At 61.5% G+C, this 230686-nt stretch carries 157 protein-coding genes, 39 pseudogenes and 2 other annotated features (1 of these 198 only partly in view); of the genes and pseudogenes, 109 read left to right on the top strand and 87 right to left on the bottom strand.

Translation table 11 applies throughout. The annotated features are described in order from the left end of the window. A protein-coding gene (locus AC5WJ1_RS29715) for an MFS transporter (RefSeq protein ID WP_494477064.1) crosses the window boundary here: on the top strand, nucleotides 1–1292 show its 3' portion. 292 nt of this gene lie to the left of the window's left edge; the window shows 1292 of its 1584 coding nt (coding positions 293–1584); the start codon falls outside the window, past its left edge; it ends in the stop codon at nucleotides 1290–1292. Between the two features lie 65 nt (nucleotides 1293–1357). Here the strand turns inward: AC5WJ1_RS29715 and AC5WJ1_RS29710 are convergent. From AC5WJ1_RS29710 to AC5WJ1_RS29690, 5 genes and pseudogenes are all read right to left on the bottom strand, one after another. Next, nucleotides 1358–2096, bottom strand: a pseudogene (locus AC5WJ1_RS29710) (IS6 family transposase). 37 nt (nucleotides 2097–2133) lie between these two features. After that, nucleotides 2134–2271: pseudogene (locus AC5WJ1_RS29705) on the bottom strand (IS5/IS1182 family transposase); the annotation flags it as partial. Nucleotides 2272–2704: 433 nt separating this feature from the next. Next, a pseudogene (locus AC5WJ1_RS29700) lies at nucleotides 2705–3900 on the bottom strand (IS110 family RNA-guided transposase). 82 nt (nucleotides 3901–3982) lie between these two features. After that, nucleotides 3983–5386, bottom strand: a complete 1404-nt coding sequence (locus AC5WJ1_RS29695; RefSeq protein ID WP_494477063.1) for a heavy metal sensor histidine kinase — start codon at nucleotides 5384–5386, stop codon at nucleotides 3983–3985. Continuing rightward, the gene (locus AC5WJ1_RS29690; RefSeq protein WP_494477062.1) at nucleotides 5386–6072 is read right to left on the bottom strand and encodes a heavy metal response regulator transcription factor; all 687 of its coding nucleotides are present in this window, start codon (nucleotides 6070–6072) and stop codon (nucleotides 5386–5388) included. The genes AC5WJ1_RS29695 and AC5WJ1_RS29690 overlap by 1 nt, the downstream gene beginning before the upstream one ends. Nucleotides 6073–6251: 179 nt before the next feature. Here AC5WJ1_RS29690 and AC5WJ1_RS29685 point away from each other — a divergent pair, with 179 nt between their 5' ends. From AC5WJ1_RS29685 to AC5WJ1_RS29660, 6 genes are all read left to right on the top strand, one after another. Beyond that, entirely contained in the window at nucleotides 6252–8045 is a 1794-nt protein-coding gene (locus AC5WJ1_RS29685; RefSeq protein WP_494477061.1) for a copper resistance system multicopper oxidase, read from the top strand. Further along, nucleotides 8045–9091 carry a copper resistance protein B gene (locus tag AC5WJ1_RS29680; RefSeq protein ID WP_494477396.1) on the top strand — a complete coding sequence of 349 codons (1047 nt, stop codon included), beginning with the start codon at nucleotides 8045–8047 and terminating at the stop codon, nucleotides 9089–9091. Before AC5WJ1_RS29685 ends, AC5WJ1_RS29680 begins: the two co-directional genes overlap by 1 nt. Before the next feature lie 31 nt (nucleotides 9092–9122). Further along, entirely contained in the window at nucleotides 9123–9509 is a 387-nt protein-coding gene (gene copC, locus AC5WJ1_RS29675) for a copper homeostasis periplasmic binding protein CopC (RefSeq protein WP_494477060.1), read from the top strand. A gap of 4 nt (nucleotides 9510–9513) precedes the next feature. Further along, nucleotides 9514–10443 (top strand): copper homeostasis membrane protein CopD, encoded by a 930-nt coding sequence (gene copD, locus AC5WJ1_RS29670; RefSeq protein ID WP_494477059.1) that lies wholly within the window; start codon nucleotides 9514–9516, stop codon nucleotides 10441–10443. Between the two features lie 28 nt (nucleotides 10444–10471). Next, the gene (locus tag AC5WJ1_RS29665; protein ID WP_494477058.1) at nucleotides 10472–10960 is read left to right on the top strand and encodes a DUF411 domain-containing protein; all 489 of its coding nucleotides are present in this window, start codon (nucleotides 10472–10474) and stop codon (nucleotides 10958–10960) included. 174 nt (nucleotides 10961–11134) lie between these two features. Further along, nucleotides 11135–11848 carry a response regulator transcription factor gene (locus AC5WJ1_RS29660; protein ID WP_494477057.1) on the top strand — a complete coding sequence of 238 codons (714 nt, stop codon included), beginning with the start codon at nucleotides 11135–11137 and terminating at the stop codon, nucleotides 11846–11848. 356 nt (nucleotides 11849–12204) lie between these two features. Here AC5WJ1_RS29660 and AC5WJ1_RS29655 read toward each other — a convergent pair whose 3' ends face one another. The 3 genes from AC5WJ1_RS29655 to AC5WJ1_RS29645 form a co-directional block, all read right to left on the bottom strand. Then, entirely contained in the window at nucleotides 12205–12945 is a 741-nt protein-coding gene (locus AC5WJ1_RS29655) for an IS6 family transposase (protein ID WP_494477052.1), read from the bottom strand. Continuing rightward, nucleotides 12942–13562 carry a YkgJ family cysteine cluster protein gene (locus AC5WJ1_RS29650; RefSeq protein WP_494477056.1) on the bottom strand — a complete coding sequence of 207 codons (621 nt, stop codon included), beginning with the start codon at nucleotides 13560–13562 and terminating at the stop codon, nucleotides 12942–12944. The genes AC5WJ1_RS29655 and AC5WJ1_RS29650 overlap by 4 nt, the downstream gene beginning before the upstream one ends. A 111-nt stretch (nucleotides 13563–13673) precedes the next feature. Then, the gene (locus AC5WJ1_RS29645; RefSeq protein WP_494477055.1) at nucleotides 13674–14105 is read right to left on the bottom strand and encodes a hypothetical protein; all 432 of its coding nucleotides are present in this window, start codon (nucleotides 14103–14105) and stop codon (nucleotides 13674–13676) included. Between the two features lie 148 nt (nucleotides 14106–14253). On the opposite strand from AC5WJ1_RS29645, the gene AC5WJ1_RS29640 reads away from it, so the two are divergent. The 4 genes and pseudogenes from AC5WJ1_RS29640 (at nucleotide 14254) to AC5WJ1_RS29625 (ending at nucleotide 16896) form a co-directional block, all read left to right on the top strand. Continuing rightward, nucleotides 14254–14944 (top strand): IS6 family transposase gene (locus tag AC5WJ1_RS29640; protein ID WP_494477054.1). Its coding sequence is split into 2 segments (ribosomal slippage): nucleotides 14254–14567 and nucleotides 14566–14944, totalling 693 coding nucleotides; the frame shifts between segments, so codons are not numbered across the junction. A gap of 390 nt (nucleotides 14945–15334) precedes the next feature. After that, a complete protein-coding gene (locus tag AC5WJ1_RS29635; RefSeq protein ID WP_494477053.1) occupies nucleotides 15335–15607 on the top strand; it encodes a hypothetical protein in 273 nt (90 codons plus the stop codon). A 243-nt stretch (nucleotides 15608–15850) separates the two neighbouring features. After that, nucleotides 15851–16087 (top strand): annotated as a pseudogene (locus tag AC5WJ1_RS29630) (IS6 family transposase); the annotation flags it as partial. A gap of 68 nt (nucleotides 16088–16155) precedes the next feature. Then, nucleotides 16156–16896 (top strand): IS6 family transposase, encoded by a 741-nt coding sequence (locus AC5WJ1_RS29625; RefSeq protein WP_494477052.1) that lies wholly within the window; start codon nucleotides 16156–16158, stop codon nucleotides 16894–16896. Between the two features lie 143 nt (nucleotides 16897–17039). Here AC5WJ1_RS29625 and AC5WJ1_RS29620 read toward each other — a convergent pair whose 3' ends face one another. From AC5WJ1_RS29620 to AC5WJ1_RS29610, 3 genes are all read right to left on the bottom strand, one after another. Continuing rightward, on the bottom strand, nucleotides 17040–17477 hold the full coding sequence (locus tag AC5WJ1_RS29620) for a lysozyme inhibitor LprI family protein (RefSeq protein WP_494477051.1): 438 nt from the start codon (nucleotides 17475–17477) through the stop codon (nucleotides 17040–17042). Nucleotides 17478–18091: 614 nt separating this feature from the next. Beyond that, entirely contained in the window at nucleotides 18092–20311 is a 2220-nt protein-coding gene (locus tag AC5WJ1_RS29615; RefSeq protein ID WP_494477050.1) for an AsmA family protein, read from the bottom strand. A gap of 203 nt (nucleotides 20312–20514) precedes the next feature. Then, nucleotides 20515–21206 (bottom strand): IS6 family transposase gene (locus tag AC5WJ1_RS29610; RefSeq protein WP_494477049.1). Its coding sequence is split into 2 segments (ribosomal slippage): nucleotides 20515–20573 and nucleotides 20573–21206, totalling 693 coding nucleotides; the frame shifts between segments, so codons are not numbered across the junction. A gap of 37 nt (nucleotides 21207–21243) precedes the next feature. Between AC5WJ1_RS29610 and AC5WJ1_RS29605 the strand changes: the two are divergent. Next, nucleotides 21244–21822, top strand: a pseudogene (locus tag AC5WJ1_RS29605) (transposase); the annotation flags it as partial. A gap of 158 nt (nucleotides 21823–21980) precedes the next feature. Here the strand turns inward: AC5WJ1_RS29605 and AC5WJ1_RS29600 are convergent. Continuing rightward, nucleotides 21981–22712 (bottom strand): IS6 family transposase, encoded by a 732-nt coding sequence (locus AC5WJ1_RS29600; protein ID WP_494477048.1) that lies wholly within the window; start codon nucleotides 22710–22712, stop codon nucleotides 21981–21983. Nucleotides 22713–22775: 63 nt separating this feature from the next. Here AC5WJ1_RS29600 and AC5WJ1_RS29595 point away from each other — a divergent pair. Then, nucleotides 22776–24737, top strand: a pseudogene (locus tag AC5WJ1_RS29595) (DEAD/DEAH box helicase); the annotation flags it as partial. 88 nt (nucleotides 24738–24825) lie between these two features. Here AC5WJ1_RS29595 and AC5WJ1_RS29590 read toward each other — a convergent pair. Beyond that, the gene (locus AC5WJ1_RS29590) at nucleotides 24826–25566 is read right to left on the bottom strand and encodes an IS6 family transposase (protein WP_494477047.1); all 741 of its coding nucleotides are present in this window, start codon (nucleotides 25564–25566) and stop codon (nucleotides 24826–24828) included. Nucleotides 25567–26100: 534 nt separating this feature from the next. Here AC5WJ1_RS29590 and AC5WJ1_RS29585 point away from each other — a divergent pair. Both AC5WJ1_RS29585 and AC5WJ1_RS29580 read left to right on the top strand, forming a co-directional pair. Next, nucleotides 26101–26296: pseudogene (locus AC5WJ1_RS29585) on the top strand (YqaE/Pmp3 family membrane protein). Between the two features lie 34 nt (nucleotides 26297–26330). After that, nucleotides 26331–26702 (top strand): hypothetical protein, encoded by a 372-nt coding sequence (locus AC5WJ1_RS29580; protein ID WP_494477046.1) that lies wholly within the window; start codon nucleotides 26331–26333, stop codon nucleotides 26700–26702. Nucleotides 26703–26934: 232 nt separating this feature from the next. On the opposite strand, the pseudogene AC5WJ1_RS29575 reads toward AC5WJ1_RS29580, so the two are convergent. Then, a pseudogene (locus AC5WJ1_RS29575) lies at nucleotides 26935–27563 on the bottom strand (IS6 family transposase). Between the two features lie 338 nt (nucleotides 27564–27901). Here AC5WJ1_RS29575 and AC5WJ1_RS29570 point away from each other — a divergent pair. Then, nucleotides 27902–28738 (top strand): CPBP family intramembrane glutamic endopeptidase, encoded by an 837-nt coding sequence (locus tag AC5WJ1_RS29570; protein ID WP_494477045.1) that lies wholly within the window; start codon nucleotides 27902–27904, stop codon nucleotides 28736–28738. Nucleotides 28739–28928: 190 nt separating this feature from the next. On the opposite strand, the gene AC5WJ1_RS29565 is transcribed toward AC5WJ1_RS29570, so the two are convergent. Continuing rightward, nucleotides 28929–29621, bottom strand: coding sequence for an IS6 family transposase (locus AC5WJ1_RS29565; RefSeq protein WP_494477044.1), 693 nt, complete (start codon nucleotides 29619–29621; stop codon nucleotides 28929–28931). Nucleotides 29622–29865: 244 nt separating this feature from the next. Continuing rightward, nucleotides 29866–31161, bottom strand: a complete 1296-nt coding sequence (locus AC5WJ1_RS29560; RefSeq protein ID WP_494477043.1) for an IS701 family transposase — start codon at nucleotides 31159–31161, stop codon at nucleotides 29866–29868. Between the two features lie 438 nt (nucleotides 31162–31599). On the opposite strand from AC5WJ1_RS29560, the gene AC5WJ1_RS29555 reads away from it, so the two are divergent. Then, nucleotides 31600–32841 carry a cystathionine gamma-synthase family protein gene (locus tag AC5WJ1_RS29555; protein ID WP_494477042.1) on the top strand — a complete coding sequence of 414 codons (1242 nt, stop codon included), beginning with the start codon at nucleotides 31600–31602 and terminating at the stop codon, nucleotides 32839–32841. 401 nt (nucleotides 32842–33242) lie between these two features. On the opposite strand, the pseudogene AC5WJ1_RS29550 reads toward AC5WJ1_RS29555, so the two are convergent. Next, a pseudogene (locus tag AC5WJ1_RS29550) lies at nucleotides 33243–33611 on the bottom strand (IS6 family transposase); the annotation flags it as partial. A gap of 128 nt (nucleotides 33612–33739) precedes the next feature. On the opposite strand from AC5WJ1_RS29550, the gene AC5WJ1_RS29545 reads away from it, so the two are divergent. Genes AC5WJ1_RS29545 through AC5WJ1_RS29535 form a run of 3 tightly spaced genes read left to right on the top strand, consistent with a single transcriptional unit; the run spans nucleotide 33740 to nucleotide 35711 of the window. Then, on the top strand, nucleotides 33740–34111 hold the full coding sequence (locus tag AC5WJ1_RS29545; RefSeq protein ID WP_494477041.1) for an HvfA family oxazolone/thioamide-modified RiPP metallophore: 372 nt from the start codon (nucleotides 33740–33742) through the stop codon (nucleotides 34109–34111). 18 nt (nucleotides 34112–34129) lie between these two features. Next, nucleotides 34130–34978, top strand: coding sequence for an HvfB family MNIO-type RiPP peptide maturase (locus AC5WJ1_RS29540; protein ID WP_494477040.1), 849 nt, complete (start codon nucleotides 34130–34132; stop codon nucleotides 34976–34978). A 25-nt stretch (nucleotides 34979–35003) separates the two neighbouring features. Continuing rightward, a complete protein-coding gene (locus AC5WJ1_RS29535; RefSeq protein WP_494477039.1) occupies nucleotides 35004–35711 on the top strand; it encodes an HvfC family RiPP maturation protein in 708 nt (235 codons plus the stop codon). Between the two features lie 36 nt (nucleotides 35712–35747). On the opposite strand, the gene AC5WJ1_RS29530 is transcribed toward AC5WJ1_RS29535, so the two are convergent. Beyond that, a complete protein-coding gene (locus AC5WJ1_RS29530; RefSeq protein ID WP_494477038.1) occupies nucleotides 35748–36638 on the bottom strand; it encodes a LysR family transcriptional regulator in 891 nt (296 codons plus the stop codon). 133 nt (nucleotides 36639–36771) lie between these two features. Here AC5WJ1_RS29530 and AC5WJ1_RS29525 point away from each other — a divergent pair, with 133 nt between their 5' ends. The 6 genes and pseudogenes from AC5WJ1_RS29525 to AC5WJ1_RS29500 all read left to right on the top strand — a co-directional run. Next, a complete protein-coding gene (locus AC5WJ1_RS29525) occupies nucleotides 36772–37290 on the top strand; it encodes an HvfX family Cu-binding RiPP maturation protein (protein ID WP_494477037.1) in 519 nt (172 codons plus the stop codon). A 57-nt stretch (nucleotides 37291–37347) separates the two neighbouring features. Continuing rightward, entirely contained in the window at nucleotides 37348–38301 is a 954-nt protein-coding gene (locus AC5WJ1_RS29520; RefSeq protein WP_494477036.1) for an MBL fold metallo-hydrolase, read from the top strand. A gap of 59 nt (nucleotides 38302–38360) precedes the next feature. After that, complete coding sequence (msrP, locus tag AC5WJ1_RS29515) at nucleotides 38361–39362, top strand: protein-methionine-sulfoxide reductase catalytic subunit MsrP (RefSeq protein ID WP_494477035.1); 1002 nt, start codon at nucleotides 38361–38363, stop codon at nucleotides 39360–39362. Further along, nucleotides 39362–40051 (top strand): protein-methionine-sulfoxide reductase heme-binding subunit MsrQ, encoded by a 690-nt coding sequence (gene msrQ, locus AC5WJ1_RS29510; RefSeq protein ID WP_494477034.1) that lies wholly within the window; start codon nucleotides 39362–39364, stop codon nucleotides 40049–40051. The genes msrP (AC5WJ1_RS29515) and msrQ (AC5WJ1_RS29510) overlap by 1 nt, the downstream gene beginning before the upstream one ends. Nucleotides 40052–40084: 33 nt before the next feature. Continuing rightward, nucleotides 40085–40726 (top strand): annotated as a pseudogene (locus AC5WJ1_RS29505) (IS6 family transposase). 54 nt (nucleotides 40727–40780) lie between these two features. Continuing rightward, nucleotides 40781–40930, top strand: a pseudogene (locus tag AC5WJ1_RS29500) (IS110 family transposase); the annotation flags it as partial. Between the two features lie 8 nt (nucleotides 40931–40938). Here the strand turns inward: AC5WJ1_RS29500 and AC5WJ1_RS29495 are convergent. Next, complete coding sequence (locus AC5WJ1_RS29495) at nucleotides 40939–41955, bottom strand: DUF535 family protein (RefSeq protein ID WP_494477033.1); 1017 nt, start codon at nucleotides 41953–41955, stop codon at nucleotides 40939–40941. A 223-nt stretch (nucleotides 41956–42178) separates the two neighbouring features. Further along, a complete protein-coding gene (locus AC5WJ1_RS29490) occupies nucleotides 42179–42616 on the bottom strand; it encodes a hypothetical protein (protein ID WP_494477032.1) in 438 nt (145 codons plus the stop codon). 225 nt (nucleotides 42617–42841) lie between these two features. Here AC5WJ1_RS29490 and AC5WJ1_RS29485 point away from each other — a divergent pair, with 225 nt between their 5' ends. The 6 genes from AC5WJ1_RS29485 to AC5WJ1_RS29460 all read left to right on the top strand — a co-directional run bounded on the left by AC5WJ1_RS29485 (nucleotide 42842) and on the right by AC5WJ1_RS29460 (nucleotide 49764). After that, a complete protein-coding gene (locus AC5WJ1_RS29485; protein WP_494477031.1) occupies nucleotides 42842–43381 on the top strand; it encodes a fimbrial protein in 540 nt (179 codons plus the stop codon). A gap of 374 nt (nucleotides 43382–43755) precedes the next feature. Continuing rightward, nucleotides 43756–44484, top strand: coding sequence for a fimbria/pilus periplasmic chaperone (locus tag AC5WJ1_RS29480; protein ID WP_494477030.1), 729 nt, complete (start codon nucleotides 43756–43758; stop codon nucleotides 44482–44484). Nucleotides 44485–44592: 108 nt separating this feature from the next. After that, the gene (locus tag AC5WJ1_RS29475; protein WP_494477029.1) at nucleotides 44593–46743 is read left to right on the top strand and encodes a fimbria/pilus outer membrane usher protein; all 2151 of its coding nucleotides are present in this window, start codon (nucleotides 44593–44595) and stop codon (nucleotides 46741–46743) included. Further along, nucleotides 46676–47140: a FimD/PapC C-terminal domain-containing protein gene (locus AC5WJ1_RS29470; protein ID WP_494477028.1), complete on the top strand. Its 465-nt coding sequence runs from the start codon at nucleotides 46676–46678 to the stop codon at nucleotides 47138–47140. Before AC5WJ1_RS29475 ends, AC5WJ1_RS29470 begins: the two co-directional genes overlap by 68 nt. Before the next feature lie 451 nt (nucleotides 47141–47591). After that, a complete protein-coding gene (locus AC5WJ1_RS29465; protein ID WP_494477027.1) occupies nucleotides 47592–48179 on the top strand; it encodes a fimbrial protein in 588 nt (195 codons plus the stop codon). Nucleotides 48180–48519: 340 nt separating this feature from the next. Beyond that, entirely contained in the window at nucleotides 48520–49764 is a 1245-nt protein-coding gene (locus AC5WJ1_RS29460) for a cation:proton antiporter (RefSeq protein ID WP_494477026.1), read from the top strand. Between the two features lie 104 nt (nucleotides 49765–49868). Here AC5WJ1_RS29460 and AC5WJ1_RS29455 read toward each other — a convergent pair. The 4 genes and pseudogenes from AC5WJ1_RS29455 to AC5WJ1_RS29440 all read right to left on the bottom strand — a co-directional run. After that, a pseudogene (locus AC5WJ1_RS29455) lies at nucleotides 49869–50300 on the bottom strand (IS6 family transposase); the annotation flags it as partial. Between the two features lie 47 nt (nucleotides 50301–50347). Continuing rightward, complete coding sequence (locus AC5WJ1_RS29450) at nucleotides 50348–51070, bottom strand: IS6 family transposase (protein ID WP_494477395.1); 723 nt, start codon at nucleotides 51068–51070, stop codon at nucleotides 50348–50350. 45 nt (nucleotides 51071–51115) lie between these two features. Next, nucleotides 51116–51652, bottom strand: a pseudogene (locus AC5WJ1_RS29445) (IS6 family transposase); the annotation flags it as partial. 480 nt (nucleotides 51653–52132) lie between these two features. Then, nucleotides 52133–53146, bottom strand: a complete 1014-nt coding sequence (locus AC5WJ1_RS29440) for an IS110 family RNA-guided transposase (protein WP_435385428.1) — start codon at nucleotides 53144–53146, stop codon at nucleotides 52133–52135. A gap of 235 nt (nucleotides 53147–53381) precedes the next feature. Here AC5WJ1_RS29440 and AC5WJ1_RS29435 point away from each other — a divergent pair, with 235 nt between their 5' ends. Continuing rightward, nucleotides 53382–53504 (top strand): hypothetical protein, encoded by a 123-nt coding sequence (locus AC5WJ1_RS29435; RefSeq protein WP_494477025.1) that lies wholly within the window; start codon nucleotides 53382–53384, stop codon nucleotides 53502–53504. Nucleotides 53505–53902: 398 nt separating this feature from the next. Here the strand turns inward: AC5WJ1_RS29435 and AC5WJ1_RS29430 are convergent, their stop codons facing one another. Continuing rightward, entirely contained in the window at nucleotides 53903–55168 is a 1266-nt protein-coding gene (locus AC5WJ1_RS29430) for an IS256 family transposase (protein WP_022540107.1), read from the bottom strand. A gap of 352 nt (nucleotides 55169–55520) precedes the next feature. Between AC5WJ1_RS29430 and AC5WJ1_RS29425 the strand changes: the two are divergent. The 8 genes and pseudogenes from AC5WJ1_RS29425 to AC5WJ1_RS29390 form a co-directional block, all read left to right on the top strand. Further along, a pseudogene (locus tag AC5WJ1_RS29425) lies at nucleotides 55521–56471 on the top strand (tyrosine-type recombinase/integrase); the annotation flags it as partial. Nucleotides 56472–57296: 825 nt separating this feature from the next. Further along, nucleotides 57297–59162, top strand: coding sequence for an ABC transporter ATP-binding protein/permease (locus AC5WJ1_RS29420; protein ID WP_494477024.1), 1866 nt, complete (start codon nucleotides 57297–57299; stop codon nucleotides 59160–59162). Between the two features lie 335 nt (nucleotides 59163–59497). Then, a pseudogene (locus AC5WJ1_RS29415) lies at nucleotides 59498–60118 on the top strand (IS6 family transposase); the annotation flags it as partial. A 98-nt stretch (nucleotides 60119–60216) separates the two neighbouring features. After that, a complete protein-coding gene (locus tag AC5WJ1_RS29410; protein WP_435385428.1) occupies nucleotides 60217–61230 on the top strand; it encodes an IS110 family RNA-guided transposase in 1014 nt (337 codons plus the stop codon). 480 nt (nucleotides 61231–61710) lie between these two features. Next, nucleotides 61711–62442, top strand: a complete 732-nt coding sequence (locus AC5WJ1_RS29405) for an IS6 family transposase (protein WP_494477023.1) — start codon at nucleotides 61711–61713, stop codon at nucleotides 62440–62442. A gap of 115 nt (nucleotides 62443–62557) precedes the next feature. Next, nucleotides 62558–62893 (top strand): GIY-YIG nuclease family protein, encoded by a 336-nt coding sequence (locus tag AC5WJ1_RS29400; protein ID WP_494477022.1) that lies wholly within the window; start codon nucleotides 62558–62560, stop codon nucleotides 62891–62893. 2 nt (nucleotides 62894–62895) lie between these two features. Then, the gene (locus AC5WJ1_RS29395) at nucleotides 62896–63351 is read left to right on the top strand and encodes a hypothetical protein (protein ID WP_494477021.1); all 456 of its coding nucleotides are present in this window, start codon (nucleotides 62896–62898) and stop codon (nucleotides 63349–63351) included. 54 nt (nucleotides 63352–63405) lie between these two features. Further along, nucleotides 63406–63861: a hypothetical protein gene (locus AC5WJ1_RS29390; protein ID WP_494477020.1), complete on the top strand. Its 456-nt coding sequence runs from the start codon at nucleotides 63406–63408 to the stop codon at nucleotides 63859–63861. Between the two features lie 59 nt (nucleotides 63862–63920). Here the strand turns inward: AC5WJ1_RS29390 and AC5WJ1_RS29385 are convergent, their stop codons facing one another. The 4 genes from AC5WJ1_RS29385 to AC5WJ1_RS29370 all read right to left on the bottom strand — a co-directional run bounded on the left by AC5WJ1_RS29385 (nucleotide 63921) and on the right by AC5WJ1_RS29370 (nucleotide 69588). Next, nucleotides 63921–65432, bottom strand: coding sequence for a tyrosine-type recombinase/integrase (locus AC5WJ1_RS29385; protein ID WP_494477019.1), 1512 nt, complete (start codon nucleotides 65430–65432; stop codon nucleotides 63921–63923). After that, nucleotides 65429–66367 carry a DNA-binding protein gene (locus AC5WJ1_RS29380; protein ID WP_494477018.1) on the bottom strand — a complete coding sequence of 313 codons (939 nt, stop codon included), beginning with the start codon at nucleotides 66365–66367 and terminating at the stop codon, nucleotides 65429–65431. Before AC5WJ1_RS29380 ends, AC5WJ1_RS29385 begins: the two co-directional genes overlap by 4 nt. A gap of 1169 nt (nucleotides 66368–67536) precedes the next feature. Continuing rightward, nucleotides 67537–68205, bottom strand: a complete 669-nt coding sequence (gene bluB, locus AC5WJ1_RS29375) for a 5,6-dimethylbenzimidazole synthase (protein WP_494477017.1) — start codon at nucleotides 68203–68205, stop codon at nucleotides 67537–67539. A gap of 123 nt (nucleotides 68206–68328) precedes the next feature. Beyond that, entirely contained in the window at nucleotides 68329–69588 is a 1260-nt protein-coding gene (locus AC5WJ1_RS29370) for a tyrosine-type recombinase/integrase (protein ID WP_494477016.1), read from the bottom strand. 271 nt (nucleotides 69589–69859) lie between these two features. On the opposite strand from AC5WJ1_RS29370, the gene AC5WJ1_RS29365 reads away from it, so the two are divergent. The 8 genes from AC5WJ1_RS29365 to ybgF all read left to right on the top strand — a co-directional run bounded on the left by AC5WJ1_RS29365 (nucleotide 69860) and on the right by ybgF (nucleotide 78829). After that, nucleotides 69860–71467 (top strand): hypothetical protein, encoded by a 1608-nt coding sequence (locus AC5WJ1_RS29365; RefSeq protein WP_494477015.1) that lies wholly within the window; start codon nucleotides 69860–69862, stop codon nucleotides 71465–71467. A 434-nt stretch (nucleotides 71468–71901) separates the two neighbouring features. Next, nucleotides 71902–72882: an ATP-binding protein gene (locus AC5WJ1_RS29360; RefSeq protein WP_039015432.1), complete on the top strand. Its 981-nt coding sequence runs from the start codon at nucleotides 71902–71904 to the stop codon at nucleotides 72880–72882. A gap of 1 nt (nucleotide 72883) precedes the next feature. Continuing rightward, the gene (locus AC5WJ1_RS29355; RefSeq protein ID WP_494477014.1) at nucleotides 72884–73753 is read left to right on the top strand and encodes a hypothetical protein; all 870 of its coding nucleotides are present in this window, start codon (nucleotides 72884–72886) and stop codon (nucleotides 73751–73753) included. A 5-nt stretch (nucleotides 73754–73758) separates the two neighbouring features. Further along, nucleotides 73759–74322: a hypothetical protein gene (locus AC5WJ1_RS29350; protein ID WP_494477407.1), complete on the top strand. Its 564-nt coding sequence runs from the start codon at nucleotides 73759–73761 to the stop codon at nucleotides 74320–74322. A 660-nt stretch (nucleotides 74323–74982) separates the two neighbouring features. Further along, nucleotides 74983–76191 (top strand): DNA-binding protein, encoded by a 1209-nt coding sequence (locus AC5WJ1_RS29345; RefSeq protein WP_494477013.1) that lies wholly within the window; start codon nucleotides 74983–74985, stop codon nucleotides 76189–76191. 163 nt (nucleotides 76192–76354) lie between these two features. Next, nucleotides 76355–77545, top strand: coding sequence for an H-NS histone family protein (locus tag AC5WJ1_RS29340; protein ID WP_494477012.1), 1191 nt, complete (start codon nucleotides 76355–76357; stop codon nucleotides 77543–77545). A gap of 184 nt (nucleotides 77546–77729) precedes the next feature. After that, nucleotides 77730–77996 carry an H-NS histone family protein gene (locus AC5WJ1_RS29335; RefSeq protein WP_494477011.1) on the top strand — a complete coding sequence of 89 codons (267 nt, stop codon included), beginning with the start codon at nucleotides 77730–77732 and terminating at the stop codon, nucleotides 77994–77996. Nucleotides 77997–78073: 77 nt separating this feature from the next. Continuing rightward, entirely contained in the window at nucleotides 78074–78829 is a 756-nt protein-coding gene (gene ybgF / locus AC5WJ1_RS29330) for a tol-pal system protein YbgF (protein ID WP_494477010.1), read from the top strand. Nucleotides 78830–79155: 326 nt separating this feature from the next. On the opposite strand, the gene AC5WJ1_RS29325 is transcribed toward ybgF, so the two are convergent. After that, entirely contained in the window at nucleotides 79156–79986 is an 831-nt protein-coding gene (locus AC5WJ1_RS29325) for a 3-oxoadipate:acetyl-CoA acetyltransferase (RefSeq protein WP_494477009.1), read from the bottom strand. Nucleotides 79987–80485: 499 nt separating this feature from the next. Between AC5WJ1_RS29325 and AC5WJ1_RS29320 the strand changes: the two genes are divergently transcribed. Together AC5WJ1_RS29320 and AC5WJ1_RS29315 are read left to right on the top strand one after the other, a co-directional pair. Beyond that, on the top strand, nucleotides 80486–80773 hold the full coding sequence (locus tag AC5WJ1_RS29320; protein WP_494477008.1) for a hypothetical protein: 288 nt from the start codon (nucleotides 80486–80488) through the stop codon (nucleotides 80771–80773). Continuing rightward, a complete protein-coding gene (locus AC5WJ1_RS29315) occupies nucleotides 80757–81032 on the top strand; it encodes an H-NS histone family protein (RefSeq protein WP_494477007.1) in 276 nt (91 codons plus the stop codon). Before AC5WJ1_RS29320 ends, AC5WJ1_RS29315 begins: the two co-directional genes overlap by 17 nt. A gap of 187 nt (nucleotides 81033–81219) precedes the next feature. On the opposite strand, the gene AC5WJ1_RS29310 is transcribed toward AC5WJ1_RS29315, so the two are convergent. The 3 genes from AC5WJ1_RS29310 to AC5WJ1_RS29300 form a co-directional block, all read right to left on the bottom strand. Further along, nucleotides 81220–81978 (bottom strand): hypothetical protein, encoded by a 759-nt coding sequence (locus tag AC5WJ1_RS29310; protein WP_494477006.1) that lies wholly within the window; start codon nucleotides 81976–81978, stop codon nucleotides 81220–81222. A 54-nt stretch (nucleotides 81979–82032) separates the two neighbouring features. Then, complete coding sequence (locus AC5WJ1_RS29305; protein WP_494477005.1) at nucleotides 82033–82308, bottom strand: hypothetical protein; 276 nt, start codon at nucleotides 82306–82308, stop codon at nucleotides 82033–82035. A gap of 316 nt (nucleotides 82309–82624) precedes the next feature. Next, complete coding sequence (locus tag AC5WJ1_RS29300) at nucleotides 82625–83890, bottom strand: IS256 family transposase (RefSeq protein WP_022540107.1); 1266 nt, start codon at nucleotides 83888–83890, stop codon at nucleotides 82625–82627. 392 nt (nucleotides 83891–84282) lie between these two features. On the opposite strand from AC5WJ1_RS29300, the gene AC5WJ1_RS29295 reads away from it, so the two are divergent. From AC5WJ1_RS29295 to AC5WJ1_RS29260, 8 genes are all read left to right on the top strand, one after another. After that, the gene (locus AC5WJ1_RS29295; protein ID WP_494477004.1) at nucleotides 84283–85191 is read left to right on the top strand and encodes a hypothetical protein; all 909 of its coding nucleotides are present in this window, start codon (nucleotides 84283–84285) and stop codon (nucleotides 85189–85191) included. Further along, entirely contained in the window at nucleotides 85178–85861 is a 684-nt protein-coding gene (locus AC5WJ1_RS29290) for an RES domain-containing protein (protein ID WP_494477003.1), read from the top strand. The genes AC5WJ1_RS29295 and AC5WJ1_RS29290 overlap by 14 nt, the downstream gene beginning before the upstream one ends. Before the next feature lie 302 nt (nucleotides 85862–86163). Further along, entirely contained in the window at nucleotides 86164–87102 is a 939-nt protein-coding gene (locus AC5WJ1_RS29285; protein WP_494477002.1) for a phage exclusion protein Lit family protein, read from the top strand. 695 nt (nucleotides 87103–87797) lie between these two features. Continuing rightward, nucleotides 87798–88997 carry a GmrSD restriction endonuclease domain-containing protein gene (locus tag AC5WJ1_RS29280; RefSeq protein WP_494477001.1) on the top strand — a complete coding sequence of 400 codons (1200 nt, stop codon included), beginning with the start codon at nucleotides 87798–87800 and terminating at the stop codon, nucleotides 88995–88997. Next, complete coding sequence (locus AC5WJ1_RS29275; protein ID WP_494477000.1) at nucleotides 88994–90097, top strand: AAA family ATPase; 1104 nt, start codon at nucleotides 88994–88996, stop codon at nucleotides 90095–90097. The genes AC5WJ1_RS29280 and AC5WJ1_RS29275 overlap by 4 nt, the downstream gene beginning before the upstream one ends. Continuing rightward, nucleotides 90081–91085, top strand: a complete 1005-nt coding sequence (locus tag AC5WJ1_RS29270; RefSeq protein WP_494476999.1) for a hypothetical protein — start codon at nucleotides 90081–90083, stop codon at nucleotides 91083–91085. Before AC5WJ1_RS29275 ends, AC5WJ1_RS29270 begins: the two co-directional genes overlap by 17 nt. A gap of 491 nt (nucleotides 91086–91576) precedes the next feature. Further along, nucleotides 91577–92428, top strand: a complete 852-nt coding sequence (locus AC5WJ1_RS29265) for a nucleoside 2-deoxyribosyltransferase (RefSeq protein WP_494476998.1) — start codon at nucleotides 91577–91579, stop codon at nucleotides 92426–92428. A gap of 590 nt (nucleotides 92429–93018) precedes the next feature. Beyond that, nucleotides 93019–94527: a hypothetical protein gene (locus AC5WJ1_RS29260; protein WP_494476997.1), complete on the top strand. Its 1509-nt coding sequence runs from the start codon at nucleotides 93019–93021 to the stop codon at nucleotides 94525–94527. A 197-nt stretch (nucleotides 94528–94724) separates the two neighbouring features. On the opposite strand, the gene AC5WJ1_RS29255 is transcribed toward AC5WJ1_RS29260, so the two are convergent. The 5 genes and pseudogenes from AC5WJ1_RS29255 to AC5WJ1_RS29235 all read right to left on the bottom strand — a co-directional run bounded on the left by AC5WJ1_RS29255 (nucleotide 94725) and on the right by AC5WJ1_RS29235 (nucleotide 105681). Beyond that, on the bottom strand, nucleotides 94725–96074 hold the full coding sequence (locus tag AC5WJ1_RS29255) for a hypothetical protein (RefSeq protein ID WP_494476996.1): 1350 nt from the start codon (nucleotides 96072–96074) through the stop codon (nucleotides 94725–94727). Further along, nucleotides 96071–102377: pseudogene (locus AC5WJ1_RS29250) on the bottom strand (AAA domain-containing protein). Before AC5WJ1_RS29250 ends, AC5WJ1_RS29255 begins: the two are co-directional and overlap by 4 nt. A 17-nt stretch (nucleotides 102378–102394) precedes the next feature. Then, on the bottom strand, nucleotides 102395–103039 hold the full coding sequence (locus AC5WJ1_RS29245; RefSeq protein WP_494477384.1) for a 4Fe-4S single cluster domain-containing protein: 645 nt from the start codon (nucleotides 103037–103039) through the stop codon (nucleotides 102395–102397). A 3-nt stretch (nucleotides 103040–103042) separates the two neighbouring features. After that, nucleotides 103043–104866, bottom strand: a complete 1824-nt coding sequence (locus AC5WJ1_RS29240; protein ID WP_494477383.1) for an AAA family ATPase — start codon at nucleotides 104864–104866, stop codon at nucleotides 103043–103045. Nucleotides 104867–105333: 467 nt separating this feature from the next. After that, on the bottom strand, nucleotides 105334–105681 hold the full coding sequence (locus AC5WJ1_RS29235) for a hypothetical protein (RefSeq protein ID WP_494477382.1): 348 nt from the start codon (nucleotides 105679–105681) through the stop codon (nucleotides 105334–105336). A gap of 92 nt (nucleotides 105682–105773) precedes the next feature. Here AC5WJ1_RS29235 and AC5WJ1_RS29230 point away from each other — a divergent pair, with 92 nt between their 5' ends. The 3 genes from AC5WJ1_RS29230 (at nucleotide 105774) to AC5WJ1_RS29220 (ending at nucleotide 112396) form a co-directional block, all read left to right on the top strand. Continuing rightward, nucleotides 105774–106229, top strand: a complete 456-nt coding sequence (locus AC5WJ1_RS29230) for a hypothetical protein (RefSeq protein ID WP_494477381.1) — start codon at nucleotides 105774–105776, stop codon at nucleotides 106227–106229. 518 nt (nucleotides 106230–106747) lie between these two features. Then, a complete protein-coding gene (locus tag AC5WJ1_RS29225) occupies nucleotides 106748–106954 on the top strand; it encodes a hypothetical protein (protein WP_494477380.1) in 207 nt (68 codons plus the stop codon). Nucleotides 106955–107128: 174 nt separating this feature from the next. After that, nucleotides 107129–112396 carry a hypothetical protein gene (locus AC5WJ1_RS29220; protein WP_494477379.1) on the top strand — a complete coding sequence of 1756 codons (5268 nt, stop codon included), beginning with the start codon at nucleotides 107129–107131 and terminating at the stop codon, nucleotides 112394–112396. Nucleotides 112397–113123: 727 nt separating this feature from the next. Here the strand turns inward: AC5WJ1_RS29220 and AC5WJ1_RS29215 are convergent. The 4 genes from AC5WJ1_RS29215 to AC5WJ1_RS29200 are packed head-to-tail and all read right to left on the bottom strand — an operon-like array spanning nucleotide 113124 to nucleotide 119494. Further along, complete coding sequence (locus tag AC5WJ1_RS29215; protein WP_494477378.1) at nucleotides 113124–113963, bottom strand: DUF7281 domain-containing protein; 840 nt, start codon at nucleotides 113961–113963, stop codon at nucleotides 113124–113126. Then, nucleotides 113960–115180, bottom strand: a complete 1221-nt coding sequence (locus AC5WJ1_RS29210) for a hypothetical protein (protein ID WP_494477377.1) — start codon at nucleotides 115178–115180, stop codon at nucleotides 113960–113962. The genes AC5WJ1_RS29215 and AC5WJ1_RS29210 overlap by 4 nt, the downstream gene beginning before the upstream one ends. Then, the gene (locus AC5WJ1_RS29205; protein ID WP_494477376.1) at nucleotides 115173–115820 is read right to left on the bottom strand and encodes a condensin complex protein MksE; all 648 of its coding nucleotides are present in this window, start codon (nucleotides 115818–115820) and stop codon (nucleotides 115173–115175) included. The genes AC5WJ1_RS29210 and AC5WJ1_RS29205 overlap by 8 nt, the downstream gene beginning before the upstream one ends. Next, nucleotides 115817–119494 (bottom strand): ATP-binding protein, encoded by a 3678-nt coding sequence (locus AC5WJ1_RS29200; RefSeq protein WP_494477375.1) that lies wholly within the window; start codon nucleotides 119492–119494, stop codon nucleotides 115817–115819. The genes AC5WJ1_RS29205 and AC5WJ1_RS29200 overlap by 4 nt, the downstream gene beginning before the upstream one ends. Nucleotides 119495–119769: 275 nt before the next feature. Between AC5WJ1_RS29200 and AC5WJ1_RS29195 the strand changes: the two genes are divergently transcribed. Both AC5WJ1_RS29195 and AC5WJ1_RS29190 read left to right on the top strand, forming a co-directional pair. Next, nucleotides 119770–120081 (top strand): H-NS histone family protein, encoded by a 312-nt coding sequence (locus AC5WJ1_RS29195; protein ID WP_494477374.1) that lies wholly within the window; start codon nucleotides 119770–119772, stop codon nucleotides 120079–120081. 74 nt (nucleotides 120082–120155) lie between these two features. Further along, complete coding sequence (locus tag AC5WJ1_RS29190) at nucleotides 120156–120449, top strand: hypothetical protein (protein WP_494477373.1); 294 nt, start codon at nucleotides 120156–120158, stop codon at nucleotides 120447–120449. A 317-nt stretch (nucleotides 120450–120766) separates the two neighbouring features. Here the strand turns inward: AC5WJ1_RS29190 and AC5WJ1_RS29185 are convergent, their stop codons facing one another. Beyond that, nucleotides 120767–120967, bottom strand: a complete 201-nt coding sequence (locus AC5WJ1_RS29185; protein WP_195432088.1) for a hypothetical protein — start codon at nucleotides 120965–120967, stop codon at nucleotides 120767–120769. A 322-nt stretch (nucleotides 120968–121289) separates the two neighbouring features. On the opposite strand from AC5WJ1_RS29185, the gene AC5WJ1_RS29180 reads away from it, so the two are divergent. Further along, the gene (locus AC5WJ1_RS29180) at nucleotides 121290–121748 is read left to right on the top strand and encodes a fumarate hydratase (protein ID WP_494477372.1); all 459 of its coding nucleotides are present in this window, start codon (nucleotides 121290–121292) and stop codon (nucleotides 121746–121748) included. Nucleotides 121749–122328: 580 nt separating this feature from the next. On the opposite strand, the gene AC5WJ1_RS29175 is transcribed toward AC5WJ1_RS29180, so the two are convergent. Further along, nucleotides 122329–123207 carry a hypothetical protein gene (locus tag AC5WJ1_RS29175; protein ID WP_494477371.1) on the bottom strand — a complete coding sequence of 293 codons (879 nt, stop codon included), beginning with the start codon at nucleotides 123205–123207 and terminating at the stop codon, nucleotides 122329–122331. 225 nt (nucleotides 123208–123432) lie between these two features. After that, the gene (locus AC5WJ1_RS29170) at nucleotides 123433–123807 is read right to left on the bottom strand and encodes a PHA-granule associated protein 4 (protein WP_494477370.1); all 375 of its coding nucleotides are present in this window, start codon (nucleotides 123805–123807) and stop codon (nucleotides 123433–123435) included. 403 nt (nucleotides 123808–124210) lie between these two features. On the opposite strand from AC5WJ1_RS29170, the gene AC5WJ1_RS29165 reads away from it, so the two are divergent. After that, nucleotides 124211–124891: a metallophosphoesterase family protein gene (locus tag AC5WJ1_RS29165; protein ID WP_494477369.1), complete on the top strand. Its 681-nt coding sequence runs from the start codon at nucleotides 124211–124213 to the stop codon at nucleotides 124889–124891. A gap of 884 nt (nucleotides 124892–125775) precedes the next feature. Then, nucleotides 125776–127779: a GSU2403 family nucleotidyltransferase fold protein gene (locus tag AC5WJ1_RS29160; RefSeq protein ID WP_494477368.1), complete on the top strand. Its 2004-nt coding sequence runs from the start codon at nucleotides 125776–125778 to the stop codon at nucleotides 127777–127779. 243 nt (nucleotides 127780–128022) lie between these two features. On the opposite strand, the gene AC5WJ1_RS29155 is transcribed toward AC5WJ1_RS29160, so the two are convergent. Together AC5WJ1_RS29155 and relB are read right to left on the bottom strand one after the other, a co-directional pair. Then, a complete protein-coding gene (locus AC5WJ1_RS29155) occupies nucleotides 128023–128307 on the bottom strand; it encodes a type II toxin-antitoxin system RelE/ParE family toxin (RefSeq protein WP_135706445.1) in 285 nt (94 codons plus the stop codon). Next, nucleotides 128294–128590 (bottom strand): type II toxin-antitoxin system RelB family antitoxin, encoded by a 297-nt coding sequence (gene relB, locus AC5WJ1_RS29150; RefSeq protein WP_022540171.1) that lies wholly within the window; start codon nucleotides 128588–128590, stop codon nucleotides 128294–128296. Before relB ends, AC5WJ1_RS29155 begins: the two co-directional genes overlap by 14 nt. 306 nt (nucleotides 128591–128896) lie before the next feature. On the opposite strand from relB, the gene AC5WJ1_RS29145 reads away from it, so the two are divergent. The 5 genes and pseudogenes from AC5WJ1_RS29145 (at nucleotide 128897) to AC5WJ1_RS29125 (ending at nucleotide 134611) form a co-directional block, all read left to right on the top strand. Next, on the top strand, nucleotides 128897–130297 hold the full coding sequence (locus AC5WJ1_RS29145; protein ID WP_494476782.1) for an ISNCY family transposase: 1401 nt from the start codon (nucleotides 128897–128899) through the stop codon (nucleotides 130295–130297). Between the two features lie 637 nt (nucleotides 130298–130934). Then, on the top strand, nucleotides 130935–131183 hold the full coding sequence (locus AC5WJ1_RS29140; protein ID WP_436225600.1) for a helix-turn-helix domain-containing protein: 249 nt from the start codon (nucleotides 130935–130937) through the stop codon (nucleotides 131181–131183). 3 nt (nucleotides 131184–131186) lie between these two features. Beyond that, nucleotides 131187–132527, top strand: coding sequence for a type II toxin-antitoxin system HipA family toxin (locus tag AC5WJ1_RS29135; RefSeq protein WP_494477367.1), 1341 nt, complete (start codon nucleotides 131187–131189; stop codon nucleotides 132525–132527). Nucleotides 132528–132624: 97 nt separating this feature from the next. Beyond that, nucleotides 132625–133227, top strand: a pseudogene (locus tag AC5WJ1_RS29130) (IS607 family transposase). Between the two features lie 256 nt (nucleotides 133228–133483). After that, nucleotides 133484–134611 (top strand): nuclease/transposase family protein, encoded by a 1128-nt coding sequence (locus AC5WJ1_RS29125; RefSeq protein ID WP_494477366.1) that lies wholly within the window; start codon nucleotides 133484–133486, stop codon nucleotides 134609–134611. 27 nt (nucleotides 134612–134638) lie between these two features. Here AC5WJ1_RS29125 and AC5WJ1_RS29120 read toward each other — a convergent pair. Then, nucleotides 134639–135045 (bottom strand): annotated as a pseudogene (locus AC5WJ1_RS29120) (DUF932 domain-containing protein); the annotation flags it as partial. Between the two features lie 503 nt (nucleotides 135046–135548). Between AC5WJ1_RS29120 and AC5WJ1_RS29115 the strand changes: the two are divergent. The 9 genes and pseudogenes from AC5WJ1_RS29115 to AC5WJ1_RS29075 all read left to right on the top strand — a co-directional run. Then, complete coding sequence (locus tag AC5WJ1_RS29115; protein WP_494477365.1) at nucleotides 135549–135779, top strand: thioredoxin domain-containing protein; 231 nt, start codon at nucleotides 135549–135551, stop codon at nucleotides 135777–135779. 12 nt (nucleotides 135780–135791) lie between these two features. Beyond that, nucleotides 135792–136163, top strand: coding sequence for a DUF6884 domain-containing protein (locus AC5WJ1_RS29110; protein WP_494477364.1), 372 nt, complete (start codon nucleotides 135792–135794; stop codon nucleotides 136161–136163). Nucleotides 136164–136578: 415 nt separating this feature from the next. After that, nucleotides 136579–136740 carry a hypothetical protein gene (locus tag AC5WJ1_RS29105; protein WP_494477363.1) on the top strand — a complete coding sequence of 54 codons (162 nt, stop codon included), beginning with the start codon at nucleotides 136579–136581 and terminating at the stop codon, nucleotides 136738–136740. Between the two features lie 89 nt (nucleotides 136741–136829). After that, on the top strand, nucleotides 136830–137381 hold the full coding sequence (locus AC5WJ1_RS29100) for a site-specific integrase (RefSeq protein WP_494477362.1): 552 nt from the start codon (nucleotides 136830–136832) through the stop codon (nucleotides 137379–137381). Between the two features lie 22 nt (nucleotides 137382–137403). After that, complete coding sequence (locus tag AC5WJ1_RS29095) at nucleotides 137404–138486, top strand: IS630 family transposase (RefSeq protein WP_494477361.1); 1083 nt, start codon at nucleotides 137404–137406, stop codon at nucleotides 138484–138486. A 12-nt stretch (nucleotides 138487–138498) separates the two neighbouring features. Next, the gene (locus AC5WJ1_RS29090) at nucleotides 138499–138798 is read left to right on the top strand and encodes a hypothetical protein (protein ID WP_454735195.1); all 300 of its coding nucleotides are present in this window, start codon (nucleotides 138499–138501) and stop codon (nucleotides 138796–138798) included. Between the two features lie 93 nt (nucleotides 138799–138891). Then, nucleotides 138892–139227 carry a hypothetical protein gene (locus tag AC5WJ1_RS29085; protein WP_494477360.1) on the top strand — a complete coding sequence of 112 codons (336 nt, stop codon included), beginning with the start codon at nucleotides 138892–138894 and terminating at the stop codon, nucleotides 139225–139227. 110 nt (nucleotides 139228–139337) lie between these two features. Beyond that, a complete protein-coding gene (locus tag AC5WJ1_RS29080; RefSeq protein WP_494477359.1) occupies nucleotides 139338–139763 on the top strand; it encodes an HU family DNA-binding protein in 426 nt (141 codons plus the stop codon). Nucleotides 139764–139894: 131 nt separating this feature from the next. Then, nucleotides 139895–140137: pseudogene (locus AC5WJ1_RS29075) on the top strand (IS110 family transposase); the annotation flags it as partial. Between the two features lie 634 nt (nucleotides 140138–140771). Here AC5WJ1_RS29075 and AC5WJ1_RS29070 read toward each other — a convergent pair. The 6 genes and pseudogenes from AC5WJ1_RS29070 to AC5WJ1_RS29045 all read right to left on the bottom strand — a co-directional run. After that, a pseudogene (locus AC5WJ1_RS29070) lies at nucleotides 140772–140956 on the bottom strand (DNA-binding protein); the annotation flags it as partial. Between the two features lie 108 nt (nucleotides 140957–141064). After that, nucleotides 141065–141748 carry a hypothetical protein gene (locus AC5WJ1_RS29065; RefSeq protein WP_494477358.1) on the bottom strand — a complete coding sequence of 228 codons (684 nt, stop codon included), beginning with the start codon at nucleotides 141746–141748 and terminating at the stop codon, nucleotides 141065–141067. A gap of 448 nt (nucleotides 141749–142196) precedes the next feature. Continuing rightward, on the bottom strand, nucleotides 142197–146048 hold the full coding sequence (locus tag AC5WJ1_RS29060; protein ID WP_494477357.1) for an SNF2-related protein: 3852 nt from the start codon (nucleotides 146046–146048) through the stop codon (nucleotides 142197–142199). 126 nt (nucleotides 146049–146174) lie between these two features. After that, nucleotides 146175–146840, bottom strand: a complete 666-nt coding sequence (locus tag AC5WJ1_RS29055; RefSeq protein WP_494477356.1) for a DUF6880 family protein — start codon at nucleotides 146838–146840, stop codon at nucleotides 146175–146177. 12 nt (nucleotides 146841–146852) lie between these two features. After that, nucleotides 146853–147336, bottom strand: a pseudogene (locus AC5WJ1_RS29050) (calcium-binding protein). A gap of 167 nt (nucleotides 147337–147503) precedes the next feature. Further along, nucleotides 147504–147667: pseudogene (locus AC5WJ1_RS29045) on the bottom strand (H-NS family nucleoid-associated regulatory protein); the annotation flags it as partial. A gap of 364 nt (nucleotides 147668–148031) precedes the next feature. On the opposite strand from AC5WJ1_RS29045, the gene AC5WJ1_RS29040 reads away from it, so the two are divergent. Continuing rightward, a complete protein-coding gene (locus AC5WJ1_RS29040) occupies nucleotides 148032–148724 on the top strand; it encodes an IS6 family transposase (protein WP_494477044.1) in 693 nt (230 codons plus the stop codon). Between the two features lie 73 nt (nucleotides 148725–148797). On the opposite strand, the gene AC5WJ1_RS29035 is transcribed toward AC5WJ1_RS29040, so the two are convergent. The 6 genes from AC5WJ1_RS29035 to AC5WJ1_RS29010 are packed head-to-tail and all read right to left on the bottom strand — an operon-like array spanning nucleotide 148798 to nucleotide 161478. Continuing rightward, on the bottom strand, nucleotides 148798–149250 hold the full coding sequence (locus tag AC5WJ1_RS29035; protein WP_494477355.1) for a hypothetical protein: 453 nt from the start codon (nucleotides 149248–149250) through the stop codon (nucleotides 148798–148800). Between the two features lie 9 nt (nucleotides 149251–149259). Beyond that, entirely contained in the window at nucleotides 149260–149760 is a 501-nt protein-coding gene (locus AC5WJ1_RS29030; RefSeq protein WP_494477354.1) for a hypothetical protein, read from the bottom strand. After that, nucleotides 149757–159035, bottom strand: coding sequence for a hemagglutinin repeat-containing protein (locus AC5WJ1_RS29025; RefSeq protein WP_494477394.1), 9279 nt, complete (start codon nucleotides 159033–159035; stop codon nucleotides 149757–149759). Before AC5WJ1_RS29025 ends, AC5WJ1_RS29030 begins: the two co-directional genes overlap by 4 nt. After that, nucleotides 158981–159331, bottom strand: coding sequence for an ESPR domain-containing protein (locus AC5WJ1_RS29020; RefSeq protein ID WP_494477353.1), 351 nt, complete (start codon nucleotides 159329–159331; stop codon nucleotides 158981–158983). Before AC5WJ1_RS29020 ends, AC5WJ1_RS29025 begins: the two co-directional genes overlap by 55 nt. Before the next feature lie 60 nt (nucleotides 159332–159391). Further along, on the bottom strand, nucleotides 159392–159652 hold the full coding sequence (locus AC5WJ1_RS29015; RefSeq protein ID WP_494477352.1) for a hypothetical protein: 261 nt from the start codon (nucleotides 159650–159652) through the stop codon (nucleotides 159392–159394). A 17-nt stretch (nucleotides 159653–159669) separates the two neighbouring features. After that, nucleotides 159670–161478, bottom strand: a complete 1809-nt coding sequence (locus AC5WJ1_RS29010) for a ShlB/FhaC/HecB family hemolysin secretion/activation protein (RefSeq protein WP_494477351.1) — start codon at nucleotides 161476–161478, stop codon at nucleotides 159670–159672. A gap of 461 nt (nucleotides 161479–161939) precedes the next feature. Between AC5WJ1_RS29010 and AC5WJ1_RS29005 the strand changes: the two genes are divergently transcribed. Next, the gene (locus AC5WJ1_RS29005) at nucleotides 161940–162197 is read left to right on the top strand and encodes a hypothetical protein (protein WP_494477350.1); all 258 of its coding nucleotides are present in this window, start codon (nucleotides 161940–161942) and stop codon (nucleotides 162195–162197) included. A 48-nt stretch (nucleotides 162198–162245) separates the two neighbouring features. Here the strand turns inward: AC5WJ1_RS29005 and AC5WJ1_RS29000 are convergent, their stop codons facing one another. Next, the gene (locus tag AC5WJ1_RS29000) at nucleotides 162246–165185 is read right to left on the bottom strand and encodes a Tn3 family transposase (protein ID WP_494477349.1); all 2940 of its coding nucleotides are present in this window, start codon (nucleotides 165183–165185) and stop codon (nucleotides 162246–162248) included. A gap of 285 nt (nucleotides 165186–165470) precedes the next feature. Here AC5WJ1_RS29000 and AC5WJ1_RS28995 point away from each other — a divergent pair, with 285 nt between their 5' ends. The 10 genes and pseudogenes from AC5WJ1_RS28995 to AC5WJ1_RS28950 form a co-directional block, all read left to right on the top strand. Further along, on the top strand, nucleotides 165471–165650 hold the full coding sequence (locus AC5WJ1_RS28995) for a hypothetical protein (RefSeq protein ID WP_494477348.1): 180 nt from the start codon (nucleotides 165471–165473) through the stop codon (nucleotides 165648–165650). Between the two features lie 13 nt (nucleotides 165651–165663). Further along, nucleotides 165664–167283: an IS66 family transposase gene (locus tag AC5WJ1_RS28990; RefSeq protein ID WP_494477347.1), complete on the top strand. Its 1620-nt coding sequence runs from the start codon at nucleotides 165664–165666 to the stop codon at nucleotides 167281–167283. A gap of 156 nt (nucleotides 167284–167439) precedes the next feature. After that, nucleotides 167440–167781 (top strand): annotated as a pseudogene (locus AC5WJ1_RS28985) (transposase); the annotation flags it as partial. Between the two features lie 280 nt (nucleotides 167782–168061). After that, a pseudogene (locus AC5WJ1_RS28980) lies at nucleotides 168062–168553 on the top strand (IS110 family RNA-guided transposase); the annotation flags it as partial. Nucleotides 168554–168628: 75 nt separating this feature from the next. Further along, nucleotides 168629–169603 carry an IS5 family transposase gene (locus tag AC5WJ1_RS28975; protein WP_115216929.1) on the top strand — a complete coding sequence of 325 codons (975 nt, stop codon included), beginning with the start codon at nucleotides 168629–168631 and terminating at the stop codon, nucleotides 169601–169603. A 162-nt stretch (nucleotides 169604–169765) separates the two neighbouring features. Continuing rightward, a pseudogene (locus AC5WJ1_RS28970) lies at nucleotides 169766–170275 on the top strand (IS110 family RNA-guided transposase); the annotation flags it as partial. Nucleotides 170276–170567: 292 nt separating this feature from the next. Beyond that, the gene (locus AC5WJ1_RS28965) at nucleotides 170568–171833 is read left to right on the top strand and encodes an IS256 family transposase (RefSeq protein WP_022540107.1); all 1266 of its coding nucleotides are present in this window, start codon (nucleotides 170568–170570) and stop codon (nucleotides 171831–171833) included. An 836-nt stretch (nucleotides 171834–172669) separates the two neighbouring features. After that, nucleotides 172670–172924, top strand: a complete 255-nt coding sequence (locus AC5WJ1_RS28960; RefSeq protein ID WP_494477346.1) for a hypothetical protein — start codon at nucleotides 172670–172672, stop codon at nucleotides 172922–172924. 117 nt (nucleotides 172925–173041) lie between these two features. Beyond that, complete coding sequence (locus AC5WJ1_RS28955; RefSeq protein ID WP_494477345.1) at nucleotides 173042–173443, top strand: hypothetical protein; 402 nt, start codon at nucleotides 173042–173044, stop codon at nucleotides 173441–173443. A gap of 207 nt (nucleotides 173444–173650) precedes the next feature. After that, nucleotides 173651–173785: pseudogene (locus AC5WJ1_RS28950) on the top strand (replication protein RepA); the annotation flags it as partial. A 121-nt stretch (nucleotides 173786–173906) separates the two neighbouring features. On the opposite strand, the pseudogene AC5WJ1_RS28945 reads toward AC5WJ1_RS28950, so the two are convergent. Further along, nucleotides 173907–174080: pseudogene (locus AC5WJ1_RS28945) on the bottom strand (IS6 family transposase); the annotation flags it as partial. Between the two features lie 38 nt (nucleotides 174081–174118). Here AC5WJ1_RS28945 and AC5WJ1_RS28940 point away from each other — a divergent pair. After that, complete coding sequence (locus tag AC5WJ1_RS28940) at nucleotides 174119–174859, top strand: IS6 family transposase (protein ID WP_494477344.1); 741 nt, start codon at nucleotides 174119–174121, stop codon at nucleotides 174857–174859. 515 nt (nucleotides 174860–175374) lie between these two features. On the opposite strand, the gene AC5WJ1_RS28935 is transcribed toward AC5WJ1_RS28940, so the two are convergent. Next, entirely contained in the window at nucleotides 175375–176388 is a 1014-nt protein-coding gene (locus AC5WJ1_RS28935; protein WP_435385428.1) for an IS110 family RNA-guided transposase, read from the bottom strand. Nucleotides 176389–176486: 98 nt separating this feature from the next. Between AC5WJ1_RS28935 and AC5WJ1_RS28930 the strand changes: the two are divergent. After that, a pseudogene (locus tag AC5WJ1_RS28930) lies at nucleotides 176487–176690 on the top strand (IS630 family transposase); the annotation flags it as partial. Here the strand turns inward: AC5WJ1_RS28930 and AC5WJ1_RS28925 are convergent. Continuing rightward, entirely contained in the window at nucleotides 176664–177542 is an 879-nt protein-coding gene (locus tag AC5WJ1_RS28925) for an alpha/beta hydrolase (RefSeq protein WP_494477343.1), read from the bottom strand. The pseudogene AC5WJ1_RS28930 and the gene AC5WJ1_RS28925 overlap by 27 nt on opposite strands. Before the next feature lie 390 nt (nucleotides 177543–177932). Between AC5WJ1_RS28925 and AC5WJ1_RS28920 the strand changes: the two genes are divergently transcribed. Further along, a protein-coding gene (locus AC5WJ1_RS28920; protein ID WP_494477342.1) for an IS3 family transposase occupies nucleotides 177933–179167 on the top strand; the annotation gives its coding sequence in 2 pieces (ribosomal slippage) (nucleotides 177933–178221 and nucleotides 178221–179167; 1236 coding nt in all). Then, nucleotides 178211–178327 (top strand) — a sequence feature (AL1L pseudoknot). It overlaps the preceding gene by 117 nt. Before the next feature lie 91 nt (nucleotides 179168–179258). Here the strand turns inward: AC5WJ1_RS28920 and AC5WJ1_RS28915 are convergent. Beyond that, nucleotides 179259–179438, bottom strand: a pseudogene (locus AC5WJ1_RS28915) (IS6 family transposase); the annotation flags it as partial. 332 nt (nucleotides 179439–179770) lie between these two features. On the opposite strand from AC5WJ1_RS28915, the pseudogene AC5WJ1_RS28910 reads away from it, so the two are divergent. Next, a pseudogene (locus tag AC5WJ1_RS28910) lies at nucleotides 179771–180214 on the top strand (IS6 family transposase); the annotation flags it as partial. 104 nt (nucleotides 180215–180318) lie between these two features. Here AC5WJ1_RS28910 and AC5WJ1_RS28905 read toward each other — a convergent pair. From AC5WJ1_RS28905 to AC5WJ1_RS28885, 5 genes and pseudogenes are all read right to left on the bottom strand, one after another. Further along, a pseudogene (locus tag AC5WJ1_RS28905) lies at nucleotides 180319–181562 on the bottom strand (cation:proton antiporter). Between the two features lie 351 nt (nucleotides 181563–181913). Next, entirely contained in the window at nucleotides 181914–182867 is a 954-nt protein-coding gene (locus AC5WJ1_RS28900; RefSeq protein ID WP_494477393.1) for a fimbrial protein, read from the bottom strand. Between the two features lie 74 nt (nucleotides 182868–182941). Beyond that, complete coding sequence (locus tag AC5WJ1_RS28895; RefSeq protein ID WP_494477341.1) at nucleotides 182942–185518, bottom strand: fimbria/pilus outer membrane usher protein; 2577 nt, start codon at nucleotides 185516–185518, stop codon at nucleotides 182942–182944. Nucleotides 185519–185599: 81 nt separating this feature from the next. Beyond that, a pseudogene (locus AC5WJ1_RS28890) lies at nucleotides 185600–186327 on the bottom strand (fimbria/pilus periplasmic chaperone). A gap of 374 nt (nucleotides 186328–186701) precedes the next feature. Further along, on the bottom strand, nucleotides 186702–187241 hold the full coding sequence (locus AC5WJ1_RS28885) for a fimbrial protein (protein WP_494477031.1): 540 nt from the start codon (nucleotides 187239–187241) through the stop codon (nucleotides 186702–186704). 225 nt (nucleotides 187242–187466) lie between these two features. Between AC5WJ1_RS28885 and AC5WJ1_RS28880 the strand changes: the two genes are divergently transcribed. Next, nucleotides 187467–187904 (top strand): hypothetical protein, encoded by a 438-nt coding sequence (locus tag AC5WJ1_RS28880; RefSeq protein ID WP_494477032.1) that lies wholly within the window; start codon nucleotides 187467–187469, stop codon nucleotides 187902–187904. A 223-nt stretch (nucleotides 187905–188127) separates the two neighbouring features. Next, the gene (locus AC5WJ1_RS28875; RefSeq protein WP_494477033.1) at nucleotides 188128–189144 is read left to right on the top strand and encodes a DUF535 family protein; all 1017 of its coding nucleotides are present in this window, start codon (nucleotides 188128–188130) and stop codon (nucleotides 189142–189144) included. A 41-nt stretch (nucleotides 189145–189185) separates the two neighbouring features. On the opposite strand, the pseudogene AC5WJ1_RS28870 reads toward AC5WJ1_RS28875, so the two are convergent. From AC5WJ1_RS28870 to AC5WJ1_RS28845, 6 genes and pseudogenes are all read right to left on the bottom strand, one after another. Next, a pseudogene (locus AC5WJ1_RS28870) lies at nucleotides 189186–189302 on the bottom strand (IS110 family transposase); the annotation flags it as partial. A gap of 54 nt (nucleotides 189303–189356) precedes the next feature. Beyond that, nucleotides 189357–189998, bottom strand: a pseudogene (locus tag AC5WJ1_RS28865) (IS6 family transposase). Between the two features lie 33 nt (nucleotides 189999–190031). Next, on the bottom strand, nucleotides 190032–190721 hold the full coding sequence (msrQ, locus tag AC5WJ1_RS28860) for a protein-methionine-sulfoxide reductase heme-binding subunit MsrQ (protein ID WP_494477034.1): 690 nt from the start codon (nucleotides 190719–190721) through the stop codon (nucleotides 190032–190034). Then, a complete protein-coding gene (gene msrP / locus AC5WJ1_RS28855; RefSeq protein WP_494477035.1) occupies nucleotides 190721–191722 on the bottom strand; it encodes a protein-methionine-sulfoxide reductase catalytic subunit MsrP in 1002 nt (333 codons plus the stop codon). The genes msrQ (AC5WJ1_RS28860) and msrP (AC5WJ1_RS28855) overlap by 1 nt, the downstream gene beginning before the upstream one ends. A 59-nt stretch (nucleotides 191723–191781) precedes the next feature. Beyond that, the gene (locus AC5WJ1_RS28850) at nucleotides 191782–192735 is read right to left on the bottom strand and encodes an MBL fold metallo-hydrolase (protein WP_494477340.1); all 954 of its coding nucleotides are present in this window, start codon (nucleotides 192733–192735) and stop codon (nucleotides 191782–191784) included. Nucleotides 192736–192792: 57 nt separating this feature from the next. Continuing rightward, nucleotides 192793–193311 carry an HvfX family Cu-binding RiPP maturation protein gene (locus AC5WJ1_RS28845; protein WP_494477037.1) on the bottom strand — a complete coding sequence of 173 codons (519 nt, stop codon included), beginning with the start codon at nucleotides 193309–193311 and terminating at the stop codon, nucleotides 192793–192795. A gap of 133 nt (nucleotides 193312–193444) precedes the next feature. On the opposite strand from AC5WJ1_RS28845, the gene AC5WJ1_RS28840 reads away from it, so the two are divergent. After that, complete coding sequence (locus AC5WJ1_RS28840) at nucleotides 193445–194335, top strand: LysR family transcriptional regulator (RefSeq protein WP_494477038.1); 891 nt, start codon at nucleotides 193445–193447, stop codon at nucleotides 194333–194335. Between the two features lie 36 nt (nucleotides 194336–194371). On the opposite strand, the gene AC5WJ1_RS28835 is transcribed toward AC5WJ1_RS28840, so the two are convergent. From AC5WJ1_RS28835 to AC5WJ1_RS28825, 3 genes are read right to left on the bottom strand one after another with little or no spacing between them, the layout of a single operon-like run. Further along, the gene (locus tag AC5WJ1_RS28835) at nucleotides 194372–195079 is read right to left on the bottom strand and encodes an HvfC family RiPP maturation protein (RefSeq protein ID WP_494477039.1); all 708 of its coding nucleotides are present in this window, start codon (nucleotides 195077–195079) and stop codon (nucleotides 194372–194374) included. A gap of 25 nt (nucleotides 195080–195104) precedes the next feature. After that, entirely contained in the window at nucleotides 195105–195953 is an 849-nt protein-coding gene (locus tag AC5WJ1_RS28830) for an HvfB family MNIO-type RiPP peptide maturase (RefSeq protein WP_494477339.1), read from the bottom strand. Nucleotides 195954–195971: 18 nt separating this feature from the next. Beyond that, the gene (locus AC5WJ1_RS28825; RefSeq protein WP_494477041.1) at nucleotides 195972–196343 is read right to left on the bottom strand and encodes an HvfA family oxazolone/thioamide-modified RiPP metallophore; all 372 of its coding nucleotides are present in this window, start codon (nucleotides 196341–196343) and stop codon (nucleotides 195972–195974) included. A gap of 299 nt (nucleotides 196344–196642) precedes the next feature. On the opposite strand from AC5WJ1_RS28825, the gene AC5WJ1_RS28820 reads away from it, so the two are divergent. Continuing rightward, a complete protein-coding gene (locus tag AC5WJ1_RS28820; RefSeq protein WP_494477338.1) occupies nucleotides 196643–197368 on the top strand; it encodes an IS6 family transposase in 726 nt (241 codons plus the stop codon). Between the two features lie 158 nt (nucleotides 197369–197526). Here the strand turns inward: AC5WJ1_RS28820 and AC5WJ1_RS28815 are convergent, their stop codons facing one another. The 4 genes and pseudogenes from AC5WJ1_RS28815 to AC5WJ1_RS28800 form a co-directional block, all read right to left on the bottom strand. Then, nucleotides 197527–198723 carry an EAL domain-containing protein gene (locus AC5WJ1_RS28815; RefSeq protein ID WP_494477337.1) on the bottom strand — a complete coding sequence of 399 codons (1197 nt, stop codon included), beginning with the start codon at nucleotides 198721–198723 and terminating at the stop codon, nucleotides 197527–197529. Nucleotides 198724–198990: 267 nt separating this feature from the next. After that, nucleotides 198991–199977, bottom strand: a complete 987-nt coding sequence (locus tag AC5WJ1_RS28810) for an IS5 family transposase (protein WP_494477336.1) — start codon at nucleotides 199975–199977, stop codon at nucleotides 198991–198993. Nucleotides 199978–201369: 1392 nt separating this feature from the next. Further along, nucleotides 201370–202008: pseudogene (locus AC5WJ1_RS28805) on the bottom strand (tyrosine-type recombinase/integrase); the annotation flags it as partial. A gap of 65 nt (nucleotides 202009–202073) precedes the next feature. After that, nucleotides 202074–202799 carry an IS6 family transposase gene (locus AC5WJ1_RS28800; protein ID WP_494477335.1) on the bottom strand — a complete coding sequence of 242 codons (726 nt, stop codon included), beginning with the start codon at nucleotides 202797–202799 and terminating at the stop codon, nucleotides 202074–202076. 105 nt (nucleotides 202800–202904) lie between these two features. Between AC5WJ1_RS28800 and AC5WJ1_RS28795 the strand changes: the two are divergent. After that, nucleotides 202905–203234: pseudogene (locus AC5WJ1_RS28795) on the top strand (transposase family protein); the annotation flags it as partial. Nucleotides 203235–203340: 106 nt separating this feature from the next. On the opposite strand, the gene AC5WJ1_RS28790 reads toward AC5WJ1_RS28795, so the two are convergent. Both AC5WJ1_RS28790 and AC5WJ1_RS28785 read right to left on the bottom strand, forming a co-directional pair. After that, nucleotides 203341–216411: an autotransporter-associated beta strand repeat-containing protein gene (locus AC5WJ1_RS28790; RefSeq protein ID WP_494477334.1), complete on the bottom strand. Its 13071-nt coding sequence runs from the start codon at nucleotides 216409–216411 to the stop codon at nucleotides 203341–203343. 208 nt (nucleotides 216412–216619) lie between these two features. After that, nucleotides 216620–217099, bottom strand: coding sequence for an invasion associated locus B family protein (locus tag AC5WJ1_RS28785; RefSeq protein ID WP_494477333.1), 480 nt, complete (start codon nucleotides 217097–217099; stop codon nucleotides 216620–216622). Nucleotides 217100–217502: 403 nt separating this feature from the next. On the opposite strand from AC5WJ1_RS28785, the gene AC5WJ1_RS28780 reads away from it, so the two are divergent. Then, nucleotides 217503–218606: an ISAs1 family transposase gene (locus AC5WJ1_RS28780; protein WP_494477392.1), complete on the top strand. Its 1104-nt coding sequence runs from the start codon at nucleotides 217503–217505 to the stop codon at nucleotides 218604–218606. 409 nt (nucleotides 218607–219015) lie between these two features. Here AC5WJ1_RS28780 and AC5WJ1_RS28775 read toward each other — a convergent pair whose 3' ends face one another. Continuing rightward, the gene (locus tag AC5WJ1_RS28775) at nucleotides 219016–221433 is read right to left on the bottom strand and encodes an IPT/TIG domain-containing protein (protein WP_494477332.1); all 2418 of its coding nucleotides are present in this window, start codon (nucleotides 221431–221433) and stop codon (nucleotides 219016–219018) included. A 193-nt stretch (nucleotides 221434–221626) separates the two neighbouring features. Here AC5WJ1_RS28775 and AC5WJ1_RS28770 point away from each other — a divergent pair, with 193 nt between their 5' ends. From AC5WJ1_RS28770 to AC5WJ1_RS28750, 5 genes and pseudogenes are all read left to right on the top strand, one after another. Continuing rightward, nucleotides 221627–222772, top strand: a complete 1146-nt coding sequence (locus AC5WJ1_RS28770) for an ISAs1 family transposase (RefSeq protein WP_494477331.1) — start codon at nucleotides 221627–221629, stop codon at nucleotides 222770–222772. A gap of 190 nt (nucleotides 222773–222962) precedes the next feature. After that, nucleotides 222963–225923, top strand: coding sequence for a YadA-like family protein (locus AC5WJ1_RS28765; protein ID WP_494477330.1), 2961 nt, complete (start codon nucleotides 222963–222965; stop codon nucleotides 225921–225923). Between the two features lie 106 nt (nucleotides 225924–226029). Beyond that, nucleotides 226030–226740 carry an OmpA family protein gene (locus tag AC5WJ1_RS28760; RefSeq protein WP_494477329.1) on the top strand — a complete coding sequence of 237 codons (711 nt, stop codon included), beginning with the start codon at nucleotides 226030–226032 and terminating at the stop codon, nucleotides 226738–226740. A gap of 337 nt (nucleotides 226741–227077) precedes the next feature. Further along, nucleotides 227078–227403, top strand: a pseudogene (locus AC5WJ1_RS28755) (transposase family protein); the annotation flags it as partial. 109 nt (nucleotides 227404–227512) lie between these two features. Next, nucleotides 227513–227760, top strand: a pseudogene (locus tag AC5WJ1_RS28750) (hypothetical protein); the annotation flags it as partial. A 172-nt stretch (nucleotides 227761–227932) separates the two neighbouring features. Here the strand turns inward: AC5WJ1_RS28750 and AC5WJ1_RS28745 are convergent. Next, a complete protein-coding gene (locus AC5WJ1_RS28745; RefSeq protein WP_494477246.1) occupies nucleotides 227933–229078 on the bottom strand; it encodes an ISAs1 family transposase in 1146 nt (381 codons plus the stop codon). Nucleotides 229079–229279: 201 nt separating this feature from the next. On the opposite strand from AC5WJ1_RS28745, the pseudogene AC5WJ1_RS28740 reads away from it, so the two are divergent. Beyond that, nucleotides 229280–230000 (top strand): annotated as a pseudogene (locus AC5WJ1_RS28740) (transposase); the annotation flags it as partial. Continuing rightward, nucleotides 229556–229672, top strand: a sequence feature (AL1L pseudoknot). It overlaps the preceding pseudogene by 117 nt. Nucleotides 230001–230686 lie beyond the last annotated feature (686 nt).

Below are 230686 nucleotides of genomic sequence, written 5' to 3'. Positions count from 1 at the left end.
ACCTGACGGGGGCGCTGCTGCTGTTCATGGCGGGTACGGTCGTGGCCGCGACCAGCCATGCGCTGCCGCAGATGGTGGTGGCGCGCTTTATCCAGGGCGTGGGCGGCGGCGCGTTGTTCACCAGCTGCCGCATCCTGGTCAACGTGCTGTTCGGACCGACGGCGCGCCCGCGCGCCAGCCGCATTTTCATGATCGGCATTTTCTCGGCGTCGGCGCTGGGTCCGGCCTTCGCCGCCGAGCTGATCGACCATGGCGTATGGCAGGACGTGTTCTACGGCGTGCTGCCGTTCGCCGCGCTGGCCACGCTGGGTGCCTGGCTGCTGCTGCCGGATGCGGAGCCGCGCGCCGATACCAGCGGCCTCGCGCTCGGGCCGATGCTGCTGTTCGGCGCCGCCATCGTGACCTTGCAGGCGGCGCTGACCGAGGCGCGCTTCGACGTGTTCTCGCACCCGCTGCGGCTCGCGCTGTTGGCTGCCGCGGGCCTGGCGCTGCTGGCCGTGTTCCTGTGGAACCAGTGGCACCACATCGACCCAGTGCTGCACCTGCGCGCGCTGCGCCAGCCGGTGTACCTGACCGGCCTGGCGATGTACTTCGTTTACTACATGATCAGCAACCTGAACGGCTACCTGTTCCCGATCTACGCCGAGCAGGCCCTGAAGATCCCGCTGGCCACCACCGGCTGGCTCAACACCTTTGCCGCGCTCGTCAGCCTGGCCGGCAGCTTCGTCTACCTGCAGGTGGCGCCGCGCCTGACGCGCAAGAAGCCGCTGATGGTCGCCGGCCTGGCGCTGATGGCCGCCACGGCATGGTGGTTCTCGCAGATGCCGCCCGACGCCGGGCCGCCCGATCTGGCATGGGGGCTGTTCGGCAAGGGGCTGTTCGGTGTGTTGGTGATCATTCCTATCGCCGGGCTAACGTTCCGCGAGTTGGACCCCGATGAATTCACCCACGGTTACCGCAGCAAGAACCTGATAAGGCAGGTCGCCAGTTCCTTTGCCTCGGCGCTGGGCGCGGTGCTGCTGCAGAACCGCCAGTTCGCGGTGCACGACAGCCTGCTGCACGCGGTGGGCCAGCGTCCCGCCGAGGCCGAGCACTGGATGGCTGCCATGCAGGCGGCATTGGCCGCGCGCGGCTTCGATGCGGCGCAGGCCCACCTGGGCGCGCTCGCACAACTAGACGGGCTGATCGAGCAGCAGGCCAGGCTGATTGCCTGCGAGGATATCTATCGGCTGATTGCCGTACTGGCGTTGGTCGCGGCGGCGTACATGCTGCTGCAACGGCGGCTGGCCTAGAGCGGGTATTGTCACGTTATTGGAACTTGGCTGAGAAAAGCCGCAGGGCAAGTGTGGACCGCCGGTCATGCCATCCAGCGGACGCACGAAGCCCTTTCCCAGGCCTGCATGGCCTGGGCGCTAGCCTGCCGTTTGTGCTGGGCATCGCGATGGTATCGACACCCCATGAAAAGGTTTGAAATCTGTCCATGCACCGACGCGAAGCGTTGCAGGTGGCGCGCCGACTTGAAGCGGCGCATCACCTTCTCTCGTACCCGCGTGGGCTGGTGGCTGTTCTCGGCCCGGTTGTTCAGCCCCTTGTGCTGCCGGTGCTCGACCGTCACCCAGCTCGTTGTTGGCCGCCGCGTAGCTGCGCAGCTTGTCAGTGACAATCACACGCGGACGTCCATGGCGCTTGAGCAACTTGCGCATCAGCCGCTTGGCCGCGGCCTGGTCGCGCCGGCTTTGGATCAGCACGTCGAGCACGGCGCCGTGCTGATCCACCGCGCGCCACAGCCAGTGCTTCTTGCCGCGGATGGTCACCACGACTTCATCGAGGTGCCACTTGTCACCCCGGCCCAGTGCTGTGTTGCAAATGCGTTTGGCGACGGCCAGGCCGAAGTGCACTGACCAGCGCCGCACGGTTTCGTAGGTCGCCTCAATGCCACGCGCGGCCAGCATTTCCTCGACCATGCGCAGGCTCAGCGGAAACCGGTAGTACAACCACACGGCATAGCGGATCACCTCGGCGGGAAAACGATAGCCCTTGTACGAGATCGGATTGGCGGCTGCAGGCCAGCTGCAACGAGATGCTTTCTTCTTCATCTACCGATCTTACCTGGTCGCCAACGTGACAGTACCCTGCGAACAGCCGATCCATCTTCGCCAAGGCCTGGTTGACCATGGTGCGGATCGGGCGAAGTGGATGGGACTTGGGCACGAAATGGTCCAGCCGCCGCATGGTGAACAAGCTTTCGGTGAAGGTGTCTGCGCCGCGCATGCAATGTTGGAGAGTGAATCGTGTCGAGTTCTCAGGTCAACGTTTCGAGCTGTCGATGCGCTGACTCGGGGTCGAGGTACTTCAGCAGCCTGCTTCTATGATGAGTCGGAAGGCAAGAATTTTTACGCAAATTGATCCAACTTCCTAATCTAGCTCGCGCTTGCCGCAAGGCGGCTGTCGCTGTTGTTCACCAGTTTCAAAGTTCCCGGTCATCTTTACGTGAGACTTCGACGTCCCACCAACTTCTATCCGCTGGTATTTGCCCAGCCCAATCCTGCATGCGCGTTGCGCTAAGGTGACCTTGATGCGAGAAGCTCCCATCTAGTAGTGTCGGTTGCGGTTGCAACCAGCAGGCTGCACGGGCTTGTCTACTTCGAACTGACTTGCGATAGGACGGACAGGAGCAGCTAATGCGAGCGTTGCCGCCATTCCTTCAAACTGCTGCCACCTCGCCGGCTGAACGTTTTAATCCTGTGGTCTTGCTGTTTTTCAGAAGCGCTCCCTCGGGTAGGATTCCATGCGTCAGATAGCGCCACAGAGCGATGACCAGCCGTCGCGCCACCGCGACTATAGCGATGCGCTTGCCCCGCTTGTTCTGGCTATTTCCTTGGGTGCGCTGCACGTACCACTGCGCCATCGCACTGCCGGGCTGATAGCGTAGCCAGAGCCACGCCATTTCAATAAGCAGAGAACGCACGCGCCGGTTGCCCTGCTTACTGATCCCCTGGTCGACCCGGCTCTGGCCGCTGTCGTACGGCTGCGGCGCCAAGCCGACACAGGCGCCCACCTGCCGGCGGTTGTCAAAGCTGCGCCAGAACAGCTCGAGCACCAGTCGTGTCGCGCCGACCGGGCCGACCGCCTTGAGCCGTTGCAGGTCGGCAATGCGTTTTTGTGCGGGTTCCGGCAATTGCCTGACCAGGTCTTTTTCCAGTGCAGCGAGTTGCTGCTGGGCTAAGGCCAAGCGCTGACACTCCCGGATCAGCCGCGCATGCAACTGCGCAGGGATTGCCGCGCCGTCGTAGCAGGAGATTTCTCCCTTTGCTAGCCGCTTTGCGATATCGCCTTCGACGTCTTGCCAGCAACCCACTGTTCGCAGCAGCTTGCGGATCCGGTCGCGGTGCTGTAGCGTCTCTTTTGAAGTTCACCCCGGTCGCGCACCAGGTGCCGCTGGGCTTCGGTTTCAACGGCCGGTACGCGAATCACGTGCATGCGGTCATGTTCGCCGCGCAGCCAGGCGCGCAGGCACAAGACCAGCTTGATCGCGTCGAGTCGGTCGGTCTTGGCCCGCCGCGCGTGCCGCTCCACCGGGATGCTGGCGGGGTCGCAGATCACTACTTCGTATCCTAGCTTCGATAGCGCTCGCTCGATCCAGAAGCCGTCCTGACCAGCCTCGTACAACACGACGGTGCGCACGGCAGGGCCAAGTCCCCATTTCGTCTTGATCTTCTCGATCGCTTGCATCGCTTCGTCCAGGCGGCATGCCGGAACTTTTGCAGCTACAGTCTGGATCGCAGGCTTCTCCCGCTTGCCGTCGTGCAGGGCGATTTTCCAGGTGCTGTTGGACAGCTCCAGGGCCACTGCCAATACATCTTCTCCGGGCATAGAATGATTGATACGGGTCGGTTGCATGACGTGCTCCAAGGTGAATGGGTCGCACCTTTACTTTAGGATCGCTTTGCGTGCGTTACCGACCCGCCTTCATTCATAGGATCTAGGTTGGATGTGGCAAGCGAATGGAGAAGCGCGTTCGCCCATCGACTCGCGAAACATCGATGGTGCCGCCGTGCGCCACGACGATGGCCCGGGTGATGGCCAGCCCAAGCCCCGTGCTTTCCGACTCAGGGCGGGCGCGCGACTTGTCGGCACGGAAGAAGCGCTCGAAAAGGAACGGCAGCACGTGCGGTGCGATGGCTTCGCCGTCGTTGTCGACGGAGACCGTGACGCCATCGCCATCGCCATCGCCATCGCCGCTGACCGTGACCAGCACCGTGCCTTGTCCCGGCGTGTGGCGGATCGCGTTGGATAGCAGGTTGCTCAACGCGCGACGCAGCATCAGCCGGTCCCCCAGGATGCGGCCGTCCCCTTGCAGTTGAAGCTGCACCGCCTTGTCGTCGGCCAGCGCGTCATAGAACTCGAACAACGCAAGTATCTCGTCGGCGAGATGAATCTCTTCCGTGCTGGGCAGCGTCAGGCTGTGCTCCATCTTCGCGAGGTAAAGCATGTCGGAGACCATGCGTGCCAAGCGTTGGAGTTCTTCGGCGTTGGAAGCCAGCACGTCGCGATACTTGATGCCCTCTCGCGGCTGTGAGAGCACGACTTCTGTCTGCGTGAGCAGATTGGTAAGCGGCGTGCGCAGCTCGTGTGCGATGTCGGTCGAGAAGTCCGACAGGCGGCGGAAATCGTTCTGCAGCCGCTCCAGCATGGCGTTCAGAGTGGCGGCCAGGTCTGCGACCTCTTCGGGCACGGTCTCAACGGGCATGCGCTCGTCTAGCTTGTCGGCCGTCACGGTGCGTGCACGCGAGGCCATGGTGCGTAGCGGTGCCAGACCGCGACGTGCAGCCCACCAACCGAACAGACCGGTGGCCAGCACTGCCAAGGCGATGTAGAACGCCAGCGTGCGGCGGAACGTGTGCAGGAAGTGGGCATGCGTATCCGTGTTCATGCCCAGCAGGATGTCCAGGGACTTGGCCGATGCGTTGTGCAGCGGGATCGACGCGCGGATGCCGCGATAGTGCTGCCCACCTTGCTCCCATGCGAGAACGTCGCCGTTGTGCTGCTGCGCCAATGCTTCTGCCTCGGCCTGGGAGTCGAAGCCCTGGGTCGCATACAAGACCTGCTGGTCCGGGTCTTGAATGCGTGCAATCAGGTCGGTGTGATATCGCAAGGCTTCCCGAATGCGCTCGGGAATCTGATCGGTCGGGTTCGATTCGACGATCTTCCGGATGACGTTGATGTGCTCGCGCAGGGTCGAGTAGTCTTGCTTGGCAAAGTGCTGATCCATGGCGAGGGAGATCACAATGCCAAGGCCCAGCAGCACCGCCGCCGCGCACAGCGAGAAGTACGCCGTCAGCCGTGTGGTGAGGGAGAGCTGCCCCGTCAGGCGCATCGGGCACATCAGGCCGCTTCCTCCGGGTCGTCAAGCACGTAGCCCATGCCGCGCACGGTCTGGATCAGTTTCGGCTCGAAGTTGTCGTCGATCTTGGCGCGCAGGCGGCGGATGGCCACGTCGATCACGTTGGTGTCGCTGTCGAAGTTCATGTCCCAGACCTGGGAGGCGATCAGCGAGCGTGGCAGCGCCTCGCCGCGGCGCCGGGCCAGCAGTTCCAGCAAGGAGAATTCCTTGCTCGTGAGCGGAATCTTCTGGCCGCCACGCGAGACGCGCCGGCGGGTCAGGTCCAGCACCAGGTCCGCAACCTGGATGCGATCGGCCGACAACGCGGCGCTGCCACGACGCAGCAGCGTGCGCACCCGCGCCAGCAGTTCTGCAAACGCAAACGGCTTCACGAGATAGTCGTCGGCCCCCATCTCCAGCCCCTTGACGCGGTCGGCCACGCTGTCGCGCGCGGTCAGAAACAGCACCGGCACGGCTTGCTCTACGGCACGCAAGGATTGGACGATCTGCCAGCCATTCACGTCGGGCAGCATCACGTCCAACACTAGCAGGTCGTAGTCACCCGTCATGGCCAGATGCTGGCCGTCGATGCCGTTGCGGGCCAGGTCCACCACGAACCCGGCTTCGGTAAGGCCTTGCTGCAGGTATTCCCCGGTCTTGGGTTCGTCCTCGACGACTAATAGCTTCATAGATAACGCACCTGAATTACATGTTTGCGGCTGAATATGGACGGTAGAGTACCGCGCTGCGGGCGCTATCACACCAAGATGACCGATCCGTAATATTTTGGTCAGGCTGGCGTAGCCTGATGCTGGGTAGCCTACACGCAACTTTTTGAGTTGCATATCTACATAAGGAAAACTCGATCATGCGCAGCAATCGTGCATCCGGCCTTGTGCTACCGAACTTGCCGCGTCGGCGGTTCGTGCAGGGTCTGGCCGCCGGTGGGGTCATTGCCGGCTTGGGGCTGGGTGGCATCACTTCGTCGCAGGCAGCGTCCGCCGCATCCACCGTGCTGGGGTCGAGTCCGGTGCTGCGCGGCACCGAGTTCGATCTGGTGATCGACGAGACACCCGTGAACTACACCGGCAAGCCGGCCATGGCGACCACCATCAACGGCATGCTGCCCGGCCCGACGCTGCGCTGGCGAGAGGGGGACACCGTTACCCTGCGTGTGACCAATCGCCTGCGCGAGCCGACCTCGATCCACTGGCACGGCATCATCCTGCCGTACCAGATGGACGGCGTACCCGGCATCAGCTTCAACGGCATCCCGTCCGGCGAGACCTTTACCTACCGCTTCAAGGTGCAGCAAAGCGGCAGCTACTGGTATCACTCGCACTCCGGCTTTCAGGAGATGACGGGCGTGTACGGCGGCCTCATCATCGATCCGGCAAACGGCGACGATCCGATTCGCGCCGACCGCGATTACACGGTGCTGCTGTCGGACTGGACGGATGAAGACCCGATGCGGGTGCTCTCCAAGCTCAAGACGCAGGGCGACTACTACAACTACCTCCAGCCCACGGTGGTGGAGTTCTTCCGCGATGTCGCCAACGATGGTTGGCAGACTGCCATGCGCAAACGGAGGATGTGGAACCAGATGCGCATGAGTCCGACCGATCTGGCGGACGTCTCCGGTGCCACGCTCACCTTTTTGACCAACGGCGTCACGCCTGCCGGCAACTGGACGGGCCTGTTCTCGCCGGGCGAGACGGTGCGGCTGCGCTTCATCAACGGGTCTGGCAATACCTTCTACGACGTCCGCATTCCGGGGCTGAAACTCAAAGTGGTGCAGGTCGATGGGAATGACCTCGAGCCGGTCACCGTGGACGAGTTTCGCTTTGGCCCCGGCGAGACATGCGACGTGCTGGTTTCCCCCAAGGACGATGCCTACACCATCTTCTCGCAGTCGATGGACCGCAGCGGCTACGCCCGCGGGACTCTTGCAGTCCGCTCCGGGCTGCAAGCGCCGGTTCCCGCGCTCGACAAGGTCCAGTCGCTGACCATGACCGACATGATGGGAGACATGGGCGGGATGAAGGGCACGGGCCACGGCGGTATGGCTGGTATGTCCGGCATGGACCATGGCCAGCACATGGCATCCGCCGGTGGTCCAGACAACTTGAAGGTGCCGAGCAAGAAGGCGCGGCACGCACGCACGGAATATGGCCCCAGCACGGACATGCACGTCGACACGGCGCGTACCAACCTGGACGATCCCGGCGTCGGGCTGCGCAACAATGGACGGCGCGTCCTGGTGCTGGCCGACATGCATACCATTGGCGGCCCCATTGACAAGCGTGTCCCGCAACGCGAAGTCGAAATGCATCTGACTGGCAACATGGAGCGCTACGCCTGGTCGATTGACGGTGTGGAGTTTGGCGAGTCGAAGCCCGTGCATTTCCACTATGGCGAACGGCTGCGCGTCATCCTCCACAACGACACGATGATGACGCACCCCATGCACTTGCACGGCATGTGGAGCGACCTTGAAGCACCAGACGGCACGTTCCTGGCACGCCGGCACACGCTCCCGGTTCAGCCTGCGCAACGCATCAGTTTTCTTGTCACGGCAGATGCGCTTGGACGCTGGGCGTGGCACTGCCACCTGATGTTGCACATGGACGCGGGCATGTTCCGCGAAGTGGTGGTGGCTTGATGCTCGACTTTCACAGCAGATCAAGCATGCGCAAGCACGCAAAAACACTATTGGCCGTAGCGCTGGCTGCCGCCGGCATCGGCGCCGCCTCGGCTCAAGACATGCAACGGATGGCGGGTGAGACGGCTTCGGCATCTCAACCTCCCGCCGCAAAGCCCGATGGCTCGATGCAAGGCATGGATCACGGCGCAATGCAGGGCATGGATCACGGCTCGATGCAAGGCATGGATCACGGCTCGATGCAGGGCATGGATCACGGCTCGATGCAGGGCATGGATCACGGCTCGATGCAAGGCATGGATCACGGCGCAGCGTCTCCCGACCTGCGCGATCCTGATGCCTATTCAGACGGTTATCAGTTGGGCACCGGAAAATACTCGCTCGGCGAAGATCACCGTCTAAGAATGTCGGACGAGCACTACTTTGCTTCCGTGGTGGCGGATCGGCTCGAATGGGCGCACGGTAACGACTCCAACGCAATGGCCTATGAGTTGCAGGCCCGGGTTGGCTCCACGTATAACAAGGCCGTCCTCAAAGCCGAGGGGGACGTATCGAAGGGACGCTTCGAAGAGGCCCGCACCGAGTTGCTATGGAGCCATGCCGTATCGACGTTCTGGGACACGCAACTCGGGGTCCGGAACGATGCGGGCTTTGGCAGGCCCGCGCGCAACTGGGTGGGTTTCGGGGTGCAAGGTCTGGCCCCGTACTGGTTTGACGTTGAGGCGACGGCGTATGTGGGCAGCAGTGGGCGCACGGCATTGCGCCTGTCCAGCGAATACGAACTGTTGCTGACTCAGCGGCTGATTCTGCAGCCACGCGTTGAAGCCAACTTCTATGGCAAACGCGATCCGGAGCTTGCCATTGGCAGCGGCTTGTCCGATGCGACAGTGGGCGTGCGGTTGCGCTACGAGTTCAGCCGGCAGTTTGCCCCGTACATCGGTATTGAGCGCAGCCAGGCATTTGGCGGCACGGCCAACATGATCGAAGCCGCCGGTGGACGTCGCGGCGAGACCCGCTTCGTCGCTGGCGTGCGCCTCTGGTTTTAATGTTCCAACTCCTGATCTCATGGGTGTTTATATGATGACCTCTCGCTTTACCAAGCAAGCCTTCATCGGTATGTCCCTGGCGCTGCTGGCAACGGCTGCGCTTGCGCATCCCAAGCTCGTTTCGTCGACGCCGACCGACAAGGCGGAAGTTGCTGCCCCCGCCAAGGTCGAGCTGCATTTCTCCGAGACCCTCATGCCGCAGTTCTCGGGCGCGAACCTGGTGATGACGGGCATGCCCGGCATGGCCGATCACGCGCCAATGAAGGTCGCGGCCAAGGTCTCAGGCGGCGAGGATGGCAAGACCATGATCATCACGCCCACGCAACCGCTGCCCGCCGGCAGCTATCGCGTTGACTGGCGTGCCGTGTCGTCGGACACGCACAACGTGAACGGCACCGTCACCTTCCAGGTGAAGTAAGCCGATGCCGGAGGATTGGCTGGTCGTCGCGCTGCGCTTTGCGCTGTACCTGGATCTGATGGTCGTCTTTGGCGTCGCGCTTTTCGGCGTGCATGCCATGCGAGAAGACGACCGGCGTTTGCCGATTGCACGACGGTATGTCCGTGTCGTTTGCGGTGCGGCGGTTATCGGTATCGGACTATCGCTCGCGAGCATGGTGGTGATGGCCAAGGCGATGACCGGGGCCAGCGCGTATGCCGAACTCACCGCGCCTGTCTTCAGCATGATCGTGACGGGGACGGCAGTTGGCGTGGCTTTGGTGATGCGCGCGGTGGCCTTGCTGGCCGTGTTGGCGGCCATCGTTGCGCTGAGCACGCGTCCGCTGCCGCGCTTATCGGTGCCGTCCGCATTCGGCGCCGTCGCCTTGGCGACTCTCGCCTGGGCCGGCCACGGCGCGATGGATGACGGCATGCGCGGCGCGTTCCATCTCGTGATCGATATTGCCCATCTTCTGGCCGCAGGTGCGTGGGTCGGCGCGCTGGTTGCGTTCGTCATGCTTGCTTTGGCGGCGCGAGGCGCGTCACCGGAGGCAGTCGACCTGCTCGGCCGGGCTTCAAACGGCTTTGCCCGCATCGGCACGTTGATCGTGGCCACATTGGCTGTCACCGGTGTGGTCAACTATTTTCTGATCGCAGGCCCGACGCTCGACGGCCTGCCTGGTACGGCTTACGGCAACCTGTTGCTCGTGAAGCTCGCGCTGTTCGCGCTGATGTTGCTGCTGGCTGCGGCCAACCGATATCGGATGAGCCCGCGTCTTGCCACAGCGTTGCGCGTTGGCAGCTACGCCGAAGCCGTGGCCGTGCTGCGCCGGAGTCTGGTCATGGAGGCCAGTCTCGCCGGCTTGATTCTTGGCCTGGTGGCCTGGCTGGGGGTGCTTTTTCCCGCCGGCGCTTGATACGCTTTCTTTTCATTTTCACGATGTGATGACCGCCAACTCGCACGCACCATCCTTGTTTCGCACGAGACGAACCTTTGCCATTGGCCTTGCGCTGCTGCCCGTCGCAGCCCTGGCGCAGAAAGCGGTAACGAAGCCTGTCGTCGAAGTCTGGAAGACGCCAAGCTGCGGATGCTGCAAGGACTGGCTAGCGCACCTGCGCGACAACGGCTTCGACGTGGTGGCGCACGATGTCGAAGACACCGTAGAGGCCAGGAAGGCCGCGCGGATGCCCGAGCGCTATGCTTCCTGCCACACCGGCATCGTGCGTGGCTACGCCCTGGAAGGGCATGTTCCGGCCCGCGAGATCAAACGGTTGCTGCTCGAGCAGCCGAAGGCGATCGGGCTGGCAGTGCCGAGCATGCCGCTGGGGGCGCCCGGCATGGATGGGCCGGCGTACGGCAACCGCCGCATGCCCTACAACGTCTTGCTGATCGGCTTGGATGGCCAGTCGTCGGTGTACCAGGCTTACAGCTGAATGCGGTTGGTTTGAGACGCTAAGTAATACCAGATGAAAATATCAATGCGGTTTCGCGATGCATTGGCAGGTATCCGTATCGACTGATCCAGCCCGGCAGGGGGAACGCGTTGTGCGTTGAGGCAACAGGCAACAGGAAATCGCCTCGACGCAGCGAAGTGAGACGGGGAAGAGATGCTGCTCTACATAGTGGAAGACGACGAGTCCCAGGCGACGTACCTGGAGATGCTGTTGACGAAGGCAGGGTTTTCGGTCGAGATTTACTCAAATGGCCAGCAGGCGATGCGGGCAATCCAGCGCTTCTTGCCGGACATTGTCCTGCTCGACAGGCGCCTGCCGGACATCGACGGCCTGGAAATCCTGACCTGGATCCGGAAGGGATATGGCGATCTTCCCGTCATTATCCTGACGAATGCCATACTCGAATGCGACATCCGGGAGGCCTTTGAGGCTGGCGTCGATGACTATGTCGTCAAGCCGCCGAGAGAAACGGAGCTTATTGCGCGAGTCAAGGCGCGACTGCGGCGTCTCAAGACGGCGGCGCCGTTGGAGGCCATCGCGTTTGGGCCATATGTCATGCGGTGTTCGGAGCGGGCGGTCTACGATCAAGCCGGTTGCAGGATAGCTCTGTCCCCGAAGGAATACGATATCCTCGAGATACTCGCCAGGCATCTCGATTGCACTGTCCCCCGCGAAACGGTCTTTTCGCGAGTTTGGGGACAATCCGCCGAGGCGCCGAACTCCCGCACGCTCGACACGCATATCTATCGGCTCAGACAGCGCCTGAATCTGGGGCCGCAGATCGGCATCACCTTGCGCGTAATCTACAACCAGGGTTATCGGCTTGAATCTGTCCCCGGCTGGGGGGCCTCCGGTGAAAAGATTTGAGGCTTGGCGGCCTGGGTGCCGCAAAGGCGCCAGGGCCATCGCATGAAATGTGACGGAAATCTAAACGTCGTTCCAGCCAAGCAATTGAGCCTCTCCGGTCCAGTCGGCTCGCCGAGCACGACGTTCCAACGCGAACTCGGTACCGGCGGAGTTACCGAGCGAACTGAAGCATTGGCTTGACGACTTCGATCGCCACCTATCGCAAGTCGTTGGGCTCGCAGTTGCGTCCCGCCGCCAATATTGCTTCTATGTTCGGCGGTTTCTCGCGCAATATGGCACAGGGATTACCGAAGACGGTATTGTCACGTTGTTGGAAATTGGCCGAGAAAAGCCGCAGGGCAAGTGTGGACCGCCGGTCATGCCATCCAGCGGACGCACGAAGCCCTTTCCCAGGCCTGCATGGCCTGGGCGCGAGCCTGCCGTTTGTGCTGGGCATCGCGATGGTATCGACACCCCATGAAAAGGTTTGAAATCTGTCCATGCACCGACGCGAAGCGTTGCAGGTGGCGCGCCGACTTGAAGCGGCGCATCACCTTTTCTCGTACCCGCGTGGGCTGGTGGCTGTTCTCGGCCCGGTTGTTCAGCCCCTTGTGCTGCCGGTGCTCGACCGTCAGACCCAGCTCGTTGTTGGCCGCCGCGTAGCTGCGCAGCTTGTCGGTGACAATCACACGCGGACGTCCATGGCGCTTGAGCAACTTGCGCATCAGCCGCTTGGCCGCGGCCTGGTCGCGCCGGCTTTGGACCAGCATGTCGAGCACGGCGCCGTGCTGATCCACCGCGCGCCACAGCCAGTGCTTCTTGCCGCGGATGGTCACCACGACTTCATCGAGGTGCCACTTGTCACCCCGGCCCAGTGCTGTGTTGCGAATGCGTTTGGCGACGGCCAGGCCGAAGTGCACTGACCAGCGCCGCACGGTTTCGTAGGTCGCCTCAATGCCACGGGCGGCCAGCATTTCCTCGACCATGCGCAGGCTCAGCGGAAACCGGTAGTACAACCACACGGCATAGCGGATCACCTCGGCGGGAAAACGATAGCCCTTGTACGAGATCGGATTGGCGGCTGCAGGCCAGCTGCAACGAGATGCTTTCTTCTTCATCTCCCGATCTTACCTCGTCGCCAACGTGACAGTACCCCCGCGCCCCCACGGTTGCGCTTGAGGATGATGTTATAGGCCTCATAGACACCGGCAAAGCTCGTCGCGCGATCCATCATCGGAATAGGCGTGTTGTCACGATGCTCGAACTGGCAGATCGTGCTGTCGGCATCGAAGTTGACCATCGTCCTACATACCAGAGGGCGAAGCGCGTAGATGGAACACGCTCCATTAGCGAGGAATGGACAAGGCGCATTTGTGGATGTGTACGGCGTACCTTTCCGAGCGGCTTCAAGCGGACTCCGCCGAACCGGCAAGCCGGTTTTTGCTGCGATCAGGTCGGCCTCTGGCTGCCACAGCGCAATCTCTGAGTGACAGCACGTCGAGCACCCTCGCTTGCATGCAACGGAACCCTTGGCCATGGCCATGACACGATCAATGTAGTCGTACAAGAGCCCGAGAACCTTCACATCATTGCCGGCGTACTGGCGTCGTTGCACTTCACGCGCCAGCCCACGCTGCTCTTTTTGCAAGGCAATGGGCACACGCTTTGAGAATGCTTCCGCATTGCGCACTATTACCGTTCTGCGGCGTGCGAGTTCGGCGTCTGGTAGAGTCATGATCGTTATCGGGCGTGGTCTGCGAGAGTTACCGTTCCTGCGCCGGGTGGCGGAAGCATCTTCGCTTCATGCGAATTCCATTGCGCCCAAAACTTCCGGGCACTCGATTCTTCAGCTTGGTGCTCCCGGAAGTCGAGGATCACAGGCGCGCTTAAAAATGTCGTGATACTGGAATATATTGGGCTTGCTAAAGACCTGACTCTTGGCTTCGCTCTTCTCGCCGGCGCCTTCCCAGAACTGTCGGTCAAAGCGGAGCGATCCTTGCCATGAGATCTCTCCGGTTCTGCATCGGACCCGAAACCAATCGATCATCGACGTGTAGCTGTAATCACCTCCGAGCTCCTTCATCTCCATCTTGTAGTCGCAATTCTGGAAGACACGCATTCGCAGATCTCCATCGTTGTTGGGTAGAGGAGCCTCCGTAAAAAACTGGCACCCGGCCAGTTCGTGCGAGAACGTCAACGCGGGGATAAAGGGATAGCGCTCTGCCACCGCGTCGACGGAAATCGACGCCAAGAGAAGAAATGCAGCGAATCGGCTCATGTTGATCTCGTCAGCGAGCTGCTCGGAGACATCTCACCAAACGCCTGTCACCATAGGCGCACGCAGCGAAAGCACTTGAACCGGTTTTGTCGCAGTAAGCTCGGGGTAGAATTTCCGGAGTCGAACTCGGCCAGTGTGGGCAGCGGTGATGAATCCGGAAATTGCGAAGGTATTGAAGCGCCTGCACTACCCACTGGAGGTGATGCTGACCTGCGTGCGCTGGTATGTGGCCTATCCGCTGAGCCTGCGCCATCTCGAAGAGATGATGGCCGAGCGTGGCATCTCGGTGGACCATTCGACCGTGCACCGCTGGGCGCTCAAATTGCTGCCAGCGTTGAACAAGATCTTCCGCCGGCACAAGCGACCGGTGGGCAAGAGCTGGCGCATGGACGAGACCTACATCCTGGTACGCGGCCAGTGGAAATATCTGTACCGGGCGGTCGACAAGGCGGGCCATACCAGACTTCCTGCTGCGCGCCCAGCGTGACAAGGCCGCAGCACGGCGGTTTTTCGAGAAGGCCATCGCGCAGCACGGCCAGCCTGACACGGTGACCATCGACGGCAGCGCATCCAACCTGGCGGCCCTGCACAACGTCAACGCCGAACGAGAAACTCCCATCACCATCCGGCAGGTCAAGTACTTGAACAACATAGTCGAGCAGGACCATCGAGCCATCAAACGCCTGACCCGACCGATGCTTGGGTTCAAGGACTTTCGCTGCGCGCGCATCCTGCTGGGCGGTATCGAGCTCATGCACATGATTGCCGAGGGCCAGATGCAGTGCCATGAAGGGAGCAATCCGTCTGCTGCAGAGCAATTCTATTCACTGGCAGCATAAGTCAGTTTTCCCCTCAGGAGTCTTCTCGTCTTCGCTCCCTTACAGCGACAGAGCCCGCGGTTCTGCCTGAGCGCCGACACTCGTCACGCTAGTCGCCGCAATTTTCTGCCGCAAATCTGGCAACCAAGTCGCGAGACCCCGCGAAATCTCAGCTGCGATATACGCCCACTACGATTGGTATCATCCACATGGAAAAAAATGGAGTTCGCATTGTTTCGGCGAGACCAAAATGAGTAGTGATCAGGAAATGCACCAATATCGAGACGAGGCCGCGGTGAGCGCCACTGCCTTGTCTTGCTAGCGACAAGTGACAGTGCCAAGATGACCGCTTTGTCATGTCGGTGTCACGGCTCGGTAGGGTACCGCTTTCTACACTGTGTTGGCAGGCTCATGGAGCCAATCATCGAATCATCAAGGAGAAGCAAAATGCGTACATTGAAGAAGGCCGCTCTTGTAGCACTGACTATTGCAACGCTCGGCGGCGTGGCCGGCATGGCAAACGCCGGCGTGAACTCGCCGCGCGATTCCTTCACTGATGGCGGCCATGCGATGGGTACGCGCGATTCGTTCAGCGACGGCAGCCATGCGATGGGTACGCGCGACCCGTTCAGTGACGGCAGCCACGCCGTTGGAACGCGCGACACCTTTACGGACGGCGCCTGATCCACGCCTCTCACTGCAGGCGCAGCCATCCAGGTACGGACGTCTTGCAGGCATCCGACCGTGGGCCGCGAAAAGAGCGGCCCACGGGACACGACTGCTTCGGCGGCGGTGTCGTCTTCCCTGATACGAAGCACAAGGCCGCAGCTCGGCTTGCGGCGGTCCCGTGCTCAACACTTCGCCATTCCAAAGGTGCCTTCTCATTGGCGGTCACCCCATACTGGACCCAAGCGCGGTTAGCCTTGCGTGAACAATCGCGCCAAGAACAGCCACCAGCCGACCCGTGAACGCGAGCGGCGCATGCGTGGATTCCGCGACCCGAAGCGCACCCAGGTGTTCCTGTCGAACTTCGGCCCGATCCGCCAGCACTTCGCGCTGAAACGGCATCTGTTGCGTGCTTCGCTCTATCGCAAGCTTGCCGCGAGGTTTGCCGCCTGGCATGAATTCACTGAAGTGGCCAAAAATCCGTCAACTGCTTCCTGAGCACCGGGCTCGCTCGCCACTGCCTTCTCTAGGGTACTGTCACGTTGGCGACGAGGTAAGATCGGGAGATGAAGAAGAAAGCATCTCGTTGCAGCTGGCCTGCAGCCGCCAATCCGATCTCGTACAAGGGCTATCGTTTTCCCGCCGAGGTGATCCGCTATGCCGTGTGGTTGTACTACCGGTTTCCGCTGAGCCTGCGCATGGTCGAGGAAATGCTGGCCGCCCGTGGCATTGAGGCGACCTACGAAACCGTGCGGCGCTGGTCAGTGCACTTCGGCCTGGCCGTCGCCAAACGCATTCGCAACACAGCACTGGGCCGGGGTGACAAGTGGCACCTCGATGAAGTCGTGGTGACCATCCGCGGCAAGAAGCACTGGCTGTGGCGCGCGGTGGATCAGCACGGCGCCGTGCTCGACATGCTGGTCCAAAGCCGGCGCGACCAGGCCGCGGCCAAGCGGCTGATGCGCAAGTTGCTCAAGCGCCATGGACGTCCGCGTGTGATTGTCACCGACAAGCTGCGCAGCTACGCGGCGGCCAACAACGAGCTGGGTCTGACGGTCGAGCACCGGCAGCACAAGGGGCTGAACAACCGGGCCGAGAACAGCCACCAGCCCACGCGGGTACGAGAAAAGGTGATGCGCCGCTTCAAGTCGGCGCGCCACCTGCAACGCTTCGCGTCGGTGCATGGACAGATTTCAAACCTTTTCATGGGGTGTCGATACCATCGCGATGCCCAGCACAAACGGCAGGCTCGCGCCCAGGCCATGCAGGCCTGGGAAAGGGCTTCGTGCGTCCGCTGGATGGCATGACCGGCGGTCCACACTTGCCCTGCGGCTTTTCTCGGCCAATTTCCAACAACGTGAAAATACCGCCTGCAGCAGGATATTGCGCTGTCTATCGTTAGGAGTCCACCGGCCGGGACTATCTCGCGCGGGGGGACCTTCTTCGCGCCTCAGGGCGAAAGGTGCTTCACGCGAGCGAGATTCATCTCGACGATCGTTTCGAACGCTGCCAGCCCCCCTCCGTTGCCAGAGCCATAAGAAGTCAACACCCGATTGCTCTCAGCGTCTCGAAACGCCCGATACGCGCGCGCTGCCTTGTCAAATGCCTGGACCGGATGCAGGTTCCTGCTACCCTCACTGATCTTCTCTAAATCGACCATCTCCGCACGCGCTTTCTTCTCAGCCGCGACTAGCTCGATTTCCGATTGCTTTTCTACAGCAGGGTAGCATTCACGCTGCTCTGCGGTCGTGCTCTTGCTCTTACACTGCTTGTAAAGTCTCTCAGCAGATTCAGCGGCCAACGCCGTCTGCGAGACTAGCGCGCCAAACACAAGCACCACTTGAGCATAACGGCCGGGCATGGTCATAAGAACTGTCTTGATTTTCATTGCGTTTCCTTGGCTGTACGTTGCAGCAATTCTCGTTATTTCTCGAGGCACAAGCTCAGTGCCAATTGCCTCCCCGTGGCTGAACCACTTTGACCATGACCGAATAGCCAGGTTCCGGGACTGGAACAGGTACTGGGTGACTATAGCCGTCCTACCGGCGAAAACGCGACGGCGGCACAGCGCCTGGCCGTTTGATCTTCACCCAGTCCGGTGAGCGGATGCCGCAGCCATACATGCTGCCGGCCCGCTTGGCGACGATCCCTTCCAGCTCCAGCTCCAGCTCCAGCTCCAGCTACAGCTACAGCTACAGCTACAGCTACAGCGCCAGGGCCTGACCTGCTCCGTGTCGATCCGAATCGCCTTCCGCAGCGCGGCCAGCTCGCGTTGCTCTTCTTGCGCGAAGGCATCATTGACAAAACCGGTGTAGCCGACAGCGTGTTGCATAGAGCGTGGCAAATGAATGCGCCAGGCCGTCAGCAGGCCAAGCCCGTGAGCTGCACGACAGCAGCGTCGACGTGCAATCGAAGCGCGGCAGCTTCGTGTCCCGCGCCTCGAGCAGTGAACACCGAACGGAGGGGAGGCCGGCTATATGATTATCAGAGCCGGCGTGCCGCTCAGCCACCGGACGTCATCGCGTCGCGCGCGGGCGGCGGCGCGAGGTGCGAGGCCGGCTGCGTCGACTTCAGCTCACCCTCCGGTGTACGGCCCGGATTCTTGCTGCGATACGTCTTACCCGGTGGCGGGGCGGTCGGGCGCTGGCGTACGTCGGCCAGCAGCTTTCCGCATGCACTCTCCGGCGCGGGCGTGAAGTTCAGCACCGGCAGCACAGCCGCAATCGGTGCTGCAAATGCCAGCGCCACCACAGCACCCGCGCGCAGCGCAACCACAGCCGGGTTGATCGACACATCCGGGTGTTTGTAAGTGCCCTTCACATACAGTGGTGTGCGTAGCGAGAACACGCGCAGCCCCTTCGAATCGGGGTGGATGGTGAAGTCCAGTGCCTCCTGCTTGAAGCTGGTCGCGCCGGTCACGTCGATGACCGCGTCCTGCGTATCGATCACGAAGGTGCGCGCCTGCGCCAGCCCGTTGCTCACGGCAAAGTCGGCGGCCGCGCAGTTGATGGTGACCTGCTTATCGCCAAAGACTTTGGTCAGGATCACGTTGCCGACGTTCAGTCCCATGGCTTCGAGGATGAACTTGCTGACGGTGCCTTGCTCCACGAGCAGCTTCACCTCGCCGTTGGACGCGCCGAGCAGCGCGGCGACCGAGTTGCCAGTGGCGGAAAGCCGCGCGTCGCCGTTGACCTCACCCACGCTGGCGCGCATCGAATCCACGTTCGGGAGGAGCTGCTTGATCTTGACGTGCCGCGCAGCTAGTGCCGCACGCGCCTGCATCGGCGTGGCATGGCCGTCGAGCTGGATGTTCGAGGTGAGTGTGCCACCCGCGATGCCAAAGTTGAGCGGGTCGAGCGTGAGCACCCCGTCTTGCAACTTGACGTGTGTGACGAGGCGGTCGATCGGCAGATCATTGCTGTGGACGATGCGCTCGCCGGTTAACTTCACGTCGGCGTCGATGGCCTTCCAGTGGTCGGTGCGGAATGGCTCGGTCGGCAGCACCTTGTCGGCCGGCTGGCGTACGGTCTCGTCGCGGCGTGCCTTGCTGGCGTTGGAGTCGGCGCCGATGATCGGGGCCAGGTCGGCAAACAGCAGTTGGTGCGAGACCAACTCGCCGGTCAATTGCGGGCGCGGCTCACGCATGGTGAAGGTGAGCGTGCCGCCGAGGTCGGACCCGCCCACGCGGCCGCTGAACTTCTCGTAGCGCCAGCTCGAGCCCTGCTTGCGCAGCTCGCCGATCAATCGGCCGCGCGTGTCGAACGGCGGCGACTCGGGCAGCACCACGCCAGTCAGCGGATACAACTGCGCTAGGCTCGCGCCCGAGAGATGCAGGCGCAGGTCCAGCGAGGTGAGGCTGGCCGGATTGGTGAGCGTGCCGGCCAGGTCGATGCGCGTCTTACCGACCGTCACGTCGGCTTGCAGCGGGTAGGGGTGTCGCGCGTCTTGCAAGCGCAGCACACCGCCGGCCTTGCCGCTGCCGTTGATGGCGGCTTTGTTGTACGTGCCCTTGACCGTCCAGGCGATGCCGTAGGGCTGCTGCGGGTCGGGCGCGACGGGCCCCTTCGCGCCAGCACCGGAGAGGGGTACCAAGGCCGGTTGCACCTCGCCCTTGATGGCCGTGCCGCTGGCGGCGGCATACAGCGCTTGGTTGTCGATCGTATCGATGGTGGCGGCCAGGTGGATGCGCTTGATGTCGTCATCCAGTGCCAACGTGCCCTTGCTGAAGGCGATTTCGCGCAACTGCAGTTTCCAGTCGGAGGGCACATTGTCGCCGGCTTCATTGCCCGCGAACTTGAACGTCCAGTTGTTGCGGTTCTGTTTGTCGCGCTCCAGCGCAATGGCCGGCGTATCGAGCGCCACGCTCGGGATAACGATGTGGTGCGCCAGCAGCGGCAGTGCCTCCAGCACGAAGGTGAGCTGGCGCACGGTCACCACGTGCGGTTGCTTGGCCCACTCCGGGTTGCCGATGGTGATGTCGTTGGCGATCAGGCGCGGCCACGGCACGTAAGCGCGCCAGCCAGATTCGCCTTCGGGCTTGTTCCAGGTGAGTACCAAGTCGCCATTGATGGCAAAGGGGCGGTCGATGGCCTGGGACACGCGGTCACTCAAGTACGGCCTGGCGTGACTCCAATCGAACGTCAGCACAAAGATGACCGCCGCCGTCACAATGACGACGGGTGTAATGACCAGTCCGAGGGCGAGTTTGCTGGAAGTACGCATCGTTATTCTTGGCGGTTTCAAGTGCGAAGTGCAACACCCCGCAGGTTATTGAACGGAAAGCCGGTCCGAAGGGTTGGCCAGGACCTGAGCAAGGACTTGCAGTGGGGTGTGCCAGTTGAGCGCGTGGCCGGCTGTTGAGGCGATGCTGGGCTCTGTCGCGATAAGCGAGCGAGGGCGGAACGAACCCTGGTGGCGCTGTTGCCTTATGCGGCCAGGGAATAGAACTGCTGCGCAGCCGACGGATGCTCCCTTCGTGGCACTGCATTTGGCCTTTGGCGATCATATGCATGAGCTCAATGCCGCCCAGCAAGATGCGGGCGCAGCGGAAGTCCTTGAAGCCAAGCATTGGTCGAGTCTGGCGCTTGATGGCCCGATGGTCCTGCTCGACGACGTTGTTCAGGTACTTGACCTGGCGAATGGCGATGGGAGTTTCCCGTTCGGCGTTGAGGTCGTGCAGCGCCGCCAGGTTGGCCGGGCTGCCGTCGATGGTCACCGTGTCAGGCTGGCCGTGCTGCGCGATAGCCTTCTCGAAAAAGCGCCGTGCTGCGGCCTTGTCACGCTGGGCGCGCAGCAGGAAGTCGATGGTATGGCCCGCCTTGTCGACCGCCCGGTACAGATACTTCCACTGGCCGCGTACCAGGATGTAGGTCTCGTCCATGCGCCAGCTTTTTCCCACCGGGCGCTTGCGAGAGCGAAAGATCTTGTTCAACGCCGGCAGCAACTTCAGTGCCCAGCGGTGTACGGTCGAATGGTCAACCGAGATGCCACGCTCGGCCATCATCTCCTCGAGATGACGCAGGCTCAGCGGATAGGCGACATACCACCGCACGCAGGTCAGCATCACCTCCAGCGGATAGTGCAGGCGCTTCAATACCTTCGCAATCTCCGCGTTCATCACCACTGCCAACCTCGCCTGAGTTCGATACCGGCTCATTCTACCGGAGGCTTATTGCGACAAAACCCGCAAGCGCATGCAACTGGTGCAGTGTCGAACGGCCCAGATCCTCGCGATCGAGAACCTGTTCTCACGCCACACTGGTGGGCAGATGCGGGGTGAACGGGTCAAGCGTCTGGATCAGACACAGGTCAGCGAATTCGGCTTTGCACCGGATGTGGCACTCGCGATGCAGGCCAATCTGGCGGTGATGCAAACCTTGCAGGAGCAGATCGAAATCCTCGAGAATCGACTCATAGAGCGGGTGAAACTGCAACCCGACTACGTGTTGCTGAAGTCGGTGCCCGGCAGTGTGGACAGCCGGCGCGAAAGCAATAGCAGGAAGAAAGGCGAAGGCAATACAAAGAACGGCAACAAGTATCTGGCGTGGGCATTTGTCGAGGCGGCGAACTTCGCCATGCGCTCGTGCCCGGAAGCCAGGCGCTTTTACGAGCGCAAGAAACGTGCACGTAACGGGATTGTCGCGATCAAGGCGCTGGCGCACAAGCTGGCGCGCGCCTGCTATCACATGCTTCGGGAGCACAAGCCATTTGACGTAACCCGCTGCTTTGGCTAAAAGGCGGTGCAAGGGGAACGAGCCCGGTATTGCGACTGGTGAAAAGCCATGGCTCTGATTGGGTCTTCCCTTTGCCCCGCTTCCTGTTTGCAGATAACCGGGTCGGGCACTGTCAACTTGCCGATAGGGAGGCAACGCCGTGACGGCGGGCCTATTGCTCAGGAAGCAGTTGACGGATTTTGGGCCACTTCGGTGAATTCGTGCCAGGTAGCGAATCTCGCAGCGAGGTGTTTGCGATAGAGCGAAGCGCGCAGCAAATGACGCTTGAGCGCGAAGTGCTGCCGGATCGGGCCGAAGTTCGACAGGAAGGCCTGCGTGCGCTTCGGGTCGCGGAATCCACGCATGCGCCGCTCGCGTTCACGGGTCGGCTGGTGGCTGTTCTCGGCGCGATTGTTCACGTGAGCGGCAGCCTTCACGAATACATGTTTGACGCCGGCCAGTTCCGGGATGTCGGCCTTTGCGGCCGGATAGCTGCGCAGTTGATCCGTGACAATCTTGCGCGGCGCTGGGCAGGAACGCAGCACGCGTAGGAAGAAGCGTTTGGCCGCGGCCTTGTCGCGCCGCTTCTGCAGCAGGATGTCGAGTTCGGCGCCATGCTCGTCGACCGCCCGCCATAGCAGGTAGGGTTCGCCGCGCAGCGTCACGAACATCTCGTCGAGATGCCAGGTGGTCCCCGGCTTGCGCCGTGCGGCTTTCACACGATGCGCGAACCCCGCGCCGAATTTATCGCACCAGCGGCGAATGGTCTCGTAGGTCACGACGACACCGCGCTCGAACAGCAGTTCCTCGATATCGCGCAGGCTCAGGTTGAACCTGAAATACCAGCGCACCGCGCAGCTGATGATGACGGCGGGGAAACGGTGACCGCGATAGAGCGATTTCTTCTTCATCGCGCCATCTTACGCGACCTCGCCAACGTGACAGTGCCCTGGTCAGACCTCATGAGACTGGGCGTGCCAGCGCTCAGGGAAAGCGGCTGGCGCGTCGAGATGAGCGAGGCCTTCCGCCACAACGTGATCGAGATCGATGCGATCGACGGTAATCTGCGTCAGGGCGGCGACGGCTGGTTCGACGTTGAGGTGGGTATTACCGTCAACGGTCGTGCGGTCAGGCTGGAGCCGCTGCTGGCCGATCTCTTTCGCCGTGACACGCGCTGGCTCTCGGGCCAGATCGATGCGATTGCCGACGACGAAGCGATCGACCTGAAAACCGATCGGAACGAACGGATTCGTCTGCGCGCCGATCGGCTCAAGCCCGTCGTGCGCGTCCTGGTTGACCTGTTTGACTCACTGGGCGAAGGGATGCGCATCTCCGAGTGGGATGCCGCACGGCTTGATGCGCTAGACCAGACCGGGCGCTGGCAGTTCCACGGCGATGCCTCGATCCGCCAGCTCGCACAGCGCCTGATGGCCGGCCCCGGAGTCACCAACGTGCCAGTGCCCAACGGACTGATGGCCGAATTGCGTCCCTACCAGCGCCAGGGGCTTGCCTGGATGCAGTTCCTGCGCGAACACGATTTGTCCGGCGTGCTGGCCGACGACATGGGGCTGGGCAAGACCATTCAGACGCTCGCCCACATTCTGGCCGAGAAGGAAAGCGGCCGGCTGGACCGGCCCGCGCTGATCGTCCTGCCGACGACCCTCATCCACAACTGGTGTGCCGAAGCGCAGCGCTTCGCACCGTCTCTGCGGGTGCTGGATCTGCATGGGCCAGCGCGTCACGAACGCTTTGACCAGATCGGCGAGCATGACCTCATCCTGACGACCTACGCTCTGCTGTGGCGCGACCAGGAAGCCCTAGCCAAGCAAGACTATCACCTGCTGATCCTGGACGAGGCGCAGTACGTCAAGAATGCTGCCACCAAGTCAGCGGTGACCATCCGCGAGTTACGCGCGCGGCACCGCCTGTGCCTGACAGGAACACCCCTCGAAAACCATCTGGGCGAGCTGTGGGCTCAGTTCGATTTCCTGTTGCCCGGTTTCCTCGGTTCCCGGCAGGATTTCACGCGCCGCTGGCGCACGCCCATTGAAAAGGGTGGCGATACCGTGCGACGGGACCTGCTCGCGCGGCGCATGCGACCGTTCATGCTGCGACGACGCAAGGATGAAGTGGCGACTGAGTTGCCGCCCAAGACGATGATCGTGCGTACGGTCGAGATCGAAGGCGCGCAGCGTGATCTGTACGAGACAGTGCGCGCCGCGATGCAGGAGAAAGTCCGCGCAGCGGTTGCCGCCAAAGGCCTTGCGCGCAGCCACATCATCGTGCTCGACGCGCTGCTCAAGCTGCGTCAGATCTGCTGCGACCCGCGCCTAGTCAAGATCAAGCAAGCGGCCCGCATCAAGGAATCCGCCAAGCTCGAGCTACTGCTCGACATGGTTCCCGAGCTGATCGAGGAAGGCCGCCGCATCCTGCTGTTTTCGCAGTTCACCGGCATGCTCGACCTGATTGCCGCGGCACTGGACAAGGCTGGGATTGCCTACGTCATGCTGACCGGGGAAACGACCGATCGCGTCGCGCCGGTCAAGCGCTTTAACGAGGGCGAAGTGCCGCTTTTCCTGATCAGCCTGAAGGCGGGTGGCGTTGGTCTGAACCTCACCACTGCCGACACTGTCATCCACTACGATCCCTGGTGGAATCCGGCCGCCGAGAATCAGGCCACAGACCGGGCCCACCGTCTTGGGCAGGACAAGCCGGTGTTCGTCTACAAGCTGATCACCGCCGGCAGCGTCGAGGAGAAAATCGTCGCGATGCAGGAGAAGAAGGCGGCGCTGGCTGACGCCATCCTGTCGGAGGATGCCGCCGGTGCGGTCAAATTCTCCGCCGACGACATCGAGGCGCTTTTCGAACCGATTCCGGCTACGCAGCCAGCCTCACCGGCAGCACAATCTCGCTCACGAACCAGAACCGGAACATAACGTCGCCGATTCGGCAACATTCCATCGGGTATTGTCACGTTGTTGGAAATTGGCCGAGAAAAGCCGCAGGGCAAGTGTGGACCGCCGGTCATGCCATCCAGCGGACGCACGAAGCCCTTTCCCAGGCCTGCATGGCCTGGGTGCGAGCCTGCCGTTTGTGCTGGGCATCGCGATGGTATCGACACCCCATGAAAAGGTTTGAAATCTGTCCATGCACCGACGCGAAGCGTTGCAGGTGGCGCGCCGACTTGAAGCGGCGCATCACCTTCTCTCGTACCCGCGTGGGCTGGTGGCTGTTCTCGGCCCGGTTGTTCAGCCCCTTGTGCTGCCGGTGCTCGACCGTCAGACCCAGCTCGTTGTTGGCCGCCGCGTAGCTGCGCAGCTTGTCAGTGACAATCACACGCGGACGTCCATGGCGCTTGAGCAACTTGCGCATCAGCCGCTTGGCCGCGGCCTGGTCGCGCCGGCTTTGGACCAGCACGTCGAGCATGGCGCCGTGCTGATCCACCGCGCGCCACAGCCAGTGCTTCTTGCCGCGGATGGTCACCACGACTTCATCGAGGTGCCACTTGTCACCCCGGCCCAGTGCTGTGTTGCAAATGCGTTTGGCGACGGCCAGGCCGAAGTGCACTGACCAGCGCCGCACGGTTTCGTAGGTCGCCTCAATGCCACGCGCGGCCAGCATTTCCTCGACCATGCGCAGGCTCAGCGGAAACCGGTAGTACAACCACACGGCATAGCGGATCACCTCGGCGGGAAAACGATAGCCCTTGTACGAGATCGGATTGGCGGCTGCAGGCCAGCTGCAACGAGATGCTTTCTTCTTCATCTCCCGATCTTACCTGGTCGCCAACGTGACAGTACCCCCCGCCAGCGCCCACGGCCTTACCTCCCTATCGGCAAGTTGACAGTGCCGTACCGGTTATCAAGCTAAGCGCACAAAGCGGTGGCTCTGCCTGGAATTAAATAATCAGAAAATCAGACATTAGATAATATTAAATCATGAAAATGATTTCACTTAATTGTCATAGTCACAATTTTTTGCAAAATTTTGGCAATTTGCATTCCATCTCAGACGAATGCATTAGAAAAATTCAGTTTCTGCTTCCCAGCATCTTGATACAGTTGAAGGCAGCTTGAATGTATGAACATTTCTGAACTCATGCCAGCCAGCGCCACCTGGCTCGTTCGCTCTGTTCGCCTGTCCTTAGGGCCTCGGAAGAATCCGACAGTGTCTGGCTTTACGGAGTTCAGAGACGTACTGCAGCTGTGCTGCGATCGATTCAGGGATTGGCGGCCGTTTGCGTTCGAAAGTCCCGGCGAGGGAAACCAGTAACGAGCCACCAAACGACGGAGAGAAAAGATGCGCTTTCTGATTGCTTTGATTCTGCCATGGTTAACGTTTTTCACCATTGGCAAACCGATTGCCCGGAGTGATCTGCCTGCTTCTACAGATCACCGTGATTGGCTGGCTGCCAGCGACTATCTGGGCCGTGTACACATTGAGCCAGTACAAGACCGACAAGAAGATCGAGAAGGCGCTCGCTCAACGGACGTGATCAATGCGGCGGGTCGGCCTAAAGGAGGAAACCTATGAACAAAGCATCTCTCCGACGCTCAGCAATGGCTTCGGCTGTCGCGGTAGTAGCGGCGCTGGCTGTGGGCTGTGCATCTGTTGCGGTGAGCAACGACGCCATTGAACAGAATACAGCCACTGCCCTTGGTCTTGATAAGGGCAAGTTCACGATTTCCGACCGCGTTGACGATGGCGTGAAGGCCAGTTATGCCGTCACCACCAGTTCGGGCAAGAGATACCGTTGCTACGTGACCGGCACGGTTTCCTACATGGGCCGTGTGGTGTCCGATCCGGTCTGCACCGAAGCGGGCAAGCCGGTGAAGCAGGCGGGAGCCGCAAGCGGCGCGTCCTGCAATGCGCTGTTGAAAGCTGCTGGCAAGTGCCAGTAGTCTTTTTGGCAATACCCCCCAACCACACACGATGACAATGATGGATAGCGAATCGACCCCGCCTGGCAGCACTGTTGTCCCGCTTGCGCCTAAGTCGTGGGTGGCCTATATCCCCCCGTTGGCTCTGATAATCATATAGCCGGCCTCCCCCTCCGTTCGGGTCGAACGGCTGGCGTGGCTCCGTCGCGATAAGCGAGCGAGGGCGGGAACGAACCCTGGTGGCGCTGTTGCCTTATGCAGCCAGGGAATAGAACTGCTGCGCAGCCGACGGACTGCTCCCTTCGTGGCACTGCATTTGGCCTTTGGCGATCATATGCATGAGCTCAATGCCGCCCAGCAAGATGCGGGCGCAGCGGAAGTCCTTGAAGCCAAGCATTGGTCGAGTCTGGCGCTTGATGGCCCGATGGTCCTGCTCGACGATGTTGTTCAGATATTTGACCTGTCGAACGGCGATGGGAGCTCCCGGCTCGGCGTTGAGGTCGCGCAGGGCCGCCAGGTTGGCCGGGCTGCCGTCGATGGTCACTGAGTCGGGCTGGCCGTTATGCGCGATGGTCTTCTCGAAAAAGCGCCGCGCCGCAGCCTTATCGCGCTGGGCGCGCAACAGGAAGTCGATGGTATGGCCCGCCTTGTCGACCGCCCGGTACAGGTACTTCCACTGACCGCGTACCAGGATGTAGGTCTCGTCCATGCGCCAGCTTTTTCCCACCGGGCGCTTGCGAGAGCGAAAGATCTTGTTCAACGCCGGCAGCAGCGCACGCAGGTCAGCATCACCTCCAGCGGATAGTGCAGGCGCTTCAATACCTTCGCAATCTCCGCGTTCATCACCACTGCACACCTTGCCTGAGTTCGATACCGGTTCATTCTACCGGAGGCTTATTGCGACAAAACCGTCAAAACTATGTCAGTGTGGTCGAGGCTTCGAGCCTCCAGAGTTGACTTTCATGGATCCAGAGTCAGCAAGGAAATAAGCTATTTAATTATACGGAGACCCAAAAGTTCGCTGATTTCACAAAAGCTGACTCAATTGCACCTGCCATGGATGCGATCAAAGTGGTCACCGGCGGAATTTCCGCTTCCACCGGCACAGGATTGTGCATGGGTAGCGGTGTGGGTTGCGTAGTTTGGTGCCCCAATGGCTGCATTTGGCGCAAGCAATTTCGTGGAGGGCGGCAGCGCCCTCTATAACTACTGGAGTTCTGATGCGACCTACTAATCCGACCGATTCCCCGCCGATGTCTTTTCTATGGGCATTGGCGCTCACGTTTGTTGCATGGTTCACGGAAGTCATCTTCTCGATACTGCTTCACAGAACGCTGACAAGCCACGGACTGGAACCGATGGCGGCGTCATCGCTGGTCCGCGTGTTGGCGTATGGTGTAGTGTTCAGTGTGCTGTTGCAGCAGCGGGACATGACGTACCGCGAGCTATTTCACAATGGTACCGCCAACGTCGCCTCCACGATGGGCGCACTTAGCCTGCCGATCATGTTCGTGGTACCGCTGATTGTGCTATTGGACGGCGTGGCCGTTGAGTGGCTTCAGAAGTTGCTCCCAATGTCTACCAGCGAAGCAGACATGTTCGGGCTATCGGACGGTTCTGGCCAGGGCCTCGGCTTGGGAGTCTGGGTATTGGTATGTGGAATCGCGCCATTTGTCGAGGAGATGTTCTTCCGGGGCATCTTGCTACGCGGTCTACTCAGGCGCTATGCACCCGCCGACGCAATGGTCTACTCGGCGTTCGTCTTCGGCATGGCGCATATGAATGTCTACCAGTTCGTAATCGCTTTCGTGGTCGGCCTCATTGCTGCCACCTTATTCCTGCACACCCAATCTCTGTGGCCAGGAATCTTGCTACATGCTGGCATCAACTCGCTGATCATGGTGCTCGCAGCGAACGGGGTCGGGCTAATGTCCGGCCTGCCGCTTTGGGTCTGGAGCATATCGATTATCTGTGGCATTACGGGTGCTGTGATCCTGCGGAAGGCGCTGGGACGTGGCGCACAGGATGGGAGCTCTACATGCAACGACTTGACGTAGGGCGCAGGTGGAAAACGGACTTGGCGCTTCTCGCCTCAGTGCTGGGGTTGAGTGCCTGCGGCATCGTCGGCGTGACACACACGCAGTTCAGTCCGGTCAAGGAAGCCGCGGACGGCGACCGCGCCCGCTTGCGCGGGTTATGTCGCAGTAAGCCAGTGAGGACGTGAAGAGCTCGCCGGGTTGATTGGGTTTATATTGCCAGCGAATAGAACTGCTCTGCAGCGGACGGACTGCTCCCTTCGGTGCATTGCATCTGGCCCTTGGAAATCATGTGCATCAGTTCGATGCCGCCCAGCAAGATGCGGGCGCAGCGGAAGTCCTTGAAGCCAAGCATGGGTCGAGTCTGGCGCTTGATGGCCCGATGGTCCTGCTCGACGACGTTGTTCAGGTACTTGACCTGGCGAATGGCGATGGGTGTTTCCCGTTCGGCGTTGAGGTCGTGCAGTGCCGCCAGGTTGGCCGGGCTGCCGTCGATGGTCACCGTGTCAGGCTGGCCGTGCTGCGCGATGGCCTTCTCGAAAAACCGCCGTGCTGCGGCCTTGTCACGCTGGGCGCGCAGCAGGAAGTCGATGGTATGGCCCGCCTTGTCGACCGCCCGGTACAGATACTTCCACTGGCCGCGTACCAGGATGTAGGTCTCGTCCATGCGCCAGCTCTTGCCCACCGGTCGCTTGTGCCGGCGGAAGATCTTGTTCAACGCTGGCAGCAGTTTGAGCGCCCAGCGGTGCACGGTCGAATGGTCCACCGAGATGCCACGCTCGGCCATCATCTCTTCGAGATGGCGCAGGCTCAGCGGATAGGCGACATACCAGCGCACGCAGGTCAGCATCACCTCCAGTGGGTAGTGCAGGCGCTTCAATACCTTCGCAACTTCCGGATTCATCACCGCTGCCCACACTGGCTGAGTTCGACTCCGGAAATTCTACCCCGAGCTTACTGCGACAAAACCATTTCATGCAATGGCCCTGCACTTGGAACACCAATGTCAGATTTTTTCAGAAACCATCTGCACCACCTCTCCTAATCTTACTGTGTCATTAGTTTAGGGGCTACCAGCGCAAAACGGACATCGATGGAGTCGTTGGGCAATGAAAGCAGCAATGCGCCAGCGTAGGCTGGTGATGGAATCAGGCACGTGTCGCTGTGCGCGCTGGGGAGCCGCGCGGCACGTAATCCGAGGGTAAGGCAGACTGGCTGCGGATTGCGCCGTTTTTTTTACTGCCGCCCTGGATCAGGCGCTGTGCGACGAGAAATCCGTAAGCAGCAATGCATAGGGATGCGTGGTGGTGAAAACCGCGCCAACCCCGTCCTTCATAGTGGCCCAGACCAAACTCCTGCTTGAGGTCCTGGTAATCGCGCTCGATGCGCCAGCGCATCTTCGCTACGTGGACCAGATGTTCGAGCGGTGCGCTTTCGGGCAGTGTGGACAACCAGTATTTGATCGGTTCGGACTCGGCTTCGGGCCATTCGATAAGCAGCCATTCGTCGTCACGCAGCGTGGCTCGCCAGTAATCGCGGTGCGATGTGCGGATGCGAACCGCGGAAAATCGCGAACTCAGCATGGCTCGGGTGCCTTCACGCCAGGTAATGGTGCGATAGCAGGATTGATCGAGCCCAAGCGCCAGCGTCTTGACCGAGAGCGGCTTATGTCCCGGCGCCCGGCGCAGCAGGCTGCGCGGACGGCCTGGCTTGCCGATTGCAGGTTCAGCCGGCAATGGTGCGGTGCCCCGCGCCCACACATGGGTACTGGACTGCGTCCCTACCGCGTACTGCAACCCGAGTTCACTGACAGCATCTCGAAACGCGGTGTCATTGCCATAAGCGGCGTCAGCCAGCACGATGCCATCTGGCGCCCCGCTTTGCCGCGCTTGGCGCAGTTGCATCGCCGCGATCTGCGGTTTGGTCGCGAACACGATCTCATCCGGCACCCCAGTTCGCTGCCGCCTTTCCGGATCGTCGCACCACTCCTGAGGCAGATAGAGCTGGTACGCCACCGGTAAGCTGGCTTCTTCAGTGGCTACCGACAGACTCACCGCCACCTGGCAATTGTCCTGCTTGCCCAACTGCCCGCAGTATTGTCTCGCCACCCCAACCGAATGCTTACCCTTCTTGGGAAAGCCGGTGTCATCGATGATCCAGAACAACCCGTTCGCCGGATTCATGTGCGGCAACACCCAGCGCCTCACCTGCTCAAGCAGCGCTGCATCGGACCATTCCGACTTCGACACGAAATGATGCAGCGATTGGTGTCGCGCGCTTATTCGCTCCGGCTCTAAATGCGCCGCCAGAGGTTCGACGCTCTTGCGTTTGATCGGCAACATCAGCCCTTGGCAATAGCCCGCCAGCCCCGATCTCCTGTCACTGTGCCCGAGCGCCTCACAGAGATGTTCCAAATACTCGTCGAACGACGCTTCCCAGTCCATGGATTCCTCATGCCAAGTCTGAAGAAGACTCTATAATGGCATGAGTTTATTGACACAGTAAGACTAGACTCTTATCGTTGTCTGTTAGGTCTTGCGCCAAGCGGTCCCCTTTCCGCTTGGCGCTTTTCTTTTCAGTCCCCCGCCAGCTTGAAGAACCACCAGCTTGCACCCCTTCTTCTTCCCGGCCTTCACCGGGCGTAAGCGCATCGGCTCAGGCACCCAACGCACATCCTGCATGGTCCGCTCGGCCTCCGCTGCCGCGCCGTCCTTTTTCATGCCTTCCAGCAGTCGGAGGCCTTCGCGTCCACGGCCTCCGTGACGGCGGCGATCATGATGGGACACGCACTGAAAGCATAGGTATCAGCGCCCAAGCTTTCGCCAGCCATCGGTTACCGGCGATAATCGTTCCAACTAATCGAATCGAAAGGCGCAAACAGAATGGACAAGCAAGGCTTCACTACCGGCATCGTTCACGGCGATAGAAAGACGGGCACGGAACACGGCGGCGTTCATCAGCCGATTCACGCATCCGTCCAATATGGGTTCGACCGCGTCGAGGATCTGATAGGCGTGTTCCAGGGCACGAAGAAGGGCGGGTTCAACTACGCGCGGCAGGGCACGCCGACGACCGCCGCGCTCGAGCGAAAGATCACCAGCCTGGAAGAAGGTGTCGGCACAATCTGTTTCAGTACCGGCATGGCGGCGATCACGGCGACGTTTCTCACGCTCTTGCGCGCGGGGGACCATCTCGTATCGAGCCGTTACGTGTTCGGCAACACCAACAGCTTATTCGGGACATTGCGCACGCTCGGCGTCGAAGTGACGACCGTCGACGCATGTTCCGTCGAAGAGGTGAAGAACGCGATCCGCCCGAATACCCGCATGGTGTTCGTCGAAACCATCGCGAATCCGGGCACGCAGATTCCCGACTTGCATCGCATCGGCAGTGTATGCCGCGAGAATGGCATCGCGTATGTTGTCGATAACACGATTACCTCACCCGCACTTTTCAAGCCGAAGTCGGTCGGCGCAAGCCTCGTGATCAACTCGCTGACGAAGACTATCGCGGGCCATGGCGCCGCGCTTGGCGGAGCCGTGACCGATACAGGCCTGTTTGACTGGAGCGCGTATCCCAACATTGCTGACGAGTACCGGCGTTCGACGACAAAGGAACAGGGGCTCCTGCAGATCCGCAAGAAGGGCCTGCGCGACATGGGCGCGGCATTGTCGTCAGAGCAGGCGCACGCCATCTCGGTAGGGGCGGAAACGCTCGCCTTGCGTGTGAAGCAATGCAGCGAAAACGCGCTCGCGCTCGCGCATTTTCTGGAAGGGCACGAAGCCATCGGAAGGGTGCTTTATCCCGGCCTGAAGAGCCATCCGCAATACGGCATCGCGCAACAGCTGTTTAAGGGCGCATCGTGGCTCTTGTCGTTCGAACTGACTAACGCGGAGCGCATGATTGAAGTCGTCAACGCGCTGGAACTGCCGATCAAGGCGACCGGTCTCGGTGACACGCGCACGCTTATTATCCCTGTGGCACCGACGATCTTTTTCGAAGCCGGCCCAGAAACCCGCAAGGCAATGGGCATTTCCGACGGTATGCTGCGGCTGTCGGTAGGCATCGAGGACATTGACGACTTGATCGCCGACTTCTTGCAAGCGCTGAAGTTGGCGGCTTAACGTTCGGGCCCCAATATTGGGAACGAGGCCAGCGCCCTGCCTGCCCTAGTCTGTAGCGCATCCAGTTCCGCTACCTCGCCGCCAATGACCGTCTCCGTCCATGACCCGCCGCACGCGGCGGCCGGCCCGATGACCGGTCCAGGCTGATAGCAGCCGTTCATCAGAGACTGCTTTGTGTGCCCGAAGTGGGGGAAGTCAGGCTGGAAGAGGGCGACGGGTTTTGTCGCAATAGGCCTCCGGTAGAATGAGCCGGTATCGAACTCAGGCGAGGTTGGCAGTGGTGATGAACGCGGAGATTGCGAAGGTATTGAAGCGCCTGCACTATCCGCTGGAGGTGATGCTGACAGGTTATGTCGCAGTAAGCCAGTGAGGACGTGAAGAGCTCGCCGGGTTGATTGGGTTTATATTGCCAGCGAATAGAACTGCTCTGCAGCGGACGGACTGCTCCCTTCGGTGCATTGCATCTGGCCCTTGGAAATCATGTGCATCAGTTCGATGCCGCCCAGCAAGATGCGGGCGCAGCGGAAGTCCTTGAAGCCAAGCATGGGTCGAGTCTGGCGCTTGATGGCCCGATGGTCCTGCTCGACGACGTTGTTCAGGTACTTGACCTGGCGAATGGCGATGGGAGTTTCCCGTTCGGCGTTGAGGTCGTGCAGCGCCGCCAGGTTGGCCGGGCTGCCGTCGATGGTCACCGTGTCAGGCTGGCCGTGCTGCGCGATGGCCTTCTCGAAAAACCGCCGTGCTGCGGCCTTGTCACGCTGGGCGCGCAGCGGCGACAAAACCCGCGCAGTCATATCCACCGGTTATCGATCACTGAAAAACAACCATTTCCCCGCGCGTGGCCGCGTCGGCAGAATCCACTCACCTCTTCAACAACGCTCGGTCAAGGAGCCGATCCATGCAAAATAAGACTCGCAATATCTCCACCCTTATCGCCAGCGCCGTACTCTCCACCGTCGGCCTTGCCGGCATCGCCCACGCGGCTGACGCTTCGCCTTTTGCGGTCAAGCCGCTTGATCAGGGTTACCTCGTCGCCCAGGCCGATACGGGCAGCAAGATGAAGGAAGGCAAGTGCGGCGAGGGCAAGTGCGGGGCCAACAAGATGAAGGCTGCCGACAAGGCCAAGGACGGCACCTGCGGCGCGGACAAGAAGGCCAAGGATGGGACTTGTGGCGCAGAAAAGAAGGCTGCCGAGGGTAAGTGCGGCGCGGACAAGAACGCAGCGGATGCCAAGCACAAGGACGGCAGCTGCGGCGCCACCAAGTCGTAACTGTAAAGGTCTGAGAGCATGAACACGCAAGGTTGGCGCGGCGCAGGCCTGGGGTTGCGGCGCGAGCTGATTGCACCGCTGACCGAGTCTATTCCCGAGGCCGTAGATTTCCTGGAGATCGCCCCGGAAAACTGGATCGGTATCGGTGGTGCCAAAGGTCAAGCCTTGCGCAAGCTGGCCGAACAGGTGCCGATCGTTGCGCATGGTCTCTGCCTGAACCTTGGCGGCTTTGCCCCGCTGAACCAGGAGCTGGTCGCCGGCGTCGGCGTGCTGATGCGCGAACTACGCACGCCGTTCTATTCCGAACACCTGTCGTACTGCGCTGACGATGGCTGCCTGTATGATCTGATGCCGATCCCCTTCACTGCCGACGCGATCGAGCATGTCTCCCGACGTATCCGCCAGGTGCAGGACATGCTCGGCCAGCGCATCGGCGTGGAGAATGTTTCCTACTACGCGGCATCCCCGATCGACGAGATGGACGAAGCAACATTCCTGCGCGCCGTGGCCCAGGAGGCGGATTGCCTGATCCACCTTGACGTGAACAACGTCTTTGTCAACAGCGTCAACCACGGCATCGACCCCTACGCCTACATCTCATCGCTACCTTCCCAGCGCATTGCCTACTACCATGTCGCCGGGCATTCGCGGGAGAGCGAGACGCTAGTGATTGACACACACGGTACCGACGTCATCGACCCGGTGTGGGCGCTATTGGCGCATGCCTACACCTGTCACGGTGTGCGGCCCACTTTGCTGGAGCGCGACTTCAACCTTCCGCGTCTTTGTGATTTGCTGGTCGAAGTCGACCGGATCGCCAGCACGCAGGCCATTGCAGAAAGGATGACTCATGCACAGGCCGCCTGAGACCATCAAACCAGCGCAGGAACCCGTGTTTCAGCGCTATCAGCGCTTGTTCACGGCCTGCATTCGCCAGCCGCAAGCTGATTCTGGGCCTGCCGGAGTCGCTCCCGAGCGGCTGATGCTCTATCGCGAGCTGCTGTTGAATAACTTCTGCGGCTTCCTCGATGCCTGCTTTCCCGTGATCCAGCAGATGTTGGGGCAAGAGCGTTGGCGTGCCCTCTGTCTGAGGTTCTTCGCAGAACACCGTGCCGCCACGCCGTACTTTCATCAGATTGCCCAGGAATTTGTTCAGTGGTTATTCCAGGATGGACGGCAACGTTTGCCAGATGAGCCTGCCTATCTCGCGTATCTCGCACATTACGAGGCACTGGAATTGGCGGTACATACCCATCCGGATGGACAACCTCAATCCTTCTTGCCCAATCTTGGGCTAAACCCGACGCTGCGCCTGGCCTGCTACCCCTATCCAGTACATCGCATCGGCGCGGATGCCGAGCCTGTCACGGTTCAAACGACCCGACTGATGGTCTGGCGGGATGCAGACGACAATGTGTGCTTTGCCGAGACCAATCTCGTGACCTATACATTGCTCGAATTGCTACAGACATCCATGGGCAACCTGGGGGAAACGCTTGATCGTCTGGCCCAGGCGACCGAGGTTCGCCCCAGTCCCGCACAATTGCAGCACCTGCTAGAGGATCTCGTGGAACAAGGGATCGTTCTAGCCATGGATTAAGGCTTGGCCACCGCGCCCTTGGGGCTGGCGGGCACGCTAAGCAGCCAAATCCGCTGGCCACTGGAACGTCGACAGCGCTTCCACGAGGCTCGAGATGGCGTCGGTTTGGGGGCGTTCGGCCAGCGTGAGAATCTTGACTTCCCGCGCGAACGGGCAGTCCGCTGTGCGGATAAAGGCGATGCCTGCCTCGCGCGCCAGGGAGACCGGCATGTAGGCGATGCCAAAGTTCGCTCGCACCAGCAACTGGATCCAATCTTCCCGGGGACTGGCCTGTACGGTTTCAACCTCCACGTTGAAATCCCGCAGCGTCTTGTCAATGTAGTCGGAGTACTCGCAGTTCAACCGTTCGCAGTACGCTTCCCCCTTCAGGTCCTGGACCAAGACCTCGGACATTTGGGCGAAACGGTGTACCGGCCCGTGTGCGATTACGTAGTCCTCGCGAAAGAGGGCTGCTGCGCGAAAGCGCTTGGGATACTCATAGGGGGCTGCCATTACGGCGACATCAATCTCGTTCTTGTCGAGTGCATCCGTGAGCATTTCCATCGTGCCTTCCCGGAACTGCAGGTCCACCTTGGGCTGTGCCGCCTGGAATGCGAGGAAGCCGGGCAGGAGCACATTGAATGCGACCGAGCACATCACCCCCACGCGAATTACCACACGCTGCTCGCGCAGCAGGCGCCGTGCCTGCTCACGCGTCTGGTTGGCCGTTGTATAGATCTGCTGGAAGTTGGGAAGCATTGCCCGCCCGAGCTCCGTCATTTGCACGGCATTCTTAGTGCGATCGAAGAGCCGACCGCCAAGCAATTCCTCAAGCTTCTGGATCGCCTTGGTGAGCGCTGGCTGGGAGACGAAACATCGCTCCGCGGCGCGCGTGAAGTTCAGCGTCTCGCTCACGGCGAGGAAGTAGCGTATCTGGTAGATCTCCATGGCGGGCTTCCTAAGTGCTCAGCCAGTGAACATAACACGAAGCTATCGCGTGATGAAAAATGACGATTTCCTCGATCCCGGTCCACCCCTTACGATTTGGCCATCAACTATTTGCGTCCACCAAGATCTTTCCATGAAGAACGTGCTTGCACCGGCATTTCAACCGATTCAACAATTCCTGTCGGCGCTTGACGGTGTTGGCGCCTGGGTTGCCCCCCTTGTTCTGCGCGTGCTGCTTGCCGTCGAGTTCTGGGCGTCCGGTGTCGAGAAGTGGAACGGAAGCAACTGGTTCAGCGACGTCCAGGACCGGTTCCCGTTTCCTTTCAATCATGTGCCCCCTGACGTAAGCTGGTCGTTGGCCACAGGATTCGAGCTTGTGGGTGCGATCGCCCTGGTCATCGGGCTCGGTACCCGGTTCTTTAGCGTCTCACTAACCGTCCTCACCGTCGTCGCCATTGCAGCCGTGCACTGGCCGGATCAATGGCACAGCCTCTCCGAACTCGCCATGGGCTATGTCATCACCGACGATGGCCACGGCAACTACAAGCTGCCCCTGATCTATCTGGTGATGTTCCTGCCGCTGATTTTCCAGGGTGCCGGCAAGTTCAGCCTGGACTATTGGCTCCACCGCCGACTGCTGGCTACGCGCTGATTCCGGATGCGAAGGTCATCGACGATGGCCCGCTTGTCGACAATAGCTAGATGCCTCATGAAGCCAACCCTCCTGACATGCGGCCCATGGACCAAGGCGTGCCGTGTGCTCTTGCTCAGCGCCGCGGCACTGCTGATCTGCAGCAATTCGGCACTTGCCTCGTCAGGTTGTGCTCGCGGTTTCGCCCTACAGGTATTGGGCGCCGGTGGCCCGGTTCCGGAAGGTCATCGGGCCAGCAGCGGCTATCTGGTCTGGATCGATGGCCACAGCCGCGTGCTCGTGGACTCTGGGGGAGGCGTCTTCCTCCGCTTCGGCGAGGCAAAGGCCCGCATCGAAGACTTGGACCTGATCGCGCTCACACATTTTCATGCTGACCATGTCGCGGATCTTCCAGCCCTCGTCAAGGCTGGCTTTTTCTCGGAACGTTTGACCGCACTGCCTGTGAGCGGTCCGAGCGCAGGGGCTCCATTTCCCGGCCTGAAAACCTTCCTGTCGGCGGGATTCGCCGATCCCAATGGCGCGTTTGCCTATCTCGCGGGCGCACTCGACGGCACCGATGGCCTTTTCAAGCTGGAGCCTGCCGAAGTCGATGTTCACCGCGATAGTCCAGAGGTTGTGTTCAAGTCGCCGGGCCTCACCGTTTCCGCCGTGCCTGTCAGCCATGGACCGGTACCGGCACTTGGCTATCTGGTGCGCACGCCCACCCACACGATTGCCTCCAGCGGCGATCAAAATGGCGACAATCCGCCCTTCAGGGACATGATCAGGCATGCAGATATCCTCGTGATGCACATGGCCGTCCCGGAGGATGCCGACCCGGTGGCAGCCAGGCTGCATGTCCGGCCGAGCGTGATCGGCATCAAGGCCGAAGCCGCCCATGTCAAGCATCTTGTCCTCAGTCACTTGATGGCGCGCAGTCTTGTCGCGCTGCCGGACGATCTACGCCGCATTCGGCAGCACTATACGGGGCAGGTGAGCGTGGCAAGCGATCTGGACTGCTATTCGCCATAGCTATGTGGAATCGGCCAGCACCGGAGTTCTCACCTGACGTTGTTCCCACTACCTTTCATATGCTGATTCCTTCCCCAAAATGGCTGCGTGGCGACGACATCGCTGCATCGGAAATCACGCCGCAACACGTGTTCGCCACGCGTCGGCGCCTGCTGGCGATGGGCGCCGCAGGTAGCCTGGTATCGCCGTGGTTCGCGCAGCAGGCTTTCGCGCAGGGCACGCCCGGCAAGCTGCCCAGGCTGGCCGCAGCCGTGAATGGTTCGTACTTGGTGACGGAGAAGCGTACGCCCTACGAGGATGTCACGGCCTACAACAACTTCTACGAGTTCGGTACCGACAAGTCCGACCCGGCGCGGTACGCGGGCACGCTGCGGCCGCGCCCCTGGCAGGTTGCGGTGGAGGGGCTGATCAAGCAACCCAAGGTGTATGACCTCGACGAACTGCTCAAGCTCGCGCCGATGGAAGAACGCGTCTATCGGCTCCGTTGCGTGGAGGGCTGGTCGATGGTGATTCCCTGGATCGGTTATCCGTTGGCGGAGCTGATCAGGCGGGTCGAGCCGCAGCCCGGTGCGAAGTACGTCCAGTTCATTACGCTCGCCGACAAGAAACAGATGCCGGGCATCAGCAGCGGTGTACTGGACTGGCCCTACAGCGAAGGCCTGCGCATGGACGAGGCCATGCATCCGCTGGCGCTGCTGACGTTCGGGCTGTATGGGGAAGTGCTGCCGAACCAGAATGGCGCGCCAGTACGCGTGGTGGTGCCGTGGAAGTATGGCTTCAAGAGTGCGAAGTCGATCGTGAAGATCCGCTTCGTCGACAAGCAGCCGCCAACGAGCTGGAACATTGCCGCGCCGAACGAGTATGGCTTCTATTCGAACGTGAACCCCGACGTGGACCACCCCCGCTGGAGCCAGGCCACGGAACGGCGCATCGGCGAGGACAAGGGCAGTGGCGGCTTTTCGGCGCTGTTCGCGCCAAAGCGCAGGACCCTGCCGTTCAATGGCTACGGTGCCCAGGTGGCATCGCTCTACCAGGGCATGGATTTGAGGAAGTTCTTCTGATGGTGCAGCGTGATCTACCGGCAGCCGCGGTGCGAGCGCCAAGAAAGCCAGGCGGTGGAATTGCAAAACTCTCGCCCCAGCACGTACAGGCGGTGAAGCTCGCCGTCTGGTGCCTGGCGATGCTGCCGTTCGCACGCCTGATCTACCTCGGCGTCACGGCGCGGTTTGGCGCGAATCCGCTCGAGTTCGTCACCCGTTCCACTGGCACGTGGACGCTCGCAATACTGTGTGTGACGCTCGCGGTTACGCCACTGCGCCGCATCACCGGATGGATCTGGCTGATCCGGTTGCGTCGCATGCTGGGCCTGTTCGCATTCTTCTATGGCGTGCTGCATTTCCTGCTGTGGCTCGTAGTCGATCGCGGCTTTGACGTGGCCTACATAATCAAGGACATCGGCAAGCGGCCATTCATCACTGTGGGGTTCGTCGCATTCGTGCTGATGATTCCGCTGGCGGTCACGTCGACAAATGCAATGGTGCGCTGGCTTGGCGGCAAGCGCTGGCAGGTGCTGCATCGCGTAGTCTATGGCATTGCGGTGCTTGCCATCCTGCACTTCTGGTGGCACAAGGCCGGCAAGAACGACTTTGACGAGGTATCGATCTACGCAGCAGTGGTGTTTCTGCTGCTTGGAAGTCGTTTCTGGCGCAAGGCGCGTTCCAACGGATCCGGTATCAAGAGACAAGAATAATCAGAAAATTACATTTCCTCGAGTTGCAGGAGAATGGCTCCCCAGTGCGTGCGCTGGTACGTGGCGTATTCGCTGAGCCTGCGTGATCTGGAGGAAATGATGGCCGAACGCGGCCTCGCGGTCGATCATTAGACCGTGCACCGCTGGGTCATCAAGCTGTTGCCATTGTTCGAGAAAGCGTTTTGTCGCCACAAGCGCCCGGTCGGCAAGAGCTGGCGCATGGACGAAACCTACCTCAAGGTGCGCGGCAAATGGACGTACCTTTATCGCGCAGTGGACAAGGCCGGCAACACCGTCGACTTCTTGCTGCGCGCTCGCCGGGACAAGGCTGCTGCGCGGCGTTACTTTGAGAAAGCCATTGGCCAGAACGGCGCACCTGATATCGTGACCATCGACAAAAGTGGAGCCAACCTGGCCGCACTGCATGCGGTGAACGCGCAGCGTGAAACGCCGATCAGGATCCGTCAGCGCAAGTACCTGAACAACATTGTTGAGCAGGACCACCGGGCCATCAAACGGCGAACGCGGCCCATGCTCGGGTTCAAGAAATTCCGATGCGCACGCATCATCGTGGGTGGCATCGAGACCATGCACATGATCGCCAAGGGGCAGATGAACTGCCCCAATGGGACCCGTTTGTCCGCCGCACAGCAATTCTATTCCCTGGTTTCATAAACCAGCCCGCTTCACTTGCTGGCTTCGCCGCGCCGGCGTTATCGCGACAGAATCGTAAAAACCGAAGCACAGCAGGCGTTGCTGGCGCTACACCGGATGCGCCAGCAACTGGTGAAGTTGCGTACGATGCAAATCAACAGCCTGCGGGGGCTGTTGACAGAATACGGCGAAGCCCCATACTGCGACAGAGCCCTTCTGTCCCGATTATGTGCCTACCGCAGCGCGGCAGACTGCGCAGACCTGAACTCAACGATACAAACGCGCGCAACGGCATCACTCGTGTTGCTGACGGCCGGAAGCGCCAGCCACTGACTAACGTTCTGCCGGATGGCATCGGCGCGCTGCTGCTTGCGTCGGTAGGCGGCGCGTTTTTTAGACGGCAGCGTCGTAGGGTCGCGAAGCGGCGGGTTCACAGGAAGCTCGATGTTGCCGCAGGGCAGCGCGATGCCGCCGCACTCCATCCAGAAGCTCTCGTAGTCGGCATGAATTTCGCGCGGAGTGCTGCGCTGTCGGCCCACGTGATTTCGGCGCGAAACTGCAACAATGCGTCGGGCGCCGATCTGGGACGCGAAGGCCAGTAATGCCTCGGTCACGGCGTCCTTGGGCCGCAGGCCGTCTCCGGCCTTTGTGGATTCGCGGATCAGATCACGGCTGCGTTCACCGCGAGGCCCTTGAAGGCCGCCCACAAAGATCTCGGGTCCGTCCGCAGATGGCTTCAGGTAGAAGCTCAGCTGGACCAGGCAGGTCGCTGCCACGGTATCCAGCCAGTAGAACGCCAGCTCTCCCTCCTTTGGATTTGGCGCGGAATCGGCCAACCGCAGCAGATAGCGGCCGTCGTGTTGCATGGCGTCCAGCCCGCCGCCTACATATATGTGCTGGCAGATGTGGAGCGGCAGCGCGCCGCGCAGGATGGCGTAGTGCTGGCTCACGAGCCGCAGGCGCTCGACGAACCGCAGCCCCATCCAGCCCAACGGCCGAAATGGGCGCTCCAGTAGCGCCGGCCTGGCAATGACAGCGCGCTGCATTAGCGAGCACGCGGCAATGGAAGCCAACCATTGCCGCGCGTAGCGACCGTGTGCCAGCGAGCGGACCACAAACCTCAGACGCCGGCTCCAGCACTTTCGGCTGCCCGTCGGATGGCAGAATTTGGCCAAGGCGGCAAGCGAGATCAGGTAGCGGATGTAGCCAAGTGGATTAAACAGATGGATGCCCCGGTCGCTTGCTACCATCAACCACCGGACAAACGACAACGACTCATACACGACGTAGAAATCCCTAAATTAATGGCGACCGCAACCTCAATGTGCGTGGCCTCGCGCGTGGCGGATTGCTTCCCCAGGAGGGGCAGCACTTATTGTGCAAACTGCAACTTGTAAGAATTCGCAACGGATTGAAATATTTCAGAATGGCAAACGTCTGTCAAATCCGATGCCTGCGAATGATCAGATGGTGTCATTGAATACACGTCGACATGCTGATGCACATGGCCCGTGCCGCCCAGCGTATTGCGGTTGATGACTGTGCAGGCTGCACATCCAGCGTGCCGCCTGCATGGGTGAGGCCGGCCGTGTTGTCCAGCGCATTGGCGATGCGCAACGTGGCGTCGGCATTGGAAGCGACCTTGCCGCCTGCGTTGGCGAGGCTGTCGCCGGCGAGCGCCAGCGGTCCGCCCGCCACCACGGTGCCTCCGGTGTTGTCCAGCGTGGTTCCGGTCACGGTGACGGCGTGCTGGACGGAGATCGTGCCCGCCGCATTGTTCAGGGCGCCGGTGTTGAGGCTCATGGCCCCGTTGGCCACCGTCAGCCCGCCCTGACTGTTGTCGTAGGTCTGCCCGTGGGTATCGACTGCCAGGGTGCCGGTCGATTGAATGACGCCACTCTGGTTATTCACTGCCGCAGTTTAGATTTCCGTCACATTTCATGCGATGGCCCTGCGTATGATCAGCCAAGTTGTGAAAAATTCAGATTCTTCGGGTGGCATACCCATATTATCCTGTTCTGCGATAGTGCAGATAGGACTTACTGTAACTGTATCACTGGGTGGATGGATTAGCGGGGTCCAAATCCGTCTTCGAGCGCCAATCTTGATCCTGCCTATTTTTGTCTATTCATCATCATGAAGAAATCTCTTCTCTCGACGCTGGTTGTGTTCGGCTTGGGCCTGGCTTCGCAGTTTGCTGCCGCAGCTGACGGCAGCATAACCTTCAACGGTCAGGTCACCGCAAATACCTGCAATGTCGACGGCAACAGCACTGGTACGAAGGACTTCATCGTCACGCTGCCGACCGTGACGAGCGGCGTCTTGGGCAGTGCGGGCTCCACCGCAGGCCGCACGCCGTTCAACATCGTCCTGACCGGCTGCACTCCGAGCACGGGCACCGTGCACACCTTCTTTGAAGCGGGCCCGACGACCGATGCGTCGACCGGTAACCTGATCGTTACTGGTGGTGCGACCAATGTGCAAATGCAGTTGCTCAACGGCAATGATCTCTCTCCCATCAAGGCTGGATTTGCTGATGCGCAGCAGAACTCGCATTCGGTGGCTATTACTTCGGGTTCGGCCACACTGCCATACTTCGTCCAGTACTACGCCACGGGCGCGGCCGGCACCGGTCCGGCCAACTCCAGCGTGATGTACACCCTGAGCTACAACTAAATGGGATGCGGATGGCGGGATCTCCCCGTCATGCCATCCGCCCGCTCTGGATTCGGCCTTGTTTTCCCGATCGTGAAGAGGCAGTGAAGCTGGCGCGCCATGTTGGCTGCCAGCGAGGCACCCTAGCGCCTGTCGATTTCCGTCAAGACGCTGGTCAACCCGTGAGACCTTCGGCCCCGAGCGATTGCAGAGGGAGCTTGCACGGCGCGGGATCACGGAATGCAACGCGTTGCTCTACAGCCGGCATCGAACCCAGGCCCGTCTGGACTTTTATCCCCCGCTTTTACTCTGACAGAATAGCGGCCAGACCCTCCCTCAACCGTTGGCATACACGGTTCCCAACCGACCTCAGAATGCTCATGACCCCCACGCGGATGTCTCGATACGTCTGGACCACGGCCTTGCTGGTGCTCGGTCTGGTCGTTGCGCTGCGAGCCGAGGCCTCGGTGGTCATTGCCGGCACGCGCGTGATCTTCAACGCCAATGAGCGCGAGACCACCGTCAGGCTGAGCAACGAGGGAAAGCTGCCAGCGCTCACGCAGGTGTGGCTGGACAAGGGCGATCCCAAAGCAGCGCCGTCGGAGATTTCCGTGCCCTTTACCGTGACGCCGCCGGTGTCCCGCATCGACCCTGGCAAAGGCCAGACGCTGCGGATTTTCTATACCGGTGAGCCGCTGCCCAAGGACAAGGAATCGGTGTTCTGGCTCAACGTGCTGGAGATTCCGCCCGAGAGCAGTGCAGAGGCCAACAAGCTGCAACTGGCATTCCGCTCGCGCATCAAGCTGTTCTACCGGCCGACCGGGCTGGCCGGCACCGCGCAGGAGGCGCCGGCCAAGGTGGAATGGCGGCTGCTGCCTGGCGGCAAGCAGGTGCAGGTGCGCAACCCGACGCCGTACTTCGTCTCGTTCGCCGCCTTCGCGGTCGAGGGTGGGGGCAAGTCGGCGAAGTTCGATGACGGCGGCATGGTGAGGCCGGGAGACACGCAAGTGTTTGGGCTGAGCAACGCCGCGGGTCCCGCGCCGGACCTGAAGGTTCGCTACCACGCCATCAGCGACTTTGGCGGCGCCATTGACGGAGAAGCTGCACTCGCCGTGGCTCCGTAATTCCCATGGGCACCGGGACCACCAGGCCAATCCCATCGCCGGCGTAGGTAGCGGCTTGCCCGCTATTTCGTGTGATTTCCAATGCGTAAGCCATCTCCCACGCTCCCCGTGCGCCACCAGATCGGCCCGGCCGTCTGCCTGCTGGCTGCCAGTGCGACCGCCATGGCGGCTGACGGCGGGAGCTTGGCGGCTGAGGCGAAGTTCAGTGATATCTTCCTGCGCAAGGTGCCTGGCGAGCAGATTGACATCAGCCGTTTCAACCGGGGCAACGTGGCCCTCGTCGGCGACTACCGCGCCGACTTGTATGTCAATCAGACCTGGATCGGTCGCGGTGACGTGACGCTGCGCGCCGTCGATGGGAACGTCCGCAATGTCCAGCCGTGTTTTGACCGGGCGCTTCTCGAGCGCATGGGGGTGGATCTGACCAAACTCAAGCCGCAGGCCAGCGCACGCCTGGAGGGCACGGGGGCTTGCGTCGCGTTGCCGGAGATCATCGAAGATGCGACGGCCACCTTTGATAACGGCGAGCAGCGCCTGGACGTGAGCGTGCCGCAGGCGACCATGTTACGCCAGGCCCGCGGCTACGTGGATCCGAAGTACTGGGACGAAGGCATCAACGCCGCGCGTCTGCAGTACAACGCCAATGTGTATCACAGTGACAGCCAGGGCATGGCTTCGACCCAGGGTTACCTGGGCCTGGACGCCGGCGTGAACGTTGGCCCCTGGCGTTTTCATCATCGGGGCAACTTCACGCACGACCAGCAGACGGGCAACCGCTACCAGAGCGTGCAAACCAACCTGCAACGCTCGATCGTGCCGCTCAAGAGTCAGCTCGTGATTGGCGAGGCCTTTACCGACGGGGCCTTATTCGACAGCGTGGGCTTTCTCGGTGTGCAGCTGGCCAGTGATGACCGCATGTATCCGCAATCGCAACGGGGCTACGCGCCGACCGTGCGCGGCATCGCTCAGAGCAACGCCCAGGTGCAGATCCGCCAGAATGGCAACATCCTCTACGACACCACGGTCCCGGCCGGCCCGTTCGAGATCAATGACCTGTATCCGACTGGCTACGGCGGTGACCTGGAAGTCCGCGTCACCGAAGCCGACGGCAGCGTACACGTCTCGCGGGTGCCCTACGCAGCCGCGGTCAACGCGCTGCGACCCGGTGTCACGCGCTATAGCGTCACGGCGGGCCAATACCGCAATCCGGGCGTTCACACCTCGCCGCCCCTGCTGCAGGGCACGGTACAGCACGGTTTCACCAACCTCATCACCGGATACGCTGGGGTGGTCGCGTCGCCCCACTATGTCGCCGGGCTGTTGGGGGCGGCGCTGAACACCGACTATGGCGCCTTCGGTGCGGACATCACCCACGCCTCCACGTGGCTGGCCAATGAGCCCAGCCGCAGTGGCCAGAGCGTGCGGCTTTCCTACAGCAAGCTGGTGCAGCCGACCAACACCAACCTCACGCTGGCCGCTTACCGTTACTCCAGCGGTGGCTACCTGGGTCTGGCCGATGCCATGGCCCTGCGGGGCCTGGATGAACGCGGCATGGCCTTTGCCATGAGCGGCATCCAGCGCGGCCGGTTCCAGGTCACTGTCAACCAGGCCCTGGCCCAGGGCTATGGCAACTTCTATCTGTCGGGCTCGGTGCAGGACTACTGGAACCGCAATGGCCGCGATACCCAACTCCAGGCGGGCTACAACAACAGCTACATGCATATCAACTACGGCGTCTCGGTCTCACGCCAGTTCAACGTCACGGCCAACCGGTGGGACAACCGCGTGGGGCTCAACGTGGGCGTCCCGCTGGGCCAGAGTCCACGCGCGCCGTATTCGATGACAAGCCTGCAGCAGGATTCCTCGGGCAGCACCAGCCTGCAGGAAACGGTGACGGGCACGCTTGGCAGGGACAGCGCCGTGGCCTACGGTATCAACGTGGGCCGCAACAGTGGCAATGGGGCGGCCAGCACCAGCGTAGGCGGCAATGTGTCCTATGTGTCGCCGGTGACGACGCTCAGCGTCAGTGCGAGCAAGAGCAGCAACTACACGCAGGTGAGCGCGGGGCTGGCCGGCGGCATCGTGACGTACGCGGGGGCGTGGCCTTCACGCCGAGCCTGGGCGATACGGTGGCGGTCGTGGAGGCCAAGATGCGGCCGGCGCGCGGCTGACCAACGGCAGCGGGCTGCGCGTGGACCCCTGGGGCCACGCCGTGGTGTCGAACCTGACGCCGTTTTGGCGCAACCAGGTCGAGATTGATCCACAGGGATTGCCGATGAACGTGGAACTGAAGTCCACGATGCAACAGGTGGCGCCGACCGCTGGCGCGGTCGTGAAGCTGAGGTTCGACACGGAGAACGCCGGCCGCATGGCCATCCTCGAGGTCAAGCGTGCTGACGGCGAGCCGCTGCCGTTTGGGGCCGAGGTGCGTGACGCCAGTGGCCAAGCTGTGGGCACGGTGGCCCAGGGCGGGCGCATCATCGCGCGTGGGCTCAAGGCCGACAGCGGCACCCTCAGCGTGGCGCTCGGCGAGGACCCAGCCAAATCATGCCAACTGCGCTATCAACTGCCCGCCGACCCAAAGACGCAAAAGAACCTCATGGGCGTCGTCCGTGCCATCTGCCACGATGCGGCCCTGACCGCAACCGCCAATTGAGGCTTTCGACAATGTTTCAGACTATGCACTGGCTTGTGATTCTCGTTCGGACAGGCTTCCTGGCCGCCTTTCTAATGCTGGTGGCGCTTCCCGCATTTGCCTTATGCTCTAGTAGCGGTAACGGCTCGGCGATTATCAATCTACCCAGCCAACTGCCGACGAATGCGAATCCGGCTATCGGCACAATGCTTTACGACAGTGGCTGGGTCTCCGCAGATCCAAAAGTGATTCTCTACCTTTGCGTTGGTAGCCAAAGGGGACTGCGGCGCTAACCACAAGTCGTACTCTCGTTTCGGGAAACTCCGTTTACGCCACCAACATCCCCGGTATCGGCATCGCTGCATTCTTTACCGCAGACGGCAGCGGGACCACGACAGGCTCGTATGCCGTACCCCTGACCAATGGTGGAACCGTCGCGTCAGCTTCCTATTGCACCACCAACTGCGGTCCCATGGGGTGGTTCCGCGTGCAACTGGTGGTTACGGGGCCGATCACCGCAGGTTCCATGTCGTACTCTGGGGTGTATGGGACGGGCTACTGGTCCGGAAGCCGGGTTGGGACACTGACGCTCAATGGAACCACGACCACGGTCGCTCCCACCTGCACGGTGCAAACAACGGCGATTGCCGTCAACCTGCCGACCATCAGCGCAAACGCCCTTCAGTCCGTCGGTTCAACGGCTGGCAATACGCCGTTTAACATCGTCCTGAATTGCAGCGGCCCATCGCAGGTCGGGATATTGCTGACGGATGCCAACAACAATGGCAACGCGACGGCAAATCTGACGCTCCAGTCCGGGGGCGCGTCGGGCATCACGGTCCGCGTCCTTAGGAACAATAATCCCATTACCCTCGGACAGACCCCTTTTGTCACCGGCTCGGGAAGCCCGACCTCTACGCCCGTCACCAAGACGGTTGCATTGGGCACATCGCCTACGGGTACCTGGACGCTTCCATTTGTGGCTCAGTACATCCGCACTGGAACGGTGTCTCCGGGTGCCGTGGTTGCACGGGCGATCTTTACCATGACGTATCAGTAGGTGCAGCGGCACGGTCACGTTGGCGAAGTCAGGTCGTGCATAGGCGAGTTGGCCGCGCTGCGGAAGGCCATCCAAATCGACAAGGGCCAGGCCAGCAGCGCGTCCCGTCGGTAGCAAAGACCGCCAGCCTCGCGTATTCGTCCTTGCGCTGGCCTCTCGGCGCGAGATGGTCCCTCAGTCGCTGGTCCGCGGCGTGTCGGCAAACGTCTGCTCGACGAATAGCTGGCCCAGATCGGTCTTGGCGTAGGCGGCCGTAGTCTGCACCAAGGCATGCCCGAGTGGCGCCTGCGCGGCGGGCTCCATTACCTAGACCATCCATCACCAGAGGAACCATCCGTATATGACCGTGTTTCAGGGGAGCGGTGCGCTACTGGCGCTCATCGCGATTTTCGGCGTCATCAATCACCGCTTCATCAAGCTGCCCGACACGCTCGGCATCACTGCCGTCGGGCTCGTCGCCTGCCTGAGTCTCTCCATCCTGGGCTTCAACCACCCCGAAATGGTGAGCAACGCTCGTATGTTGATGGCCATGATCGATTTCTCCGACCTGGTCTTCCATGGTCTGCTCGGCTTGTTGCTGTTCGCCGGTGCCCTCCATGTCGACCTCACCCGCATGCGGCAGCAGCGGGGTGCGGTGATCCTGCTCGCCACCGTCGGCGTGGTGATTTCCACGATAGCCGTGGGCGGCGGTTTCTACTACGTGACACGGTGGCTCGGCCATCCCATCAGTCTGCTTTGGTGTATGGTGTTCGGCGCCCTGATTTCGCCGACGGACCCGATTGCGGTGCTCAGCGTGCTCAAGAAGGCGGGTGCGGCGGAAAGCCTGGAGACTAAGATTGCGGGAGAATCGCTGTTCAACGACGGAACGGCCGTGGTTGCCTTCCTCACGTTGGTCGGCCTGGCCACCGGCGCTTCTGACTTTTCGGCCTCCCACGTGGCGACAGCCCTCGTACGCGAGGTGCTGGGCGCGCTGGCGCTCGGTGCGGCGCTGGGCTACGGTGCCTCGTTGATGCTGCGCGGCATCGATAGCTATCCGGTGGAAATCCTGATCACGTTGGCGCTGGCTACGGGCGGCTACGCTTTGGCCGAACTGGCGCACGTATCGGCGCCGCTGTCGGTGGTGATCATGGGGCTCGTGATCGGCAACCATGGCGTCACCACCTCGATGTCCGAGAAGACGCGGGAGCATTTGTTCAACTTTTGGGGCTTGCTGGACGAGTTGCTCAACCTGGTGCTGTTTGGCCTGATCGGGCTGGAGATCATCGCGCTGTCGCTGCATTTACATATCATCTGGCTGGGGCTGGCGGCCATCCCGGTGGTGCTGCTGGCACGTGGCGTCAGCGTGGCAGTTCCGCTGCTGGCCTTGCAGAACTTCCGCCGTCTCAATCCGCATTCGGCCACTATCATGACGTGGGGCGGGCTGCGCGGTGGCATTTCGATTGCGCTGGCACTGTCCCTGCCAGACTTCCACGGCCGCGAAATGCTGGTCGGTGTGACCTACCTGGTGGTCGTGTTCAGCCTGCTGATACAAGCCACCACGCTGGGTCGGCTGGTCAGACATCTGAGCGGAACACCTGCCAAATGACAGCCTGTCCGCGTTTTTCAGCTTTCCACCTTTCCCGTTGCAGAGCGTGGGGTTTTGTCGCAGTAAGAAAGACCAGCCGGCAAGAAGCCGGCATTGATGCTGGCTTATGTTGCGAGGGAATAGAATTGCTGTGCAGCGGACGCAGCGGCCCCACCGGGACGCTGCATCTGCTCCTTGGCGATCATATGCATCAACTCGATGCCACCCAGGAGAATGGTCGCGCAGCGAAAGGCTTTAAACCCGAGCATCGGTCGGGTGATGCGCTTGATGGCCCGATGGTCCTGCTCGACGACGTTGTTCAGGTACTTGACCTGGCGAATGGCGATGGGAGTTTCCCGTTCGGCGTTGAGGTCGTGCAGCGCCGCCAGGTTGGCCGGGCTGCCGTCGATGGTCACCGTGTCAGGCTGGCCGTGCTGCGCGATGGCCTTCTCGAAAAACCGCCGTGCTGCGGCCTTGTCACGCTGGGCGCGCAGCAGGAAGTCGATGGTATGGCCCGCCTTGTCGACCGCCCGGTACAGGTACTTCCGCTGGTTCTGTCGCGATAACGCCGGCGCGGCGAAGCCAGCAAGTGAAGCGGGCTGGTTTATGAAACCAGGGAATAGAATTGCTGTGCGGCGGACAAACGGGTCCCATTGGGGCAGTTCATCTGCCCCTTGGCGATCATGTGCATGGTCTCGATGCCACCCACGATGATGCGTGCGCATCGGAATTTCTTGAACCCGAGCATGGGCCGCGTTCGCCGTTTGATGGCCCGGTGGTCCTGCTCAACAATGTTGTTCAGGTACTTGCGCTGACGGATCCTGATCGGCGTTTCACGCTGCGCGTTCACCGCATGCAGTGCGGCCAGGTTGGCTCCACTTTTGTCGATGGTCACGATATCAGGTGCGCCGTTCTGGCCAATGGCTTTCTCAAAGTAACGCCGCGCAGCAGCCTTGTCCCGGCGAGCGCGCAGCAAGAAGTCGACGGTGTTGCCGGCCTTGTCCACTGCGCGATAAAGGTACGTCCATTTGCCGCGCACCTTGAAGGTTTCGTCCATGCGCCAGCTCTTGCCGACCGGGCGCTTGTGGCGACAAAACGCTTTCTCGAACAATGGCAACAGCTTGATGACCCAGCGGTGCACGGTCGAATGATCGACCGCGAGGCCGCGTTCGGCCATCATTTCCTCCAGATCACGCAGGCTCAGCGAATACGCCACGTACCAGCGCACGCACAGCAAGATCACGTCCAACGGGTAGTGCAGGCGCTTGAGCACCTTGGTTAGGCCCGCGGGCAAGGTCTTGCGGGGTGTCTTCGTCGGCTTCGTCATCAAGGTGCTTCCAGCATTTCTGGCCGACGATTCTACCCCTCCCGCCTTATCGCGACAGAGCCGGTGGCTGTTCTCGGCGCGATTGTTCACGCGAGCGGCAGCCTTCACGAACACGTGCTTGACGCCGGCCAGCGCCGGGATGTCGGCCTTTGCGGCCGGATAGCTGCGCAGCTGGTCGGTGACGATCTGGCGCGGCGCTGGGCAGGAACGCAGCACGCGCAGGAAGAAGCGTTTGGCCGCGGCCTTGTCGCGCCGCTTCTGCAGCAGGATGTCGAGTTCGGCGCCATGCTCGTCGACCGCCCGCCATAGCAGGTAGGGTTCGCCGCGCAGCGTCACGAACATCTCGTCGAGATGCCAGGTGGTCCCCGGCTTGCGCCGTGCGGCTTTCACACGATGCGCGAACCCCGCGCCGAACTTATCGCACCAGCGGCGAATTGTCTCGTAGGTCACGACGACACCGCGCTCGAACAGCAGTTCCTCGATATCGCGCAGGCTCAGGTTGAACCTGAAATACCAGCGCACCGCGCAGCTGATGATGACGGCGGGGAAACGGTGACCGCGATAGGGCGATTTCTTCTTCATCGCGCCATCTTACGCGATTCCCAATCGCCAACGTGACACCCATTAGCCGACCCGAGTCAAGGGACAACACTACCCCGTCGTTGGGTGCAGGGGTGATGCAGCAGTACATCACCCCTGCACCCAACGAAACATTCGGCAATCACTACCGTGCTGCTCTTGGAGCGAAATCGCGCCCATGTTTTCGTTTGGTTGGCTGCGAACTGAATCGCGCCAGACACCCATCGGGATCAAGCTGGCTGCGCCAATATCCGCAGCCGCCCTGGCGGCGCTGACCGCCCCAGAAAACCATCGGTGCCAGACCGTGTCCAAAGGCGTGTTTACAATGCCTTGGCTATCGCACGCGACGCCAGTCTTTAGGTGGCTCACGGCCTGGGCGATTCAATCATCCGCAAACAGTCGGTCGGCGCAGGGGGAGCGTCCAATCAAAGCCCTGGTTGCAGGCCAGTCACGTTACTGGCTCGCCCAGCTTGCGCCGAACCATCAAACAAAGCATCGGTTCACATCGAATGGCTGCTGCTCGCGCAGCATGTAGTAACAGGCGCGCGCTAGTTTGTGGGCCACGGCCTTGAGCGCGACAAACCGGTTCGTGGCGCGAAGCTTGCGTTCATAGAAGCGCCGCGCCGGTAAGCATTGGCGCAAGGTGAAATTGGCCGCCTCGACGAAGGCCCACGCGAGATACGCATTGCCGTTGCGGGTGTTGCCTTCGCCTTTCTTCTTGCCATTACTTTGCCGTGCGCTGTCCACGCAGCGGCAATACGAACTGAATTTGCCGACCTCCGCAAACCGCGTTGGCGTTCCGGTCTCCAGCATGATGGTGGTGGCCAGCGTTTCACCGATCCCGGGCACGGTCTTCAGCAGAAGATACTCGGCTCGTAGTTTGACGCATTCGGTTAGCCGTTTCTCGAGGATGGCAATCTGTTGTTGCAACGCGTCGCTGATCGCAAGATTTGCCTTGACCGCGAGTGCGACGTCCGCCGGCAGGCCGATCGCGTCCACTTGCTCGGTGGTCATGCGCTTGACCGTGCGACTGCTCATTGACTTGCCCGTATGGCGCGCGAAGAGATTCTCGATCGCCAGAATCTGGGCGGTTCGGCACCGGACTAGCTGGATCCGCTTGCGAGCCAAGTCGCGTGCAGCCCGCTGCTCGCGTGGATAGATGTAACCTTCAGGCAATAGCCCCAGACGTAGCAACTGCGCCAGATAGGCGGCATCGGCCGCGTCTCCGCTATGCTTCAATCCTTCGTACCGCTTGATCGCTGCGACGTGCGCCAGATGAACCTGGTAGCCGGCATCCATTAACCCATCCACCAGCCAGTACCAGTTGTAGGTCGATTCCACCACGACGCCAACCAGCTCATCCTGGTGGGCAGCAAGGGCCGACAGGATCTGCTCCAGATCATTGGGCAGACGCCGTTGTAGCACGATACGATCCTCCACATCGCTGACCACCACCACACTGTTATTCGAGTGCAGGTCTATTCCGCAGTACTTCATGTCGGCCTCCGTCAGGTCAAAGTGCACGTCCCACCTTGACTCTAACCTCACCACTTCTCAAGGCGAGGCCACGACCGGCTATATGATTATCAATGCCCCCATGGATGCAGCGTTCCCCCACCGCGTGGTGCCGCTGCCGCGCATGCGAGGCTCGGTCAAGCTGCGCGGCCACCAGCCGATCCCCGACCCTCAGCCAGCTCATGGACGGCATACAAGACGATGAAGAAATTGTTTTTTGGTAGGAATGTTCCTGATCCCGACAGCGCTGCTCGCGCAGCCCGACAAGGCGTCCAAGGTGACGCAGGAAGTCGCTCAACTCGTCAAGATCAACGCCAGCCTGGAGCGGCTGGCCGGGTGAGTGGAGCAGACGCAGGCGCAGCAGAAGAAGCTGGCGCGCGAGCAGAAGACCCCCCACGCTTTTTGCTACTTGGCCGATAACGCCTATTAGGAGGGGCTATCGCGGCCGGTGCTGCGTGCACGCGGTCGGCGGCCGACAAGCTCGACGCGAGCGACACGCACCCGTTGGTCTGGGCGACACGTCCGGCTGCCGGCTCGCCAAGCGGTGGCAAGGCCAAGTAGCGCCTTCCTCAATTGGCGCTTGCGCGGCTACCACATCCGGGATGACATCCACCAACCACTATCAACCGCTTTGGCACCCCAGTTCGCAGGGCTGGGGAGTTTGCCCGTTGGCAGCCGTCGGCATCGAAGTCGAGATAAAGTCAAATCTGGTGTATGAAGGTTGATCGTGGCCGGTCGTCAGGCGGCGAGTTTCTGCTGAACCGGCGGATTGTCTTGCGCCGGGGCACCGTCCTTGAAGGGGACGCCCTTCAAGAGCAGTTCGATGTGTTCGGCACCTTTGATGCGGCGCCATGTTTTCTCGGCTTCCTCGATCAGCTTGAAGGCCAGGCCAAGGAAAGTCGCTCGTGACACGCAATTGCGCGTGCGCGTCGTGCGGTGACGCACGGTCGCGAAGGTCGACTCAATCGCGTTGGTCGTGCGGATGTGCTGCCAGTGCTCGGCCGGGAAGTCGTAGAAGGTCAGCAGGCTGTCTCGGTCCTTGGTGAGCACGCCGGTGGCCTTGGGGTACTTGGCGCCGTAGATCGTCGCAAAGCGATCGAAGGCAGCATAGGCATCTGCCCTGGTGGCCGCCATCCAAATCGCCTGCAGATCTGCCTTGGCGCGGCCGTGCTGGGACTTGGGCAAGGCGTTCAGGACATTGCCCATCTTGTGGAACCAGCAACGCTGGGCGCGCGTGGCCGGGAACACCTCCTCCAGGGCAGCCCAGAATCCCATGGCGCCATCGCCGACCGCCGCCAGCGGGCCAGCCTGCAGGCCGCGGGATTTCAGGTCCAACAGTACTTCCACCCACGATGCCTTCGATTCCCGATAGCCGTCACCGATCGCCACGCGCTCCTTCCTGCCGTCTGGCGTAACGCCGATGATGACCAGCAGGCATTGCCCGTCCGATCCCTCGCTACGCAGACCCGTGTGGATGCCGTCCACCCACCAATACACATGGCGCGCCGCCGACAGATCACGCTGATTCCAGCTCGCATGCTCGTCTGCCCACTGCGCCTTCAATCGGCTCACCACGTTGGCCGATAGCCCTTTGGCATCCTCACCAAGCAGCACCGACAACGCCTCGCTCATGTCGCCTGTCGATACTCCCTTCAGATACAGCCAGGGCAGCGCTGCACTCACCCGCGGCGACTTCCTCACATACGGCGGCACGATCGCCGAGTTGAACTTCACGCCAGACCCGGACCGATCGCGCACCTTGGGCACCTTCACGGCAATCGGGCCGGCCCCCGTCAGCACCTCGCGCTCCGGGAGGTAGCCATTGCGAACCACGGCGCGCTGCCCGCTCAACGTCTTGACGTTACTGAACTGCTCAAGCAGCTCTGCCAGCTCCACTTCAATCGCCTCCTGGATGACCCGCCGAGCCCCGCGCCTGATCAGCTCCTCGAGCCCAAGCCCGATTTCCGATAGACCGACTGCTTCTTTCCCTTTATCCTTGCTCATGGTGGACCTTTCTTGTGCTGGTTTCCGATCTCGACAATCAGATTCTCAGCGGAAAGCTCCACCGCCCTCTACTCCGCGCCTCAAATTCCCCGCCCGTACACCAGTTTCGACTTTAGCTCATCGAAGTCCTGGAACCCCGCTAGCGCTGATGCCGGTGCGTGACCGCTATTCACCAACATTCCTATCTGTCGCCCTTGGGCTGGGGGCACATCAGCCTGACTGGCGACTACTTGTGGCGCATGAGCCATAAATTTGATGCCGGAGAGTTCCGCCCCTTGCGGTCTTTATCAGGACGCTAACTCGCAAGACGAGGTCTTAGCGGGCAATATTCTCCGTTTTCTGAAGCCGCCCCCTCTGGGCCATCGTTGAACGCGGGCGGGCGCTCTCGTCGCTGACGACCGATGACGCCATCGCATACCGCGCCTTCGTGAGGCGTCCGACGCCGCGCGAGCGCTGGGTGGGACCACCGCGGCCGCGTGACTCGGTGGAATGGCGCCCGTTCTCGGGTAGCCTGTCCGCGCGCTCGGCCGCCTATGCGCTGACCGTGATTTCGGCGCTGTTCCGCTGGCTCATCGAACAACGCTACGTGCTGGCCAACCCGTTTGCCGGCGTCAAAGTGCGAGGCCACGCCACACGACCGGCGCTCGATACGACGCGAGGGTTCACCGAAGGGGAGTGGCTGCTGCTGCGTGCGATTGCCGATGGTCTGGAGTGGTCGTACGGCTGGTCCGAGCCGGCGGCGCAGCGATTACGTTTTCTGCTGGATTTTGGCTACGCGACAGGCCTGCGCGCCAGCGAACTGGTCGGCGCCGCGCTGGGCAACATCCGCGTCGACGCGCACGGCGAACCCTGGCTGCATCTGGTCGGCAAAGGCGGCAAGGCCGGCACGGTTGCCTTGCCGCCGCTCGCGTCTACCGCGCTCGACCAGTACCTGGCGCAACGACAGCTACCGGTGATGCCAGCGCGCTGGAATCCCAAAACGCCATTGGTGGGCAGCCTGGGCGAAGATGGCGATGCCGGCATCACCGGCCCGCATCTCTGGCGGGTCATGCGGCGTTTTTTCCTGCAGGCTGCCGACGCGGTCGGCGCTGATCATCCCGTGGCCACCGAGAAGCTGCGCCGGGCTACGCCGCACTGGATGCGGCACAGTCACGCCAGCCATGCACTAGCCCGCGGGGCTGAACTCACCTCCGTGCGCGATAACCTACGCCACGCCTCGATCGCGACGACTTCGATGTACCTGCACGGCGATGAAATCCAGCGCGCACGGCAGATGCGGCAAGCCTTTGCGGCGCGGAAATAGCCGCTAACTCACTGAATCATAAAGAATCCCAGCAAATCTGGGGTTCCGGCGTACAACCCCGGATCGTCGCCAAGCGGGCCGGCAGCGTGTATCGCTGCGGCATCCGTTCACCGGACTGCGTGAAGATCAAACGGCCAAGCGCCGTACCGCCGGCGCATTTTCGCCGGTAGGACGGCGAGAGAAAGGTTCAGATTTTCCGTGACAGGATTCCCCTAGACTGGCAGCTCTGATTCTTGTCTCCGCTCGATCAGCGCTGTCACTGACTTCAAGGTCCCGCCGCGCCCCGATTCATCGGGGCGCTTCTTTGTGGGCGCGCGGGCGGTTGCCCCGCGTGTGAACAGCTTTACGACCTGGTCGAGGTGGCCATCGGCGTATCCAGCCTTAAGGGGCGGCGCGTTTTACATCCGACTTAATCCTTCACGAACAAAACTTGTTGTATTGATTAAATCAATTATTGCTATTTCATAACATTAGAGTGATTCAACCTGCTCGAATCTTCAAGCCGGCTTTGGTGATGTGGTCCTGCCGGTGCAGGTTCATGGCAATGCGTCGCAGGATGCGATGGCTGGGCCGCGCGGCAGCGTGAGCCCGATGCCGCGCGCCTGGGCAGGTTTGCCCAACGCCTGCCGGCGCTGCGCGCGGCCCTGGCGCAGTTGGATGAGGTCCGCTGAAGCAGGACGCGTTCCTGTGCATTCCGTGTCGGCGTCGCTGCCGGTTTTTGGGGAATTCCAGAAGCAGCCGGGCAGCGCCGTCTTCTAACACCCGTTGTCTTCATTCCCATCAGAGCGGGGCCGTTGGCCATGGCCCGCCCGTGCGAAAGGTGCCATGTCCACACCGACCTCCGTTACCGTTCCAGGCCCGGCCGTACCGGCCCGGGCCCTCAAGATCCAGAGCCGCCTGCGCGTGGCCGAAACCTGGGACCTGATCAAGCCTTACTGGAAATCCGAGGACCGCAAGGCGGGCCTCGGGCTGCTCGCCTTCGTGGTGGCGCTCAATCTCGGCATCGTTTATATCAATGTGCTGCTCAACGAGTGGAACCGGGTGTTCTACAACGCGCTGGAGCAGCATGACTATGCCTCCTTCAAGACACTGCTGATCCGTTTTTCCTGGATCGCCGGCTTCTTTATCGTCGCGGCCATCTCCCGGCAGTACTACACCATGATGCTGCAGATGCGCTGGCGTACCTGGATGACCGGCCGCTTCATGGACCACTGGCTCAGCCACCAGACCTACTACCGCATCGAACAGACGCGCGCCACCGACAACCCCGACCAGCGGCTGGCGGACGACCTGCGCTCCTTTACCGACGGCGCGCTGTCGCTCTCCCTGGGCCTGCTCAATTCCGTGGTGACGCTGCTGTCCTTCGTCGGCATCCTGTGGACGGTGTCGGGGCCGATCAGCTTCGCACTGGGGGGCAGCGAGATCACCATTCCTGGCTATATGGTGTGGTTCGCGGTGGGCTACGCGGTGATCGGCTCGCTGATCGCCCATCTGGTGGGACGGTCGCTGATCGGCTTGAACTTCCAGCAACAGCAGTATGAGGCGGATTTCCGTTTCACGCTGGTACGCCTGCGCGAGAACAGCGAATCCGTAGCGCTGTACCGGGGCGAACCGACCGAGCAGGCGGGCCTGCGCTCGCGCTTCGGCCGAATCCGTGCCAACTGGGACCAGCTGATGCGCTATACACGGCGCCTGACCTTCGTCAATTCCGGGTACAGCCAGTTCGCCATCATCTTTCCGCTGATCGTGGCCGCGCCGCGCTACTTTGCAGGCAAGATGACGCTCGGCGGGCTGATGCAGATGAGTTCGGCCTTTGGCCAGGTGCAGGGCGCACTGTCCTGGTTTGTCGACAGCTACGCAACGCTGGTCGGCTGGAAGGCGGCGGCCAACCGGCTGATCGATTTCCGCGACGCCATCCGCGTGGCCGAACGCCAGGACCAGGAGCACACCGGCGTGCGCGACATCGAGGTGGACCAGGCCGATACCGACGCCATCCGTATCGACAGCCTGGCGCTGGCGTTGCCGGTGCGCACCGGGCTGGGCGGCGAGATCCTCCAGCGGCCGCTGGTGACACCGTTCTCGCTGGAGATCGGAGCGGGCGAGCGCTGGCTGGTCAGCGGCCCCTCGGGTTGCGGCAAGAGCGTGCTGTTCCGCGCGCTGGCGGGCATCTGGCCATACGGCAGCGGCACGGTGACCATGCCGAGCGCGGCGCGCATGCTGTTCCTGCCGCAGCGCAGCTACCTGCCGATCGGCTCGCTGGCCGATGCGCTGGCCTATCCCGACGCGGGTACCGTCCACAGCCGCGACGCCCTGCAGCAGGTGCTGCGCCAGGCCCGCCTCGGCGCGCTGGCCGAGCAGCTCGACGTGTTCGACAACTGGTCGCTGCGGCTGTCGCCGGGCGAGCAGCAGCGCCTGGCCTTTGCCCGCGCCTTGCTGCAAAAGCCCGATTACCTGTTCCTGGACGAGGCCACCAGCGCGCTCGACGAGGAAACCGAGAGCGCGATGTACCGCCTGCTGGTGGAGTCCCTGCCGCGCGCGGCAATGATTAGCATCGCGCACCGCAGCACGGTGGCCGCCTTCCACGATCGCCGCCTGCGCTATGTGTCCGTGGACGGAGCGCACTGGGTGGCAGTCCAAGATGGGCAAGGCGAGGTGGCCGCCGTAAACTATAGGGTCGTACACGAAGCGTGAAGGCCGGTGCGGCCGCAATCTGCGGCTCGCCCAACGCCGCGCGCCACCCATCATGGCAGGCCTCGAAAAAAATCCTCCCCACCGGTAGGACGGATGGGCTCTGTCGCAATAAGCGAGCGAGGGAACCCTGGCGGCGCTGTTGCCTTATGCAGCCAGGGAATAGAACTGCTGCGCAGCCGACGGACTGCTCCCTTCGTGGCACGGCTCTGATAATCATATAGCCGGCCTCCCCTCCGTTCGGGTCGAACGGCTGGCGTAGAGTCGAGTTGCGAACTGACGTGACGCACAGGAGGGCATTGTCACGTTGGCGATTGGGAATCGCGTAAGATGGCGCGATGAAGAAGAAATCGCCCTATCGCGGTCACCGTTTCCCCGCCGTCATCATCAGCTGCGCGGTGCGCTGGTATTTCAGGTTCAACCTGAGCCTGCGCGATATCGAGGAACTGCTGTTCGAGCGCGGTGTCGTCGTGACCTACGAGACAATTCGCCGCTGGTGCGATAAGTTCGGCGCGGGGTTCGCGCATCGTGTGAAAGCCGCACGGCGCAAGCCGGGGACCACCTGGCATCTCGACGAGATGTTCGTGACGCTGCGCGGCGAACCCTACCTGCTATGGCGGGCGGTCGACGAGCATGGCGCCGAACTCGACATCCTGCTGCAGAAGCGGCGCGACAAGGCCGCGGCCAAACGCTTCTTCCTGCGCGTGCTGCGTTCCTGCCCAGCGCCGCGCCAGATCGTCACCGACCAGCTGCGCAGCTATCCGGCCGCAAAGGCCGACATCCCGGCGCTGGCCGGCGTCAAGCACGTGTTCGTGAAGGCTGCCGCTCGCGTGAACAATCGCGCCGAGAACAGCCACCAGCCGACCCGTGAACGCGAGCGGCGCATGCGTGGATTCCGCGACCCGAAGCGCACGCAGGCGTTCCTGTCGAACTTCGGCCCGATCCGGCAGCACTTCGCGCGGCATTGATAATCATATAGCCGGTCGTGGCCTCGCCTTGAGAAGTGGTGAGGTTAGAGTCAAGGTGGGACGTGCACTTTGACCTGACGGAGGCCGACATGAAGTACTGCGGAATAGACCTGCACTCGAATAACAGTGTGGTGGTGGTCAGCGATGTGGAGGATCGTATCGTGCTACAACGGCGTCTGCCCAATGATCTGGAGCAGATCCTGTCGGCCCTTGCTGCCCACCAGGATGAGCTGGTTGGCGTCGTGGTGGAATCGACCTACAACTGGTACTGGCTGGTGGATGGGTTAATGGATGCCGGCTACCAGGTTCATCTGGCGCACGTCGCAGCGATCAAGCGGTACGAAGGATTGAAGCATAGCGGAGACGCGGCCGATGCCGCCTATCTGGCGCAGTTGCTACGTCTGGGGCTATTGCCTGAAGGTTACATCTATCCACGCGAGCAGCGGGCTGCACGCGACTTGGCTCGCAAGCGGATCCAGCTAGTCCGGTGCCGAACCGCCCAGATTCTGGCGATCGAGAATCTCTTCGCGCGCCATACGGGCAAGTCAATGAGCAGTCGCACGGTCAAGCGCATGACCACCGAGCAAGTGGACGCGATCGGCCTGCCGGCGGACGTCGCACTCGCGGTCAAGGCAAATCTTGCGATCAGCGACGCGTTGCAACAACAGATTGCCATCCTCGAGAAACGGCTAACCGAATGCGTCAAACTACGAGCCGAGTATCTTCTGCTGAAGACCGTGCCCGGGATCGGTGAAACGCTGGCCACCACCATCATGCTGGAGACCGGAACGCCAACGCGGTTTGCGGAGGTCGGCAAATTCAGTTCGTATTGCCGCTGCGTGGACAGCGCACGGCAAAGTAATGGCAAGAAGAAAGGCGAAGGCAACACCCGCAACGGCAATGCGTATCTCGCGTGGGCCTTCGTCGAGGCGGCCAATTTCACCTTGCGCCAATGCTTACCGGCGCGGCGCTTCTATGAACGCAAGCTTCGCGCCACGAACCGGTTTGTCGCGCTCAAGGCCGTGGCCCACAAACTAGCGCGCGCCTGTTACTACATGCTGCGCGAGCAGCAGCCATTCGATGTGAACCGATGCTTTGTTTGATGGTTCGGCGCAAGCTGGGCGAGCCAGTAACGTGACTGGCCTGCAACCAGGGCTTTGATTGGACGCTCCCCCTGCGCCGACCGACTGTTTGCGGATGATTGAATCGCCCAGGCCGTGAGCCACCTAAAGACTGGCGTCGCGTGCGATAGCCAAGGCATTGTAAACACGCCTTTGGACACGGTCTGGCACCGATGGTTTTCTGGGGCGGTCAGCGCCGCCAGGGCGGCTGCGGATATTGGCGCAGCCAGCTTGATCCCGATGGGTGTCTGGCGCGATTCAGTTCGCAGCCAACCAAACGAAAACATGGGCGCGATTTCGCTCCAAGAGCAGCACGGTAGTGATTGCCGAATGTTTCGTTGGGTGCAGGGGTGATGTACTGCTGCATCACCCCTGCACCCAACGACGGGGTAGTGTTGTCCCTTGACTCGGGTCGGCTAATGGGTGTCACGTTGGCGATTGGGAATCGCGTAAGATGGCGCGATGAAGAAGAAATCGCCCTATCGCGGTCACCGTTTCCCCGCCGTCATCATCAGCTGCGCGGTGCGCTGGTATTTCAGGTTCAACCTGAGCCTGCGCGATATCGAGGAACTGCTGTTCGAGCGCGGTGTCGTCGTGACCTACGAGACAATTCGCCGCTGGTGCGATAAGTTCGGCGCGGGGTTCGCGCATCGTGTGAAAGCCGCACGGCGCAAGCCGGGGACCACCTGGCATCTCGACGAGATGTTCGTGACGCTGCGCGGCGAACCCTACCTGCTATGGCGGGCGGTCGACGAGCATGGCGCCGAACTCGACATCCTGCTGCAGAAGCGGCGCGACAAGGCCGCGGCCAAACGCTTCTTCCTACGCGTGCTGCGTTCCTGCCCAGCGCCGCGCAAGATTGTCACGGATCAACTGCGCAGCTATCCGGCCGCAAAGGCCGACATCACGGCGCTGGCCAGCGTCAAGCACGTGTTCGTGAAGGCTGCCGCTCGCGTGAACAATCGCGCCGAGAACAGCCACCAGCCGACCCGTGAACGCGAGCGGCGCATGCGTGGATTCCGCGACCCGAAGCGCACGCAGGCGTTCCTGTCGAACTTCGGCCCGATCCGGCAGCACTTCGCGCTCAAGCGTCATTTGCTGCGCGCTTCGCTCTATCGCAAACACCTCGCTGCGAGATTCGCTACCTGGCACGAAGTCACCGAAGTGGCCCAAAATCCGTCAACCGCTTCCTGAGCAATAGGCCCGCCGTCACGGCCTTGCCTCCCTATCGGCAAGTTGACAGTGCCCGGCTGAGACGGATGCTGCAGAATCCGTCGCGAAGCTTGCTGCAAGGGAAAGTGTGGCGGCGGTGGCCCCGAATCCGGGGAAGACTACAGTCTATGTCTCAACTGCAGCAGATGGGACAACCCAGTATGTCGGAATTACAGATGACGTCGCTGCGCGAGCAGCCAAGCACCTGTCACAGAAAGGGATCGAAATTGATCCTATCCCAGGTCTTCAAGGCATTTCGCGAGAAGATGCTCGAGCAGTTGAGCAGGTGCTGATCGAATTCAAAACGCTTGGCAAGAATGGAGGATCGCTGATCAACAAAATCAACAGTATCGCGACGACTAATCCAATCTATGCAGACTCCTTGACCAGAGGGGCCGCACTGTTAAAATCGGTCAGCTATCCAGGATTCTAAACATGATAAAGACAGGCGACGTATTCAGCATAAAGACGGGAAAGGGCCTCGCATATTTCCAGTATGCGAAGAAAGTCGCCCCGATGGGAACGTTGATTCGTGTCCTGCCCGGAACCTATGCTGCAGAACAGCCTGATCTGCAGGCGCTTGTCAAGCGGGTAACCAATTTTTGGGTTTTCTTCCCAGTTGCTGCTGCTCTCAAGCAAGAGATTGTCCAAAAAATCATGAACAGTCCGGTTCCAGAGCATTCTCGACAGACGCCAGTCTTCAGAACTGGGGTTGTCGATCCGTCAACCGGCAAGGTGGAGACTTGGTGGCTTTGGGACGGCGAGCGCGAGTGGAAAGTGGGCGATCTTAATGAAGTGCAAAGAAAGTTTCCCATCCGCGGCGCATGGAACGACTCCCTACTGGTGGAGCGCATTGAATCCGGTTGGCTTCCCGAAAATGATTCCCGTTAGGTTCCGTACTGCGTACGTCAGGCTTTTCAGCGGCGAGCGCCCCACTCGCCGAACATGAAGGCGGAACGCACCACGCGCGAATGCGCAGAGATATTTCTGACCGCCCTGCGCCAGGGCAAGGCCTTGGGTCGTCAGGACATTTTGGCACGGGGGCTGCTGACCGCCCGTGAAGCCGAGCGCGCCCTCAAGTCCTTGCGCGCCGCCGGCACCATTCGCCGCAGCGCTCCCAGTCAGGACGCCGAACCCCGGGCGGTGCGCTATGAGCCAACGGAAACGCCAAGGGCCACGCCACGCCGACGGCCCGCAAAAACGGGCAAGCCAGGCAAGGCGTGCTTCGATGGCTTGCTGACGGCTTGGCGCATTCATTTGCCGCGCGCCACGCAGCCATCCGCCGGTTACACCGGTTTCGTCAACGATGCCTTTGCGCAGGAAGAGCAACGCGAGCTGGCCGCGCTGCGGAAGGCGATCCGGATCGACAAGGGATTGACCAACGGCGCGTCCCGGCGGTAGCAAAGGCCGGCAGCATCGCGTCATCGTTCTTGCGCTGGCCGCCAGGGACAGATGGTCCCTCAGGCGCTGGTGTCTGGCGTGTCGGCAAAGGTCTGCTCGACAAAGCGGCGCAACTGGCCGAGGTCAGTCCTGGCGTAGGCCGCGGTGGTCTGCACCGAGGCGTGACCGAGCAGCGCCTGGGCGGCGGGCAGCGGCACCTGGTGGTCGACCACCAGCGTGCGGGCGTAGGCGTGGCGCAGCCAGTGCGGGGAGGCGGCGCGCAGTAGCAGCGCCTGCGCCGGCTCGCGCGCCTGCAGGCCATCGGCCACGGCGGCAAAGATCGCCTTGACCTCCCGATACAGGCCCGCCCGCTGGAGGGCCTCGCCCTTGTTCCCGTGGATCACTGGCAGCACCTCGTGCGTCGGCGGCTCGGCCGGTAGGCCGCGGGCGAGCCGATAGGCGCGGAGCACGGCCACGCACGGGGTCGGCAGCGGGATGGCCCGCGTCTTGCGGCCCTTGCCGCAGACATAGAGCGCCCAGCGCCCGGGCGCTTCCGCTTCCAGCCGGGGTAGCCCACTCTCGGCCGACCAGGCCAGTTCCGCCAGGCGCACACCGGCGTAGCGGTACAGCGCCCAGATGGCGCGCCGTCGCCGCGCGCCCAGCGGATTGACCGTATCGGCCTCGGGCGCATCGAGCCACGCATCGCACGCGGCCAGCAGCGCCGGCGGAATCAGCCTTGTCGGCGCGAAGCCGGCCCGCGCGCGGCCGCCGGTGGACAGGCCCGCCGCCGGGTTGGCGTGCAGGTAGCCGGTGTCGTACCAGTAGCGGTAAAGGCTCGCCACCACCGCCAGCGCGCGCTTGCCGGTGGCTTCCGACAGTGGCGGCGGGCCACCGTCCGCGCCGCGCTCGCCATGCTGCAGCGTGTGCCGGTAGGCGAGCAGTTGCTGGCGCGTCAGGTCGGACAAGGGCCCGAGCTGGCGCCCGCCGCACCAGCCCATCAGGCGGCGCAGTTCGGTGCCATAGGCGCGCAGCGTGTGCGGCGAGCGGCCGGCGCGGTCGCGCAGGAACAGCGCCAGCGCCTGTGCGTCGTCGGCAGCGCCCAGCGTGTTGGTGGCGGCCTGCGGCTGGGCGAAGCGCCCGGCGCGCGCGAGCCAGGCCAGGACCTCGGCGGGCTGGGTGGCCAGCCACGGATTCGCTGCGACCAGCCCTGCAGGCACCGTCGCCTCCGGGGCCACCGTCGCCGACACCTTGGGTGACGCAGCGACGGAGCGGAAGCGGCGGCGATGCGTGTGCAGCAGCCGGGCCAGCACCGTGTCCGGGCCGGGCGCCTGGTCCGCCGGCACCGTGCGCAGGCGCCCGCGCTCCCAGTATTCGATGACCGCGTCATGCGCGAGCAGCAGCCTGAGCACCGCCGGCTGCGCGGCCTTGGCTTCGGCCAGCGACCCATAGCGGCGCTTGAGGCGCGCGAGCGTCCAGGGCGCGTAGACCGCGTGTCCCAGCGCCTCGGCCAGATAGGCCAGCGCGGCGTCCAAGCTGGCCGGCAGCGGCCGCGGCGGCACTGTGGCGGTGTCGATCCAGTCGGCCGGGTTCATGGCCGGGCGGCCCGCTTGGTTGCTGGCTTGCCGGTCGACTTGGACGCGCGCGCCGTGGTCGGTCGTGGCGCCGCGGCCAGCGTCGCGCGCAGCAGTTCGTCGAGCTGGGCGCGCTGGCTGGCGGTGACCGCCTTGAGCGCGCTGGCCTCGCCGGCGGCGGTCTGTCGCGCCGCCCGCTCGCCGGCCAGCTCCGCGTCGAGGCGCGCGCGCTCCTGCTCCAGCGCCGCGAGGCGGCGTTCGGCAAATTTCAGCTGCGACGCGAGCTGGGCGCGCTCGGCCTGCACCGCGTCGCGCTGGTGCGCGGTTTCCTGCAGCAGTTGCTTCGACAGCGCCTCGTAGCGCGCCTGGATGGTGGCGACCGCCTCGGCGTGGGCCCGCTCGCTGGCGGCGATGTGTTCCTGCGCGGACGCCAGTGCCGTGTCCAGCTGGCCGGCCCGCGTGGTCACCTGCTCGGCACGGGCCGTCATGGCCCCCAGCGCGGCGCCCGCCTCGGCCAGTGCGGTGTCGCGTGCGGCCAATTGGCCGCGCCCTTCGGAGAGTTCCTGGCGCAGCAGCTCGACCCGCAGCTCGGCCTCGGCGCGCGCGGCCTGCGCCGCCTCCGCGGCTTGCTCGGTTTCGCGCTTGAGGCGCACCACGTCGTCGAGCTGGACCGCCACCGCGGCCTGCCACAACGCGCGCATCGACTCGGCGATCTCGGGCGGGATGTCGGGAAGTGCGAATTCCGCGAGGCCCGCGCGTACCACCTCGGCCTCGATCGCGTTGAGCGTGCGCGACAGCGTGGCCGGGTCGCCGCCGCCCAGGCGCGCGCGCAGCTTGCGCACCGAGACCACGCGGCGAAAACGCGCGGCGGTTGGCGGCTGGGCGTCGCCGGCCTCGGTGAGCATGGCCAGCACGGTGGCGCGGATCTGTTCGGCGGTGGCGGCGAGGCGCGGCATGGCAGAGTCCGGGAGCAATTTTCCTCTATCTTACGTACGATGCTAACGTTAGGAAAGCCATTTCTCCATGAATGAGGGAAAGCCAAGACGGATAAATCCCATTATCTTGCCGAAACAGGGGCTTCCACGCCCCGCAACCACGCCTGACCACACGCAGAGCTTGTCAAACGCACCGAAATCAAGGGAAAAGGACCAGTCAGCAAGTACCTGATTTGATTGGGGTTTCAGGTTGGCATCGTCCGGAAACCCGCATGGCTGCTAGGGATGGCTACCCCGGTAAACTGCATGGGAATCAAAGGGACCCCTATCGTTGCGCGTCCGCTGCCCGGATATCCTGCCAGTTCTTTTTGCTCCCATATCGTCCAGTCGGTCTCTGGGCTCTGTCCCGGGGTCTTGTGTTTGTTCGCACCGAGATCGTCGCTACTTCCGCCAGCCACGCGGCCACACACCAGGGTTGGCGCCTACGGTACGTTGAGTACGCGCAGTCGCCTAATCATCAAAGCGGTGTTGTGCTTGTGTCACGCGCGCGTTCAACAATCACTGCTGTAGTGCCAGGCCGGTGGACGCGCGAAATGCCCCGCTGACCTAATAGGCATACCTGGGGATCCGAGCGTGCGCTTGTCACAAGAACCTGCTTTGCCCAACTGATCCCGATGTCGTAATCAGGGCTAACGCCGCGGGCAGAGTGGTGTCCATTTTTTTGTGGAACGGCGCTGCAAAATAACCCCACTTATTCAGGCGAAGCCGCTACGCCGAAATTAAATGCAATTAATCGCCAAGCTTGGTATGCAACATTCAATCAATGGCTGGCATGAGGCAATTCGCCTCAGCATAGAAGGCAGCCAACCCCGATCCGGATTATAATTTCACCTTCATGAAATAAACTGACCAGCAGCCCCCACGCTGGCTTGCCTTCCTCACGGGACGGGCCTCTATGCCGCGACCACTACCTGATCCGACTCCACCGTCGCGCGCGACGATTCGCAGCATTCACCAACTGGGCGATCGAACTCGAGCAACCCGCGCAGGGGAAGGGATGCCCATTGACCAGGCGGCGAGGCATTGCGGGGTCTCCATCGGCATGCCGCGCCTTATGACAACCATCTCATATCGGTCGACTTCATTATGGCCATCGTGATTTTCTAAGAACACAATTGCCGGATCAATAATCAGTCCGGGGCGATTGGGGGGCTGGGGTTGGTCCAGCCATTCTCGAACACCATCTCGTCCAGGGATTGCCGTCTGGCCCAGTCTTCCTGTTCCAGCATCGGCTTCTCATAGAAGGTGTCGACCTGGCCGAGGCACAGCACAGCCACTGGCCGGGCACCGGGCGGCAGCCGCAGCAGCCGGCCAAGCGGTTCAGGGTCGAACAAGGAAACCCAGCCCACGCCGAGTCCTTCCGCGCGCGCAGCAAGCCAGAGGTTCTGGATGGCGCAGGCCACCGAAGCGAGGTCCATGTCCGGCATGGTGCGCCGACCGAAGATATGCCGTTCACGTCCATCCATCAGCGCTGCCACCAGTACTTCCCCGCAGTCCAGGATGCCCTCCACCTTGAGTCGCATGAACTCGTCCTGGCGTTCGCCCAGGGCGACCGCGGTGCGCTGGCGTTCGGCATCGACCAGCGCGTGGACCTGCGTTCTCAGGCTCCTGTCAGTGATACGGATGAAGCGCCAGGGTTGCATGAAGCCGACGCTGGGGGCGAGATGCGCAGCGTGCAACAAGCGTTCCAGCAAGGCAGGATCGAGCGGGTCCGGCCGAAAGTGGCGCATGTCGCGACGCTCCCGGATGACGCGATAGACGGCGGCAATTTCACTGTCGCTGTAGCGATATGGGTTCATGGCTTGAATAGCGTGGCGGTGGCGCTTGGGCTGGAGGGAAAGTCGCAATGCAGGTAGCTTGCCACGAGAGTGCCGTGACGATCGATGGCTTTGCCCTGTGCGGTTTGGCGATGCTGGCTCATCCTAGGTCTTGCTGGTCCAGCCGATGCGGTGCCGCGCTTGGGTGGCCTCATGCCGCGCATCTTCCTCGCTGTGCAGGTACCCGCTCGTCGTCGTCAGCGAGCTGTGCCCGAAGTTGTCGCGCACAAAACGCAGGTCGACCTGCTGGTCGGTCATGTGCGAGCCGGCGGTGTGGCGCAGCCAGTGGGCCGAGGCGCTGGCCAGCACCGCGGCTTGCGCCTCCCATTCGGGCCCGCGCGCGCGCAGGCGCGCGGCCGCCATGGCGAACACCTCCTTCAGAATCAGGTGCAGCGCCCCGCGCGACAGGGCCTTGTCGCGCCCCTCACGACCCATCTCACGGCCGATCACCGGCAGCAGCAGCGGGCGCGTTTCCCCAGGCTGCGGGGTAGGCGCCAGCCCGTGGGCGCGGCGGTAGCGCGCCAGTTCGGCGACCAGCTCGTCGGAGGCCGGCACCAGCCGGGTCTTGTTGCCCTTGCCGGTGACCTCCAGCCACCAGCGCTCCACGCCCAAGCCGTCGCGCCGGCAGAAAAACGCGCCCATCGTCGTGCCGGTGACCTCCGACGCCCGCAGCCCGCCCAGGTAGAGCACCGTCAGCACCCAGCGGCAGCGCGCCGCATGCAGGCGCTCGCGCTCGGTCGAGTTTTCGATCGTACCCGGCATCGCCTCGACGGTTTCCTTGACGGTCGCCCACAGCTCGTGGCTGAGGTAGCGCGTGATCCGTGGCCGGCTGGGGGCGCGCCGGCGCCGGGCCAGCGCGAGCGGGTTGCCGGCCAGGTAGCCGGCCTCGGTCAGCCAGGCAAACAGCGCATTCAGGATGACCAGGGCGTGGCGCACGCTGGCGGGCGACAGCGGCCCCGCAAACGGGCGCCAGTCGGGGTGGTTGCGCGCGAGCTTCTTGCTGCCGGCCAGGACCCAGCGCGCGGCCGGCTGCGGGTCGGCCAGGAAGCGTTCATAAACGAGCAGGTCCTCGTGCGTGAGCGAGGACAGTGGCTTGCCGAGTTGCAGCACGGCCCACAGGATCAGGCGCTCCACCTCGCGGCGGTAGGCGGGGAGCGTCGCCGCGCTGTCGGCATAGCGCGCGAGCCAGGCGGTGACGGCGGCCAGGTCGTCGGTCGCGGCAATGCGGGTGGCCGTGGCCGGTGCGCGGTTGCTGCCGTCGCGCCCGGACAGTGCCGGCGGCAGCCGCAGCTGCTCCAGCGGCGTGGGCAGGGCGGCGACGAGGCCGGGCGTCGGCGGGGAGGGCGGATGGGCGGGGGATTCCAAGGTCGGGGCAGCGTGGAGAGGCGGTTCGAGCCGTCAGTGAAACTAATTTTGTTCCCGTCATGGACACGGAAAATAAGGGCAACCAGAGGGTCGAGTAACAAAATTAGTTTAAAAAGTTGAAAGACAAATTGTTCCTTCGGCCGACAGTTAAACTAATATTGTATCCTTGCCCACGTTCCGGCACATCCTTGCCTTGCAGTCCCGCGATAGCGCCCTATGGTTCATAGCGATTGGGCCATAGGCGATGGTGGCCATTTGTGCTGGAACCTCCATGCAAGTCCGCGACGCTGACGACAGCTGTCATTGCTCCCGCCGCACAATCGGCAGGAGAGCCATCGACACCTCGCTCTGGGCAAGCCCGGATGAAGGGGCGCTCGAAGGAGAACGGCGCGCGTTGTATTTTGCGAGAAAGCAGGCGGTCTCGCTGTACCTTTCTGGCGCGACGGCCGATACCATCAAGCGTCTCACCGCACTTGGCGCAAAACAGGCTTATCGACTGATCCGCGAACGTTGCCTCGAAACGCATCCGGACGGGCGACCCTACGGCTGGCGCGGGCTGGTTCCGTGGACCCGGATCAAGCACTACCGGCGCCATCGGAAGATCCATGTCAGTCAGTTCGGCGGCGGCGCCGTTGGTGCCCTGCAGGCGCTCCTTGATGCGCAGCCGGAGCTTCGCCAGGCATTCGAAGCGCGTATTCTCGCGAGCGCGTCAGGCAAGCGGCTGGTCGAAACCCGGCAGTCGAAAAGACGACACTGCGGGTGGCTTCTCGACCAGCTCCGCGAACTTGGATGTGAACAGCGAAACGAGTGGCCGTTCAACACGGCGACCCTGGGATACGTCTCGATTGGCCGGTATATCGACAGGGTGTTGTCGGCCAACCCACGAGCGCTGGCGGCGGCGAGCGGCGGTCCAGACCTGGTGTCAAAGCTGAAGACAGGGGACGGAACCGGACGGCCAGTTCAGAAGTTCATGCAGCGCGTGGAGATGGATGCGCACAAACTGGACGGACGTTTCTGCGTGTCGCTTCCCCTGATGGGAGGCGGCTTTCGGGAGAAGATCGTTCATCGTCTCTGGGTTATCGTGATTCTCGAAGTGATGTCGCGCGCGGTGCTCGGCTACTACTTCAGCATGAGACGGGAAGTCTCGAAGGATGATGTCCTGCGCGCGCTGAAGCGGGCATTGGGAAAATGGTGGGCGCGCCCGGTAAGCTTCAGCGACAAGGCGTATCTGCCCGATGCCGGGCTTCTGTCGGTGCTGGGTGACAATTTCGTCGGACTGTGCTGGGATGAGACCAGCGTAGACGGTGCCCTTGCCGAGACCTGTCAGCACGTGCGCGACGCGTTGCGCGATACGGTTCGCGCGACGCTGCTTGAGCCGAAAACCTCGTTCTCGAAACGTCGAAGCAAGGACGACCGGCCCTTCATCGAGGCGTTTTCCGAAATCTGGCGGGGAAGGGCTTTCAGCGTCTTTCCAACACCACCGGCGCCAAGCCTCAGGACCGTAAGGGCCGGAAGCCGGAAGACGTTGCGCTGGCAAGCCGATTCCAGTACGAATATGCGGAAGAGCTGCTGGACGTGCTCATCGCCAATTACAACGCAACACCGCACAGCGGGATTGGCAACCGCACGCCGCTCGCATACGCGAACTTCCTGTACCACCACGCTCAGCAGAGCTTGCGCCGAGTCGATCCCGCCGTTGTGGAAGCGCTATTCAGCATCCGCAAGCGCTGCATCGTGCGCGGCGGAGCAGCGAGTGGGCGCGCCCCGTATGTGGAGTTCTATTACGGCCGCTACACCAACGAGGTGCTGCACAACCGGCACGACCTGGCAGGATCCGAGATCTGGGTGGTCTGTCACAAGGAGGATGATTGCCGGGTAGCGCTCGCCTCCACGCTTGACGGCATCTCACTCGGTGTACTGCGGGCAGCGCCGCCATGGAACGTTTCACCACATAGTCTTGCCGTTCGCGCTGCAATCTCTCAGGCCTGCTCGCACGGACAACTGACTATCCCAGCGGGCGGAGACGCCATTGAAATCTTCATGCGCTTTGTGGAGAGTCAGGCGCACAAACGCTTACCCATCCATCCGGCCTACCTCGAAGCGCGACGCATTCTGGTTGCTGCAGCGGATCCGTCGATCGGCGCTGCCATGCTGGACGCTGCGATGGATCGTGCCAAACAGAAGGACAGCACAGGTTCGCGCAACGGTGGCACCAGCAACAAGCCAGCGCGACCTAACGTGGCTATCAAAACTGAGCCCGCGACTCCGGGCTCCATGCTCCCGCCACGCCGAATGGCGCAATCGGGGTAGGTCATGCGATTCCCTCTGCCCGAGCGCATCGATCCGCGACACTGCATCGTGACGAAGCAGTACGCAGTATATACGCCGCCCATGCACGAGATGATTGAACAGCTCGGCGAATGGATCGACCAGCAGCGCCCCGGCGGCTATATATATGGTGCATCACGGCTGGGCAAGTCTCGCTGCGTGCAATGGTACGTCGCTCAGGTGCTGCAGGAACGCCTTAACGCCGTGGTACCGCTGGTGGTGTGGAATCGCCGTCCGGACAGCCAGACAAGCGAAGCGGGATTCTGGCATCAGCTGTTGCTCGCCTCGAACTTCGAATTCGCCAACCCGGCGAAACCACCGAAAAGAGCGGAAGGGATCCACCTGTGCAGGCAACGCTTCATCGCCATTGCGAACAACGCGCAGCGTAATTATGTCGTACTGGCCATCGACGAAGCGCAGGATTTGACGTTCCGGGAGTGGAAGTGGTTGCTCGGTCTTCAGAATGACCTTGATTACGAGGGCTACCTGCTGAGCGTGTTTTCCGTCGGCTCGCACCAGCTGAACTATCGTCACGAGTATATGGCGATCACCGGCAACGCTCACCTGGCAGCACGTTTTATGGCCGCGCATGCGCGATTTCATGGGCTGCGTTCGCCGGAAGAAATCGCATACGTGCTCAACGGCTACGATATCGACTCGGAATGGCCACCGGGCAGCGGCGTTTCATACCTGAAGTATTTCGCGCCGGTTCAATTCGCGGCAGGGCACCGCCTTGCAGACTGTGCCGCGCTGGTGTGGAAAGCGCTGGTGGAACTCTCGCCCGAATCTGCGCGCCGTCATCTCGAGTTCCCGATGCAGCATATCGCCAGGGCAACCGAGGCGATGCTTTTCCAGCTGGCGCATGGCGGAGACTGGGTTGACGTGACGTCTTACGAGAACTGGTTGCAGGAATTCGCAAAAGCGAACTTCCCGGACCACATGAGGATCATCTCGACGGGTAGTTGACATGGCGGCCTACCCATCGGTGAACTGGTGGCCGGGAAGCCTCCGTCCGTACGAGTCGCGGCTATCGTTCGTCGCCCGCTTCTGCGCACTGAATGGCATCAACGTCCGAAAATGCGCGGAGTTTTTGAGTGTGGAGCCCGATAGCAACACGCCGCTTCCGATCGACGAAATCAGACGCCTGGCGTCCGTGCTCGGTGAGACCGCGCCGCTTGTCGAAGACGTTTTCTCGCCTTCCATACGGTTCATCGATGTCGGCCGTTATGGCCCGCCTCCCGATAGTCGCGAGCGACGTGCCATCCGCTATTGCGAGACCTGTGTGCAGCACGGCTACCACAGCTACCTGCATCAGCTTGGGTGGCTTTCGCGGTGCCCATTTCACCTGAGCGAGCTGAAAACGACCTGGGCGCAGAAGCACACCGCCAGCCTCGTGTCGCAGCGCGTGGGCGCGTTGGAGTTCGTGATGCGGCAACGCTGCAGGACGTGGCCGCACGGCATTGATGCCGGCTTTCCGGCCCGAGAGCAGGGGCGCGTTGCGTCGCTCGCCGGCTGGGTCGCACGGGCGAGCGTCGCTGCCGCGCGCATGTCGCTCGGCGAGATCTGGTCGTCGGGCAACCATGGCATGCCGGGGCTGTCTCCCTCGACCAAGCGTTCGCTCAGCTGCGCACGCTTGAGCCCCCGCCCGAGGACATCGAGCAGCTCCTTATCGAAGCCGGTGATCGGTGGACTCTGGAAAGCCACGCGTTTGCGCGGCAAGCGAAAATCCAGCTCGGCCGCCTCAGGTCGAGCCACCTCAGATTTGCCGACGTACTTCACTTCTATATACGCATCAACGCCGCTTCGGCGAATCCGTCTTCGTTTGTCACGCGCCTGAATGCCATGCAGGACCGGCAGACTCGCCATGGCACCTGTCGCTGTCGGTGGAGGCTGACCAAGGAGGGACGGCTTTCGCGCTGGGTCAGCGTGCGTCCAGAGGAGGGGCCCCGCTGGGGCCTGATCTGCCCATACGAGATCGCGCTCAACGAACTTCAACTCGGCTGGGGCCGTTCGGACCTGGCGCTCTCCAATCGGCCGGCGGAGCAGGAACGGCGGCGCTTCTGCAGCGTTTCTCACGCGATGCGCGACTTGGGCCTCATCCGCTATACACGGGATGCAGCGGTAGCGCCGGCGGGTTACCTATATGCCGATCAGGACGTCTGGACCTGCTGCGAGTGGGTCTGGGAGTCGACGCTAACTGCAGTGCTCGATATGGCGGTCACGTGGGAAATCGAGCTGACGTTCGATGCGTTGACCACTTGGCTAGATGACATCGATCGGGGTGTCGATCCGCTTGAGCGCGACGATTCCAAATCTTGCGTCCGCCTGTGCGAAACCGACGACGGGCTGTTGCTGATTAGATGGACGCAGGCAGAAGGGTCCGCGTCGCAGACGACTCCGTTCTGAGCGCGACGTTGGGCACGAGCTCCGGCACGGAGCGGGCCACCATGGGTAATCGGGCGCCGCACGAAAGGGGCGCCAAGGTAAGTCAAGACGATGGCAGCCCCGCGCTCAGCCAGATCGCCGCGAGGCTTTGCGCTGACCGAAAGCCTCGTTCTGACCAGCAGCCACTCGGTTTCGGTAAAGCCTCGTGCCGTATCCAGCGCCGGACGAAGGGCGGCGCCACGAACCTTGATGCCGGCAAAGGGGTTGGCCAACACGGACCGCTGCTGGTCCTGCACGCCGAATCGAGAATCGTTTGCAATTGACGGTCGAACGTAGCCGGCATCATCACGGCGGTCGAGAGCGACCGGCGATGTCTGCATCCAGGTGATGGGGCGTGTGCGCGGTCATCATGGCTGACGCACATGGCGTCGGCCGGTGTGGTGCTTGGCTCGCTGTCGCTCGGTGGGCGCGGCAGCACGACGATTTTGCTCCAGGGGGCCAGGAACAAAATTAGTTTAGAAATGGATACAAAGTTAGTTTAACCAACGAGAGCCTTCGAGATTCACACTCATCTGGACATTATAGACATAAGCGCAGTTATGTCTAAAGTTATAGAGCAAACGTTAGCTATTAAACGTAATACGTAGTATTATATATTGTCACATAACTCACTTTTTCTCGATGCCGGCTGTCGACCTCGATCTGACCGACGCCACGCTGCAGGCTGATTTGGCCGAGCTGCGCGGGCGCTTTCCCGAGACCCGCGCGCTCTACCGCGAGGTCTGCGGCCTGCTGTTCTTCCGCTACGGCGTTACGCCCACCGCCAACAAGCTCTACAGCCTGGTGCGCAAGGGCAGCATGGGCACGCCCGCCGAGGTGCTGCAGCAGTTCTGGCAGGAGCTGCGCGGCCGTACGCGCGTGACCATCGACCATCCGGACCTGCCGGACCCCCTCAAGCAGATCGCCGCCGAGGCGGTCCAGACCATCTGGCAGTCGGCCAACGAGGCCGCGTCCGCCGAGCTGGCCACGTTGCGCGCGGAGGCGCGTCACGCCGCGAGCGAAGCGGAAGCCGAGCGCGATGCGGCGCGGACCGAGGCCGCGGCGGCCCGGGAGGAGGTGGCCGCCATCTCGGCGCAGCTGGCCGAGGCCCGGCAGGCGCACGACACGGTGCAGGCAGACCTGGCCACGGAGCGACAGGCGCACGCCGCCACGCAGGCCCGGCTCGAGGCGGGGCGGACGGAACTCGAAGCGGGACGGCGCCAGCTGGACGCCTTGCGAACCCAATTCTCGGCGGAGCTGGAGCGAGCGCGCGAGGCGGTGACGCTGGCGCAGGAACGCGCCGAAGCCAGCGAGCGGCGCAGCTTGCGCGAACTCGACCAGGAGCGCACCGCGCGCCAGAAGAGCGAGCGCACGGCCGAAGACCTGCGCGCCGAACTGGCGGCGGCACGCAGCGAAGCGCGCGATGCGGCCGTGGCGCAGGCGGAGGGCCGCGCCAAGCTCGAAGCGCAGGCTGCGGCGCTGGCCGATCGGCTCGCGGTAGCCGAACAGGCGCAACGCAAGGCGGCGGGCGACCTGGAGGCCGTACAGGCGGAACTCGCCGCGGCATTGCGCCGGGCCGAGCGCGGCGAAGCGGAAGCGGCGCTCGCGCGCCAGCTGCTGGCCACCTTGCGCGTCGCGCCGCGCGAACGCGACGGCGGTGGCGGTGGTGGAAGGCGGCGCAAGGGCGGCAGTTCGGCGGCGACCGCGCCGGAAGAGCAGGGCGACGGTCAGGGGGAAGCTCAGCAGGATGAGCTGGGCGAAGCACAGGGCGACGAGGCGGGGGCGGCGCTACCCAACAATCAGGACGAAGGCAACGACAGTAGTGACGGCAGCGATGACAGCAAAGACTGAGCGGGCGGACGCGATCCGCTGGATCCAGGCGCAGATGGATGACTACGGGCAATCCCCCAAGCTTGCATCACATAAACGCCGATGGGTAAGTTCGAACGACACGCAAGAGACAAGGTCTCACCGTCCATGGGATTAGGAAGCGTCTGCACGTGCAGTGACTTCAATGAAGGAGAACGAATTGGCCCCGAAGCAAGTGGTTGAACCCGTTGTCGCGAGCAATGCGACGGACGGACTTGGTCAGATGGAGCTTCCCATCGCTGAGGCGATGCGCGACGCGGATCTCGTCATTGGTGAAGCCAGTGGTGCATGCGTCGGTAGTGGCAGCGATGACACTCAGGCCCGACGCATGGACTTCTGGTCGACAAGCCGGGATAGCGGCCCGACGGCGACCGTGTCATATCGGCGCCGGCGGCCTTACACGGCCCCGGACGCTTCAACGAAAGACGTGGCACCGGAAGAATCGATGGAAGCCACCGCCTCGGAAGCGTTGACTGAATCTGACGCGCCGGAAGCGCCCATTGAAGCCATGCTCTCGGAAGCGACCACTGAAGCCGTGGCCGAAGCTCCGGTTGAAGTCCTGGCCACGCACGAACCGACGGAAGCTGCCGCCCAGGACGAACTGGCCGAAACGGCCGCCCCGGTAGCACCGCTTTACGCCCCAGCTCCGGAAGCTGCGCCTGAAGCGATGCAGGCCCCGAAGCGCGGTCGGAAGCCGAAAGCGCTCACCGAAACTGCCGCTGCGGAAGCTGCGCCGGAAGAGACGCGGGCCCCGAAGCGCGGTCGGAAGCCGAAAGCGCTCACCGAAACCGCCGCTACGGAAGCTGCGCCGGAAGAGAGGCGGACCCCGAAGCGCGGTCGGAAGCCGAAAATCCTAGCTGAAGTTGCCGCCCCGGAAGTCACGACTCAAGAGTCCCCAACCCGGAAGCGCGGGCCCAAGCAGATAGCACTGCCTGGAGTGGAGGCTGCCCCGGAAGCGCCGACTCAGAAGCCGCGAACCCGGAAGCCGCGACAGGAGCAAAAAGCGCCTACCGCAACTCAAAGCCCGTCCCAATCCTCACTGCTCGCTCAACTGGCATCTGTCAATGCGCAACTTGAGCAGTTGCGAGCCACGGAAGTGCCAAAGGTCGTGGAGGAGATTCAGCAGTGGATGCAGGAGTACGACCTCAGCATTGAGGACATTGCGGGCAAGCCCAGTGTTGAGCCCGCTGCCCGCGCTGTTCTGATCAAGACGAAGGCCGCGCCGCGCCCGAGGTACCGCAATCCCAAGACGGGCCAGACCTGGTCGGGGCGCGGTAGGGCTCCCGCGTGGATTGGCAAGAAGCCCGAGCGTTTCCTCATCGATCTCTTGTACTGAACGACAGGTTGGCGGGCGCGGCCGGTCCGCCCCCCTTCGGACTAGCAAACTCGGCAGGCCGGAAGTTCGGCGGCCACTGCGTAGGAAGACCAAGGGGAAGAGCTGTGCAACGAGCCGGGGGCGGCGGCGCTGCCTGGCAATCAGGACGAAGGCAACGACAGCAGTGACGGCAGTGACGGCAGCGATGACAGCAACAACTGAGCGGGCGGACGCGATCCGCTGGATCCAGGCGCAGATGGACGACTACGGGCTCACCCTGGAAGACCTCGACGCGGCGGGGTGCTTCGCGCCGCCGCCGCCGCCTCCACCTCCACCGCCCGCACCACCGGCGCCGGTGGTCTGCTACCGCAATGCGGAAGGGCTGATCTGGGACGGGCAGGGCGAGATGCCGTCGTGGCTCAAGCGGGCCGTCAATGCGGGGCAGAGCGTCGAGTTTTTCCGGGTGGGATAGGGCCGCCGATGCATTCGGCCCGCTGTCCAACGGCGATGTGACCAAGGCTAATCGACACAACCCACAACCACCCATTTATGAAAGTACGCGTTTTTACCCTGTTGTGGCCCGCCATGGCGAGCGGCGGTATGCTGCCACCCACGCAGGCACACGCCGGCGTGTTCGACGATGAGCAGGCGCGCAAAACGGTCATCAACCTGCGCGACCAGTTCAACAGCTTCCAGGCGACGGCTACCCAGCGCATTGAGCAGAACAGCCGCACCACACTCGACCTGCAGAACCAGCTCGAAGGCCTACGCCAGGAAGTCGCGCGACTACGCGGCCAGAACGAAGTGCTGCAGAACACGGTGGCGACGCTGCAGAAGCAGCAGAAGGACTACTACGCCGACCTGGATGCGCGCCTGAAGAAGTTCGAGCCGCAGCATGCTTCGGGCGAAGACCGCCAAGGCACGTCGCAGCCGGGCGAGAAGCCCGAATACGACGCCGCGCTCAAGCATTTCCAGGCGGGCGATTTCAAGAGCGCCGGGAATTCGTTCTCGTCGTTTATCAAGAAGTATCCGCAGAGCCCGTACCTGCCGCTGGCGCAGTACTGGCTCGGCAACTCGCTCTACGCGCAGCGCGACTATAAGGGGTCCACCTGGGTGCTGCAGAAAATGATCCATGCCAACCCGACGCATCCCAAGGTGCCGGACGCCATGATCGCGGTGGCCAATAATCAGCTCGAGTCCGGCCAGAAGGCGGCTGCGCGCAAGACACTGGAACAAGTGGTGGCCAAGTATCCCGGTACTGAAGGCGCGCGTGCGGCGAACAACCGGTTGAAGACGCTGAAGTGAGTGGGGCGGCTTCCAGCCGGCCGCACCACGCGCCGAAGGCCTGCTTTAGGGGATCTTCAGATTCTGACGAACCCTACATTGTCCGGAGTGTGGGGTCTACGATGACCCTGAAAAGGTCCTACCGCCTAGCTATACCGGGTAATCGTTCGAAATGTGCAAAATGTAACGGTAACTCCCCGGGAGGCCGCTTCCAGCAAGGCTTTCCGGTTCGCTATCACTTTGAGAAATTGCTTCTTCTGCAACCTCTTGAATCACAGCCGTTTTGGGAGCCCAAACGTATCAATCTGCTCGAGAAGGACGATTACCCAAGGTTGGCGCCATCAAAGTCAATGTGGTGCGAGGCCCAACAGCGCACGGGCCTGTGCGGGGGTTGCAACGGGGCGGTCAAACTCCGTGCACAATTCAGCGACCTGCTTTACTAGGGCAGCATTGGATGGAGCAAGAGTTTCTTTGTCCAGCCGGACGTTGTCCTCGAGACCAGTGCGGCAGTGCCCTCCCAGTTCAAGCGACCATCGCGCCATCGTGAGTTGGTTGCGGCCGATACCCGCGCCAGTCCAGGTGGCGTTAGGTGCCAGGCGGCGCAGCGTATGTACATAGAACTCAAACACTTCGCGATCGACAGGCATTGCATTCTTGATACCCATGACAAACTGCATATGCAGTGGGCCGATGATTTTGCCGGCCTGCTGCATGGTGACCGCTTGGAAGATCATTGACAGGTCGAACGCCTCGATTTCGGGCTTGATCCCATAAATCTTCATTTCTTCGGCAAGCCAGTCGACGAGGTCGGGTGGGTTGTCGTAAACGCGTGTGGGAAAATTCACTGAACCGGTTGCAAGCGAAGCCATATCGGGCCGCAGCGACAGCATGCCGCCCCGTTCACGCCCTGCGCCTGAGCGGCCGCCCGTGGAGACCTGGGTGATTATTCCCGGAGCGTGCTTCTGAATGCCTTCGAGCACCAATGCAAATCGATCCGGATCCGAGGTGGGGGATTCGTCATCGTTGCGTACGTGCAGGTGCACGAGAGTGGCGCCAGCCTCAAAAGCTTCCTGCGTGGATTCCACTTGTTCGTTCACGGTAACCGGTACGGCCTGATTGTCCTTCTTCCGCGGAAGTGAACCGGTGATTGCGACGGAAATGATGCAAGGTTGGGTCATGTTGAGTACGGGTATGAAAGCGTTCAGAACCGGAAGGACTGGTGCATGCCCGGAAGCGCATCCACCCGATGAGGCTGGGCAATCAACCCAATAGGGCGGATAGAGGCCCAACGATCTGTAGCGCACCTAAGCAGAACGGCTGGCAGCAAAGTTCTTTTGGCGAACAATAGTTCGTTTGTAGAACGGAGCCATGCTACTTGATCTGGTCCGGTTCCGCCAATTCGAACACGAGCTTTCACCGGCTATCGCACACGGCTTGCCAAAGTGGACTGGCGTGCTCGTCAGAAGAGAGCCTTGGGTATCTCCGCGGGGCATCGAAACGCGAGGGACTCCGAAGCGTTGCGCAGCGAACTGGTGGCGGCGCGCAGCGAGGCCCGCGACGCGGCCGTGGCGCAGGCCGAAGTCCGCGCCCGGCTCGAAGCCCAGGCCGCGGCGCTCGGCGATCGGCTCGCGGCCGCCGAGCAGGCGCAGCGCAAAAGCGGCGCACGACCTGGACGCGGTGCAGGTGGAGCTGGCCGCAGCACAGCGCCGGGCCGAGCGCGCCGAAGCCGAGGCGGCGCTGGCGCGCCAGCTGCTGGCAGAATTGCGGATGGGACCGCCCGAGCGGCGGGGGGAGAGTGGTGGCGGGCGGCGGCGCAAGGCCGGGAGCCCGGCGCCGACCGAACAGGCGGTGCCAGGCGCAAAACCGGACGAACAGCAAGACGACAAGCAGGGCGCGCCGACGGCCGCCTCCAACCCGGAAGACGGCAGCGACAGCAGTGACGACAGCAATGACAGCAAAAACTGAGCGGGCGGCGGCGATCCGCTGGATCCAGAATGAGATGGCCGACTACGGGCTGACCATGGAGGAGCTGGACGCGGCGGGGTGCTTCGATCCACCGCCCCCTCCGCCACCACCGCCGCCGCCACCCGCCCCGGCGCCAGCGCCAGTGGTCTGCTACCGCAACGCCGCGGGGCAGAGTTGGGACGGGCAGGGCGACATGCCCGACTGGCTGCGGCGGGCGGTCAATGCGGGGCAGAGCGTGGAGTTTTTCCGGGTTGGGTAGGGCTCAAGATTATCCCCGCTTCAACAGCTAGCGGCCTGGGGCCTTACTCTGTGTGATGGCGGATTCCTCCTTATCTTGGCCTGGCCGCTCTTCATGAGGCGACGCAGCGGTCGGCATACGCTTGCTTGCCGATGGAGCACGCGATTGCACCGTGCTCTAATGGCGATCGGATCGTTAACCTCCGACGTCAGTTTGATGCGACTCCGGTGGCTCTTTCCTCCGCGAGCTTTTTCACATACACCTCGATCACCGTAGTTAATGCCGGTACAGCCCCATCTTTCCACTCTGTTGACTTCCAGTACGGCTCTAACTCACTACCGTAGGAGCTTCGCTTGGAAAGTGGTGTCTTGATCCGCTGGCCATCGCCCGGACGGTTTCCCGCGTGGAGGAACACCGTCCCTTCGGACATGGCCAGATAGGGCATCGCGCGCGGCTGCCCCTTCTTCTGGCCATGTGGCCATACAGGACGGAGCTCATCCCAAACCGCGTTGATTGCCGCGTTGCAATCGCGCATTACGTCTTCCCCGAATCGGCCAACAATTGCTTGAAACGTCTCTTCTCGCTGCTTTTGCTCGGCGTCCGCTTGATCCCGCCTCGCTGCCCGCGCGCGGAGTTCTTCAATTGCCTCTCGATTCCGCTCCTCGGCGGCCCTGCGCTTCTCTTCAGCCTGCGCGGCCAACGCCTCCCTTTGAGCCAGAACCTCCTCACTGAGTGCCGGCTTGGCGATTGCACCTGGCGGAAGAGGAAGGCTTATCACCATTTCTTTACCGCCTTTAGCTGCAACCTCTACCTGCCGGCCGTCCTTCGTGTATGCCTGAACATAAAGGTTCGCGCCGTAAAACCCTACGAACTCGTCACCGTAGATCCCTTCGAAGGTGATGGCGACGCGCTCTAGCGCCTCGACCAGCCGCTCAGGCGTCACCGGCCCGGCAATCTTGACTCTCATATCCGCGTTTCCTAGATCATGGCATCCTTGTGCGGCGATATGGTACCCGCTCACTCAAGCAGGTAGCGGGATCTCTGAAGAGTCACGTCGGATCTGATAGCTGATCGTGACGCCTGCCTCGGGCAGGGCCTCGAACACCCGCGCACCGAATACCGGCACCGACCAGGGCAGCAGCGCCTTGTGTTCGGGCGCTGAAGCCACCCGGGGGCGGCGAAGCCTGCCGAGATCCACCGCCCCACGCGCGGCGCGCAGGCTGTTGCGCTTTCTAGCCCCATCCAGGCTGGCCGCCAAGTGGTCAAGCAGGACGCTGAATGCCAGCGTTTTGATCAACGGGCGCCACGCGCTCCCGACTTTGGCGTCATCTTTGCAGGCATATGCTGTTTTGCGCACTCGTCGCTCTGAGCTCTTTCTGGTCGGGGCCGCAGCCGCAATGCCTTCCGTAGCCAGAGATGTGGCGGATTCGGCGGATCGACCGGATGAAAGTCCACTGGACCAGCTACAGGGCAAGGAAATGCAAGTGCGAATCAAGGTTGCAATGTCGCAGGTCGTGCCGAGGGCGGAAAGGAGCAGAGCCTTGTTGCAGGCAGCTCTCCGAGGGGGGAGATAAAGTCAAATCTGGTGTATGAAGGTTGATCGTGGCCGGTCGTCAGGCGGCGAGTTTCTGCTGAACCGGCGGATTGTCTTGCGCCGGGGCACCGTCCTTGAAGGGGACGCCCTTCAAGAGCAGTTCGATGTGTTCGGCACCTTTGATGCGGCGCCATGTTTTCTCGGCTTCCTCGATCAGCTTGAAGGCCAGGCCAAGGAAAGTCGCTCGTGACACGCAATTGCGCGTGCGCGTCGTGCGGTGACGCACGGTCGCGAAGGTCGACTCAATCGCGTTGGTCGTGCGGATGTGCTGCCAGTGCTCGGCCGGGAAGTCGTAGAAGGTCAGCAGGCTGTCTCGGTCCTTGGTGAGCACGCCGGTGGCCTTGGGGTACTTGGCGCCGTAGATCGTCGCAAAGCGATCGAAGGCAGCATAGGCATCTGCCCTGGTGGCCGCCATCCAAATCGCCTGCAGATCTGCCTTGGCGCGGCCGTGCTGGGACTTGGGCAAGGCGTTCAGGACATTGCCCATCTTGTGGAACCAGCAACGCTGGGCGCGCGTGGCCGGGAACACCTCCTCCAGGGCAGCCCAGAATCCCATGGCGCCATCGCCGACCGCCGCCAGCGGGCCAGCCTGCAGGCCGCGGGATTTCAGGTCCAACAGTACTTCCACCCACGATGCCTTCGATTCCCGATAGCCGTCACCGATCGCCACGCGCTCCTTCCTGCCGTCTGGCGTAACGCCGATGATGACCAGCAGGCATTGCCCGTCCGATCCCTCGCTACGCAGACCCGTGTGGATGCCGTCCACCCACCAATACACATGGCGCGCCGCCGACAGATCACGCTGATTCCAGCTCGCATGCTCGTCTGCCCACTGCGCCTTCAATCGGCTCACCACGTTGGCCGATAGCCCTTTGGCATCCTCACCAAGCAGCACCGACAACGCCTCGCTCATGTCGCCTGTCGATACTCCCTTCAGATACAGCCAGGGCAGCGCTGCACTCACCCGCGGCGACTTCCTCACATACGGCGGCACGATCGCCGAGTTGAACTTCACGCCAGACCCGGACCGATCGCGCACCTTGGGCACCTTCACGGCAATCGGGCCGGCCCCCGTCAGCACCTCGCGCTCCGGGAGGTAGCCATTGCGAACCACGGCGCGCTGCCCGCTCAACGTCTTGACGTTACTGAACTGCTCAAGCAGCTCTGCCAGCTCCACTTCAATCGCCTCCTGGATGACCCGCCGAGCCCCGCGCCTGATCAGCTCCTCGAGCCCAAGCCCGATTTCCGATAGACCGACTGCTTCTTTCCCTTTATCCTTGCTCATGGTGGACCTTTCTTGTGCTGGTTTCCGATCTCGACAATCAGATTCTCAGCGGAAAGCTCCACCGCCCTCTACTCCGCGCCTCAAATTCCCCGCCCGTACACCAGTTTCGACTTTAGCTCCCGAGGGGGGGCGGTCCAACACAAAGCGCGCGCTGTCATCACGCGTTGCTCAGATGCGAGGACGCCTCCCTGTGAAGCGAGGCAGCATTACTGCTGGTTGGCCGTGTTACCAATCCACCGCCCCCTTCCCCCGCCAGCGCTGTTTTTCGTCACAATCCCACCCATTGAGGATAACTAGAGTAACCTTGATAACGAGAATCTCGCTTGTTACACTGGATTAGGCCTATTGCTGCGTGCGGGATTGCTAGCGAGCGCCAGCCGTCGGAGGACGTCATGTCATTTTTCAGTTATGTAGAAGTTGCCCAAACTGCAACCCGACCTGTCGTCGAGGTCGGCACGGCCGATTCCCTTGAGGTCGCCGCGCCTCGCAAACCGCGAGGCGCGTGGTTGCGTATCTACGCCCCGGACGATAGCCGACTCAAGAAGTCTACCTTCGCGGCATTTAGCATCATTCACAGTCGCTTGCAGTGGTTGGCGACGCCAGACTCTCCTGTACGGGCTAGCTTGACCCAGCAACTTGAATACCCCGCTCACAGGAGCTATTTCAGTGTTTTGCTCACGGATTTTCATGAGCTTGTACCCGTTTCGATCAAATCATGGCATGACCTTGAGTCGGGTAGCATTGGTTTGAACGCCAACATGCTGCTCTTGGAGGCAGACGGCACACGAGCGGAGATTCAGAAGCTGCTCGACGATCTCCGCATTGATCTCATAGAGACCGCTGCATTGTCTGATGCAGCGGTCGCTCCCCAAGCTGGTGTCAATGACTCACGGCAGGCCGCGATAGATTTCCGGAATCGGTTGCTAAAGAAGATGTGGCCCGACGGCAAGCGTGTCGCTGAGATGGCCGGCGCACAGATCGGAACCAACCCGAACCAGTACGCTGCGCGTCTGCGCTCGCAGGGTTTGCTACTTGGTGTATGGGTGGCACAGGACCGGAGCTACGTCCACCCGGACTTTCAGTTCGACCTTTCCGGCAGAGTCCGCCCGGAAGTGGCGGAACTGCTAAAGATCCTTCCGGGGCGGGACGATCGTGGTGGGTGGCAACGCGCTTTCTGGCTCTACTCACCGCATGCGTTGCTGGAAGGGAAGACGCCTGCGGAGGTTTTTGCCGCACGGCCCGAACGGGTCATCGAGGCGGCGCGCCGTGAGTTCACTGGGGAGCCGAATGCTTCCTGGTAATGAGAAAGTACTGGATCGCGTTGTCTTCTCAACTGCGGCCCCGGGCGTGTATTGGCATGTCTATAATGCCAAGTATGCCCCCACCTCTTCCAATCAATATTCGAAGGCGCGCCTCGCGTGGATCGACGGATCGCACGGCATGTTCTATACCGGCGCGACCCCGGCCGCAGCCCTCTGGGAAACTGTTTTACGGTACGCGGAAATCGATGGTCAGGAGGTCTACACACACGGGCACCATCTGAAAGACATGGCTCTCGTTCGGCTCACGTTGCTCAGGCCAGTGCCCGCGATCGATTTGAGAGCCCCGTACCGGCGCGCAATTGTCGACGCTAACACCCCGTTGGATACCGGTTGGGACCATGTCCTTAAGGAGCCGGACCACGACAAGACGCACGTCGTTTCCAAGCGTCTCATGGCCCAGCTGAACGCGGCTGGATGTCCTGACGGGGCTGCATTGATCTGGCACTCACGTCAAGCGGGCGCGGAAACTGCGACGCTGTTTTTCGAGCCGCCCATGGAACAGTCGTGGTGGGAATTCGATTCCAGCGACATCTATCTGCTCGAAGCTCCCGAAGGCGAGCAGCAAATCCAGTTGGCATTGGCTGCGCAAGACCTGAAGTGGCGCAGCACTCCATCTGGAGAGGGGTTCGATCCCCCGCCGGAGCAATAAGTCTCCGTCACAATCGGGTAGCCAAGGCTAGCGTTACTTGGCACGCTATCGCCCGCTGTGCTGCCGGCCAGCGAAGGCGCGCCCGGACGGGATCCGATGGCGCAAGCTTGACCTTATCCCGTGGCCTCCTCCGCCGAATGTGCCAAAGTCGCGGAAGCGAAGGAGAGGGGTGGCCGGGATTCGCAAATATGTGAGGCTTCGCATATTTGCGAATCTCGGGCGTCCCTCTACTAGCCCGTGATTCACCCACCTCAATATCAGGTTCATCCATGAACGCGTCAGATCTGAGTCCAATATCAGTCTTGGAACACAACATTCTCCACGCGTTTGAGAACGCCGAACCCGGCTTCGTCGATCGCCTCAGGCGTTCAGTGACCGGTAGTTTCGTGGCTTCTGAGATTGACCTTTTGTATACGCTTCAACCCCCTCGGGGGCCACGTGTGACAAAGGCGGCGTCTGGTGCTCCGGCCATAATCCAGCTGGACGCAACGTACCTCGAACTGCTTTGGGCATTTATTTACGGGTGGATGGTACGCTTTGAAGAGGGGGTGATGAAACCGTTACTGAAGAGCCAGCGCGCCCCGATCACATGCCATACGCATCTAGTGCCCGGGGCTGATCGGCTCCTTACTTGGGCTGCTTCTCTACGCCATGGCTATGTAGCGTGGCCGGATGGACTTCCATCGCCACGCGCATACAGCTCAACGGAGGAGCAGTACTACGGCGAAAAGACTAATCTCGTGTTTCAGCAAGCGGTGTCGTTCTTGCTTGCCCATGAGTGGGCACACGCTGTCAATCTGCATCTGCAGCCAGAACTTCCTCGCCCATCAGATTTAGACAGCATTGAGCTGGAGAAGGATGCCGACATTGTAGCGATGAACATTTTGGTTAACCCACAGGCAAGCGATACAGAAAAACTCTCACAGGCATGGGCCATGCTTAGCGCAATTGTCAGCTCGTACTACGTATTAAGGGATACGGATTCGGTGAAGCAACTGCGGCATCCCCAACTGCATCACCGCGTCCAACATCTTTTTCGCCATTTGAGCTTCCTTGACGAAAAGACGAGCGGTTATTTCCACGGTCTTGGCGTTGAGGTGTTACGGGACGTGTTTGTAGGCGCTGAGTGGATTGATCCGGTCGGGGGCTACGATACTTCAGAAGAACTCTTCTACGCCACGATGGACCGACTTGACCAGTTGATGGACCTCGATACTCTGCCATCGCCATTCAAGCGGTAGTCGTACCGCGCGGAATATGGTGGTAGCCGCAATCTGGGCGGGCCGAGGACAACAATTTGCGTGTGACAACGAGGACGTTCGGCGTCAAGTAGCGCCGCGTGAACCCAGCGCGATCTTGGCGTCCCGCCGGTGGCGCGCGGGCGGGGTGGTCTGCTACTGCAACGGGGAAGGGCTAACCTGGGATGGGGCAGGGGAGATGACGTGGCGGTCAATGCGGGGCGGTCGATGGGAGTTTTACCCGGGATGGATAGGCCCGCAGACGATTTCGGCTCGCTATCCAACGGCGATGTGACGAGGCTGACCGACACAACCAACGACGATGCTCCGAGCTTCGCGTCCAGCGGCAAGTACATCCGTACATCCTCTATGCCACATGCTGGACGGGCGCCCGGTGCTGGCGGCCGGTATCCACTGACGGGGGGGGCGTACCCGGCAGGTCGAGCCGCCCTGAAGGTTAGGCAAGGTCGGCACCGTTGCGGCCCCGCGGTCGGTCACCCCGGGCCAGTTTCTAGGTATCCCCCAAAGAAGCAAATTCCGTCTCGGCGAGGACGGCCTGCCGTCGGGTTGAGAGCGAGTCGATGACCCCGCCTACCACCCGCGGAGAATCGGCAACATGAGATGATCTCGCTGTAACCCTTGAGGGGCGGGAGAAGCCTTTGGTAATCTCTCGGAAATCGCTTCTTCTGGAAATGTCCATGACAAATTCATCAAATCCCGCATTCACGCAGACGGACGAGGACGAACTCCCACCCGACGCGGTTGACGACGAGGATACAAGTGCGGGTGCTCACCAACATAAGCCGTGGAATCCGACCAAAATTCGCATCACGACGAAGAACTTCTCGTTGAGGGAGGTCGTCGAGCAAATCCGAGACGGCGAGGTGGACCTATCTCCTGAGTTCCAGCGCGACTACGTTTGGAAAAGAAGGCAACGAACCCGACTTATCGAATCCATTCTTCTCGGAATACCACTGCCGGTCTTCTACTTCAACCAGGATGATGACGGTACGTTTCAAGTCGTAGATGGCGTGCAGCGACTGTCGACCATCTCCCGATTCATGGACGATCAGCATGAGCTGGACAAGGTAGATCTGGAATACCTGCAGGACCTTCACGGCTTGCGCTATACCGGACTTGACCCAGCATCATTGCGCCGCTTCAAACAAGCGCAAATCGTCGTGCACGTAATCGAGCCGCAAACTCCCGACGAGGTCAAGTACGATATTTTCGGACGAGTTAACACACTCGGAAGCCCGCTATCGGCCCAAGAAATTCGGCATGCCATGAGCAAGGATCGCTCCCGAAAATTCCTCAAGGCTCTATGCGAGGTGCCGTCGTTCGACAACGCAACGGGTATGAACTTCTGGCGACGCGATCCGGACCGGCCGGGAGTGAGCACTCCCGACAGTGGTCGCATGATGAACCGCGAACTGGCCCTTCGTTTTTGTGCATTCCAGAGGTTCACGGCCGACGAATATCGTCAGTATCAGAGCCTTGATTCTTACTTGGTGGAGTATACGAAACGCATCGACGGAAGATCCGAGTCCGGGTTAATGTTCTCGGACGAAGAACTTAAAAGAATTAAGCTTGAATTCGAGCGCGCGATGGCAAACGCATTCGCCATACTTGGGAAGACTGCCTTTAGACGTCAGTGGCCCCGCCAAACCAAGCGTGGACCTATCAATCGTGCGGTATTCGAATCCCAAGCGGTTGCCTTGGCGAGGTACGAATTGAAGGATTTGCTTCCACACAAAAATGCAATCGTGGATAAATTTCGCGCCCTTTTTAGCGATGAAATCTATTCAAGAGCTGTGACCGTTGGAACCGGTGATCTTCGACGCATTGAAACGCGACTTACCGCGACTGCAAATGTATTGAAGGGGATCGTGGGATGATCTCAAAGCTTAGAGTGCAGGGTTTCAAGCGGTTCGACGATCAGGAATTCAAGCTATCGCCGCTCACTGTTCTGGCTGGGCTGAACGGCGCAGGAAAGACCTCGCTGATCCAGAGCCTGCTTGTAGTGCAACAATGCAGCAACAGTTCTAACGTGCAGCTCAATGGCCCTTTCGGCTTGGAGCTGGGTACAGCAGAAGATGTTAGCAACTGGGCAGGTGCACCTGATATCCGACTTGGTGTCGAAGAGGCTGACCAACAGCATTCTTGGACGTTGTCTTGGGTGGCGGAAAACTCAATGTATCTGAATGTTGAGGATTGTCCCGACACTGTACCGGCGGCTTTTTCTCCATCTCCGCGCTCGTTTACCTATCTTTGCGCCGAAAGAATTGGGCCGCGTGGCAGCCATACTGCCGCAGCAGTTCCGGCGGACCAACTCGAGGTCGGTTTCCGAGGCGAACATTGCGCGCAGCTTCTCGCCGAACTAGGGAACAAGCCGATCGACGACGCCACGAGACTGCACCCGAATTCAGAAGGAGCGACCTTCCTGAAGTATGAGGTTGAGCGTTGGTTAAGTGGTATTGCACGTCCGGTCGACATCAACGCTGTTCGGCTGTCCGGAGCGAACGTCTATAGTCTGAATTTCAGGGATCCAGGAGGAGCATTTGTCAAATCCCCCAACATGGGATTCGGCGTCACGTTCTCCTTGCCTATCGTACTTGCGGGGCTTATTGCTCGACAAGGAAGCGCTTTCATTGTCGAGAATCCAGAGGCGCACTTGCATCCTGCTGGCCAATCTCAGATGGGCATTTTCCTTGCATGGCTGGCTGGCAAGGGAGTACAGGTTATAATGGAGACACATTCCGACCATGTGCTGAATGGAATTCGCAGAGCCATCGGGGAGTTCGGCTTTTTGCCAGCCACTGGCGCCATTGTTCATTTCTTTGGCTCCGGTCAAGAAGCGCCGGTACAAGAACTGACTTTCACCCCCCGCGGTGGCATTTCTCATTGGCCCGCCGGGTTTTTTGACCAATTTGTGCTCGACACCGCCTCTCTGGGTCGTATCCGCAGGGAGGGCAAAGCCGATGGCGTTCGTGGTTGATGGTTCGGAATGGAGCTTTGATGGCTGGTCATCCATCGATGCGGAGGCTGCTCTAGAACGATTTACCAGTAACCTGGTACGCGCACGGACCCGCGGTGAAGTTGTTCTGTTGGGTGACGACCTTCAGTTTAGAAGCGTCTACAACGGGCTAGACATTTGGAGTCTTCGCGACCCCAAGTCTCCCATCAAGATTGATGAGGCTGTTTGGCAAGAGCTTGCCGCGGAACTTAGCAGGCTTCACTTGTATGTCGACGAAGAGGACTGGCCAGATGGCTTCGTCGAAGATGTCGCAATCTCAATCGACGGCAACCAGCCGCAAGATAACCCGGACGTGGCTTGGGTCCATCACCGCGTTCGCAGCGGTGAAGCCATGGCGTGTATCGGACTCACATCCGCAGGGCAAAAGGAGACCACATCGTCCCTTGGAACGGTGCCATTGCATTGGATGAGCGATGCAAAGTCGCAGCGCGAGTTCTGGCGATGTGCCATTGATATCGAGGGTAACAATCCGCAAGCTTTCGAACGTCTCGCGGAAAGCGCCTACCCTGACCTCTACTTTTGCCCCGGCGTTCTCCGGCACGTCGACCACCGCCTTGATGGTGGTTATTTTGCAAACTCGCGGTTGCTGCGCGCGTATCTCGACGCATTTAACGACTATGGCGGATGGGCATTTACCGCGTCTCCACCAGATCTTCACCCCGATAACGTAGGGCACTTCATACCCGGCGCGCCATCCCGCCAAATTATCGAGAGGCGCTTCACGCGGCTTGGCCTAACCGTCTCTCCAGAGAATCCCAACGTGTTCGAGGACAAGACCTGTAGAGAAGCTCGGCAAGTCGATATCGGAGGACGCGTCCTTTATTGTGAATGGCACGGCAAACTGGAAGCGTTTCGCAACCGGATTCATATTCATGCGCCAGTTCCGCAATCGGACAACCGGCTGGTTGTGAGCAAGATAGTTGATCACCTTCCGCTTCCAGGCGATTAATGCCTCTTCCGACAAACCTTGCCGCCAATGGCGGCGACGATGAAGCGGCACCTCGCGCCGACCCATTGACGCCTCGGAACGACATGCCGCAGTTGGAGACGCGCTGAGCATTCGTGGGCGCAGCCGCTTCGGAGTCAGTAAGATAAGCCTCTAAGCGGTCGTATATTGGGTCAGTAATATCAGGCCGGCCCGCCGAAGGTAGCCCCCGTCGACGTCAATGGCCGACCGCGCGGATCGGACCGGGACTCCGGGATCTCGGGCAAGCCGACGCTAGCGGTCTCCTCGGCCTGCTGCCGGGCGTCGTTGGTATTCTCCGCTTCCAGTCGGCGGCAAAGTCGTTGATCGCTAGCATTTGAGGATTCCCCGTGAGCCCACGGTCGACAAGTAACCGGCGAAGTGACAGTGATTCGGGGTCTGCCATCGCGTGCTGCGGCCCGATTGGTCACGCATGAGATAGAATCGACGACCCTCCTAACCCGTGCCCACGACCGATGAAAAAGGAACCATTGTTCGCCTTCGTTGTGATGCCTTTCGACCAGAAGTACGCTGATCTGTACAAGTTCGGGATCAAGGAAACCGCCGAGAAGCTCGCCATCAGAGCCGAGCGGCTAGACGAGCAGATCTACCAAGAGGGGATGCTCGAGCGGATTTATCGGCAAATTGAGCAGGCCGACATCATCATCGCGGACATGAGTGACAAGAACGCGAACGTATTCTACGAAGTTGGGTACGCTCACGCGAAAGGCAAGCACTGCATCCTGCTGACGACGAGCGCCGACGACATCCCGTTTGATCTCAAGCACCGCCGTCACATCGTCCATAATGGCTCGGCTACAGCCCTCAGCAAGCTCTTGAAAGCAGAGCTCGAGTCGGTCAGCAAGGAGATCGAGAACATCCGCGACAGCCGGATTAAGGTCACCTTCAAGGAGCCAACGGGTTATGTGCGAAACACTGAGCACATGTCGCAGGTGGAGGTTGATTTTTCAATTACTCTTGCAAACGACTCTGCCCTGCCGTCTCCACACATTGAGGCCGCCTACCTCTATACCTCGGCGAGGTGGGAATTCACACAAAACGGCCAACTATGCCAGCATGCGATACGTGATGGGAATAGTAAGAAAAGGCAGCATTTCCTGACGGTCCCCGTTCCAAGACTTCAGCCGGGGGCATGGGCGCCCTTGAAGCTACGAGGCAAGAGGATAATGGGCTATTCGTGGAAAGGGGATGAACTCAAGGATAATTACCATCTGACCGGCGATATCGGGCTCTGTCTTGTGACGTCTGCCGGAGGCTTTACATATAGCGAATATATGGACATTCAGGCCGACGACATCCCGTTCTAATCGGAGAAGCATCAACCTAGCCGCTGACGAACAGCTTACCGACGGTCAGCACGGCACGGAGCCAGGCGGTGGCCCAGATCACCGGAAACCAGCGTGTCTCGGGGTAATCTATATGAATGCGTCCCCGTTTGCGCCAGGTTTTCGCTTGTTCAGACACTGACAGGATGGGCTGCAGCTCTAAATACGCTGACCCGCGCCTCATTCGTACTGCGAAATCAAGGCTCGTATTACCCCACAGGCTTAGCAGGTCCCGGTCCTACCTGACTTGTCATCACACTCGATTACCAACGCAACGTTCGACGTTTCACCCTGTAAGACCGCTAATCTCCAACGTAGTGCTTACCTCTCAAGCCGGCTCCACGCTGATGGGGTAATCGTGCTTTCGGTGCGGATTGACACGGTTTCAGCAAGAAATCCGTTCTGTATCAACTACTCGCGCAAAGGGCTTTCGTGGAAAAGTCGTTGCGTGCAAATTGCTGATTTGAAAGAATATTTCGTGCGCCGGCGTATCATTTTGCAGCTAAAGCACGATCACCCAGAAGGGGGCGTTCGCCTTGTCAACACGGCGAATCTGAAAAATGGATTCTAGGATGAAAAGCGGATCACGATCGACGCGGGATGACTTCCTTGGACCGGTCAAAACCGAACTTGCCAAGCGCGTCAATTTTCATTGCTCTATCTGTGATGCTCAGACCGTCGGACCAAGAGCAGACACCGACAAGTCATTCAGCATCGGCAAGGCAGCGCACATCAAGGCCGCGGCGCCAGGCGGGCCCCGATACGACTCGCATCAGTCGTCCGACGAGCGGCGCTCCATCAACAATGGCATATGGGCCTGTGCGAACTGCGCTGACATCATTGATCGTGACCATGGCGCGTATTCGGTTGAAGAACTGCATCGGCTCAAGACCGAGGCAGAGCGCCTGGCGCGCGCGCGGATTGGGCGGCCGCCTGCCACCCCGCCCATACTTCAGTCAGCCGCATCGATCAGGAGTGCAGTGGAGGCGTTTTGCCGCACGGAGGCGCAGCGGCAAGAGAAGCTCGATCCCCGGTTTCGCGTAAGTGTCAGTCACACGATGGACGGCACGGTCTACGAGCTCCGCGCCAGGGAAACGGTGACCGGCCAGCTTAGCCTCAGTGGCCAGGACCTGGTTCGGCATGTTCAAGCACTGAATGATCTGATGGCATATGGTGGCTCGCATACGCTTGAGGACCTGGATATCCGGATGGAAGGTTCGCCGCTGTTCCCCGGCGCGGAAGACGCCTGCCAGCGCTTGCAGGTCTCGTCGAAGCCTCGATCTGCTACCTTGACCCTTCAGTGCGAGTCCGAGGCGGACCTGCCAATGTATGTGGAGTTTCTGGGAAGTGCCACGAGCGGTGCGAGAGGGCTGCGCTTCACCGGGCAAGCATTTTCCGGCCTCATGGTGGCAACATTGACGGTCGACTTGTTCGACAAAGCGATCAACTTCAGTTTCCACTTCGATCTACAGCAGTGGTCGGGAAAGCTTCTTCGTCAGTTGCCCCGACTCGCCCAGCTCCAGCGGACGATTCGGAGTTTGGCGACAACTCGGTGCGCGAGATTTTTGCTGTCGATGAATGAGGTGGAGGTTGAGTTAGGTTCGGGAGCGTTCGATAAACACGGCTACCTTACGATGCTCAATGCCTTCTTCTCTGAGGTGGCAGACCTGCGCAAGCTTGATGCGTGCCTTGAGCTAAATCTAACAATGCCGGCGGACCTGGATGACGTGCTACGGGGCCGGGGAAACCTCAGCGAACTGCTGGCTATGATCGAGATTCGGCATGCGGAGAAGCAAGAAATTACCGCGACGGTGGTGCCTGCCGATCCAATCGACAGTCTGTCCGATGCCATAGCGAAGAAGGAGCTCATTGCTCTTAAGGTGGCCCACACTTTTACGCTGTCGATCTTCGGCACATCGTATGGCCCGTTCACCTTGGAAATGATCTGTCCACGGGGAATGATAATGCCCGTCGGCCCCGCCAATATCCTGCCAGGGGTGCCAGTGCAGCTATTGCTCCGGGCGACTCAAGGCCAGCACTGGATTCCGACTTTTGTACCATCGCAGCAGCACAGGGTGTGAGATCGTTTGCAACCTCCGACCCAACGATATTGCAATGCGCCGCCGTAGTCACCTGAAATCGCGTAGGGCTGCACGAACGGTCGTACGACCGGCGGGCTCGAAGCCCGCCGGCGCGTCAACTCACTTCGATGTCCCAAGCGATCGAAATGCTGCCTGCCCAGCACTCGCCGCTCAAGACGGCCTTCTTAATGGTGCCCTCAGTTCAGTGTGTGTTTCCCTGTGTTCGATTCTGAAATCTGACGGGTATCGCCAACAACCTTGAGAGGCACCTGCCCGATACCCATTGCCCTTTCGATAAGCAGGTCATTTCCATTTTCGGTGACGAGTTGCTGCAGTCGGGTAAATTCTCCGCACCAGATCGTCTCCACATCCTTATCGCGGTTGGTGTCGCGATCGCTGGTCAGTGCAACAGCACGAACCTGAAGTCGACTCGATTCAGCCTGGCCGCCAATTTCGACGCCGTAGCCTGGCAAGGAAGATTTGCGCAGGACGACGCGCCCATCCGTTGCCCACGCAGTGGCCATGCCTTCATGAACCTCGTAGCCAAGTTGGGCAAGCCCTTGTAGGATGACTTCCCGTCGCGCCTCTGCCGCCTTACGTTGCAATTCACTCTCGAGCAAAGTCTGGCACTCTTCGACAAGCGCCGTGAGCGTCGATATGGGTGTCGCTTCGTCACAAGCCGCGGCTTGCGCGCGCAGCGATGTCGACGCCTCGGAAATGAACGGCTCGAGTTGTATAGCAATTTCGGCAAGTTGCTCAATGGCAGAGCGCCGAGCCCGCGCAGTTTCTATTCCCCTTGACAAGTCAAGAATGAGGCTGTCGAGCAGCAGCTTCCTTCGTGCCTCATTTGGCTCGCTTTCCATCGAGCGCAGCCGCTGAAGGTACGTCGCTGTTTCCTCGCGACCAAGAATCGTCTCTGCTTCGGCAATCTGGGCGTCCACGCGCTCGAGCAGCATGTCCACTGGGGATGTGGGCTTGTTTCTGGCTTTCCACGCTTCGAAACTCTGCCCTTCGTTGGGCTCGGCAAGCCGGCTTGCCAGGTCTCGCTGTGCGGCGGTCAGGGTCGATTTCTGCTCCGGAGCCAGCAGATTGAAACCCTGAGCCAGAAGCGCATCGACATGATCGGCGCCTTCGCCGCGGGAGATCGACTCCAGTTGCTTTTTCAGCTCATTGGGAACGTTCGTGCCACGTGCTTTGAGTACGTTGAGAAGGGTGGCCGCGTTCTCCTTTCCCCGACGCCCACGCTGCCGTGCCGCCGCAGCCCTTTCTATTGCCAAGCGTTCGCGGCGAAGCGCGTCAGCCTTGAGAAAGGCGATTTCCTCAGGGACTCTCTTCTGTAAATCTATGAAGGCATCTTGGTTCAGCAGCTCAGCGAGCACACGTCGGCGCTCGCGCGTCGCGCTTGCCTCTGCGTCGGAAAGCTCACCCACCTCCCCGCATTTAGCGGTCCATTGCGCTATTGCCTGATCCAGCAGGCGAAGTTGTCCCTCACAGATGGCGAGGATCTCTTCGCGCGTCACAATGCGTACGACCTTTGGGCCACTCATGCTGAACTCTCCATACCCAGGGCGGTTTTAATGGCGGATTTGAGTCGCGCGCGCTCTTCGTCACCGTTGTGATACCACGCTTGTGAAGATACGCGGTGCAGATGTGGTATCGCACGCCGCAAGACCGACGGGCGCCAGATCTCGCGGGCACGAGCACGCCGCAACAAGGCGTGTCGCGGAGCGTCACATTCGATCCCAATGGCGTACAGCCCCGTTTTGGGATCGGCGATGGCGAAATCCATGCCGAAGGCGTCACCTTCCTGCGCCGGCACCGGGTGGAAGCCACACAATCCAATGTATGCCAGGACGTCGTTCGCGAAGCCGTCTGCCTTGTCGCGTTCCTCGGATCTGGCCTGAGCCCGTTCGTTGGACATCCGGGCCAGGAGAGCGCGGCCGCTCGGGAGTTCGCCGTTCGACATGGCCCGCGCATACTCCATGTAGCCCTGTAGATAGTCTCGCGGGATGGCCGGCTTGCGATGGGTGTTGAGCATATCGGAGATTTCGCGAATGGGCATGGATGTCACAAGAATGACTTTCCTGCGCGCACGTGTGACCGCAACGTTCAGTCGACGCTCGCCACCTTTCTGGCCGAGAACACCGAAATGGCGACGGAACGTGCCCTGGCTGTTCCGACCGAAGGTCGTCGAGAAAACAATGACGTCGCGCTCGTCGCCCTGAACATTCTCGACGTTCTTGACAAAGACAGCCATGTCCTCGCCGCCTTCAATACGATCGCTTTCTTCACGGTATGCATTCCGGAAATCGATGTCCTCTTCTGCGCGCAGTTCCAGCTTTTCCTCGATCAGGTCGGCCTGCTTGCGATTGAAGGTCACAACGCCCACGGAAGGCCGCTTGCCGAAGGGTTGTTCCCAGAGTTTGGCAAGATACTCAACCACACGTCCTGCCTCGGCTTCGTTGGTTTGTTGCTCATATAGACCGTTGACCTGAATGAGTTCAAGAGGTCTCACCTCGCGTACAGTTTCGTCCGGATGGCGAACCGGCACACTCAGATTGTTCTCATAAAAAGCCGCATTCGAGTAGCCAATCAGCTCGCGGTAGGCAGAGCGGTAGTGAATCTGCAGCGTCGAGCTCGGTAATGCGGTTCGGGCTAACTGCAACAGGTCGGGACAGTCCTTGATCTCGCGCCGGTTCCACGTGTCTTCGAAAATCTCCCGTTCTTCCTCTGTCGCGTCGTCGTCCGGCTGTTCGCCATCGAAGAGTTCCGCTTCGTCGCTTTCTGCGCGACTCGAGAAGAAGGCAGTCGGCGGCATTTGTTTCTCGTCGCCGCTGACAATCGAGAGGTTGCCTCGAAAGAGGGTAGGTAGGGCATATTCGACCGGCATCTGCGATGCCTCGTCATAGACCACCGCGTCAAACAGGTTCGATTTGAGCGGAAGAACGCGACTGGCCACGTCGGGGTTCATGAGCCACACGGGACGAAGGGTCATCAGCCCGAGCCCGGCGCCGAGTTCGATGAATTCCCGGAGGCGCCGGGAACGGCGCCCTGTCAGACGGGTTACGTCTTCCCACTCGCGCGCCGTACGCAGCTTGCCACGATCTACGCCCTCACGAAGTACGTAGCGGTTGAGCTGGCGCATTTTCTCATCCGCGGCAGCCAGGGCTTCAATTTTTGCCTTTGTCTCGTTCTGGTCCAACAGCAGCTCGGGATATGCCTGCTCCATTCTGCGTTTCCAGCCCAGGCGTGCTTCGCGGTTAATCAGACGGCGCACCTCCAAGTCCAGGTTCTCGGGGCGCACCCTTGCCAGAGACGCTTCTTGCGTGCGCATCAACGAAAAGATCTCAAGCGCAGCATCGCCCAGATGTCGGGCACGGGTACGGAACTGCTGATACGCCGGCAACGTTGGCAGGGCGTCGTGAATCCGGTTCAGCGGCGCCTGATAGCTGATATTCCGAGCGACCGCATCTTTGCAGGCTTCGGAGAGTTCCGGGGAGAACCAGTCCGTCAGCGACGAGAGCGCGAGCGAACTGTGCTTGCGTGCATTGTAGCGGATGAACGCTGTTTCAAATCCGTCAAGGAGCTGTTCAACGGGAGCCCGGTCGCCCGTCATGACGGCGGAATCGAACTCGTCACCGCGCGGCGCAATGGCCAGGTGTTGTGCCAACTCCCGGACTTCCTCGAGTTGACGGAGGCGTATCAGACATTCATCGGCAAGCGTTGGGCCGCTGTCCTGGTCAACGGTCTCCATACGTAGGGATTGGCTTGTCGTATTCAGGGATTCGCGCAGCGGCCGCCACTTCAGCTCCAGGCGTGCGGCGGCCAGCAGCCGGTTCAGGGTTTCATTCGTGGCAGACGCGCCAAGGCCTGCAACGAACTTCAATAGGCCACGGCGCCGAATGTAGGTTGCCGGGTTGAGACGATCAAAGAATGTCGGCGCACGCGTAGCGAGCGTGGCGCGGACTTCGATGTGGGCAAGCTCGGAAGCAGGCAGTCGGGCAAGGGCGGGCGATAGTTTTTCGTCGAAGGGGCCGCTGTCCGTCTGGACGAGGTCCTGATACAGCGCCTTGAGCGACTCGTAGTGTACGTGTCCTGGCGAATCGGCCTGGCCCGCAGGGCGGAACAACGGTAACCATTGCGCCAGGCGTTTGCGCTGTATGTCGTCAAGTTCGACAAGGGCGCGCGCATTGGCATCCAGCCACGCGCGATATGGCGCCGGATCGTCCACGTCGAATCTAGCGGGATGAGCCGCAGTGCAATCTATCCGAAGCTGCTCGGCCTCGAGGAAGGAAGCGAACGCCGTGTGAAATTCCTTGATGGTCGCCGGATCCGTTGCAAATGGCTTTAACTGGACAAGCGCGCTGCCTTCGAATCGTGCCGGCAACCAGTATCGGGCGAGCGGGGCGCATTGCTCCTCAAGCGTGGTCAGCGTGGAGATGTCCATGGTGGACAGCTTGCTCCGCAACTGGGGCACGTCAATCGGCGGCTCCCCCGTTTCAAGCAGTATCAGCTCGCCGAGGAGCACCCGATAGCTCAGGCCGGTGGCCTCATCCACCGCATGGAGCGCCTGGTGATGACGGTCCAGCTCTCCTTCGAGTGCTTCGATTCGCGCCGCCATCCGTTCTCGTTGCCGAAGCCAGCCATTGTCGAATGACGAGCCCTTGAAAATGGCGTCGAGTTGCTCGCGCACGGCGCGTATGGTCGGTTCCCGATCCTTGTTGACATCGTTGACCATGATAATGCGGTCTCCGAGACCCTCAGCCACGAGCCGCTTGTGAACCACCTCCAGCGCCGCGTGCTTCTGACAGACAATCAGCAGATTTCTTCCGTGCCCGATAGCGTCCGCAACCATGTTGACGATCGTCTGGCTCTTCCCTGTGCCGGGAGGTCCTTCGACCAGAAGGCCCGGCCCTTGACGGGCCTGCAAAATGGCGGACTCCTGCGACGGATCGCTTGCCACAGTCAGGTATCTGTCGATTTCCGCATGACTGTCGGGTGCAGGTTCGGCCTCGGTCTTGTCCTTGAGGCGCAGCAAGGTCTCAAGCGCAGTCCCCGACGGCGACAGGGATTTCAACTGTCGCAGGTCTTCACCAATTGCCTGCCCCATGAAAGTGACGTGGAACAAGACGGCAGAGCAAGACAGTTGCTGCTGGCCGGGGCTAACCTCGACGTTCGCCGACGGCAATCCCCCGAGCTGTCTGCTCGCAGCAGCCGCCACCATGCCAAAGGCGTCGATCACGTCGGCAATCTTCAGGGCGGAGCGGCCAAGGACGTCTTCCGCCGCCGACCGCCAGGCCTTGATGGCCTCGCGACCGAGCAAGCCCTCAAGCGCCGGGTTGAGGCGGACCTCTTCGCGTTCACCATCGAAGGCAAGCTCTATCTGACCGCGCGCACCTAGTTCCGTCAGGAGCTTTACCGGCCATAGCAACACCGGTGCGATGCGAGGCTTGGTGTTACTACGGTCCTTCCAAAGCAGGAAGGGAAAGCCGAGGTAAAGGCCGTCAATGCCCGTATCCCTCTTATAGAGGGAAGTTTGCCGGTACAGCGTGGCGAGGCGGCTCTCAAGGGTCGGGCTGGTGCCGAAGATCGACGGATCAATCGCCACGGTCTGCACGTTACGCTGAAGCAGGTGCTCTAGGATTGCAGCACTGGCGTGTCGATCGGCGTTCAATTCGTGAATATCGACGCGGCCCGTTGTTTTACCGATCGTCATCCGCACGAGAGGCCCGCGCAGAACTGCCGTAGCTACCCGCTTCTCAAAGAAGTCGAGTATTTGAGAGACATACTGCTGCTTTTGCGGTTCCAGCCATTGCTCAACCGGCACCGACAGGAGGACGATGGCTTGGTGGAGCGGCAGGCGACGCTCAAGCCGGAAGTGCTCGGCCCAGCCATCGATCGTCTTGTTGCCTGTCCGTGCAAAGCCGGCAATCCGGTCGTCAACCTTTCGGAAAAGGTCGCTTCGCGACAACGCGAGTTCTGCGCGCGCCGCCTCGGGGTCAAACGCCAGAATCTGTTCCTTCTCGGCCAGCCGCGAAGCTTCTTCCAGAATGGTATCCACCGACCGGAACTGGCTGATGGACGCACCCAGGAGGACAATCAGGTCCTCTTCGCCGATGACACGCCGCTCCGACAGGGCCAGAAGTCCTGGATGGTCCGAATCCGGAAGGAGAAGCCGCCGCTCTTCCCACATGGCGGCCAGGCGTGCACGCGAGGTTGAGAGCAGGTGGATACGGACCGTATTCTCGTCGAGTTCGATGTGATGACCATGCGCCCGATTTCGCACCTGTTCGGCACGCAAGCGCAGGCGCGAAAGCCAAGTCTCCGTTTCAAGCCGTTCGAGGAAAGGGGGAACCGGCCCGGTGACCAGGTCATACCCCTCGAGCGGGTTTTGCAGCAGCCAGCCCGGTGTAACAATGTCTCCGCGAAGAATGAGCGGAATTTCCGGATTCAGCAGCTTTAGTGCGATCATGAGCCGCGCATCGTCGTCGACGCCATCGAGCTGTGTGACGTGGCGTATGCCGGCGAGCGCCTTCGGCGAAAGTCCCGCGTTTTCGGCCCATGTGGTAAGCCCCCCGCGCTGCAGATGGTCGAGTGCTTCCGCCCAATTGTCGCGTTCCGCGGCCGCCAAGGCAAAGACGGTCGGCTTGCGATACCGATGCTTGCCGAGCGCGATGCTGGCGCCTTCCTCACTGTCGCCTTCCTTGGTGCTCGCGGACGGGGCATCGACATCCTTGCCCTCAAGCCACGCTTTCACCTGGGGCCATTGCCATCGTTGATGCCGGTCGCGAGCAAGCAAACCGCGAAGCAACAGGTGTAGCGACGGGTCGAGGTCGTCAGGCAGGGTGACGCCGTTCGCGAGCACGTGAATCAGGAACGCGTGCGGGTTGACGCCCTCGAAACACGCCCCCCTGCGTCAATTGCTCCAGCAGAATCATCCCCAGACTCCACCAGTCGGACGCGGCCGCTACGCCTCCGGCGATCGCCTCGGGTGCCATATAGCGCGTCGTTTCAAGCGGGGAGACGATGTCAAGGTCAAAGTCCGACAAGCGGGCCGACCCGAAACCGCTGATGATCAGGTCGATCGGGTCGCGGCTGCGCACCAGCAGCGTACTTGGGCGAAGGTCCCGGTGACGTAGTCCGGCTTCAGAGAATGCTTGCAGCGCTTGTCCCAGTTCATCGACCACATGTCGGATAGTCTGCATGTCCTGGAGCGCAATGCCGATGTCTGCGAGTGTCCCGTTGCTCAGCTCTTCTGCGACTTCATATGCGCGACCATCCCAACGCCCGGTCGCAATGATCTCTGGCACGTGTCCGCGCGGAAGTCGACGAACTACCTCGTAGATCGACGGATCTGGCTCGGCACCTGGGCGGTAAAGCGTGAGTACCGCCTGCCGGTTATCGTCGCGATGCTGGGCAAGGTATCGTTCACAGGTCGCCTCCGTGCCGGATATCTGCCTTAGCAGTCGCCAGCCTTCAATCCGGGTTTCCTCCGGCGAAGACGGGCTTTCCTGCGTAGTGTCAGCCGTATCGCCGGACGACCGCTGCGGTTGGCCTTCATGCTCGGCCTCGGGGGTCGGGTCCGCACCGCATGTGAGGCACATCAGGTCGCCGTCGTTCATCGGGTGGCCGTTTGTGCAAAGCAATGACCGTGCGGCGCCTACGCGTCCAGAGTCAGCAGCAATGCGCTGCGTCGACTCGGCAGTGACGACTTCGTGTGGTCTCCAGCCACATTCGCGAATAGGAAGATTCGACAGATCCCACTGGCAGGGCGCGCCAGCAATGGTTCCCTCGCAATACCACTCCTGCACGGACCGCTCGGTCCTGCAATTGGTGCAAAAACGCATCATTGCTGACATTTCCTGTCTTATCGGCATCGCGCCTTGTCGGCGCTGATCTGGACCAGATGGCCTTCGTCGTTCAAAAGGCCTTTCAAGCGCTGAAAATCACCCCGACTAGGTATCCCAGCCAGCCAGACGCTTCCAGCTTCGTCAAACATGACATCGAGAGACTTGTCTCTTTCTGTTAGGAGGCGGTCGTACTGGGTAAATCTTTCGCGGCCCAAATCCGTGAGCAGATGCATGCGCTGATTGTCGCTGCCGCGCAGAGGCCGGGTATGTGATGCATCCAGATCAAACGGATCCGAAATCAAGACATCGATCAGACTGGACGCTTTCGCAAGCGTTGGCGTCAGTGCCTCTATCGGATGTCCGCTGTAGACCAGGATATCGACGCTCGTCTGCTGGCGCAGGGCCTCGAGCAGGGCGATCAGCGCATCTGGCTGCTCAAAAGGCTCGCCGCCGGAAATGGTGATTCCCTCCGCCTCCGGCAGCCACGTGGCAATGCGCGCCAGCAACCGTTCAAGCGTCGTCCTGCCGCGATTGCCGGCCCAGGTGTCAGCTGAGATACAGCCTGGGCACCGAATGCCGCAGCCCTGGAACCAGATCCCCAGGCGTCGGCCCGGTCCAAGGCTCCTGATGGGGAAATGCACGCGCGACAGATATAGGTTCATGACCTACTGCCTTTGCACCTCGAGCTGCCCGGACGCCAGGCCGGTCAGAACAAAGTGGTCACCGGCCTTCGCATTCTGGTCAAAGAGTCCCCGTGCCAGGGGGTTGATGAGATGCGCTTCGATCTGGTTGCGAATGCCGCGACCGCCGTTCGAAAGGTCATGCAAGCAGCGCTGCCTGAGGGCGGCCAACGATTCGCTTTCCAGTTCGATCATTATTCCCTCGCCGGCGATGTCATCGAGCACGGCACGCACCATTTGATCGAAGATTTCGTCACCGACATCACCGCGAATGAAATCGAAGACGATGATATTTTCACCAATGCGGTTGAGAATTTCCGGCCGGTTCAGGACCAACTTGAAGTGTCGCTGGATCTCGGCGAGAACCCTCTCCTGAATCGTCTCGAAGGCGTCGCCCGGCTGGACATTGGCAATGCGTTCTCCCATATCGTCCTGTCGGTATATCCCAAGGTTGGATGTGAAGATGATCAGCGCTTCCGAAAAATAGACTCTGTCCCCCCGACCTGAGGTGAGCACGCCGTCGTCGAGAATCTGTAGGAACTTGTCGAGGATGCGCGGATGTGCCTTTTCAACTTCGTCAAACAGCACGACGCTGAACGGCCGCTCCCGGATGGCGTTGGTAAGTTCGCCGCCGACGTCATACCCGACATACCCAGGCGGCGCACCAATGAGCCGTTGATCGGCATGCTCAGCGCTGAACTCAGACATGTCGAAGCGGATGTAGGCACTTTCATCGCCGAACAAGAGGCTGGTAACGGTCTTTGCAAGCTCAGTCTTACCCACGCCGGTTGGGCCGGCCAGAAAAGCAATTCCGCGAGGGCGGCTGCCCTTGCGCTGCGATCCCACGCCGGTCATAGCTCTCTTGACCAGGTCAAGCATATGAGTGACAGCGTGTGCCTGACCTTTGACCCGATTTCGAACGAACGCTTCGGCGTTCCGGATCTTTTCCCGATCAATCTGCAGCCACGGGTCCTCCGTCACGCCGACCTTGTACCGACGCACCGCATCGGCAATCTTCCCGACAGGGACATTCTCCACGCGAGCGAGTGTTGCGATCGCGTTCATGTCAGCCAGCAGGAGTCCCTCGGAGCCATCGACGAATGCGGCGTCGGCTTGCGCCAGAACATCAGGCGCAGCCTCCTGTGCGCCTGGCACGCCGCGAAGGAGCGCTCCAGACAAGGCGCGCCGGGACGCGCTGTCGGGCTTGGATACGGGAATGTGCCTCACCCTTGGATTGTCGATGAGGAGCCAGTCCGGCAGATCTCCTTCCTTGTCGACAACCCAAAGAATCGTATTGAAGAACGGGCGACGTTGCGCCCCCGCAGGACGAGGTTTGGCCTGATGCGCAAGCACCAGGGCGCGCGTGAACAGATTATGCTCGGGAGCGCTAAGCGTTTCAGGCCGAACGGTCAGCCGCGATGCAAAATCGACTACCAGCGCGACTGGCTCCCCGGCGAGGCGGATCAGCCGTTCGAGCGTTGCCGCCAACATATCTATCCCTCCAGGCGCGGCAGCATCAACGGGCGATAATCCTAGGCTTCGGAGCGTGTCTTCGGCTGACTCCACCAAACCAGTCCTGCCTTCGGATACGGTAAATCCCGAAATCGGATCCCAAACGACCACCTGAGCGTATCCGGCTTCCCGGAGATTGTCGCAGAGCGCGGAGGTCAAGGATTGCGCAGTTACGATGCCAGGAGCAACCTCGCAGGCTTGAAGGTCCCGGATATTGCCAGACAAGACGAATTGGCTCTTCAGCGGAAGGAAGCGCAGCAAATCGCGCATCCAACGAGGTTTTACATAGGCCGACATGTCTCAGAAATATTAGCTGAGCGAAGCAGAAACGTTACCACAGCCATAAATCGGTGAAAGGTTGAGTCCGGCGCCTAGCAGGCACTTTCGAACGGTGGGCGCTGGATGCGGCTTTGAAGACTTCGGACTCGGGAGGGGGCGCCTGCGAGCGAACGGCGGGATACCCCACCGAAGTGGGGTGATCAAGGCCCCGCCCGACAGCGGGTGAGGGACGGCCCGGATTCGCAAATATGTGAAGCTTAAGATATTTACGAAGCTAGCCCATGCAGCAGTTCTTGCTCGACCCTGATGTGCCTTGTGGCTAAAGGGCATCCCTTCCCCGAGGGCCAGTGGCGGCAGGCGCTGCTCGCGAAGCTAATGCGTACCAAACGCTCAATTTATGCCAACGTGCACAAGTACTTCTATGGCGACCCGCGGATAGGGGAGGGCGCTTGACGCAAGTCCATTCAGAGACCCGTCAAGCAATGCTACTCGATGGTTTCGAACCAGCAGCGCACGCGCTCCATATGGCCCCGCGCCGTGTTCCTCAGCGCCAGGTATTGCTTTCGCTTGCCGGCGAGAGCGGGGTAGGGTGGATCGCCAACAGCGGCGATTATCTGGTCCAACGCCCAAATATTTGCGTTTATGCGAGCCCAGGCTCCATGCATGTCCGCGAGGGTTGTATTAGCACAGGGCTCTTCAAGTTCAGCAAACTTGCGGATAAGGCCGGAACTGTCGGCAACGGCGGCGTCGATGAGGTGCAAGTACTCCTGCGCCCCCGAATCCAGTGTGCCTGTGCGAGCGTGGTCCAGTGCTTCATTGAAGGTCAGTGACATAGCGTTTGTCCAAGCAAGTTCGAACATCGTCAGCTTACAACCGCGCGGGGTATTCGTGCACAAGCGGCCTTCTTTGTAACGGGAAGAGAGAGGTGACTCGGCTCTGGGGAAAGGAAGGGAATGCGAACCGACGAGGTTATCGACATGAGTGCGAGGGGGCAGGTGCTCGGCTCGAGGCCCAGGCAGCAACGCTCGCAGATCGGCTCGCCAGCGTCGAGCAGGCGCAGCGCAAAGCGGCGCACGACTTGGATGCGGTGCAGGCGGAGTTGGCCGCGGCGCAGCGCCGGGCTGAACGGGCCGAGGCCGAAGCGGCGCTGGCGCGCCAGCTGCTGGCAGAATTGCGGATGGGGCCACCTGAGCGAATTGGTGGTGGTGGCCGCCGGCGCAAAGCCGGCGGCCCGGCGCCGGCCGACAACGAGGCGCCAGGCGAAACACTGGACGAACCGCAAGACGACAAGCAGGGCGCGCCAACGGCCGCCTCCAACCCGGATGACGGCAGCGACAGCAGTGACGACAGCAACGACAGCACCGATGACAGAAATCAATGAGCGGGCGGCGGCGATCCGCTGGATCCAAGCCTCAGGTCAATCTGACTGTCCCAGGTCCGTGCACGAACAGGCTGTCGCGTTCGGCTAGCCACCCTAGTTGGCTCGCAGCCCGGCGTGCGAGAATACGCCGCGACCAGAAGCTGAGACTTGCTGCGGTCGCTAAAACACAACGCGGAGACGATATTGGCCAAGAATCTGCTGTACGGCCTGGTAATGATGGTACTTGCAACATCGGCGTTTGCCGGCGAGCGCTACATAGAAGTATGGAACCCGCCGGAGGCGCGCAGTTCCGCCACGAAATACCTGAAGCCATCGGCACACAAGCCGAAGAGTAGTCGTGTGGGTCCTCCTGCAACAAGCAAACGGACGCGTCGAGTAGCGAAAATATCACCGTTACGGCCGGCTACAAAGGCAAGGCCGGGCAGGCTGACATACAACGACATTCCGCGGCAAGTTACGCCAGAGGGTAACGTGCTTCGAGTGGTAGGCGGCCAGTCTTGAGCTGACGTTGAGCGCTGATGCAGTCCGAGCGCTACAAGGCGGATCGTACCTTGCAAGCGAAATCTGGCGCTCAGGCCACCAAAGTCATTACGAATCAAGGGGTTGAAATATCGCTGCTCGTGCAAAAAGCGGCAAGGAGCAAAGCCATGCTGCAGGCGGCTCTCCGGCTGATTACCGCCACTTTTTGCATTGGAGGTACGATCCCCCCGTTTTGCCAGCTTTAACAGCGGAGGGTCTAAGGCCGCCCCCTTTCCTCGGGTGGAAGAACCATGGCACCCAGCCACGGCACCCTGCCTACGACGCGCTTCAAACCGACCATAAGGCTGCGAGGAGCCTGCCCCCCTGCTTCTCGCCGACAGGTATGGCAATAATCCAGAGCTACAAACATTCGGAAGCTAATGGCCCCGTCTAAGAATACATCGAAGCCGAAGGCCCCTCGCGGCGGCAGCCCGACACGCGCGCCCGCGACGCTGCGGTCGACGAGCGGCGCCGGGTTCGAGTTCGAGGACCTGATAAGCGCCTGGCAGTTGGTGAAGGCCCTGTCAGGTGAGCAGGCACCGGGTATCGGCGGCGTGGTCACGCAGGTCCAAGCCCAAGTCTCGACCTTGGGGTGGCGCATCGACGACCTGCTGCTGACAGCCCAGGCCACCACCGCGCCGCGGCGGCTTGCGATCTCGGCGAAGGGCAATTTGCAGGTGACCGCGGCCGGCCTTCCCGCTGACTTCGTGACGCGCGCTTGGGAACAGTGGCGCCACCCGCAGGGGCCGTTCAACCGCGCGGCTGACGGGCTGGCCTTGGTCACGCTCGGCACCCATCAGGCGTTCGACTCGGCGTGGCGCGAAGTGAAGAACGCGTGCAGCGGCACGGATACCGCGCTCGCTATGAGCCGTATCCGCAGCAACACCAGGCAGTCGGGTGTCTTCGACAGCGTCCAGAAGCCCGGCGGCGCGTCCGACGAGGAGACCATCGAGCTCATTCGCCGCCTGCACGTGCTTCCGACCGACTTGCAGTTCGCGCACTCCGAGAACGAGACCCAGGCCATCGCGCAATGCCGGCGCTTGCTCGCGTCCGGCTATGACGACGAAGCGCAGGCTCTTTGGAAGGGCCTCAACAACGTCGCGAAGGATGTGCGCCTTCGCAGCGGGACCATCACCGTCCCGAATCTGTTGTCCTTGCTCCGGGGCCGTTTCGGCCTCCGCCATCATCCGGACTTCGAGCGTGATTGGGAGACGCTCTTCAACATCACCGCGGACCACAAGGCGCGGATAGAGACGGAGTTACCGTCTGGCTACGCCGTCCCGCGGACAGCGGAGAAGGCGTCCCTGCAGGCAGCTGTCGCCGACCACCCGGTCACGGTGGTCTTCGGGGAGTCGGGCTCGGGCAAGTCGGCACTGGTCAAGTCTGTGTTGGACGGCGCGTACCCGTCCTGGAACCAGGTGTGGTTCGGTCCGGAAGAACTAAAGACGGCGCTTAGCGCCGCGCGCCGCGGCTCCCTCCCGCTGACGCACGAACTCGCGCTGGTGCTGAACGTCACGGTGAAGCCACAGAACGTGCTGGTCATCGACTCTGCGGAACGCATCGAGGCCGGCGAGTTCGTCGTTATCCGCCGGCTGCTTCAAGCTATCCTGCCGAGCGACAGCGAAGAGACCGAGGACGCGTGGCGGGTCGTCATCGTCACGCAGACGCAGAGTTGGGTTGAAGGCGAAGAGACGATACTCGGCGGGCGGAAAGCGCATCTCGTCGAGCTCGAAACGCTCAAGAGCGATGCTGTGAAGCTGGCGCTTCTGCCTTCGCCCACCTTGGGCTGGTTGGCCGCGCATGACGACACCATTGCGGCGCTGTCGAACCTGCGGACATTAGCGTGGGTCATCAAGGCGGGTGCGGCGCTGGGTTCGAACGCCGGTGGACTGGCGTCTCATACCGCCATCGCCGACCGCCTCTGGAAGTATTGGACGAAGGACCGCGCCGACGTGCAGTCGTTGATGATGCGCCTTGCCCAGCGAGAAGCATCGTTCGAGCGCAGCTTCGCGTTGACCGACTTGGAGCCGGCGGACACGGCGACGTTCAGGCAGCGGCCCGACGAGCTTCCGCTGCGCCTGAACGAGCGGAACAACCGCATCGAGTTCGAGCATGATCTCGCGGCGGATTGGGCGCGCTTCCAGTTCCTGAAGCAGATTTGGAAAGACACGCCGCAGTGGGCCACCCTGGCCGGCAATCCGCTCTGGATGAACGCGCTCCGAATGCTGGGCCAGTTCCTGCTGCGACAGCCGGCCGAGACTGGCACGGCCTGGGACGTCGCCTTCGGGCCCGCGGAGGCCGCGAAGAGCGAGCTGGCGGGCGATATCCTGCTTGACGCGCTCTGCTTGGACCCCGACGCTGAACGCTTCCTGACCGAACGCGTCGACCTCCTGCTCGGCAACGGCGCGAAACACTTCACGCGGCTGCTTCTGCGCTTTCACCACATCGCGACGGTGCCGACCGGCGGCGGAATGGGACTGAGCGCGGCGGTCGGCTTGTACATGGAAGCGCAATACCGCTCGATTGTCGTCGGCCGTTGGCCGCCCGTTCTCCGCTTCCTCATCGCGCAGCGGGAGCGACTGGCTGGGCTGGTTTCATCGGCTCTCGCGAAGGTCATCGAGACCTGGCTGACGAAAACGCCGCACACGCTGAGCAGCGGGAATCCGATGCCTTTCCGCCGGGAGATGGCGGAGATGGCGCTGGCCATGGCTCGGACCGTGCAGGTGGAGAAGGGCCACGGCGTGATGTACCTGACGCGTGAGCCGTTGCTGTACACCGCACCAATGGCTGGCGCGGCCGACCTGCCGACCGAGGTCGGGAACTGGGCGCTCGAACTCGCGGGACGCCGAAAGGTCGATGCTCACGTCAAAAGGCGCATCGCCGAGGTTCAGCTACAGAAGGCGAAGGCGCGCGCCGAGCGTTTGAAGACCGATGCCGAATACAAAGCGCGGCACGAAGAACGAAATCCGATGCCGCTCTCCCTCGGGTCGTTCCGCGAGCGATTGCCGCCTTGGCCGCTAGGGGCCAGCGGCAAAGTCGACATGGATTTCCGGACCGCCTGCATCAAGGAGAACGGGATCCACTCTCTGATGCGTGCGCAGCCGGAGCTGGCGGCCGAAGTCCTGCTCGCGCTCATCATCGAAGACGAGCCGGAACGGGACTACGGCGCCGAGCGGTCCGAAATGGACCTGGGCCTCGAATACCTCCAGGACGCGTACCCGACGGCGTTCTGGAAAAGCCCGTTCTTCCCGTTCTTCCAGTTGGCCCCGGCAACCGCGCTCACCTCGCTCATTGCGCTGGTGAACTTCTGCACGGAGCGCTGGGTCGCCGAGGTCGGTCGAACCGGCGGGACTCCCGGGGTGACACTGCAATTTTCGGACGGGTCAGAAAAGACCTTCGCTGGCTGGTGGGAGGTATTCGACTGGCCGCAGTCCAATGATTCGATGCGCAACGGAAACCTGTTCTGCGCTCTCGATGCGTTGGAGCGCTGGCTTACGCTGCGGCTCGACGCGGCTGAGGACATCACCGCTGATATCGAGAGGATACTCCGGGAGGGAAACTCCGCGGCGCTCGTCAGCGTGCTCCTCAACGTCGCCAAGTATCGGCCTTCGCTGCTGACGGGGCCTCTCGCGGCCCTGATTACGTTCCCGGACCTGTTCTATTGGGACAGCGTTCGCGTGAAACAGGTTGCTAACAACTTCATCGGATGGAGCTGGCTCCGGGGCGGCCAGGCGATGTTCGACTTCGCGCGTGATTGGACCTTGGCACCCCATCGCCAGCAGCAGTTCTTCGCTGTCGTTGTCGAACTCCTGTTGGCCGACGGCGACGTTGCGCGGCGTCTTCAAGCGCTGCTGCCGACCTGGGGGTTGCCTGAAGACCCGAAAGAGGCGTTGGAGTTCAAGCTTCTCTTCGCCGCGCTCGACCGGGCCAACTATCAGACCGTCACCGACCCGGCGACGGGCGCGGAGACCAAGGGTCTCGTGTATCCTGACGATCTCCGCCTCGAGGTGTTATCGTGGCAGACCGACCGCGCGCCAACCCTCGCGTACATTCTTGTGCCGGACCGGTGCGAGCAGAGGCTTCGGGGCGGCCAACCACTCACCGACGATGAGGCCTCGAACCTCTTCAATCTACTCCGAGAGTGTGACGCCGGAGCGGAGGGCGAAGATGAGGACGCGAAATCGAAATGCCGTTTCGCTGCAGCCGGCACGCTCGTCACATTGGGCGGCGCTTGGCTTGCCCAGAACCCCGAAGCACAGAAGCACGCGCTCAAAGTGGTGCGCGACGGTGTGGCGGCGGTCGCGTCGACAGGAGAAGAGATTCGCGAGCGGCGCATGGGGAGCCCGCGCGACGAGCTGAAGTTCGTCGCCTACGCGGTCATGCACCTGTGGCTCGCCGATGGAGATGGTGTTCAGGAATGGGAGACCGCCGTCCTGCGCCTTCTGACGAGCGGCGACACGCGAGCGACCGCCGTTGTGGTCGGCGTCGCCTACGCCAATCGAGAGCAGCTTGGCACCGCGTGGTGGCGGCTGCTCCGCGCCGGGCTCTTCTGGTCGGCCCTCATCCTGCTCGCTCCGCACCACGGCGATGGCGACGATGCGGAGCGCGTCTGGAGGATGTGGCTCGCTCGGCTGCGGCGCTTTCCGCTCCGTGGACTGAATGCGACGCCGGATGAGCTCGATTTCAAGCGTGTCGTCGCGGGCCGAGAACGTTTGGACTTCCAGCGCCGCAGGCGGCTTTACAATGCCGGCGACCAGACTTGGCGGAGAAAGCCGAAGCGGGAACGAGGCGGTTCGCTAGACGGTCACTTCCTCGAAGTCCTGTTTAACTGGCTCATTGAAGGCGGTGGCACTGGCGACCGCGATCTCGACACGCGCTTGGCGCTGCGCATCTGGGATTACGAAGCCACGCGCGCCAAGGCGCGCGGGAAGAAGAAGCATGGCGAGTACGACTTGCCGAGCCAAAGCCTCGGCTACGACATCCTTCTGAAGCTCGGAGCCCTGTCGATGGCGGCGCCCGCAGGAGAAGAACGCGCGGTTTGGGAACCCGTTCTCGTCCACGGTCCTGCTGCACACTACGCGCTGCAGCACTTCGTTCGCGGCTTGTTCCTGCGCCTCGGGAAAGGTGAAGACCCGGTGGCATTCGAGCGCGTCTGGCGGGCCACCGCGGAGTACGGCCTCGCCGCCGATTGGTCTCAACCTGGCCTCTGGTTCTACGGAGAGCGCTTGATTTGCGACTTGCTTGGCTTCGGGAACGAGGATGCCCTGTCCCGGCTGCACCCGGACGCGGCTCTGCGGATGAAGGATCTCTACAAACGCTGGGCCGCTGCGCACCTGGCTCGCGACGAAGAATGCGTCACCCGTTTCTGCCACTTCCTGACGACAAAGTTCGGAGCCCCACTTCGGCTTGACGGGCTTCGCTGGCTCGCCGCCATGCTCAAGGAACGCGAGCCTTCCAGTTGTTGGTACCGAGAGAGTGCGGGCGACGCATTGGTGGAGCTGATGGCAGCGGCATTGAGTTCCGACGCGCGGGGCCTGTCGCAACACGCTCAGGCGCGTCAGGCGCTTGTCGAGATAGCTGCTGTACTTGCAGCTATGAACATCCCAGCCGCCCTGGCTCTCCAAGAGCGCATTAAGCAGCTGCGATAGCGGTCAAGAACAGGCTTCACATGGTCGGCGTGACGAAAGTTCGTTCGCCGCCCCAATCTCAATGTCTGCAATTGGGGGGAATCGTGCCTCCGCCGCGGATTGACACGGTCGACACAGAGGGCGCTTTCTATATCAACGACTTACCCGCAACGAACGCTGCCTCAGTCGCCTGCCTGGCAACCCTTGAGCTGCCGGAAGAAATCGACACGGGTGTCATTCGGCATGGAAAGCACGCCCATATTCAGCGCGGCGCCTAGAGTGCGGTCGCGACAAATGAGCGATACCGCGAAGCTGACAAAACTTCACGATCACCAAACTATGGGTCCGGCGGTGGCCACGGTTAAGGTGCAATGAATTGGGCCGCAAAGGGTGACATGAATCGAAGGTGCAAGTCATCGGGCGGTTGCATCGGCGGCTCAAGACTCCCGTGCAACGAGCGCGCGGTCGCTCGCGAGGATCCGCAGCAGAAGTGCTCGATCCCGGGAATTCCCGTCATGCTGCCGGATTTCCCGCGATCACGAAGGTGAAATGATTTGGTCCGCAAAGTCAGCCCATATCCGAATTGCAAGCCGTTGGGCCGCGTTCGATGTCAAGCACTTCGCTGATTCCCTGGAGTTTCGAGGTCCGGGATGGTCGGAACACTATGTTGCGGCCCAATCTATTACACCTTGGAGTCCTTCCTGATCAATGACTCCCCGAGCCACAAGACATTGCAGGGCTAGGGCCGTCAGTCACAACGTCGGGTTGTAGGCGCGCTCTCCATCCATTCCTGGCAGTAGCCTTGGCGAAGTTCCTTGAGTAAGGCGAGCGAGCGCACGATGTCGGGATACGTCGACGCCGCGAGCTTGGCCCCGTACACTCCGATTTGAGCATCGTATAGGTCGTAGCGCTTGCGCTCTCGAATGGCCGATATAAGCCAGCGCTCGTCTGGAAGAATCAGGCGGGCGAGGCGGGGAAGGGAAGCGGCTATGGACAGCCCTGCAGGGTCAAAATCCACGAACGCGTCGACCGGCTCCGTGCGAGCCGCAAGGATCTTCGCCGCGTCAGTAAGGCTGAAAGTCGGGTCTCCGCGGAAAATCGCGAGGGTGCTCCCGCGTCCGTAAGTAATCCATTCATAACGGTGCAAATGCCTGAACGTCTCGAGGTTTTCGACCAGAAGGATACGGTCGCAACGGACACGCATTGCGTCCTCGGTCGTCAGCACCATATAGCCGCCGCCTGGCGCCTTTAACCCCGCCCCGTCCAGATCGCAGTCGCCATGGGCGGTGCGCAGCGCCACCGAGTTGGAATGGGGGCGAGTACCAAACGCTTTCTCGGAGACGCCAGCGTATTGCACAGTCTCAGCCCGGCTCATCTCCCCGTCAGGCCGCGAGAGCGGGATGCCTCGATTCTCGAGGAGCTTAGCTGCCGTCGCCCAGTCGCTAGGGCCGTAGTGAATCGATCGACCGGAAGCCCGCCCGACACCGTAGGTCGCAATCGTCAGGGAGAGCGGGCCGGCCTTTCGGGTCGCCGGCCGCGCAGCGATCAGGCGTTGGAGAAAGGTGATTTCCTGGGCGGAGAGAATCATAGGAAACCGTGCGCGAGAATATCGCTGGAAACCTGGTTGGCGTACAATTGGTCGGCAGGCAAAGCGTTGACAAAGGTCAGGTGGACGCCTTCGCTTTCCAACTGGATGGACGCGTAGAGTAGCCAATCCTCATCTCGCAAGTCCACCCCGTCCGCGTGACGTTTCTTCCAGTCGCGCAACGAGATGGATTGTGAGGACTGATGAAGCGCCGTGATCAGCTCGCTCAGCATCGCGTCGTGGGGCTCGAGGGGATCGGGAGCGGCCACTTCCTCTTCGTCGATGATCGCGAGCGCTGGCTCTGCTTCCTGAACCGGGACTGGAACCGCACGCGGAGGCAGGCGCCGGAGCGCATCCATCAGCGCGGCCCGGTCGCGGTCGCTGCACGTCCTGACGTCCAGGTTATGCACCAGCGGGATCGGCTCGGCCACGAAGATTTCTGGGGGTGCGCTGTCCGACGAGACCTCGAACCCGGAGGCGGTCTTGTTCTGGCGCAGATAGTGCGCAACGCGACTGAGCTTACGCACCCGCTCCGACTGCAATTTGGCACGAAAAAGCGAGCGGTTGATCGCCGCCTGTACGTCCTTGATCTGCAAGGTCCATGTGAGGATGCGGCTCGTCAGACGCTTGCGCACAATCGATCGGACGTCCATCATGCCGATGTTCAGCGCTTGGGTTTCCACCTCGCCGAACAGGGTGCTCACTTGCTCCATCTCGTTCAGTGACTCGGACACCTCATTCACGTAGAACTTGTTCTGGCGAAGCTTCGCTTGAAAGTTCGAGACGTCGCCGTACTGCGTCGAGATGAGCGCATGAAGCAAAGACAAATTTCGCTCGATGGAGTAGGAGATGTCGATGACCGTGTCGACCAGTTGGGCAACCAGCGACTCCCGGTCGCTGGCGTCGCCGTTATCGTATCGAACGCGAATCTCACGCCAGACCGACCGCGCTTGCTGGATCCCACCGGACAGGCGGGTCAGCGTCTGGTACGCGCGATAGCTGACGAGGTAGTCGGCGATGAAATCGCGGAGTCGCGGGTTCAGACGGTAGATGCCTTCGTCCTGTGGCTTCAGCGCCTTCAGGTTCGAGAGCGTGTCAATCCGGGTATTGCGAGTACGGTCCCCCAACTCCACTGCGGCTTCGAAAGCTTCTGAGATCAGGTCGTCATTCTGACTCAGCGCCCGGAGGAGTTTGCCAATCTGATCGGAGGACTCACGCATCGCTCATCCCGTCCAGTGTCTGCTGCTCCTCGATCACCTCGTCCTCGATTCGGTCGGCCTGGATGGCTTCGTTCTCCGAGATGAATTCGATGACGGAATAGAGGTGCTCGATCTTGCCGGTAATCTTGTAGATGTCGGCCTGGGGGTTGAAGAGGGTGACGTAACCCTCGTCGCGCAACTGCTCCAGGACTTTGCGGAAATTCTCCCGTATCGACTGGCGCGGGTTGAAGCCCTTGATCACATGGCTGAGCCCATTGAGCTGACTCTCCAGCGACGCACTGTCGATGATCAGCTCTTCCATCCGCGCCAGTCGAATGACATCGCCCGGGCTGAGGGCGATCTCCGTGGAGTTTGTTTGCCGAATGAGGTCAAGCAGCATCACCGCAGGTCCATAGACATCCCGGAAGCGGCGCAGGTCTTCCTTCAGACGGGTAACTGACAGGGTCGTGACGTCCTTCGGCGCCGTGTAGTACGCGCCGTCCTCCGGATTCGTGCGCGCGAGGCGGAAGTCCAAGTGGCCCAGAACGTCTTCGACCTCTGCGAGCGCTTCCGGGTCCGAAAGGTAGTTGTACTCGGTCGGGTACGCCACCGAACAGATGAAGCGGCCGGAAAGCAGGGTCTTGAGGACGGCGGCGATCATTGAGCGTCTCCAGCGGCGATGGTCATGATTTCGCCCGTACTCACGAGGTCGTGCTTAGGTACGGCGAATGTACGGATCACGCCCATATCCTCCAGACGATATCGCTGCGCGAACTTGCGATAGTGGCGAGGGTTCAGATCCGGCGAAGCCGTGATCACGTCGATCCGATTGTCGCGCAGCATATCCATCAGGGCGATGAAGTTCGGTCCGTCAAACTTTCCGACCTCGTCGGTGACCCATGTAATGTAGATCGCGTCCTTGCCGCGGATCATGTTCAGCATCCCGAGCAAGAGCGTGATTAGGATGATCGAGGTCAGGCCGTTTGACGATACGTTTTCCAACTCGCTTTCGCGGTGGAACGTCTTCTCGACGTCGTTCTCCATCACCTTGCCGCGAATCCGAATGTGCTGCGAGAGGTCGACCTCAAGCCGGCCACCGCTAGCAATCGTATTGGCAAACTCATGGAGTACGACTTCGGCGGCTTCGTCGGGAACTTGCCGGCGCTGGCCTGCGCGTCCCAGGGTAAGGTGTGAATCGTTCGCGAATTTGCTGACCTGCTTCAGACGTTCCATAAAGCCCAGGTCAGAGAAATCCGTGACCATCTCGATCTCCAGCCCTCGAATGCGCTCGAACTGTTGGACCGACTGAAGGCCCTTGCCGAGTTCCTTGTTGAAGCGCTTGATGTCCGACTCGAAGCTCTGAATTGCGCTATGGAAGCGTTCGATGGTGTCCAGTATCACGCGCAGCGTATTGTTCAGGTTCGCAACGATCTCGTTCGGGATATTGCGATGGCACCGTACGAGGGCGCGTGCTTTCTCGATACGGTCGTTCGATACCTCCGCCACGCAGCGCTCGACAAACTCCCTGACGTTGTTATCGCCGGCCGTCAGGCGGTTGTAGATCGTGTTGTGAAGCTCGCTGATCCGGCGTGTCGTCAACGCCAACTTGCTTTGCGCGGCGCTGACGTTGATCGCCAATTGCGCGGCGGTCATGCTGGGATCGATGGATACGTCTGCGTGCTTGGGCGGCGGCAACTCACCCTCAAGCATCTGCAATTTCTGGACCTGGCCGGTCAGGTCAGTGATCGACTCGTCGAAGGCCTTCTGCTGCCCGCGATAGGCTTCGTTTGCGCGCTTGACGGCACCCTCATGTTCCTTGATAGCGTCTTCGGCCTTCGATAGTGCCGTATCGGCGCCGCGCGCCGCCTCCTCAAGTCGGATCAGTTCCGTCGGCCCGTTGTTGTTGAGCCAGGTGCGCCACTGTTCGATCAGCACAGCCTTGTTTTCCAAGATGCGCAGGGTTGCATCGATTTCCTTGCGGCGAGCGTCCCATTGGTCGAACTTCTCTGGATCGAGATTCTGGGCGCGCAGCCGCTCATTGCGTCGGGCGGTCAGCGCGGCTACCTGGCTGACGGCTTGCTGTCTGATCGCGTGGCGGCGCGTCTCGAAATCGGAGGCTTCCTTCTTTGCAGCAACGTTAGCGTCCCAAATCAGGGAACGGAAGCGGCCTTCAATGCCTTCGATTTCTTGTTTGGCGGAGGCGGCATACTGCTCCTGCGCTTGCTTTAGCGCCTTCATCTCCTTGCTGAGGCGACTGATGGTGTCGGCAAGCCGTTCGCGTTCTGCCTTCTTCGCTTGATCGAGAGCCTCCCGTGCCTTCGCAAGACTGAGTTCCTTCGTGGCTTGGTTCTTCTCGAGAACTGACACCTGACTTTGGGCCAGAAGCAACGCTTCATGCGCGCTCGTCACCTTGGCCGAGGCAACTTCGCGCTTGGCCTTGGTCTCGGCCTGGAGGGTGTTCGCGGCGGTAAGGCGTTGGCGGGCCTGTTGGATCTGCGTTCGAATCTCTTCCTCGTCCGCCCACGCGGGCATCGCCAGATTCTCGACATCAATGGCCCACCCGAACAAGGTTGTCGGGTCCGAACCGCCGCCAAACGTCGGATTCAGGTCCGTACGCGTCAGATGATTGGGATCAACGACCTTTGCGAAGTGTTCCCAGTTCTCTGGTGGTTCACGCCGGATGGCTGCCAGGAGCGTCCCATCTTCCGGCTTGAGGCTGCGTTCCAGGTGGCCAATTTCGGACTCGATGCCCCCAAGCTGTTCGTAAACGAACGCCACTTCCTGATCGAGAAGGGTAAAACGCTCGCGGGCGGCCGCGCTATCCTGATTGCGTGTCACCACGGCGTCACGGGCGCCAACCAGAGAATCCTTGATCTCGTCGATCTGATCGCGGAGGTCGATAACTAGCGCTCGAGCGTCGTCAGGTCCCTCGACACGCTCGGATTCGATATTGGCGCGCTCAAACGCCAGCCTCGTCTCGACCAGCTTTTCTCGGTTGGCGGCAGTCCGTTCCGCATGACGCTCGCGGGCGGCCTCAAGCGATGCGCTCTTCTGGTCGTTCAGGCTCTCCAGTTGCGCCGCGCGACGCTCGCGGTTTTCGTCAGCTTCGCCGTTGAGCGTATCGAGGTCGGCTTCGCGAGTCGCTTCGATCTCCTCGCGCGCAGCCCGGATCTCGTCCTCAATCAGGTCGGCCTCGGCGGAATACACCTGGCGTTGCTGCAGGATACCGGCCCGTTCGGCTTGCAACGCTTGTACGCTTTCCTGTTTCTTGGCCCAGCCGGCGACGTCTTCTTTGTCGAAGCGTGCCTTGAGCGCGGCTTGATCGCTGTGTGCGAGCCCGGCGGTCCGGCGATTGGACTGCGCTTGTTCGAACGCGGCGGTCAAGGTTGTCTGGATATTCTGCTCGGATTCGTGCTGGCGTTGCCGTTGTGTTGCTGCGGTTTCCTGACGACTAGTGACGTCGGCGAGCGCCTTCTGCTTGTTCTCCAGCAGTGCGCTCACCTCGGCAGAGAGCAGGCGAATGTCGTCTTCCTCGCGATAGCACTGGTCGATCGTGGATTCAAGGTCTTCCACGATCGGAGTTACCTTGTTGGCGTCCTCGCAAGCGCGGCGATTCTTGATCCAATCGATGATCTCGGTCTTGGTCTGCTTGAGGAGGAGCTTGTTCCTTTCCGAGTCCGAGCTGGCGCTCGTTTCCTCGTTGACCATGCCGACGGCGACCTGGATGAGGTCGGCGAAGCTCACGTGTTCCTTGACGACCGAGCCTACCAGGCGGTCAAGGTTCGGCATGGCACGCGGGGCGAACGAGTATTCGCGGGCGATCTGGCGCAGCTTGTGCGCCTGTTTCGTGTTCGCGTGGAGATTCAGGATGATGGATCGATACTCGGAAGCGTCGAGCTTCATCGAGAAGGCGACGCCGATATTGGTGGCCGCGGTCTTGGATCCTTCGTCGTCCAGAAACGTCCCGTTCTCGTCGACGAAAATTTCGCGCCGAAAGCCGGATTCGAAAAGCCGATACTCGAGGGCGTCAGGATTGTCCCGGCGGGCACGCAGAACGGCCAGGCGCAAATCGTGCGCTTCGGTCGGGCCGCGCTGGTACTCGAAAACGATCGCGCTTTCCGGCGTGGGCAGCGTGAATCGTGGCATCGATTTCTGGCCATGTCCGATCTGAATGATCTGACTCGGGAGGTGCCCATAAAAGAGGGGGGTGAGACGCAGCGTTGTGGTCTTGCCAACGCCATTGGGCCCAACCACGGCGGCGCCGTCGCGCGGGTCGATTTCGGTGATTCGACGCGAAGGACGCTGCTTGTTCGTCCCCACGTTGACGAGGAACATTTTCCGGATTCGATGCACGGGCTTCCTTCGTTATTAGTTTGGCGCGTTGCCCAGGATCACAGCGGTGGAACGAGATCGTGAATAGGCCACCCTGGTAGTTTGCCAGATTACCGACCTCATGCGAATCTTGGCTCTATTTCGATCGGATTCGGATGTATTACATCCATTCCCCCATTGAATAGTGGTTTATGATGATCGTGTTTAACAGTTTTGCGTCTAAGCTTGATTAGCCTTAAACTATCTCCTGTCATCCCTCTACTGGAAAGGAAACTCACATGGCATCCTATAAGGAACTCATGTCCCAGAAGCAGGCCCTCGAAGCCCAACTGGAAGAGGTACGCGCGAATGAAGTAGCGGGCGTCATCGAGAAGATTCGGAGCCTCATGGCGGACTATGGCTTGACGGTCGAAGACATTGCCAAGCGCCGTCGCGGCCGTCCAGCAGGTAGCACCGCGAGCAAGCCGAAGGCGGAACTGCCCCCTAAGTATCACGACCCCAAGACCGGGAAGACCTGGTCCGGCCGTGGTCGCCAGCCGGCTTGGCTCGGTAAGAACCCCAAGCGATTCCTGATTGCAGAAGAAGCCTAGTTTTCGGCTTCTGGCCCCCAATAGTATTCGCCCCTGCTCGCAATGCAGGGGCTTTGTTTTTTGAGAGCAGCCCCATGTTCCTTGAAGCGATTCACGCCGAGATCATGCTTGCCCGGCCATACCTGATTCCTCGCGAACGCACGGACAAAGGGATAAGGAATGGGTACTCTTATTGGCTGCAGGTTCCGCCCAGCAAAGAACTGAGAGTCATCCGTCTTTCGGAGGAGGGTGGTACCTATGAGCTCGTGCGTTCGGCCAGCGAGCGCAAGGCACGAGAAAAAGTACGGCAACGTTTCACCGGTTCAGTAGCCGATCTCCTGGTCATCATCGACGAGCAGGTGGAAATCATCCGGAAAGACGAACGCTAGACACTTTCCCCGCCTGATCCAAAACGGTCAGGGACTGGATGCAATGATTCGCATCAAGCCGCCGGCTGTCGAACCCATGGACATGTGTGCCAGTACTGCGGGGATACTGAGGCGTTGGGTAGCAAGTCTTTGGCTCAATCTCAACGCGCAGTCGGCGATTACCGACATGGCCAAGAAGGCAGTCTTTTCCACCGACTCGTCACTGTAGCGGTATGGCTTTGACTTTGCCCGATGCAATCGGATCAGCGGCATTCGTCGCCAAGGACTCTTCGCGACAAACAGAGCAAAACGTGAAGGGCGCTCAATATCGAGCGGCGTTACGCAATACGGCGCACGGCTTCAAGCATGGAATACCCTTGACTCGTCAAGCGAGGGTGGGCATTTGGGCTGCCGTGGCCATGCTCCATCGTCACCAGTTTGTGGACCAGCAAGCCGTCTAACTGTTCCGGTTCGAGATCGTCGATGTCTTGCGCATCGCCAAGCAGTAGCAGCGCGGCAATTTCATGCGGACTGAGCATGTCAGGCTCCTTTGTCGGGGGAACGGAAAAGGAACTACGACTGCTGGTCCGTGGACGGAGTTCCACGGAGGATCACAGGAACAACACTGAGTGAACTCGGTGCGAGGACGCGCTGAGTATGCGCACACCGAGCATTGACACTAAACGCTCTTGTCCCCGGAATCAAGCGCTGCGTGTGTTGCAATGCAGCGGAGCGAAGCTAAAACACATCGGATCGTTGGTTGATATTTCACCCGTTTGGCAACCCCATGGTGAGCCCACGGATCACTGCGGATCGCGACAAGGTTATACTCCGCGCTCCAACGAATAACGGATAATCAACATGGTCGCAGCAACCAAAGCAACGACGCCGACGAGCGCGGTTACCAAAAGGAAGCCAGTCGCAAAGAAGTCGACGGCACCGACGAAGAAGGCGAGCGTGCTCGCACGTGAAGCCCAGGCAGCGAAGAAGCGCTTGCTGATACTGCGCGCCGACACGAAGAAGGCCATTGAAGCCGCAAAGCGTGAGGTCGTGAAAGCAACTGAAGCCGCAAAGTCCGCAGCGCGTTTTGAGAAGCAAGCCGCAAAGGACAAGCTCGCGGCGAAAAAAGCGAAGGCTGTAGGCGTCAAGAAGGCTTCCGGCAAAGCTGCCGCCACGAAGGTCGCCTCGAAAAAGGCTGCTGGTAGCAAAGCCGCCGCGACTGTTGTGCCGAAGAAGGCTGCGGTGAAGTCCGCAACGAAGAAGCGAGCCCCGGCGAAAAAGGTGGCACAGACCGTCGTGACACCCGAAGCTTCGGCGTGATCTTTCGCCTCAACTGAGTTGGCCTTCGGCAACCGGTCGATTGAGGCAGGATGGGCGCTCACCGGCGCCCCGTTTTGATCGCCCCGGCCAGGCCCGCACAGAGCGCGCCGTGGCAAGCAGCAACGTGCCGCGCCATGAGGTCAACTCCGCATGCTGAGCGCTAGACCCATGCCCATGACATCGGTCTGCGACTGTGCGTACCCATTTCTGCGAACAGTGAAGAGGGGCGTCTCCTGATGTGGGCCTTCGTGCCGCTGCGCGACGCGTGGAGCAGGCCATGCATCAGTTCAGAGATTCTCTATTCCTTTTTGCGTTGCGAGGTTTGGCAAGCGACCCAAGCACTGTCTCGTTGAGCAAGAATGACCGACCGGTCGGTTGGCGCGCCAACATGATTACTGGTGGCGGGAGCAACATCAGCGTAATCATGTGACAACACGTGTTGGCTGCGCAGGCGCTTGAAATTGCCGATCACCGCCGCCCCCAGGACACGGATGTCAACGCCGCGCGCGCTCTCTTCCGCGAGGTGGAGAGCATTTTTTTGTGCCCTGCGAGTGCGTGCAAACGCGAAAAGCCCGAGACGTTACCGCGTACGGATGTAGGCCTCGAAGAGGCCCGCGTGCAGGCCGCGTAAGTCCTTTCGCCGTTCCAGCAAGTCATGCTGGCGACCCTGGCGCTCAAGGGTCAACAGATCCAGCATGATCCGCAATCCCTTTTCGGGTGATGTGCCCGTCGAGGGTTCGGACGCGCGTAAGAGGGCAGCAAGTCCGGGTTTTTCCGCCAAGGACCAGGCGGGAAACCAGCAAAGATCCTCGGTCGTGCCGTCCCCGTCGAAATTCGCATCGAACCGCCGGCGCAGCGCCAGCAATGACGAATCCCCGAGCGTTTGTATGAGCGCGCCGAGCTTCTTCGGGGATAGCCAGGCAAGCTCGGCCAAGAGTGGCCATGCCGGGTCTAGCCCCTGGAGCCGGTAGACCGTCTCGGCCATCCAGGCGAGGGGAGTTGGAATTCGTCGCCATGACCCGATTCGCTTGATGCTGTCGCATGCCGCCGTCCATTCCGCAGCGCGCATCCATAGGGGTGCCGAATGCCATTCGGGCATCTCTCGGTGAAACGGCAATTGAGAGGCGGCCCGGGCGACAGCACGCCACAGCGGTAGGCACCAAGCCATGCCCGCTACGTCGCCGAATGCTCGGCGCGCTGCCGGCATGCTCGGCAAACCCCACGCTTCGCAGGTGTCGCGCAGCGCCGTGTGAGTCGCGAAGTGTTCGTGGACAGGAGCCTCCAACACACAGACAAGTGTCTCCAGGGTCGGCACCAGCGCGTCGTCGGGATATTCCGCGACCAGGCGCTGCAATGCTTCACGCCCGGCGGCGGCATTGCGTTGCTCCAGCGCTGTGAGCACGTCGTTGCGAAGCATGACATCGCGGCCATCTTCAAAAAGATCGAGCTGATTCGTCACGGCGTTCCCGTTGGTAGTCAGATTGCGCCCCTGCAGGACCGGCCCGACATCGCCCGGCACAACAAGTCTTCAGGATGGTAGCGGCTGCCACGACAACGGGCAATCCGCAACCGGCCAACCAGATCTCTGCGAGATAAGCGCTACCCGAGAGCGGCCAGGCAAATCAAGGCACGACGCGCGGCGCTGATTCTGTTTTGGACTTCAGGAGGGCTGCATGGCAGTACGTTACTCCGTCCATACAGCATCGACATCCCTCGTGAGATGTCCAGCGAGGATATAGTCCCCGAGCTTCTCCGCTTTTCGCTCCAGGCGCTCCAAGTCAGCCGTTGATAGCATGCTGAGCTCAAACTGGCAGTAAAGATTGCGCTGACGGAACGTGAGCTTTGGACGACTCAGTCCGGCAACGAGTGCAGTGGGCGAGCTGACGGCAATACTTTCATGGCCGCGATACTGGACACGTATGCCAAGCTTTTCGCCCAGCCTGCCCAGCTCAATCGCATCCTTCCATCCTGATTCGTAGTCCAAATCCACGACCGTGACGCTCTCTGTTTCCAGGAGCTTTAGTGCTTCGCCTTTGGTCCCAGCCAGAGCTGTCGCCATTGCCGCCTCCCCTGCTCGTAGGACCTGTGGCGATTCGCGCGCTTCTACGGCCCAGGTTCATATTGCATAGCAACATTGTAAGCGGGGAACGGTCTACTTCGTTAGGTCTTGTCGTCCCGCGTACCGCTTTGACTTAAGAACCCGTACTGGTGGATGAAGTAACCTTGCGCGGGCGCAGTCGCGGTTACGCATTCGACAGACTGGTGATCAGGTGGATTGGTGATCATTCAGAGATAATCGTGTGACAGCGGACTGCCACTTTGCAAACGGAGCGCGCCCGATAGGTCATGCACAGTTGCACGCGGTCATACGGGGCGCGTTTACCCAGACCGTGGCCGAGACGCATGGCGGGCCTACACCCGCCGTCTCGATTTCATCGAACCAAGTCACCTATCCGAGACCGATGTCTGAAGGCCACGTATTCATTTGCGGCGACCCCCATGGCGAGTTCGGCCCGCTGATTGAAAGCGTCCACCGTCACCGCCCCGAGGCAGTGGTGCTCGCTGGCGACATCCAGGCCTGGCGCCCACTGGATGAAGAGCTCGCCAGCATCCTTGCCCTGACGCAAGTTTGGTGGATTCCAGGCAATCACGACACCGACAGCGATGCCGACTACGACAACCTGTTCGGCGCGGGCCTGGCCGACCGGAACCTGGATGGGCGGGTGGTCACGATTGCAGGCCTTCGGATTGCCGGGTTGGGAGGGATTTTTCGCGGCCAGGTCTGGATGCCGCCCGAACCATCGCGCGTAGAGAGCGCCACTGACTATCTGGCCAAATGTGGGAAGGGGAATTACTGGCGGGGTGGTCTGCCGCGGCGCCATCGCAGCACGATCTTCCCGCAGACCTACAACGCGCTACTGAGTCAGCATGCGGATGTCCTGGTCAGCCACGAGGCTCCGGCTTGTCACCCGCACGGGTTCGAGGCGATTGACACGCTCATCGAAGCGATGGGCGTGCAACGCGCTTTCCACGGCCATCACCACGAATCCACGGCTTATCCGACCACAGGACCGTGCCGCATCTTCGGTCTTGGTGCGTGCGCGGTAGCCACGATCGAGGGAGAGTTCTTGCCAGCGTCCTGACTTGTCCGGATCAAGACGAAGGAGGCTAGACCGGGGGTAACAATTCACTGGCAATTCTATTGAGCGCCAGCGGGCAGGGCAAACGACTGGCGACCTTTCGGATTGTGCAACCAGGTCAGACCGCCCGCAGGTCGACATGACACCGCCAGGTCCGGTGCTCGACCGCGCAGCGGCGGCTGCCGTCGGCAAGTTGGACGCGCCGCTTGCCAAATAGTGAGCGCGACCAAAAAAAACAGCCCTCGCTCCGATGGAGGAGAGCCGCAGAACGTCCAAGAAGAAATCGGGTAACGCCTTGCGGCGCCACCAGCGTTGAGTATCCGCCAGGTTGCCATTGACGGCAACCCAGCCTGCGCCGCGCAGTCCAGCTGTTCGCGAAAAAAGAACCCGCGCTCATCAGGGGACGGGCGCGGGTGGTAGCAGGACCTACCGGAGCAGGATACGGCGATATAAACATCGCGCAACACAGGATTAGGAGCCATTTTTCCCGGCAGTTCTTTTGCCAGCGAAAAAATTGTCACGCAGCCGAGCAGACAATTGATCGATCGGTGGAGCATCCTCGACCTTGCAGGGCCGCCACAATTCGAATCTGTTGGAGCGCTCGGCGTTGCGCCTTGAGTCGGATGCAATGCTCGCCGGAGAACTCACAAGCGCTGCGGACGATAAACGCGGGAGTAGGGCGTTGAAATCGGGACGCAAGAGGCGAACTAATCACGCACGCCCGCGGAGTTGAACCCGCGATCGGCTAAGTGGTGCAATCGGTACATTTCGTGCTTCCGCCGTGATGGATCGGTAGTGGTATCTTTTTGTGCCAGTCCGCCGTCTCGATTGCCGAAGCACAGTCCCGGCCCGCAGACCATGAGCGAGGTGAATCGGAATAGCCGGTGATGATCGATTACTACAACACTCTCGGCGTTTCGCCTCGCGCGACCGAGGCGGAGATCCGAGCGGCCTACAGGCGGCTCGCGATGAAATTTCATCCCGACCGACAGCACGGCAAGTCTGCCCTGGAAAAGAAGCAGGCCGAGGAGAAATTCAAGGAAATCGAGAGGGCTAACCGCATCCTTGGCGACGCTCAGAAGCGCGCGGAGTACGACCTGGGCAATAGCGCGACCCGTAGCGGGAATCCCTGGTGGGCCGGGCCGGACGAAGACGACGCTAATTCCGAAGACCTCTTTCGCCAGCAGTTTCACCAGAGCCAGCGGAGACGCCGTCAATCCAGACCACCACCTGTACGAGGCGAGGACCTCCGCTGCAAGGCGTCAATCGACGCTGACACGGCGGTCCGCGGTGGCAAGGCAACCGTCGAGGTCAAAGTTGAAGACACATGCCCGTATTGCATGGGCTCAGGGGAAGCGAGCTCTCCCGTAGCGTGTGAAAAATGCGACGGCCACGGGTGGTATCCGTCTGCGGATGGCTGGGAGAAGCGCACTTGTAGCAGATGCAAGGGATCGGGAGTCGATTGGCGATGCAGAGAGTGCAAAGGGAAGGGTGCATTCAAACAGACCAAGCGCTTCAACATCCAAGTGCCGGCGAATACCCCGGCAGGTCGTGTTCTCCGTGCAGTAGGTGGCGGCATGCCAGGTGAGTTCGGTGGCGCGGCCGGGGATCTACTCTGCGAAATCCGGGTGGTGAAGTCCGGGTCTACCTATCTGAAGGGTCTCGACGTCCATTGCGAGATCCAGATCGATTGCATCACGGCGTGGCTCGGAGGCAAGACCACCATCGAGATCGTGGGGCGAACCTTCGAGGTAGAAGTCCCACCGAATACGGGCAGCGGCAAGTCGTTGCGCTTTGCCGGCAAGGGCCTGCGTGACGCCAAGAGTGACCGGACGGGAGACGCCATCGCGAAGGTGGTCTTGACCCTGCCGAAGGGGCCGTTCGCGGACGAGCAACTCGATCACCTGCGCCGGTTCGCCGGGCGCGAACCGGTCATCAAACCGCGGCCGGCCGCGCCGGCGAAGAAGGCGGCAACGCAAGAGCGTCCGGCGAGGCCCGCTCCCTCACCGGAACGGACCCGCGAAGCGGCTCACGACTTTGCGAGTGCAAAGAAGGCCCCAGAGCCAGCGACCTCCTCGTCTGGGCGTCGCAAGTTCCAATGCGGCGGCTTCGAAGTCCGCCATCTCGAGCGCCTTGAGTTGGACCAGCAGGGCGTCGCACGTCAGCGCTTTGCGGAATGGGAGGCCGCCGTGCGCGCTGAGGCGTCCGGGGAGACCCGCCCAGGCCGCGCCGCGGCCAAGCGGCTGGAACTGACGCGAACCGAAGCCGAGATTTCCGCCTACGCGCCTGGCAATGCCCCACAGATTCTGGTTCAGTTGTTGGAGGCGTTTCGCCGCGCGGGCTTCGCGGAGACGATCTCGGTGATTGGGAACTACGCGATGCTTGCCTATGCGTCCGCCGCGGGCTGCCGCATCGAAGATGCCGTCAGACTCGGGCTCTACAACAAGCGCGTGCAGTTCGTCACGGCGAAGCCCATCGCAGAGTCAGTCATCCTGCCCGCACTCCAGGCAGTGGATCCGACCTTCATCCTCGCCCCCAGGATGGGTGCCTGCGTGCGCGGGCGAAGCGAAGTCGGCTTCGTGGTCGACATCATTGGCGCCGTGCAAGCGAGCACAGCGGAAGCGACGCTGTCGACCACGATTGCGGATGACAGTGGGGCGGCCATGTCATATGGGATGACCAAGCTCCTGCGTGGCGGTCGGGTCAGCACAATCGTCTTTACCAATACGGGCGTCATGGAGCGCCTGACCGCGATCTCCCCGGAGTCCTTCTACGCATTCAAGGGTTGGATTGCCAACCAGCCAGGGGTGCCAGAGGAAAAGCGGAAGTTCTGCCAGAACTTGATGATTCTGGCGGCCAAGCTCGGCGACGGACTCGTGCTTAGCCCCTGAGTTCGGCAGTCACATACAACGCGTGGCAACAATCTCAAAAAGGCAGTCGACGAGCTGCCGCGACGACCAGCGTCGAAGCCGGCGCGCCGTGTTTGCGCGTCCTGGACGCGACGTCAGGCAGCGTTAGTGCTTGGAGGTTTCAGGCGGTCTGTCACGCAAAGGCTGGTGGGTTCGCCAAGGGCGAAGCCGAAGGCGCGTCGCGGCAGGGCGGCGCACCCATTTTTTGGTCAGTCCTCGCCTGGCTCAACCGGGCGACGGCCATTGCTGCGCGGCATGGAGTACCCGCAGGATCCGGATGGAGGTGGCATCCACGGCGTACACGACCAGGTAGTTGGCCGCCACGACCATCTCGCGCGTGCCCGCGACGCGGCCGGCTCGGTAGAGCTCGGGGTGTTCTGGCAGCCGTGCCGCTTTCGCTTCGAGGTCGTCCTTCAGGCTCTGGGCCGCATCCGGATTATCATCCGAGATGTAGTCAACGATGGCGAGAAGATCGGCCCTGGCCCACCGCGTCCATTCAACCGCGCGCACGGCGTTTCCGGTCGATCAGCGCCTGAACGTCGTCCATGACCTGGTCATGCGGGAGCGGCGGGGCCGGGTCGGTCAGCGCTTGCTGGACCTTGGCGCGGAACCAAGCATCATAGGTCTCGGGATCCGTCGTCAGACCTGGCGGCAGCCCGCCCTCCTTGGCGATCCGTGTCAACAGGATGCGAACTGCGTCGGACACGGTTAGCCCGACGCTGGCGAGGTTTTGCGTGGCCCGGGCTTTAAGGTCGTCGTCCACGCGGATGTGCAGCATTGAGGTATGCGCCATGGAAATCTCCTATGCTTTGGCCTACATTATGCATCTCAATTGAGATACAACCAAGGTGGTAAGCGCAGGACCGTGGTATCCGCATGCGCCACTCCACGTTCAGCGAGTCGTTGTCCGGGTCGCCAACGGGAAGTCGACGTACAATGCCTTAATGTGACTTATATTTAACATAATGATTGTTATGCGCAAAGTGTATGTAGCGGCAAAGTTGTAATGTCCGGTTCTAGCAAAGTTGAAATGTCCGCCTGAGGCGCCTGTCCATGGTATTCAGCCTGCCCGGTTGAATGCAATGGAGGATGTCCGGGGATGGCGGGAACCGAGGTCATTACAGTAAGCATGCGTGAGTTAGACAGGCTCAAGATCGTCCAGGCGGTCGTGGATGGTCAGTTACGGCCCGGGGTGGCTGCCGAACGGTTGGAGATCACGGATCGGCAATTCCGGCGGCTGCTGGAGCGCTATAGGCAAGAAGGCGCATCCGGGCTGGTTTCTCGCCGGCGCGGTCGACCCAGCAACAATCGCATGCCAGCGGACCGCGAATCCGTGGCCCTCGGCCTGATTCGGGAACACTACGCCGACTTCGGCCCGACCCTGGCGGCCGAGAAGCTGCGAGAGCGTCATGGGCTAACGTTGTCCAAAGAAACGATCCGCCGACTGATGACGGTGGCCGGCCTGTGGGTGCCGCGCAAACAGCGGCCGCCGAAGGTCTACCAGCCTCGTAACCGGCGCGCCTGCTATGGCGAACTGATCCAGATCGACGGCAGCGATCACCGCTGGTTTGAGGAGCGCGCCCCAGCCTGCACCCTGCTGGTGTACGTCGACGACGCCACCAGCCAGATCATGGAACTACGCTTCACTCATTCGGAATCCACGTTCACATACTTTGCGGCGACGCGGGCCTATCTGGAGCGCCACGGCAAGCCGGTGGCGTTCTACAGCGACAAGGCCAGCGTTTTTCGGGTCAACAAGAAAGGAGCAACCAGTGGCGACGGCCACACCCAGTTTGCGCGGGCCTTGTTCGAGCTGAACATCGAAGGTATCTGCGCCAACAGCAGCCAGGCCAAAGGCCGTGTCGAGCGGACTCACCTGACCTTGCAGGACCGACTGGTCAAGGAGTTGCGCCTGCGTGGGATCAACACGATGGAGGCAGCCAATGCCTTCATGGCGGAATTCATCGCCGACTATAACGCGCGCTTTGCCAAGGTGCCGCGCAATGACCACAACGCCCATCGGCCGCTGCGACCAGACGAGAACCTGGATCTCATCTTCGCGTGGCGCGAGCCGCGCTGTGTGTCCAAGAGCCTGACGATTCAGTACGACAAGATGCTCTACCTGCTGGCGGATACGCCAGAGCATCGGAAACTGGCCGGTCGCTATATCGATGTCTATCACTATCCGGACGGCAGAATCGAGCCACGCGCAAATGGCGCCGCCCTGCCCTACACGATTTACGATCGGCTCTCGGAAGTGGATCAAGGCGCGATCGTTGATAACAAGCGCCTGGGGCACGTATTGCAATTAGCGCAATACGTTCAGGAGAAGCGCGACAACACGCGGTCACTCTCTGTGCCTGGCACGGAGGGGGCTCCCCGCAAGCGTGGACGACCGCCCGGCAAGAAGTCGCAGCGCTCGCTGGGCCAGAACGATATGTTGGAAGCGCTGCAACAGTTGCAGCAGCAGCCGTGGCCGCTTAATGGAACTGAGAATTGATTTCAGCTTGACACCTGGAAATTCAAATCCGCCCTGCTGGCATGACGGCCTCACCCTGATCACAACTCTGCCGCTTCAGGCCAGTACCACCGCCCGACGGGACCCCCAAAAGACAGAACAAACAAGATGAAATGACACCGAACAACCGGACATTTCAACTTTGCTGGCGACCGGATATTTCAACTTTGCCTGGACAGTGTAATATTAGGCACATTACGTGCTGCTGAGGTTCACCCCCATCTGGATCACCGCCATCAGCCGCCCGTCCCGGGTCGTACCAACGTGGCGGCTTCTCGCGTGCGCGCCATGATCCGCGACAGTTACGCCTACTTCGGCCTGCCCTTGGCTCTCGCAGGCATGTGTGCACTGCATCATGATCGACCCCGCCCGGGCGCACCAGCCGCGCAATCGCCGATCGTTGGCGTGCTCGAATTGGTGCACAGGATTTGATCTCGAGCAGCGCAAGAGGTTTTTTGACAAGATGCATTTCAGCGCACACTTCAACGATCGCCGACCTTGAGAGCCAATTTCAAATTTACTCGCTATAGTGGTAAGACGAAGCTAACTGCATAGCAAGTAATTTACTTTTACAAGCAATGCAGGTAAAATTAATTTACGCGTATAACAGGTATCAGGTATGAGGCAAGTGCTCTCAACGCCATCTCAGTTAGGCGAAATATTGCGGTCGGCTCGCCGAGCCAAACGGCTCACGCAGGGCCAAGCCGCTACCAGGCTGGGACTAAGCCAAAGCCGACTGTCTGCCTTGGAGATTGAACCCAAAGCCATCTCAGCGGAACAGTTACTGGCGTTGGTCAGCCTTTATGGTTTAGAGCTCGTTCTCCAGTCGAAGAACCACGCCCCTACATCGCAAGAAACGGACTGGTAATCAATGGGAAGAAAGTCACACACCCGGGCGTTGTCAGTCTGGGCCAATGGCCAACGTGTTGGCACCTGGCGCATCCCGCCGCATAAGCCTATGGAGCTCCAGTATGACAAAGACTGGATGGCTTCTGCCGCAGGACGCCCCTTGTCCCTTTCACTGCCATTCGGCATCGACACCTCTCCTTTGAAGGGCGAGCGGGTCCGCAACTACTTCGACAACCTCCTGCCGGATAACGACAACATCCGCCGGCGACTCGCTACCAAATATCAGACTGCTTCCACCGACCCCTTCGACCTGTTGGAAGCAATAGGACGAGACTGCGTTGGCGCCGTCCAGCTTCTCAAGGAAGACGATGCCCCCCAAAACGTCGACAGTATTGAAGGCACCCCGCTATCTGACGCCGACATTGAGAAGCTCCTCGAAAACACGGTTACCACAACGGGGCCTGGAACAATAATGGAAGATGAAGATTTCCGCATCTCCATTGCTGGCGCCCAAGAAAAGACCGCCCTGCTCCGTCACGAAGGGAAATGGCTGCTTCCGCACGGGGCAACGCCGACCACACATATCTTGAAGCTACCGCTCGGGTTGGTTGGCAACCGGAAAGCTGACTTGTCGACCTCGGTAGAGAACGAATGGCTATGCATGCAGCTCTTCAAGGAGTTCGGACTGCCGGTGGCCGAGTGTGAGATATTGACCTTCGGCAAGCAGAAGGTGCTCGTCGTCACGCGATTCGACCGACAACTTCATCCCAGCGGCAAATGGATAATGCGTTTGCCGCAAGAGGATTTCTGCCAAGTCCTCGGCGTGCCTCCCCATCTTAAGTACGAAGCAGAAGGCGGACCTGGGATGGTCGACATTGCGGCAGTCCTCCGGCAGTCACAAACTCCAGAGGAGGACCTGAAAACATTCTTGGCAACACAAGTCCTGTTCTGGATGCTGGCTGCTACAGACGGACACGCCAAGAACTTCAGCATCCATATGCTGTCAGGGGGACGTTACAACCTCACACCACTCTATGACATTCTGTCCGCTTGGCCGATTATCGGGAATGGGCCCAACCACGTCTCGTACCACAAGGCTAAGCTCGCCATGGCAGTTGCAGGCAAGAACCGCCACTATCTGTTGAAGGATATCCGGCGCCGCCATTTCAATGCCATGGCACCTAAGTGCTATGCAGGCGCAACTGCGGAACCAATTATGGAGGAGTTGATTGCGAAGGTCCCAACAGCCGTTTCGAACGTGGCCAATCGACTACCACAAAATTTCCCTACCCGTGTCTCGGACAGCATCTTGGAAGGCCTTCAGGCGTCCGCCAAGAAACTCGGTGACATGAACGCAGGTTAAACGCTGCAAAACTGCTGGCCGTTGCAGGCGACTTCGAATCATCAGAGCGAGCAACTGATACTCAATTCTTGCTCAGAAATATCTATAATTGCTCGCTATGAGCAAGGTCTATCGGATCAACGAATTCGCAAAGCGCATCGGACGGGCTCCCAGTACGGTGCGCCGCTGGGAGCGCGAGGGCATCCTGGCGGCTAAGCGCCTGCCTTCCGGGCATCGATACTTTGACGAGTCCGATGTTCGGGCGACGCTTGGCGGCGGGCCTGAGAAGCGATCGACAGTCGTGTACTGCCGCGTCAGTAGCGCTGGGCAGCGCGACGACTTGCAATCTCAGGTGGCGGCGATGGAGGAATACTGCCGGGCTGGCGCAATTGCTGTGGACGAGTGGATTCAGGAAGTCGGCGGCGCGTTTCCTCGCGCTGATTGAGCGCATCCAGCGTGGTGAGATTGAGCGAGTTCTCATCGCCCACAAGGACAGGCTCGTTCGCTTCGGATTCGACCTGCTCGACCATCTTGCGCGCGAGAACTTTGCGAGATCATCGCAGTCAATCAGGAATCGCTGTCGCCAGAGCAGGAAATGGTTGAGGACCTGCTTGCGATCGTCCATACGTTCTCCTGCCGCCTGTACGGCATGCGCAAGTACAAAAAGCAGATCAAGGAAGACTATCCGGATAGCAAGGAACCGAAGGAAATTCTGGAATGACAACCGTCACCCGCACGCTCTATGCGACGTCTTCATACGTTCCTGCGCTTCGCGCGATGTGCAGGGCGACGGCGTTCGTCCGAGCGGACCTCTGGCGTCGCTACGGCGCGCTGGGGAACGTCGACAAGAGTGCGGCTGACATCCGCAAGGAAGTGACTGCTGGCGGCTGGTATGCGTCGCTCGCGGTGGACGGCACGATCCGAGCCGAGGCCACGAAGGACGCCGTCAACGACATCCTGACGTACAAGGCGGCCGCATGCGCGAAGGTGCGACAATCGCGAAGCGGAGCTCCGACGAGGCAGAGCGAAAGCGGCTCTATACCCTGCTCAAACGTGACAAGTGGCTCGAAGACAAATACCTGCACCGGATGATGCGCAAGTACTTTCGGCACGGCGTTTCGAGTTGCGACAATCAGTTCATCGTCCGCTCGGACAAGCATCAGAGCCGCGTCAGAGACGGGCACCTGGTCATCACCATACACATCGCCAGGCAATATGGCCCTCCGATCGAGCTCACGACGAACAGCAACGGCAAGAACGTGGACCTCACGGGTTGCAACCTGCGTGTGATCGTCAAGGGTGACGCGGTCGAAATCCACTACGCTACTGCGAAGGCCCACGGGCGCCCCTGCGGCTCGGGGGAAATCGGCGTCGACAAAGGCTACACCGAGGCCTTCGCCGACTCCGATGGTGAGCATCATGGGCAGACCTTCGGCGCCGTGCTGAGCGCTTTCAGCAACCAGGTTTCGAAGACCGGCAAAGCACGAAACCGGCTGCATGCCCTTGAAAAAGCCCATCGCAAAGCCGGTCGCATCGCCAAGGCCGAGCGCATCAGGAAGTGCAACCTCGGACGCGTGAAACTGCAGGCGCGCAGGGACCGCACGAAGCAGCGGTTGCGCACGATTGCCTACCAGTCCGCCCATACCATCGTGGACAAGGCGGCAATGGTCGGTTCGGAAGATCTGACGTCCCCCATCAAGGGGAAGAGTCAGTGGCGGAACTACAACCGCCGCATGAGCGCATGGGCCAAGGGTGTACTGGCTCAAGCGCTCGATGAAGTTTGCACGCAGCGTGGAGCGACGCACGTCGTCGTCAACGCCGCCTACACGTCGCAAATGGACTCGTTCTCGGGCTTGCTGGAAGGCAAGCGCGAGGGCGACAAATTTTACCGTGCCAACGGGGACGTTCTTCAGGCGGACACCAATGCTGCGCGGAACGTGCGGAACAGGATTCACGACCGGGAAATTACCCGGTATATGCCTCACCTCCAGGTGAAGCAGATTCTGCTCGCACGCTCCTCCGGCGCAACTGAGCGTCAGGTGGCTTCAGTTGGGCGGCGCAAGCCGCGTCAACGAAGTGCGGATAAATCCAATGCTCAACTTTGAGCAGATTTTATGGAACAGAGTCAACGTTGGTACGCGCGCCTCCGCGACGGCGTCGCGGAGGCCGTTCTGACACGAAGTGGAACATGCCAACGAACATCTGGTAGCTGCTCGCGTCCGCGTGCGAGTTCAGCAGAATGATTTCGTTGGCCTTGCTCCCGTTGATCTGGCTCGCATGGCGCAGCCCGATCCTGCGCTTGGTTTAGCGGTGGCGGTTCTCCTGTCGCACGCGGGTCTGGCACACAATGAAGGGCTGGAACCCCTCACCGCACCGTTCCTGCAAGACGGTTGCGGTCGTGATGTAGCTGTGTCGTTGCCAGAGGCTTTTCATGTGGGGCCACGGCCCGCATCTGGTCATCCGACAAAGGGAATTCCGAGCGCAGCCCCGGGGATCCTCCACCGTTGCCTCGATGGAAATACGTCAAAAGCACTCGCAATTTTCCACTGGCATTTCTTGTTTTGTATTCCATCATTACAGAAAATTCCATCACCCCCACATTGGGGCTCGCCCGTAGGCACAAGCCAGCGAGCGCGCGCCTTAATCAACTTCTTGTGAAACCGGAACGTTTGCGGGTGTAAAGGGCGTACTCTGGACTGGGAACACTCGTTTCAACTGTGATCGCTCCACGGCACAGGCGCAGATGCACGACCGAGGAGTGCGCAAAGGCTAGCCACCGCTGACATGGAGTGCAATCGCGTGAAGTGTATTGGAAGCGATGGCGCGACGGCGCGGTCGCTATGGCACATCATGCCGGCCATCGCACGCCACGCATCTCTGCTATGCGCGCGACGAGGCCATCCCGTCAAGGGCGTGGTGCGTCGGCGTTAAAATGTCGGTACTCGCCACAGCAGGGCAGCTTTAACGAAGGAACGTCACTATGCTCAAGCTCTACGGCTTTTCGTCAACGCTGTCGCGCGGCGCCACACACGCGACCTGCGCGTGCTGTGGGCCCTTGAAGAGATGCAACTGCCGTTCGATCTGGCCGGCATGGACCACCCACACGACCTGAACACCGAAGCCTATCGCCGGCTCCCCTTCGAACAGATCCCGTCGATCGACGACGATGGTTGGTGCTATCCGAATCCGCCGCCATCCTCGTCTACCTGGCGAAAAAAGTCCGGCTGCCTGATCCCCGCCGACCGCGCCGGCGAGGCGCAGGTGGTGCGCTGATGCTTCGCCGCGATGAACTCGGTCGAGCCGCCGCTGCTCAGCCTGATGGTGCTCGACTGGACCGTCCTCATCCTGTCCGCGCGACATGGCTTTCTGCATCCCAACACCGAGGTCGCACCATACGACGAGCGCATGACGCGGCAACGCGCCGACCAGATGATGGCGGACTTGTCGAGCTACCTGCGGCCCGCAGCTTGGCCAGGACGTGTCGGGTCGGTGATGTTCGCCGGCGGCGCCGAGTACCGGCGCGTCATGCGAGCCGCACTGGCGCGCCGGTACGGCCTTGCCCTGCCTGTCATGCACGAAACCAATGGAGGAATCGGCATGCAGCGATCGCAGCTCGGCGCCTTCCTTGCCGGGCTGAAGCCTGCGTTCCGCGACTAGATCGGTCAACATGCCAACGGCACACCGATCTTTCGCACCTACGGACGAATCCAGGCCGGCACAATCGCCACCCTGCGCTACCGGGCCGCGCCCGCTCTGCCCGCCCGTCAGGCTCGCGTCCTTTCGGTCTTCAACGGGCCGAGCGGCCCCACGGCCGATGTTGAGGTGGAAGAGTTTGTGCGCGGGCGCGTGAAAGTCTGCCCCCGCTGGGTCAGCATCGCGGATCTCCAGCCTCTCACCGGGGAGCCGGCATGATCGAATTCGACCGACAGCTGCATCGGGAAGCCGTAGAGCTATGTCAGACGGGACCGGCAACACCCGACAAACTTGTTGCGCTGGCCCATACAGGGCTAGGGCGAAGATCGGCAATCTCCAGTTCCCGCCCGAAAAGCGGCATGCGCTGCTACGGGAGATCATGCGCTACTGCGCCGACGAATGCCTGCTCGCGTGCTGTTTCACGCAGGAGGACCGCTTGGAGCGGATCGCGGGCATGCTCGATGCCGCCTACTCCCGCTACGCCTGCACCCGCGCAAGGCTCGCCGCGCGCCGCAACCGTTATGGGCGGCCGCGATTCTGACCTCTCGCCTGCAAGCCATATCCGCCGCATAGCGGCGGCAGGGGTGAGGGCTGGGTCCAATTCAGTATATAACAGCGGGTATGACACAAATGGACTCCCCCTGGCTCAGCAATCCCACCCTGGCCTACCGTGACTGGCAGGCGGGTGAGGCGGCTGGCGCTGATCGGCGCCCTTTCTCCGCGCGCTCGATCGTCCAGCACCAGGCGATGTTCGAGAACTTCCGACGACACCTGCTTGCGAGGAGCGCGACCGTTGCCTCATTTGGCACCGCCGATATCGAGGCGTTTTTGCAGACCCCCGACGCCAGGTCATACTCTCCGGCCACACGCATGCGGTACGTGAAGCTGCTGGACCGCCTGTGCCGGCATCTGGTCTTCGCCGGTGTGCGCCTGGACAACCCAGCCGCCCTGATGCTCTCCGCCGAGCGCTGGCCAGACCAAGAGCCCACACCCCAGTTCCTTGACGAGGCTGAGGACGCGCGGCTGCAGGCCTATCTTCAATCCCCTGCCGACGATCTGGCCGGCTTGCGTAGCCGGGCGATCGTCGCGATGTTTCTCGCAACGGGGATTACCGCGGCGGAAGCGCGAGCCGCGCGTTTGGGGGACCTAGTACAACATCCCGTAAATAGGTTGAATAAATAATCGCCTCGGATATCATGGCGGGATGAGCCGAGGCCGCCAAGCAACGCCAGTGAAGCTGGCGAAGAAAGAAAGACAGGAACTGCTATCGCTGATCGAGCGCAAGACGGCTGCGCAGCGAGATGTGATGCGCGCGCGAATCGCGTTGTGGGCCCACGAGGGCCACGCCAATACGGTCATTGCGCGGGAACTGGGTGTATCGGTGCAAACGGTCTGCCTGTGGCGCAAGCGCATTGCCCAGCAAGGTGCCCAAGGCATTCGCGAAGGCGAGCGCAGTGGTCGTCCGCCACGCATCACGCAGGAAGCGCGACTACAGTTGATCGCGCTGGCGTGTGAAACGCAGGAACCTGAGGGACGGGTCACGCCCACGCTCGACGAGATTGTGGCGCGCGCCGTGGAGCGCGGCGTCGTCGGGCAGATCAGCCGCAGCCAGGTGCAGCGCATTCTGCAGGCCGGCGACGTGCGTCCGCACCGGGTTCAGCAATGGCTACATAGCCCAGACCCGCACTTTCGCGAGAAGGTCAACGGGATTTGCAAGCTGTACCGCAAGGCGCCTCGAAATGCGGTGGTGCTCAGTATCGACGAGAAGACTGGCATTCAGGCCATTGAGCGTAAGCACCCGGGACGGGCACCCGCGCCGGGGCGGCTGCGTCGGCGTGAATTTGAATATGTTCGCCACGGCACCCAGGCGTTGATTGCCGCGCTGGATGTGCATACCGGACAGGTGCTGGCAGACTGCCGCGACCGGCGCACCCAGGAGGATCTGGTAGCCTTCATGGAGCGCGTGGCAAGCGCGTACCCGGGCAAACAGGTGCATGTCGTCTGGGACAACCTGAACACACATTGCGCCCAGGCCGTCTGGCAGGCGTTCAACGCGCGGCACGATGGGCGGTTTCACTTCCACTTCACGCCATTGCATGCGAGTTGGGTCAATCAGATCGAACTCTGGTTTGCCCGCTACACACGCCGAGTGCTGCGCCACGCGAGCCACACCAGCATCGCGCACCTGCGCGAACGCACCGAGCAGTTTGTCCGCGCGCACAATCAGGCAGCACGCCCGTTCAAATGGAGTTTCCGGGGCTATCCGCTACAAACCGGCGCATCGTAATCGAGAATCGACATGCCAGCCTTACCCGCCAAACATTACGCTGCCGAATTGCAGCGGCAACTGCGCAGCCTACTCGGCCACGAGCAGATCATCACGCAAGCCTACGGGCGTCACCTGCTGATCAAACGTCTGGACGACGAGGAGCCGACCGTGGTGGCTCGGCTGACCGAACTCGGCCGCAATCGTTATGGCGCCGCCTTTCGCAGCCATAGTGGGCGTTGGGAACCGTTGCCAGGCGCAGGCTCGCTCGACGAGATGGCGCAGGTGGTCGTCACCCTCCTGCAGCCGTATCTGCAGCCCGATAATTATTAAACCTATTTACGGGATGTTGTACTAGTGCCGGATACAAACCCGCCCTATCTCTTCGTGACGAGACATGGGGCGCGGGACGCGCGCACTGTTCACTTGGCCGAATTCGCGGTACCGCTACTTCAGGCCTGGCACGTCCGCCGCGCAACCCTTCCCGTCGAAGGCGACCTGCTTTTTACCCTTACCCCGGATGGCCGCCCCATCACCGACATGAGCTTGGGCCGGATCGTGGCCGCCACGCTGGAAGCGATAGGAATCTCCGGCGTCGAGCCAAGTCCCCGCACGCTGCGCAATACGTTTTGCCGGCGTCAGCTGCTCGCTGGCTGGACGCACGACGACGTGACCCGGATCTTAGGACTTGCCAGCAATCGCACCTGCGACCGCATTGCCGCTACCATTCCGGCTGCCCGACGGCGAAAAATCATGAAATGATCGGGGTTTCAGCGCATCTCACTATTGCACTCGCGCTTGCATTTGCTATTCTTCGCGGATGCGATGTACGCGATATCCCGCGCGCACGCATTTCTTAATCAGATACGACTATGGCCACGAAAGCATCCGCGAAGACTGCAACGAAGACCGCCGCAAAGAAGGCTGCCCCGGCAAAGAAGGCCGCTCCGGCTAAGAAGGCTGCCGCAGCCTCCCCGGTTGCCAAGCCGCTGAAGGACACGTTCAACAAGTCGAGCCTACTGGCGCACCTGGTCGACCAGACCGAGCTGGACAAGAAGACCGTGCAGACGGTGCTTGCCCACCTTGAGAACACCATCGTGAGCGCGATCCACAAGAAGGGCGCAGGCGAATTCACCCTGCCGGGCCTGTTCAAGGTGGCGGCCATCCAGGTGCCGGCCGCCAAGAAGCGCTTTGGCAAGAATCCGTTCACCGGTCAGGATCAATGGTTTGCCGCCAAGCCGGCCAGCGTGAAGGTGAAGGTGCGCCCGCTGAAGAAGCTTAAGGACGCCGCGCTGTAATCGCATTCGCTGCGGCGAGCAAAAGATAAAGCCGCGAAATCTCGCGATTCTGAACTGCACCCCAAAAAATTGGGGTCCAACTTCTTGGGGTCAGTTCATTCCGGGGCTTTTTGCATTGATTACCACTAGAACAGGGATTCTCGGGCGGCAAACCTCGTCTGCACGGCATCAGTCGGCGCGGCGACACATACCCGCGGACCCTGCTCATCCACGGGACGCGGGCGGTCCTCCGCTACGCAACGAGAAAAGTTGATCCGCAGAGTGTCTGGCTGCAGCAGCAGCTTGCGCGACGCGGCCACAACTGTGCGGCAGTCGCGCTAGCCAACATGAACGCCCGCATCATCAAAGCGACTCGAACCGAGGCAGCAGGCTGAACGATTCCATCAAGCTGTTGCATCGACCAGTTGAATTCGAATTCTGTCAGGGACGGTCGAAGTATCGGGACGAGCATTGGTCCGAGACCGGCCAACTCCAGCCACTCGTCCGCACCCTTGACGGGACTTTGAACGTCGGCACCGCCAATACAGCGGACCTTTGCCCGGCACCCACACTGCCAGCTCAATAGTAATTCCACGCACCGGGATACGGAGCATTCCTAAAATACGCAGTCGGCATCAGATCCGCGAATAAGAAATTGGCATTATGCGGCCCGTACGAAAATCTTGGCTTGATCAACGTACTTGCTGGGCGGACGCGATCCGCTGGATCCAATTCCGCCCCAGTCGGGGCATCGCTTCCATCCGCAACTGCGCCTTGGCCAATCCAGTGCGCGCCCTTGCGCCAGCCTTTCTGCACATATAGGGGTGATTGTACCTTTCGTGCAAAAGCTGGCGGTGATCACCTGGAGAGCCGCTTGGGACAAGGCTATGCGTCTTCCTGCTTTTCACGCGGGAGGGATTAATGCAACTATTTGATGCGAAGGGATTTTTTGGCCCACACTGCCATATTTCGCACGAAAGGTACGATCACCCCTCCTCGCGCGCGCTCCAGCTCGGTCGAGAATTGGGTACGCAGTTCGGGCCAGCTGACGGCCCGCGGCTGCAGCACCTCCGCCGGCGTGCCCATGTTTCCCTGCGCACCAGGCTGTAGCGCTTGTTGGCGGTGGGCGTGACACCGTAGTGGAAGAACAGCAGCCAGCACACCTCGCGGTACAGCGCACGGGTTTCGGGGAAGCGGCTGCGCAGTTCGGCCAAGTCGGCCTGTAGGAGACTGCGCCAAGACGGGGGCGAACTCCCTGACTCCCGCTCTTCGCATCGAGATCCGTGCCATGTGAGTTCAGTGCGGCGTACAGCGAAACGGGTTCACGCGCGTCTCGCGCGCGGGTCGGCTTTGGCGTGTTCGATCGCCGTAAGTGTTTCTGAGTCCAGCACTGCCTGGGCGTCGGACGAAATGGCAAACGGTTTGCCGTCGATGTCATGGACGTGTAACTGCTCATGGGTGACAGCATCCGTCACCAGCGCGCGGCCGGTCAGGCGCAGGGCGGCTTGAAGATGTGATTGTCCCGAGACGATCCGGTAATTACGTCCTTCTGATTGTCTCACCACCGCGTCAGTGGGGATCTCGTTGAGCTCGATAGTGCCGAATCCGGGGAGCGACATTTCCTCGATGCGATTCTTGATGCAGGCGACCATCACGGCCGCGCCGGGGTGCTCGGTTTCCGTAAGCCGTTCATATTGACCGAGGAGGATGTTGGCCTTCTCGATTGAGGGCGTCATATAGACAAAGGATTGGATGGCGGTCGGCGGGCGAGTCAACCGGGTCGCCATGATCGCGAAGGCCCAGTCCCTTTTGTAATTGCAGTGTGGGCAAACCCAGCCGTATTTGGTGGCAATTAGGATGCCAGGGGCGCCACCTTCGACTCCGTGGCGATGATCGGCGCTGTTCCTGCAGATGAAGGCGCGCAGAACCGGGCCGCCGAGGCCGACCTGGTTCTCGTTGAGCTTCTGGACCTGATCGTCCGTGAACGGTGCGCGAATGTAACTCATGGCATTTGAGACGGCAGCTTCGGCGTGGCGTAGCTATCGCCGCGCAGCCGGCACCCGGGACGCTCGGGAGTCTGCCCGGCGGCTAACAGAATCGCCGGGCGCCAAAACACACTGCGGCCGCTTCCTTCCAGTTTATGCCCGGGAGAAGGTCTATGTTGCTTTGGCCGGGCCCGAACCCTTTGTGTGCTGCTCGACCTCAATCCATTCCCAGCCATGAAGATGACGTCACATCCATGCTTGGTCGCCGTATCGATAATCCCCTGGCACGGCATCGAGGTCGTCATTTCGATCTGGCATGTGACGCCTGCTGCCCTGGCTTCCGCCACACCTCGGCCAGCCTGGCGTTGGCCACTTCTGCCGCACGTCCTTCGAACGCCTTGCGGCTTGGATGCCTGGCATCGCCCGGCGACAGACGCGCCTGCAGGCAACCTCACCAAGCATTTCTAACTCAGCATTCTGCCAAGCTGAACAGCGTCTTGAGCTCGTCCCCGCTAAGATTACCGATCCACTGTTCGCCGGTGCCGACTGCCAAGTCGGCCAGTTCCCGCTTGGCGCGAATCATGTCGTTGATCCGCTCTTCAAACGTGGCGCGAGTGAGGAATCGGTGGACCTGAACATTGCGGTGTTGGCCAATGCGATAGGCTCGGTCCGTTGCCTGCGCTTCCACCGCTGGATTCCACCATAGATCGTAGTGAATGACGTTGGAAGCCGCAGTCAGATTCAGGCCTGTCCCGCCGGCTTTGAGCGACAGGATGAAGATGCGCTCGGTACGGTCGCTCTGGAATCGCTCAACCATCGCATCTCGCCTGGCCCGCGCGACACCCCCGTGCAGAAATAGGGGATCGCGGCCATATCGCTGTCGCAGCCAAGCGCAGAGCAGGTTTCCCATCTCGCGGAACTGGGTGAATACCAGCACCTTTTCGTGGCTAACGTGGAGATCGTCGATCAGCTCAAAGAAACGCTCCGCTTTGCCAGACGCCGCAGGATCGGCCTCGCCCCTTTTCAAATACTGCGCCGGATGGTTGCAGATCTGCTTCAATGCCAGAATCATCTGCAGCACCAGCCCCTGGCGCTTGAAGGTATCGGATTCCCCCGAGATGGTTCGCAATCCCTCCTGCACCACAGATTGATACAGCGCCGTCTGCGCCTTGGTGAGCGCGCAGTATTGATCCTGCTCGATCTTGTCGGGTAGATCGCCAATGATGGCCTTGTCGCCTTTCAAGCGTCGCAGCAGGAACGGGGCCGTGACCTGCTTAAAGCGCTGCACGACATGCTGATCGCGCTGGATCTGAATAGGCATCGCATATTCTCGCGCGAACTGATTGAGGTTTCCCAGATAGCCCCGGTTGGCAAAGTCCAGGATGCTCCAATACTCAGACAAGCGGTTCTCCACCGGCGTCCCACTCATGGCAATGAAGCTGGTCGCCGGGATCGCCTTCACGGCCTTGGTCTGGGCAGCAGCCGGGTTCTTGATGTTCTGGGCCTCATCCACGACGACGATGCGCCAGGCCAAGGCATGGAGGGAAGCAGTAGCCGTACGCGCGATGCCGTAGGTCGTCAGCAGGATATCGGGCCGAATCACCGCGAGTTCACGCTTGTTGCCGTGGAAGATGCCAACCTCCAGATTGGGGGCAAAACGCTCAATTTCCTTCTGCCAATTGGTCAACAAACTGGTGGGCACGATGACCAGGGCCTTGGCGTCGTCAAGCGCACCATCCTCCTTGAGCTTTTGCAGCGTAGCGATGACCTGAAGTGTCTTGCCCAACCCCATGTCATCGGCGATCACGCTGCCTAAACCGATTCGCGCGTTGCGATAAAGCCAGGCATAACCCCGCTGCTGGTAAGGGCGTAAAGTGGCATTGATGCCGCGAGGCAACGGGACCGTGCCCGCTTCCACCAAATCCTGAATGATCTTATGGGCCTTGGCATCCAGGCCCACGGTCGTGCCGGCGAATTCGCCCGCGAGGGCGACGCGCAACAGTTCAGCACCGGAAGGCACCGATGGCTTAAGCAGTTGGGCACGCAGGCGCTCGACCTCTTCTGGATCAAGATAGACGTACGCCTCTTTGAAACGTACAACGCCTGCGGCATCCTTCACCAACCTTTCAAACTCAGCGCGCGTGAGCAAATGGTTGCCAACGGCCACTTTCCAGTCGAAGGCAAACACGTCGTCGGCGCTAAAAAATCCCGCCGTATCGGTCGCCTTACCCCTGATCTGCATGGACAGGCGGGGTCGTAGCAGACTGTCTAGCGCCTTTGGTAACAGCGCTCGAATCCCGAGCAAGCGGATTACCGGCAGCGTGTCAAACAGCAAGGCCGGCAGCTCATTCGCGGCAATCTCGATGGGGGCCTTGGCGCCAGCCCTAATATAGGCATTGAGCGGTGGGAAGAACTCGGCTAATAGCGCGATGGTCTGCAGAATGCCAAAACGGGCCTTCGACCAGGACCGATCAATCAGGATCGCAGCCAGTGGTACTGGCTCTCCCAGTGCAGCCGATCGGTGCTCGATTGCAAGGGTCAGCCCGAAATGGCCTGCTTTCGCCTCCTCGAGGCACAGCAAGGGTGTATGTTCTCGGCGCGCTAGATGAAATCGGGATAGCCAGGTGTGGATGCCAGCGGCAATCTCCCCCTCACCGGGACCGTCGTAGCGGGCGCGGCCGGTGCGGAAGAACAAGGCCAGCGTCTTATTCCCGAGCGGCTTTTCCCTGGCGCCATCCGACAATGCGTGAATGAAGTGATTCAGAAACAGGGAACAGACGAATGTAGCCTGGGCCTCCCGGGCGAGCACTGCCCGCTTCCTTCCCGTCCCGGTCCTGACCAGGCCTGACGGCAGCGCTGCGGCAAGGCGCTGCAGGACGTTCCCCACGACACCATCGAGCGTGGCGGGAAGCCAGCGCAGCAAGACAGTGTCGGTATCTGCCGAGAGGATTTGCGGGACCACCGCACCACGCGCGATCAACTGCAGTGCTATCAGGCGGACGTGGAACAGGGCGGCAACCTCGGGCTGCACGTCTGGCAGATTGCTCGCATCTACGTGGGCCAGTGCTGCTTCCAGCGCCTCGATGGTGGTGATGTCCTTCGTGCCGAACACCGACGGGTGCAATCTTGCGTCCAGTTCAATCCCCGGGCGGTCATCACCGGAGAACGTGAGGCGCTGCGCGTCGACGGCACCGGCGCCGGAATCCATGGCTTGTTGCGCGGCCTTACTCGCCCGTGCCAGCAAACGCCGCAACGTCTCGCGAAAATCTCCATTGGGAAAGAAAGTGGGGCGCGCCGGCAGCACCTGTAGCAGTGGACCGGACAGGTCCGGAATCCCGGAGAAATCCAGCTGATCAAGCGCAGCAAGATCCCCCGCATCAGCCAGGGCCTCTGAGGCTGTCGGCAGCAACTCGGTCAATGCGGGTAGGACAGCCCCAGCTGCCGGCGCCAAGTGGATGTCCCGCGACTTCAAGGCTTGCGCCAGTTCGACACCCCGCAATGAGAACACCAGAAACGGATTGCCGTCGATTTCCCGGCTCAGGAGGTAAATCACCGCCGCCAGGTGCTTGCAAGGCACGGCCCAATCGGGGCAGGAGCATTGCATATCGAGGTCCTTCCACCGGGCGGGGAAGACGGAAATCCCAAGATTGCGCGCGTGGTCCAGCACCGACGGATCCAGTTCCCGGTTGAGCATCCGGGCGAGCAGGGTGGGCTCGGCGGCGATGGCGTCCAGAAGCCGTGCGGAATCCTTGGCGGAAAGCGGTGGCACCGTGATCGTCACCTGGTAGGGACGTGGCCGGGAGCCCTGTACCTGGGCGTGGATCGTCCCGGCCCTGACGACAAGATCCTTGACCGCTCCTTTGTTCGCGTAGGTCCGCCCGCGCGGCAGACGATTGTCGTAGTCGATGTGTGTCAGGGCATTGAGCCATTGCTCGCCCCACCACGTTCTACCGAAGGACTGTCGCACAACTGGCCGGGCCTCCTTCAATGTTCGGTGGATTTTCTGATCTGGGGGGAATCCGCTATCCCAATCGGTGCCGTTCCCCGGCGGCGGATCAAAGCACCCCGCCGCCTCCAGTTCCTCCATCGTCAACCCGTACTCGGCCACCTGGGCCTGGATCCAGCGAATCGCCTTCGCCCGCTCATTTCTTTCTGTCATTGCTACCACGTCGCTGTCGCTGCCGTCATCCGGAGGAGCGACAGGCGCCCCCTGTTCTTTGTCCTGTCCATTCTTCGCGGTCTGGCGCCTCGTCGCCGGCTTTGCGCCGCCGTCCACCACCGTCACCCAGCTGGTGGCATTGTGCTGTGCCTGGGCGGCCACAAGCCAGTCGGTGACAACCTAGCCTTCTAGCTTGCCTTGCCCTCGCCCTGTGCCACCAACCCCGCAGCCTTCGCCGTCGCCGCGTATTGCGACGCGGCGCCAACACTCACACCTGCCCCCGGTGGCTCATATCCCCAGTTCCCGCAATGCGTGTTGCAAACGACGGTCGGCCGTGCCGTTCGAACCATCCCTGGTAGCAGGGTGTTTGTCCAGACATCGCTTGAGCAAGGCCGTCAATTGGGCGGGGTAGGCTGGCGCCCACGGTTCAACTGATGCAACTGCCCCGATCAGCGCACGGTATTCTCCGTATTGATCGGCATTGAGCGTCGCGACAACTTTCGTGGCGAATAGTGCAGGGTCGACGCCTGCGTGGACACCCACCTTGACCAGATCGGAGCACGCCTCGTCAAAAATAGCACTAACTTCCCATCCCTCTTCGGTCGTGCGTTCATAGACCGTTCCGGCCAGCGCGAAGAATTCCCACAACAGGTCGGGTGCGCGATCGGGGGCTGCTCTGGCAATAGAGGAGGCGATGGCCACCCGGATGGCATCGAGCTCCGCTGCCAATTCGTTGAGCTGTTCCGCGCGGAGAAACGAGGTTTGCGCGGCGAGTTCACTGATCCATTCGCGGACTGCGGCGACCATGTTCTCGCCGCGTGGGGCGGCCAGCTCGAATCGCAAGCGACGCCGTAGAGGAGGATGCGTCATGGCCAACTCGGCCAGCAGCGTCGCCTGGCGCTCCGGTGCGATCGTTGCCACGGCTTTGACATTAATCTCGTCGTCGATTGACAACAACTTCCCCCCTCAAAATTCCCCGGATACAACCGAGCACACCGGACACGCGCGACGGCCATTGCTGCATGAGATCGAGGCGCGAGGTAGGTAAGCTCCATCCGCGACAGCCCGATGGCGCTCTGGATTTTAGAATGCGAAACCTTGATCGTGCCAGTAGTGCCAGTCCGCGACTGCGACGCGGGCCGGCTTGTCGCCGTTCACCGGATCGATCTGAGCTAGGGGTGCCACGACGTCGCGTTCGCCCCACCGAACCCAGACAAAGATGCCAACCCGACAGAGCTCTTCAAGAGCGAGTCCGGTGACCAAGACGTGTTCACCGGTGGGCAGCGGCGAGGAGTCCATCGCCTCGCGAACGCTGGCCTTGAATGGAAACGAGAGTTGTTCTTCCAGATAGCAGTGCCAATAGCGCACGCTCCTCCTCGGAATACGCGTCGACGACGATTTCCATATCGATGCGATGCTCACGTTGCGCGTTGAGTTTTGTCTTGGCCATGATGTCGTTCGATAACCACCTGAGCGCGGGGCGCGTTCCAACTCGGCCCCGAATTCGGTACGCAACTCCACCAGCTGGCGGGCGCGGCCTCCAGTTTCGCCCGCCCCGCTTCCATGCCCGCGCCACCCCGAACTGATTCGCTATTGAAGTAATGATAACCTGCGGCGCTATCCGACTCGGAAGAACTCTACCGACTGCCCCGCATTGACCGCCCGTCGCAGCCAGTCCGGCATCTCGCCCTGCCCGTCCCAGCTCATCCTCTCCGCGTTGCGGTAGGAAACCTGGGCGGTGGTGGCGGAGGCGGCGGATCGAAGCACCCCGCCGCTTTTAGCAATTAGACTGCGATCAACGCAGGCGTCTCGGCAATCGTGCGTCGTCACCGCGACTATCGAGCCGTGCCTTCGACAGCGCAACGGCCTCATGGAACTTTTGCTCAAGCAGCTGCCGGGGTGGAAGCTTCAACCAACTGTTCCGCACTTCGTGCGTAATGGCGCGCCGCGCGGGCCTAGACGTTGCGCATCGCGCGCCGGAAGCGTTCCAGGGCTGGGCGTGGTTGACCATGGCATGGCGGGGACGGCGTCGGCCGGCCGGGCGGCCTCAGTTAAACAACAGCGCGGCATAGTTGCGGGGGTTTTGTCGCAGTAGGCTCGGGGTAGAATTTCCGGAGTCGAACTCAGCCAGTGTGGGCAGCGGTGATGAATCCGGAAGTTGCGAAGGTATTGAAGCGCCTGCACTACCCACTGGAGGTGATGCTGACCTGCGTGCGCTGGTATGTCGCCTATCCGCTGAGCCTGCGCCATCTCGAAGAGATGATGGCCGAGCGTGGCATCTCGGTGGACCATTCGACCGTGCACCGCTGGGCGCTCAAACTGCTGCCAGCGTTGAACAAGATCTTCCGCCGGCACAAGCGACCGGTGGGCAAGAGCTGGCGCATGGACGAGACCTACATCCTGGTACGCGGCCAGTGGAAGTATCTGTACCGGGCGGTCGACAAGGCGGGCCATACCATCGACTTCCTGCTGCGCGCCCAGCGTGACAAGGCCGCAGCACGGCGGTTTTTCGAGAAGGCCATCGCGCAGCACGGCCAGCCTGACACGGTGACCATCGACGGCAGCCCGGCCAACCTGGCGGCACTGCACGACCTCAACGCCGAACGGGAAACACCCATCGCCATTCGCCAGGTCAAGTACCTGAACAACGTCGTCGAGCAGGACCATCGGGCCATCAAGCGCCAGACTCGACCCATGCTTGGCTTCAAGGACTTCCGCTGCGCCCGCATCTTGCTGGGCGGCATCGAACTGATGCACATGATTTCCAAGGGCCAGATGCAATGCACCGAAGGGAGCAGTCCGTCCGCTGCAGAGCAGTTCTATTCGCTGGCAATATAAACCCAATCAACCCGGCGAGCTCTTCACGTCCTCACTGGCTTACTGCGACATAACCGACCGGAGCCTCTGCCAGCTACGCGAACTGGCGCCTCGCTTGGCGCTTGTTCTCCCCCCCGGGCGCCTGCAGCGCCGCCAGCTCACGCCGCTCCTCCTGAGCAAAGGTATCGTTGACGTAGCCGACGACCCAGCCAGGCTGGGATATCGCTCGCGGCGCACGGATGCGCCAAGCGGCCAGCAGCCCTTCGAAGCAGATCCCGCGCGGCTTGACCGGCAGCCTCGGCACCGGACGTGGTGTGGTTGGAGCGACTTCAGCCGGCTCGTAGCGTACTGCGCGTGGCTCGGCGCTAGTGCTGGCCGCGCTGCGCCGGATTCTGCCCGCAGCCCGCAAGGACTTGAGGGCGCGGTCGGCCTCTTGGCCGGTCAACAGGCCACGATCCAGCACGTCCTGCCGGCTCAGCGCCTTGCCTTGCCGTAAGACCGTGAGGAAAACCTCCGCGCATTCGCGTGCGGTGCGATTAGGCTTCATGTCTTGCAGCTACCGCAGCCAGAACGGCTCGCCTTCTAAGGCGTCGTAATCTTCCAGAGGCTTGTTCTTGTCGCGAGCGAATCCTGGTAGGTCGGAGATGACCACCCTCACCGGCTGATAAATATTAAAGGTTTCGACAAAAGATTTTGCCGAACCACATGCTTTCGCGAAATTCTCGAAGAATCTGCTGAACACTTCCGCCAAGGTCGGCTGATCAGGATCTAACCAGCTTTTTTCGGGATCACCTATCATCTTCGAATCCCACTCGACGCCCGATTTGGCAGGAATCTGCGCAAAAATCTGCCGCGCCTGTTCCATCAACACCAACGTCTTGTCGAGTTCCTCTCGCCGAAGATAGCGGCGATACAGTCGATCTGTGAGGAGGCTCCAGTCCTGTTCCGGGTGGTCATGTTCTGCGTAGGTCTTCAAGCAACCAAAGAACAGTGCCACATCCGGGGCAGGTCCGAGTTCATAGATCGAATGGCCTCCATGAAACCCAATTTTTCTCATTGCGTTTTGAACTGTATCGCTGTTGGACTAATTATTCCGTTCGATTTTTGCACAATGCCTTGGATAATCGAGGACTTTTGTGCATCCGTCACCGTTTGCCCACGCACATCGATCACGACCTGCTGCTCCATGCCAGCCGGCAGATTATCCGCACGTCGAACAGCCTGTTTCGCAACGCTATTGACCAGACCGCTGGAGTTCGTAGCGATATTGTAGTTCTTGACCTCGAAGCTCGCATAGCCATCCGCAGAGACGAAGTCCGGTCGCACGCTGCCAGCCGTGCCATAAGGAACTTCCTTCCCACTGCGATAACTCACTTGTGGCGAGGCTCCCGATCCAAGGTCGGTCCCAACGTCCGTCTCCGATTGTGATGGACTTGGACGCGCTCCGTTGGTGGTGCCGTTGCTTGAGCCTGACGGTCGCCTTCCGGCCGTGGCCCCGGCGAGAGCACCACCACCTGCTCCAAACGAGCCGCCCGAGGCCAGCGTGGTATCCAGGTTCTCGACGAGCGTGCCTTTGGTGACCGCATTCTCCAATGCGAGCTTTACTTGCTCCGCGCGGCGCGAGGCAGTGAACTGATCGGCCACGTTGTGCGATCCGACATTTGTCAGGAAAGTTTCACAGGATGAAACGCCCCCGCACAGAGCGACCGCATCGCTGCGATCGAAGCTGCCGCCACGCCTTGCCTCCAGGCTGATGTCCCCGCAAAGCACCGGATCCTTGCAGCTTTGTGCGTCCGCGTGCTGCTCCTTGTCGATGTCCTGGTACTTGGTGACCGTCTGGGTCACACAGGTGGAATCGCCCTTGCATTGTTTCAGTTCTTTCGCCAGCGCGTCGGTCTGTGCATGGTTCAGGTAGTTGTTCTCCGTCGCCACCTTCCCAACTGTGACGCCAGCGGCCGCATCCGACAACGAGCCGCCTGCCGCTGCACCTGCCGCACCGCCTACGATGGCGCCGGCAAGTTGCACCAGCGCCTTGCGGTCGCCTTCGCTCAGATCCTTCTGGTCGAGCAATGTCTGGCCGAAGGCCTCCATCGCCAGCGAGGCTGCTGCGCCGCCTGCGGCTCCCGCCGCGAAACTGCCACCCAGCGCCTCCGACAGCAATCCGCCAACCAGGGCATGCACTGCAGCCTTCGTCTCGGGAGCGGCTCCCACCAGCACATCACCAACTTGCTGATAAACCATCGGCGCCAACTGCTGCGCCACCTGGCTCTGTAACTGGTTCAGCTCCTGCTGATCCTTCACCTTCTGTGCATCGAAGATCTTGTCGATGCTCTGGTTGGCGTTCGCCGTGTCGCGGTTCAGGCCGGCAACCATCTCGTCGGCCGATTTGCCGGTCTTCGCCTGCTGGCCAGCGCTGTCGGTGATGATGACCGTCCCCGGTGCAATCGCGCTCTTGGTCACGCCAGCGGCGCTACCGTCGATCGACTTCTGCGCATTCCCCGCCGCGGTGGCCGCCAGGCTGTTGGCCGCGCCCTGCAGCAGGTTGGTGTTGCCTGCCCAGTCCACGTGCGCCGGCTGCACCGGCCCCAAGTTCGGATCGCTCGCCGGCACACTCTTGCCGCCGCTGTAGCTCGCCACGAAGGTCGAGGAATCGCTGCTGTACTCGGCCTTGTTCTCGATGTCGCTGGTGGTCAGCGTTCCCGTCTTGAAGTGATTGTTGGCCGGGTCCGCGGTACTCGCCAGGATGCCGCCCTTCAGGTCGGTGTTGCCCTTCACGTCGACGTTGAACCCGCCCTTGCCGGCGTAGATACCGCTCTGCTCCTGCACCGAGCTGTAGGTGCTGTCGGTATTGCCCTGCGTGACACTGCCGCTGGCGTGCACCGTGGTGCCATAGCAGAACGGCGGCACGCAAATGCTGGCCTGCATGCCGGATGACGATTCCTTGCTGTGGTACGTCTCGGTGTCCGGACGGCTCTCGATGTTGAGGTCGCGCCCGACCGAGCCTTCCACGGTGCCGCCGATCAACTGGGCGCCCTTCAGGTTGGTGTCGCGGCCGCTGACCACCGTCACCTTGTCTGTGCCCACCACGTGCGAATTGTGGTTCGTCACCGCCTCGCCGTTGGCCTTCGCCTTGTTCTGGCTGGCCGCCAGCTCCAGCGTGAAGCCGTTCTGGTCACCGCCGAGGCCAAATCCGACACCAACGCTGGCATTGCTGCCCGAGCTGCGGCTGTCCAGGGTGGAATGGTCCTGTGCGCTTTCCAGGTTCACATCACGCGCCGCGCTCAGGGTCACGGTCTTGCCCTCGATCTGCGCGCCGTGGCCCGTGATGTCGCCGTCGGTGGCATAGCCGTCGGCATCCTTCTGGCCGGAGCCCGTCGCCACGATCGTGACCGCATTGCCCGCCTTGACGGTCGTGCCCTGGTTGGTGCTCGCCTGGCTGTGCGATTCGCTGCTCTGGCTGCCACCGCCCACGCTTGCCGTCACCTTGATCGCAGCCGTGGCACTGGTGCCGCCGCTCGTGACCGTCTGGATACCCTGAATGCCGTTGGCAACCGCCAGCCCCGCCTGCACGCCGTAGAGCGTCGCCACGCGGCCGTCCTTCTTGTCCTCGACAGCGCGTGCCGCGTTCTCCACCGCCTGCACCGCGCTGACCGCATAGCCCGACAGCGCCAGGGTCGAGCCGTACTGGCTCACCCGGTGGCTCTCGTTCTGGCTGGCCGAATCGGTGCCGGGGTCGAGAATGACGTTCTTGCCGATCATCGTCACGTCGTTGCCAGCAGCGATGTCCGCCCCGCGCGCCGTGATGTTCTCGCCGGCGACCATCGTGATGTTGCCGCTCTTGCTCACCACCTGGCTGCGGATCGTGTTCTGGCTGACCTGGTTCGCGTCGGTGTGATGCGACTCGCTGCGCACGCCCACGGTGCCGGAATATCCCGTACCACCCAGGTCGCCGATCTGGCGGCTGGCACTGTCCGAGCGCTGCGACAGCGTGTCCTGCCCGGACAGGATGTCGATCTTGCCCTTGGCCGCGGACAGCGCCACGTCGCCCTCGGCGGCGATGCCGCTGCCGGCGATGGTGATGTCGCCCGTGCGCGCCTTCACGCCCACGCTGTTGCCGGTGATGATGCTGGCGTTCTGCTTGCTGCTGGCGAGATCGCCGCTGGCATCGGCCCGCCGGCTCCCGTACGGCACCATGCTCACGCCGCTGTTGTTTGGCCCGCCACCGATATGACGGCCGATGTCACCCAGACTCGGCGCCGCGGTACTGACCGACCAGCCGCTGCTGCTGGCGCTGTGGGTCTCCCGATAGGTATCCGTCGAGGCACGGATCGCCACATCGCGCTCGGCATCCAGCACGGCCGCGCCGCCGGCGCTGATGGTGCTGCCCGAGACCAGGATGTTGCCGTCCACCGCGCGGCCGTCAGCGTCGGTCTGGCCGTTGCCGGTCGCACGCACACGCACGTTGCCGGCGCCGGTCAGGTTGCTGCCGCTGCTCACGGTGGCAACGCTCGACGACTGGCTGCTGCTCTTGTTGCTGCCGGCCGTGACCGCCACTTGCGGCAGGGTCAGCGCCGACGCGCCCAGCTCATTGGCGGTCTGCATGGTGCGGGTGACGCCACTCGGGTTCTTCTGGGCCTCCTGGAGGTTCTTCACCGTATCCAGCGGCGTGCCGACCAGCGCCACCGACAGGCCGCTCGACTGATTGCGCTGGCTGGCATCCTGGTAGACGCGATCGACGCCCTCGGCAATCGTCACGTTCTGCGCCTGGATGTCGATATTGCCGGCGCTGGCCTTGTCGCCCTTGCTGCCGGCGATCACGTCGCTGCCGAGAATGGCCGCATCCTTGCCGGCCGTGATCACGACATTGCCGTTGCTCGCGCCCACCACGCTGCGCGCGTCGCTCTGCGTGATGGCGAGGGTGTGGCTCGCGCCGCTGGCGCTGCTGCTGCCCACCGACACCCCGATGCCGCCCTTGCCGGCAAAGCCGGATACCCCGGACTTTGTCACCTGCCGTGCGTCGCTTTCCTCACGGATGTTCTGGCCGGCGGTGACCAGCACGTTACCCTGGGTCGCGGTAAGCGCCACACCGTCGGTGGCGGCGATCGCGCTCTGACGTACCGTCACGTCATTGCCGCCCTTGACCCGGACCGTATCCCCGGACAGCGTGCTGCCCACGCCAATATTGCTGTGGCTGCTCGACTGTTCGCTGCTCGAGGTGCGGGACACGAAGCTGCCGCGCTTCGATTGCACATCGACGCTGCTGTCGTGCAGCTCACGCGCCTCCGCCACGGTCACGTCGCGGTCCGCCACCACATTCAGGGTGCTGCCACCCTTGCCGTTGGCGCCGGCCGTCACGTTGGCACCGGTCAGCGTCACATTGCCCTTGCCGTCGGTACGATCCAGCCCGCCGCCCTGATCGGCGGACTTGACCGCGGCCAGCGTCGCATTGCCCCCGGCGGACAGGTTCACCGCCACGGTGGTTTGGTCGCGGCTGTGGTCTTCCTCCTGGCGGCCCTTGCTCTGGCGCGCTACGTTGTCATGGGTGGTCTCGTTGGTGACAGCGCTGGCCACGAGATCGCCGCCGGCAACCATGGTCAGATCGGTGCCCGCCTGGACCTGGGTGCCCCTGAGGGTCGTGTCGCCGCCACTGCTCGTGGTGAGGCTGCCGCCAGTCCTGATGGCGCTGACCGTATGCTCGGTGCGGCTGTCCTCGCCGTGGTGCTTGTCGCTGATGGTGAGGGACTGCTGGGTCTTGCCCTCCAGCGTGTCGAAGGTCAGGTTGCGCCCGGCCAGCGCGGCGGCGTCGCCGCCGGCGCTGATCGTCGAGCCGGTAGCGGTGATGTCCCGGCCGGCCGAGAGCAGCATGTCGCCAGTCGATGTGATGCCCGCCTGCTGGCCATAGAGGCTGGTCGAGGCCTTGGAGTTGCCCGCCGCCGACTGCACGCCCTGCGGATCGAAGAGGGTGACGTTCTGGATGTCGCGCCCGGCCACCAGCCCAACCTTGGCGCCGCTGATCTGGCCGGACTGGTTCAGGATGTCTCGCCCGGCCGAGATGGCCGTGATGCCCTGGCTGCGAATCGCGCCGCCGCGGTTCACCACATCGTCCTTGGCGGCGATTGAGAGGCGGCTCTTCGCGTCGACAATCCCGCTGTTCTGCATCGTGCCGGCACTGTGCAGCTCCAGGTCGTCAGCCGCGATCAGCGCGCCATTGGCCTGCAGGTCGGCGGCATGCGCACGCGCCAGGTAGATGCGCGGCACCAGCACGTTCTGCGTGCTGCCGTCCGGCAGTGTGACCGTCTCCGACACCAGCCAGACGATATCGGTCGTGAGGGCGTCCATCTGCGCCTCGGTGAGCGCCATGCCCGGCAGGATGTTGAACTGCTGGGCGGCATGCACGCCTGACGCCATCAGTGCCTTGTACTGCTCTTCGGCACTGTCATAGCCGGCAAGGGTGACGCGCCCGGTCAGGCGGGTCACCTGGTCGCGAATCAGCTTCTGTTCGTAGAAGCCGTCTCCCAGGCGCTTCTGCGTCATGGCCGGGTCGATGCCGAGCAGCCCCAGCATGTAGTCCGACGAGAGGAAGTTGCCATACTTCGTAAAGCGCGGATCCGTCTCGATCAGATACGTATAGCCCGGCTCGGTGTGGTACTTGTACAAGCCATTGGTCGGCAGGCTGAGCGGCGCGTTGGCCAGGGTCACGGCGTTCACGCCGTGTGCGGTCACCTGAGTGCCGGTCACCGTCGTGCTGCCGGTGCCGGCCATCGGATCACTCTTGCCGACATCCTGGTTCTGGATACCACCGCCATAGATGGTCAGGCGTTGGCCGGCGGTGATGTTGCCGCCGACCTTGCCGACCACGACGGGCGTCAGCACAACGCTCGGCTGGACGATCTGGCCGACGTCACGGTTGGTGTCCTCGTTCCAGGCGTAGGTGGAGACAATGTCCTGCGACGACCGGCGGTACAGCGTCTGGCCAACATTGGTGACCGTAGTGGTGCCGAACTGGCCGGACTCCAGCGCCCCGGAACTCGTCCGCTGGTCGCCGATCTGCATGCTGCCGCCCGAGGCGACGGTGCTGTAGCGGTTGGTCAGGGTGCCGACATTGGCCAGGATCAGGTCACCGCCGGAGACCAGGCTGGCGCTGGGCTGATTCGGGTTGGCATCGCGATCGGTAACCGTGTTGGTGGTCGTGTCGCGGGCGATTTCGACACGCTGATAGCCATTGTGCGCATCGTTTCGCGTGGCATATTCGGAGGCAGGGTCATAGTGGATGTCGCGGTTGTAGCCATCCCAGTAATTGACCTGCAGCACGCCGTTGCTTTCGGTCAGCGTGTTGTAGTCGATCTGCGTGGCCACGCCGTTGATATCGACAATCAGGCGCCGCTTGGCATCATCGCGCGAGAAAATCTGGCTCGCGCTGAAGGTGGCGTCAATCGGCGTCTTGTACGGTCCGTCCCATACCGCCTGGTTGCAGGTGGTATGTGGATCGGCGTTGGTGGTGGCGCAGGGGAGGTACTTCTCGCGCTTGAGCTCGTGCTTGGTGGCGACAGTGGTGTCGCTGACGATCACCGGCGCCGGGCGCTGGTTGACCACGTCCTGCGCGGCAATTTCGACCACGCTGTAGTCGCTGCCGCCCTCGATCGTGCTACTGTCGTTCAACAGCAGTCCAGTGCGGTTCTTGAGGAGACCCCGCGCATCGCGCTCGCCGTTGGCGGCGATGTTGAGGTCACCCAGGGTATAGAGCGTGGCGCCTTCCGTATTGGTGACCTGCTCGCGGCCGTAGACATTCAGGGTATCCGTGGCGGCCATGATGGCCGCGGCGCCGGTGTTGTGGATCTCGCGGCCATTGGTCGTCACCGTGCCGCCAATCAGCGTCCCCGTGTTGTTGAGGATGTCACTGTTGGTGGTGAGCGTATCGCCCTCGATGCGGCCGGCATTGGCAATATCCGCCGTGGCATTCAGTGTCGTCGCGGCCGAGTTGATGGTCGCGCCGGCCGCATTGACGATGCGGTTGCCGTTGACCGTCAGGGTGTTGACGGCTTCGAACCTGCCTTGGTTGCTGAAGGCGCCGGTCGTGCCAAAGGTCAGGTTGTGCTCGGCCTTCAACAGATTGGCGGCGGTGTTGACATAGTCGCCCTGCATGGCAACCGCGAGGTCGTTCCCCGCATGGACGGTACCGGTCCCGGTGAACGCGGTGGTGTCCAGGTTGATGTCGCCATCGGCCACCACCTTGCCGCCCTCATTGCTGAGCGAGACGAGCTTGAGCGCAGTGTTCCCACCAGAGGCAAGGCTGCCGCCATCGTTGTTGAGCGCAGCGCCCACACCATTGACGGTGAGACCGGAGCCGCCATAGGTCTGGCCACCAGCGTTGTTGAACGCCAGGCCGGCGGTGATCTCCATCGCGCGGCCGGAGATCATCTGAGCGCCCGCCGTGTTGGCGATCTGGTCCGCGCTGACCGCCACATCGCCGTTGCCGCCCAGCGTCGCGCCGTTGGTGTTGATGAGGGTTGCCCCCGTGATGCTGGTCTTGCCGGTGCCCGTGTTGGCAATCTGGCCAGCGTCGTTGGTAAACGTTCCCGTGGACGAGACGGCCAGCGTGGTACCACCCTGCAGCGCCCCGCCCGTGTTGTCCAGGTCGCCGCCAAGCCCCACCTGCAGGTCTTTATCCGCAAGGATCGTGCCTTGACGGTTCGACAGCGAAGCGCCAGCAAACTGGACCGACTTGCCCGAGATCGTGCCGCCGTCGTTGCGCCAGGCGACCTGGCTGCCATCGACGGTGAGACGCTGTCCGGCGTAGATCTGGCCGCCGGAATTGTCGGCCGACTGAGTCAGGTGCAGACCGAGATCCGACCCAGCTATCAACTGGGCGCCGCCAGTGTTGACCAACTGGTCGGCAGTGACCGTTGCTGCGCCATTGCTACCGATCACGCCGTTGTTGGTGTTCTCGATGCGTTGGGCACGCACCGTCGCCAGCCCGGCCCCGGCGTTCGTCACGCGGCCCCCGGCATTGGTGAGCCGGCCGTCGGCGGACAGCGAGAGGTCGCCCGCGTCGGTCAGCACCTGGCCGCCGGTGTTGTCGGCATTGCCCCGGATCGCCAGGGCCGCGCCGTTCTGGGCATAGAGCGTGCCGCCCCGGTTGGACAATTGCTGCGCGCTGCCGTCGATCCGCGCGGCGCTCACCTTGGCGCCGTCGGTGCGCAGCAGGCCTGCGGCATTGGCTGTCAGGTCCTGGCCGGCCGTGACAGTGGCGTTGGCCAGATCGAGGGCGCCAGCCTGTGCGGCGAGCGCAATGGCACCTGTGGCGCGTGTCTGGCTGCCGGCGAGGCTGACCGTGCCGCCGGTGACCGCCATATTGCTCCCCGCGAGGTTCTGGCCGGTGGCCGCCACGCCCTGCGTGCCGCTCACGTTCAGGTTGCCCGCCTGGGTCATGTTGCCATTGGCATCGATGCCGGCGGCCAGGGTGCCGCTGGATTGCACCGACTGGCCCGCGACGCCCAGGTTCTGCCCCGCGATCAGGGCGCCAGTGTTCTGGATGTCGGCTTCGCTGGTGGCCGAGAGACGAGTGCCGGCGGCCGTGGTGCCGGTGTTGTCGATGCCTTGCGTGCCGTGGACCGTCAGCACGCCGGTGGCAGAGGTGCTGCCGCCGAGCGTCACGCGCCCGGCGCTGTCGATGGAGAAGTCGCCCGCCTGCGCGGCCAACGTGCCGGCGCTGCGCACCCCGACGCCAGCCTCCGATCCAATGAGCCGGATCCGGTTCGCGTACATCCCGCCAAGGTTCGAGACATCGATGCCCACCGTGGGGACCGTGCCTTCGCCCTGGATCACCTGAACACCCAGGCTCGCGTAGTCGACTTGGTTCGCGCCAGCAATGACATTGGCCTTGTTCGCCCACAAGTTGGCGTTGACCGCCACCGAGCGGGCAACCAGGTCCACCTGGTCAAGGTTCGTGCCGTTGAAGCCCTGGCCCTCGACCTGGATGCCGCCGCGTGTGACACGGAAGGCGGCAAGGCTGCCGTCGCCGCCGAACACCGGCGTGCCGGTGGTGAGCGTGGCGCGGTTGACGTTCAAGAATCCAACTCCGTTCAGGGACAGCCCGTTTACGTTCGAGATGATGACGTCGGCTTTCTGGCCGGCTATTTCGATATAGCCATTCAGCTGGCTGGGCGCGGTGCCGGTGACCTCGTTCAGGATCACCCGCGCCGGGCCGCTGGCGCCCAGGTTGGCATTGCCCGGCACGTACCCGCCCAGTTGCGTCTGCGTGATGCTGGTGGCGTTGTTCAGAATCGCATTGCGCCCATCGACCGAGAACTGCTGGTACTGATTGTGCGACACGCCAGCGGCCGACGGGTACTGATGCCCACCAGCGGGGTGCCGTTGGGCGCTGCCGTGACGGCCGGGCCGTGGCCCGCGCGCGGGTCCGACACTATCTGCGCTGCCGCGAGCTGCACGCCCCCCATCGACACGAGTAAGGCCCACGCCATCGGGCGCAGGGTGGCCCAGATGGCGCGGCCCGCACCGCCCGCGCGTTCCCCTGACGCAGCCTTGTGCGCGCCGTTGGCGCACTCGGCCACGGCCATCAGCATGCCGCGTTGCTTGTTGAAGACCAGACGATAACGGTTTTGATTCATGACTTCTTGTATGTTCAAGACATCGGAACAACGGCACGCCAGGCCGGCGCGAATGGGCAATCAGGTTCCGGCCGCGCCCGTGTCGACGGGTGGTTCACCAACCGGCACAGCAACGGGAAGCCACAGCAGGTTACGGCGCAAGCCGAAGCCACTGGCATCACGGACGTCCGGTCGCGGCAGCAAGGAATACTGGGACGGCGCAGCGGCATCGGCCGGGGGGCCCGAAGCCGGGTGCGCCGCAGCATCGGCGGCAGATTCCGACGGCTGCACGTGGCAGGCCGCCAGAGTCAGCAGGAGTGAAAAGGACAGCGAGCGCTTCATGACGCAAACTTCGACGGTCAGTACTGATAGGTCAGGGAAAATCCGCCTGCCGGCGAACGGGTGGGAACTCCGTCGGGCTTGTAGAGCGCCCAGCCCAGGAAGGCGTCGTAGTAGAGGCCCTTGACGGGCGAGCCGCGCAGGCCGATCGCCGTGCCAGCCAGGGTCTTGCCCGGCAGATAGGCAGCGCTCGGACCGCTTACGGTGCCGGCATCCAGCCCCACGTAGAAGCTGTGGCCCGTGTTGCCCAAGGGTGCTTCCAGATCGTTGCGCCAGTAAAAGCCCCGTTCCGCGGCCAACGTTACGTCCCCGCTGAAGCCTCGCACCGTCCAGCGATTGCCGATGGACAGGAATTCGGAGGCCAGTAACTGCCGGTCCGAGTATTGACCGTGGAAGGTGGTGGTGTAGCGCAGCGGCAACCGGCTCTCCGCGGAGAGCGGCACGGCGAACGGCACCGAGAGCGTCGCGTCCAGCAGGCCGATGCGGTACAGGAATTTGTCTCGCTGGCTCGGGGCGTCGGGCACGATCGTCTTCACCTCGGTCTGGCCGTTGAGCCAAGGCACCCCGAAGCGGTAGGCGACCGACAAGTCGAATTGCGCAGAGCCGAAGTAGTGCCGGTGTAGCCAGCCGATCTCGGCGAAGGTTGTGCTGCGCTGCTGGTTCAGGATCTCGGTGTCCTCAATGAAGGCGTGGCTCCAGCGGTGGCCGATGCGAAACTGCAGGCTGTTCTTCTGGAACTGGTCGCGCTGGAAGAGATACATGGCCTTCAGCTCGGCGTTCTTCGAGTTCCCGCTCGATTCGAACACCTGGTTCACGCCGGCGATACGCTGGAAGTAATCGCTGCTGTTGGCGGCGGTGGCGAACGTCCAGTCGCCCCAGGGCACAGAGTAGAAGGCATTGAAGCCGCGCGTGCCCCGTCCGCCCTGATTGACGTTGGCGTCATGGCCGTAGCCGATATTGAAGAGATCGTTCAGTCCAAGCAGGTTGTCGATGCCGAGCGACAAATTGCCCTGGAGCTTGCCGGTGCCGGTATTGCCACTATCGTCGAGCGAGGCGACGACCTTCCAGGCCTTGGTACGCCGCACCGTGATCACTACGTCCGACTCACCCGGCAGCTCACCCGGGACGATCTGCATCTCAACGTCCTGGCTGGGCACCCGCTTCATCTGCTCCAGGCCTTGCTCGAGGTCCCGCACGTTGAGCAGGTCGCCGGGGCGTGCGGGAAAAGCGGACTTCCAGCTCCCGCGCAGGGTCTCATCGGCAAAGCGGATCTGGCGGATGACGCCGGGGATCAGGGACAGGCGCAGCACACCGGTCGACAGGTCCTGCTCGGGCACCGCCACACGGGTGGTCGTGTAGCCTCGGCCAAGAATCTGGGCGCCCAGGCGTCTGACCATGGTGTTGACGCCGTCGCGGCCGATGCACTGGCCGGCATACTGATCCAGGTATTCCTGCGCGAAACGGAAGGTGTCCAGCGGCAACGCGCTTGCGCCCAATGCGCGGATGCTCCCCGGCAGTGCGTCTGGCACTGAAAGCTGCACGCGGGTAATGGCAAAGCAAGGCGATTCGGTCGGCAACTGCGTCGACAGCGCTTCGCGTTCGGCCGCGGCACCGTCCAGCGACACGTTGGGCGCCTGAATCTGGCGCGCGCGCTCGCCGGCCTGTTCGATATTGCGCTCACGCTGAAGCTGCTGGTTCTGCTCGGTGCGCGAATGGCGCAGCGCCTCCTCAATATCCGGCTGGGCCTGGGCGAGCGCGCCCCCCGCCAGCAGCAGACTAGCGGCGGCGGGTACAGCGCGACGCAGGAACGGGGTAAGGCACTGACCCATGCATTCAGCTCAATTGTTGCTTTTGTTGAACGGAGTTTCCGACTGGGACGGAATGCTCCCACTTCCCAGTGGGCTTCGACACGGCTATGACAAAAATTCACAATCCGTTGTCACCACGCAAAAAAACCAGGCTGCAGCGGGGAGCAGCAGCCTGGGCGCGAGTGCAGGTAGGCGGGGTCAACCAACTACCAGCGGGGGTCAACACGCGCGAACGTGTGACAGGCCAGAGCGTATCCACGACGAGCATGGGGAGATATAGGACGAATCCGAAACTGGATGCGGAATTTTCTTCAGGTGGTGTGTCGAGTCCCGGTACTGGCCCAGCGGACGGGCATCAGGGGGCTGGCACCCCTGCGCGACTCCCAGCGGTTGGGGTTCTACAATAGGGCGAGCCACGCTGCCGAGCCGTTCTAGCAGCACCTGTGCGATACCGTATCGCCCTCCCCAACTGGAGACTATCGATGGCCACACTGTCATTTGCCTGGCCGAAGGACGTAACGGCTGAGCGCGAGCTGATGCCGGGAGGCACCTTCGTCTATCACCTGTCACATGCAGCTATCGGCAAGCTGGGCCGTATCCTCCTGACGCCGGCCCCCGGCGGCGGCGCCCGGCTCGACTGCGAGGTCTACGCCGCGGGGCCGGCCAGCGTGATTGAGCGTCGTCGCGCGGTGATCGAACCGCTGGCACGGGCCATTTCGGCAAAGCTGGGTGGGCGGTAGGCGCGATGGCCCGGGAAGACTGGCCCTGACTCCTGGCTTCGGCTGCCTCTAGCCGGCCTGCTGATGCCGGGCCAGCTGATCCAGTGCTGTCGCGGCGTTCGGCAGCAGTCGATGGGCGTAGCGCGCGATGGGAAACTCGAAGGTGCCGCGCAAGTTGATGCCTTCCAGATGCGTCGGGGCAATCTGGCGCAGGTCTTCTGCGCGCATGGTTTCGCCGCCGATGGCCTCGATCGCATCGAGCGCGCGCTGCATGTGTAGCGTGTTCCAAGCCATTACGGCATTCGACAACAAGGTCAGCGCCGATGAGACCGCAGCCAGGGACGCGTCATGCCGGGTCAGTTCGAGCGGAATCTTGCCGTAGTGGATGGCCCGCTGCACCGTGTGGACCGCCTCGCCTCGGTTCAGGGCATGCTGCATCTCATGGCGGAATGTGGGAGCGGTGAAATAGTCAATCAGGAAGATGGTGCGAAACAGCCGGCCGAGATGCACGCCCGCTTCATAGACAGGCTGGCCCTTCGCCGCCGCGCCAAAGCGCAGGAGCGCCTGGACGGCGGTGCATTGCCCGCTCTGCACCGATGCCGCAATGCGGACCAGTTCGTCCCAGGCGCGCTCGATCAGATCCAGCCGGACATCCGCGTCCGTCACCGCAGCCAATTCCGCCAGTACATCGTGGTTCCTGGGCACATGGAGACGGCGGTCGCGCAGATGCGCAAGCCGTGGACAAAGATCAAAGCCAAGCAGCCGGGACAGGCTCATGGCGAAATCGGTAAAGCCGTGGGTATCGACAGCCAGTTGCGCCACGTCTTCCGATCCGTTCTGGCGGATGACGCCCTCGATGGCCGCGCCGGCCTGCCGCTCATTGAGCAGGATCGGCTGGTCGTAAAAGATGCCCCAGCGGTCGCGGACATGCGTGTACATGCCTATCGATGCCGTGCGTCGGCGCGGATCGGCCCGTGCCCGCCAGACTGTGCGCGTGGTCTCCAGTGACATCATGTCCGACGACGCCAGATCGGCGCGCCCCCAGTGTTGGGCAATCGGGTGCTGATGCATGAAGACCAGGACAGCATCGGCGGCCTGGCGCAGTTTGCGCTCGTCTGCGATGCGATGCATCATCTGTCGGATCGCGCTGGGCGACAACTCCGGCACCATGCGTGCGAGGTCTGCCGCCGACATCGAGGTGCCGTGCGCCAGTACCGCGGCGTAGACCATCAGCAGCTCGCTGCGCGAATGCGGCTCCCGGCCCAGCAGGAGCCAACTGAAGTGGGTGCTGCTATCAATCTCCAGCAGGATTTCCGGCAATTGCCCACCGGGGTGCCGCTCGAACAGCGCGCGCCGCAGCGCCTCCACGGAGGCTACCGGCTTCGTTGCCATGAGCGGATCGATATGGATCGCGCTATCGATCTTCAGTTCGCCGCGCAAGGCTGCGTCGCGCAACTTGGCGAGCCCCGCATCCAAATGCGCCACCACGGGCTCCAGAAATGCTTTGGCGTCCTGCGGTAGCTTGAGATGGCCGTAGAAGTGGTTACGCCGGGCCTGCCAATCCTCGTTGGAGATCAGCAGTGCCGCCTGGCTACGGTAGGCGAAGCTGTGGTCCAGGAAAACCGAGCCATTACGCAGCGCCACCCGTAGGGCAAACAGCGTCCCCCATTCGAAGGCCGCCAGCGCCCGTTTGCGATCCTGGCCCTCAAATGCTGGCTGCCAGGCGCGTCCCAATCGAATCGTCACTTTATCGGGCAGCCAGTCGGCCCTGCGTGCATAGAGCTTGCGAAGCACCTCCATGGCCTCGATCACCGGGTGGGCCGACTGGGCGGCGAATGGCAGGCGAACCAACCTGCCCAGCATGGCCCTGGCTTGCCGGTGTCGGGACAGGAGTTGTGCGCGGATCAGGCTGGCTCGGCTTGGCAGATTCTGGGAGGTCGCCGCGTCGGCCAGGGCGCCCAATTGCTGGCAAAGGGCTTCTCGTGTCTGCGTCTCGTCGGCAACCAGCGCCTTGACGGCGGCAGCGAATTCCCGCAGCTTAACGCCAGGGTCCGGCCGGCCGGCGTCGATCAGGCGTCCCGCATCGTTGACGGACTTGCGAATCCAGTGCCGCAGCATGGATGACAGCTGATCCGTGGCGGAACATAAGGCATAGCGCAAGAAGCATGCGGCTTCCAGGCGGCGGGACTGTTGCGCAACCCGCTTGCTGACTGATGCTGGGCGATTCGCACAACGCCGCGCGTAGTGGCGAACCACTGCCTCATTGCAGACCGCCGGCCAGCCTTGGTGGACGCCCAACTGGTACAGTCGGTCGATCTTGTCAAACAGCTCGCCCATCTGATGCGTGGAGTTGCGCAGCGGGACCGCCCACAGCCATTGCTGGAGGCTCGCGCGATCGCTTTCGGGCCGCGGGAGCAAGGTACCCCACGTGTCGAGTGAGGCCTCGCCATAGGCTTGCACCAGCGCTTCGGCCAGCGCCGCTTCGGAGGCCTCCACGGCCTCGCTGATCAGTCGTTTCAGCGCCCGGTCATGTGGGATCAGGATGCGGTGTTCGTACAGCCAGCGTTTCAATTCGTGCAGCAGGTCACTGCGGCTCGGTTGGCCTGCCAGCCGCTCCTTGAGCCAGCGCGTCACGTAGCGCCGCTGATGTTCCGCCATTGGGCTGAACCCGAGGGCCTTGTAGGCCAACATCTGGTGGTCCACCAGGGTATCGGTGCGCCCGTCATAGAGGGCACCCAGTGTGCCCATATCCGGCGGGGTGATGCCAAGTTGCGCGCCAACAAAGGCCCAGAGGAATTTGGGCACCTGCTTGTAGGCATCGAGCGTGCGGCCTGTCATGCGGACAAAGCCGATGTGAACGGCGCAGGCCAGGCGGTACAGGTGGCTGCGCCGCGCGTCGATCAGGGCCCGCTCCTTGGCGGAGAAGGTGAAGAACGTGGCAAGCTCGAACTCGCTGAGTTCGCGCGGAATCTGCCGCATGCCGAGATACGCCAGTTGCCAGTGATCCATCGCGCTTTCTCCCAAGCGTGAGACGGACCGCCGAGATTAGAGGCAATGCGACGGGGACGCAACGCACGCGCCAAGAAAGTGCGCTAGAAGGCAATTCTTCTGGTGGGGAAATAGTAGGTAACTTCTCAATAAGCCGGGGCAAGGCTAGGTGGTGAGGCGTGGCCGGTGAGTGGAATATCGGGGTGGAAATATCGGCGCGACCTTGCCGCAAGCCGCAACGAGTTCCGCTTGTAAACGCTGGGTGGAGATGTTAACTTTCGCCGTCGCCATCCACGCTGCCCGATCATGACCACTCGCCAAAAATTCACGCTGCCGGACATCCCGCGAGAAGGATTAACGGCGAAAGAGCTTGAGGTGCTGGCATGGGTTGAGGGATTGGTCGACATGGCCAATGGCTTGCAGCAGGAGACGGAGCAACTGGAACAGGAACTCGCCGAGCTGAGAAGAGCTGCAAAGCGCGCGTAGCCTGACTGCGGCCGTGAAGAAGAAGCTTGTCGCGCCGTACATTGCCGAGGCCGAACGCACGCCGGCGGTGCTGAAGGTGCTGGCCTGGGGAGAAGGGCTGGTGGAGCTCATCCATCGTCTGGTGGAGAACGCAGGGCACATGAAAGACGAAGTCGCGGTGCTCAAGGGAGAGAAGAAGCGCCCGACGTTCAAGCCAAGCCGTATGCATGAGGAGGCCGGCAAAACCAGCGAGTCCAATCGGCAGCAGCAGGGCAAACCAGCCAGACGACGCGGATCGCCCGCCAGGAGCAAGACGGGGCAGCTGAAGATCGATTGCGAGCAAGTCATCCAGCCGGCCGAGTCGATCCCATCTGGCTCGCGGTTCAAGGGCTACCGGGATTTCGTGGTGCAAGACCTCGTGATCGGGACCCACAATACGCGCTACCGGCTCGCACGCTGGCAGACTCCGGACGGTCACACGGTGACCGGGCAACTGCCCAAGGCCGTTGCCGGCAGCCACTTTGGCGCGACACTGGTCAGTTACGTGCTGTACCAATATCACCACTGCCACGTGACGCAGCCGCTGCTGTGCGAGCAGTTGCGGGAATGGGGTATCGAGATCTCGTCCGGGCAGATGAATGCGCTGCTTCAGGAGGGCAAGGAGCGATTCCACGAGGAAAAGGACGGTCTGCTGTCGACGGGGCTGGCGCTCTCGGCGTATGTGACGGTCGACGACACCGGCACGCGGCATCAGGGCCGCAACGGCTACGTCACCCACATCGGTAACGAGCACTTCGCCTGGTTCAAAAGCACAAGCACGAAGAGCCGCATCAATTTCCTCGAACTGCTCGCAGCGGGACATGGCTACCAGGTCAACGATGAGGCCCTCTCCTACATGAAAAAGCATGAGCTCCCACAGGCGTTCGTGGAAGGGATGCGGCAGCATGAGTGCGCGAGCTTTGCCAACCAGAGTGCGTGGCTGTGTCATCTGGACAGCCTGGGCATGGACGTTACCCGCCACCGGAACATCGCCACCGAAGGGGCGTTACTGGGCAGCTTGAGGCGACGTGGCGTAGCGCAGGATCTGGCCATCATCAGCGATGATGCGGGACAGTTCAATGTGTTGATTCACGGCTTATGCTGGGTCCACGCCGAGCGTCTCGTGCACAAGCTGCTGCCGCTCAATGACCTACATCGAGAGGATATTGCCCGGGTGCGCAGCGACATCTGGTCGCTCTATGCGGATCTGAAGGAATACAAGCAGAATCCGACGATCCAGCGCAAAGCCGAACTGCAACAGCGCTTTGACGCAGTCTTCATCCAGAAGACCCGTTATGCGACGCTGGACCGTTTGCTCAGACGTCTTCACAAGAACAAGTCCGAGCTGCTCCTGGTGCTCGAACGCCCCGAGGTCCCACTGCATACCAACGGCAGTGAACGGGACATTCGCGACCACGTGAAAAAGCAGAAGATCAGTGGCGGCACGCGCAGCGAACTCGGTCGTCAATGCCGTGACACCTTCTCGAGCTTGAAGAAGACCTGTCGAAAGCTGGGAATCTCATTCTGGGACTACCTGGCCGACCGCATCTCACACACCAATTACATTCCCCTCCTTCCCCACCTCCTCGAACAGCGCATCGCTCTCTCCACCTGAGCTGCGTGCCGCCGTTTGCCCCGCATTATTGAGAAGTTACAATAGTAGACAGCAACTAATTGATTTACATGACTATTTCCCCGGTCACCGCCCGGAAACCCGCATGGGTGCTAGGGAGCGCTATCCCGGTAAACTGCACCAGAATCAAGGGGACCCCTGGTTGCAACCGTCGGAGACGCCAGAGCCTTCAAGTCAGGACGAGAGCTGGCCGCCTTCCTCGGCCTGGTACCTCGCCAAACCGGCACAGGGGGTAAGGTTCGGCTCGGAGGCATTAGCAAGCGCGGCGATGTCTACCTGCGCACCTTATTGATCCACGGAGCGCGCACGGTGCTATTCCGATCGAAAGAGAAGGGAATCTGGTGCGACCGTCTGCGCCAGAGACGACCGACTAACGTCGCCGCCGTGGCCATAGCCAACAAAATGGTTCGCACTGCTTGGGCACTGCTGGTGCACGGAACTGCATTTGAAAAGAACCACGTGTCAGTGAAGCCAGCGTAGCTCGTACGCCGACTTCACTGACACGTGGCCGTTGATTTAGCGTGACGAATCCTCGTCAGCAAGTTGCGATGGTAAGCGTATAGATGATGGCGTGACAGGTTGGACCGCAAGAGCGCAAGCCTGCTTTGGTTCTGGTGCTTTGAGCACGTGGCGAAGATGAGAGCGCTCTTGGCGAATTCCATCAGGGCCCGCAGGCATGGCCTGCACGATGAGGCTGATGGTATGGACTCCCGCCCCCTCCGGGGCGCACACTTCCGGGGCCACTTTTGGGAGATTCGAGATGCCTACGCTCACCGTCGGTCTTGATATTGCAAAGAACGTGTTCCAGGTTTATGGCGTCGATCGCAGCGGCAGACCTGTCATACAGCGGAAGCTGCGCCGAGCAGATGTGTTGAAGTTCTTCTCGAAACTGGAATCGAGCCTGATCGGTATCGAAGCGTGTCACGGTTCACACTTCTGGGCTCGTGAACTTACCTCACAGGGACATACGGTGCGCTTGCTGCCAACGCAATATGTGAAGCCCTTTGTGGTCGGTGGCAAGAACGATGCGAACGATGCTTCAGCCATCTGTGCCGCGGTGTCACGACCGGGCATTCATCCGGTCCCGATCAAAAGCGCCGAACAGCAATCATTGCAGTCGGTTCATCGTATGCGTGAGCGGCTCGTTCACGAGCGAACAGCGAAGTCAAACCAGATACGGAGCATGTTTGCCGAAGAGGGGTTCATCTTTCCGATAGGCATTGTCCAGTTAAGGCAGGGTATCGTGGCTTTAAGGCAATGCTGATCAAGTCCTCCGAATCGTGATGAGGTGCGTTATTTGAAGAATCACGAGCGCAAAGAGATGAACATGAAGCAGATGACGTTGGCAGCGGGTGCAGATCAATGTGCAGGTTTCGAGCAACACCGCAAGCCAACGCGACGTGAGGAATTTCTCGCGACGATGGAGCAGATCGTGCCGTGGTCGGCCTTGTGCGCCGTGATTGATCCGTACTACCCAAAGGCAGGCAATGGCCGACCGCCCATTGGTCTGGAGCGGATGCTGCGCATCCACTTTCTGCAGCACTGGTTCAACCTGGCAGATCTGGCGTGCGAGGAGGCCCTGTATGACAGTGCCAGCCTGCGCCGCTTCGTAGGGATTGACCTGGGCCGTGAGCCGGTGCCGGACGCCACCACGCTGCTGAAGTTTCGTCGGCTGCTCGAGAAACATCAGCTTGCCGAACGCCTGTTCGCTGAGGTTGGCCGGGTCCTGCAAGCCAGTGGCGTGAAGCTGAAGACCGGCACCATTGTGGATGCCACGATCATCAGTGCACCCAGTTCGACGAAGAACCAAGAGAAGGCACGCGACCCCGAGATGCATCAGACTCGCAAAGGTCAGCAGTGGCATTTTGGGTTGAAATTGCACATCGGCGTGGACAGCCAAAGCGGGTTAGCGCATTCAGCGGTGGTGACGCCGGCCAACATTCACGACAAGCATGCGCTGCCCCAGCTACTGCACGGGCAAGAGCGTCGTGTCTACGGTGACAGCGCGTACGCCAGTCAGCAGAAGCTGATCGCATCAAAGGCACCGCACGCCAAGGACTTCACCAATCAACGGACCCGCAGGAACGGGCTGATTGATGAAGTGCAACGCGGGAAGAACCGTAACAAATCGAAGATCCGCGCCCGGGTTGAACATGTCTTCGCAGTGGTCAAGCGCCTGTGGGGCTTCACGAAAGTCCGCTACCGTGGCCTGAAGAAGAATGGCGGACGGGCCTTCACGGCGCTGGCGCTGGCCAATCTCTACCTGAGTCGAGGGCATCTGATGGGAGCAGTCCGCCCATAAAGGGCGAATGCGGGGCGGGCGCCCCACCAACACCCCCAATTTGGGGGCGCACGAGGGAAAATTCTCATCACCAGAGCCATTTTTCCGGCCAAACAGGCTCCTGATCAGTCTGCGTGACTCAATTTACCCAGCTTATTCAGCGTAGCCTTAATTAATGACGCCGACGCCCACATCACGATACTGCTTCGGCGACTTGGTTCAATGTACCTCGAACAGTTGGCAGCGTTACAGCGATGGATCGACGAACTCTCTTCTGAGATTGCCGAGATATTCAAACGCAATGAAAGCTGCCAGCGTCTCGCTACGGTACCTGGGATCGGACCGCTCGTGGCGACCGCATTATTCAGCGGGGTCGGAGATCCACTGCAGTTCAAGAATGGGCGGCAGTTCGCAGCGTGGTTGGGTCTGACGCCCAGGCAGAGATCAAGCGGCGGCAAGTCAAAGCTGGGCGGCATTACAAAACACGGCGACACCTACCTCCGCACTCTGCTGGTCCAGGGAGCGCGGGCGGTGATGCGCTTCGTCGGGCGTCGTGACGACCGACACAGTTGCTGGATCAAAGCCGTGATGCAGCGCCGCCATGTGAGCGTCGCTGCAATCGCTCTCGCGAACAAGACGGCGCGAATAGCGTGGGCAATATTGACCAGTAGTGACAGCTTCAAGTTGGCGTAGCCGTCCTGTAACACATCGAGATACCTTCACTCCATCCACGATTGCGCAAGAAGCGGCAAGCATGGCGAAACGGTCAGACCGGCGCTTGCAGATCCTGATATATCCGGCGGCTGCGTTACGAAGCCAGGAGGCCGATGAGGGGCAAGCGCGCAAACTTCCATGATGGCTCGTGCGAGCTAAAGTCGAAACTGGTGTACGGGCGGGGAATTTGAGGCGCGGAGTAGAGGGCGGTGGAGCTTTCCGCTGAGAATCTGATTGTCGAGATCGGAAACCAGCACAAGAAAGGTCCACCATGAGCAAGGATAAAGGGAAAGAAGCAGTCGGTCTATCGGAAATCGGGCTTGGGCTCGAGGAGCTGATCAGGCGCGGGGCTCGGCGGGTCATCCAGGAGGCGATTGAAGTGGAGCTGGCAGAGCTGCTTGAGCAGTTCAGTAACGTCAAGACGTTGAGCGGGCAGCGCGCCGTGGTTCGCAATGGCTACCTCCCGGAGCGCGAGGTGCTGACGGGGGCCGGCCCGATTGCCGTGAAGGTGCCCAAGGTGCGCGATCGGTCCGGGTCTGGCGTGAAGTTCAACTCGGCGATCGTGCCGCCGTATGTGAGGAAGTCGCCGCGGGTGAGTGCAGCGCTGCCCTGGCTGTATCTGAAGGGAGTATCGACAGGCGACATGAGCGAGGCGTTGTCGGTGCTGCTTGGTGAGGATGCCAAAGGGCTATCGGCCAACGTGGTGAGCCGATTGAAGGCGCAGTGGGCAGACGAGCATGCGAGCTGGAATCAGCGTGATCTGTCGGCGGCGCGCCATGTGTATTGGTGGGTGGACGGCATCCACACGGGTCTGCGTAGCGAGGGATCGGACGGGCAATGCCTGCTGGTCATCATCGGCGTTACGCCAGACGGCAGGAAGGAGCGCGTGGCGATCGGTGACGGCTATCGGGAATCGAAGGCATCGTGGGTGGAAGTACTGTTGGACCTGAAATCCCGCGGCCTGCAGGCTGGCCCGCTGGCGGCGGTCGGCGATGGCGCCATGGGATTCTGGGCTGCCCTGGAGGAGGTGTTCCCGGCCACGCGCGCCCAGCGTTGCTGGTTCCACAAGATGGGCAATGTCCTGAACGCCTTGCCCAAGTCCCAGCACGGCCGCGCCAAGGCAGATCTGCAGGCGATTTGGATGGCGGCCACCAGGGCAGATGCCTATGCTGCCTTCGATCGCTTTGCGACGATCTACGGCGCCAAGTACCCCAAGGCCACCGGCGTGCTCACCAAGGACCGAGACAGCCTGCTGACCTTCTACGACTTCCCGGCCGAGCACTGGCAGCACATCCGCACGACCAACGCGATTGAGTCGACCTTCGCGACCGTGCGTCACCGCACGACGCGCACGCGCAATTGCGTGTCACGAGCGACTTTCCTTGGCCTGGCCTTCAAGCTGATCGAGGAAGCCGAGAAAACATGGCGCCGCATCAAAGGTGCCGAACACATCGAACTGCTCTTGAAGGGCGTCCCCTTCAAGGACGGTGCCCCGGCGCAAGACAATCCGCCGGTTCAGCAGAAACTCGCCGCCTGACGACCGGCCACGATCAACCTTCATACACCAGATTTGACTTTATCTCGGCTCGTGCCGATGACAGGCACATCAAAAGCCGAATGTACGGACGCAGTCGAGACCTTCAAAATGCACACCGATCTTGCTCATAGGCGGGAGTCCATGTACGGATATAAGTCTGCAACCAACCCTCTGTCGAGCCTGACCCTTGCGTTCACCTAGCAAGACGAGGCGCGTTCATATAAGAACCAAAAAAAAGCCAGGCGGTCCCTGTCGCCTGGCATAAACAAGGAGAGTGCCCCCGGAAAGCAGGGCCAGGTTAAATGTAGTTGAATTTTTCTTAAGCCTTTGCGAACAAATGTCACCTTAATGCGTTGTTTGCTCATCGTCGTTTCTCCTGGCAGCTAGCGCCGAGAGCATTGAGCGTTGGAATTTACAAGCGCCGGGGGCCGGACAGGGCGTACCGCCCCCCGCCCTGTCAGCTGGTCAGTCCTTAGGGAAAGGGCAACCGGAAAAATGTTTGAATACACTTCCTTCCTCGTTTTTGGATTGCACAATCCGCACTGTACCTCCCGCCAACCGTATAAAACGGGCGCCGACCAGGCGCACCAGGAGCAGCGCAAGACCGCCGCCCAGGAGGCCCACCGCGTAGCCGAGGGCACTGTCACGACGAGCTGCCGACGGCGACTCGACTGTGGCGCGCCCGAATCTTTGGATGCGCCGCCTGAACGTCGACCCGGTCATTATCCAGAATGGCGAACAGTCTTCCCAAGGGTTAACCCTTTATCTGCCCAGATGCGAGGCCTACAGTAGAGGTCATGCGGCGCCGCCCGCACACTTGAAAAGGACATTGCATCATGAAGACCCCCGCCCAACGCCGCAACCTCGCTGTTTCCGCACTTTGCGCCATCGGCCTCGCGCTGGTTGGCACGGTCGCCCACGCCGCCGCGCCGGTTTCGGACCTCGCCCGCCTGGACGGCGCCGTTGCCCGCGTCGGCAAGTTCGACCCCTACACCGACGGTGCACGCGGCGTCCAGGATGCCCGCGACCCATACTCCGACGGCGCACGCGGCGTCCAGGATGCCCGCGACCCGTACACCGACGGCGCCTGATTGGTTAAGGAATTCCGGCCACGGCCCTCGCGGCAATGGCGGCCCGGAGCCAGACAACCGCTGCGGCCGCTTCCGGCGCGCCGCCCCTTCAGCAGTCAGTAGCAAGGAGGTCATGACATGACAACCATCCCCGCAGCCCTGTTCGCCAAGCACGCCGACAACCCCGAGCACATCGTCACCGCGCTCAATCATCAGCAAATCGTTGTCGCTCTCTCGGCACTTGTTGCGGAGCAGGAGGTCGCCGTGCTCCATATGCTCTACCCTCGCACCGACGCCCGCACCCACCGCAGCCTAGACGCCCTGGTCAGCGCCCTGCATCGTCACGGCCTGCACAAGGTGGCCGCACTGATCGAACAGGAAACCCATTACCTGGCGTTCAGCGACCCGCGCAAAGCATGGAGAGTTCTCCAAGAAATTCGCAATGATTCGCTGGCGATTGGAGTGCATCTCTTTTACAAGGGCGCAACGGGTGATGAGGCGGAGCGGACGCTGGATAAGGATGCGCATCGTAGGGCGTGAGGGTTGGTATCACGCGGCAACCGCGTCGGTATTGCCTACATAACCCCACATCCTGGTGGCCACGCGACCTGCAGAGCGGGCGGCTCAGCCAGGTGCGGATAGCGCACTGGGACCACTCGGGCTCTTCCGCGTCTCGCTTTCCGTTCTTACGCCGGTAGCCATCGCTGCCGTGCACTGGCCCGATCAATGGCACAGACTGTCCGAGCTCGCTATGGGTTGCCTCGCGCCAAGGTGGACGGCCGCGAATTTCTGCGCCAGTCCGGCGCGGCCTGGGTGAACGTGCAGGCCGGCATGCTCGATGAAGGGAATGGGCCGGTGTTGCAGCCGGTCCCCCTAAGCGCCCCCTCTTTCTGCTCGATCTGCTGCCGCTCATTCATGCGAAACAGCAGCCTTGATCGCCGCGACGTGTGGTTCTGTCGCGATAACGCCGGCGCGGCGAAGCCAGCAAGTGAAGCGGGCTGGTTTATGAAACCAGGGAATAGAATTGCTGTGCGGCGGACAAACGGGTCCCATTGGGGCAGTTCATCTGCCCCTTGGCGATCATGTGCATGGTCTCGATGCCACCCACGATGATGCGTGCGCATCGGAATTTCTTGAACCCGAGCATGGGCCGCGTTCGCCGTTTGATGGCCCGGTGGGGTATTGTCACGTTTGGCGGCGGGGTAAGATGAGGAGATGAAGAAGAAAGCATCTCGTTGCAGCTGGCCTGCAGCCGCCAATCCGATCTCGTACAAGGGCTATCGTTTTCCCGCCGAGGTGATCCGCTATGCCGTGTGGTTGTACTACCGGTTTCCGCTGAGCCTGCGCATGGTCGAGGAAATGCTGGCCGCCCGTGGCATTGAGGCGACCTACGAAACCGTGCGGCGCTGGTCAGTGCACTTCGGCCTGGCCGTCGCCAAACGCATTCGCAACACAGCACTGGGCCGGGGTGACAAGTGGCACCTCGATGAAGTCGTGGTGACCATCCGCGGCAAGAAGCACTGGCTGTGGCGCGCGGTGGATCAGCACGGCGCCGTGCTCGACGTACTGGTCCAAAGCCGGCGCGACCAGGCCGCGGCCAAGCGGCTGATGCGCAAGTTGCTCAAGCGCCATGGACGTCCGCGTGTGATTGTCACTGACAAGCTGCGCAGCTACGCGGCGGCCAACAACGAGCTGGGTCTGACGGTCGAGCACCGGCAGCACAAGGGGCTGAACAACCGGGCCGAGAACAGCCACCAGCCCACGCGGGTACGAGAAAAGGTGATGCGCCGCTTCAAGTCGGCGCGCCACCTGCAACGCTTCGCGTCGGTGCATGGACAGATTTCAAACCTTTTCATGGGGTGTCGATACCATCGCGATGCCCAGCACAAACGGCAGGCTCGCACCCAGGCCATGCAGGCCTGGGAAAGGGCTTCGTGCGTCCGCTGGATGGCATGACCGGCGGTCCACACTTGCCCTGCGGCTTTTCTCGGCCAATTTCCAACAATGTGACACCCATTAGCCGACCCGAGTCAAGGGACAACACTACCCCGTCGTTGGGTGCAGGGGTGATGCAGCATGCAGGGGTGATGCAGCAGTACATCACCCCTGCACCCAACGAAACATTCGGCAATCACTACCGTGCTGCTCTTGGAGCGAAATCGCGCCCATGTTTTCGTTTGGCTGGCTGCGAACTGAATCGCGCCAGACACCCATCGGGATCAAGCTGGCTGCGCCAATATCCGCAGCCGCCCTGGCGGCGCTGACCGCCCCAGAAAACCATCGGTGCCAGACCGTGTCCAAAGGCGTATTTACAATGCCTTGGCTATCGCACGCGACGCCAGTCTTTAGGTGGCTCACGGCCTGGGCGATTCAATCATCAGCAAACAGTCGGTCGGCGCAGGGGGAGCGTCCAATCAAAGCCCTGGTTGCAGGCCAGTCACGTTACTGGCTCGCCAGCTTGCGCCGAACCATCAAACAAAGCATCGGTTCACATCGAATGGCTGCTGCTCGCGCAGCATGTAGTAACAGGCGCGCGCTAGTTTGTGGGCCACGGCCTTGAGCGCGACAAACCGGTTCGTGGCGCGAAGCTTGCGTTCATAGAAGCGCCGCGCCGGTAAGCATTGGCGCAAGGTGAAATTGGCCGCCTCGACGAAGGCCCACGCGAGATACGCATTGCCGTTGCGGGTGTTGCCTTCGCCTTTCTTCTTGCCATTACTTTGCCGTGCGCTGTCCACGCAGCGGCAATACGAACTGAATTTGCCGACCTCCGCAAACCGCGTTGGCGTTCCGGTCTCCAGCATGATGGTGGTGGCCAGCGTTTCACCGATCCCGGGCACGGTCTTCAGCAGAAGATACTCGGCTCGTAGTTTGACGCATTCGGTTAGCCGTTTCTCGAGGATGGCAATCTGTTGTTGCAACGCGTCGCTGATCGCAAGATTTGCCTTGACCGCGAGTGCGACGTCCGCCGGCAGGCCGATCGCGTCCACTTGCTCGGTGGTCATGCGCTTGACCGTGCGACTGCTCATTGACTTGCCCGTATGGCGCGCGAAGAGGTTCTCGATCGCCAGAATCTGGGCGGTTCGGCACCGGACTAGCTGGATCCGCTTGCGAGCCAAGTCGCGTGCAGCCCGCTGCTCGCGTGGATAGATGTAACCTTCAGGCAATAGCCCCAGACGTAGCAACTGCGCCAGATAGGCGGCATCGGCCGCGTCTCCGCTATGCTTCAATCCTTCGTACCGCTTGATCGCTGCGACGTGCGCCAGATGAACCTGGTAGCCGGCATCCATTAACCCATCCACCAGCCAGTACCAGTTGTAGGTCGATTCCACCACGACGCCAACCAGCTCATCCTGGTGGGCAGCAAGGGCCGACAGGATCTGCTCCAGATCATTGGGCAGACGCCGTTGTAGCACGATACGATCCTCCACATCGCTGACCACCACCACACTGTTATTCGAGTGCAGGTCTATTCCGCAGTACTTCATGTCGGCCTCCGTCAGGTCAAAGTGCACGTCCCACCTTGACTCTAACCTCACCACTTCTCAGGGCGAGGCCACGACCGGCTATATGATTATCAAAGCCGGTCGAACGTTTCTTCTCCCTGATTACTGATAAGGCCATCCGCCGCGGCTCATTCACCAGCGTCAAGCAGTTGGTCCAACGCATCGATCATTTCGTGACCGCTTACAACGCGGACTGCCAGCCGTTTCGCTGAACTGCTACTGCCGATTCGATTCTCGAAAAATTGCACCAACTTTGCTCACGTATTAGTGGGGCAGGACACTAGCGTGCAATATTTTCCGTTTTCTGAAGCGACCCCTGAACACTCGTCTTCAGCGAGAAACTGTGCCACGGTGTTGGCGACCAGCCTGCGGTCATTGTCGATACTGAGCATGTGATAGCTCTCGTCCACGACCAGCAGCTTTGCGGCACGAATGTGCTTGCTGAGGAAGTAGGCTGAACGCAGGCTCGTCAGTTCATCTTCACGGGCATGGATGATCAGTGCCGGCCGGGTAACACACCGGACACGCTTGCGGACGTAGCTGCGCAGGCGATCGAGCTCGCGGATACAGGCGAGCGGAGTCCACGAATAATGGAAGGTATCGCCCCGCAGGAAGCGGGCCTTGATTGCCGCGCGCAGTACGCCGTTCTTGACGCCGAACGGCTCGGATTCCTTCACGCGGAAATTATCGCGCACCTTGGGAACGCGATAAGCCAGATGCCGCAGCGTCCGGTACCAGGGCAGCGACCAGCCATCCAGGAACACCGGTGCCGCCAGCGCGACAACCCTGCCACGCCGGTCGCCGACCAGTTGGCTCAGTGCGAGCGCCAGCAAGGCGCCCATGCACATGCCAACGATGTGAACGGTTTCATACTCGGCACGCATTTCAAGATATTGAAGGGATACGGCTTCGAGCCAATGCTCAAAGCGCACGCCGACCAGATCCTCGGGACGCGTGCCATGCCCAGGCAGTACAGCGCACTTCGTTTCGTATCCCTCTCCCTTCAGTGTCTTCTCCACGAGCCGCAGTTCATGTTCGGTACCGCCGAGTCCATGGATCAAAAGAGCCGCCGCTGTCTTGCGTGAACCCACCGCGCCACCCAACAACTTTCCGTCCACTGTCTTATTCACTTTCATTCGAGGCACTGCACTGCTGCACTGTGCAGCACGTTTGCCACCTGGCACGTAATCGTTTTTAAACGAAACAAACCGTTATCTCGTTGACATTTGAAAGCACATAGTCTGTCACACCAAGACATGGCTTTCACATGTGGATTTGCCCCGCTATCCCGCAGGTGAAGGCGCCAGGCTTGCAACAAAATGAGAGCTGAATCAGAGAGCTAAAGTCGAAACTGGTGTACGGGCGGGGAATTTGAGGCACGGAGTCGAGGGCGGTGGAGCTTTTCGCTGAGAATCTGATTGTCCAGATCGGAAACCAGGGCCATCGCATGAAATGTGACGGAAATCTAAACGTCGTTCCTGAATCGCCCCGGATTTTGAGGCTCCAAGTCTTGAGAGAATGGAGCCATGAACAAGCAGAACAAGCATTCCCCCGAAGTCCAAGAGCGGGCTGTTCGCCTGGTGCGAGAACAGCTCGGCGAGCATCCGTCGCTATGGGCGGCGGTCCAGGCCATTGCCCCAAAGATTGGGTGCTCGGCCCATACATTGTTGAAATGGGTCAAGCGTGACCAAATTGATAGCGGTGAACGCGACGGCGTAACGACGTCAGAACGAGAACGCGTCAAGGCGCTGGAGCGTGAAGTCAAGGAATTACGTCGAGCCAACGAGATCCTGAAGCTGGCCAGCGCGTTTTTCGCCCAGGCGGAGCTCGACCGCCGGCTCAAGTCCTGAAGGCCTTCGTCGATGAGCATCGAGATGCCTTCGGGGTCGAGCCGATCTGTAAAGTCTTGCAGATTGCCCCGTCGTGTTACCGACGCCATGCCGCACGGCTTCGCGATCCGTCGCGACGCAGCGCCCGTGCAATTCGCGATGAGCGTCTGCGGCCTGCGGTCAAACGGGTCTGGGAGGACAATATGCAGGTCTATGGTGCGGACAAAGTCTGGAAACAGATGAACCGTGAAGGCATGGCGGTGGCGCGCTGCACGGTCGAACGACTGATGAAGCAGCTTGGCCTGGAGGGGGTGCGCCGGGGCAAGAAGAAGCGCACCACGGTAGCGGACGACTCGGTGCCGTGCCCTCTGGATCGCGTCAAGCGCCAGTTCCACGCCACGCGGCCCAACCAACTGTGGGTGAGTGATTTCACCTATGTTTCGACCTGGCAGGGCTGGCTGTACGTGGCCTTCGTGATCGACGTGTTCGCCCGCTGTATTGTTGGCTGGCGCGTCAGCACTTCGATGACCACGGACTTCGTTCTGGACGCCTTGGAACAGGCGCTTTACGCGCGCCAGCCCGACAACGATGGGACGCTCATTCACCATTCTGACAGGGGATCGCAATACGTCAGCATTCGCTATACCGAGAGGCTTTCTGAAGCCGGCATTGAACCGTCGGTCGGCAGCCGCGGTGACTCCTACGACAACGCACTGGCTGAGACCATCAATGGCCTGTACAAGGCCGAACTGATCCACAAGCGCGGCCCCTGGAAATCCCGTGAGGCCGTAGAGCTTGCAACCCTGGAATGGGTGGCCTGGTTCAACAACCACCGCCTGATGGAACACCTCGGCTATATCCCGCCGGCTGAAGCTGAGGCAAACTACTACCGGCAACTCAGCTACACCGCTGCCGCGCCGGCATCAACTTAAACCAAACAGCCTCCTCGATACCCGGGGCGATTCAACGAAACGCTTTCTCGAACAATGGCAACAGCTTGATGACCCAGCGGTGCACGGTCTAATGATCGACCGCGAGGCCGCGTTCGGCCATCATTTCCTCCAGATCACGCAGGCTCAGCGAATACGCCACGTACCAGCGCACGCACAGCAAGATCACGTCCAACGGGTAGTGCAGGCGCTTGAGCACCTTGGTTAGGCCCGCGGGCAAGGTCTTGCGGGGTGTCTTCGTCGGCTTCGTCATCAAGGTGCTTCCAGCATTTCTGGCCGACGATTCTACCCCTCCCGCCTTATCGCGACAGAGCCGCGCCTTCTATCGGACAGCCATGCATGGGCTCTGTCGGTATCTAGACCGGAAGCTTGTGCGCTGGGCTCAGCGCAAGTACAAAACTCTGCGACGGCACAAGCGGCGCAGTGAAGAGTGGTTGCACAAAATGAAGAAGGCAGACCCGCGACAGTTCGCGCACTGGCAGTATCAGAGGATACAGGTTGGATAACGGGAGCCGTGTAAATCGAGAGGTTTACGCACGGTTCTGCGAAAGACTCCGGGTGAAATTCCCTGGGTCTACTCACCCCTACATCCTGGTACGCGGTCAGCGGAAGTACCTGTACCGGGCGGTCGACAAGGCGGGCCATACCATCGACTTCCTGCTGCGCGCCCAGCGTGACAAGGCCGCAGCACGGCGGTTTTTCGAGAAGGCCATCGCGCAGCACGGCCAGCCTGACACGGTGACCATCGACGGCAGCCCGGCCAACCTGGCGGCGCTGCACGACCTCAACGCCGAACGGGAAACTCCCATCGCCATTCGCCAGGTCAAGTACCTGAACAACGTCGTCGAGCAGGACCATCGGGCCATCAAGCGCATCACCCGACCGATGCTCGGGTTTAAAGCCTTTCGCTGCGCGACCATTCTCCTGGGTGGCATCGAGTTGATGCATATGATCGCCAAGGAGCAGATGCAGCGTCCCGGTGGGGCCGCTGCGTCCGCTGCACAGCAATTCTATTCCCTCGCAACATAAGCCAGCATCAATGCCGGCTTCTTGCCGGCTGGTCTTTCTTACTGCGACAAAACCCCACGCTCTGCAACGGGAAAGGTGGAAAGCTGAAAAACGCGGACAGGCTGTCATTTGGCAGGTGTTCCGCTCAGATGTCTGACCAGCCGACCCAGCGTGGTGGCTTGTATCAGCAGGCTGAACACGACCACCAGGTAGGTCACACCGACCAGCATTTCGCGGCCGTGGAAGTCTGGCAGGGACAGTGCCAGCGCAATCGAAATGCCACCGCGCAGCCCGCCCCACGTCATGATAGTGGCCGAATGCGGATTGAGACGGCGGAAGTTCTGCAAGGCCAGCAGCGGAACTGCCACGCTGACGCCACGTGCCAGCAGCACCACCGGGATGGCCGCCAGCCCCAGCCAGATGATATGTAAATGCAGCGACAGCGCGATGATCTCCAGCCCGATCAGGCCAAACAGCACCAGGTTGAGCAACTCGTCCAGCAAGCCCCAAAAGTTGAACAAATGCTCCCGCGTCTTCTCGGACATCGAGGTGGTGACGCCATGGTTGCCGATCACGAGCCCCATGATCACCACCGACAGCGGCGCCGATACGTGCGCCAGTTCGGCCAAAGCGTAGCCGCCCGTAGCCAGCGCCAACGTGATCAGGATTTCCACCGGATAGCTATCGATGCCGCGCAGCATCAACGAGGCACCGTAGCCCAGCGCCGCACCGAGCGCCAGCGCGCCCAGCACCTCGCGTACGAGGGCTGTCGCCACGTGGGAGGCCGAAAGTCAGAAGCGCCGGTGGCCAGGCCGACCAACGTGAGGAAGGCAACCACGGCCGTTCCGTCGTTGAACAGCGATTCTCCCGCAATCTTAGTCTCCAGGCTTTCCGCCGCACCCGCCTTCTTGAGCACGCTGAGCACCGCAATCGGGTCCGTCGGCGAAATCAGGGCGCCGAACACCATACACCAAAGCAGACTGATGGGATGGCCGAGCCACCGTGTCACGTAGTAGAAACCGCCGCCCACGGCTATCGTGGAAATCACCACGCCGACGGTGGCGAGCAGGATCACCGCACCCCGCTGCTGCCGCATGCGGGTGAGGTCGACATGGAGGGCACCGGCGAACAGCAACAAGCCGAGCAGACCATGGAAGACCAGGTCGGAGAAATCGATCATGGCCATCAACATACGAGCGTTGCTCACCATTTCGGGGTGGTTGAAGCCCAGGATGGAGAGACTCAGGCAGGCGACGAGCCCGACGGCAGTGATGCCGAGCGTGTCGGGCAGCTTGATGAAGCGGTGATTGATGACGCCGAAAATCGCGATGAGCGCCAGTAGCGCACCGCTCCCCTGAAACACGGTCATATACGGATGGTTCCTCTGGTGATGGATGGTCTAGGTAATGGAGCCCGCCGCGCAGGCGCCACTCGGGCATGCCTTGGTGCAGACTACGGCCGCCTACGCCAAGACCGATCTGGGCCAGCTATTCGTCGAGCAGACGTTTGCCGACACGCCGCGGACCAGCGACTGAGGGACCATCTCGCGCCGAGAGGCCAGCGCAAGGACGAATACGCGAGGCTGGCGGTCTTTGCTACCGACGGGACGCGCTGCTGGCCTGGCCCTTGTCGATTTGGATGGCCTTCCGCAGCGCGGCCAACTCGCCTATGCACGACCTGACTTCGCCAACGTGACCGTGCCGCTGCACCTACTGATACGTCATGGTAAAGATCGCCCGTGCAACCACGGCACCCGGAGACACCGTTCCAGTGCGGATGTACTGAGCCACAAATGGAAGCGTCCAGGTACCCGTAGGCGATGTGCCCAATGCAACCGTCTTGGTGACGGGCGTAGAGGTCGGGCTTCCCGAGCCGGTGACAAAGGGGTCTGTCCGAGGGTAATGGGATTATTGTTCCTAAGGACGCGGACCGTGATGCCCGACGCGCCCCCGGACTGGAGCGTCAGATTTGCCGTCGCGTTGCCATTGTTGTTGGCATCCGTCAGCAATATCCCGACCTGCGATGGGCCGCTGCAATTCAGGACGATGTTAAACGGCGTATTGCCAGCCGTTGAACCGACGGACTGAAGGGCGTTTGCGCTGATGGTCGGCAGGTTGACGGCAATCGCCGTTGTTTGCACCGTGCAGGTGGGAGCGACCGTGGTCGTGGTTCCATTGAGCGTCAGTGTCCCAACCCGGCTTCCGGACCAGTAGCCCGTCCCATACACCCCAGAGTACGACATGGAACCTGCGGTGATCGGCCCCGTAACCACCAGTTGCACGCGGAACCACCCCATGGGACCGCAGTTGGTGGTGCAATAGGAAGCTGACGCGACGGTTCCACCATTGGTCAGGGGTACGGCATACGAGCCTGTCGTGGTCCCGCTGCCGTCTGCGGTAAAGAATGCAGCGATGCCGATACCGGGGATGTTGGTGGCGTAAACGGAGTTTCCCGAAACGAGAGTACGACTTGTGGTTAGCGCCGCAGTCCCCCTTTGGCTACCAACGCAAAGGTAGAGAATCACTTTTGGATCTGCGGAGACCCAGCCACTGTCGTAAAGCATTGTGCCGATAGCCGGATTCGCATTCGTCGGCAGTTGGCTGGGTAGATTGATAATCGCCGAGCCGTTACCGCTACTAGAGCATAAGGCAAATGCGGGAAGCGCCACCAGCATTAGAAAGGCGGCCAGGAAGCCTGTCCGAACGAGAATCACAAGCCAGTGCATAGTCTGAAACATTGTCGAAAGCCTCAATTGGCGGTTGCGGTCAGGGCCGCATCGTGGCAGATGGCACGGACGACGCCCATGAGGTTCTTTTGCGTCTTTGGGTCGGCGGGCAGTTGATAGCGCAGTTGGCATGATTTGGCTGGGTCCTCGCCGAGCGCCACGCTGAGGGTGCCGCTGTCGGCCTTGAGCCCACGCGCGATGATGCGCCCGCCCTGGGCCACCGTGCCCACAGCTTGGCCACTGGCGTCACGCACCTCGGCCCCAAACGGCAGCGGCTCGCCGTCAGCACGCTTGACCTCGAGGATGGCCATGCGGCCGGCGTTCTCCGTGTCGAACCTCAGCTTCACGACCGCGCCAGCGGTCGGCGCCACCTGTTGCATCGTGGACTTCAGTTCCACGTTCATCGGCAATCCCTGTGGATCAATCTCGACCTGGTTGCGCCAAAACGGCGTCAGGTTCGACACCACGGCGTGGCCCCAGGGGTCCACGCGCAGCCCGCTGCCGTTGGTCAGCCGCGCGCCGGCCGCATCTTTGGCCTCCACGACCGCCACCGTATCGCCCAGGCTCGGCGTGAAGGCCACGCCCCCCGCGTACGTCACGATGCCGCCGGCCAGCCCCGCGCTCACCTGCGTGTAGTTGCTGCTCTTGCTCGCACTGACGCTGAGCGTCGTCACCGGCGACACATAGGACACATTGCCGCCTACGCTGGTGCTGGCCGCCCCATTGCCACTGTTGCGGCCCACGTTGATACCGTAGGCCACGGCGCTGTCCCTGCCAAGCGTGCCCGTCACCGTTTCCTGCAGGCTGGTGCTGCCCGAGGAATCCTGCTGCAGGCTTGTCATCGAATACGGCGCGCGTGGACTCTGGCCCAGCGGGACGCCCACGTTGAGCCCCACGCGGTTGTCCCACCGGTTGGCCGTGACGTTGAACTGGCGTGAGACCGAGACGCCGTAGTTGATATGCATGTAGCTGTTGTTGTAGCCCGCCTGGAGTTGGGTATCGCGGCCATTGCGGTTCCAGTAGTCCTGCACCGAGCCCGACAGATAGAAGTTGCCATAGCCCTGGGCCAGGGCCTGGTTGACAGTGACCTGGAACCGGCCGCGCTGGATGCCGCTCATGGCAAAGGCCATGCCGCGTTCATCCAGGCCCCGCAGGGCCATGGCATCGGCCAGACCCAGGTAGCCACCGCTGGAGTAACGGTAAGCGGCCAGCGTGAGGTTGGTGTTGGTCGGCTGCACCAGCTTGCTGTAGGAAAGCCGCACGCTCTGGCCACTGCGGCTGGGCTCATTGGCCAGCCACGTGGAGGCGTGGGTGATGTCCGCACCGAAGGCGCCATAGTCGGTGTTCAGCGCCGCCCCCAACAGCCCGGCGACATAGTGGGGCGACGCGACCACCCCAGCGTATCCGGTGATGAGGTTGGTGAAACCGTGCTGTACCGTGCCCTGCAGCAGGGGCGGCGAGGTGTGAACGCCCGGATTGCGGTATTGGCCCGCCGTGACGCTATAGCGCGTGACACCGGGTCGCAGCGCGTTGACCGCGGCTGCGTAGGGCACCCGCGAGACGTGTACGCTGCCGTCGGCTTCGGTGACGCGGACTTCCAGGTCACCGCCGTAGCCAGTCGGATACAGGTCATTGATCTCGAACGGGCCGGCCGGGACCGTGGTGTCGTAGAGGATGTTGCCATTCTGGCGGATCTGCACCTGGGCGTTGCTCTGAGCGATGCCGCGCACGGTCGGCGCGTAGCCCCGTTGCGATTGCGGATACATGCGGTCATCACTGGCCAGCTGCACACCGAGAAAGCCCACGCTGTCGAATAAGGCCCCGTCGGTAAAGGCCTCGCCAATCACGAGCTGACTCTTGAGCGGCACGATCGAGCGTTGCAGGTTGGTTTGCACGCTCTGGTAGCGGTTGCCCGTCTGCTGGTCGTGCGTGAAGTTGCCCCGATGATGAAAACGCCAGGGGCCAACGTTCACGCCGGCGTCCAGGCCCAGGTAACCCTGGGTCGAAGCCATGCCCTGGCTGTCACTGTGATACACATTGGCGTTGTACTGCAGACGCGCGGCGTTGATGCCTTCGTCCCAGTACTTCGGATCCACGTAGCCGCGGGCCTGGCGTAACATGGTCGCCTGCGGCACGCTCACGTCCAGGCGCTGCTCGCCGTTATCAAAGGTGGCCGTCGCATCTTCGATGATCTCCGGCAACGCGACGCAAGCCCCCGTGCCCTCCAGGCGTGCGCTGGCCTGCGGCTTGAGTTTGGTCAGATCCACCCCCATGCGCTCGAGAAGCGCCCGGTCAAAACACGGCTGGACATTGCGGACGTTCCCATCGACGGCGCGCAGCGTCACGTCACCGCGACCGATCCAGGTCTGATTGACATACAAGTCGGCGCGGTAGTCGCCGACGAGGGCCACGTTGCCCCGGTTGAAACGGCTGATGTCAATCTGCTCGCCAGGCACCTTGCGCAGGAAGATATCACTGAACTTCGCCTCAGCCGCCAAGCTCCCGCCGTCAGCCGCCATGGCGGTCGCACTGGCAGCCAGCAGGCAGACGGCCGGGCCGATCTGGTGGCGCACGGGGAGCGTGGGAGATGGCTTACGCATTGGAAATCACACGAAATAGCGGGCAAGCCGCTACCTACGCCGGCGATGGGATTGGCCTGGTGGTCCCGGTGCCCATGGGAATTACGGAGCCACGGCGAGTGCAGCTTCTCCGTCAATGGCGCCGCCAAAGTCGCTGATGGCGTGGTAGCGAACCTTCAGGTCCGGCGCGGGACCCGCGGCGTTGCTCAGCCCAAACACTTGCGTGTCTCCCGGCCTCACCATGCCGCCGTCATCGAACTTCGCCGACTTGCCCCACCCTCGACCGCGAAGGCGGCGAACGAGACGAAGTACGGCGTCGGGTTGCGCACCTGCACCTGCTTGCCGCCAGGCAGCAGCCGCCATTCCACCTTGGCCGGCGCCTCCTGCGCGGTGCCGGCCAGCCCGGTCGGCCGGTAGAACAGCTTGATGCGCGAGCGGAATGCCAGTTGCAGCTTGTTGGCCTCTGCACTGCTCTCGGGCGGAATCTCCAGCACGTTGAGCCAGAACACCGATTCCTTGTCCTTGGGCAGCGGCTCACCGGTATAGAAAATCCGCAGCGTCTGGCCTTTGCCAGGGTCGATGCGGGACACCGGCGGCGTCACGGTAAAGGGCACGGAAATCTCCGACGGCGCTGCTTTGGGATCGCCCTTGTCCAGCCACACCTGCGTGAGCGCTGGCAGCTTTCCCTCGTTGCTCAGCCTGACGGTGGTCTCGCGCTCATTGGCGTTGAAGATCACGCGCGTGCCGGCAATGACCACCGAGGCCTCGGCTCGCAGCGCAACGACCAGACCGAGCACCAGCAAGGCCGTGGTCCAGACGTATCGAGACATCCGCGTGGGGGTCATGAGCATTCTGAGGTCGGTTGGGAACCGTGTATGCCAACGGTTGAGGGAGGGTCTGGCCGCTATTCTGTCAGAGTAAAAGCGGGGGATAAAAGTCCAGACGGGCCTGGGTTCGATGCCGGCTGTAGAGCAACGCGTTGCATTCCGTGATCCCGCGCCGTGCAAGCTCCCTCTGCAATCGCTCGGGGCCGAAGGTCTCACGGGTTGACCAGCGTCTTGACGGAAATCGACAGGCGCTAGGGTGCCTCGCTGGCAGCCAACATGGCGCGCCAGCTTCACTGCCTCTTCACGATCGGGAAAACAAGGCCGAATCCAGAGCGGGCGGATGGCATGACGGGGAGATCCCGCCATCCGCATCCCATTTAGTTGTAGCTCAGGGTGTACATCACGCTGGAGTTGGCCGGACCGGTGCCGGCCGCGCCCGTGGCGTAGTACTGGACGAAGTATGGCAGTGTGGCCGAACCCGAAGTAATAGCCACCGAATGCGAGTTCTGCTGCGCATCAGCAAATCCAGCCTTGATGGGAGAGAGATCATTGCCGTTGAGCAACTGCATTTGCACATTGGTCGCACCACCAGTAACGATCAGGTTACCGGTCGACGCATCGGTCGTCGGGCCCGCTTCAAAGAAGGTGTGCACGGTGCCCGTGCTCGGAGTGCAGCCGGTCAGGACGATGTTGAACGGCGTGCGGCCTGCGGTGGAGCCCGCACTGCCCAAGACGCCGCTCGTCACGGTCGGCAGCGTGACGATGAAGTCCTTCGTACCAGTGCTGTTGCCGTCGACATTGCAGGTATTTGCGGTGACCTGACCGTTGAAGGTTATGCTGCCGTCAGCTGCGGCAGCAAACTGCGAAGCCAGGCCCAAGCCGAACACAACCAGCGTCGAGAGAAGAGATTTCTTCATGATGATGAATAGACAAAAATAGGCAGGATCAAGATTGGCGCTCGAAGACGGATTTGGACCCCGCTAATCCATCCACCCAGTGATACAGTTACAGTAAGTCCTATCTGCACTATCGCAGAACAGGATAATATGGGTATGCCACCCGAAGAATCTGAATTTTTCACAACTTGGCTGATCATACGCAGGGCCATCGCATGAAATGTGACGGAAATCTAAACTGCGGCAGTGAATAACCAGAGTGGCGTCATTCAATCGACCGGCACCCTGGCAGTCGATACCCACGGGCAGACCTACGACAACAGTCAGGGCGGGCTGACGGTGGCCAACGGGGCCATGAGCCTCAACACCGGCGCCCTGAACAATGCGGCGGGCACGATCTCCGTCCAGCACGCCGTCACCGTGACCGGAACCACGCTGGACAACACCGGAGGCACCGTGGTGGCGGGCGGACCGCTGGCGCTCGCCGGCGACAGCCTCGCCAACGCAGGCGGCAAGGTCGCTTCCAATGCCGACGCCACGTTGCGCATCGCCAATGCGCTGGACAACACGGCCGGCCTCACCCATGCAGGCGGCACGCTGGATGTGCAGCCTGCACAGTCATCAACCGCAATACGCTGGGCGGCACGGGCCATGTGCATCAGCATGTCGACGTGTATTCAATGACACCATCTGATCATTCGCAGGCATCGGATTTGACAGACGTTTGCCATTCTGAAATATTTCAATCCGTTGCGAATTCTTACAAGTTGCAGTTTGCACAATAAGTGCTGCCCCTCCTGGGGAAGCAATCCGCCACGCGCGAGGCCACGCACATTGAGGTTGCGGTCGCCATTAATTTAGGGATTTCTACGTCGTGTATGAGTCGTTGTCGTTTGTCCGGTGGTTGATGGTAGCAAGCGACCGGGGCATCCATCTGTTTAATCCACTTGGCTACATCCGCTACCTGATCTCGCTTGCCGCCTTGGCCAAATTCTGCCATCCGACGGGCAGCCGAAAGTGCTGGAGCCGGCGTCTGAGGTTTGTGGTCCGCTCGCTGGCACACGGTCGCTACGCGCGGCAATGGTTGGCTTCCATTGCCGCGTGCTCGCTAATGCAGCGCGCTGTCATTGCCAGGCCGGCGCTACTGGAGCGCCCATTTCGGCCGTTGGGCTGGATGGGGCTGCGGTTCGTCGAGCGCCTGCGGCTCGTGAGCCAGCACTACGCCATCCTGCGCGGCGCGCTGCCGCTCCACATCTGCCAGCACATATATGTAGGCGGCGGGCTGGACGCCATGCAACACGACGGCCGCTATCTGCTGCGGTTGGCCGATTCCGCGCCAAATCCAAAGGAGGGAGAGCTGGCGTTCTACTGGCTGGATACCGTGGCAGCGACCTGCCTGGTCCAGCTGAGCTTCTACCTGAAGCCATCTGCGGACGGACCCGAGATCTTTGTGGGCGGCCTTCAAGGGCCTCGCGGTGAACGCAGCCGTGATCTGATCCGCGAATCCACAAAGGCCGGAGACGGCCTGCGGCCCAAGGACGCCGTGACCGAGGCATTACTGGCCTTCGCGTCCCAGATCGGCGCCCGACGCATTGTTGCAGTTTCGCGCCGAAATCACGTGGGCCGACAGCGCAGCACTCCGCGCGAAATTCATGCCGACTACGAGAGCTTCTGGATGGAGTGCGGCGGCATCGCGCTGCCCTGCGGCAACATCGAGCTTCCTGTGAACCCGCCGCTTCGCGACCCTACGACGCTGCCGTCTAAAAAACGCGCCGCCTACCGACGCAAGCAGCAGCGCGCCGATGCCATCCGGCAGAACGTTAGTCAGTGGCTGGCGCTTCCGGCCGTCAGCAACACGAGTGATGCCGTTGCGCGCGTTTGTATCGTTGAGTTCAGGTCTGCGCAGTCTGCCGCGCTGCGGTAGGCACATAATCGGGACAGAAGGGCTCTGTCGCAGTATGGGGCTTCGCCGTATTCTGTCAACAGCCCCCGCAGGCTGTTGATTTGCATCGTACGCAACTTCACCAGTTGCTGGCGCATCCGGTGTAGCGCCAGCAACGCCTGCTGTGCTTCGGTTTTTACGATTCTGTCGCGATAACGCCGGCGCGGCGAAGCCAGCAAGTGAAGCGGGCTGGTTTATGAAACCAGGGAATAGAATTGCTGTGCGGCGGACAAACGGGTCCCATTGGGGCAGTTCATCTGCCCCTTGGCGATCATGTGCATGGTCTCGATGCCACCCACGATGATGCGTGCGCATCGGAATTTCTTGAACCCGAGCATGGGCCGCGTTCGCCGTTTGATGGCCCGGTGGTCCTGCTCAACAATGTTGTTCAGGTACTTGCGCTGACGGATCCTGATCGGCGTTTCACGCTGCGCGTTCACCGCATGCAGTGCGGCCAGGTTGGCTCCACTTTTGTCGATGGTCACGATATCAGGTGCGCCGTTCTGGCCAATGGCTTTCTCAAAGTAACGCCGCGCAGCAGCCTTGTCCCGGCGAGCGCGCAGCAAGAAGTCGACGGTGTTGCCGGCCTTGTCCACTGCGCGATAAAGGTACGTCCATTTGCCGCGCACCTTGAGGTAGGTTTCGTCCATGCGCCAGCTCTTGCCGACCGGGCGCTTGTGGCGACAAAACGCTTTCTCGAACAATGGCAACAGCTTGATGACCCAGCGGTGCACGGTCTAATGATCGACCGCGAGGCCGCGTTCGGCCATCATTTCCTCCAGATCACGCAGGCTCAGCGAATACGCCACGTACCAGCGCACGCACTGGGGAGCCATTCTCCTGCAACTCGAGGAAATGTAATTTTCTGATTATTCTTGTCTCTTGATACCGGATCCGTTGGAACGCGCCTTGCGCCAGAAACGACTTCCAAGCAGCAGAAACACCACTGCTGCGTAGATCGATACCTCGTCAAAGTCGTTCTTGCCGGCCTTGTGCCACCAGAAGTGCAGGATGGCAAGCACCGCAATGCCATAGACTACGCGATGCAGCACCTGCCAGCGCTTGCCGCCAAGCCAGCGCACCATTGCATTTGTCGACGTGACCGCCAGCGGAATCATTAGCACGAATGCGACGAACCCCACAGTGATGAATGGCCGCTTGCCGATGTCCTTGATTATGTAGGCCACGTCAAAGCCGCGATCGACTACGAGCCACAGCAGGAAATGCAGCACGCCATAGAAGAATGCGAACAGGCCCAGCATGCGACGCAACCGGATCAGCCAGATCCATCCGGTGATGCGGCGCAGTGGCGTAACCGCGAGCGTCACACACAGTATTGCGAGCGTCCACGTGCCAGTGGAACGGGTGACGAACTCGAGCGGATTCGCGCCAAACCGCGCCGTGACGCCGAGGTAGATCAGGCGTGCGAACGGCAGCATCGCCAGGCACCAGACGGCGAGCTTCACCGCCTGTACGTGCTGGGGCGAGAGTTTTGCAATTCCACCGCCTGGCTTTCTTGGCGCTCGCACCGCGGCTGCCGGTAGATCACGCTGCACCATCAGAAGAACTTCCTCAAATCCATGCCCTGGTAGAGCGATGCCACCTGGGCACCGTAGCCATTGAACGGCAGGGTCCTGCGCTTTGGCGCGAACAGCGCCGAAAAGCCGCCACTGCCCTTGTCCTCGCCGATGCGCCGTTCCGTGGCCTGGCTCCAGCGGGGGTGGTCCACGTCGGGGTTCACGTTCGAATAGAAGCCATACTCGTTCGGCGCGGCAATGTTCCAGCTCGTTGGCGGCTGCTTGTCGACGAAGCGGATCTTCACGATCGACTTCGCACTCTTGAAGCCATACTTCCACGGCACCACCACGCGTACTGGCGCGCCATTCTGGTTCGGCAGCACTTCCCCATACAGCCCGAACGTCAGCAGCGCCAGCGGATGCATGGCCTCGTCCATGCGCAGGCCTTCGCTGTAGGGCCAGTCCAGTACACCGCTGCTGATGCCCGGCATCTGTTTCTTGTCGGCGAGCGTAATGAACTGGACGTACTTCGCACCGGGCTGCGGCTCGACCCGCCTGATCAGCTCCGCCAACGGATAACCGATCCAGGGAATCACCATCGACCAGCCCTCCACGCAACGGAGCCGATAGACGCGTTCTTCCATCGGCGCGAGCTTGAGCAGTTCGTCGAGGTCATACACCTTGGGTTGCTTGATCAGCCCCTCCACCGCAACCTGCCAGGGGCGCGGCCGCAGCGTGCCCGCGTACCGCGCCGGGTCGGACTTGTCGGTACCGAACTCGTAGAAGTTGTTGTAGGCCGTGACATCCTCGTAGGGCGTACGCTTCTCCGTCACCAAGTACGAACCATTCACGGCTGCGGCCAGCCTGGGCAGCTTGCCGGGCGTGCCCTGCGCGAAAGCCTGCTGCGCGAACCACGGCGATACCAGGCTACCTGCGGCGCCCATCGCCAGCAGGCGCCGACGCGTGGCGAACACGTGTTGCGGCGTGATTTCCGATGCAGCGATGTCGTCGCCACGCAGCCATTTTGGGGAAGGAATCAGCATATGAAAGGTAGTGGGAACAACGTCAGGTGAGAACTCCGGTGCTGGCCGATTCCACATAGCTATGGCGAATAGCAGTCCAGATCGCTTGCCACGCTCACCTGCCCCGTATAGTGCTGCCGAATGCGGCGTAGATCGTCCGGCAGCGCGACAAGACTGCGCGCCATCAAGTGACTGAGGACAAGATGCTTGACATGGGCGGCTTCGGCCTTGATGCCGATCACGCTCGGCCGGACATGCAGCCTGGCTGCCACCGGGTCGGCATCCTCCGGGACGGCCATGTGCATCACGAGGATATCTGCATGCCTGATCATGTCCCAGAAGGCCGGATTGTCGCCATTTTGATCGCCGCTGAAGGCAATCGTGTGGGTGGGCGTGCGCACCAGATAGCCAAGTGCCGGTACCGGTCCATGGCTGACAGGCACGGCGGAAACGGTGAGGCCCGGCGACTTGAACACAACCTGTGGACTATCGCGGTGAACATCGACTTCGGCAGGCTCCAGCTTGAAAAGGCCATCGGTGCCGTCGAGTGCGCCCGCGAGATAGGCAAACGCGCCATTGGGATCGGCGAATTCCGCCGACAGGAAGGTTTTCAGGCCGGGAAATGGGGCCCCTGCGCTCGGACCGCTCACAGGCAGTGCGGTCAAACGTTCCGAGAAAAAGCCAGCCTTGACGAGGGCTGGAAGATCCGCGACATGGTCAGCATGAAAATGTGTGAGCGCGATCAGGTCCAAGTCTTCGATGCGGGCCTTTGCCTCGCCGAAGCGGAGGAAGACGCCTCCCCCAGAGTCCACGAGCACGCGGCTGTGGCCATCGATCCAGACCAGATAGCCGCTGCTGGCCCGATGACCTTCCGGAACCGGGCCACCGGCGCCCAATACCTGTAGGGCGAAACTGCGAGCACAGCCTGACGAGGCAAGTGCCGAATTGCTGCAGATCAGCAGTGCCGCGGCGCTGAGCAAGAGCACACGGCACGCCTTGGTCCATGGGCCGCATGTCAGGAGGGTTGGCTTCATGAGGCATCTAGCTATTGTCGACAAGCGGGCCATCGTCGATGACCTTCGCATCCGGAATCAGCGCGTAGCCAGCAGTCGGCGGTGGAGCCAATAGTCCAGGCTGAACTTGCCGGCACCCTGGAAAATCAGCGGCAGGAACATCACCAGATAGATCAGGGGCAGCTTGTAGTTGCCGTGGCCATCGTCGGTGATGACATAGCCCATGGCGAGTTCGGAGAGGCTGTGCCATTGATCCGGCCAGTGCACGGCTGCAATAGCGACGACGGTGAGGACGGTTAGTGAGACGCTAAAGAACCGGGTACCGAGCCCGATGACTAGGGCGATCGCACCCACAAGCTCGAATCCTGTGGCCAACGACCAGCTTACGTCAGGGGGCACATGATTGAAAGGAAACGGGAACCGGTCCTGGACGTCGCTGAACCAGTTGCTTCCGTTCCACTTCTCGACACCGGACGCCCAGAACTCGACGGCAAGCAGCACGCGCAGAACAAGGGGGGCAACCCAGGCGCCAACACCGTCAAGCGCCGACAGGAATTGTTGAATCGGTTGAAATGCCGGTGCAAGCACGTTCTTCATGGAAAGATCTTGGTGGACGCAAATAGTTGATGGCCAAATCGTAAGGGGTGGACCGGGATCGAGGAAATCGTCATTTTTCATCACGCGATAGCTTCGTGTTATGTTCACTGGCTGAGCACTTAGGAAGCCCGCCATGGAGATCTACCAGATACGCTACTTCCTCGCCGTGAGCGAGACGCTGAACTTCACGCGCGCCGCGGAGCGATGTTTCGTCTCCCAGCCAGCGCTCACCAAGGCGATCCAGAAGCTTGAGGAATTGCTTGGCGGTCGGCTCTTCGATCGCACTAAGAATGCCGTGCAAATGACGGAGCTCGGGCGGGCAATGCTTCCCAACTTCCAGCAGATCTATACAACGGCCAACCAGACGCGTGAGCAGGCACGGCGCCTGCTGCGCGAGCAGCGTGTGGTAATTCGCGTGGGGGTGATGTGCTCGGTCGCATTCAATGTGCTCCTGCCCGGCTTCCTCGCATTCCAGGCGGCACAGCCCAAGGTGGACCTGCAGTTCCGGGAAGGCACGATGGAAATGCTCACGGATGCACTCGACAAGAACGAGATTGATGTCGCCGTAATGGCAGCCCCCTATGAGTATCCCAAGCGCTTTCGCGCAGCAGCCCTCTTTCGAGAGGACTACGTAATCGCACACGGGCCGGTACACCGTTTCGCCCAAATGTCCGAGGTCTTGGTCCAGGACCTGAAGGGCGAAGCGTACTGCGAACGGTTGAACTGCGAGTACTCCGACTACATTGACAAGACGCTGCGGGATTTCAACGTGGAGGTTGAAACCGTACAGGCCAGTCCCCGGGAAGATTGGATCCAGTTGCTGGTGCGAGCGAACTTTGGCATCGCCTACATGCCGGTCTCCCTGGCGCGCGAGGCAGGCATCGCCTTTATCCGCACAGCGGACTGCCCGTTCGCGCGGGAAGTCAAGATTCTCACGCTGGCCGAACGCCCCCAAACCGACGCCATCTCGAGCCTCGTGGAAGCGCTGTCGACGTTCCAGTGGCCAGCGGATTTGGCTGCTTAGCGTGCCCGCTAGCCCCAAGGGCGCGGTGGCCAAGCCTTAATCCATGGCTAGAACGATCCCTTGTTCCACGAGATCCTCTAGCAGGTGCTGCAATTGTGCGGGACTGGGGCGAACCTCGGTCGCCTGGGCCAGACGATCAAGCGTTTCCCCCAGGTTGCCCATGGATGTCTGTAGCAATTCGAGCAATGTATAGGTCACGAGATTGGTCTCGGCAAAGCACACATTGTCGTCTGCATCCCGCCAGACCATCAGTCGGGTCGTTTGAACCGTGACAGGCTCGGCATCCGCGCCGATGCGATGTACTGGATAGGGGTAGCAGGCCAGGCGCAGCGTCGGGTTTAGCCCAAGATTGGGCAAGAAGGATTGAGGTTGTCCATCCGGATGGGTATGTACCGCCAATTCCAGTGCCTCGTAATGTGCGAGATACGCGAGATAGGCAGGCTCATCTGGCAAACGTTGCCGTCCATCCTGGAATAACCACTGAACAAATTCCTGGGCAATCTGATGAAAGTACGGCGTGGCGGCACGGTGTTCTGCGAAGAACCTCAGACAGAGGGCACGCCAACGCTCTTGCCCCAACATCTGCTGGATCACGGGAAAGCAGGCATCGAGGAAGCCGCAGAAGTTATTCAACAGCAGCTCGCGATAGAGCATCAGCCGCTCGGGAGCGACTCCGGCAGGCCCAGAATCAGCTTGCGGCTGGCGAATGCAGGCCGTGAACAAGCGCTGATAGCGCTGAAACACGGGTTCCTGCGCTGGTTTGATGGTCTCAGGCGGCCTGTGCATGAGTCATCCTTTCTGCAATGGCCTGCGTGCTGGCGATCCGGTCGACTTCGACCAGCAAATCACAAAGACGCGGAAGGTTGAAGTCGCGCTCCAGCAAAGTGGGCTGCACACCGTGACAGGTGTAGGCATGCGTCAGTAGCGCCCACACCGGGTCGATGACGTCGGTACCGTGTGTGTCAATCACTAGCGTCTCGCTCTCCCGCGAATGCCCGGCGACATGGTAGTAGGCAATGCGCTGGGAAGGTAGCGATGAGATGTAGGCGTAGGGGTCGATGCCGTGGTTGACGCTGTTGACAAAGACGTTGTTCACGTCAAGGTGGATCAGGCAATCCGCCTCCTGGGCCACGGCGCGCAGGAATGTTGCTTCGTCCATCTCGTCGATCGGGGATGCCGCGTAGTAGGAAACATTCTCCACGCCGATGCGCTGGCCGAGCATGTCCTGCACCTGGCGGATACGTCGGGAGACATGCTCGATCGCGTCGGCAGTGAAGGGGATCGGCATCAGATCATACAGGCAGCCATCGTCAGCGCAGTACGACAGGTGTTCGGAATAGAACGGCGTGCGTAGTTCGCGCATCAGCACGCCGACGCCGGCGACCAGCTCCTGGTTCAGCGGGGCAAAGCCGCCAAGGTTCAGGCAGAGACCATGCGCAACGATCGGCACCTGTTCGGCCAGCTTGCGCAAGGCTTGACCTTTGGCACCACCGATACCGATCCAGTTTTCCGGGGCGATCTCCAAGAAATCTACGGCCTCGGGAATAGACTCGGTCAGCGGTGCAATCAGCTCGCGCCGCAACCCCAAGCCTGCGCCGCGCCAACGTTGCGTGTTCATGCTCTCAGACCTTTACAGTTACGACTTGGTGGCGCCGCAGCTGCCGTCCTTGTGCTTGGCATCCGCTGCGTTCTTGTCCGCGCCGCACTTACCCTCGGCAGCCTTCTTTTCTGCGCCACAAGTCCCATCCTTGGCCTTCTTGTCCGCGCCGCAGGTGCCGTCCTTGGCCTTGTCGGCAGCCTTCATCTTGTTGGCCCCGCACTTGCCCTCGCCGCACTTGCCTTCCTTCATCTTGCTGCCCGTATCGGCCTGGGCGACGAGGTAACCCTGATCAAGCGGCTTGACCGCAAAAGGCGAAGCGTCAGCCGCGTGGGCGATGCCGGCAAGGCCGACGGTGGAGAGTACGGCGCTGGCGATAAGGGTGGAGATATTGCGAGTCTTATTTTGCATGGATCGGCTCCTTGACCGAGCGTTGTTGAAGAGGTGAGTGGATTCTGCCGACGCGGCCACGCGCGGGGAAATGGTTGTTTTTCAGTGATCGATAACCGGTGGATATGACTGCGCGCGACATGCAAGTCCCAAAAAGTCAAAATGCCGCTTGAGGCACGCAAGCCAGGCGCATTGCGGGGGGCATTTCTTCCTTCGTTTCACGAAAACAGGCCATGCTCCAGCTGGCGGAAAACTGAGGGCTCTGTCGCGATAAGGCGGGAGGGGTAGAATCGTCGGCCAGAAATGCTGGAAGCACCTTGATGACGAAGCCGACGAAGACACCCCGCAAGACCTTGCCCGCGGGCCTAACCAAGGTGCTCAAGCGCCTGCACTACCCGTTGGACGTGATCTTGCTGTGCGTGCGCTGGTACGTGGCGTATTCGCTGAGCCTGCGTGATCTGGAGGAAATGATGGCCGAACGCGGCCTCGCGGTCGATCATTCGACCGTGCACCGCTGGGTCATCAAGCTGTTGCCATTGTTCGAGAAAGCGTTTCGTCGCCACAAGCGCCCGGTCGGCAAGAGCTGGCGCATGGACGAAACCTACCTCAAGGTGCGCGGCAAATGGACGTACCTTTATCGCGCGGTGGACAAGGCCGGCAGCACCGTCGACTTCTTGCTGCGCGCTCGCCGGGACAAGGCTGCTGCGCGGCGTTACTTTGAGAAAGCCATTGGCCAGAACGGCGCACCTGATATCGTGACCATCGACAAAAGTGGAGCCAACCTGGCCGCACTGCATGCGGTGAACGCGCAGCGTGAAACGCCGATCAGGATCCGTCAGCGCAAGTACCTGAACAACATTGTTGAGCAGGACCACCGGGCCATCAAACGGCGAACGCAGCCCATGCTCGGGTTCAAGAAATTCCGATGCGCACGCATCATCGTGGGTGGCATCGAGACCATGCACATGATCGCCAAGGGGCAGATGAACTGCCCCAATGGGACCCGTTTGTCCGCCGCACAGCAATTCTATTCCCTGGTTTCATAAACCAGCCCGCTTCACTTGCTGGCTTCGCCGCGCCGGCGTTATCGCGACAGAACCCTGCGCGTCGCCACCGGCCGATCCGGCGGGATTTCCCGATGCCGCCTCGCTGGCCGCGTTGCGCGCCTAGTATGAAGGACGGCCAGCCCGCGAGTCACCCCCGATCATACGGGAAAATCAACCGGCAGCGGCGACGGCATCGCCAGGTAATAGCCCTGAACGCATCGCGCCCCTGTGCTCCGGGCGCACTGTAGGTCCAACTCATCTTCGATGCCCTCTATGACAATATCCCTTGCAAGAGTCTTTGCAAAGTTGACGGCGCTTTGCAGTTGACCCGCGTTCGCACGATTTCTGGCGTTCGCGATGAACTTCTTGTCCAGCTTGATCAGGTCTGCCCTGCCGATCTCGATCGCGGTCTCGATGCTGTAGCCTGCGCCGAAATCGTCAATGGCAATTTGACATCCGAGACCTTGGATGTGCCGGGCGAAAGCTCGGGCACTGCCCCGGACAATCGGCGATACTTCAGTAATTTCCAGGACGAGGCGCTTCGCAATGTCGGGACGGGCCCTGAGTTCCAGCATTGTCGATGACCACCAAAGGTCCTCGACCGCGCTCTGCGCGGAGATGTTCACGCCAAGCGTAATCATTGAATCCAACTTCAGCATCCCAATAACGCGCTTGACGGCATAGCGATCGAGCATGCGCACGAGATGCGATTGCTCCAGGAAAGGCACGAATTCCTGGGGACTCATCACACGGCCGCTATCGGCGGAAAGAATTCGCACGAGTGCTTCCTGATAGTGGATCTTCGTGCCCCCAGTACTGTCAATCACCGGTTGGAAAAGGAACGAAGCCGCGTCGTTCATGATGGCTGAGAGGGCCCGCTCGACACTCGGCGCATTGACGGTTGAAGGTGTAAAGGCCATCGACATTTTGGGCCGGACCAGCTCCAACGCACCACCCAGAACTGGGGCGCCAACTACCGCTGCATGCAGCGACGCCATGGAGGCGGCATCCCGCGTGCAGGCTAGTCGCCCGCAAAGTCTTGCCATGACCTCTTCGAGATCCTGGTAGTGGAGGTGATCCGAATACGTCCTCTCATACTGAAGGATGCGCGGCAACGCTTGAATCCGGATTTCGCCTCTCGATAGTATCGCCGCCATACCAAGATCAGCGCAGATGCTCTGTGTATGCCATAGCGTCGCCTCCTCTACTGTCCGAAGAAACGCATCTCCATGGACGCGTTTGAGTTCCGCGCGATTGGCGAACTCAACTACCAGATGTAGGTATCCCATTTTCCTCTCTTGTGAGGCCGCCTGTGTCATCCTGATCGTTGCGCCGTTGTCGAGAGCAAGTTTCAACGACAAGTGCACAGCTGGAGTCGAGGCAACACCACAATATGAAATCCTACCGCCACGCAAAGAAGTCTGAACAATTCTCAAATCCGACGCACACAAGCAGGGCCATCGCATGAAATGTGACGGAAATCTAAGGAATCGCTGATCAATGAGGTTTGCGCTTGATGTTGCACAAGCCAATGACTTCGGCTTTCGCCATGCGGGAGAGATGGGAACCGACTCAAGCCGTTTTTCTCTCTTTTCGCGCCTTTCCTGGCGCGCGTTGCGCGCTCAGGACGGATTGCGCCCCTCTGAGGCCAGCAACAGCTTCCTGGCGAGCACAAGATTCGCCAGACCAAACAGGCTGAACAACTGCGCCGTGTTCTTGACCAGGCCCTTGTAGCGAACCTTGCGATGACCAAACAGATTCTTGATGACGTGGAACGGATGTTCGACTCGCGCCCGAATCTGGGCCTTGGCCCGCTCGACGGCAATCAGCAAGTCCTTGACCGCTCCGTCACTCATCGCCTTGATCTTGCCGCGCTTGACGGCCACCTGCCACTTCACGGTCTTGCCTTTCATCTCCTCGCGCTTGTCCACGCCCGTGTAGCCCGCGTCGCCAAACGCATGCTCCTCGTGGCCATGCAGCAAGGCATGCGCCTGCGACACGTCAGACTCGTTGGCCGCGGTGCCCACCACGCTGTGCACCAGCCCAGAGGCCGCATCCACGCCGACATGGGCCTTCATACCAAAATGCCATTCATTGCCCTTCTTGGTCTGGTGCATCTCCGGGTCGCGGCTCTTCTCCTTGTTCTTGGTCGACGGGGGCGCCTCGATGATGGTGGCATCCACAATCGTGCCTTCCTTCATCATCAGCCCCCGCTCGCACAGCATGATGCCGATTTCGTCGAACAGCTTTCGCGTCAGTTCATGCTCGACGAGCAGGCGGCGAAACTTCAGCAGCGTGGTCGCGTCTGGCACCGCCTCGACTGCCAGGTCGATCCCGGCAAACGCGCGCATTGCCATGCTGTCGTACAGCGCGTCTTCCAGCGCCTCGTCCGACAGCCCGTACCACTGCTGCAAGAAATAAATGCGCAGCATCCGCTCCAGGCCGATCGGCGGCCGTCCACGTTTGCCCTTGGGGTAGTACGGTTCGACCGCCGCAATCAGACGCGACCATGGCACCACGCTTTCCATCTCCGTCAGAAAGCGCTCGCGGCGCGTCACCCGCTTCTTGCCGTGGCTTTCCGCTTCCGCAAAACTGATCTGTCGCTTCATCTCCGACTCATATCGTGGGCATGCACATGACAACGCTTACACGTCACTCAACGATGACCGCCGCGCTGATTTAGCGGGTAAGGGAACGACGTCACCGTCGCCCCCTCCCCAAAGAACCGTACGTGCGAGTTTCCCCGCATACGGCTCGCGCATGGCTAAAGCACCGTTGCCAGGTGCCGGCCTTGCCATACAGCACAAGACCTCCACTTACGTCATATCGTTGGCCCATCTCATTGCTGAGACGGGGGCGCTGAACTGCCGTAAAACAACGACAGTCTCTTCCAAGCTGCCCCACGTTGGACCGCAAATACTGGCTCGCGACAGCCACACCTCGCGCAAGTCTGCACCCTTTCAGGTCAGAGCAAAGTTTGAACTCCTATCCGGACAATTACAGTCTGGCATTCGCTTTTTGCGCGTTCTCTTACCCGCTTCCCCAACAGCTTCCCTCACGGGTCGCTTGCCAACGATTCGATGTTCTGAATGTTGGCAGGGAATCGGGCTTACCACGTTCCCGTTCTGGCCGACCTCGGCGATACCTCCAGCCCGAGGGCTTTCCGTTTAGCGCCCGCCTATCCCCCGGCAGCCCTGATGACGACGTGCCCCTACTGATCAAAGGGAGCAACCGGCTGCTTACCTTTTGGTCAGGGCCTACCAGCCGCTTTGGCCCATTGGAATTGACGAGGTTTATCAGCGATTCACATCTATTGCGCATGCGGAAATTTCCTAGTCCCTACACCGCGTTGCGGCTTGCAGCATCGCCACCATTCGTCGCCGAATCATGACGTCTTTCGACGGGTACATTGTCCCCGGAGCTTCAGACCCGACGATTACTCATCGCGCCTGTCCAGGTAGGAAACTGCTGGTCGTACAGCAGGTCACAGCAGGTCACAGCACGCTAGTACCGTATGTGACAAGACAAGAACGAACTTCGCTGCCCGCTGACACTTAAATACCGACACGCCGCGGGCAAGCAGCACGTGTCGCACAATCAGTCTTTCCCTAAACGTCGTTCCAGCCAAGCAATTGAGCCAGATAGCAGTCGTTAGCGCAGGCCAGCATGCGGCGGTTCTTCAAGCCGGCTTTGATGGTGCGATCCTGTCGTAGCAGGTTCATGGCAATGCGCCTGAGAATGGCGAAGTTGTGCGCTGCATTCTGGACACGCACTCGGCACGGTTCTGTCGCGATAACGCCGGCGCGGCGAAGCCAGCAAGTGAAGCGGGCTGGTTTATGAAACCAGGGAATAGAATTGCTGTGCGGCGGACAAACGGGTCCCATTGGGGCAGTTCATGGGGTCATGCCAAGATGAGCCCAATCCGCTATCATAAGCCTCACGGTTATATCGAATTCAAGTAATAGGTCGATTTCGATATAAGGGCCGACGATCGGAGATGGTCAGGATGCGGCGAACGCCGCGCCGATCTGCCGTGCCCGTTTCACCTCGTCGCCATGCAGGTAGATCGACGTGGTCGAGATCGAGGCGTGCCGCAGATTGTCCCGGACGGTCGTCAATTCCGCGCCGCGCGCCAGCGCGTGCGTCGCATGCGTGTGCCGCATCCAGTGCGGGCTGGCCTGCCGTAGCTTCTCGGCGGCAACCGGGTGGTCGGCCTGAATCAGGTTCGCAGCCTGCGTGAAGAATCGTCGCAACACGGCCCACAGTCGCGTGCCCGTGATGCCGCCGGCCGGGTCCTGACCAAGGCCGCCGATCAACGGGGTATGCGGGTCCCAGCGTGCCGGCGTGACTGGCAGGCCGCGTTCGACTAGATACCGGTCGAGCGTGACGCGCGCCAACGGCGGCAGCGCCACCTTGCCCGCCTTGGCCCCCTTGCCGACCAGGCTGAGCCAGTGGTCGCCATGGGCATCGATATCGATGCCACCAAGGGTTGCGCTGACGAGTTCGCCGGCGCGCAGGCCGGTCGCATACGCGAAATCGAGCACGAAGCGCAGGCGCTGGGCCGCCGGCGCCTCCCACCCGTAGGACCACTCCAGTCCGTTGGCGAGCGTGCGCACCAGCAGCCATTCGCCCTCGGTGAACACGTGCGACGGGTTCTGTCGCGATAACGCCGGCGCGGCGAAGCCAGCAAGTGAAGCGGGCTGGTTTATGAAACCAGGGAATAGAATTGCTGTGCGGCGGACAAACGGGTCCCATTGGGGCAGTCCATCTGCCCCTTGGCGATCATGTGCATGGTCTCGATGCCACCCACGATGATGCGTGCGCATCGGAATTTCTTGAACCCGAGCATGGGCCGCGTTCGCCGTTTGATGGCCCGGTGGTCCTGCTCAACAATGTTGTTCAGGTACTTGCGCTGACGGATCCTGATCGGCGTTTCACGCTGCGCGTTCACCGCATGCAGTGCGGCCAGGTTGGCTCCACTTTTGTCGATGGTCACGATATCAGGTGCGCCGTTCTGGCCAATGGCTTTCTCAAAGTAACGCCGCGCAGCAGCCTTGTCCCGGCGAGCGCGCAGCAAGAAGTCGACGGTGCTGCCGGCCTTGTCCACCGCGCGATAAAGGTACGTCCATTTGCCGCGCACCTTGAGGTAGGTTTCGTCCATGCGCCAGCTCTTGCCGACCGGGCGCTTGTGGCGACGAAACGCTTTCTCGAACAATGGCAACAGCTTGATGACCCAGCGGTGCACGGTCGAATGATCGACCGCGAGGCCGCGTTCGGCCATCATTTCCTCCAGATCACGCAGGCTCAGCGAATACGCCACGTACCAGCGCACGCACAGCAAGATCACGTCCAACGGGTAGTGCAGGCGCTTGAGCACCTTGGTTAGGCCCGCGGGCAAGGTCTTGCGGGGTGTCTTCGTCGGCTTCGTCATCAAGGTGCTTCCAGCATTTCTGGCCGACGATTCTACCCCTCCCGCCTTATCGCGACAGAGCCGTTTTCCCCTCAGGAGTCTTCTCGTCTTCGCTCCCTTACAGCGACAGAGCCACTGCGCAGCTATCCGGCCGCAAAGGCCGACATCCCGGCGCTGGCCAGCGTCAAGCACGTGTTCGTGAAGGCTGCCGCTCGCGTGAACAATTGCGCCGAGAACAGCCACCAGCCGACCCGTGAACGCGAGCGGCGCATGCGTGAATTCCGCGACCCGAAGCGCACGCAGGCCTTCCTGTCGAACTTCGGCCCGATCCGACAGCACTTCGCGCTCAAGCGTCATTTGCTGCGCGCTTCGCTCTATCGCAAACATCTCGCTGCGAGATTCGCGACCTGGCACGAAGTCGCCGAAGTGGCCCAAAATCCGTCAACCGCTTCCTGAGCAATAGGCCCGCCGTCACGGCCTTGCCTCCCTATCGGCAAGTTGACAGTGCCCTCCCGCCTTATCGCGACAGAGCCAAAATCCGGACAGGCTCTTGTCGTGGCGCTTACCAGGAGTACTTCACGCCTACCTGAGCCTTGCCGGCCGTGTAGTGATGGGCCCCCACCTCGAATCCCACCGAGCCCTGCACGCTCACCGCCTTGGTAAGGTTGCCCTGCAGGCCAACCTTACCTTCCAGACGGTTCGCCGGCAGGCCGTCATGCACACTCACTCCATCGAACACCACCGACTGTGAGCTCGGCCCATGCCACCAGTTCACTTCCGCGAACGGGCGCATCTGCTTCTGACCAATCTCGTCCTTCACCTCCCCATGCAGCCGCACGCCCAGGCGCGTGGTCACGCTCGTGCCCGACTCGCCCGATACCACCGAGCCGTTGTGCTCGGTGTGCGTATCGGCGCGGTAGTTCGACACAATCACCTGGCCCTGCGGCTCGATGTACATGCGGATGTCCCCGGTCTCGTGGACCGGGAACGAGTATCCCGCCTCCAGAGAAGCCGCCAGATTCGTCGACTTGTAGCTCTCGGTCGGCAACCCCTGGCCGCTCACCGTGTTGTTGAACGCGCCGTACATGACCCAGCTGTCCACGTATGGGCCGGACATGATGCCCTTGTTGCCGTACCAGGTGCCGTACACGCCCACGTTGTAACCATCGACCGTGCCACGCGAAGTGAGCGTGCCGTTGTCCGCACGGTTGTGGCTCGATCCATAGGCACCCATCGCGCCGACGCGGATGCTGCCTTCTTCGCCGACACTGAAGCGCGCCACATCACCACCGGCGTGCACCAGGTACGAGGTGTCGCTCGAGGACAGCGCTCCCTCGCGGCTGCTGGTCTTGCCCACCACGCGCACCCACGCATTGGCGTCGCTGCTCTGAGCCAGGTCCTTGCCCACCATGCCGGGAGCCTGGCTCTGGCGCTCATGCAGCGTATGGAACTGCATGGTCTGCGCGTACTGGCGGTTGTTCAGGTAAGAACCCACTTCCGGGCGCAGCACTGGATTGGCCGGCGGGCACAGCGTAGTGTTGGTGTCGCAGGTCGTACCGACCGAGCTCAGATACCAGTCGTTGGCCACACCGCCCACGCCGCCGCGCTTGAGGCTGTAGTCATAGGCACCGGCCGCGAGCGTGCCCACACCGGCGCGGTAGCCATCCGAGGCCGCCGACAGGCTGAACGCCGTCGCATCGGTCGTGCCGCCGTTGACGGTTTGCACCACACGAATGCCCTGGCTGGTCTGTGCGCCGTTGCCGCCGGCGTGCTTGATGACGAGTGCCGTACTGCCCGAGGCATTGCCGCTGTCGATCACCAGCTTGTCGGTGGCGGAGTTGTCACCGCCCATGACCGTGTTCAGCACGACAGTTCCGGCGTTGCCCACGTAGCCGTTCTTGACCACCAGCTGGTTGCCCACGCTCGCGCCCGCCAGGTTCACGGTACCGCTGTTGACAAGCCCATTGGCCAGCGTCAGCGTGCCGGCGGCGGCTGACGTCGGCGCGCCCGTCGTCTCTGCGGCGGCCGGCGTCAACGCCCCATTGCCTGGCAGCGCGTTGAATGCACTGATCGTGCCGGCATTCAGAACCTGTCCGCTCACCGTACCCAGGCCCGCCAGGGTTGCGCCTTGCCTCACTGTCACCGTACCGGCACCTTGCGCCCCGAGCGTGATATCCGGCTTGGTCGCATCGCCCACGATCAGCGTGCCGGCCTGCACGTCGGTTTTGCCGTTGTAGGTGAGCGAATCGCCCGCTGTCAGCGTGCCGCTGCCCTGCTTGATCAGGTCGCCCGCACCTGACACGGTGTTGGCCAGCTTCCAGTCTGTGTTTGTGTTCACTACCAGTTGGCCGCTATCCGCAATCGTGGCTGTCCCGAGGTTCTGCTGCGTGCTCGCCGTCAGCGTCGTGCCGCTGTCAATGTTGAAGATGCCGGAGAACCCGCTGTTGTCGCCTGCCGCCGTCACGTTCGCGCCGTTGAGCAGGTGCACCGCACCCGCTCCGCTCACGTTGTTGGTCAGCGAACCAGTCGCACCATTGAGCACCAGCGTGCCGTTGTCCGCGATGGCGCCGCTGCCAAGACCCGCCGCATCATGCAGCTGCACCGTGGCACCCGAAGCAATGGCCGTGTTGGCCGTGAGCCCCGCATTGGCACCCTGCACGTCCAGCAGACCACCATTCACGTTCAACTGGCCGGCCCCCGTCAGGCTGCCCGCTGACGTGCCCCCGTTGGCGATGTTCAGCGTGCCGCCATGCACGTTCAGGGCCGAGCCCGATTGGCCATCCAGTTGCAGAATCCCCTGGGTCGTGCCGTTCAGGTCCGCTGTCGCCGCATTGGCGATGTGCAGCGTGCTGGTGTTGCCCAGCGCGTGGTCCACATCCGTGCGCAGCGTCCCCGTCTGCACGGTCGTGTCGCCCGTGTAGTCGTTGGTGGTGTTCGACAGTGACACCACGCCCGCGCCTGCATCGATCGCCAGGTTGCCACTGCCGGTGACCTTCGCCGACATGTCGGCCGCCGTACCCATCGCACCCGTATCCTCGGCCAGCGTCAGCGTCTGGTTTTGCTGCAGTTCCAGTTGCCTGAGAGCATAGTTGACGTACAGACCGTCGCCCGGCGCCGTGGTCACGCCGTAGTCATAGGTCGCCTTGGCCACCGTGCTGCCGCCCTGTGCAACATCGATCTGCTGTGCCGCCGAGATCGGGTTGCCGTTCTGATCCACCAGCGCCAGTGCACCGCCTGTGCCGGTCGTGCTCTGGGCATTCACCAGCTTCACACCGATGTTGCCGTCATCCTGCTGCAGCAGATTCGAGTCGGTCGGCGTGGCTGCCCGCGGCGTATAGAGCGCTGGCAGCTTGATCTGTACCGTACCCAATCCGCGGGCATCCAGCGTGTTGGCCGTGATCGTGCTGGTGGCCACGGTCTGGTCCGGTGCGGTGGCGTCGAACACCACCGTTCCGCCGTTGAAGGCCATGCCACCGATCTTCTGGTCGCCCGTGCCCACCGTCGTTACGCTGCCTGTGTCAGCGCGCAGCGTCGCATGGGTCAGCGCGTCCGTGTTCGTGCCGCTCAGGTCAAACTTGGCCGGACCCATGGCTACCGTGCCGGCGAAGGCATTGCCGGCGCTCAACGCGAAGTCGAAGGCGTTGTTGGCCGTGTCCACCGTCACCAGACCGTTACCGGTCAGCTGATTGCCCAGCGTGAACGCGCCGGAAGTCTTCAGTGCCAGCGTGCCGTTGTCAACGATTGCCGCGCTGCCCAGTTGGGTGTTGACTGAAGCGTTCAGCGCGCTGCCGCTATCAATATTGAAGGTGCCCGAGAACCCGCTGTTGTCGCCTGCTGCCGTCACGTTCGCGCCGTTGAGCAGGTGCACCGCACCCGCTCCGCTCACGTTGTTGGCCAGCGTGCCGTTGTAGCCATCCAGCGCCACCGTGCCCGCGTCCGCAATCTCGGCCGACCCCAGGTTTTGCTGCGCGCCTGCCGTTAGCGTCGTGCTGCTGTCGATATTGAAGGTGCCCGAGAAACCGCTGTTGTTGCCCGTCGCCGTCACGTTCGCGCCGTTGAGCAGGTGCACCGCACCCGCTCCGCTCACGTTGTTGGCCAGCGTACCGTTGTAGCCATCCAGCGCCACCGTGCCCGCGTCCGCAATCGCGGCCGACCCCAGGTTCTGCTGCGTGCTCGCCGTCAGCGTTGTAGCGCTGTCAATGTTGAAGATGCCCGAGAAGCCGCTGTTGTTGCCTGCTGCCGTCACGTTCGCGCCGTTGAGCAGATGTACCGCACCCGCTCCGCTCACGTTGTTGGTCAGCGAACCAGTCGCACCATTGAGCACCAGCGTGCCGTTGTCTGCAATGCTGCCGCTGCCCAGACCCGCCACATCATTCAGTTGCACCGTGGCGCCCGAGGCGATGGCCGTGTTGGTCGTCAGCCCCGTATTGGCACCCAGCACGTCCAGCAGACCACCGTTCACGTTCAGTTGGCCCGCGCCCGTCAGGCTGCCTGCCGATGTGCCGCCGTTGGCAATGTTCAGCGTGCCGCCGTGTACGTTCAGGGTCGAGCCCGTTTGGCCATCCAGTTGTTGAATCCCCTGGGTCGTGCCGTTCAGGTCTGCGGTGGCCGCATTGGCGATGTGCAGCACCTTCGTGCCGCCCAGCGCGTGGTCCACATCCGTACGCAGCGTCCCCGTCTGCACGGTCGTGTCGCCCGTGTAGTCGTTGGTGGTGTTCGACAACGACACCACGCCCGCGCCCGCATCGATCGCCAGGCTGCCCAGGCCGGTGACCTTTGCCGACATGTCGGCGGAGGCGCCGCTTGCCCCGGTGTTCTCGGCCAGCGTCAGCGTCTGGCCCGACTGCAGGTCCAGTTGCTTGAGGCCATAGTTGACATACAGGCCATCGCCCGGCGCCGTGGTCAGGCGATAGTCATAGGTCGCCTTGGCTACCGTGTTGCCGCCTTGCGCAACGTCGATCTGCTGTGCCGCGGTGATCTTGGCACCATTCTGGTCCACCAACGTCAACGCACCGCCTGAGCCGGTTATGTTCTGGGCATTCACCAGCTTGACCCCGACGTTGGCATCATCCTGTTGCAGCAGGTTCTGCGTGTTCGGCGTGCTTGGCGGGGCGGGCGTATAGGGCTGCGGCACCGTGATGCCAACCTTGCCCGTGCCGCCGGCATCCAGCGTGTTGGCCGTAATCGTGCTGGCCGATGTGATCGCTTCCGGCGCATTGGCATCGAACACAACCGTGCCGCCATTGAAGGCCAACCCACCGATCGTCTGATTGCCGTCGACCACCGTGGTCTTACTGCCCGTGTCTGCGCGCAGCGTCGCGTTGGTCAACGCGGTGGTGTTCACCCCACCCAGGCTAAACGTGGTGTTCTGCAGCGCCACCGTACCGGCAAAGCCAGAACCCGTGGTCAACGCAAAGTCGAACGCGTTGCCTGCGGTGTTCACTGTTACCAGGCCATTGCCCGTGAGGGCGTTACCCAGCGTGAAGGCGCCGCCGCGGTTCACCGCCAGCGTACCAGCAGCCTGCACATTGATACTTCCCAGGACACTGCCGGTGCTGCCACCGTTGCCCAACTGCAGCGTGCCCGCATTGACGGTCGTGCCACCACTGTATGTGCTGTCGCTCGCCAGCACCGTCGTGCCGGTGCCATTTTGCTGCACCGCACCCGAGCCCGAGATCATCCCCGCAAACGTCGACACATCCGAGCGGTCGAACGCCAGCGTGCCGTTGTTCGTCACGTTACCTGTGATCGACCCCGACGTGCCACCGTTGCCCAGCTGCAGCGTGCCGGCGCTGATCGTCGTGCCACCACTGTACGTGTTCGCGCCGCTCAGCGTGAGCGTACCCGTTCCGGTCTTGTTCAGTACACCCGTGCCGCTGATCACGCCACTGAAGGTCGTATCGGCCAGGGCGTTGGCCGTGAGCGTGGCGCTGCCCAGCGTCACGTTGCCCGCCCCGCTCAGATTGTTCGCGCTCTGGTCATACCCGTTCAAGTCCAGCACCGCGCCACTGTCCACCGTCACGTTGGCGCTCTGCGCGAACGCATTCGCAATGCCGGTGCGCAGCGTCCCCGCGTGGACCAGCGTGTCGCCACTATAGGTGTTGACCGCCGACAACGTCAGCGTCCCGGCACCGGCCTTGGTCAACGTGCGACCATCCCATCCGCTGGCAAACGGCCCCGTCTGGTTGCCCAGTGCCACATCCACATTGAACGCGTCCGTCGCACTGGCCAGCGTGAAGGTGCCGTGGCCATTTGCCTGGCCGTCGAGCCAACTCAGACCGTAGCCAACGTTGTAGTCATTGCCGCTGACGCGGCCCGCCACGCGCAGGTAGTCCACCGGGCTGGTCGCCCCGCCCAGCGACACGTTCGAAAAGTCGCCCGTGATTCCGCCGGTCGTATGCACCACCGTAATCTGCGTACCGGACAGCGCGCTTGCGCTCGCCGGTGCTGCCGCTGAATAATTCAAATTCAGCGTTCCATTCAGGCTCGCCGTCTCTGCCGTGATCGTCGGTTGCGACGGCGAGCCGGCTATATTCAGCGTCGAGCCCGCGGCTTGCGTGAACGCGCCGCTCGCCACCACGCTTGCGTTCGCGTCAATGGTCATGCTGGCGCCATTGGCAGTACTCAGGCTCGCCGCATGGAATGCCCCGTTTTGGCCAAATTCCATCGTCCCGGCGTTGATCGCCACTGCCCCGACGCTGGACCCCGTGCCCGTCAGCGTGGCCGTGCCAGCGCCGCTCTTGGTCAACGAACCGGTGCCAGACATTACGTTGGCCACCGTACCATTCGCCGCGAAATCCAGTTGCAAGGCCGCGTTGTTCGTCACCGCACCCGTGCCCAGCGCCGAGCCATTCTGCGCCACCAGGGTGCCCGAACTAATGAGGGTGCCACCGCTGTAGGTGTTGGTGCCGCTCAGCACGGTCGTGCCGGAGCCAATCTGGCTGACGCCTCCGCTGCCCGAGATCGTCCCCGCAAAAGTCGCCGTGTCGCTCCGGTTGAACGCCAGCGTGCCGTTGTCCGTCACGTCGCCCATGATCGAGCCGCTCGTGCCGCCGGCACCAAGCTGCAGCGTGCCACCAGTAATGGTTGTGCCGCCGCTGTAGCTGTTGGCATTGGTCAGTACCAGCGTGCCGGTATCGGCCTTGGTCAGCGCACCGACACCCCCAACTGCACTGCTGAGGGTCAGCGCCGTGCCCGCCGCTGTGTCGAACGTGCCGCCGTTGGCATTGAGGGTCGTCGCGCGCCCGCTGCTGAACGTTGCCGTCGTCGCCAGTGTGCCGCCGTCGAGCGTGACGCCTCCTGCGGCATCACCCAGGTTCGCATCGGACGACACCTGCAGCGTGCCGCCATTGATGTTGGTACCACCACTGTAGGTGTTGGTGCCAGTCAGCACCAGCGTACCGGCATTGGTTTTGGTCAACGCGCCGCTGCCGCCAACCACGCCGCTCAGTGTGAGCGCCGCGCCAGATCCCGTGCCGAACACGCCACCCTTGGCGCCCAGAGTCGTCGCTCGCGCGCTGCTAAAGCTCGCCGTCGTCGCCAGCGTGCCACCATCAATGGTCAGTGTGCCCGTAGCCGCGCCCAGATTGCCGTCACTCGAAACCTGCAGCGTGCCGTCCTTGATGGTGGTGCCACCGGCATAGGTATTGGCGCCAGTCAGCACCAGCGTGCCCAGATCGGTCTTGGTCAGCGAGGTCGATCCCTGCAGCACGGAGCCCACCGTCGCCGTCATGACTTGACTCGCCGCGCTGCCATCGCCGACGCGAATCGTGGGGGCTGCGCCGTTCACGGGCGAGTTGACCAGGGTGATCGGACCACCGTTGATCGCATAACCATCGGTGGTGAACTGCAGGCCGGAGGACAGGATCTGCCCGGAGCTGTCGTCTACCGTTACGGTGCCAGCCTGGCCACCAAAGATTGCGAAAGATTGATTCCCGTAGGTCGAATTGCTAGAGCCCGTCACGTCGACCCAGGCCGTCGGTCCGAGCAGGCGCCAAGTACCGGTACCGCCTTGGGCAGTACCGTTGTTGTAATTGGCGGAGTTCATGCCATCCCAGAAGGTCAGCAACTGGCCCGTCGTGTTGACCAGGTTGATCTGACCCGGCACCCCGGTTTGCAAGGCCACCGTTGTGGCAGCCGGCACCGTGCCCACCGTCAGCCCATTGTTCTGCAGCGTCCCGCTATAGTTGATCAGCCGGTAGACACCAGGATCAAATGTGCCGCCAGCCGGCGCGGACACGTCCACGCGGCCCGCCAGCGTCAGATTGCCATTGACATCAATGCGGCTGTTCTGCGCCACGCCATTCACCTGACCGAGCGTGTAATGAAGCGTCGAACTACTATTGAGCGCCAGATTGCCGTTGATGGTCAGCGTCCCGCCCGTGCCGTTCTCGCTGCCCGGCGCCAGGGTGGCGCCGTTGGCCACCGTCACATTGCCACCGATCGTGCCGGTGCCGCCCAGGGTCGCGGCAGATGCGACAGTCGTGGCGCCCGTCGCCGCGGACTGGTTGCCAACGATGTACAACGTGCCGGCCGATACCGTGGTGGCGCCCGTGTAGGTATTGGTGCCAGTCAGGATCGTAGTGCCCAAGCCGCTCTTGGTGAATGCACCCGTGCCGGAAATGGCCGAGGCCAGGCTGGTTTTCGTGCCGGACGCCTGGTTCACTGCGAGCACGCCGTTATTCGTCACGTCTCCGACGATGGAGCCGTTGGTCGTGCCATCCCCCAGTTGCAGCGTGCCAGAGGAGATCGTCGTGCCACCGGTATAGGTCTGCGTGCCGGTCAGGGTCAGCGTGCCGGCTCCGGACTTTGTGACGGCGCCCGTGCCGGAGATCACATTGGCATAGGTCAACGCATCGCTACGGTTGAAGACCAGCGAGCCGTTGTCGATGATATTGCCAGTGAGCGAGCCTGAAGTGCCGCCGTTGCCCAATTGCAGCGTGCCGGACGAGACCGTTGTGGTGCCGGTAAAGGCGGTACTGTTCCCAGTCAGGACCGTCGTGCCGCTGCCGACTTGCTGAATGGATCCAGCACCGGAAATCGCCCCCCCGTAGGTATAGGTATCGCTACGGTTGAACACCAGATTGGCGCCGGAAGCAATGCTCGTTGAATCAGTTCCGAGTGTCCCGCGCGTGCCGCCCGTACCAACTTGCAGCGTGCCTTGATCGACATGGATCACGTAACCTGCGCCGGGGTTGCCGCTGTACGAAGCATTATCAAGCACCAGCGTACCCGCCCCCAGCTTACCCAGGCCGTTCTGAACAAAGTAGCCGCCGTTGTCGCTAATGTTGCCGCGCAACGTGAGGGTCGTCCCGGCAGCGGTGGTGATGTTGAGCGAGTGTTGGCTCGTGCTGCCGTAGAAGGAAGTGCCTCCCAGAGAAATATCATTCTGGAGAGTCATATCCGCAGTGGTCCGCAAATTGCCACCACCACCGTAAACCGAATCACGAGCTACGCCGAATATCGTGCCCGTCCCCAATGCACCCGCAGAACCAATCACCACGGTTGCGTAGTCGCTGATCTGCGTGCCACCGCTGTAGGTATTTCCGGTACCCGTGATCGTCGTCGTACCACTGGCTACAGTCAGCTTGCCCGCACCCGAGATGGGGCCATTCAGGGTCAGGTTGCCGAAGAGATAGCCACCACCACTGTTCACCGTGATGTTGCGTGCCGTCGTCGTGCTGGTTAAGGCCTGCAGGCCGCCACCGTCAAAGGTCAGCGCACCAGAAGCATCGCCGAGGTTGCTGTCACTCGAAACCGCCAGCACCCCGCTCTTGAACTGCGTGCCGCCGGTATAAGTATTGGTGCCGCTCAGGGTCAGCGTGCCGTTCTGGTCCAGCGTGCCGCCAGATTGCGTGACGCTACCGCTGCCGGAAATCACACCGGCATAGGTGTAGCCACCACTCACATTGCGTTTGAAGATCAGCGAGCCGTTATCGACGATGTTCCCGACGATCGACCCTGTACTACCACCGTTGCCCAACTGCAGCGTGCCCGACGCAATCGTCGTGCCACCGGTATAGGTATTGGCACCGGTCAACACCGTCGTACCCGCGCCATTCTGTGTCACGCTACCGCTACCAGCGATGCTGGCGTTCTCCACGAGGCTGGTCCCTGACGCCGGGACGAAAACCATGCGGCTGTTGTTGGTCACGCTACCGGTAATCGTGCCGTTGGTCGTACCATCCCCCAGCTGCAGCGTCCCGGCAGAAATGGTGGTGCCGCCGGTATAGGTATTGGCACCGGTCAGCACCGTGGTGCCGCTGCCGATCTGCCTGACCGCCCCCGTCCCCGAGACCACGCCGCCATAGCTCAGGGTCGTCCCGCTGGCAGGATCGAAGGACAGCGTGCCGTTATTGGTAACGTTGCCCACGATGGAGCCATTGGTGACACCGTCGCCCAGTTGTAGCGTCCCGTCCGTGATGGTGGTGCCACCGCTATAGGTATTGGCACCTGCCAGGATCAGCGTGCCCAGGTCAGTCTTGGCAAGACCCACACTACCTTGCAAGACCGAGCCGATCGTTGCCACGTAGCCGGCGCCGGCCCCTGTGCCATCGCCCACGCGCACCGTCGCGGCACCGCTGCCGGATGTCGTTTCCAACAGACTGATGGGGCCGCCGTTCACAACATAGCCGTTCGAGGCGAACTGCATGCCCGAGGTCGTGACCTGACCCAAACTATTGTCGACCGTGACCGTACCAGGGGATGCCTGGAACACGGCAAAATTGCCATTGGCAAATGCGCCGTTGGTGGCGCCGCTGGAGTTCGTCCAGTTTGCGTTGCCTGCCGAGCTTTGCCATGTGCCCGTGCCACCATTGACCGCGCCGTTGTTCGCACCCACAGCATCCCAGAAGCTCATTGGGACATTCAGCGTAGCGATCAGGTTGACCTGCTTGGCCACCGAGGTCTGCACCGTCGCGGCCAAACCGGTTGGCAACGTCCCCACCGCCAGACCGTTGTCGGTCAGCGCGCCGGTGTAGTTGGCGACACGGTAGACACCGGGGCCAAATAAGCCGCCGGTGGGCTCAGTCACGTTGATCGTTCCGTCCAGCGTCAGGTTGCCGTTGACCTGAGTCAGATCATTCAGCGTGCCGCCCACGGTTCCGGCCCGACCGAATCGGTAATTGAGGATCGAGCCGCCACTCAGCGCAAGATCGCCGTTGATGGTCAACGTTCCTGGGCTGGAGATCCCGCCTGCCGCCAGGGTGGCGCCATCCGCCAGACTGACGTTGCCGCCAATCGTGCCCGAGCCACCGAGCGTGGCACCGCCGGCCACCGTCGTTGCGCCATGCGCGTTGGCCGAATTGCCGTTGACATAGAGTGCACCGGCAGAAACCGTCGTCCCACCCGAATAGCTGTTGGTCCCCGTGAGCACCGTGGTCCCGGTACCCGCCTGCGTCAGCGTGCCGGTGCCAGAAATGGCGTTCGCGAGTGTCGTGCTGTCGCTCCGGTTAAACACGAGGCTTCCGTTGTTGACGACGCTGCCCATCCCTAGCGCCCCCGACGTGCCGCCAGCGCCGACCTGGAGCGTACCGCCGGCGATCGTCGTGGTGCCCGTGGAGCTATTGGCCCCCGTGAGCACCAAAGTACTGCTGGTATTGCTCTTTGTCAGGTTACCGGCACCGGTGATCGTACCGCTCATGGTCAGCGTGGTGCCGGCCGCCAAGTCGAGTGTGCCTTGGCCGGCGAGCGTAACGTTGCGTGCGGTGCTAAAGCTCGCCCCCGTTGCCAGCGTCCCCCTGTTGAAAGTCAGGCCACCCGACGCGGCACCCAGGTTGCTATCGCTTGACACCACCCCCCGGCTCCCCGTCCAGAAGTAAGTGCCACCCGTATAGGTATTGGTGCCGTTCAGCACCACCGTGCCACCGGGGGTGCCATTGCCGTATAGGACGACGCTACCCGCGCCAGAAATGGTTCCGTTTAGCGTTAACGTCGTGCCATTGAAGGCATCGAAGGTGCCGAAGGTGCCGGAACCCGCCACCACGTTGCGCGACGTCGCGAAACTTGCCAGGGATCGGAGGCTGCCGGCCGTATTGGTAAAGGTAATCCCGCCGCCCGCCGCCCCCAGGTTGCCGTCGTTGAACACCCCCAAAATGCCCGAGTAGAGGGTCGTGCCGCCGCTGTAGGTGTTCGCGCCTGTCAGCGTCACAGAGCCGCCATTGATACCGAAGCCGCCGGCGCCCGAGATCACGCCATTCAGGGTCAATGTGTTGGCCGCGTTCGTAGTGTTGGCGTAACCGATGACGCCGCTGGCCACCGAGATATTGCGCGAGGTCGCAAAGGCCGAGGTGGCCGACAGCGAGCTGCTTCCGGTGAAAGAGATGCCGCCCGAGGCTGCGCCCAGATTGCTGTCGCTCGACACCTGCAGCGTACCGGCCTTGATGGCCGTGCCGCCACTATAGGTATTCGCGCCGCTGAGCACGGTGGTGCCGCCGCCGATCTGCTGCACGGCGCCGGTGCCCGAGATGACGCCGGCATAGGTGTAGGCATCGCTGCGATTGAATGCCAGCGTGCCGTTGTCCGTGACATTGCCAACGATCGAGCCCGTCGTACCGTTGCTGCCCACTTGCAACGTGCCCGAGGAAATCGTCGTGCCGCCAGTGTAGGTATTGTTGCCAGTCAGCACGGTGGTGCCGCTACCGATCTGCTGCACGGCGCCGGTCCCCGAGATGATGCCGGCATAGGTGTAAGAATTGCTGCGATTGAACGCCAGCGTGCCGTTGTCCGTGATATTGCCAACAATCGAGCCCGTCGTACCGTTGCTGCCCAGCTGCAGCGTGCCCGAGGAAATCGTCGTGCCGCCGGTGTACGTGTTGGTGCCAGTCAGCGCCAGCGTGCCAGCCCCCGTCAAAGTCAGCGCGCCAGCCCCAGACAGCACGCCGCCCAGGGTCGCCGTGCTCCCCGAAGCGACGTCAATTGTGCCGCCGCCCTGGTTGAGCGTCGTCGCCCGGTTCGAACTGAACACGCCCGTGATCGCCAGCGTGCCGGCGGTCGTCGTGTCGCCGAGCGTCAGCGACCCGGTGGCCGCCCCCAGATTGCTGTCGCTGGAGACCTGCAGCGTGCCGCCTTTGGCGACGAACGTCCCGCCCGTATAGGTGTTGGTGCCGCCCAGGACCAACCTGCCCGCGCCGTTCGCCAAGATCGACCCGGTCCCGGTAAGCGCCGAATTGATGGTGGCCGTGGCGCCACCGGCCACCGTAATTCTGGACTGCGCCGAAGCCGTGGCAATGGAGCCGCCCTGAAGAGTGTAGCCATTGACGCCGAACAGCAGATCCTGCACCACCATCGGCGCAGCCACTGTCACCGTGCCGGCGGTTCCGCCAAAACTAGCGCTGTCACCCGCCAGATTGTTCCACGGCGCCAGGATCGTGCCGTTATACCAGTTGCTGCTGGTCAGATCCCAAGTGCCGGTGCCGCCGGAGTTCGCCCCCGACGGCGACCAGGTCAGGGTCGCCGCTTGCACTGGATTGAGCAATGCCAACGCACCAACCAGGGGAAGCGGCGTGGCCAATGCCAGCACTTGCCGGATTGCCCGACGTGCGCTCTTTTTCTTGCCGCGCGACTTGGCAAGCTCTGACGCAACGACCCAAGCTTGCAGCGTGGCATTCCAGACAATGCAATGGACTTTATTCATGACAGTTTGAGATGCCAAACCGGCTGAGTGCTGAAATATTGCTCAACCGTCGGCTAGGCTTGGCTAATCGATTAAACGGCCCACAATTGATTCTTTTGGGGCAAGGTCGAGGGGCGACGGCTTCCCGGAATTAGGGGCCACTTCGGAGGGATCCGACACACTGTCCTAAGCAAGACTGCAGACACCCTTCGAACGATCAGCTGGAGGATTACTGAACCAACTCCTGCAGGCGGTCATACGCACTGCGAAAGCCGGCCAGCGGAATGGCGAACGCCACCTCCTGGCCCGAGTCGGCCGTCACGGCCGTCACCTTGAGCGTTTCGCCCGCTCGCAGCTCAGCGACTCGTTCCACGTCAAATTCGAGGTCCACGACAATGCCGACGGGCAGGCTCGTACGAAACGGCAGCGTGAACCGACCTCCTTCATCCACACACAGGGTCGCGCCCGCGTGCAGTGCCAGCCCGAAAGGCAGCACCAACGCACCCTTGAGGCGCTCACCGTCAAGCCATAGCTCGATTGCCAGCACCCGCTGGCGCGACTGCGCTTCGCTCTGCTCCTGAACCAGCACACCGTGCTGCCCCTTCACACCGTCAACTGTCTGCGCCGCGCAGGCCAGGATCCATTGATCGTGAACTTCGCGCAACTGCGCCGCGCCACCCTTAAGGGTCGTGTTTTGGGTTTTGCTCATAAATTTTTCTGTCATTCGGATCGGGCCAGCGACCGCGGCGGTCCATCAGGCTTAGATTGCTTCAGGTGCGCGAGCAGTTCATTCCTGCTTCGGCCGGACCGGTGGTTCAAGCCCTCGACATTGATAATGAGTGCGCCGGTGTACATTCAGCAGGAGCGGCAACTGCGACGGCTCTCCTTGGAAGGGCTGGTATTACGTCCACTCTATCCGGAACAGCCCCCTTCATTTCTGAAAAAGTGTCACCTCCTCTTCGCATCGCCAGGGCCATTGCATGAAATCGTGTTTACGATCAATGGCTTACGGGGGTGGCTTGTAAACAAGGGCGAATCCTGGGTTTACTGTCGTCTTTTCGACGGCAGGCTATGGAAGCAGCAGCCCTGAGTATTGAGATGCCTTTGGTGATCTGGTAGATCCGCGACGCCGTACGCCGGCCCATAGCTTGACGGAGATGCCGGCGGTCGCGCTCTGCGCGATTCTGGCGGGTGCGGATAGCTGGGTCGGGATCGAGTTGTGGGGGAACGCCAAGCTTGATTGGCTGCGGCGCCACATTCCCCTGACCAATGGCATTCCCTCCCACGATACCTTCGGGCGGGTGTTCGCAGCGCTCAATCCCAAGCAGTTTGAGGCCTGCTTTATCCGGTGGACTCAGCACCTGTTTCCCACCCTGGCTGACCAGGTGGTGGCGATCGATGGCAAGACCGTGCGCGGCTCACATCAGCGCGGTCAGCGCGCGATTCACCTGGTTTCGGCCTATGGGGCTGGACTGGGCATGGTGCTCGGACAGGTGCGCACGGCCCAGAAGAGCAATGAGATCACGGCGATTCCAGAGTTGCTCGACGCCCTGCTGCTCAAGGGCGCAATCATCACTATCGATGCGATGGGTTGCCAGCAGGCGATTGCCCGACAGATTGTGCCCGCCGGCGCGGACTATGTACTAGCCGTCAAGGCAAACCAGCCCACGCCGCTGGCGCACATCCACAAGGCGCTTGCGGCGATCGAGCATCTCCCGGCCGACAGGCGCGCCCAAGTGGTACGCGAGCATCGCGACATTGACAAGGGACACGGGCGCATCGAGACACGCCACTGTACGGTGATCGACTGGGCCACGCTGCGCCAAAGCACAGCGAACGTCGCCTTCGCCCCATGGCCTCACGCACGCTCGGCAGCCATCATCGAGTCCACCAGGGAAATCGGCGACAGCGTTGCAAAGGAACGACGTTACTACGTGTCCAGCTTGCCGCCGGATCCCGCGCGCATCGCCCACGCAATCCGATCACACTGGGCCATCGAGAACGCCATGCACTGGACTCTGGACGTGGCCTTCGACGAAGATCAGTGCCGAGTGCGTGTCCAGAATGCAGCGCACAACTTCGCCATCCTCAGGCGCATTGCCATGAACCTGCTACGACAGGATCGCACCATCAAAGCCGGCTTGAAGAACCGCCGCATGCTGGCCTGCGCTAACGACTGCTATCTGGCTCAATTGCTTGGCTGGAACGACGTTTAGATTTCCGTCACATTTCATGCGATGGCCCTGTTCGCATCGCGCGAATGTACGGTTAGACTGCGCCCGCGGCACACGATCTAGTATTCTGCCCCGCAAAAAAGCTTCATTAAAGATATGGGCTCGGATGGTGACTGCCTTTGAGAGTAGTGACAATGGGCGACCGGAAATCAAGATGGAGTGTCTGCCGGTGAACGAGAGCAACTCGCCTCAATGAGCCGTCTCCCACAATCTGGCGCTGAGTACCCGCTATCGGTGGACATCAGCGTGGATACAACCACCACTTAGCAAATGCCCCGCTTCCAGCACAAAGCCGCCGATCTACTGGCCCATATGCAGGTGCGAATTGAAAAAGGCCTGGCAACCAATGATTTGCCAGGCCAATATGAATACCGTAAATGGACAGTTTCGATTAGAAGCTAAAGGACTCCAGGCGTGTATTCATTCCATCGCTCACACTGATAATCAGGCCTTTAGTCTGCGCGAACGGTTTGCGCAACGGCACCGAGATGGCGCCGCCAGTACGGGCGACCGCAAGAGGCAGCAGTCCTGCACTGGTGTTCTGCCACACGCTTAGCCACGGCCAGCGCGCCGCATCCCACGTCAGTTCAACATTTGCACCGCTGAGGCGATACGTTCCCCACGATCTGACCACAGCATCCGCCGGTACCGGCATCTGGCGCAGCACCTTGGGCTTGGGTGCTTCAATAGCCGTGATCGTCTGCAGCGCATTGAGGCCGCGCAACAAGCGGATCGATTGAATTCCATCCACGGCCGGGATAGTGAGTTCGAAACCGGAGCGCTTGCCTTCCGCGTCCCCCATCCCTTGCAATTGCAGTGGATAACGCAATCGTGCGCTGGCGGTCGTCAACTCCAAGACGTAGTCGTTCTCCGCCTGCAGCAGGGTTGCCGCCATCGACACAGTGTCGGGCTCTGCCTTCAGGCGAACCGGCGCCTCAACCTTTGCCTGTGCCGTCGAAAGATCGATCGATCCTGATAGATAGAGAGCATCGGCCGTAGCGCTTGCGTCCACGCCACGAGTCTGAAGCACTTCGACGGCCTCTGCAGGAGCAGGCTTGGCACTCAGGGGCAGATTCTGCGCCAAGTAATCGTATGCGCCACTGTACGTAAAATCCGAAATCGTCTTGGGATAGCTGTACGACATCACGTCATGCCAAACCGTCGGGCTTTGGTACTGGCGATTTCCTTGCTGGTCCATCACAGAGGCCCATGGGCCTCCCACCCAGTAGTTCGACGTGTACGGGAACTTCGGATCGTCCCAGCTATGAATCCGACCGAAGTTGTGGCCGATCTCATGCATCATGACGCCCTGAATCGAATAGTCCTGCCGCCCGTACCACAAATGTGATGCAACTGCGACTCGGCCAGGTACGTAACCGAGACCGGTTGCGCCGTCGTAGGGCATCGCGCCGAAGTAGAAATCGTAGTTCTTGGCACTGCTCGCGGCACGCAAACTGCGGACGGCCGAGAGCCAGTCACCGCTCGTGTTCGTGCCCGACCCCGGCAGCGGCGGCTCAATGATGACTTCCACATCAGAGAGCGGATAGACGCCCTTCAGATTGTTGGTGAACCACTGCCGGTCGAAGTTCAATTGCTCCCCCGAGTCCGGCGCGATCGGTACCACGTGCATACGGATGTATGTGCCGCCCTTGATTACCCCAGCCGGCGGTACATAAGAGAAACGCGCGATGCTGAGGGGGAATTCGATCTGATTTGCACTCACTTCCAACTGGAAACCCGGCCCGATCCACTCGCCCGGCACCGTATACGTATAGCTGTTGGCAAGATCGCTCTCAGCGACAGGGGTCATTCCCAAGGTCGCAGGCCCCTGCATGACAAAGGTTTGACTCCCTAGCGCATTGTTGCGGACGGTCACGCGCACCTCTGGTACCACCGGAAACGCAGTTCCGTTGGGCGCGAGCCGCACCCGCACCAAGGTGGGCCGCTGCGGGACAAGCCGAAGATATGGATTGGGTGTCGCCTGGCTCACCGAGATAAGCTGCCCCTGAGACACCTCAACGTCTTGGATCGTCACGGCCAGTGCTGGCCCGGTGACCTGCAGCGTGCCGATCGGGAAGGAGTAGCCCCTGCTGTCGTATCCAACGACCGAACCACTGGGTGCCTGGGCTGGCACTATGAACTCCAGCCAGCTTCCATCGGCCGCAATGGAAGAAGGCACCGCAGTGGTCTGGCCCAATGCAAGCTTGCTGATCAACTGAAGATTGGCCCCAACCACCCGAACGATCTGACCTTCGCGCGCGGAGCCGGATGACAGGCCTGTCGGTTCTGGTACTGCCTCGACCGTGACCGGCTGCGACCATGTTTGCGCAAGACTATCCTCGCGCTTGAGTGTCAGCGGGTGCGAGATGTCTTGCGCCGAATGCGTGGCCGGCAGTTGAAAGGTCAGTTGCTTCGGAGATTGGAACAACGCAGCGACTTCAACATCGCCCCAGAGTACACGCGTGTTACGGGTGAAACCCTGCCCCTCCACCGTAATACTGGTGCCGGGTATGCCGGTTTGAGGCGACACCGTCTGCACGGAAAATTTCGTGGCCTGAACAGTAGCGACAACGCCGGCGCTGTTGTTGGTTGACGCATCACCGCCACCGCCTCCGCAACCCTGCAACGCCAGCGCGAATGCACCGAACGACAGCACATAAGCGACGCGCCGGACGCGTCGTTTCCTTTCCCCTCTGATCATCCCGATCCTCATATTCGAAATTGTGCCGGTCCCGCACCGACTGATCCATGATGCCGTCTGTGTCATCCTGATCGTTGCGCCGTTGTCGAGAGCAAGTTTCAACGACAAGCGCACAGCCGGAGTCGGGGCGACACCACAATATGAAACCCTACAGCCACGCAAAGAAGTCTGAACAATTCTCAAATCCGACGCACACAACAGGGCCATTGCATGAAATCGTGTTTACGATCAATGGCTTACGGGGGTGGCTTGTAAACAAGGGCGAATCCTGGGTTTACTGTCGTCTTTTCGACGGCAGGCTATGGAAGCAGCAGCCCTGAGTATTGAAGATGCCTTTGGTGATCTGGAAGATCCGCGACGCCGTACGCCGGCCCATAGCTTGACGGAGATGCTGGCGGTCGCGCTCTGCGCGATTCTGGCGGGTGCGGATAGCTGGGTCGGGATCGAGTTGTGGGGGAACGCCAAGCTTGATTGGCTGCGGCGCCACATTCCCCTGACCAATGGCATTCCCTCCCACGATACCTTCGGGCGGGTGTTCGCAGCGCTCAATCCCAAGCAGTTTGAGGCCTGCTTTATCCGGTGGACTCAGCACCTGTTTCCCACCCTGGCTGACCAGGTGGTGGCGATCGATGGCAAGACCGTGCGCGGCTCACATCAGCGCGGTCAGCGCGCGATTCACCTGGTTTCGGCCTATGGGGCTGGACTGGGCATGGTGCTCGGACAGGTGCGCACGGCCCAGAAGAGCAATGAGATCACGGCGATTCCAGAGTTGCTCGACGCCCTGCTGCTCAAGGGCGCAATCATCACTATCGATGCGATGGGTTGCCAGCAGGCGATTGCCCGACAGATGGTGCCCGCCGGCGCGGACTATGTACTAGCCGTCAAGGCAAACCAGCCCACGCCGCTGGCGCACATCCACAAGGCGCTTGCGGCGATCGAGCATCTCCCGGCCGACAGGCGCGCCCAAGTGGTACGCGAGCATCGCGACATTGACAAGGGACACGGGCGCATCGAGACACGCCACTGTACGGTGATCGACTGGGCCACGCTGCGCCAAAGCACAGCGAACGTCGCCTTCGCCCCATGGCCTCACGCACGCTCGGCAGCCATCATCGAGTCCACCAGGGAAATCGGCGACAGCGTTGCAAAGGAACGACGTTACTACGTGTCCAGCTTGCCGCCGGATCCCGCGCGCATCGCCCACGCAATCCGATCACACTGGGCCATCGAGAACGCCATGCACTGGACTCTGGACGTGGCCTTCGACGAAGATCAGTGCCGAGTGCGTGTCCAGAATGCAGCGCACAACTTCGCCATCCTCAGGCGCATTGCCATGAACCTGCTACGACAGGATCGCACCATCAAAGCCGGCTTGAAGAACCGCCGCATGCTGGCCTGCGCTAACGACTGCTATCTGGCTCAATTGCTTGGCTGGAACGACGTTTAGATTTCCGTCACATTTCATGCGATGGCCCTGCAGCTCTTCCACGAACTTCTGAATTGTTCAGAATTCTCAATTTGCGCTCATATACAGTAGGTCCCGAAACGAGTCCAACTCTTATGATTGGCACGCTATTTATGCCAGTTTTCTATGATCTAAATCTTTCGTTGATTCACAATCAACATCAGGGTCGACAATGAATAAAGCATATCGTTGTGTTTGGAATGAGAAAACAAAGGCGTGGAATGCTGTGGCAGAAACCGCGAGGGCTCGACGCAAGGGCCAGTCTGCCTCCGGTGCTGCCGCCGCGGCATTAGGCGCGGTTCTGGCTCTGGCCGCTTCGGGATCCGCGCATGCCGCGCTGGTGAGCGCGTGCTCCGGGGTCAGTCTGCCGCCGTCCGTGATCACCAATATTCTGAACCCGGTGATGGATCCGCTAACGGGCGCTGTGGATTTGCTGGGAGTTACGAACACGAACGGAATCTGGACTGGTCTGGCTGCCGGGCAGCCGGTTACATTGAATGTCGTGGACACAAACGGCAACATTGTGAGTCCGGGCAACACATGTAACAGCCAGGCGGATTCCTATAGCCTGAAGAACGAGAAAGGGCTTTCCCTTGGCGGCAACACGATTAGCGGCTTAGGCGCTAACGGCCAGCAGGCGTCTGCCGGCGAGATCAATTCGATCGCTCTCGGCAATAACGCCAGCACTGATACCACGGCAACTGGCGCGATCGCCATTGGGCAGCAGGCAACGGTCGGCGCCGGCGCTGTAGATTCCGTAGCGATCGGCAGGGGAGCGAACGCCAGCGTTGCAAACAGCGTTGCGCTGGGCGCGGGCAGCCGCGCAACTACCGCGGCGATCCCGACAGCCGGCGACACTATCAATGGCAAGACCTACACCTACGCTGGCGCCAACCCGACCGGCGTGGTCAGTGTGGGTGACGCAGGTGCCGAACGGCAGATCACGAACGTGGCAGCCGGCCGCGTCGGCAGCACCAGCACAGATGCCGTCAATGGCAGCCAGCTGTCTGCGACCAACCAGGCGATCTCTGGCCTCAGCGACAGTGCGGTGAAGTATGACACCAACCCCGATGGTTCGGTCAACCACAACAGCGTGACGATGGCCGGCCCCGCGAGTACGGACGGTGGCGTGACGGGCGGCACGAAGATCACGAACGTGCAGCAAGGCGCGGTCAATGCGACGAGCACCGATGCAGTCAACGGTGCCCAGTTGTATCAAGTGACGGGCAATACGGATAACACGTACGTCACCCAAAACGGCCGTGGTATCAGGTATGTGCGCACTAATGATGCAGGCCTTGCGCAAAGCGATGCATCTGCACAAGGACAAGGCTCGACAGCGGTGGGCTACAACGCCAGCACTGATGCCACGGCAACTGGCGCGATCGCCATTGGGCAGCAGGCAACGGTCGGCGCCGGCGCTGTAGATTCCGTAGCGATCGGCAGGGGAGCGAACGCCAGCGTTGCAAACAGCGTTGCGCTGGGCGCGGGCAGCCGCGCCACTACCGCGGCGATCCCGACAGCCGGCGACACTATCAATGGCAAGACCTACACCTACGCTGGCGCCAACCCGACCGGCGTGGTCAGTGTGGGTGACGCAGGTGCCGAACGGCAGATCACGAACGTGGCAGCCGGCCGCGTCGGCAGCACCAGCACAGATGCCGTCAACGGCAGCCAGCTGTATGCGACGAATCAGGCAGTTGGTCAGCTCAATTCGTCTGTTGCTGCCCTCAGCGACAGCGCGGTGAAGTACGACACCAATCCCGATGGTTCGGTCAACCACAACAGCGTGACAATGGCCGGCCCCGCGAGTGCGGACGGTGGCGTGACGGGCGGCACGAAGATCACGAACGTACAGCAAGGCGCGCTCAACGCGGCGAGCACCGACGCGGTCAATGGTGCGCAGCTCTTTGCGACTAACCAGGCGATCTCTGGCCTGAGCGATCAGGCGGTGAAGTACGACACCAACCCCGATGGTTCGGTCAACCACAACAGCGTGACCATGGCCGGCCCCGCGAGTGCGGACGGTGGCGTGACGGGTGGTACGAAGATCACGAACGTACAGCAAGGCGCACTCAATTCGACGAGCACCGACGCGGTTAACGGCGCGCAGCTCTTTGCGACTAACCAGAGGATCGGCCAACTAGGTGTCAATGTCGCTGACTATTTCGGCGGTGGCGCTCAGTATGACCCTATTACGGGCAACATGTCGATGCCGACCTTTTCGGTCCAGGGCGGGAGTTACAACACCGTCTACGACGCATTCAAGGCCGTCGATAACAAGCTGACCAATTTGGACAACAGGCTCACGGATCTGGCCGGCCAGCAGAATCCCATACATTACAGCAACCCGGCTACGCCCACCACGCCAAACGGCAATGCTTCTGGTGGCGGTGGCAGCAGTCCAGGCGGCGGCACACCCACGCAAGACGCCACCCTAGTCGGCGCAAACAATGGACAGCCCGTCAGCCTGCACAACGTCCAGGACGGCGTGGTGGCCTCCAATAGCAAGGACGCGGTCAACGGAGGCCAGATGTACCAGATGCAGCAGCAGGCAAACAACCTGGGAAATGGCATGGCCAGCGGTCTGGGTGGCGGATCGACGTATGACCCGAACACCGGCAAGGTCAACAATCCGACATATAACGTCTACGGCAATAACGTGAACAACGTTGGCGATGCGATCGACAAGCTGCAGAAAGCAGCGCCATTGCAATACTCCGATGCAAACGGCAAACCAACGCCTAACTCGCCCTCGAACGATGTGACGCTGGTCGGCAAGGACGGTAGTTCGCCCGTAGCAATTCACAACCTGGCTGATGGCGTCATGGCAAAGGATGCCGTCAATGTCAGGCAGCTCGACCAGGCGGTGTCGGGAATTCAATCCAGCATCAGTTCTGTCGCGGCCAAGGCGTATTCGGGCATCGCGGCAGCAACTGCGCTGACGATGATTCCCGATGTGGATCTCGGCAAGACGTTCTCCCTTGGCATCGGTACGGGCGTCTATCAGGGGCGGAGCGCCGTCGCTCTCGGCGCTTCGGCGCGGATCTCTGAGAACCTGAAAGCAAAAATCGGCGTAGGAACCAGCGGGGCGGGTACCGCGGCTGGCGGCGGCGTGTCGTACCAGTGGTAAGCGCCTGACGGTCCAGACATGGCGGTCCGAGGCCGTTGGGCTCCGGCCGCCATGCTTCCGTGAGATCAAAGCTTTCGGCTAATTCAAATCATTCAGAGGGATTTTCATGAACATGATGTCAATCGCAGCGTCCGTGCTGTGCGGTGGGGCGCTGGTCCTGGCGGGCTGTACCTCCGCAAACGGTCCCGCATTCAGTGCCTATCAAGTCAGCCGACCCAATGGGGAGCAGGCGTACCGGGTCTCGTGCCATGGGTTCACTGGTGGCCGGGAAGTGTGCTACGCGAAGGCGAAGGAAATCTGCGACGCCGTCAAGCAACCCGTCAGTGAGCTGGAAGCGGAAGCGCCGTTTGGCGCGATGGTCAACGGTCAGCTCGATACGCGCGTACTCATCTTCCGATGCGCGCCAGCTGTGCCGTCTACACCAGCTCCCGCTGCGCAGCCTGCGCCCCAATCGGCAGGAACGATTGAACAACCAATTCGGATGACGCTGTCTGGCGATACGCTTTTTGAAACCGATCGGACAACCTTGCGGCCGGCGGGCATCAGGATACTGAACAACATGCTTTCGGATTCTGCGCAAAAACGTTTTGACACGATCAAGATCAGCGGGCATGCCGATGGCCGAGGCTCTGACGCCTACAACCTCCGCTTGTCTGAGCGCCGTGCGCAGGCAGTGGCTCAGTACCTGAAGGCTCAGGGGATCTCGGCGGATCACTTCGACGTACAGTGGTTTGGTAAAGCGCGCCCTGTAGCGTCGAATGCAACGCCGGAAGGCCGGGCGATGAACCGGCGCGTGGAAATTGAGCTGATCCGGTGAAGTATGGCTCCCGTGGTGGTGGGCAAGGAAAGGGCGCAGTTCGTTTCACGCCAGGTGAAGGAGTTACGAGATTAGCCCACGACCTGGCAGATGCGGTTCGCCGGTGCGTCATGCGCAAATCCGTATTGCTAACGCACAAAGCGCCCCATTGAACACGACTTGCTTCGAGTCCAGTAAAGCGTGACCAGGCTCACAAGCACCGTGACTGACTTTGCGATGAATTTCCCGAAGGCAGGTGCCGGGACATGACCGACGGACCCGGTCAGTAAGGCGCTCACAGGGCTTTGATAATCATATAGCCGGTCGCGTTGGCAAGACGGTCGCGTAAGATGAGGCGATGAAGGGGAAATCGCTCTACCACGGCCATCGATTCCCTGCAGTGGCCATCAGTCAGGCAGTCCGCTGGTACTTCCGCTTCCACTTGAGCCTGCGCGATAGCGAGGAGCTGCTTTTCGTGCGCGGTGTGGTCGTGAGCTACGAAGCCATCCGCCGCCATCCGCGGCTGGTGCGATAAGTTCGGCACCGGCGTTGCCCTTCACATCAAGGCTGCGCGGCGCAGGCCGGGAAGCACTTGGCATCTGGACGAGATGTTCGTGACGCTCGCGCCGCGAGCCTTACCTGCTGCGGCGGGCGGTCGACGAGCATGGCGCCGAACTCGACATGCCGGCTGTCGTAATCTGCATGATGGACGCTCCTGCTCGGTTTGAGTACTGACGTTGAATCTCCACTTTGGCACAGCGATGCCGTACTGGGTGGGGGCGTCCATTCCATCAACCACGAGCACCGCCACAGCGGCATCCACTACGTGAGCCCGGCACAGCGCCACGCCGGGCAAGACGATAGGGTTCTCGCCGCTCGTCATGCGCTCTATGCCGAGGCCCGCGAGCGCAACCCACGTCGCTGGTCGCGCACACGCGAAACTGGTCGCCAAGCGGCACGATCACGCTCAACCCGGAGCGCGAAATTGCCGTGCCCAGCGGTATCAAGCCAGGCGCCGAGAAACAGCATTTGGCTGCATGAATGAGGCGACATCTACCTTGACGCGCGCCATACTTTCCACGCCATTCTGGGTCTCGAAGGTCCCACAGGCAATGCCTGCGTGACCCAATTTGTTGCCGCTGGCGTCACCCGATCGGAACGATGTGAACAGGACTTGTGTGCGCAGGGCCATCGCATGAAATGTGACGGAAATCTAAACGTCGTTCCAGCCAAGCAATTGAGCCAGATAGCAGTCGTTAGCGCAGGCCAGCATGCGGCGGTTCTTCAAGCCGGCTTTGATGGTGCGATCCTGTCGTAGCAGGTTCATGGCAATGCGCCTGAGGATGGCGAAGTTGTGCGCTGCATTCTGGACACGCACTCGGCACTGATCTTCGTCGAAGGCCACGTCCAGAGTCCAGTGCATGGCGTTCTCGATGGCCCAGTGTGATCGGATTGCGTGGGCGATGCGCGCGGCATCCGGCGGCAAGCTGGACACGTAGTAACGTCGTTCCTTTGCAACGCTGTCGCCGATTTCCCTGGTGGACTCGATGATGGCTGCCGAGCGTGCGTGAGGCCATGGGGCGAAGGCGACGTTCGCTGTGCTTTGGCGCAGCGTGGCCCAGTCGATCACCGTACAGTGGCGTGTCTCGATGCGCCCGTGTCCCTTGTCAATGTCGCGATGCTCGCGTACCACTTGGGCGCGCCTGTCGGCCGGGAGATGCTCGATCGCCGCAAGCGCCTTGTGGATGTGCGCCAGCGGCGTGGGCTGGTTTGCCTTGACGGCTAGTACATAGTCCGCGCCGGCGGGCACAATCTGTCGGGCAATCGCCTGCTGGCAACCCATCGCATCGATAGTGATGATTGCGCCCTTGAGCAGCAGGGCGTCGAGCAACTCTGGAATCGCCGTGATCTCATTGCTCTTCTGGGCCGTGCGCACCTGTCCGAGCACCATGCCCAGTCCAGCCCCATAGGCCGAAACCAGGTGAATCGCGCGCTGACCGCGCTGATGTGAGCCGCGCACGGTCTTGCCATCGATCGCCACCACCTGGTCAGCCAGGGTGGGAAACAGGTGCTGAGTCCACCGGATAAAGCAGGCCTCAAACTGCTTGGGATTGAGCGCTGCGAACACCCGCCCGAAGGTATCGTGGGAGGGAATGCCATTGGTCAGGGGAATGTGGCGCCGCAGCCAATCAAGCTTGGCGTTCCCCCACAACTCGATCCCGACCCAGCTATCCGCACCCGCCAGAATCGCGCAGAGCGCGACCGCCAGCATCTCCGTCAAGCTATGGGCCGGCGTACGGCGTCGCGGATCTTCCAGATCACCAAAGGCATCTTCAATACTCAGGGCTGCTGCTTCCATAGCCTGCCGTCGAAAAGACGACAGTAAACCCAGGATTCGCCCTTGTTTACAAGCCACCCCCGTAAGCCATTGATCGTAAACACGATTTCATGCAATGGCCCTGGGAAGAGCTGCAGGGCCATCGCATGAAATGTGACGGATTTCTAAACCTAAAACGCCACGGGTTTCGAGGAGGCTACTCTCTTTGAGAGAATGGAGTCCATGAGGAAGTCAGTGAAATTCTCCCCGGAGGTCCGGGAATGTGCCGTGCGTATGGTATTTGAGCATCGAGACGAGTACGAATCGCAGTGGGCTACCGGGGATCTATCGCTGCCAAGATCGGCTGTACGGCTCAGACCTTGTTGACGTGGGTTCGTCAGCATAGCGCGACACCGGCCAGCGCGCAGGTACAACCACCGCAGAAGCGCAGCGCATCAAGGATCTGAAGCGAGAAGTTCGCGAACTGCGCAAGGCCAACGAGATCCTGAAGCTGGCCAGCGCGTTTTTCGCCCAGGCGGAGCTCGACCGCCGATTCAAGTCTTGAGGGACTTCATCGACGAGCACCGAGGCACCCTCGGGGTCGAGCCGATCAGCAGGGTGCTGCAGGTTGCCCCGTCGGGTATCGCCGCTACGCGGCCAGCAAGCGCAATCCGGCATTGCTGAGTGCGCGGGCAAGGCGCGATGCCGCGCTGGCGGCTCATATCGAACGTGTTTGGCAAGCCAATATGCTGGTCTACGCGCCGACAAGGTCTGGCGTCAACTCCAGCGCGCCCGCTATACCGTGGAGCGCCTGATGCGGCGCCAAGGCTTGCACAGTGTGGTGCGCGGCAAAGTGGTGCGCACCACGGTCAGTGATGCCAAGGCACCTAGCCCGCTGGACCTGGTCAACAGGCAGTTCAACGCGCAGCGGCCGAATCAGCTCTGGGTTTCGGATTTCACGTATGGTACGCCCAGCCAGCGTAGCCCGTCCGTTTGGGGGTGAAGCTGCTTGAGCATGTTTGGAATGCAGGACCCGGTGGAATTGCCGCAGTACCGGGGCATGTCCTTCCTCTGCTGCGAGAGGAAGTGAGCCGAAGCGGCGGTGACCTGTTGACACTGGCAGGGTGACGTAGTCCGTGGGAAACGGGGCTTGCGGCGAAGCGGTTACGCCAAGATGAGTCTCTAGGCTGAGCATGGGACGGTTGAGGAACACGAACCTGTTGAAACGCATCTGAGGGTTGAAATGTCACCCCTGCCCACACCGCTTTATGGGCAGGACGCGGGCTGCTGCCGGGCATACTACCTGAACAAGAAAGTGCGGAAGGATCGGTGGGCGTGGAACTTCGCAATTCTCAAACAGCGACCCATTGCTGTTCGAGAAAGCCGGCAGTGGAAGCCAGCAGTGTCCTACTGTCGATACGCGGACGACTGTGTGCCACGAAGGCGTAACGAGGGGAAATCCTCGAAACGCCATGCTGCATGAGAGATGAGGGAAGGCCCCTCGGTGTCGGCGTACAGGCGCAGGCACCAAACCACCCACTGCTGCTGCGTTAAAGAGACGTGGTGGTGAGCGAGATGGGAAAAGGTCGGGCTTGATCCGATCAGGTAAGGATCGAAGAGACGAACGAAAGTGAACCGTTGACGATGTGT

This window comes from Cupriavidus sp. MEYA8 (assembly GCF_059278825.1).
This window is presented reverse-complemented; position numbering and strand designations above follow the sequence as displayed.

Bases quoted from the DNA above. Each gene is read 5' to 3' on its own strand.
- AC5WJ1_RS29690 (WP_494477062.1), bottom strand. From the start codon at position 6,072: ATGAAGCTATTAGTCGTCGAGGACGAACCCAAGACCGGGGAATACCTG.
- AC5WJ1_RS29270 (WP_494476999.1), top strand. From the start codon at position 90,081: ATGGCGTTCGTGGTTGATGGTTCGGAATGGAGCTTTGATGGCTGGTCA.
- AC5WJ1_RS29165 (WP_494477369.1), top strand. From the start codon at position 124,211: ATGTCTGAAGGCCACGTATTCATTTGCGGCGACCCCCATGGCGAGTTC.
- AC5WJ1_RS28940 (WP_494477344.1), top strand. From the start codon at position 174,119: ATGAAGAAGAAAGCATCTCGTTGCAGCTGGCCTGCAGCCGCCAATCCG.
- AC5WJ1_RS29170 (WP_494477370.1), bottom strand. From the start codon at position 123,807: ATGGCGACAGCTCTGGCTGGGACCAAAGGCGAAGCACTAAAGCTCCTG.
- bluB (WP_494477017.1), bottom strand. From the start codon at position 68,205: ATGAACCCATATCGCTACAGCGACAGTGAAATTGCCGCCGTCTATCGC.
- AC5WJ1_RS28745 (WP_494477246.1), bottom strand. From the start codon at position 229,078: ATGGAAGCAGCAGCCCTGAGTATTGAAGATGCCTTTGGTGATCTGGAA.
- AC5WJ1_RS29290 (WP_494477003.1), top strand. From the start codon at position 85,178: ATGCTTCCTGGTAATGAGAAAGTACTGGATCGCGTTGTCTTCTCAACT.
- AC5WJ1_RS29100 (WP_494477362.1), top strand. From the start codon at position 136,830: ATGGACTCCCCCTGGCTCAGCAATCCCACCCTGGCCTACCGTGACTGG.
- AC5WJ1_RS29225 (WP_494477380.1), top strand. From the start codon at position 106,748: ATGCAGTCCGAGCGCTACAAGGCGGATCGTACCTTGCAAGCGAAATCT.
- msrQ (WP_494477034.1), top strand. From the start codon at position 39,362: ATGGTGCAGCGTGATCTACCGGCAGCCGCGGTGCGAGCGCCAAGAAAG.
- AC5WJ1_RS29310 (WP_494477006.1), bottom strand. From the start codon at position 81,978: ATGAGAGTCAAGATTGCCGGGCCGGTGACGCCTGAGCGGCTGGTCGAG.
- AC5WJ1_RS29000 (WP_494477349.1), bottom strand. From the start codon at position 165,185: ATGGATCACTGGCAACTGGCGTATCTCGGCATGCGGCAGATTCCGCGC.
- AC5WJ1_RS29420 (WP_494477024.1), top strand. From the start codon at position 57,297: ATGTCCACACCGACCTCCGTTACCGTTCCAGGCCCGGCCGTACCGGCC.
- AC5WJ1_RS29315 (WP_494477007.1), top strand. From the start codon at position 80,757: ATGACAGCAAAAACTGAGCGGGCGGCGGCGATCCGCTGGATCCAGAAT.
- AC5WJ1_RS29620 (WP_494477051.1), bottom strand. From the start codon at position 17,477: ATGAAAATCAAGACAGTTCTTATGACCATGCCCGGCCGTTATGCTCAA.
- AC5WJ1_RS29360 (WP_039015432.1), top strand. From the start codon at position 71,902: ATGCGATTCCCTCTGCCCGAGCGCATCGATCCGCGACACTGCATCGTG.
- AC5WJ1_RS29040 (WP_494477044.1), top strand. From the start codon at position 148,032: ATGAATCCGGAAGTTGCGAAGGTATTGAAGCGCCTGCACTACCCACTG.
- AC5WJ1_RS29525 (WP_494477037.1), top strand. From the start codon at position 36,772: ATGAAGAACGTGCTTGCACCGGCATTTCAACCGATTCAACAATTCCTG.
- AC5WJ1_RS29685 (WP_494477061.1), top strand. From the start codon at position 6,252: ATGCGCAGCAATCGTGCATCCGGCCTTGTGCTACCGAACTTGCCGCGT.
- AC5WJ1_RS28885 (WP_494477031.1), bottom strand. From the start codon at position 187,241: ATGAAGAAATCTCTTCTCTCGACGCTGGTTGTGTTCGGCTTGGGCCTG.
- AC5WJ1_RS28850 (WP_494477340.1), bottom strand. From the start codon at position 192,735: ATGAAGCCAACCCTCCTGACATGCGGCCCATGGACCAAGGCGTGCCGT.
- AC5WJ1_RS29205 (WP_494477376.1), bottom strand. From the start codon at position 115,820: ATGATCGCCGCCGTCCTCAAGACCCTGCTTTCCGGCCGCTTCATCTGT.
- AC5WJ1_RS29035 (WP_494477355.1), bottom strand. From the start codon at position 149,250: ATGAAGCCTAATCGCACCGCACGCGAATGCGCGGAGGTTTTCCTCACG.
- AC5WJ1_RS28770 (WP_494477331.1), top strand. From the start codon at position 221,627: ATGGAAGCAGCAGCCCTGAGTATTGAAGATGCCTTTGGTGATCTGGAA.
- AC5WJ1_RS29135 (WP_494477367.1), top strand. From the start codon at position 131,187: ATGGGAAGAAAGTCACACACCCGGGCGTTGTCAGTCTGGGCCAATGGC.
- AC5WJ1_RS28820 (WP_494477338.1), top strand. From the start codon at position 196,643: ATGACGAAGCCGACGAAGACACCCCGCAAGACCTTGCCCGCGGGCCTA.
- AC5WJ1_RS28995 (WP_494477348.1), top strand. From the start codon at position 165,471: ATGACCACTCGCCAAAAATTCACGCTGCCGGACATCCCGCGAGAAGGA.
- AC5WJ1_RS28830 (WP_494477339.1), bottom strand. From the start codon at position 195,953: ATGAACACGCAACGTTGGCGCGGCGCAGGCTTGGGGTTGCGGCGCGAG.
- AC5WJ1_RS29625 (WP_494477052.1), top strand. From the start codon at position 16,156: ATGAAGAAGAAAGCATCTCGTTGCAGCTGGCCTGCAGCCGCCAATCCG.
- msrQ (WP_494477034.1), bottom strand. From the start codon at position 190,721: ATGGTGCAGCGTGATCTACCGGCAGCCGCGGTGCGAGCGCCAAGAAAG.
- AC5WJ1_RS29190 (WP_494477373.1), top strand. From the start codon at position 120,156: ATGTTCCTTGAAGCGATTCACGCCGAGATCATGCTTGCCCGGCCATAC.
- AC5WJ1_RS29590 (WP_494477047.1), bottom strand. From the start codon at position 25,566: ATGAAGAAGAAAGCATCTCGTTGCAGCTGGCCTGCAGCCGCCAATCCG.
- AC5WJ1_RS29600 (WP_494477048.1), bottom strand. From the start codon at position 22,712: ATGAAGAAGAAATCGCTCTATCGCGGTCACCGTTTCCCCGCCGTCATC.
- AC5WJ1_RS29570 (WP_494477045.1), top strand. From the start codon at position 27,902: ATGCGACCTACTAATCCGACCGATTCCCCGCCGATGTCTTTTCTATGG.
- AC5WJ1_RS28765 (WP_494477330.1), top strand. From the start codon at position 222,963: ATGAATAAAGCATATCGTTGTGTTTGGAATGAGAAAACAAAGGCGTGG.
- AC5WJ1_RS29460 (WP_494477026.1), top strand. From the start codon at position 48,520: ATGACCGTGTTTCAGGGGAGCGGTGCGCTACTGGCGCTCATCGCGATT.
- AC5WJ1_RS29125 (WP_494477366.1), top strand. From the start codon at position 133,484: ATGCGCGAAGGTGCGACAATCGCGAAGCGGAGCTCCGACGAGGCAGAG.
- AC5WJ1_RS29440 (WP_435385428.1), bottom strand. From the start codon at position 53,146: ATGAAGTACTGCGGAATAGACCTGCACTCGAATAACAGTGTGGTGGTG.
- AC5WJ1_RS28845 (WP_494477037.1), bottom strand. From the start codon at position 193,311: ATGAAGAACGTGCTTGCACCGGCATTTCAACCGATTCAACAATTCCTG.
- AC5WJ1_RS29465 (WP_494477027.1), top strand. From the start codon at position 47,592: ATGGGGTGGTTCCGCGTGCAACTGGTGGTTACGGGGCCGATCACCGCA.
- AC5WJ1_RS29530 (WP_494477038.1), bottom strand. From the start codon at position 36,638: ATGGAGATCTACCAGATACGCTACTTCCTCGCCGTGAGCGAGACGCTG.
- AC5WJ1_RS28875 (WP_494477033.1), top strand. From the start codon at position 188,128: ATGGTAGCAAGCGACCGGGGCATCCATCTGTTTAATCCACTTGGCTAC.
- AC5WJ1_RS29495 (WP_494477033.1), bottom strand. From the start codon at position 41,955: ATGGTAGCAAGCGACCGGGGCATCCATCTGTTTAATCCACTTGGCTAC.
- AC5WJ1_RS29195 (WP_494477374.1), top strand. From the start codon at position 119,770: ATGGCATCCTATAAGGAACTCATGTCCCAGAAGCAGGCCCTCGAAGCC.
- AC5WJ1_RS29090 (WP_454735195.1), top strand. From the start codon at position 138,499: ATGCCAGCCTTACCCGCCAAACATTACGCTGCCGAATTGCAGCGGCAA.
- AC5WJ1_RS29520 (WP_494477036.1), top strand. From the start codon at position 37,348: ATGAAGCCAACCCTCCTGACATGCGGCCCATGGACCAAGGCGTGCCGT.
- AC5WJ1_RS28810 (WP_494477336.1), bottom strand. From the start codon at position 199,977: ATGAAGCGACAGATCAGTTTTGCGGAAGCGGAAAGCCACGGCAAGAAG.
- AC5WJ1_RS29325 (WP_494477009.1), bottom strand. From the start codon at position 79,986: ATGACCCAACCTTGCATCATTTCCGTCGCAATCACCGGTTCACTTCCG.
- AC5WJ1_RS29345 (WP_494477013.1), top strand. From the start codon at position 74,983: ATGCCGGCTGTCGACCTCGATCTGACCGACGCCACGCTGCAGGCTGAT.
- AC5WJ1_RS29615 (WP_494477050.1), bottom strand. From the start codon at position 20,311: ATGCGTACTTCCAGCAAACTCGCCCTCGGACTGGTCATTACACCCGTC.
- AC5WJ1_RS29350 (WP_494477407.1), top strand. From the start codon at position 73,759: ATGCAGGACCGGCAGACTCGCCATGGCACCTGTCGCTGTCGGTGGAGG.
- AC5WJ1_RS29180 (WP_494477372.1), top strand. From the start codon at position 121,290: ATGGTCGCAGCAACCAAAGCAACGACGCCGACGAGCGCGGTTACCAAA.
- AC5WJ1_RS28760 (WP_494477329.1), top strand. From the start codon at position 226,030: ATGAACATGATGTCAATCGCAGCGTCCGTGCTGTGCGGTGGGGCGCTG.
- AC5WJ1_RS28900 (WP_494477393.1), bottom strand. From the start codon at position 182,867: ATGCTGGTGGCGCTTCCCGCATTTGCCTTATGCTCTAGTAGCGGTAAC.
- AC5WJ1_RS29635 (WP_494477053.1), top strand. From the start codon at position 15,335: ATGGAGCCAATCATCGAATCATCAAGGAGAAGCAAAATGCGTACATTG.
- AC5WJ1_RS29545 (WP_494477041.1), top strand. From the start codon at position 33,740: ATGCAAAATAAGACTCGCAATATCTCCACCCTTATCGCCAGCGCCGTA.
- AC5WJ1_RS29555 (WP_494477042.1), top strand. From the start codon at position 31,600: ATGGACAAGCAAGGCTTCACTACCGGCATCGTTCACGGCGATAGAAAG.
- relB (WP_022540171.1), bottom strand. From the start codon at position 128,590: ATGGCGCATACCTCAATGCTGCACATCCGCGTGGACGACGACCTTAAA.
- AC5WJ1_RS29660 (WP_494477057.1), top strand. From the start codon at position 11,135: ATGCTGCTCTACATAGTGGAAGACGACGAGTCCCAGGCGACGTACCTG.
- AC5WJ1_RS29245 (WP_494477384.1), bottom strand. From the start codon at position 103,039: ATGAACCTATATCTGTCGCGCGTGCATTTCCCCATCAGGAGCCTTGGA.
- AC5WJ1_RS29485 (WP_494477031.1), top strand. From the start codon at position 42,842: ATGAAGAAATCTCTTCTCTCGACGCTGGTTGTGTTCGGCTTGGGCCTG.
- AC5WJ1_RS29010 (WP_494477351.1), bottom strand. From the start codon at position 161,478: ATGGGTCAGTGCCTTACCCCGTTCCTGCGTCGCGCTGTACCCGCCGCC.
- AC5WJ1_RS29430 (WP_022540107.1), bottom strand. From the start codon at position 55,168: ATGAGCAAGGATAAAGGGAAAGAAGCAGTCGGTCTATCGGAAATCGGG.
- AC5WJ1_RS28975 (WP_115216929.1), top strand. From the start codon at position 168,629: ATGAAGCAGATGACGTTGGCAGCGGGTGCAGATCAATGTGCAGGTTTC.
- AC5WJ1_RS29695 (WP_494477063.1), bottom strand. From the start codon at position 5,386: ATGTGCCCGATGCGCCTGACGGGGCAGCTCTCCCTCACCACACGGCTG.
- AC5WJ1_RS28935 (WP_435385428.1), bottom strand. From the start codon at position 176,388: ATGAAGTACTGCGGAATAGACCTGCACTCGAATAACAGTGTGGTGGTG.
- AC5WJ1_RS28785 (WP_494477333.1), bottom strand. From the start codon at position 217,099: ATGAGCAAAACCCAAAACACGACCCTTAAGGGTGGCGCGGCGCAGTTG.
- AC5WJ1_RS28800 (WP_494477335.1), bottom strand. From the start codon at position 202,799: ATGACGAAGCCGACGAAGACACCCCGCAAGACCTTGCCCGCGGGCCTA.
- AC5WJ1_RS29255 (WP_494476996.1), bottom strand. From the start codon at position 96,074: ATGAGTGGCCCAAAGGTCGTACGCATTGTGACGCGCGAAGAGATCCTC.
- AC5WJ1_RS29540 (WP_494477040.1), top strand. From the start codon at position 34,130: ATGAACACGCAAGGTTGGCGCGGCGCAGGCCTGGGGTTGCGGCGCGAG.
- AC5WJ1_RS29565 (WP_494477044.1), bottom strand. From the start codon at position 29,621: ATGAATCCGGAAGTTGCGAAGGTATTGAAGCGCCTGCACTACCCACTG.
- AC5WJ1_RS29005 (WP_494477350.1), top strand. From the start codon at position 161,940: ATGGCCACACTGTCATTTGCCTGGCCGAAGGACGTAACGGCTGAGCGC.
- AC5WJ1_RS29395 (WP_494477021.1), top strand. From the start codon at position 62,896: ATGATAAAGACAGGCGACGTATTCAGCATAAAGACGGGAAAGGGCCTC.
- AC5WJ1_RS29160 (WP_494477368.1), top strand. From the start codon at position 125,776: ATGATCGATTACTACAACACTCTCGGCGTTTCGCCTCGCGCGACCGAG.
- AC5WJ1_RS28895 (WP_494477341.1), bottom strand. From the start codon at position 185,518: ATGCGTAAGCCATCTCCCACGCTCCCCGTGCGCCACCAGATCGGCCCG.
- AC5WJ1_RS29185 (WP_195432088.1), bottom strand. From the start codon at position 120,967: ATGCTCAGTCCGCATGAAATTGCCGCGCTGCTACTGCTTGGCGATGCG.
- AC5WJ1_RS29390 (WP_494477020.1), top strand. From the start codon at position 63,406: ATGAAGGCGGAACGCACCACGCGCGAATGCGCAGAGATATTTCTGACC.
- AC5WJ1_RS29095 (WP_494477361.1), top strand. From the start codon at position 137,404: ATGAGCCGAGGCCGCCAAGCAACGCCAGTGAAGCTGGCGAAGAAAGAA.
- AC5WJ1_RS29335 (WP_494477011.1), top strand. From the start codon at position 77,730: ATGACAGCAACAACTGAGCGGGCGGACGCGATCCGCTGGATCCAGGCG.
- AC5WJ1_RS29200 (WP_494477375.1), bottom strand. From the start codon at position 119,494: ATGTTCCTCGTCAACGTGGGGACGAACAAGCAGCGTCCTTCGCGTCGA.
- AC5WJ1_RS29215 (WP_494477378.1), bottom strand. From the start codon at position 113,963: ATGATTCTCTCCGCCCAGGAAATCACCTTTCTCCAACGCCTGATCGCT.
- AC5WJ1_RS29140 (WP_436225600.1), top strand. From the start codon at position 130,935: ATGAGGCAAGTGCTCTCAACGCCATCTCAGTTAGGCGAAATATTGCGG.
- AC5WJ1_RS29275 (WP_494477000.1), top strand. From the start codon at position 88,994: ATGATCTCAAAGCTTAGAGTGCAGGGTTTCAAGCGGTTCGACGATCAG.
- AC5WJ1_RS28960 (WP_494477346.1), top strand. From the start codon at position 172,670: ATGAAGACCCCCGCCCAACGCCGCAACCTCGCTGTTTCCGCACTTTGC.
- msrP (WP_494477035.1), top strand. From the start codon at position 38,361: ATGCTGATTCCTTCCCCAAAATGGCTGCGTGGCGACGACATCGCTGCA.
- AC5WJ1_RS29365 (WP_494477015.1), top strand. From the start codon at position 69,860: ATGCAAGTCCGCGACGCTGACGACAGCTGTCATTGCTCCCGCCGCACA.
- AC5WJ1_RS29265 (WP_494476998.1), top strand. From the start codon at position 91,577: ATGAAAAAGGAACCATTGTTCGCCTTCGTTGTGATGCCTTTCGACCAG.
- AC5WJ1_RS29110 (WP_494477364.1), top strand. From the start codon at position 135,792: ATGAACTCGGTCGAGCCGCCGCTGCTCAGCCTGATGGTGCTCGACTGG.
- msrP (WP_494477035.1), bottom strand. From the start codon at position 191,722: ATGCTGATTCCTTCCCCAAAATGGCTGCGTGGCGACGACATCGCTGCA.
- AC5WJ1_RS29410 (WP_435385428.1), top strand. From the start codon at position 60,217: ATGAAGTACTGCGGAATAGACCTGCACTCGAATAACAGTGTGGTGGTG.
- AC5WJ1_RS28965 (WP_022540107.1), top strand. From the start codon at position 170,568: ATGAGCAAGGATAAAGGGAAAGAAGCAGTCGGTCTATCGGAAATCGGG.
- AC5WJ1_RS29030 (WP_494477354.1), bottom strand. From the start codon at position 149,760: ATGAGAAAAATTGGGTTTCATGGAGGCCATTCGATCTATGAACTCGGA.
- AC5WJ1_RS29340 (WP_494477012.1), top strand. From the start codon at position 76,355: ATGAAGGAGAACGAATTGGCCCCGAAGCAAGTGGTTGAACCCGTTGTC.
- AC5WJ1_RS29355 (WP_494477014.1), top strand. From the start codon at position 72,884: ATGGCGGCCTACCCATCGGTGAACTGGTGGCCGGGAAGCCTCCGTCCG.
- AC5WJ1_RS29220 (WP_494477379.1), top strand. From the start codon at position 107,129: ATGGCCCCGTCTAAGAATACATCGAAGCCGAAGGCCCCTCGCGGCGGC.
- AC5WJ1_RS29065 (WP_494477358.1), bottom strand. From the start codon at position 141,748: ATGAGTTACATTCGCGCACCGTTCACGGACGATCAGGTCCAGAAGCTC.
- AC5WJ1_RS29145 (WP_494476782.1), top strand. From the start codon at position 128,897: ATGGCGGGAACCGAGGTCATTACAGTAAGCATGCGTGAGTTAGACAGG.
- AC5WJ1_RS29450 (WP_494477395.1), bottom strand. From the start codon at position 51,070: ATGACGAAGCCGACGAAGACACCCCGCAAGACCTTGCCCGCGGGCCTA.
- AC5WJ1_RS28790 (WP_494477334.1), bottom strand. From the start codon at position 216,411: ATGAATAAAGTCCATTGCATTGTCTGGAATGCCACGCTGCAAGCTTGG.
- AC5WJ1_RS29210 (WP_494477377.1), bottom strand. From the start codon at position 115,180: ATGCGTGAGTCCTCCGATCAGATTGGCAAACTCCTCCGGGCGCTGAGT.
- AC5WJ1_RS29385 (WP_494477019.1), bottom strand. From the start codon at position 65,432: ATGAACCCGGCCGACTGGATCGACACCGCCACAGTGCCGCCGCGGCCG.
- AC5WJ1_RS29560 (WP_494477043.1), bottom strand. From the start codon at position 31,161: ATGGACTGGGAAGCGTCGTTCGACGAGTATTTGGAACATCTCTGTGAG.
- AC5WJ1_RS29260 (WP_494476997.1), top strand. From the start codon at position 93,019: ATGAAAAGCGGATCACGATCGACGCGGGATGACTTCCTTGGACCGGTC.
- AC5WJ1_RS29645 (WP_494477055.1), bottom strand. From the start codon at position 14,105: ATGAGCCGATTCGCTGCATTTCTTCTCTTGGCGTCGATTTCCGTCGAC.
- AC5WJ1_RS29655 (WP_494477052.1), bottom strand. From the start codon at position 12,945: ATGAAGAAGAAAGCATCTCGTTGCAGCTGGCCTGCAGCCGCCAATCCG.
- AC5WJ1_RS29015 (WP_494477352.1), bottom strand. From the start codon at position 159,652: ATGAAGCGCTCGCTGTCCTTTTCACTCCTGCTGACTCTGGCGGCCTGC.
- AC5WJ1_RS29280 (WP_494477001.1), top strand. From the start codon at position 87,798: ATGACAAATTCATCAAATCCCGCATTCACGCAGACGGACGAGGACGAA.
- AC5WJ1_RS29235 (WP_494477382.1), bottom strand. From the start codon at position 105,681: ATGTCACTGACCTTCAATGAAGCACTGGACCACGCTCGCACAGGCACA.
- AC5WJ1_RS28955 (WP_494477345.1), top strand. From the start codon at position 173,042: ATGACAACCATCCCCGCAGCCCTGTTCGCCAAGCACGCCGACAACCCC.
- AC5WJ1_RS29480 (WP_494477030.1), top strand. From the start codon at position 43,756: ATGTCTCGATACGTCTGGACCACGGCCTTGCTGGTGCTCGGTCTGGTC.
- AC5WJ1_RS29105 (WP_494477363.1), top strand. From the start codon at position 136,579: ATGCGCTACTGCGCCGACGAATGCCTGCTCGCGTGCTGTTTCACGCAG.
- AC5WJ1_RS29295 (WP_494477004.1), top strand. From the start codon at position 84,283: ATGTCATTTTTCAGTTATGTAGAAGTTGCCCAAACTGCAACCCGACCT.
- AC5WJ1_RS29405 (WP_494477023.1), top strand. From the start codon at position 61,711: ATGAAGAAGAAATCGCCCTATCGCGGTCACCGTTTCCCCGCCGTCATC.
- AC5WJ1_RS29080 (WP_494477359.1), top strand. From the start codon at position 139,338: ATGGCCACGAAAGCATCCGCGAAGACTGCAACGAAGACCGCCGCAAAG.
- AC5WJ1_RS29580 (WP_494477046.1), top strand. From the start codon at position 26,331: ATGAACAAAGCATCTCTCCGACGCTCAGCAATGGCTTCGGCTGTCGCG.
- ybgF (WP_494477010.1), top strand. From the start codon at position 78,074: ATGAAAGTACGCGTTTTTACCCTGTTGTGGCCCGCCATGGCGAGCGGC.
- AC5WJ1_RS29020 (WP_494477353.1), bottom strand. From the start codon at position 159,331: ATGAATCAAAACCGTTATCGTCTGGTCTTCAACAAGCAACGCGGCATG.
- AC5WJ1_RS28925 (WP_494477343.1), bottom strand. From the start codon at position 177,542: ATGAAAGTGAATAAGACAGTGGACGGAAAGTTGTTGGGTGGCGCGGTG.
- AC5WJ1_RS29680 (WP_494477396.1), top strand. From the start codon at position 8,045: ATGCTCGACTTTCACAGCAGATCAAGCATGCGCAAGCACGCAAAAACA.
- copC (WP_494477060.1), top strand. From the start codon at position 9,123: ATGATGACCTCTCGCTTTACCAAGCAAGCCTTCATCGGTATGTCCCTG.
- AC5WJ1_RS28825 (WP_494477041.1), bottom strand. From the start codon at position 196,343: ATGCAAAATAAGACTCGCAATATCTCCACCCTTATCGCCAGCGCCGTA.
- AC5WJ1_RS29380 (WP_494477018.1), bottom strand. From the start codon at position 66,367: ATGCCGCGCCTCGCCGCCACCGCCGAACAGATCCGCGCCACCGTGCTG.
- AC5WJ1_RS29665 (WP_494477058.1), top strand. From the start codon at position 10,472: ATGACCGCCAACTCGCACGCACCATCCTTGTTTCGCACGAGACGAACC.
- AC5WJ1_RS28840 (WP_494477038.1), top strand. From the start codon at position 193,445: ATGGAGATCTACCAGATACGCTACTTCCTCGCCGTGAGCGAGACGCTG.
- AC5WJ1_RS29300 (WP_022540107.1), bottom strand. From the start codon at position 83,890: ATGAGCAAGGATAAAGGGAAAGAAGCAGTCGGTCTATCGGAAATCGGG.
- AC5WJ1_RS29650 (WP_494477056.1), bottom strand. From the start codon at position 13,562: ATGACTCTACCAGACGCCGAACTCGCACGCCGCAGAACGGTAATAGTG.
- copD (WP_494477059.1), top strand. From the start codon at position 9,514: ATGCCGGAGGATTGGCTGGTCGTCGCGCTGCGCTTTGCGCTGTACCTG.
- AC5WJ1_RS29240 (WP_494477383.1), bottom strand. From the start codon at position 104,866: ATGTCGGCCTATGTAAAACCTCGTTGGATGCGCGATTTGCTGCGCTTC.